This is a genomic window from Nitrospirillum guaranorum, assembly GCF_034653275.1.
Classification (GTDB): domain Bacteria; phylum Pseudomonadota; class Alphaproteobacteria; order Azospirillales; family Azospirillaceae; genus Nitrospirillum.
In genome coordinates, this window is record NZ_JAYEES010000002.1 from 287,865 (window position 1) to 518,550 (window position 230,686).

165 protein-coding genes and 1 pseudogene (2 of these 166 only partly in view) are annotated in these 230,686 nt (G+C 67.2%); 96 read left to right on the forward strand and 70 right to left on the reverse strand.

Annotated elements, in window-relative coordinates:
- Positions 1-753: the 5' portion of a hypothetical protein gene (locus UAJ10_RS07105; RefSeq protein WP_322914685.1), read on the reverse strand. It extends 132 nt beyond the left edge of the window; only the first 753 of its 885 coding nucleotides appear in the window; its start codon is at positions 751-753; the stop codon falls past the left edge of the window.
- 191 nt (positions 754-944) lie between these two features.
- On the opposite strand from UAJ10_RS07105, the gene UAJ10_RS07110 reads away from it, so the two are divergent.
- Both UAJ10_RS07110 and UAJ10_RS07115 read left to right on the forward strand, forming a co-directional pair.
- Positions 945-1,499, forward strand: coding sequence for a hypothetical protein (locus tag UAJ10_RS07110; protein ID WP_322914686.1), 555 nt, complete (start codon positions 945-947; stop codon positions 1,497-1,499).
- Positions 1,496-2,458, forward strand: coding sequence for a tyrosine-type recombinase/integrase (locus UAJ10_RS07115; protein ID WP_322914687.1), 963 nt, complete (start codon positions 1,496-1,498; stop codon positions 2,456-2,458). The genes UAJ10_RS07110 and UAJ10_RS07115 overlap by 4 nt, the downstream gene beginning before the upstream one ends.
- A gap of 213 nt (positions 2,459-2,671) precedes the next feature.
- On the opposite strand, the gene UAJ10_RS07120 is transcribed toward UAJ10_RS07115, so the two are convergent.
- Entirely contained in the window at positions 2,672-3,154 is a 483-nt protein-coding gene (locus UAJ10_RS07120; protein ID WP_322914688.1) for a hypothetical protein, read from the reverse strand.
- Positions 3,155-3,796: 642 nt separating this feature from the next.
- Between UAJ10_RS07120 and UAJ10_RS07125 the strand changes: the two genes are divergently transcribed.
- On the forward strand, positions 3,797-3,976 hold the full coding sequence (locus UAJ10_RS07125) for a hypothetical protein (RefSeq protein ID WP_322914689.1): 180 nt from the start codon (positions 3,797-3,799) through the stop codon (positions 3,974-3,976).
- 6 nt (positions 3,977-3,982) lie between these two features.
- Positions 3,983-8,167 (forward strand): NACHT domain-containing protein, encoded by a 4,185-nt coding sequence (locus tag UAJ10_RS07130; RefSeq protein ID WP_322914690.1) that lies wholly within the window; start codon positions 3,983-3,985, stop codon positions 8,165-8,167.
- Between the two features lie 154 nt (positions 8,168-8,321).
- Here the strand turns inward: UAJ10_RS07130 and UAJ10_RS07135 are convergent, their stop codons facing one another.
- On the reverse strand, positions 8,322-11,765 hold the full coding sequence (locus UAJ10_RS07135; RefSeq protein WP_322914691.1) for an ATP-binding protein: 3,444 nt from the start codon (positions 11,763-11,765) through the stop codon (positions 8,322-8,324).
- Positions 11,766-13,028 carry a metallophosphoesterase family protein gene (locus UAJ10_RS07140; protein WP_322914692.1) on the reverse strand — a complete coding sequence of 421 codons (1,263 nt, stop codon included), beginning with the start codon at positions 13,026-13,028 and terminating at the stop codon, positions 11,766-11,768.
- A gap of 1,125 nt (positions 13,029-14,153) precedes the next feature.
- Between UAJ10_RS07140 and UAJ10_RS07145 the strand changes: the two are divergent.
- The 4 genes and pseudogenes from UAJ10_RS07145 to UAJ10_RS07160 form a co-directional block, all read left to right on the forward strand.
- Positions 14,154-14,498 (forward strand): annotated as a pseudogene (locus UAJ10_RS07145) (DUF4011 domain-containing protein); the annotation flags it as partial.
- Positions 14,499-14,581: 83 nt separating this feature from the next.
- Positions 14,582-18,988 (forward strand): DUF3320 domain-containing protein, encoded by a 4,407-nt coding sequence (locus tag UAJ10_RS07150; protein ID WP_322914693.1) that lies wholly within the window; start codon positions 14,582-14,584, stop codon positions 18,986-18,988.
- A gap of 268 nt (positions 18,989-19,256) precedes the next feature.
- Positions 19,257-19,742, forward strand: a complete 486-nt coding sequence (locus UAJ10_RS07155) for a hypothetical protein (RefSeq protein ID WP_322914694.1) — start codon at positions 19,257-19,259, stop codon at positions 19,740-19,742.
- A 314-nt stretch (positions 19,743-20,056) separates the two neighbouring features.
- On the forward strand, positions 20,057-20,419 hold the full coding sequence (locus tag UAJ10_RS07160; protein ID WP_322914695.1) for a helix-turn-helix domain-containing protein: 363 nt from the start codon (positions 20,057-20,059) through the stop codon (positions 20,417-20,419).
- Between the two features lie 79 nt (positions 20,420-20,498).
- Here UAJ10_RS07160 and UAJ10_RS07165 read toward each other — a convergent pair whose 3' ends face one another.
- From UAJ10_RS07165 to UAJ10_RS07185, 5 genes are all read right to left on the reverse strand, one after another.
- Positions 20,499-21,401, reverse strand: coding sequence for a TniQ family protein (locus tag UAJ10_RS07165; protein WP_322914696.1), 903 nt, complete (start codon positions 21,399-21,401; stop codon positions 20,499-20,501).
- Entirely contained in the window at positions 21,401-22,297 is an 897-nt protein-coding gene (locus UAJ10_RS07170; RefSeq protein ID WP_322914697.1) for an ATP-binding protein, read from the reverse strand. The genes UAJ10_RS07165 and UAJ10_RS07170 overlap by 1 nt, the downstream gene beginning before the upstream one ends.
- Positions 22,294-24,306, reverse strand: a complete 2,013-nt coding sequence (locus UAJ10_RS07175; protein ID WP_322914698.1) for a DDE-type integrase/transposase/recombinase — start codon at positions 24,304-24,306, stop codon at positions 22,294-22,296. Before UAJ10_RS07175 ends, UAJ10_RS07170 begins: the two co-directional genes overlap by 4 nt.
- On the reverse strand, positions 24,296-24,886 hold the full coding sequence (locus UAJ10_RS07180; protein WP_322914699.1) for a hypothetical protein: 591 nt from the start codon (positions 24,884-24,886) through the stop codon (positions 24,296-24,298). The genes UAJ10_RS07175 and UAJ10_RS07180 overlap by 11 nt, the downstream gene beginning before the upstream one ends.
- Positions 24,887-25,413: 527 nt before the next feature.
- A complete protein-coding gene (locus tag UAJ10_RS07185; RefSeq protein ID WP_322914700.1) occupies positions 25,414-25,779 on the reverse strand; it encodes a hypothetical protein in 366 nt (121 codons plus the stop codon).
- A gap of 81 nt (positions 25,780-25,860) precedes the next feature.
- On the opposite strand from UAJ10_RS07185, the gene UAJ10_RS07190 reads away from it, so the two are divergent.
- Together UAJ10_RS07190 and UAJ10_RS07195 are read left to right on the forward strand one after the other, a co-directional pair.
- Positions 25,861-26,118, forward strand: coding sequence for a helix-turn-helix domain-containing protein (locus UAJ10_RS07190; RefSeq protein ID WP_322914701.1), 258 nt, complete (start codon positions 25,861-25,863; stop codon positions 26,116-26,118).
- A gap of 315 nt (positions 26,119-26,433) precedes the next feature.
- The gene (locus UAJ10_RS07195; protein WP_322914702.1) at positions 26,434-27,681 is read left to right on the forward strand and encodes a hypothetical protein; all 1,248 of its coding nucleotides are present in this window, start codon (positions 26,434-26,436) and stop codon (positions 27,679-27,681) included.
- An 18-nt stretch (positions 27,682-27,699) separates the two neighbouring features.
- Here the strand turns inward: UAJ10_RS07195 and UAJ10_RS07200 are convergent, their stop codons facing one another.
- Positions 27,700-28,713, reverse strand: a complete 1,014-nt coding sequence (locus UAJ10_RS07200; RefSeq protein WP_322914703.1) for a site-specific integrase — start codon at positions 28,711-28,713, stop codon at positions 27,700-27,702.
- A gap of 803 nt (positions 28,714-29,516) precedes the next feature.
- Between UAJ10_RS07200 and UAJ10_RS07205 the strand changes: the two genes are divergently transcribed.
- From UAJ10_RS07205 to UAJ10_RS07215, 3 genes are all read left to right on the forward strand, one after another.
- Positions 29,517-32,705, forward strand: a complete 3,189-nt coding sequence (locus UAJ10_RS07205) for a TonB-dependent receptor (RefSeq protein ID WP_322914704.1) — start codon at positions 29,517-29,519, stop codon at positions 32,703-32,705.
- A gap of 283 nt (positions 32,706-32,988) precedes the next feature.
- Entirely contained in the window at positions 32,989-34,062 is a 1,074-nt protein-coding gene (locus UAJ10_RS07210) for a LacI family DNA-binding transcriptional regulator (protein ID WP_322914705.1), read from the forward strand.
- A 55-nt stretch (positions 34,063-34,117) separates the two neighbouring features.
- The gene (locus UAJ10_RS07215) at positions 34,118-34,627 is read left to right on the forward strand and encodes an SRPBCC domain-containing protein (RefSeq protein WP_322914706.1); all 510 of its coding nucleotides are present in this window, start codon (positions 34,118-34,120) and stop codon (positions 34,625-34,627) included.
- Here UAJ10_RS07215 and UAJ10_RS07220 read toward each other — a convergent pair.
- The 3 genes from UAJ10_RS07220 to UAJ10_RS07230 are packed head-to-tail and all read right to left on the reverse strand — an operon-like array spanning position 34,624 to position 37,057.
- Complete coding sequence (locus UAJ10_RS07220) at positions 34,624-35,307, reverse strand: ATP-binding cassette domain-containing protein (RefSeq protein ID WP_322914707.1); 684 nt, start codon at positions 35,305-35,307, stop codon at positions 34,624-34,626. The two genes, UAJ10_RS07215 and UAJ10_RS07220, sit on opposite strands and share 4 nt — an antisense overlap.
- Complete coding sequence (locus tag UAJ10_RS07225; RefSeq protein WP_322915014.1) at positions 35,304-36,071, reverse strand: ABC transporter permease; 768 nt, start codon at positions 36,069-36,071, stop codon at positions 35,304-35,306. The genes UAJ10_RS07220 and UAJ10_RS07225 overlap by 4 nt, the downstream gene beginning before the upstream one ends.
- On the reverse strand, positions 36,068-37,057 hold the full coding sequence (locus UAJ10_RS07230; RefSeq protein WP_322914708.1) for an ABC transporter substrate-binding protein: 990 nt from the start codon (positions 37,055-37,057) through the stop codon (positions 36,068-36,070). The genes UAJ10_RS07225 and UAJ10_RS07230 overlap by 4 nt, the downstream gene beginning before the upstream one ends.
- Positions 37,058-37,307: 250 nt before the next feature.
- Here UAJ10_RS07230 and UAJ10_RS07235 point away from each other — a divergent pair, with 250 nt between their 5' ends.
- The 6 genes from UAJ10_RS07235 to UAJ10_RS07260 all read left to right on the forward strand — a co-directional run bounded on the left by UAJ10_RS07235 (position 37,308) and on the right by UAJ10_RS07260 (position 42,195).
- Entirely contained in the window at positions 37,308-38,564 is a 1,257-nt protein-coding gene (locus UAJ10_RS07235) for an ABC transporter substrate-binding protein (RefSeq protein ID WP_322914709.1), read from the forward strand.
- Between the two features lie 125 nt (positions 38,565-38,689).
- On the forward strand, positions 38,690-39,616 hold the full coding sequence (locus tag UAJ10_RS07240; protein ID WP_322914710.1) for a PQQ-dependent catabolism-associated beta-propeller protein: 927 nt from the start codon (positions 38,690-38,692) through the stop codon (positions 39,614-39,616).
- A complete protein-coding gene (locus tag UAJ10_RS07245) occupies positions 39,613-40,365 on the forward strand; it encodes an ABC transporter ATP-binding protein (protein WP_322914711.1) in 753 nt (250 codons plus the stop codon). The genes UAJ10_RS07240 and UAJ10_RS07245 overlap by 4 nt, the downstream gene beginning before the upstream one ends.
- A complete protein-coding gene (locus tag UAJ10_RS07250; protein ID WP_322914712.1) occupies positions 40,362-41,168 on the forward strand; it encodes an ABC transporter permease in 807 nt (268 codons plus the stop codon). Before UAJ10_RS07245 ends, UAJ10_RS07250 begins: the two co-directional genes overlap by 4 nt.
- Positions 41,169-41,182: 14 nt before the next feature.
- Positions 41,183-41,809, forward strand: a complete 627-nt coding sequence (locus UAJ10_RS07255; RefSeq protein WP_322914713.1) for a hypothetical protein — start codon at positions 41,183-41,185, stop codon at positions 41,807-41,809.
- Between the two features lie 83 nt (positions 41,810-41,892).
- Complete coding sequence (locus UAJ10_RS07260; RefSeq protein ID WP_322914714.1) at positions 41,893-42,195, forward strand: DUF6916 family protein; 303 nt, start codon at positions 41,893-41,895, stop codon at positions 42,193-42,195.
- A 28-nt stretch (positions 42,196-42,223) separates the two neighbouring features.
- On the opposite strand, the gene UAJ10_RS07265 is transcribed toward UAJ10_RS07260, so the two are convergent.
- The 5 genes from UAJ10_RS07265 to UAJ10_RS07285 form a co-directional block, all read right to left on the reverse strand.
- Positions 42,224-42,763: a GNAT family N-acetyltransferase gene (locus UAJ10_RS07265; protein WP_322914715.1), complete on the reverse strand. Its 540-nt coding sequence runs from the start codon at positions 42,761-42,763 to the stop codon at positions 42,224-42,226.
- Positions 42,764-42,782: 19 nt separating this feature from the next.
- Positions 42,783-43,331, reverse strand: coding sequence for a phage tail protein (locus tag UAJ10_RS07270; RefSeq protein WP_322914716.1), 549 nt, complete (start codon positions 43,329-43,331; stop codon positions 42,783-42,785).
- 75 nt (positions 43,332-43,406) lie between these two features.
- The gene (locus UAJ10_RS07275) at positions 43,407-43,955 is read right to left on the reverse strand and encodes a phage tail protein (protein WP_322914717.1); all 549 of its coding nucleotides are present in this window, start codon (positions 43,953-43,955) and stop codon (positions 43,407-43,409) included.
- A 50-nt stretch (positions 43,956-44,005) separates the two neighbouring features.
- Positions 44,006-44,527: a phage tail protein gene (locus tag UAJ10_RS07280; protein ID WP_322914718.1), complete on the reverse strand. Its 522-nt coding sequence runs from the start codon at positions 44,525-44,527 to the stop codon at positions 44,006-44,008.
- Between the two features lie 131 nt (positions 44,528-44,658).
- Positions 44,659-45,804 carry a TIGR03032 family protein gene (locus UAJ10_RS07285; RefSeq protein ID WP_322914719.1) on the reverse strand — a complete coding sequence of 382 codons (1,146 nt, stop codon included), beginning with the start codon at positions 45,802-45,804 and terminating at the stop codon, positions 44,659-44,661.
- A gap of 586 nt (positions 45,805-46,390) precedes the next feature.
- Between UAJ10_RS07285 and UAJ10_RS07290 the strand changes: the two genes are divergently transcribed.
- From UAJ10_RS07290 to UAJ10_RS07330, 9 genes are all read left to right on the forward strand, one after another.
- Positions 46,391-63,847 (forward strand): autotransporter-associated beta strand repeat-containing protein, encoded by a 17,457-nt coding sequence (locus UAJ10_RS07290; protein ID WP_322914720.1) that lies wholly within the window; start codon positions 46,391-46,393, stop codon positions 63,845-63,847.
- 6 nt (positions 63,848-63,853) lie between these two features.
- Positions 63,854-65,449 carry a TolC family protein gene (locus UAJ10_RS07295; RefSeq protein ID WP_322914721.1) on the forward strand — a complete coding sequence of 532 codons (1,596 nt, stop codon included), beginning with the start codon at positions 63,854-63,856 and terminating at the stop codon, positions 65,447-65,449.
- 129 nt (positions 65,450-65,578) lie between these two features.
- Positions 65,579-66,319, forward strand: coding sequence for an efflux RND transporter periplasmic adaptor subunit (locus UAJ10_RS07300; RefSeq protein ID WP_322914722.1), 741 nt, complete (start codon positions 65,579-65,581; stop codon positions 66,317-66,319).
- Positions 66,320-66,328: 9 nt separating this feature from the next.
- Positions 66,329-67,720 carry an efflux RND transporter periplasmic adaptor subunit gene (locus UAJ10_RS07305; protein ID WP_322914723.1) on the forward strand — a complete coding sequence of 464 codons (1,392 nt, stop codon included), beginning with the start codon at positions 66,329-66,331 and terminating at the stop codon, positions 67,718-67,720.
- Positions 67,720-69,876 (forward strand): HlyD family efflux transporter periplasmic adaptor subunit, encoded by a 2,157-nt coding sequence (locus UAJ10_RS07310; protein ID WP_322914724.1) that lies wholly within the window; start codon positions 67,720-67,722, stop codon positions 69,874-69,876. The genes UAJ10_RS07305 and UAJ10_RS07310 overlap by 1 nt, the downstream gene beginning before the upstream one ends.
- A 42-nt stretch (positions 69,877-69,918) precedes the next feature.
- Positions 69,919-70,635, forward strand: coding sequence for a SapC family protein (locus UAJ10_RS07315; RefSeq protein ID WP_322914725.1), 717 nt, complete (start codon positions 69,919-69,921; stop codon positions 70,633-70,635).
- 10 nt (positions 70,636-70,645) lie between these two features.
- Positions 70,646-71,491: a hypothetical protein gene (locus UAJ10_RS07320; RefSeq protein WP_322914726.1), complete on the forward strand. Its 846-nt coding sequence runs from the start codon at positions 70,646-70,648 to the stop codon at positions 71,489-71,491.
- A gap of 95 nt (positions 71,492-71,586) precedes the next feature.
- Positions 71,587-71,976: a hypothetical protein gene (locus tag UAJ10_RS07325; RefSeq protein ID WP_322914727.1), complete on the forward strand. Its 390-nt coding sequence runs from the start codon at positions 71,587-71,589 to the stop codon at positions 71,974-71,976.
- Between the two features lie 92 nt (positions 71,977-72,068).
- On the forward strand, positions 72,069-72,650 hold the full coding sequence (locus UAJ10_RS07330; protein ID WP_322914728.1) for a hypothetical protein: 582 nt from the start codon (positions 72,069-72,071) through the stop codon (positions 72,648-72,650).
- Positions 72,651-72,654: 4 nt separating this feature from the next.
- Here UAJ10_RS07330 and UAJ10_RS07335 read toward each other — a convergent pair whose 3' ends face one another.
- The 10 genes from UAJ10_RS07335 to UAJ10_RS07375 all read right to left on the reverse strand — a co-directional run bounded on the left by UAJ10_RS07335 (position 72,655) and on the right by UAJ10_RS07375 (position 80,576).
- The gene (locus UAJ10_RS07335) at positions 72,655-73,257 is read right to left on the reverse strand and encodes a nucleotidyl transferase AbiEii/AbiGii toxin family protein (protein WP_322914729.1); all 603 of its coding nucleotides are present in this window, start codon (positions 73,255-73,257) and stop codon (positions 72,655-72,657) included.
- Positions 73,241-73,747, reverse strand: coding sequence for a hypothetical protein (locus tag UAJ10_RS07340; protein WP_322914730.1), 507 nt, complete (start codon positions 73,745-73,747; stop codon positions 73,241-73,243). The genes UAJ10_RS07335 and UAJ10_RS07340 overlap by 17 nt, the downstream gene beginning before the upstream one ends.
- 56 nt (positions 73,748-73,803) lie before the next feature.
- Positions 73,804-74,604, reverse strand: a complete 801-nt coding sequence (locus UAJ10_RS07345; RefSeq protein WP_322914731.1) for a quinoprotein dehydrogenase-associated SoxYZ-like carrier — start codon at positions 74,602-74,604, stop codon at positions 73,804-73,806.
- Positions 74,601-75,563 (reverse strand): quinoprotein relay system zinc metallohydrolase 2, encoded by a 963-nt coding sequence (locus UAJ10_RS07350; protein ID WP_322914732.1) that lies wholly within the window; start codon positions 75,561-75,563, stop codon positions 74,601-74,603. The genes UAJ10_RS07345 and UAJ10_RS07350 overlap by 4 nt, the downstream gene beginning before the upstream one ends.
- The gene (gene pqqE, locus UAJ10_RS07355; protein WP_416235348.1) at positions 75,545-76,714 is read right to left on the reverse strand and encodes a pyrroloquinoline quinone biosynthesis protein PqqE; all 1,170 of its coding nucleotides are present in this window, start codon (positions 76,712-76,714) and stop codon (positions 75,545-75,547) included. Before pqqE ends, UAJ10_RS07350 begins: the two co-directional genes overlap by 19 nt.
- Positions 76,711-77,001 carry a pyrroloquinoline quinone biosynthesis peptide chaperone PqqD gene (gene pqqD, locus UAJ10_RS07360; RefSeq protein ID WP_322914733.1) on the reverse strand — a complete coding sequence of 97 codons (291 nt, stop codon included), beginning with the start codon at positions 76,999-77,001 and terminating at the stop codon, positions 76,711-76,713. Before pqqD ends, pqqE begins: the two co-directional genes overlap by 4 nt.
- Positions 76,998-77,765, reverse strand: coding sequence for a pyrroloquinoline-quinone synthase PqqC (gene pqqC, locus UAJ10_RS07365; RefSeq protein WP_322914734.1), 768 nt, complete (start codon positions 77,763-77,765; stop codon positions 76,998-77,000). Before pqqC ends, pqqD begins: the two co-directional genes overlap by 4 nt.
- The gene (gene pqqB / locus UAJ10_RS07370) at positions 77,762-78,679 is read right to left on the reverse strand and encodes a pyrroloquinoline quinone biosynthesis protein PqqB (RefSeq protein ID WP_322914735.1); all 918 of its coding nucleotides are present in this window, start codon (positions 78,677-78,679) and stop codon (positions 77,762-77,764) included. The genes pqqC and pqqB overlap by 4 nt, the downstream gene beginning before the upstream one ends.
- Before the next feature lie 96 nt (positions 78,680-78,775).
- Positions 78,776-78,889: a pyrroloquinoline quinone precursor peptide PqqA gene (pqqA, locus tag UAJ10_RS29845; protein ID WP_198924936.1), complete on the reverse strand. Its 114-nt coding sequence runs from the start codon at positions 78,887-78,889 to the stop codon at positions 78,776-78,778.
- A 223-nt stretch (positions 78,890-79,112) separates the two neighbouring features.
- The gene (locus UAJ10_RS07375) at positions 79,113-80,576 is read right to left on the reverse strand and encodes a porin (RefSeq protein WP_322914736.1); all 1,464 of its coding nucleotides are present in this window, start codon (positions 80,574-80,576) and stop codon (positions 79,113-79,115) included.
- A 288-nt stretch (positions 80,577-80,864) separates the two neighbouring features.
- On the opposite strand from UAJ10_RS07375, the gene nosP reads away from it, so the two are divergent.
- From nosP to UAJ10_RS07395, 4 genes are all read left to right on the forward strand, one after another.
- Positions 80,865-82,232: a nitric oxide-sensing protein NosP gene (gene nosP, locus UAJ10_RS07380; RefSeq protein ID WP_322914737.1), complete on the forward strand. Its 1,368-nt coding sequence runs from the start codon at positions 80,865-80,867 to the stop codon at positions 82,230-82,232.
- Positions 82,229-84,991, forward strand: a complete 2,763-nt coding sequence (locus UAJ10_RS07385; RefSeq protein WP_322914738.1) for a hybrid sensor histidine kinase/response regulator — start codon at positions 82,229-82,231, stop codon at positions 84,989-84,991. The genes nosP and UAJ10_RS07385 overlap by 4 nt, the downstream gene beginning before the upstream one ends.
- A 98-nt stretch (positions 84,992-85,089) precedes the next feature.
- Complete coding sequence (locus UAJ10_RS07390) at positions 85,090-85,875, forward strand: 2OG-Fe(II) oxygenase (protein WP_322914739.1); 786 nt, start codon at positions 85,090-85,092, stop codon at positions 85,873-85,875.
- 1 nt (position 85,876) lies between these two features.
- Positions 85,877-86,533 (forward strand): hypothetical protein, encoded by a 657-nt coding sequence (locus UAJ10_RS07395; protein WP_322914740.1) that lies wholly within the window; start codon positions 85,877-85,879, stop codon positions 86,531-86,533.
- A 46-nt stretch (positions 86,534-86,579) separates the two neighbouring features.
- On the opposite strand, the gene UAJ10_RS07400 is transcribed toward UAJ10_RS07395, so the two are convergent.
- The 4 genes from UAJ10_RS07400 to UAJ10_RS07415 all read right to left on the reverse strand — a co-directional run bounded on the left by UAJ10_RS07400 (position 86,580) and on the right by UAJ10_RS07415 (position 88,677).
- A complete protein-coding gene (locus UAJ10_RS07400; RefSeq protein ID WP_322914741.1) occupies positions 86,580-86,972 on the reverse strand; it encodes a type II toxin-antitoxin system VapC family toxin in 393 nt (130 codons plus the stop codon).
- Positions 86,973-87,212: a type II toxin-antitoxin system VapB family antitoxin gene (locus UAJ10_RS07405; protein WP_322914742.1), complete on the reverse strand. Its 240-nt coding sequence runs from the start codon at positions 87,210-87,212 to the stop codon at positions 86,973-86,975.
- A gap of 138 nt (positions 87,213-87,350) precedes the next feature.
- A complete protein-coding gene (locus UAJ10_RS07410; RefSeq protein ID WP_322914743.1) occupies positions 87,351-87,830 on the reverse strand; it encodes a cupin in 480 nt (159 codons plus the stop codon).
- 175 nt (positions 87,831-88,005) lie between these two features.
- Positions 88,006-88,677 carry a response regulator transcription factor gene (locus UAJ10_RS07415; protein WP_322914744.1) on the reverse strand — a complete coding sequence of 224 codons (672 nt, stop codon included), beginning with the start codon at positions 88,675-88,677 and terminating at the stop codon, positions 88,006-88,008.
- A gap of 701 nt (positions 88,678-89,378) precedes the next feature.
- On the opposite strand from UAJ10_RS07415, the gene pqqA (UAJ10_RS29850) reads away from it, so the two are divergent.
- The 16 genes from pqqA (UAJ10_RS29850) (at position 89,379) to UAJ10_RS07490 (ending at position 102,388) form a co-directional block, all read left to right on the forward strand.
- Positions 89,379-89,456 carry a pyrroloquinoline quinone precursor peptide PqqA gene (pqqA, locus tag UAJ10_RS29850; protein WP_145750621.1) on the forward strand — a complete coding sequence of 26 codons (78 nt, stop codon included), beginning with the start codon at positions 89,379-89,381 and terminating at the stop codon, positions 89,454-89,456.
- A 230-nt stretch (positions 89,457-89,686) separates the two neighbouring features.
- The gene (gene xoxF5 / locus UAJ10_RS07420; RefSeq protein WP_322914745.1) at positions 89,687-91,486 is read left to right on the forward strand and encodes a lanthanide-dependent methanol dehydrogenase XoxF5; all 1,800 of its coding nucleotides are present in this window, start codon (positions 89,687-89,689) and stop codon (positions 91,484-91,486) included.
- Positions 91,487-91,601: 115 nt separating this feature from the next.
- Entirely contained in the window at positions 91,602-92,054 is a 453-nt protein-coding gene (locus UAJ10_RS07425; protein ID WP_322914746.1) for a c-type cytochrome, read from the forward strand.
- Between the two features lie 19 nt (positions 92,055-92,073).
- Positions 92,074-92,928: a substrate-binding domain-containing protein gene (locus tag UAJ10_RS07430; protein WP_322914747.1), complete on the forward strand. Its 855-nt coding sequence runs from the start codon at positions 92,074-92,076 to the stop codon at positions 92,926-92,928.
- Positions 92,929-92,960: 32 nt separating this feature from the next.
- The gene (locus tag UAJ10_RS07435) at positions 92,961-93,263 is read left to right on the forward strand and encodes a rhodanese-like domain-containing protein (RefSeq protein WP_322914748.1); all 303 of its coding nucleotides are present in this window, start codon (positions 92,961-92,963) and stop codon (positions 93,261-93,263) included.
- A 98-nt stretch (positions 93,264-93,361) separates the two neighbouring features.
- On the forward strand, positions 93,362-93,511 hold the full coding sequence (locus UAJ10_RS07440) for a rhodanese-like domain-containing protein (protein WP_322914749.1): 150 nt from the start codon (positions 93,362-93,364) through the stop codon (positions 93,509-93,511).
- A 47-nt stretch (positions 93,512-93,558) separates the two neighbouring features.
- Positions 93,559-93,939: a c-type cytochrome gene (locus UAJ10_RS07445; RefSeq protein WP_322914750.1), complete on the forward strand. Its 381-nt coding sequence runs from the start codon at positions 93,559-93,561 to the stop codon at positions 93,937-93,939.
- A gap of 199 nt (positions 93,940-94,138) precedes the next feature.
- Entirely contained in the window at positions 94,139-95,074 is a 936-nt protein-coding gene (locus UAJ10_RS07450; RefSeq protein ID WP_322914751.1) for a nucleoside-diphosphate sugar epimerase/dehydratase, read from the forward strand.
- A 76-nt stretch (positions 95,075-95,150) separates the two neighbouring features.
- Positions 95,151-95,699: a phosphatase PAP2 family protein gene (locus UAJ10_RS07455; RefSeq protein WP_322914752.1), complete on the forward strand. Its 549-nt coding sequence runs from the start codon at positions 95,151-95,153 to the stop codon at positions 95,697-95,699.
- A 248-nt stretch (positions 95,700-95,947) separates the two neighbouring features.
- The gene (locus tag UAJ10_RS07460; protein WP_322914753.1) at positions 95,948-96,601 is read left to right on the forward strand and encodes a hydrolase; all 654 of its coding nucleotides are present in this window, start codon (positions 95,948-95,950) and stop codon (positions 96,599-96,601) included.
- Between the two features lie 68 nt (positions 96,602-96,669).
- Positions 96,670-96,960, forward strand: a complete 291-nt coding sequence (locus UAJ10_RS07465; RefSeq protein WP_322914754.1) for a XapX domain-containing protein — start codon at positions 96,670-96,672, stop codon at positions 96,958-96,960.
- 3 nt (positions 96,961-96,963) lie between these two features.
- Positions 96,964-98,859 (forward strand): amidohydrolase, encoded by a 1,896-nt coding sequence (locus UAJ10_RS07470; RefSeq protein WP_322914755.1) that lies wholly within the window; start codon positions 96,964-96,966, stop codon positions 98,857-98,859.
- Between the two features lie 2 nt (positions 98,860-98,861).
- Positions 98,862-99,299 (forward strand): DoxX family protein, encoded by a 438-nt coding sequence (locus tag UAJ10_RS07475; protein ID WP_322914756.1) that lies wholly within the window; start codon positions 98,862-98,864, stop codon positions 99,297-99,299.
- A 14-nt stretch (positions 99,300-99,313) separates the two neighbouring features.
- Positions 99,314-100,207 (forward strand): VOC family protein, encoded by an 894-nt coding sequence (locus tag UAJ10_RS07480; protein WP_322914757.1) that lies wholly within the window; start codon positions 99,314-99,316, stop codon positions 100,205-100,207.
- Between the two features lie 8 nt (positions 100,208-100,215).
- Positions 100,216-101,688: an alginate export family protein gene (locus UAJ10_RS07485; protein WP_322914758.1), complete on the forward strand. Its 1,473-nt coding sequence runs from the start codon at positions 100,216-100,218 to the stop codon at positions 101,686-101,688.
- Between the two features lie 4 nt (positions 101,689-101,692).
- Entirely contained in the window at positions 101,693-102,388 is a 696-nt protein-coding gene (locus tag UAJ10_RS07490; RefSeq protein ID WP_322914759.1) for a DUF1275 family protein, read from the forward strand.
- Here UAJ10_RS07490 and UAJ10_RS07495 read toward each other — a convergent pair.
- Positions 102,360-102,905, reverse strand: a complete 546-nt coding sequence (locus UAJ10_RS07495) for a helix-turn-helix domain-containing protein (protein ID WP_322914760.1) — start codon at positions 102,903-102,905, stop codon at positions 102,360-102,362. The genes UAJ10_RS07490 and UAJ10_RS07495 overlap by 29 nt on opposite strands.
- 86 nt (positions 102,906-102,991) lie before the next feature.
- Between UAJ10_RS07495 and UAJ10_RS07500 the strand changes: the two genes are divergently transcribed.
- The 3 genes from UAJ10_RS07500 to UAJ10_RS07510 all read left to right on the forward strand — a co-directional run bounded on the left by UAJ10_RS07500 (position 102,992) and on the right by UAJ10_RS07510 (position 105,883).
- Positions 102,992-104,407, forward strand: coding sequence for a serine hydrolase domain-containing protein (locus UAJ10_RS07500; RefSeq protein WP_322914761.1), 1,416 nt, complete (start codon positions 102,992-102,994; stop codon positions 104,405-104,407).
- Positions 104,408-104,511: 104 nt separating this feature from the next.
- Positions 104,512-105,561, forward strand: a complete 1,050-nt coding sequence (locus UAJ10_RS07505) for an aldose epimerase family protein (RefSeq protein WP_322914762.1) — start codon at positions 104,512-104,514, stop codon at positions 105,559-105,561.
- A 76-nt stretch (positions 105,562-105,637) separates the two neighbouring features.
- Positions 105,638-105,883, forward strand: coding sequence for a type II toxin-antitoxin system ParD family antitoxin (locus UAJ10_RS07510; protein WP_145750553.1), 246 nt, complete (start codon positions 105,638-105,640; stop codon positions 105,881-105,883).
- A gap of 70 nt (positions 105,884-105,953) precedes the next feature.
- Here UAJ10_RS07510 and UAJ10_RS07515 read toward each other — a convergent pair whose 3' ends face one another.
- Complete coding sequence (locus UAJ10_RS07515) at positions 105,954-106,820, reverse strand: AraC family transcriptional regulator (RefSeq protein WP_322914763.1); 867 nt, start codon at positions 106,818-106,820, stop codon at positions 105,954-105,956.
- 256 nt (positions 106,821-107,076) lie between these two features.
- Here UAJ10_RS07515 and UAJ10_RS07520 point away from each other — a divergent pair, with 256 nt between their 5' ends.
- A complete protein-coding gene (locus tag UAJ10_RS07520; protein ID WP_322914764.1) occupies positions 107,077-108,669 on the forward strand; it encodes a Na+/H+ antiporter in 1,593 nt (530 codons plus the stop codon).
- Here UAJ10_RS07520 and UAJ10_RS07525 read toward each other — a convergent pair.
- Positions 108,666-109,211 carry a PadR family transcriptional regulator gene (locus tag UAJ10_RS07525; RefSeq protein WP_322914765.1) on the reverse strand — a complete coding sequence of 182 codons (546 nt, stop codon included), beginning with the start codon at positions 109,209-109,211 and terminating at the stop codon, positions 108,666-108,668. The two genes, UAJ10_RS07520 and UAJ10_RS07525, sit on opposite strands and share 4 nt — an antisense overlap.
- Before the next feature lie 127 nt (positions 109,212-109,338).
- On the opposite strand from UAJ10_RS07525, the gene UAJ10_RS07530 reads away from it, so the two are divergent.
- The 3 genes from UAJ10_RS07530 to UAJ10_RS07540 all read left to right on the forward strand — a co-directional run bounded on the left by UAJ10_RS07530 (position 109,339) and on the right by UAJ10_RS07540 (position 112,771).
- A complete protein-coding gene (locus UAJ10_RS07530; RefSeq protein ID WP_322914766.1) occupies positions 109,339-111,384 on the forward strand; it encodes an NADPH-dependent 2,4-dienoyl-CoA reductase in 2,046 nt (681 codons plus the stop codon).
- Between the two features lie 11 nt (positions 111,385-111,395).
- A complete protein-coding gene (locus tag UAJ10_RS07535; protein ID WP_322914767.1) occupies positions 111,396-111,830 on the forward strand; it encodes a nuclear transport factor 2 family protein in 435 nt (144 codons plus the stop codon).
- Positions 111,831-111,958: 128 nt separating this feature from the next.
- Positions 111,959-112,771: a crotonase/enoyl-CoA hydratase family protein gene (locus tag UAJ10_RS07540; protein WP_322914768.1), complete on the forward strand. Its 813-nt coding sequence runs from the start codon at positions 111,959-111,961 to the stop codon at positions 112,769-112,771.
- 3 nt (positions 112,772-112,774) lie between these two features.
- On the opposite strand, the gene UAJ10_RS07545 is transcribed toward UAJ10_RS07540, so the two are convergent.
- The 12 genes from UAJ10_RS07545 to UAJ10_RS07600 form a co-directional block, all read right to left on the reverse strand.
- Complete coding sequence (locus UAJ10_RS07545) at positions 112,775-113,929, reverse strand: alanine racemase (RefSeq protein WP_322914769.1); 1,155 nt, start codon at positions 113,927-113,929, stop codon at positions 112,775-112,777.
- A gap of 256 nt (positions 113,930-114,185) precedes the next feature.
- A complete protein-coding gene (locus UAJ10_RS07550) occupies positions 114,186-114,908 on the reverse strand; it encodes a glycosyltransferase family 32 protein (protein WP_322914770.1) in 723 nt (240 codons plus the stop codon).
- Between the two features lie 13 nt (positions 114,909-114,921).
- A complete protein-coding gene (locus tag UAJ10_RS07555; RefSeq protein WP_322914771.1) occupies positions 114,922-115,716 on the reverse strand; it encodes a glycosyltransferase family 2 protein in 795 nt (264 codons plus the stop codon).
- A gap of 14 nt (positions 115,717-115,730) precedes the next feature.
- Positions 115,731-117,860, reverse strand: a complete 2,130-nt coding sequence (locus UAJ10_RS07560) for a tetratricopeptide repeat protein (protein ID WP_322914772.1) — start codon at positions 117,858-117,860, stop codon at positions 115,731-115,733.
- Between the two features lie 82 nt (positions 117,861-117,942).
- Positions 117,943-118,539, reverse strand: coding sequence for a hypothetical protein (locus tag UAJ10_RS07565; protein ID WP_322914773.1), 597 nt, complete (start codon positions 118,537-118,539; stop codon positions 117,943-117,945).
- A 48-nt stretch (positions 118,540-118,587) separates the two neighbouring features.
- A complete protein-coding gene (locus tag UAJ10_RS07570; protein WP_322914774.1) occupies positions 118,588-120,342 on the reverse strand; it encodes an O-linked N-acetylglucosamine transferase, SPINDLY family protein in 1,755 nt (584 codons plus the stop codon).
- 183 nt (positions 120,343-120,525) lie between these two features.
- A complete protein-coding gene (locus tag UAJ10_RS07575) occupies positions 120,526-121,086 on the reverse strand; it encodes a hypothetical protein (RefSeq protein ID WP_322914775.1) in 561 nt (186 codons plus the stop codon).
- Between the two features lie 183 nt (positions 121,087-121,269).
- A complete protein-coding gene (locus UAJ10_RS07580; protein ID WP_322914776.1) occupies positions 121,270-130,623 on the reverse strand; it encodes a beta strand repeat-containing protein in 9,354 nt (3,117 codons plus the stop codon).
- Positions 130,624-131,626: 1,003 nt separating this feature from the next.
- Positions 131,627-132,049, reverse strand: coding sequence for an organic hydroperoxide resistance protein (locus UAJ10_RS07585; RefSeq protein WP_322914777.1), 423 nt, complete (start codon positions 132,047-132,049; stop codon positions 131,627-131,629).
- A gap of 3 nt (positions 132,050-132,052) precedes the next feature.
- Positions 132,053-132,697 (reverse strand): cysteine hydrolase family protein, encoded by a 645-nt coding sequence (locus UAJ10_RS07590; RefSeq protein ID WP_322914778.1) that lies wholly within the window; start codon positions 132,695-132,697, stop codon positions 132,053-132,055.
- Positions 132,698-132,740: 43 nt separating this feature from the next.
- Complete coding sequence (locus UAJ10_RS07595) at positions 132,741-133,289, reverse strand: hypothetical protein (protein ID WP_322914779.1); 549 nt, start codon at positions 133,287-133,289, stop codon at positions 132,741-132,743.
- A gap of 42 nt (positions 133,290-133,331) precedes the next feature.
- Positions 133,332-134,669 (reverse strand): epoxide hydrolase family protein, encoded by a 1,338-nt coding sequence (locus UAJ10_RS07600; RefSeq protein ID WP_322914780.1) that lies wholly within the window; start codon positions 134,667-134,669, stop codon positions 133,332-133,334.
- Between the two features lie 257 nt (positions 134,670-134,926).
- On the opposite strand from UAJ10_RS07600, the gene UAJ10_RS07605 reads away from it, so the two are divergent.
- The gene (locus UAJ10_RS07605; RefSeq protein WP_322914781.1) at positions 134,927-137,776 is read left to right on the forward strand and encodes an ATP-binding protein; all 2,850 of its coding nucleotides are present in this window, start codon (positions 134,927-134,929) and stop codon (positions 137,774-137,776) included.
- Positions 137,777-137,920: 144 nt separating this feature from the next.
- Here the strand turns inward: UAJ10_RS07605 and UAJ10_RS07610 are convergent, their stop codons facing one another.
- Positions 137,921-139,177, reverse strand: a complete 1,257-nt coding sequence (locus UAJ10_RS07610; RefSeq protein WP_322914782.1) for a replication initiation protein — start codon at positions 139,175-139,177, stop codon at positions 137,921-137,923.
- Between the two features lie 864 nt (positions 139,178-140,041).
- On the opposite strand from UAJ10_RS07610, the gene UAJ10_RS07615 reads away from it, so the two are divergent.
- The 10 genes from UAJ10_RS07615 to UAJ10_RS07660 all read left to right on the forward strand — a co-directional run bounded on the left by UAJ10_RS07615 (position 140,042) and on the right by UAJ10_RS07660 (position 166,073).
- Complete coding sequence (locus UAJ10_RS07615) at positions 140,042-141,070, forward strand: AAA family ATPase (protein WP_322914783.1); 1,029 nt, start codon at positions 140,042-140,044, stop codon at positions 141,068-141,070.
- Between the two features lie 5 nt (positions 141,071-141,075).
- On the forward strand, positions 141,076-141,945 hold the full coding sequence (locus UAJ10_RS07620) for a ParB/RepB/Spo0J family partition protein (protein WP_322915016.1): 870 nt from the start codon (positions 141,076-141,078) through the stop codon (positions 141,943-141,945).
- 117 nt (positions 141,946-142,062) lie between these two features.
- Positions 142,063-142,491 carry a pseudoazurin gene (locus tag UAJ10_RS07625; RefSeq protein WP_322914784.1) on the forward strand — a complete coding sequence of 143 codons (429 nt, stop codon included), beginning with the start codon at positions 142,063-142,065 and terminating at the stop codon, positions 142,489-142,491.
- A 270-nt stretch (positions 142,492-142,761) separates the two neighbouring features.
- Positions 142,762-145,644 (forward strand): glycoside hydrolase family 127 protein, encoded by a 2,883-nt coding sequence (locus UAJ10_RS07630; protein ID WP_322914785.1) that lies wholly within the window; start codon positions 142,762-142,764, stop codon positions 145,642-145,644.
- Between the two features lie 60 nt (positions 145,645-145,704).
- A complete protein-coding gene (locus UAJ10_RS07635) occupies positions 145,705-146,406 on the forward strand; it encodes a response regulator transcription factor (RefSeq protein WP_322914786.1) in 702 nt (233 codons plus the stop codon).
- The gene (locus tag UAJ10_RS07640; RefSeq protein ID WP_322914787.1) at positions 146,393-147,793 is read left to right on the forward strand and encodes a sensor histidine kinase; all 1,401 of its coding nucleotides are present in this window, start codon (positions 146,393-146,395) and stop codon (positions 147,791-147,793) included. Before UAJ10_RS07635 ends, UAJ10_RS07640 begins: the two co-directional genes overlap by 14 nt.
- 201 nt (positions 147,794-147,994) lie before the next feature.
- Positions 147,995-151,189 carry an efflux RND transporter permease subunit gene (locus UAJ10_RS07645; protein WP_322914788.1) on the forward strand — a complete coding sequence of 1,065 codons (3,195 nt, stop codon included), beginning with the start codon at positions 147,995-147,997 and terminating at the stop codon, positions 151,187-151,189.
- 65 nt (positions 151,190-151,254) lie between these two features.
- Positions 151,255-152,460 carry an efflux RND transporter periplasmic adaptor subunit gene (locus UAJ10_RS07650; RefSeq protein ID WP_322914789.1) on the forward strand — a complete coding sequence of 402 codons (1,206 nt, stop codon included), beginning with the start codon at positions 151,255-151,257 and terminating at the stop codon, positions 152,458-152,460.
- 5 nt (positions 152,461-152,465) lie between these two features.
- Entirely contained in the window at positions 152,466-153,935 is a 1,470-nt protein-coding gene (locus UAJ10_RS07655) for an efflux transporter outer membrane subunit (RefSeq protein ID WP_322914790.1), read from the forward strand.
- Positions 153,936-154,436: 501 nt separating this feature from the next.
- Positions 154,437-166,073, forward strand: a complete 11,637-nt coding sequence (locus tag UAJ10_RS07660) for a hypothetical protein (protein ID WP_322914791.1) — start codon at positions 154,437-154,439, stop codon at positions 166,071-166,073.
- Between the two features lie 61 nt (positions 166,074-166,134).
- Here the strand turns inward: UAJ10_RS07660 and UAJ10_RS07665 are convergent, their stop codons facing one another.
- From UAJ10_RS07665 to UAJ10_RS07675, 3 genes are all read right to left on the reverse strand, one after another.
- Positions 166,135-167,823, reverse strand: coding sequence for a methyl-accepting chemotaxis protein (locus UAJ10_RS07665; RefSeq protein WP_322914792.1), 1,689 nt, complete (start codon positions 167,821-167,823; stop codon positions 166,135-166,137).
- 32 nt (positions 167,824-167,855) lie between these two features.
- Positions 167,856-168,638 (reverse strand): sulfotransferase family protein, encoded by a 783-nt coding sequence (locus tag UAJ10_RS07670; protein WP_322914793.1) that lies wholly within the window; start codon positions 168,636-168,638, stop codon positions 167,856-167,858.
- A gap of 750 nt (positions 168,639-169,388) precedes the next feature.
- Positions 169,389-171,509 (reverse strand): multicopper oxidase family protein, encoded by a 2,121-nt coding sequence (locus tag UAJ10_RS07675; protein WP_322914794.1) that lies wholly within the window; start codon positions 171,507-171,509, stop codon positions 169,389-169,391.
- 219 nt (positions 171,510-171,728) lie between these two features.
- On the opposite strand from UAJ10_RS07675, the gene UAJ10_RS07680 reads away from it, so the two are divergent.
- Positions 171,729-172,739, forward strand: coding sequence for an adenosine deaminase (locus tag UAJ10_RS07680; protein ID WP_322914795.1), 1,011 nt, complete (start codon positions 171,729-171,731; stop codon positions 172,737-172,739).
- 8 nt (positions 172,740-172,747) lie between these two features.
- On the opposite strand, the gene UAJ10_RS07685 is transcribed toward UAJ10_RS07680, so the two are convergent.
- Complete coding sequence (locus UAJ10_RS07685) at positions 172,748-173,323, reverse strand: manganese efflux pump MntP (protein WP_322914796.1); 576 nt, start codon at positions 173,321-173,323, stop codon at positions 172,748-172,750.
- 289 nt (positions 173,324-173,612) lie between these two features.
- On the reverse strand, positions 173,613-173,774 hold the full coding sequence (locus tag UAJ10_RS07690) for a hypothetical protein (protein WP_322914797.1): 162 nt from the start codon (positions 173,772-173,774) through the stop codon (positions 173,613-173,615).
- Between the two features lie 281 nt (positions 173,775-174,055).
- Between UAJ10_RS07690 and UAJ10_RS07695 the strand changes: the two genes are divergently transcribed.
- Positions 174,056-176,431 carry a beta propeller repeat protein gene (locus UAJ10_RS07695; protein WP_322914798.1) on the forward strand — a complete coding sequence of 792 codons (2,376 nt, stop codon included), beginning with the start codon at positions 174,056-174,058 and terminating at the stop codon, positions 176,429-176,431.
- A 131-nt stretch (positions 176,432-176,562) separates the two neighbouring features.
- Positions 176,563-179,592 carry a DUF748 domain-containing protein gene (locus UAJ10_RS07700; RefSeq protein ID WP_322914799.1) on the forward strand — a complete coding sequence of 1,010 codons (3,030 nt, stop codon included), beginning with the start codon at positions 176,563-176,565 and terminating at the stop codon, positions 179,590-179,592.
- Between the two features lie 13 nt (positions 179,593-179,605).
- On the opposite strand, the gene UAJ10_RS07705 is transcribed toward UAJ10_RS07700, so the two are convergent.
- The 3 genes from UAJ10_RS07705 to UAJ10_RS07715 all read right to left on the reverse strand — a co-directional run bounded on the left by UAJ10_RS07705 (position 179,606) and on the right by UAJ10_RS07715 (position 182,669).
- Complete coding sequence (locus UAJ10_RS07705; protein ID WP_322914800.1) at positions 179,606-180,283, reverse strand: Fe2+-dependent dioxygenase; 678 nt, start codon at positions 180,281-180,283, stop codon at positions 179,606-179,608.
- Positions 180,284-180,434: 151 nt separating this feature from the next.
- Entirely contained in the window at positions 180,435-181,769 is a 1,335-nt protein-coding gene (locus UAJ10_RS07710; RefSeq protein ID WP_322914801.1) for a sensor histidine kinase, read from the reverse strand.
- A gap of 213 nt (positions 181,770-181,982) precedes the next feature.
- On the reverse strand, positions 181,983-182,669 hold the full coding sequence (locus UAJ10_RS07715; RefSeq protein WP_322914802.1) for a response regulator transcription factor: 687 nt from the start codon (positions 182,667-182,669) through the stop codon (positions 181,983-181,985).
- Positions 182,670-183,269: 600 nt separating this feature from the next.
- Between UAJ10_RS07715 and UAJ10_RS07720 the strand changes: the two genes are divergently transcribed.
- The 11 genes from UAJ10_RS07720 to UAJ10_RS07770 all read left to right on the forward strand — a co-directional run bounded on the left by UAJ10_RS07720 (position 183,270) and on the right by UAJ10_RS07770 (position 195,170).
- Complete coding sequence (locus tag UAJ10_RS07720; protein ID WP_322914803.1) at positions 183,270-183,680, forward strand: hypothetical protein; 411 nt, start codon at positions 183,270-183,272, stop codon at positions 183,678-183,680.
- A complete protein-coding gene (locus UAJ10_RS07725; RefSeq protein ID WP_322914804.1) occupies positions 183,677-183,928 on the forward strand; it encodes a hypothetical protein in 252 nt (83 codons plus the stop codon). The genes UAJ10_RS07720 and UAJ10_RS07725 overlap by 4 nt, the downstream gene beginning before the upstream one ends.
- Positions 183,929-184,372: 444 nt before the next feature.
- A complete protein-coding gene (locus tag UAJ10_RS07730; RefSeq protein WP_322914805.1) occupies positions 184,373-185,989 on the forward strand; it encodes a hypothetical protein in 1,617 nt (538 codons plus the stop codon).
- Positions 185,990-186,060: 71 nt separating this feature from the next.
- The gene (locus UAJ10_RS07735; RefSeq protein ID WP_322914806.1) at positions 186,061-186,558 is read left to right on the forward strand and encodes a hypothetical protein; all 498 of its coding nucleotides are present in this window, start codon (positions 186,061-186,063) and stop codon (positions 186,556-186,558) included.
- A gap of 127 nt (positions 186,559-186,685) precedes the next feature.
- A complete protein-coding gene (locus UAJ10_RS07740) occupies positions 186,686-187,189 on the forward strand; it encodes an RNA polymerase sigma factor (protein ID WP_322914807.1) in 504 nt (167 codons plus the stop codon).
- Entirely contained in the window at positions 187,186-188,169 is a 984-nt protein-coding gene (locus tag UAJ10_RS07745) for a FecR family protein (protein WP_322914808.1), read from the forward strand. The genes UAJ10_RS07740 and UAJ10_RS07745 overlap by 4 nt, the downstream gene beginning before the upstream one ends.
- A gap of 234 nt (positions 188,170-188,403) precedes the next feature.
- Positions 188,404-190,848, forward strand: a complete 2,445-nt coding sequence (locus UAJ10_RS07750; protein ID WP_322914809.1) for a TonB-dependent receptor — start codon at positions 188,404-188,406, stop codon at positions 190,846-190,848.
- Position 190,849: 1 nt separating this feature from the next.
- Positions 190,850-192,115, forward strand: coding sequence for a ComEC/Rec2 family competence protein (locus UAJ10_RS07755; RefSeq protein ID WP_322914810.1), 1,266 nt, complete (start codon positions 190,850-190,852; stop codon positions 192,113-192,115).
- 111 nt (positions 192,116-192,226) lie between these two features.
- Positions 192,227-193,369 carry an aromatic ring-hydroxylating dioxygenase subunit alpha gene (locus tag UAJ10_RS07760; RefSeq protein ID WP_322914811.1) on the forward strand — a complete coding sequence of 381 codons (1,143 nt, stop codon included), beginning with the start codon at positions 192,227-192,229 and terminating at the stop codon, positions 193,367-193,369.
- Positions 193,366-194,145, forward strand: a complete 780-nt coding sequence (locus tag UAJ10_RS07765; protein ID WP_322914812.1) for a GntR family transcriptional regulator — start codon at positions 193,366-193,368, stop codon at positions 194,143-194,145. The genes UAJ10_RS07760 and UAJ10_RS07765 overlap by 4 nt, the downstream gene beginning before the upstream one ends.
- Before the next feature lie 50 nt (positions 194,146-194,195).
- Positions 194,196-195,170 (forward strand): PDR/VanB family oxidoreductase, encoded by a 975-nt coding sequence (locus tag UAJ10_RS07770; protein WP_322914813.1) that lies wholly within the window; start codon positions 194,196-194,198, stop codon positions 195,168-195,170.
- Positions 195,171-195,176: 6 nt separating this feature from the next.
- Here UAJ10_RS07770 and UAJ10_RS07775 read toward each other — a convergent pair whose 3' ends face one another.
- The gene (locus tag UAJ10_RS07775; RefSeq protein ID WP_322914814.1) at positions 195,177-196,010 is read right to left on the reverse strand and encodes a metallophosphoesterase family protein; all 834 of its coding nucleotides are present in this window, start codon (positions 196,008-196,010) and stop codon (positions 195,177-195,179) included.
- 140 nt (positions 196,011-196,150) lie between these two features.
- The gene (locus UAJ10_RS07780; RefSeq protein ID WP_322914815.1) at positions 196,151-196,615 is read right to left on the reverse strand and encodes an Rrf2 family transcriptional regulator; all 465 of its coding nucleotides are present in this window, start codon (positions 196,613-196,615) and stop codon (positions 196,151-196,153) included.
- 385 nt (positions 196,616-197,000) lie between these two features.
- Between UAJ10_RS07780 and UAJ10_RS07785 the strand changes: the two genes are divergently transcribed.
- Entirely contained in the window at positions 197,001-198,443 is a 1,443-nt protein-coding gene (locus tag UAJ10_RS07785; protein ID WP_322914816.1) for a cytochrome ubiquinol oxidase subunit I, read from the forward strand.
- A complete protein-coding gene (gene cydB / locus UAJ10_RS07790) occupies positions 198,440-199,453 on the forward strand; it encodes a cytochrome d ubiquinol oxidase subunit II (RefSeq protein WP_322914817.1) in 1,014 nt (337 codons plus the stop codon). The genes UAJ10_RS07785 and cydB overlap by 4 nt, the downstream gene beginning before the upstream one ends.
- Before the next feature lie 41 nt (positions 199,454-199,494).
- Here cydB and UAJ10_RS07795 read toward each other — a convergent pair whose 3' ends face one another.
- The 3 genes from UAJ10_RS07795 to UAJ10_RS07805 form a co-directional block, all read right to left on the reverse strand.
- The gene (locus UAJ10_RS07795) at positions 199,495-200,694 is read right to left on the reverse strand and encodes an NnrS family protein (RefSeq protein ID WP_322914818.1); all 1,200 of its coding nucleotides are present in this window, start codon (positions 200,692-200,694) and stop codon (positions 199,495-199,497) included.
- Between the two features lie 253 nt (positions 200,695-200,947).
- On the reverse strand, positions 200,948-201,487 hold the full coding sequence (locus UAJ10_RS07800) for a GAF domain-containing protein (RefSeq protein WP_322914819.1): 540 nt from the start codon (positions 201,485-201,487) through the stop codon (positions 200,948-200,950).
- 36 nt (positions 201,488-201,523) lie between these two features.
- On the reverse strand, positions 201,524-202,234 hold the full coding sequence (locus UAJ10_RS07805; protein WP_322914820.1) for a glutamine amidotransferase: 711 nt from the start codon (positions 202,232-202,234) through the stop codon (positions 201,524-201,526).
- Between the two features lie 211 nt (positions 202,235-202,445).
- On the opposite strand from UAJ10_RS07805, the gene UAJ10_RS07810 reads away from it, so the two are divergent.
- Entirely contained in the window at positions 202,446-203,732 is a 1,287-nt protein-coding gene (locus UAJ10_RS07810; protein ID WP_322914821.1) for an MFS transporter, read from the forward strand.
- Between the two features lie 8 nt (positions 203,733-203,740).
- Here the strand turns inward: UAJ10_RS07810 and UAJ10_RS07815 are convergent, their stop codons facing one another.
- Positions 203,741-204,484, reverse strand: a complete 744-nt coding sequence (locus tag UAJ10_RS07815) for a Crp/Fnr family transcriptional regulator (protein WP_322914822.1) — start codon at positions 204,482-204,484, stop codon at positions 203,741-203,743.
- Between the two features lie 176 nt (positions 204,485-204,660).
- Here UAJ10_RS07815 and UAJ10_RS07820 point away from each other — a divergent pair, with 176 nt between their 5' ends.
- The gene (locus tag UAJ10_RS07820; protein ID WP_322914823.1) at positions 204,661-205,557 is read left to right on the forward strand and encodes a ketopantoate reductase family protein; all 897 of its coding nucleotides are present in this window, start codon (positions 204,661-204,663) and stop codon (positions 205,555-205,557) included.
- On the opposite strand, the gene UAJ10_RS07825 is transcribed toward UAJ10_RS07820, so the two are convergent.
- The gene (locus UAJ10_RS07825) at positions 205,554-206,765 is read right to left on the reverse strand and encodes an acyltransferase family protein (RefSeq protein ID WP_322914824.1); all 1,212 of its coding nucleotides are present in this window, start codon (positions 206,763-206,765) and stop codon (positions 205,554-205,556) included. The genes UAJ10_RS07820 and UAJ10_RS07825 overlap by 4 nt on opposite strands.
- A 167-nt stretch (positions 206,766-206,932) precedes the next feature.
- Here UAJ10_RS07825 and UAJ10_RS07830 point away from each other — a divergent pair, with 167 nt between their 5' ends.
- Entirely contained in the window at positions 206,933-207,283 is a 351-nt protein-coding gene (locus UAJ10_RS07830) for an antibiotic biosynthesis monooxygenase (RefSeq protein WP_322914825.1), read from the forward strand.
- On the opposite strand, the gene UAJ10_RS07835 is transcribed toward UAJ10_RS07830, so the two are convergent.
- The gene (locus tag UAJ10_RS07835; RefSeq protein WP_322914826.1) at positions 207,284-207,868 is read right to left on the reverse strand and encodes a TetR/AcrR family transcriptional regulator; all 585 of its coding nucleotides are present in this window, start codon (positions 207,866-207,868) and stop codon (positions 207,284-207,286) included.
- Positions 207,869-208,078: 210 nt separating this feature from the next.
- Here UAJ10_RS07835 and UAJ10_RS07840 point away from each other — a divergent pair, with 210 nt between their 5' ends.
- Together UAJ10_RS07840 and UAJ10_RS07845 are read left to right on the forward strand one after the other, a co-directional pair.
- Positions 208,079-209,194, forward strand: a complete 1,116-nt coding sequence (locus tag UAJ10_RS07840) for an HlyD family secretion protein (RefSeq protein WP_322914827.1) — start codon at positions 208,079-208,081, stop codon at positions 209,192-209,194.
- Between the two features lie 135 nt (positions 209,195-209,329).
- Complete coding sequence (locus tag UAJ10_RS07845; RefSeq protein ID WP_322914828.1) at positions 209,330-210,922, forward strand: DHA2 family efflux MFS transporter permease subunit; 1,593 nt, start codon at positions 209,330-209,332, stop codon at positions 210,920-210,922.
- Positions 210,923-211,170: 248 nt separating this feature from the next.
- On the opposite strand, the gene UAJ10_RS07850 is transcribed toward UAJ10_RS07845, so the two are convergent.
- Both UAJ10_RS07850 and UAJ10_RS07855 read right to left on the reverse strand, forming a co-directional pair.
- Complete coding sequence (locus UAJ10_RS07850) at positions 211,171-211,545, reverse strand: group III truncated hemoglobin (RefSeq protein WP_322914829.1); 375 nt, start codon at positions 211,543-211,545, stop codon at positions 211,171-211,173.
- A 194-nt stretch (positions 211,546-211,739) separates the two neighbouring features.
- Entirely contained in the window at positions 211,740-212,273 is a 534-nt protein-coding gene (locus UAJ10_RS07855; protein WP_322914830.1) for a hypothetical protein, read from the reverse strand.
- A gap of 243 nt (positions 212,274-212,516) precedes the next feature.
- Between UAJ10_RS07855 and UAJ10_RS07860 the strand changes: the two genes are divergently transcribed.
- A complete protein-coding gene (locus tag UAJ10_RS07860) occupies positions 212,517-213,440 on the forward strand; it encodes a LysR family transcriptional regulator (protein WP_322914831.1) in 924 nt (307 codons plus the stop codon).
- 23 nt (positions 213,441-213,463) lie between these two features.
- Here the strand turns inward: UAJ10_RS07860 and UAJ10_RS07865 are convergent, their stop codons facing one another.
- Together UAJ10_RS07865 and UAJ10_RS07870 are read right to left on the reverse strand one after the other, a co-directional pair.
- Positions 213,464-213,886 carry an organic hydroperoxide resistance protein gene (locus tag UAJ10_RS07865; RefSeq protein ID WP_322914832.1) on the reverse strand — a complete coding sequence of 141 codons (423 nt, stop codon included), beginning with the start codon at positions 213,884-213,886 and terminating at the stop codon, positions 213,464-213,466.
- Positions 213,887-214,100: 214 nt separating this feature from the next.
- Positions 214,101-214,553: a carboxymuconolactone decarboxylase family protein gene (locus UAJ10_RS07870; RefSeq protein ID WP_322914833.1), complete on the reverse strand. Its 453-nt coding sequence runs from the start codon at positions 214,551-214,553 to the stop codon at positions 214,101-214,103.
- 124 nt (positions 214,554-214,677) lie between these two features.
- Here UAJ10_RS07870 and pdxR point away from each other — a divergent pair, with 124 nt between their 5' ends.
- A complete protein-coding gene (pdxR, locus tag UAJ10_RS07875) occupies positions 214,678-216,111 on the forward strand; it encodes a MocR-like pyridoxine biosynthesis transcription factor PdxR (RefSeq protein WP_322914834.1) in 1,434 nt (477 codons plus the stop codon).
- Positions 216,112-216,117: 6 nt separating this feature from the next.
- Here pdxR and UAJ10_RS07880 read toward each other — a convergent pair whose 3' ends face one another.
- Complete coding sequence (locus tag UAJ10_RS07880) at positions 216,118-216,747, reverse strand: hypothetical protein (RefSeq protein WP_322914835.1); 630 nt, start codon at positions 216,745-216,747, stop codon at positions 216,118-216,120.
- 277 nt (positions 216,748-217,024) lie between these two features.
- Here UAJ10_RS07880 and UAJ10_RS07885 point away from each other — a divergent pair, with 277 nt between their 5' ends.
- From UAJ10_RS07885 to UAJ10_RS07915, 7 genes are all read left to right on the forward strand, one after another.
- Entirely contained in the window at positions 217,025-217,570 is a 546-nt protein-coding gene (locus UAJ10_RS07885; protein WP_322914836.1) for a cysteine hydrolase family protein, read from the forward strand.
- Positions 217,571-217,773: 203 nt separating this feature from the next.
- Positions 217,774-218,826: a hypothetical protein gene (locus UAJ10_RS07890; RefSeq protein WP_322914837.1), complete on the forward strand. Its 1,053-nt coding sequence runs from the start codon at positions 217,774-217,776 to the stop codon at positions 218,824-218,826.
- 59 nt (positions 218,827-218,885) lie between these two features.
- Positions 218,886-224,378 carry a hypothetical protein gene (locus tag UAJ10_RS07895; protein ID WP_322914838.1) on the forward strand — a complete coding sequence of 1,831 codons (5,493 nt, stop codon included), beginning with the start codon at positions 218,886-218,888 and terminating at the stop codon, positions 224,376-224,378.
- A gap of 364 nt (positions 224,379-224,742) precedes the next feature.
- Positions 224,743-225,357, forward strand: a complete 615-nt coding sequence (locus UAJ10_RS07900) for an invasion associated locus B family protein (RefSeq protein ID WP_322914839.1) — start codon at positions 224,743-224,745, stop codon at positions 225,355-225,357.
- Positions 225,358-225,397: 40 nt separating this feature from the next.
- The gene (locus UAJ10_RS07905; protein WP_322914840.1) at positions 225,398-227,725 is read left to right on the forward strand and encodes a sulfotransferase; all 2,328 of its coding nucleotides are present in this window, start codon (positions 225,398-225,400) and stop codon (positions 227,723-227,725) included.
- A 14-nt stretch (positions 227,726-227,739) separates the two neighbouring features.
- A complete protein-coding gene (locus UAJ10_RS07910; RefSeq protein ID WP_322914841.1) occupies positions 227,740-228,903 on the forward strand; it encodes a glycosyltransferase family 9 protein in 1,164 nt (387 codons plus the stop codon).
- Between the two features lie 4 nt (positions 228,904-228,907).
- A complete protein-coding gene (locus tag UAJ10_RS07915; protein ID WP_322914842.1) occupies positions 228,908-229,783 on the forward strand; it encodes an alpha/beta hydrolase family protein in 876 nt (291 codons plus the stop codon).
- Between the two features lie 11 nt (positions 229,784-229,794).
- Here UAJ10_RS07915 and UAJ10_RS07920 read toward each other — a convergent pair whose 3' ends face one another.
- Positions 229,795-230,686, reverse strand: partial view of a glycoside hydrolase family 31 protein gene (locus UAJ10_RS07920; protein WP_322914843.1) — the 3' end only. The gene runs 1,196 nt beyond the window's last position; only the last 892 of its 2,088 coding nucleotides appear in the window; the start codon falls outside the window, past its right edge; its stop codon occupies positions 229,795-229,797.

Genomic DNA, 230,686 nt, shown 5'->3' on the forward strand with positions numbered 1-230,686 from the left:
ATCTGCAGGCTGGTCTGTTCTATGCCAGCCGCCTGAAGCACTCAGCCCGATTTCATCGAGTGACATAGATATCCCTACCGCAACCTTGTCACCCTTGTCCGGCTTCTTCATGTGGTCTGTGCTGTAGAAGAGCCGAACCGGCGTAATGGTCACGATCTCCGGCATCATCGGGTCATAGGTAATCTTCCCGACGAAATCCATCGCGAGGGTTGCCGCGCCGGCGGGACCGGCTACTCGGCGCGACAACCGGAAGCAAGCATGTTCAGGGGCGGCGCCGATGCCCCCACCCGCAGTCAAGGTGTCGTAGAAGTCGAAATTCTCGGACTTGGCAACATAGCTGGTCGTGTATGCTTGCACCTCCTTGTCCAGCACTCCGACGACCTTATCGACCAGCCAAGTTCCGACCTTTTCGATAGCCCAGCCGGCAATGAGCGCGGCAACGGCGAGCAAATCTGGCTTCGGTTTTGGCGGTGGGGGGGCTTCGCAAAGGGTAAGAAGGCCATTCTGCCTGTCAGCCATCACCAATGCCGCTGCAGCGGGATCAGGCTGAGCGATCGGGGTCGCATCAGTTAGCGACGGAACTGCAGTACTAGTCAGATTTTTCCGCGTGGTGTCGTCGCCCGGACGCAGGAATGTCAAGACCGCATTGCGATCGAGCTTTGCTTGCGCTGCCGGTGGCGAAGTGCTGCAAGCGCATGCCGCAAGAAGGAACGACAGGGGTAAGGCTATGGTGGCCGTTCTTGAAGCAAACATGGACGACACCTTTAGTTGGTATATGATGCCGAAATGTCGCTCAGCGCGAGATTTGCAGACCTTACCAAAGGTGGAAGGTGTAAACAACTACGCCGCGTAATTTTCGGCATTGCTGCCGCTGGCAGTTTTAATTCCCTCTCTCCCATATATGTGATAATGTCCTTTATCATATATATGGGGGAGATCGGGACATGGATGCATTCGAGCAGCTGGTTGGTGACATCCTGCGTATGCAAGGCTTCTGGGTGCATACCTCAATGAAGGTCGACCTCAGCCCAGAGGACAAGCGCAAGATTGGCCGCCCCACCAGCCCACGGTGGGAATTGGATGTTGTTGGCTATCGCGGTAGCGACAACGTCCTGCAGGTAGTGGAGTGCAAGAGCTACCTCGATTCCAAGGGTGTACAAGCAGCATCGTTTATGGAAGCCGAATTGGGCCAAGGCGGTCGGTATAAGCTTTTCAATGAAGCCCTGGTTCGTGAGGTGGTCTTCAATCGCCTTGCAGCACAGTTGGTGGAACTGAAAGCGTGCCGTGAAAATCCAGAGGTGAAACTGGCTTTGGCGTGCGGTAAATTCTCGACTAATACTGACCGTAATACGGTCCGAGATCTGTTTGACACTCAAGGCTGGACTTTATGGGACGAGGTTTGGTTGAAAGATAATCTCAGGGCCATGGCGAAAAGCCGCTACCAAAATCAGATTTCGGCCGTTGTAGCGAAACTCTTGCTACGTGGTGCGATAGAATGACTGCACGACCACCGGCCCTGCTTCAATCGTTCACGGCGCCTAAGCTCGTTGTCGCCGCCGGTGACCGTGCCGGCGTCCGCTTCCTGGAATTCTTCGCCGCGCAAATCCGCAACCCTCACACCCGCCGCGCTTACAGCCGTGCGGTGGGGGAGTTCCTGACCTGGTGCGAAGATGCCGGCATGCCGTCGATCGCTGACGTGCAGCCGCTGCACGTCGCCACCTGGATTGAGGCCCGCACGCGCGAGGCGTCGGCGCCGACCGTCAAGCAGGGCCTGGCCGCGCTGCGCCACCTGTTCGACTGGCTGGTGACAGGTCAGGTGATCCCGGTGAACCCGGCCGCTTCAGTGCGCGGCCCATCGCACGTCGTGAAGACCGGCAAGACGCCCATCCTCGATCCTGTGGAAGCACGCCAGCTCCTCGATGCGATTGACGCGACAACGCCGGCCGGTTTGCGCGACCGCGCCTTGATCGGGCTCATGGTCTACAGCTTCGCCCGCGTGGGTGCGGCGTTGGATATGAAGGTCGAGGACGTCTACGTGCAGAGCCGCCGCTTGCGCGTGCGCCTGCACGAGAAGGGCGGCAAGGTGCATGACATGCCCTGCCATCACAATCTTGGGGACTACCTGGTGGCCTATCTCGACGGGTGCGGGCTGCGCGACGATCCTAAAGGGCCGCTGTTCCGCACCATCGGCCGCGGCACCGGCAAGCTCACCAGTACGCCCCTGCCCCAGCCGAACGCCTGGGCCATGATCGAGCGCCGGCGCACGGCCGCCGGCATCATGACCAAGATCGGCAACCACTCGTTCCGCGCCACGGGCATCACCGCTTACCTGAAGAACGGCGGCACGCTGGAGAAAGCCGCTGCCATGGCCAACCATGCCAGCACCCGCACCACCCAGCTCTATGACCGGCGCTGGGACGACGTGACGCTCGATGAGGTCGAGCGCGTGCAGATTTGAGGCGGTGTAGCCGCCCTTGCCCGTGAGCAGCGTGCCAAGGAGCGGCGCAGATACCAGGATCGCCTGTGAAGTCGGCGGCACTATTCCCCCACGCTTGAGTAGGCCGACGCGTTCGCCGTCACAGGAGGGCTTGCCAAGCGCCCAATGGCCGCTGAAGCTGCCAAGTGAAAGCGATCGAAAGAGAAACGCCGCTTGCCGCGCCGGAACAGCGTTTCATTCTGGATTCGGATGGATCAAGCGCAAAAATGTCCAGTGTAGGAATATAACGGCCATCGTCGCAGCTTCTTCTATGCCCTTAGCGCAAGCGGCTTCATACGCTTGGTCCTGGATATCTTCCCAATAAACTTTAAGAGAATTTAGCTCTCCAAAGGAGAGCTCGTAATTCTCGTCATGGGCATAACTATTGCGAATTTTGTTCAGGGCTTTTGCGGCGCCTAGATGTGCGTTCGGCAGCAGGCCCAGCGCGTTTACAAGGTCGATCTTCATCTCAAAGGTGATTCGATTCTTGTCTAAGAATCGCTCTGCATGTTCGATGTTCTTTCTTATCAGCGTCTCAAGTATTCTCTCGATAAGAAGATGACCTTTTAGAATAGATGCTATTTCTGGGGAATAATTAAACAAAATTGTTTCCATGCCCAATCGATTTAATTCCAAATGAGTTGCATTTAAATAGTCTATTACTTTCTTCTTTTTCATTTTGGCCCCTCACCTGGAGATATTCAGAAAAAGATTTCAAATAAGGCCGTTCTCGCCATGTGAATATATGGCCACCGGTTGGCAGCATACCATCCCGCCGAAGCCCTGATAAGCCGCCACTCCTGCGCCTTTGTCTGGCGGTGTTTGTGGATGTGCCGTTGGTACGTGGCGGCATCCCCGCCGCCGGCGGGGCCGGGCTGTCGTGAACCGAACCAGCCTGGCTGACAATTTTCGGCTTTCGGTTTCCATCCCCGATACAGCCATGCCGCCGCGGACGCGGCGTAAGGGGGAAGCCGAGGGGTGCCGCCTCTTCTCATCTCCCACCGACCGTGGTTCCGCGCTTCGCTTGTACGCCCGCACCATCGGCATGATTCCGGTTGCCCCCTCCCATCCCTGCTGTTCGCCACTAGGCAGTGGTTGCGGCAGGTGCTGCAACCCAAAATCAACCAAGGAGAACACCACGACCACTACCCAGCCACTCATCATCACCGTGCCCCTCAACGAGCTGGTGCCGTCCCGCCAGAATGTCCGCCGCACCGGACGCCACGAAGGTATCGAAGCCCTTGCTGCATCCATCCATGCCGTGGGCCTGCGTCAAAACCTCAATGTCTGGCTCGCCCGCTGCCCCTTTAGGGTGTAATTGTGGCCAAGCTACGCGCAAAGCAAGCGGAGGACACCGTGATCAAACCCTTGAACGAGGCGCCGATGCTGGCGTGGATCAAGTCAAGGCCTGACGGTCCGATCATTGCGCCGGGTCTCGACCTTTTTCATCTCGCCGACGCCTTAGCGGCGGCCGATATGAAGCTGCGGGCCAAGCAATAACCGCCAATGTCGACACCTTTCGATCCGGACGCGTTCATCGCGCTCAAGCGCTCGTTCCACGAGTTGCGGCAAAGCGAGGATACCAACGACGACACCGACCTCAAGACGCTGCGCGGTGAAGGTCGCCTGCACTGGGACGACCTAATTGCCTTGCCCCGAGTTGTGTTGTTGTCCGAGGCCGGGTCGGGAAAAACTGTCGAAACTCGAGCGGTCTGTCGAACCCTCCGGGCCGAGGGTAAGGCAGCGTTCTTCATCCGTATTGAACACGTCACCGAGAGCTTCGAGGATGCGTTCGAGGAAGGTACGTTCGCCGACTTCGAGACCTGGACGACCTCTGGCGGTGAAGGCTGGCTGCTGCTGGATTCGGTTGACGAAGCGCGTCTTCGGGCCCCGCGCGATTTCGAACTAGCCGTGAAGAAACTGGGGCGAAAACTGGCTTCTGTCTTGCCGCGTGCCCACATTCTGATCACCGGACGCACGGTGGCATGGCGGCCCAAAACCGACTTGATGCTGGTTAAGCAGCACCTGCCCTATACCGGTACTAGGCCGGAGACGCTGGACCTCAACGAAGGTGCCGACGCCAGAGCCAAGGGCAAGGTCGACGGGATCGATGGCTTCAAGATCGTCGCGCTGGAAGATCTCCACGGCGAGCAAGTCGACCAGTTCGCAAGGGCCAAAGGCGTAACGGACTTGATAGCTTTCAAAGCCGCACTTGATCGCAAGGATGCCTGGACGCTGACGACCCGGCCGCTGGATCTGGCAGAGGTCTGCGAATACTGGGCCGCCCATGGCGAGATCGCCTCGCGCTACGAGTTGATGAAGTCTAGCATCGATCGCCGTCTCGAAGAGATCGACCAAGACCGCGCCGACGCCCGGCCCATCACAGTGGAAAAGCTTCGCCAAGGGGCCAAGCTGGTCGCCGCCGCCGCGACCTTGGCCCAAGAGTCGGGCCTGCGTGTTCCGGACGGCGCGGCCAATGCCAAGGGCCTGCCGGTCAAACAAGTGCTCGCGGACTGGGACGACACAGACATCGCGACGCTCCTCAGCCGACCAATTTTCGACGAAGGGATCTACGGGACTGTCCGGTTTCACCATCGGTCGGTGCGTGAGTTCCTGACGGCCGAGTGGCTGCACAACCAGATCATCAACCAAGCCTCCCGGACGCGGATCGAAGCTTTGTTCTTTCGAGAACAATATGGATTGGAGGTCATCGTCCCGACCACCCGTCCAATCCTTCCGTGGCTCTGCTTGCTCGATCCACGGATCCTCGCGCGTACTATACGTCTGGCGCCGGAAATCCTGTTCGAGGGTGGAGACGCCAGCCAGTTACCGGCCGACACCCGCGCCGAAATTTTGCGCCAGACCTGCGAGCAGTTGGCCCAGCCCGCGCACGGCCGCTCGATGCTGGACTATATGGCGGTCCAGCGCTTCGCCCATTCGGATCTCGTCGATGAGATCCGAAGCCTACTGAGCCGCCACGCCGACGACGAAGAGATCGTCGCGTTCCTGTTACGCATGATCTGGATCGGCGAGTTGAAGGATCTGGTCGCCGAGGCTAAGAGCTTGGCTATAAAGCTGACGGCGGAGTTTCTCACCACCCTGCCTGTGGATGACGAAGGCATCGCCTGGTGCATGAGCGTGCTGGAAGTCGCCCAGGGACGTCGGCGGTTCGACGTCGATCCCCTGGCCTACAATCTGCCGGATTACATTGAGCGCATAGCGATCAAGTCGCTGCCGGGAGTCATCGCATCGTTCCAGCGCTTGCTGGCCACCCCGCCGGTGATCGAGCGGTCCTACTGCGACATTTCCAAACAATACGTCTGGCTGGCCGGCGAGGCCTTGCGCTGCATCACCCGCCTGATCGAGGCACGGGACGAGGCCGCTTTTAGCGAGCCAGCGCTTTGGATCCTACGCAATGCCCGCGAATTGGGCGACCACACCAATGAGTTGTTCCGCGAGTCCCGCAAGGCGATCGGATTGCTCGTTCCCGCATGGCCGGAGCTGAACCACGCATTGTTCTGGTACGACGTGGCCGAGACGCGCGCCCACCGTGACAAGAAGGAAAAGTCCACTGTCGATTTGTGGGAGGTCGGACTATTCGGGCGCGATTGGGCCTTCGGAGCAGCAGACTTTCCTACCGCTTGCGATGAAATCACGTCGCGGCCGTTGTCTGATGATCGGCTGATCGCGCTGTCCCTGGCCTTCCAAATCTATCGTACAAACAACCGTCCCGAAGCGTGGCGACGGAGAATGCGACGGGCTGTGGCCGGCGACATGGCGCTCGAAGCAGCACTCCAGGCCCGCCTACACCCCAAGCCCCACCCCGATGCAGGAAAATGGCGTAAACAGGAAGCGCGATGGAAGGCGCAGACGACGGCGCGCGTTGCCAAGAACGAAGCGAGCCGCCGCAACGCTGTCGAGATCCTGAAAACGCGGGTCGATATGCTCCGCGACTTTGGCAAGGACGACGCGATCAGCCAGGACCAGTGGTACCTACATTGTGTCCTGCGAGAGGGGCGCGATGAGTTCAATCGCTGGAGCGTCATCGACTGGCGCCGGCTAGAACCCGAGTTCGGGGAGAACGTCGCTAGAGCGTTTCGAGACGGCGCGGTGGGCTTTTGGCGGAGGTTTTCGCCGGTCATGCGCAGCCAAGGCGGGCCGCCGAACAGCACGCCTGTCAAGGTGATCTTCGGAATCAGCGGGCTCAACATGGAAGCGGCTGAGGTCCCGGACTGGACAAGCAAGTTAACGTCGGCGGACGCGACCATCGCGGCCAAGTACGGCTTATGTGAACTGAACGGATTCTCGGCCTGGCTGCCGGAGGTCCACCGCGCCTTTCCGGCCGAGGTCGAGGCCGTTGTCCTCGCCGAGATCGACCACGAGTTGGCCACGAGCCCACCGAACGGCGAAAGCCACTATGTCCTCTACGACGTGGCCCGGCACGGTGCCTGGATGTTCGACGGCATCGCGCCAGCGATTCTGAAGCGGCTGGCGACCGCCAAGCCTAGCCCGATCAATCTTGGATACTTGCTGGCGATCATCAATCGCTCTTCGCTGCCTGACATGGCACTGACAGCTCTGGCTGAGCGCAAGGCCAAGGCGATCCGCCACGACCAACTCGCGCCGATGTGGTTCGCCCAATGGGTCGGCTTGGATCCTGATGTGGCGATCCCCGCCCTAGCTAGCCGGCTGGCGGCCTTGAAGGCGCCGGAACTCCAGACCCAGTTCGCGATGCGCTTTGTGACCAGACTCGTCGGTGGCGGACGGATCGGCACCGGGTACGCGCGGCAGGCATATCGTCAAGTACGGCACATGAAGGAGCTTCTGCTCCTCATGCATCGCTATATCCGGCAGGCCGACGACATCGAGCGTGCAGGCAGGGGCGTCTACTCTCCCGGCTTGCGTGATGATGCCCAGGATGCTCGTAACGCCTTGCTCTCGTTTATCGTCGAGACCACCGGCAAGGAGGCGTTCCTGGCCTTGATGGACATCGCCGCGGACCATCCCGACACGGACTCGCGGCCATGGACCGCCCTCCGCGCCAAGAACAAGGCCGCCCAGGACGCGGACTTCGCACCCTGGTCCGTTCAACAGGTCCGCGAATTCGCTGCAGCCCTAGAACGTACGCCTGCCAACCATCATGAACTCTGGTACCTGGCGGTAGATCGCCTAACCAATCTCAAGCACGACCTTGAAGGCGGGGACGCCAGCCTGGCAGCGATCCTGGCGCGGGCCGAGTGCGAGACCGAAGTCCGCAACTTCATTGGCGGGTGGTGTCGGGATCGCGCGGCTGGACGATACGTGATCCCGCAGGAAGAGGAGATGGCCGACGCCAAGCGACCCGACCTTAGGTTCCACGGTGTTGGCTTCGACGGCCCCGTCCCAGCCGAACTGAAGATCGCGGACGCCTGGACTGGCCCGCATCTCTTCGAGCGGTTAGAGAACCAACTCTGTGGCGACTACCTGCGTGACGTCCGGTCCAGTCGCGGCGTATTCGTTCTCGTCCACACCGGCAAAAAAGCCTGGTGGGAGCATCCGTCCGGCGGGCGGCTGGAGTCGTTCGATGCCTTGGTTGGTGGACTCCGGCAACACTGGGAGCGCCTGGCCACGAAGATGGCGAACGTCGAGGACATCGTCGTCATCGGCATCGACTTAACCAAACGGCTGATCGCCCCGGGGACTGGCGCTTAGGACGCCCACGGCGACAACTGAATGTTAACCGGCATGTAGCCGGGATGTCGACCGGCACAGTATCCATTTGATTCTATTGAATTCCGTAGGGTCACTGGGTCGCACCAATTTACACTTTTGGGATAGCGGGATAGGACTCAGCCGAAGCCAACCGCTACGCCAACACGCACTCGGACAGCAGATCAGCGCTAACAGCTCGCCGTCCAATGTCGCGCAGGTGGGCATGGTGGGTGAAGAATAGCACCTGCGTCGACGCCGCCAGTTCCGCCAGTACCCGCAAGCCGGCCTCGGCCCGTTCATCATCGAAATTCACGAACAGGTCGTCGGCCAGGAAGGGCAGCCGCACCCCGGCGGCAATGGACTGCTCCACTGCCGCCAGCCGCAGGGCCAGGAATAGCTGGTCGGCGGTACCCTCGCTCATGCCGTCGATGGGCACCAACGTCACCCTATCCGCCCGCAAGCCCAGCAGCCGGGGCGTGGCCGGTTCGTAGTCTACCTTGAGCTCGGCAAACCGGCCCAGGGTCAGGGTACGGAACAGGTCGCTGGCGCGGCGCAGCAGCGGCCCTTGGCGCTGTTCGCGATAACGGTCCATGGCCCAGCGCAGCATGAGCGACTGTGCGCGCTTCAGCACGAACACCTCCGCCTGGTCCTTCATTTCGGCCCGGGCCGCCTCCGCGTCGTTGGCGGCGTCCACCGCCCCATGAGAGTCCTGGTTCAGGGTATCGAACGTTTTGCGGGCCTCACCCAAAGCGTCGGCGGCGGCAGTCAGGGCTGGTGTCAGGGCCCCAATCTCGTGGTCCAGGTCCGTCGAGCGCACCGCCACAGTGTCCGGATCGCAGGCTTGCCACTCCGCGATGAGGTCGGCCAGGGGACGGTTATCCCCCTCCGTCACGATCTGGCGCTCGGCCTCCGTCTGACGGGCGATATGCTCCCGGTGGGCTTTCGACCGTTCCAGGAAGGGTCGCAGATCCACTGCCGTTTCCACCCCAGCCCGGGACAGGAGAGGGGTGATCCCTTCCAGGGCAAGGTCATGGTCCAGGATGGCGCCATCGACTTCGGCCTGATGTTTCTTGGCCTCCGCGGTCAGACTGCTGATTTCCTGCGCCACCGCGCGGGCGTCGGCGACACGCGCCCGCAACGCGTCCAGGATCTGCGCTGGATCCCCGTCCGGGCTCAGGCCCACCTCCGTCGCCAGCGCGGCCACGGCGGCCTGGAACGCGGCCCGGTCGCGGGTGATGCCGGCGATGCGGTGGCTATGCTCGCTGATCTTTTCCTGGGTCGCGCGCAGTTCCTCGACCAATTCCAGCCACCCGTCGATGGTGCCCATGTCCAGCCGGATGGCCAATCGCCCCTGTTCCTCCGCCCACTCCTCGGCCGCAGCTTGCCCCGCCCGCCTGTCGTGCTCCAGCTGTCGTTCCAAGCGGACAATATCTTCATCCAAGCCGCTCAGCCGCGATAGCTTGTCCTGGACGGCCTGGCGCAGTGCCTCACCTTCCATCCTTTGCCGATCAGCCGCCGTCAGAAGGGCAGACAGCCGATCCGTAGCCGGTGGGGCGTTCAGCGCTTTGGCCAGGTCGGTCATCACTTCCTGCCGGCGGTCCCTGGACCAGTCGGCCTGCAGACGCGCGTCAATCGCCGCCCGGTATCCGTCCAAGGCTCGCTGCCGTTGAGCAAACCAGCCACGCAACGGCAATGGCGCCAGCGTTGGCAACGACTGGGCCCGAAGACGCTCTTCCCATGACTGCCACCGGGCTGTTTGGGCAGCCTCAGCCTCCCGTATGGCCTGTCGCGCCGCATCCCGACGCGCCACCAGCAGCTCCCGGTCGTGATCCAAGGCTGTCAGCCGGGCGGACGCCTCCGCTGTTTCATAGCGGCGGTCGGCAACGTGGTCAGCGTTATCCATCGCCGTGGCATAGGTTTCAGCCACAGCGGCGGGCCTATCCAAGGGCTGGCCATGGCGCAAATATATATCAATGTCCTGCCAGACGGCGTCCCGTTCGCTTCGCGCCTTTGCCACCTCTGCGGCCGACACGGCCTGTCCCGTTTGGGCCAGCTGGGTGCGCTGCAGGTCCCGCTGCTCCAGCTCGGTGGCCAGCCGGCGTTCCTCGGCCCGCAGATCTTCCAGGCTCGCCGCCGCCCTCAGCTCCATCTCCGACGCCGCCTGGATTTCCAGGTCGTCGACCATGGGAAGGGCCGCCAACCGGGCGGCGTCCCCTTGCCAAGGGTGGAGGGCGGCCAATGCCGCCTGTGCGTCCGCCTCCGCTCTCTCGGCGGTGGCCCGTTCGCCAGCACAGCGTTCGTCAAAATCCCCGCCCAGCGCCTGGGCCTGGCTAATGGCCGCTGTCAGCGTCGTCAGGCCTTCCATCAGGACGGCATCGGCCAGTTCAGCGCGCAGCGGTTCGGCTCGCGCGCGCTTGTCCTCCAGGTCATCCGTCCGGGACCGTAGGGTGGCCAATGCGGCGGCATGTCGTTGCGCGATGTCGCGCAGCTTTCGCGCCGCCAGACTGGAGGGCAGATCGCCGGACAAGGCCAGTTCGCCGCGCAGGCGCGCCGCCCGCTCCTCCATACCTCGCCGTTCCCCTTCCAGTCTGGTCAGATCGATCCCTCCTTTGGAGGCGGTGCCACGCTCTTCCATAAGACGCTCGATGCGATCCGCCAGGGCAAGGATGGAATCGACCTGCAAGGGCTTCAGACGCTCCAACACATCATTGCGCCGCCGTTCGGCCGCGACGCGGTTCAGCTCAGCCCTGAGCAAGTCCGACAGGGCGTCCTCGACGCGCCGCTCTTCAGGGGGCGAGAACGCGACCACCTGCCCCATCTCGGCAAGGGCCGCCAGCATGGCCGCCCGCAGGCGCATGGCCGGGCTGATGCGGCGCAGGCGTTCCGCCACGATACGTTCCGCCTGCAGCAGACCCAATTTCTCCCGCAGGTCCTTAAGCGTCTGCTCACGCTCTTCCACCAAGGCGCGGGCGTCGGACCATTCCTTGGGCCTTAGCTGTTGATCACGCATGGCGTCCAAGCTGGCCTTCAACTGCCGTTCGGCCATGGTGAAGGTGCGCCTGGCCGCGGCGCGCCGGCCCCAGATGCCATCGGCCTCCTCCTCCAATGCCGCCTGGACCTCGGCAATGCTGGTAAGGCCGGAACCGGCAGCGAACAGGGCCTGGCCCAGATCGCTACTGGCCTCCACCATCGCCTCGCCGCCCCGGCGCAAACCCGCCTGGTCCAGGCTGAAGCCGCTGCTGAAGGTTTCTCGCGTCACACCGTGCAACAGCGGTAACAGCCGCCCTTCATCAATAGGCTGCTCCACAGAGTCGACCAAAGTCAGATCCCGAGGCGTTTTACGGCGCCGGCAGGTTAGTCGCTGCCCGTCCTCCTCCAAGGTGGCGCCGACCCGCATGAGCGTGTAGTCGAAGCGGAAATTGTAGGAACTGCGTAGTGGGATGCCGAACAGCAGGTCGGACACCGCCGCCAGGGTGGTGGACTTCCCCGCCTCGTTGGGCCCGTAGATCATGTGAAAATCGGGGGAGCCAGCGCGGAACGACAGCCGGCAATCCTCAAACCTGCCGTAGCGCTCCAGATGCAAGTCAGCGAAACGCATTCACTCGGCCTCCCTGCCCGCCAACCGTGCGCCCAAGGCGCCGCCGGCGATGGCCAATAAAGCGGACCAGTCGCCCCGGTCGGCTAGGGCCGCTAGGCTGCCATCGTCGTCGTTGTCACCGGCTGCTCTGGCGGCGGTCAAGAAAGGGGCCAGATCTTCAGCTAGGGCAGCGGCCAGTTCCGGGGCGCCCTGGGCCTCCGCCAGCATGGCCATGAAATCCTCCGCGACGCCGTCCTTGACGGGCGCCGCCGCCGGCAGCGACACATCCAACTGCACCTTTTCAATCCAAAGGTCAGGGGCTACCCCCGCCGCCAGGGCACAGACCTCATCCCGGTGACGACCTCGGCGTTCCTGCAAGGCACCCGCCAGCGGCGTCCGGCCGCTCAGAACCACCCGGACGACCATGGGGCGCCCCTCGGATTGGCTCGCATGGTGACGCGCCAGCGCCTGCCGGATGGCGGTGTCGACATCGTCCAGGGTCTGGGCGCCACTACAGTCAATGTCGACACGCGCCCAACGCAGCGTGTCCAGCGGCACGTGGCGCAGCCTGGTCACCACACCGTCCTCCACCTCCACATGCACCGCGCCCTTGGGGCCCGTCTCGCGGATATGACGGCCCTGCAGGTTACCAGGGAAGACCACATGCGGCCGTTCGGCGTGGACAGCATGGTCATGCACATGACCCAGGGCCCAGTAGTCGTAGCCCTTAGCGCGTAAGTCGTCGACGCTGCAGGGGGCGTAGGTCGCGTGCCCCTCATGCCCACTCAAGGCCGTGTGCAGCACACCGATGTTGAAGTGATTTTCGATGGACCCAGGGTAACCCACCGCCAAATTATCGGTCACATGGGCAGTAGCGAAACTTTGGCCGTGAATGGCTACATGAAGATGTGGAATGAGATGCGTCGTTGGCTTCGTCTTGAACTGCTGGACATTCCGCGGCCACGGTAGCTTCTTCCTCATATCAGATGCAGCATCATGGTTGCCGGCCAGCAGGTAGACGGGAATATCCGCCGCGGCGAGTTTGCCCATGGCCCGGGCGAAGTAGAGCCCGGTGCTCATGTCCTTCCAATCGCCGTCAAACAGATCGCCAGCGATCAGCATGAAGTCCACCGCCTCGTCACAGGCAAAGGTGATCAGATTGTCGAAGGCGGCCCGCGTCGCGTTCCGCACTTCTTCAAACGGCAAGCCCTCATATCGCACCAAGCCGTGCAAGGGGCTATCCAGATGGATATCTGCGGCGTGGATGAAGTGGAAACTAGCCATGCACCTTCCCTCTCGCCGTGTATACTCTTTCGATAGAGCTACTTCCGGTTAAGAGGCATAATCATGGTGGTGGACGATATCGTCAATGATGCGGATGGTAACGCCGCGATCAAAGAATCTCCATTGGCCGGGCCCGTCCTGGCGATTGACGCCATCGTCACGCCGAAGCTCAGTTTCGCCTCTCACCAGAACGCCGTGCCGGTTCTGCGCGATCTGCGTCTATTGAACCTCGGCACGGCCCCCCTGGAAAATCTGATTGTCGACATCAGCGCCGACCCACCTGTTTTCGAACCCGTGCAGTGGCGAATTGATCATATCGCCCCGGCGGGGGAAACGCACATCACCAAGCGCGACCTGAAGCTGAACGCCGGACTGCTCCTGCAGCTGAGCGAGGCGGTAAAGGCAACGGTGACCCTGCGCGCCACCGTCGAGGGAGCGGCCGATAGCGAGCCCACGGTCCGTGATTTCCCGGTTGAACTGCTGGCCCGCAATGAATGGGGCGGAGCGGCGGCCATGCCGGAGCTGTTGGCCGCCTTCACCCTGCCCAACGACCCGGGCACCTCCAAGCTGATCAAAGCCGCGAGTGAGGTGCTGCGTCGCAGCGGCCGGCCCGACGGCATCGAGGGCTATCAATCCAAAAGCCGCACCCGCGTCCATGAACTGGCGTCCGCCATATGGTCGGCCGTGGCGTCGCTGCGGCTCACCTACAGCGAACCGCCGGCCAGCTTCGAATGGCAAGGGCAAAAGGTCCGCACACCATCGCAGGTGCTGGAAACGGGACTGGGCACCTGCCTGGATACCGCCCTGCTGTTCGCCGCGGTGCTGGAGCAAGCGGGCCTTTACCCGGTGCTCGTCGTGACGCGCGGACACGCATTCGCCGGCGTCTGGCTGCAGCCGCAGGAATTCGCGACCCTTCTGGTCCATGACGCCGCCAGCCTGCGCAAGCGTGTCGCCCTGCAGGAGTTGGTCCTGTTCGAGACCACGCTGGTGACCGGTGGGCACCCATCCCCCTTCTCCCGCGCCATCGCCCAGGCGAACCGGAAAATCGATGAGGAGCATGAGGGCGAGTTCGTCATGGCGCTCGATATCCGCCGCGCCCGCATGCAAAGGCTGCGGCCGCTGGCGATGGCGGATGCCGGCGGTTCAAGCGCCCTCCCCCAAGAAACGGAGATAGAGCCCGCTGGTGACGGGTTGGAAGCCGCCCCCGCCTTGCCGGACTTCGACTTGGCCGACACGGAGGCGCCCCCCAACACCGCCGAGGGGCGCCTGGACCGGTGGCAGCGCAAACTGCTGGACCTCACCACCCGCAACCGGCTGCTGAACGTGAAGCTGGGGTCCACCTCCATCCGGCTGCTGTGCCCTAACCCGGCGGCGCTGGAGGATCGCCTGGCCGATGGCGCCAGCTTCCGCATTGTGGCCGCCCCACCCATGGAGGGGGCTGCCGGCCGGGACACCGATCTGCATCTTCAACGGACGGGTGAAGAGCTGACCCATGTCTATGCCCGCGACGCGTTGGAGCGGGGGAGATCCTGTCGCTGCTGCCGGCGGAAAAGTTGGATGCCCAACTGGTGGAGCTGTACCGCAAGACCCAGCTGGACATGGCGGAAGGCGGGGCCAACACCCTGTTCCTGGCCGTGGGCTTCCTGGTCTGGAAAAAGTCCGGGAGCGACACACGAAGTTATCGGGCACCCCTGATCCTGCTGCCGGTCAAATTGGAACGGCGAAGCGTGCGCTCGGGAGTGAAACTCTCCGTCCACGAGGATGAGCCGCGCTTCAATTTGACGCTGCTGCAGATGCTGCGGCAGGACTTCGAACTCGACATCCCAGAATTGGCGGGCCCCCTGCCGACCGACGCATCCGGTATCGACGTGCCGCGCATCTGGAACTTGGTTCGCCGGGCGGTGCGCGACACGCCCGGGTTTGAGGTGGTCGAGGATGTCATCCTCGGCACCTTCTCCTTCGCCAAATACCTCATGTGGAAGGATTTGGTCGACCGGACCGAGGCGCTGAAACGCAACCCCGTCGTCCGCCACCTGCTGGAAACACCGCGCGAGCCCTATGAAAGCGGGGAGGAGCCGCCCCGGCCCCAGGACCTGGATGAGATCGTCGCCCCGGAGGACCTGTTCGCCCCCTTGGCGGCTGATTCTTCGCAGTTGGCGGCCGTGGTGGGATCGGCCCGGGGGTGCGACTTCGTCCTGGATGGTCCGCCCGGCACCGGCAAGTCCCAAACCATCGCCAATATGATCGCCCACAACCTGGCGCTGGGCCGCAAGGTGCTGTTTGTGGCGGAGAAGCGCGCCGCGCTAGACGTGGTCCACCGCCGGCTTGTCGCCCATGGCCTGGGGCCGTTCTGCCTGGAGCTTCACAGCAACAAGGCCTCCAAGCAGGATGTGCTGAGGCAACTGGATTCCGCCTGGAGTACCGTGGAGGAATCGCCAGCGGAAACATGGCGCCGGCGTGCCGCCGAACTCAAGATGAGCCGCGACCAGCTGAACCAGCTGGTGCGGGCCTTGCACAGGCGGCGGCCCAACGGCCTGACGCTCTACAACGCCATCGGCCGGGTGGTGCGGGACGGCGCGACGCAAGCGTTCCGGCTGGACTGGACGACGGGTGCCGACCATAGCGAAGCGGATCTGGAACACCTGCGGGATACGACCCGTAAGCTGGACCTGCATCGCGCGACGGCATCCCCCGGCAACTTGGCCGCCTTCGGCCACATCGCCCAGGGCGAATGGTCCAACGCCTGGCAGGCGGAATTGCTGGCGGCGGTCGCCGTGCTGGCAAAGGCGGCCATCGCTCTCAGTGATGCCCGCGCCCCGTTGGCCCAGGCACTGGGTATTGACATCGCCAGCGACCAACGCGGCCTGGCCGCCGCCGCGACATTGGCACGGGCCCTGCAGCAGGTCAGCGGCCTGGATCTGGCGTTCGCCTTCAGCCCGGAAGCGGCGCAAATACTCGACCAGGGTGCCCGGGCGCTGCCCCTGGTACGTGCCTATCGGGATGAAGCGGCACAGCTATCCCGGCCGCAGGAGCCCACCATCGTCAAGGCGCTGCCGCTGGCGGAGCTGGATGCCGAGTGGGCTGCCGCGAACGCGGCGATCTGGCCCCTCTCGACCATGAAGAAGAAGGCGCTGGTCAAGCGCCTTGACCCCACCGGGGTTGCGGATCCTGATAAAGACTTGCCCCGTCTGCGTCATCTGCAAGGGCTGCTTCAGCAGTTGGACGCATTGGCGCAGCTGTCGGCCTTGCCCGGCTGGGCTGGCGTGACGACCGATCTGGACCGCCTGGACCGGACACTGAAGGCGGCCACCGTCTTGCGCTCGGCCATCGTCAGCGCGGCCCATACGCCGGACCAGCTCATCGGTTTGCGCGGTGCCCTACGGCGCCTGTGCGTGGACGCCAATGATTTGCTGGCGCCCGAGGGCAGCATCGGCAGGGCCGGTCAGCGCTACCTTGACGCCCACGCGGCTTTCCTGGACGCAAAGGACACCTTCGAACGGGCGGCGAAGGCCCTGGCACCCATCGACGATCCCGATCTGCTGAGCCACTGCCAGGCCATGGAGTCCGCTATTTCAGCGCGGGCTTCCCAGTTGAACGCCTGGACGGCCTGGCAGCGGATACGGCAATCGGCGGTCGACCAGGGCCTTGAGAGCTTGGTGAGGGCCATGGAAGCCGGCGCCATCCCGCCCGGTGGCGCCGCCGATGCCTTCGACGTCGCCTATGCCCGCTGGTGGGCGGAGCGGACCATTGATGCCGAGAGCGTGGTCCGCGATTTCAACATCGCCGAGCATAGTGACACCATCAGCCGCTTCCGCACCCTGGACCAGGAGTTCGGCGCGCTGACCCAGCTATACATTCGTGCCCGCATTGCCAGCGGGATTCCACTCAAGGACGGCAAGGCGCAGCCTCCCGGCTTCGGCGCCCTGGCGCATCAGTTGAAGCTGCAGAAGCGTCACAAGCCGGTGCGCCAGTTGGTGGCTGAGATGGGAGCGGCCCTGACGACGCTGACGCCCTGTCTGCTGATGAGCCCCCTGTCCGTGGCGCAATACCTGCCGCCGGACGCGCCGCCATTTGACCTGGTGATCTTCGACGAAGCCTCGCAGATCACGCCTTGGGACGCGGTGGGAGCCATCGCCCGGGGCCGCCAGGTGGTGGTGGCAGGCGACCCAAAGCAAATGCCGCCCACCAGCTTCTTCGATCGCGGCGCGAGCGCAGAGGAAGACGACAGCGAGGTCGAGGCCGACCAGGAAAGCATCCTGGAAGAATGCCTCGGCGCGCGCCTGCCACAGCGCCGCCTGGCCTGGCACTACCGCAGCCGGCATGAGAGCCTCATCGCCTTTTCCAACCACCGCTACTATGACGGCGACCTGATCACCTTTCCCGCTCCGGTGACGCGGGACACGATGGTGACATGGCGACAGGTGTCGGGTGCCTGGTCCCGCGGCAAGGCCCGGTCGAACCAGGTGGAGGCCGAAGCGGTGGTCGAGGAGGCCGTCCGTCGCCTGCTGGACCCCGGCTTCGTCGATGAAAAAGGCAACCGCCTGACGCTGGCCGTCATCACCCTGAATTCGGAGCAGCAAAAGCTGATCGAAGACCTGCTGGATCGCGCCCGGCGGCGTTATCCGGCGTTGGAACCGTATTTCGCCGAAGACGTGCCGGAACCCGTGGTGGTCAAGAACCTGGAAACGGTTCAAGGCGACGAGCGGGACGTGATCCTGCTGGGCATCGCTTATGGGCCGGAAACGCCGGACGCGCCCGTCATGTCAATGAATTTCGGGCCCCTTAACCGCGCCGGCGGCTGGCGGCGCCTCAATGTCGCCGTCACCCGGGCACGGCGGGAGATGATGATCTTCACCTCCTTCCCACCCAACCTGATCGACCTCAACCGCACCAACTCGGACGCCGTACGCGACTTGCGGCATTTTCTGGAATATGCGGAGCGCGGCCCGCGGGCCCTGGGTGAGGCCGTCACCGGTTCCACCGGTGGCTTCAACTCCCCCTTTGAGCACGCGGTGGCTCGCGGATTGCGCGAGCGGGGATGGACCGTCGTGCCACAAATCGGCGTGTCCCGCTTCCGCATCGACCTCGGCGTGGTGCACCCGGATCGGCCCGGCGACTATCTGATCGGTGTGGAATGCGATGGCGCCTCCTATCACAGCGCCGCCACAGCGCGGGACCGCGACAAGGTTAGGGAGGCGGTGCTGAAAAGCTTGGGTTGGGCGCTCACCCGGGTGTGGTGCACCGAATGGTGGATTGATCAGCAAGGGGCGCTGGATCGGCTCCACGCCGAACTGTCCGCCGCCCTGGAACAGTCGCGCGCGAAGGCAGCGGCAAAGGCGGCGGAAGCCGAGGGCCCCCCTCCGGCACCTGACGCCATCACGGCGGAGGACGTTGCAGAAGCGCCGGATGACACGCCCTCGTCGGAGGACGCGTCGGACGAACCGGAGCTGTTCGGCGGGGACTACCGCTGCGCCAGTTTCGACCACATGACCACCATCGACCCGGAGAAATTCCAAGAGCCAGACTACCTCCCTCACCTGAAGGACATGATCCTGCATGTCGTGGCGACGGAGGCGCCCATCCGCGACAACGCCCTTGTTGAGCGTATCGCGCGGGCTCACGGGTTCAAGCGGTCCGGCCGCCTGATCCGTGAACGGGTACTCTCGATCGCCCGAGGCGTCGCCCATGTTGAGATCGAGCATACCGGCGCCGCCTTCGTCTGGGCCGACGCGATGGCCCCCGGCGCCTGGGAACAAGCCCGGCTTCCTTATTCCGGGCTGGATGTTCGCTCCATTGAGGATATCGCGCTGCCAGAGCTCTCCGCCGTCATCCGGTCCTGCGCCGACGTCGAGGATCCGCTGACCGACGCCGCCCGTCGTCTCGGCATCCGCCGCCTGAGTTCGGCGGCACGGGAGCGCTTGGCCATGGCCAAGCCGATCACCGGCCACATCAGGGATTAGGATGGTCCGTGCGGTAAAATTGCGATTGCCGGCCCCCAACGGCCCCCAGGGCAGTCAACGTGGTGCCGACTTGGCGATAGACTGGCCGAGGAGCAACGGCCGCACGTCACCGCATAATCGGCCAGCTTGGGCAGGGTCTCCAGGCCGTTGTCCGCTACCAAGACGCAATTTAGCAGCCAGAATTTGTTCGCAGAGTTGCCAGACAGATCCACTTCAAGTGAATTACCGAGGCCACGCCAATCGCGACTAAGGGGTAAGTTCACGCGCCATGTCAGAGTTATCGATCAGTCAGAGGTTGGTTATTGGCGCGCTGGTAGATCGCATCGTCTTCGGCGAGGAAGATGTTTTTTCGTCCCGTGACGCGGCCGAATTGCACCGCTTGTTACCAGCGACGGGCATTGCCAAGTTCAGCTTTGAGGGCACCTTCAGCGGCCCGGCTTCCCAAGGTGGTTTTGCCGCAGGTGTGGGCGATGTGCAGCTTGATGGCGAAAAGCAGGTGCGAGTGAAAGCGGGTGGTGGCCGGGAGGTCAGGGCCGGGCAATGGCGCCTCTCGTGTAACCGGCGATGCATCCAAATCGTCCAGGTCATGGGGGACGACGGGAATGAAGGGCGCGCTTGCCTGTTGCGGTTCCATCGCGACGGCCGGCCCAGGGACCTGATGGGGAGAGTGACGCGCGCGCTCCATATACCTTGGACGCCCATAAGCGTTGCCTTCGGTACCTGGGCCTATTGGAAAGCTCCCGTGACTCACTGAAGCGCACACCGGGGACGGCGGTGGCACGCCGCTGACGGCAAATTGGGATTCTTTAGCCGGTGATTTGGGATTTCACGTCCATCAAATGCCAATAAATCAGTCAGTTAAGTGAGGCGACCCACGGGGGATGAGGTCGGCCTATTCACCAACGTACCCCGGGGCAGTCCACATGGTGCCGACTTGGTGATAGACTGCCCGAAGCGCAATTGCAGCGCCTCAATGTGCCTTATCATGGCGTCGCTTAATCTCGTCCGCTGTGACAGCCCCTCCATTATGACGAGGACATCGGGATGCGCCCTCCAAGCATCGTGCCCATGGCAGAATCAGCCGATAGCGTGACCATCCGCCGGTCCGATTATGAAGCGCTCCTGGACTTGCTTACCGATGCGGGCGACCTGGTTGACGCCAATGCCATCACGGCGAAGCTGGTGTTGGGTGAGACAGAGGCGTTCCCAGAAGAGGTGCTGGATCGCCTCACAGAAGGCACACATCCCGTCACGGTCTTCCGGGAACATCGCGATCTTTCCATACAGGAACTCGCCCTCCGGGCTGGCGTTGGCAGGACCTATATTTCCGAGATCGAACGCGGGCTCAAACCTGGAAGCCTGAGCGCCATGGCCAGAATAGCGGCGGCGTTGTCGGTCTCGTTGGATTTGTTGGTTCCCCTGAGGAAGTAAGCCGGCCCTCCAAGAAGAAGAGCGCTCGGCAGCACAGGTTGGTTTAGGATAACCCATGCTGTCGAGGCCCAGGATTTCTTTAAGAGTCCAAATCGAGAGGCTGCGGGGCGTTGGCAATGAGCCCGTGGCACCAGGACCTAAATTTCTGATCCTGTGATACTCTCAGCAGGCTTCGGGCAATTCTGACACTCGCCCCGCTGTGATCAAAGAAACCCCGAGGGTATGAACGCCCACTGACCGAATAGGCCTTGGCCTTGAAGGCATTGTAACCGCTTCGAAGGATGGACATGCCAGCATCAGCCCCATGCAGGTCAATGGCGCGAGGCCAATTACGTCCAGTATAAAGGGTGGCACTGATATAGTCCGTCTGTCCCAACACCAGCGCCACGCGCAACAGCTCCTGCAACGGCATGGGGCGTAGATCCGGGTGAACGGTCGAGTTCCCGATGGCGCGATCCAGCAGCTCTTGCGCCAGGGTATGCAAGCGCCCACCCGCCTCTTTTGCCGGCAGGAGCCCGAGACGGCGGCCACAGATACAGCGTTCGTAGCGGTGCCACATCAGTGGATCCCCGCAAACACATTGCTTAATCAGGAACAGATCATGTTTGGGGCAAACCTGCATCAGAGCATACTGCCAGGCGTGTAAATGTATCGGCGATTCATCGAAACATCGCGGGCATATTCGACGATGTGAGAAGTTGAATAGCTCGCGTTCCAGGTAATCCAGGCCGTAAAGAATGTGTCCACCTCGTTCAGCTTGGGGAACGAGATGAGGATATAGCTTATGATTGACCTCCAGTGCGTCCAGGAATGCGATGATCGGACCACGACCAATCTGGGAGCGATTGAAAAAATAGGGGTTCCCAATGAGGCGACCGACGACTTCGCCCGTTTCAGCATATCCATTTGCCAGGATGGCACGCCGCGCGTAGCCAGCCAGGCATTCCCCGGGCTCGGGCCGGGGACGAATAACGAAGCGCATCACCGAGCCCCAGATTCTGGCAAAAATGGATTGGTCTTTTTGAGCGTCGAACCGGGAAAGCGGCGCTCATGGACCGCAGCTAGGTCTTCCAGGCGAATGGCTCCGGCGCCGTGTTCCAGGGCATGGATCGCAGCGTCACACAGAAGGTCCGCGGTAATGCCGATAAAGCCATCGGTGGCCACGTGCAGGCGGTGCGACCAATACGGATCAGGCAAACCGATAGGCTTGAGCACCGTCGCATGATGCTCCCAGGTTGCAAGGAAGGATGCGTATTCCTCACTGCGACGGCCATAGGGGGCCATTTCCACTGCCACACGGCAGCGCCGATGGAGCGACGTATTTGTCTTGAACAAGTCGGTGAAACCATCGGAGCCGCAGAATACAAACCCGGACTCAACGTCATTCAGGAGGGTTTTGAGCCATTCGGTTATTTCCCGGATGACTTTCTGATTGTGAGAGCTAACGATCAGTTGCGCCTCATCAACGAAGAGAACCGACGTCTTGAGAACCCGAGCATAATATGCGATCCGCTGCCGCAGGGTCTGCTGGGTATCTCGACGCACAATAATCGGGTCTTCTTGAAACGCATTGAGTAGATCCATGGCAATACTTCGGTATGTCACCGACCCACCGGTGATCTTGGCATAGGCAACGGGCCTTTCGTCTGCCTGTGCTCCCCGTATCGGTTGATATCCTGCCATCCAAGAATGGACAGTGGAGGTCTTTCCCGAACCCGGCGGCCCTGAAAGGAGCATCGCGGAGGAACTGCGCCCCAGTCGGCCGTAGTTCATGATCCAATCGAAGCCCGTCTTGGCATCGTCCGCTGCCGGATGAGAAATATGCAGCTGCTTCAGGTGCTTGGCGATCTCGGCGATTTCACTGGATATGAGGGTCATGATGCGCTCCTGCTCGGGTCAATGGCGACGGTAGTGCTGACGATTTTCCAGGCAGGAGGCGGATCGACCTCCCCAGCGTCCTTAATGGCTTCAGGAATTCCGTCCTCCTGGGCCATCCAGCGCGGCAGGGTTTCCATCTTGTCCGCGAAGTCGACGATTAGGCCGGCCATGCCCTCTCGTGCCGGGTGGCAATAGCGCAAAGCCGTCTTGGCATCCTTGATGCGCTTTGCGTCCAGCATCCTCACCTCGGCAGCCATCTCCGCCCGGCAGCGCAGCAGGTCCGCCATGGTGACGGCAGCCCCATCCTTGGCCGTCTTGCGGGCCAGTTCGAGGATCAGGCGGTGCTGGTAGAGGGTGAGGCCCCGGGTGTATTCGGGGTCGATAGATGGCGCGGGCTGCCATGCCTGGACGAGAGGATCGAAGAATTCCACCTCACCCAGGTCGAGGGGATCGACTTTCACCTTGATCTTCGTGCCCGCCGGCAGCGCGCCGCGGATGGCCGCGAACCGGGGCGTTTGCCAGATAAGGCGCTTCCATTTGATGCCGTAGCGCTGGGGTGTGCACTCGATCGCCACCCCCGTCAGGCATTTCAATTCAGCGCTCCCCGGCGCCGGCCGTGGAAGGGCGCCGCCCTCCCGGGCCAAGGCCAGGTTCCAGGCCATGGCCGGCGACATGTTGAGGCCGGCGTGCAGGCTCTGGTGATAGTCATCGATGAGCCAGCGGTGGAAGAACCGGACGAAGTCGCGATAGCCGATGCAGGCGCGCTGGGCTGGATCCTCCTTCCTCTCCCGCGCATCGACGGTGTTGCCGGGTAGGGTTTGGACAAACCGGCTGCGCAGCGTTCCGAACCAGCGCTCGACCCGGCCCTTGTACCAGGGCTGGTCCGGCGGACAGGGGTCGTGGTCAATAAAGAGTGAGCGCAAGGCGTCCAGCAAACTTTCGCCGGTGAACTCCGCGCCGCGGTCTGTCCGCAGACGCTCGCAGCATCCACCACCCACGTAAGGACACCGGATTTCCGGATACAGCTCTCGGACGTAGTCCTTGGGCGACAGGGCGTGTCGCAACGCCAGCATGACGCTGAGATAGCTGGGCGGCTCAAAGCCAATGTAGAAGCCGACGACAACGCGGGTGTAACTGTCCAGGATAACGGTGATCCAGGGGCGTCCCAGCAGCAGGCTCAGCCGCTCATCAAAGAGTATGAGGTCGTTCAGCGTATGATCGACCTCCCACACCTCGTTCATCCGGGTCGGCCGTTTCCCCACGGTGACCGAGGCGAAGGCGCGACGGGCGGCCCGCCGGCCTTTCTCCATCACTACCTGGGTATAACGGCAGAGCCCCCAACACGCCCGGTAGACGGTCATCTCGCCTACTTCCGGGATCTGCTCGTCGAATTGTTCGTTGTGGGAAGCGATTGTGGCGTTTACGGCCCGGTAGGCAGCGGCAATGGGGGCGTTGCCATCCACGAGGTGCTCATGGATAGCCGCCATCATTAAGGACTGGGCGACCGGATGCAGCCTGGGCTCCCGACGGCCACGCCGCTGCACAAGAGGAACCAGTGCCTGCAGCGACCGCCCGTGCCGCATCCACGTCGCGTGCCAGCGGCGTACCGTTCGCTCACCGGGGGGAGATCGATCATCCTGCCGGTCCGCGACAAGGGCCAGGGCCAGCGCGGCATTTTCGGATCGTGTCCCTGAGGGCAGCGCATCATAAGCCCGGACATACTCGTAGCATTTCCGAGCGAGAGACTGCTGGCGGGAGGAATAGGCGGCGAAAGCGATGGTGATCAGCCGCGCCCGCTCGGCGGCCGCCGTCAGCTCCCGCTCCACCGGAATCACCAACCGGCCGATCGCATGGAGTTCATTGAACCGTTCAAGCGACAAGGATCGCGGCGTCAGGAAGGTGTCCGAACGCAGCAACACCCGCTCCTCCCCGACGGACCGCACCGTCATCGGCTCCGCGTCCAAGTAGAGCGGAAGGCCGGGCTTCACGGAGGCAAGCTCATTGCTCATCGCCGCCCTCCCATTGCCGGATCAGGGTTTCGGGGGTGAGCACCACATCGAGGTCGAAGGTCAATGTGCCGTCGCGGCAGAGGGCCAGAATGTCGCGCCGGGGATCCAAGCTCCGGCTGAACCCCAGCAAGGCGCCAAAGGCCTTCCCACTGGCCACGCCCAGCATCAGCTGCAGGCGGTTGCGCGGCTCCACTGTGTGGCCCCGCGTGTTGAGCAACAGCGCGATGTTGGCCAGCCTAGCGCGACTGGAGCGCTCGTCCTGAATGTAGGCATGAGCTCCATCCAATCCGAGGCGGATCGCCAGCGCACGCAGCGGCTCCAGGTGCGGGTCAGCCTCTTCCCGGTTGCGGGCCAGCAGCACCAGGCGGCGACCCCGGCACCGGTTTCCGATAACGACATTCGCGACCAGCTGGCGAGGAACCCCAAAGTCGCCCGCCGGCAGTGGGGGGCGACCCTCAAGGAATTCCGCCGACGGATCGGTCTCTAAGTCCCGGAGGGCGCTGACCTCCAGCCACGTGTAACAGGAGAACGCACGGCCAGCTTTGACGCTGGCGAAGCGCTCTTTCAGATTGAAGGGCAAGCCTCTTCCCCCACGCCCGCCGGGGCGCGTTTTGGGGAGGGAGGCCGCAGACGATTTGGCCATCTCGGCTCCTCCTGTTGCGGAGGACCGGCAAAACCTCTCCCGTTACGGCTTGAACAGATAGACGCACTGCGCTATCTTCAAGACGTTCGCTTGCACGGGTAAGGGCTGTACCAATCCCGGAATATGTGAGTGCAAAGAAAGCCCTGAGGTTTCGTTGCCGCGAAACCTCAGGGCTTCTTAATTTCTGGCATCATCGCATGATGGCCTCCTCCAGATTCACCTGAACTATAAATGATCCTGAATTCTCGGATAGATTCAAGATTTTATTTCATGTACCAAAATATTTACAGAAATAGCAAGCTACCATAGGTTAATCTGTGCTTGATAGAAATTTAATACGTTGTGCGAACATTCGATTCATAGCTCATATTTACTGAGCTACCGCGAGTTATTCTGTCCTTATTCCGCATTCTTCTAATTAAAACAATACACACTCATTCCACGACACCCAGGATATTTCAGAACTATCGCGGCTTCACTCCCCGCCCGGATACTGTGAGCCGGCGGTAGGTATCCACGTGCTGTGAGATAAACCTGCTGCAGGCGTCGTGGCTGTTGAACACCTCGAGCGACATCATCAGCCCCAGCCGCTGGGCGATCGCCCGGGCAAAACGGAGCTGGGCCCGGGAAGGCGGCTTGAAGTCCCGGACCAGCGCGGCCAGCAGCACCTCGGACAGCACCTGGCCACCGTCCTGTACGATGAGAGGAATCCCGGCGTTGACCTGGCGGGCCACGGCCTCGGCAACCGTCCGCTGGATAGGGATTTCCACGGTCACGGTATCGATCACCAGCAGCGCCATCTCGACGTCGGCCTGTGCTTCCGAGCCCATCGCCTCGCCTCCCGAAAGGTCAATTCGCCCTATTAGGACAGTACGGCCTATTCGCTGGACCGGGAAGCGAAGAGGCGGCGCGTGGGCAACCGGGACAGGCATGGCGAGGAGTACCGTCGTATCATCTACGGCTTGATCGCATGCCGCAGAGCCCAGGGCCTGACCCAAGGCGAGGTGGCCCAGCGCATGGGCACTGACCAGTCCCAGCTCTCCAAATTCGAGCGCTCCGAGCGCCGGCTCGATGTCCTGGACTATGTCCGGTATTGCCAAGCCCTGGGGATGGCGCCTGGCGCCTTCCTCGACCAGTTGATGACGGACCTCACCGGCCCCAAGCGCTGACCCCCAGGCGGTAGTACCGCGCCCCCCGGTGACATTGTCCCGTCACAGCTCGGCATCAGCACATAACTTCATGCTGCATATCCCCAGCTTCGGCAGCAGGGCCCTTGGCGGCAGATGAGGGGACCGCCGGAGTGCAACGTTATCCGCAAAAGGACAAAGAACTGACGCTTGCCGGCTCAGCTTGTTCAATTTACGATTTTACCTACGGGTGTGGTGACACCCGGTCATCGCGACGAAGGCTTCCGGCCATCCCTGAGCAATCGGGACCGTACCCACTTCCGTGCGGGTCGGCTTTACATTGTCATGGAGGAAGCCATGCACCAGTACACCTACCGTCTCCTTACCGACTCCGCTGCCAAAAAGAAGGCAAAGAAGCTCGTAGAGATCGTTGAGTTGATGGGCTTTGATCTTAAATTGTCTCGCGCCCAGGAACTGGTGGCCGGGCTGATGGGCTACGACAACTGGGCAGAGCTGGTCCAAGTCACGCGCAAAACACCGGAACAGGGTGTTCCTGACCAGATGTTGACGCCTGAGGACGCCACGGCTCGCCAAAAGCATCAGATCGCGCTTCTGGTCGCCGGATTCAGCATCGACGAGAGCAACGCTATCGGCATCCTGGAAGCACTGGCCCCCACCGGCAACGTCATGAGCCTTCACTGGCCATCTGTCGATAAGCTGGATCTAAGGCTGACTGACGAAGATGCCGCTTGGCTTGATGCCTCCATGGAATTGGTCCAAAAGTTCGATGCCGCCGTACGGCCTCTCTATAAAATGCCTCCCGCCCCAATATACAACGATGATACCAAGCGATTGACCCGGATAGGGGTGGAGATCACAGTTCCAGGGAAAAGAAAACTGGTGGTTCGAAACACACGACCCGACGATATTATCGACTGGGTCGCCGCTTGCTTTCCTCCTGAATTCCCGTTGAACGGGGAGATGCGAGCAGAAGTTGCTGCGAGGGCGGAAGAGGCATGTCAGATATTCCTCGAGCTGGATGGCCGTATTCGCGCTCTGGGCGCTGCTCCGATGCTGGCGTCCATCGACCGGACGTTCTTAATGCTCCATCGTGCTAGGGTTTCGGAAGATACGCCGCACTTCACCGCTCTCTGCCCCGAGCCCCGGCTCAATATTGGGTTTGACTTACCTTACTTCTCGTTCGCGCCAGAAAACAAATGGAACGCGTCCCGAGCGCTTTCCCTACAGCTCGCCCTGCGGCGGGAGTTTCTGGATGCTGGCTGGACTGGTGAGGGACAAGAATGGCGGGTCACTTTCCGGGAGGGGAATTATTCCAAGGAAGAACTTGTCGTCCGCGCCGATTCGTCCGGGGCAGCCTGGGCCTGGGTGGCTGCGGCACGGGCGGCGCTGCGCCTGACTAAGCACCAGACGATCCGAGTGATTTCCCTACTGTCCATTGTTGGGCCAGACGGCGCCGTTGACCCGCACCAGGCACTCCGTTCGGCTAGCGAAGAGGCGATCATTCGACGGGGTAAACTACTCAAGGCTGACAGCCTGCGCGTACGCGGCCCTTGGAAAACGATAGCCACAAACAGCATACAATAAGCGCTGATCCCCTGTGCGTTAGTCGACCAGCCCCTCGGTGACGTTGTCCCGCCACAGCTCGGCATCGCGCACGTAGCGGCGGGCGGCGTCATAGGAGCGATGGCCGGTCTGGCGCATGATACGATCAATGGTGGCGCCGCGGATGGCGGCGGAGGTGGCCAAGCCGGCGCGCAGGCTGTGGCCGGAGTAGAGCGCGGGATTGAGGTCGGCACCTGCCGCCAAGCGCTTCAGCAGCCGCCCAACGAAAGCGTCGGCCAGCCGCTCCCCGGTGACGATGCCAGACTTGCGAATGCGCACGAACAGCGGCCCCATCTCGGCCGAGCGTACCTCCAGCCAGGCTGCCAAGGCGCGGCGGACGCAGACGGCAGGATCGACCGCCTGGTGGATGGCCACCCGCCGCCCCTCCCCCACCTGGTCAGTCTTGGAGCGACGGAACAGCACCGTCACCCCCTGGGGATGGATTTCCACGTCCGCCCGGTCCAGGGCCACCAGCTCCGACCGGCGGGTGGCGGCACCGAAGCCCAGCAACAGCAGGGCGCGATCCCGCCGCCCGGCTGGATTGTCAGGGAGCCCCGTCACCATGGCTTTCAGGAACAGCGGCAGCACCGGGGCCGCCTGCCGGCGGGGCGCCCGGCCCTTGGTGCGCTCGATGCCGCGCATGATGGCGGAGATGCCGGGATGGCGCACGTCCAGCGCCAGGCCGCCCAGGCGATGGGCGGCGATGATGGCGGCCAGGTGGACCCGTAGGGTGGACACCGCCAGGCCGCGGTCGGCCGCTGCCGTGAGATAGAGCCCCACCACCACCGGGTCGCCGCTGACCGGCAGGAAACCCAGCCCCCGGCACCAGGTGGTGTAGGCCGCCCAGGCCTTGCGGTAGGCCAGCCGGGTATTGTCGGCACGGGCATGGGCGGCATAGACGGCGGCCCGACCGGACAGCGCCGCCAGATCGGCCGGATCACGCCCAGCCGCCGGCACCTGCAGTTGCCCGAACAGGCCGGTTTCCAGACTGACGAGGGCGGGCGGCTCGGCCATGGCGTTAACGCGATATGAATGAACCCAAAGGCGACGATCGCATTAAAGCACGATAAAGCTACTTATCGGACCTAAACCGAGATGGCGTCTTTTGGCCGCCCTTCCAGCGATGATCCGCCATCGGACCCGATCCTTAAGCGCGAACCAGGGTGCCCCCCTTCACGTTGGGCCCGGGTCCCGACAGACGCTTCGGCAGGCGGTCACCGGCAGCCCCCCGCGCCTGCACGACGCGGGAAGAGGCGTGCATAAATTATCCCCGCACCCTCTCTGGCCACACCGAAATTCCCCAGCGATTTCAACGCTTGGCCACTTTATGTGATGGAGGTTTGGCCATCTTATGCGTTGGATGGCCACTTTATGTGTTGGGGGACAATCGTCATTAAGAAAATCAAAAAATAGAAATGATTTGACAACGCTGTCAACGCAACTATTAATAACAGGGCTGACACCCGGCAGGTCCCCGCCTGCCGCTCGCGACCCAATCGCGGGCGGCGCGATGGGGAGATTTGTAAATAATATATCGCCGGCGCTCAGTAAGGTTGAGCCTAAGTCTCAGTAAAAAATAAATACAACTCGGGAGGATAGAGACATGAGCGCGCAAGAAATCCGCCGACCCTGTCATGGACATACACACTACAGTTAGCACTGGCTGACCTTTCCCGGTAACGGGAGGGGACGGGGTTCAGCCGACTGTCAGATCGGCATACCCCTATTCCAGTATCAGGTAGATCCGTCGCGACCGGACAGCAGCGCTGTGCCGTTCCCTGGCGCGCACCCTAAACCGTGGGTTGCGGGCGGGAACCGTGGCCAGCGGCCGGGCCCGCGCATCCACGAATACCCCCCAGGGAGGGAACTCGCATGTACGGAGAGTTGAAGATGTTACGGCGGCTGTTGATGGGTGCCGCCTCCTGCGCCGCCTTGGCTGCCACCCTGGCCGCGCCCACCGCCCTCGCCCAGAGCACGCAGCCGGCGGCGCCCGATCCGCAAGCCGCCCCCCGGAGGCCGCCCCCCAGGCCACCCCGGCCGGGCAGGGCGGCGGCGTTGAGGAAATCATCGTCACCGGGTTCCGCAAGTCGCTGGCCGACGCGCTGGAAAACAAGCGCCAGTCGAACCTGATCATCGAATCCGTCACCGCCGAAGACATGGGCAAGATGCCCGACCAGGACATCGCGGAATCGCTGCAACGCCTGTCAGGCGTGCAGATCGACCGCGACAACGGCCAGGGCACCCGGGTGCGCATCCGCGGCCTGAGCCAGAACGTCACGGTGCTGAACGACGAGCCCTTCCTGTCCGGCCTGGAAGCCTACGCCAGCGGTGAGGGTTCCGGTGGCGGCGGCAACACCGCCACCAACTCGCTGGAAGCCATCCCGTCCGACCTGATCGCCGGCGTGGACGTCTACAAGTCGCCGCAGGCCAGCCTGGTCGAGGGCGGCATGGGCGGCATCATCAACCTGAAGACCCGCTCGGCCCTGGACACCCCGCAGGGCTGGACCGTGGGCGGCAACTTCCGCATGACCACGGGCGAGCACGCCCGCATGGAGGACTGGACCCCCGTCGGCGCCATCGTCGGCACCTACAACTTCAACAACAAGATCGGCATCACGGCGGCGTTCTCGTACTCCGAGACCGATACCCACTCCGACATGATGCAGGGCCAGAACCGCAGCGGCTGGGCCATCGAGCCGGCGGCCGGCACCTCCACCAACCCGATGGCGACCATCCCGCAGAAATACATCTCGCCCGAGCTGCTGTACTTCACCGACCGCGACACCGACCGCACCCGCATCAGCGGCCAGCTGGGCATCGACTACGCCGTCACCGACAGCCTGACCCTGAACGCCGACTGGCTGCACTCCACCTACGACATCCTGACCCAGGAAGCGTCGAACAAGCTGTGGTTCAACTCGAACGGCCTGGGCCTGGGCATCGACCCCAGCCAGCCCTACAGCATCGACAGCAACGGCGTCATCAAGTCGGCCACCATCCGCGCCCTGGGTGCTGAAGGCGACAGCGACGTGCAGAACGTCCACCTCACGGCCGACAACTTCCACTTCGGCGGCAAGTGGGACAACGGCGGGCCGTTCCGCGCCAAGTTCAAGGTCGCTTACGCCACCTCGGAATACAATTCCGACAGCGCGCAGCAGGACGTGGAGTATTCGCAGTACAACGCCGCCCAACCCTGCGCCACCAGCCCCAACGGCTATTGCAACGCCCCGCTGAACCCCTCGGCCCCCGGCGGCAGCAGCCCGGTCAGCCACGGCCCGGCCTATTCCTTCAACTATGTCAACAACGGCACGCTGCCGTCGGTGTCGTACAACGCGCCGTACGCCGACCTGATCAGCAACCCCAACAACGCCGTCTTCAAGTCGGCCTGGGCGTGGAACATCCACTCCAAGGACGATCTGTGGTCCGGCCACGCGGATGGCGAGTACGACGCCGACTTCATCAAGGCGATCAAGACCACCTTCACCGCCGGCGTGCGCTACACCGACGACAAGATCAACTACAGCCTGTCGCACTATGAGCTGGACAAGTCCTCGGCCGGCCAGACCGGGTACTGCAGCAACGGCACCTGCTATGGCACCTACGGGTACTACATGGACCCGGCCATCCTGAACGAGGGCATGACCAACGCCGCCACCGGCGCCAGCCCGGGCGGCAACTTCGTCGGTGCCAGCGGCGCCCCGTCGCAGACCCCGCCGGTCATTCCCGCCCAGACGGCGCTGACGGCCCCCAACCGGGCGCAGCTGGTCAACAACTTCTTCCCCACCGGCAACGCGGGCAACAGCATCCTGGTGCAGAACCTGTCCCAGATGCAGAACCCGGTGCAGTGGCTGCAGGGCAATTTCCCGCAGTTCCCGGGCAAGATGGTGCGCGACCCCATCAACTCCTTCGTCATCGAAAGCCAGCGCGTCTCCGGCTACGCCATGGCCGACATGGGCAGCAAGGAGGATCGCTTCCACCTGAACATCGGCGCCCGCATAGTCGACACGGTGCAGAAGGTGACGGCCGGCGCCCTGCCCGCCAACCCCATCTACATCTCCGACGAATCCTGGGACGGCTCCAACGCCATCACCAACCCGGACGTCGTCACGGCGGAACGGCACTACACCGACGTCCTGCCCAGCATGAACCTGGTGCTGGACGTGGCGACGGACCAGAAGGTCCGCTTCTCCGCCGCCCGCGTCATGTCCCCGCCCAGCCCCTATGACCTGGGCCGCGGCGCGCAGTACAACTTCACCCGTGAGACCAACACGGCGGGCAAGCAGGGCTTCGCCTTCGTGGGCGGCAGCGGCGGCAACCCGAACCTGGACCCCTTCCGCGCCACCCAGATCGACGTCAGCTACGAATGGTACTTCGGTGAACAGGGTGCGCTGACGTTCGGCGGCTTCTACAAGTCCATCGACACCTTCATCCAGACGCAGACCACCTCCATCACCGTGATGGACGATTTCGGCGGCAGCACCGCGGGCTTCACCGCCCCCAGCAACGGCGCCGGCGGCAGCATCAAGGGCTTCGAAATCGGGGCGCAGTACGCCTTCGACTTCGGCGTCGGCTTCAACGCCAACTACACCTACTCGCTGTCCACCTCGTCCACCCACACCGACTTCGCCCAGGACCTGCCCATCCCCGGCGTGTCGCTGCACGCCCTGACAGCGCAGACCTACTATCAGAAGGGCGGCCTGGAAGCCCGCCTGTCCTACAGTTGGCGGTCCAGCGCCGTGAACGGTGACGCCATCGGCTCCACCTTCGCCATCCTGGACGCCACCACCAACAAGTCGGTGACCTATGGCGTGTTCAGCCGGCCCTACGGCCAGCTGGACGCCCAGATCGCCTACCAGTTCACGCCTGAGTTCGGCATCACCTTCGAGGCCATCAACCTGACCGATGAGTCCCAGGAGACCTACCTGCAGTTCAAGAACCAGCCCTTCACCTACGTGAACGCGGGTCGCCGCTTCATGTTGGGCGGCCGGTTCAAGTTCGGCGGCTGATGCCCATGAGCTGCGGGGCCCGGTCCGGCGGCGACGCCGGGCCGGATCCCGCAGAAACCGGGGGCCTTTCCAGTACCTGCTTTCCGAAGGGCCCTTGTTGCCGGGGGGGTGGCCGGGTTTGGCCGTTTCCCCGGGCCTTCTTCTTGATCTCCCTTCTTTGCGCATACCCTCTCCCCGGGGACTATGCGCCCACTCCGGGCGGCATGATTGCGATCGTGCCGCCCTTTCTTTTTTGTGCCATTACAGGGGTAGTGATAGCTGGTGCCGAGGGGAGCGATGCCACATGGGGAATGACGCCCGGAAACCGACGATCATCGACGTCGCCCGTGAGTCCGGGGTTTCCATCAAGACCGTGTCCCGTGTGCTGAACGGCGAGCCTTACGTCAACCGCGCCACCTTGGACAAGGTGATGAAGGCCATCCACGACCTGGGCTATCACCCCAACATGTCGGCGCGCACGCTGGCCGGCAAACGATCCTATCTGCTGGGCCATCTCTACGGCGACCCGGCCGGCCCCTACACCATGGAAATCCAGGTGGGCCTGCTGAACCGCTGCCGCGCGCGAGGCTATCACCTGCTGATCGAGGAGATCGACTACCGCGGCCAGGATGTGGAGCGGCGGGTGCGCGCCGTGCTGGACTGGCTGCGCCCCGACGGCGTGGTGCTGACCGCCCCCATCACCGACGAGCCGCGCGTGCTGTCGGTGCTGACGGAAAGCGGCATCCCCCTGGTGCGGGTGACGGCGGAAAGCGGCGGCGACACCTTCTCCTCCGTCTGGATCGATGAGCGGCAGGCGGCGGCCGCCCTCACCCGCCACCTGCTGTCGCTGGGCCACCGCCGCATCGGCCTGATCAAGGGCCCCGCCAACCACGGCGCCACCGACCGCCGCCACCTGGGCTATCGCGACGCGCTGGCGGAACTGGGCATCGCCGAGGATCCGGACCTGATCGAGCATGGCGCCTTCACCTTCCCCTCCGCCCTGCCCTGCGCCGAGCGGCTGCTGAGTTTGCCGGAGCCGCCCACCGCCATCTTCGCCTGCAATGACGAGATGGCCGCCGCCGTCATCGTCGTGGCCCAGGCGCGGGGCCTTGGCCTGCCCGACGACCTGTCGGTGGCCGGCTTCGACGATTGCCCCATCGCCAGCATGACCTGGCCGCCCTTGACCACCGTGCGACAGCCCATGCGCAAGCTGGGGGAGGAGGCGGCGGATCTGCTGATCTCCCGCCTTATGGAGCGTCCGCGCGGCGACGCCACCGTGCCCCACCGCCTGGTGTCGCATGAGCTGGTGGTGCGCGCCTCCACCGCCCCGCCGAAAGCGCAGAGCCCGGCACGCCGCCGCGCCAAGAAGGCGGGCTAGGGCCAGCCGCGCGTATTGGATGAAATCATCGACGGAATGAAACGGGAGGAAGGCGATGACTCAGCACGTTGACGGTGCCGGTGGTGAGCGGACCCCCACGTCCGTCGAGCGCAAGGGCGACCGTGAACTCATCGTGACGCGGACGTTCGACGCGCCGCCGGGCACGGTTTACAGGGCGTGGTGCCAGCCGGAGCTGTTTCAGCGCTGGTGGGTGCCGAAGTCGGTACCCGGCATTTCGCTCGTCTCGTGCGACCTGGACGTCCGTACCGGCGGAACGTATCGGCTGGAATTCGCCGCCGGCGGTTCGGACACCATGGCCTTCCATGGCAAGTACCTCGAGGTGGTGCCCAACGAGCGCATCGTCTGGACCAACGACGAGGGTGAAGAGGGCGCGATCACCACCGTGACCTTCGAGGATCTGGGCGGGAAGACGCTGCTGACTTTCCACGAAGCCTATCCGTCCAGGGAGGCGCTTGAGGAAGCGCTGCAGGGCTCGGCCGCGGCGTTGCCGGAGCAGCTGGCGCAGCTCGGCGGCCTGCTTTCCGGCAGGGGCGGCGTGCCCTAACGGGCCAGGTCGCGCAAGGCCGCCACGGTGGCCGCCGCCCGGGCGGGATCGGTGCGGACCTCGACCGGAACCGCCTGGTCGAACAGCAGGCGGGCGGGGCCGGAAGAAAGCACCAGCACGCGCTGGGCCAGGGCCACCGCCTCCGCCAGGTCATGGGTGACCAGCAGGGTGGGCACCGGCCGGCGCAGCAGGTGTTCGCGCAGCACGGCGCGGGCCAGGCGCTGGTTGCCCTCATCCAGGGAGGCGAAGGGCTCGTCCAGCAGCAGGGCCTGGGCATCGACCGCCAAGGCGCGGGCCAGCGCCAGGCGCCGCGCCATGCCCAAGGACAGGTGTGAGGCCCAGACATCGGCCTTGGCCGCCAGGCCCAGCCGCTCCAACAGGCGGTCCCCCTCCGCCGCGTCGGCGCCGGCCAGGGTCAGGTTCTGCCGCACCGTGCGCCAGGGCAGCAGCCGGGGCTGCTGGAAGACGACTCCCAGGCGGGGGACCGCCCCGCTCCACCGCACGATGCCCGTCACCTCGCGATCCAGCCCGGCGACCAGGCGCAACAGCGTGCTCTTGCCGCAGCCGGAGGGGCCGACCACGGCCGTCACCTCACCCACGTCCAGGCTGAAGGCCAGGCCGCCCAGCACCGGCCGGCCGGCCAGGCGTTTCTCGCGGATATCGACGGTCAGCCGGGTCATGACGCCCGCCACCGCGCCGCCCGGCGCTCCAGCGGTTGCAGCGCCGCCCATTCGATGATCTGGACGATGAGGATGAAGGCCAGGGCGTAGGCCAGGATGTGGGCCACGTCGAACAGCTGGAAATAGACCTGGATTTGGAAGCCGACGCCGTCGCTGCGGCCCAGCAGCTCCACCACCAGCACGATCTTCCAGATCAGCGCCAGGCCGGACCGGGTGGCGGCGAAGAGATAGGGCAGCAGCTGCGGCAGCACGATGTGGCGCAGGGTGGCGACGCGGCCGTAGCGGAAGGCCCGCCCCATCTCCAGCAACTCCGCATCCAGGGCCCGCACGCCCTCGCGCACGGTGACGGCGGTGGTGGGCAGCTTGTTCAGCGCCACGGCCGTGATGGCCGCCGCCTCCGTCAGGCCGAACCAGACGTAGAGCAGGACGATCAGCACCAGGGCCGGCAGGTTCAGCAGCAGCAGCAGCGCGCTGTCCAGCCACAGGTCCACCGTACGCCACCACCCCATGGCCAGGCCCAGCGCCGTGCCCGCCCCCATGGCCAGCAGGAAGGACACCGCCACCCGGGCCAGGGTGATGCCGACATGGTGGGGCAAGGCGCCCGACGCCGTCTCACGCGCCATGACGGCCAGCACGGTGGAGGCCGGCGGCGCTAGGGGGCTGGCCGCCAGGCGCCCCGCCGCCTCCCACACCAGCAGCAGGACCAGGACGGACAGCGCGCGGATCAGCCAGGCCCGGCCCCGGTCCGCCCCCTCCCGACTCACCAAGATTGCGCCGCCTGCCAGAAGGTGCCGGCCGGCAGCGTGTCACCACCGTCGCCCACCAGCGCCGGGCCGCCCACCGAGGCCAGCACCCGGTACAGCTGGGCGGCGGCCCCTTGTTCCGCCGGACCCCAATGGCGGGGAATGCCGCGCCGGTACCAGTCGCGCAGGGCGTCGAACTCCGCGTCGCCGCCGGCGTCCGCCAGGGGGCGCAGCCTGGGCCATTCCGCCTCATCCTTGACCAGCAGGTCGCGCGCCTGGCGGCTGGCGGCGATGAAGCCCTCCAGCACAGCGGCATTGGCCTTGGCCCACCGGTCGGAGAAGACGTAGCCCACCATGGGCGGCGCGCCCTGGACGCCCAGGCCGGTCACCGCGTCCTCCACCGTCAGCAGGGTGCGCTGGCCCGCCGCCTGGCCCCTGGCGGCGAAGGGCCAGTATGTCAGCACGGCGTCCAGCCGGCCGGCCGCCAGCGCATTGGCCAGCAGGGGCGGGGCGCCGAAGGTCTTCTCCGCCGCGCGGTCCAGGTCGATGCCGGCTTGGCGCTGGGCATAGGCGCGCAGGATCAGCCAGTTCTTGTCCAGCGCGCCGCCGGCGATGCCCAGGCGGCGGCCGGGCAGGTCGGGCACCGTGGTCACGGGCCCCTGCGCCGGCGCCATCAACGCGCCGGCGGAATTGGAAAAGGGGATGAAGGTCCAATCGCCCCCTGACGCGCGCTGCCGCGCCACCCACAGCCAATCCACGGCGATGGTGTCCACCTGGCCCGCCTGCAGCGCCACCTGCGTCGCCTGGCCGGTGGCGAACTCCTGGGGGACGATGGTCAGGCCGTGGGCCGCGTCCAGCCCATGGCGGCGGATGACGTCCAGTTCCCACGACACGGTGCCGTAGCGCAGGATGCCGACGCGCAAGGCCGGCGCACCGGCGGCCCGGGCCCGGACGGGCACCGACGCGGCAAGCCCCGTGGCCAACAGGCGGCGGCGTGTCATGGTCATGGGGACATCCAAATCGGGGCATCCTCCGCGCCGGCCGGGGGCGCCGGACCCAGAGTGGTCTCCGGGCTTGTTCCTGGTTTCGGCAGCCATTATCGGGCCGCCCTCTTCGCCGCTGTCAACCCGACCCCTCTACGACTATAGAATGAGACAGCGCGCTGATTTATGGCCCTGATTTCCTATGGCGGCCCCGGATGGCCCAGGCCATTATCGCTCGGCGGTCCCTGGTCTGACGGTTAAGGAGACGGCGGAGATGCCCAACCGCCGCCATGGCTTCATAGGCGTGTATCCCATAGGCGTGATCCTTTCCGGCCTGCTGCTGGCCGGACAGACCGCGTATGCCGCCCCGCCCGCCGCAAAGGCTCCAGCCGCCCCCAGATCGGATGCCAGGCCCGACCCCGTCGCCAACATCGCCTATCTGGCGCTGGTGCAAAAGCGGGTGCTGCCGCAGAGTTTCCTGGACCAACCGCCAGAGGATGAGGGGGTGCAGGGCGCCCGCCTGGGCTTGGCCGATAACATCACCACCGGCCGCTTCATCCACCAGGCCTATCATCTGGAAGAGGCGCTGGAGCCGGACGCCGACGCCGTGGTGGCCGCCTTCAGGAAGCTGGCGGGCCAAGGCTATCGCGCCTTCGTCACCGACGTGCCGGCCGACCTGCTGCTGCGCCTGGCCGACCTGCCCGAAGCCAAGGACGCCACCCTGCTGGACGCCACCAGCACGGACGACGCCCTGCGCGGCGACCAGTGCCGGCGCAACGTCCTGCATCTGCTGCCCAGCCGCGCCATGCTGGCCGACGCTCTGATGCAGTACCTGACCATCAAGAACTGGCGCGACATCCTGCTGGTGGCGGGGCCCAACCCCGAGGACAAGCTGTACGCCGATGCGCTGCGCAAATCGGCGCGCAAATTCCGCCTGAAGATCGTGGCGGACAAGCCCTGGACCTACGACCCCGGCGCCCGGCGCACCGACACCGGCCATTACGCCATCGGGGCGGAGGTGGCGCGCTTCACGCAAGGGCTCAAGTACGACGTGCTGGTGGTGGCGGATGAGGGCGACAATTTCGGCGATGACCTGGGCTATCGCGCCACCGACCCCCGGCCCGTGGCCGGCACCCAGGGGCTGGTGCCCGCCGCCTGGGCCCGCCCCTTCGAGCAATGGGGCGCCACACAACTGCAGGCCCGCTTCCTGAAGCAGGCCGGCCGCTGGATGACGGAGCGGGACTACGGCGCCTGGATGGCGGTGCGGGCCCTGGGTGAGGCCGCCACCCGGGGCGGCAGCGTGGAGGGGGCCGCGATGACCGCCTATCTGCGCAAGCCCGAATTCGAACTGGCCGCCTTCAAGGGCGCGCGGCTGAGTTTCCGCGCCTGGGACGGGCAATTGCGCCAGCCGGTGCTGCTGGCCGACGCGCGCTCCCTGGTGTCCGTCTCGCCGCAGCCGGGCTTCCTGCATGAGACATCGGAACTGGACACGCTGGGTCCCGACCAGCCGGAGACGACATGCCATCTTTGATGATGCCCTCAAGCGCCGGGCGCCGCCATCCGGCGGCTTGGCTTCCTCGCGTTTCAGTCCGCTCCGCTCCCCAAAACGCTGCGGGGCCGGCGGTCGCCGGCCTGTTTCTCATGCTGGCGGCGCTGATGTTCAGTTCACCGGCGATGGCCGAACGGCTGCTGGTGTCCAATGAGAAGGACAACACCATCACGGTGGTGGACGCCGGGACGCTGGCCGTCGTGAAGACGGTGAAGGTGGGCGCCCGGCCGCGCGGCATCACCCTGTCCAAGGATGGCCAGTCGCTCTACATCTGCACCAGCGACGCCGACCATATCGAGGTGCTGGATCTGGCCAGCCTGACGGTCAACCGCACCCTGCCCAGCGGCCCGGATCCGGAGCTGTTCACCCTCAGCCCCGACGGCAAGACGCTGTACGTCTCCAACGAGAACGACAACATGGTGTCGGTGCTGGACATCGCCGCCGGCCGCATCGTCACCGAGATCCCCGTGGGGGTGGAGCCGGAGGGCATGGGCATCAGCCCGGACGGCAAGGTCCTGGTGAACACGTCGGAAACCACCAGCATGGCCCACTTCATCGACACCCAGAGCCATGAGGTGCTGGCCAACGTGCTGGTGGGCAGCCGGCCGCGTGTGGCGCAGTGGACCAAGGACGGGTCGCAGGTATGGGTGTCGGCGGAGGTGGGCGGCACCGTCAGCATCATCGACTCTGCCCAGCACAAGGTCATCCAGACCATCCATTTCGACATCCCCGGGGTGCCCAAGGAATCCATCCAGCCGGTGGGCATCCAGCTGTCGGGCGACGGCACCACCGCCTTCGTGGCGCTGGGCCCGGCCAACCGCGTCGCCGTCATCGACACCCACAGCTACCAGGTCAAGAAGTACCTGCTGGTGGGCCAGCGGGTATGGAACCTGGCCTTCTCCGGCGATGGCAAGCGGCTGTACACCACCAACGGCGTCAGCAACGACCTGTCGGTCATCGATGTCGACGCGCTGAAGGTGGTGAAGTCGGTGCCGGTGGGCCGCCTGCCCTGGGGCGTGGTGGTGGCGCCGTGACGCCAGCCGCGCAGCTTGCCACCGCGGCGTTGGATGTGTCGGGCCTCAGCCATGCCTTCGGGCCCCGCCAGGTCCTGCGCGACGTGGGCTTCAGCCTGGCCCCCGGCGACTTCACCGTGCTGCTGGGCCTCAATGGGGCGGGCAAGACCACGCTGTTCGCCCTGGTGACCCGCCTGTATCACAGCCGGCAGGGGCGCATCGCCGTCTTCGGCCACGACATCCGCCGCCAGCCTTCCGCCGCGCTCGCCGCCATGGGCGTGGTGTTCCAGCAACCCACCCTGGACCTGGACCTGACGGTGCGGCAGAATCTGGCCTATCATGCCAGCCTGCACGGCCTGGGCGGCGCCCGCGCCCGGACCCGCATCGAGGAGGAGCTGGAGCGCGTGGGCCTGGCCGACCGGCGGAACACGCGGGTGCGCCAGCTGTCCGGCGGCCAGCGGCGGCGGGTGGAACTGGCCCGCGCCCTGGTGCACGACCCCGCCCTGCTGCTGTTGGATGAGCCCACGGTGGGCCTGGACATCGAAAGCCGCCGCTTCCTGATCGACCACGTCCGCCACCTGTGCCGCAGCCGGGACATGGCCGTGCTGTGGGCCACCCACCTGATCGATGAGGCGGACGACACCGCCAAGGTCATCGTGCTGCACCAGGGCGAGGTTCTGGACCAAGGGCCCGTGCCCCAAGTGGCCGCCCGCGCCGGCGCGCCCACCCTGCGCGCCGCCTTCGACACCCTGACGGGGGCCGCGCGATGACCCCCGTGCACTACGCCCGCTGCCTGGGCGGCATCGTGAGGCGCGAGGCGCTGCGTTGGACGCAGCAGCGCGGGCGCTTCTTCTCGGCCCTGGTGCGGCCGCTGGTGTGGCTGGCCATCTTCGCGGCCGGCTTCCACTTCGTCCTGGGCGTGTCCATCATTCCGCCCTACGACACCTACATCCCGTACGAGGTCTACATCGCCCCGGGCTTGCTGGCCATGATCCAGCTGTTCAACGGCATGCAAAGCTCCCTTTCCATGGTGTACGACCGGGAGATGGGCAGCATGAAGACCCTGCTGGTCAGCCCCTTCCCCCGCTGGTTCCTGCTGACGGCCAAGCTGCTGGCCAGCGTGGTGGTGTCGGTGGTGCAGGCCTACATCTTCCTCGCCATCGCCTGGTTCTGGGAAATCGATCCGCCGCCCCTGGGCTATGTCAGCGTGCTGCCGGCCTTGGTCCTGTCCGGTCTCATGCTGGGGGCTTTGGGCCTGGTGCTGTCATCCTTCATCCGCCAGTTGGAGAACTTCGCCGGGGTGATGAACTTCGTCATCTTCCCCATGTTCTTCGCCTCCTCCGCCCTCTATCCGCTGTGGCGGGTGAAGGAGAGCAGCCTGACGCTCTATTGGATATGCCAGGCCAACCCCTTCACCCACGCGACGGAGCTGATCCGCTTCGCGCTGTACGGCCAGGTGGCGCCGCTGTCGGCCGGGGTGGTGGCGGGGGCCACGCTGCTGTTCATGATCCTGGCGGTCTGGGGCTACAACCCCGGCCGCGGCCTGCTGGCCCGACGGGGCGGCGGTGAATGAGGAAGGGTGTATCCATGCGCCTGCTGTTGAGCCTTGCCCTGACCCTGACAGCCACCACCGCCTTGGCCGCCCCGCCCCCGCCGGCCGGCCAGACGAATCCGGACTGGCCCTGCCACCAGCGCCTGGTGCCGCAGCTGACCGCCGCCACCTATTGGGCGGGCCCACCGCTGCCGGACCATGTGGATTGGCGGGCCGATAAGCGCGTGGCGGCCGTGGTACAGGCCACCGCCCCGCGCGACATCCCGGCGGATGAAGGGGAAAAGGCCCTGGCCCGCTTCGCCGACAAGGTGCCCAAAGGCCAGCGGGCCGACCTCTACCCCAAGGTCTTCGCCGGCATCGTGGAGGAGGTCAACGGCCAGCGCGGCGCCGTCATCACCCGCATCCAGGAGCTGGCGCGCCGCCAGCGCGACATGGGGGAGCTGGTGTCCAAGGCCACCACCGAACTGCAGGCCATCCCCCCCCAGACCGCCGACCCGGCACAGCAGCAACAGCGGGCGGAGATCGTGCAGCGCCGGGGCTATCTCATCCGCAATTTCGAGGAGGTGGAGCGCACCCTGCGCTACACCTGCGAGGTGCCGGTGGATTTGGAAGCGCGCCTGGGCGCCTATGCCCGGGTGCTGACAAGCCGCCTGCCGTCGTAGCGCCGCCACACCCTTTTTTCATTCCCCACCGTCACTGCCATGGTATAGTGCCGCCTTCTTCAAGTTAATTGGGCGGTTACATCATGCTGGGTGAACTGAAGGCCGAACATTTCCTGCCGTTGGTCGATCAGGAATTCACGGTCACGTATCCGGATTACCAAGAAACATTGAAGCTTTATCAGGTCGATCACGGCAAAAAAAGTGTGGCACCGGGCCGCTTCCGCGACCCGTTCTCTCTTTTCTTCAGTGGCAGCGATCCGAATACGGTTCTGCACCAGCAGATCCACCCTCTGACGCACCCCGCCCTGGGCACGCTGGAGATTTTCCTGGTTCCCCTGGGCCGTAATGAGAGCGGCACCTTCTATTACCAGGCCGTATTCAGCTGACCGCGTCGCGGATGCATGCCGGCGGCGATCAGGCCGCCGGCATGATCCAATGCATCAGCATGTAAGGGCCGACCGGTTCCACATCCGTGAAGCCCAGACGATGGTACAAGCGCCGCGCCGGGTTGTTCTGCTCCACATGGATGGAGCAAAGGGCATAGCCGCCATCCCGCGCCACATCCTGCACCCAGCGCAGCAAGGCGCCGCCCAAGCCCCGGCCGCGCCAATCGGGCATCAGTCCGATTTCCACGATGCGCAGATCCTTCAGATTCCGGCGGAATAGATACAGCCGGCCGATAGGCTGGCCGGCCATTTCCAGGACCAGGAAATCCGCATCGTGGTAATGCAGGTCGTAGTGCGCGGCCTGAAGGCGCGCCTGGTCCCGTAGGAAGGCCAGGCGTTCCTCGTCCGACCAGGGGGCGGCCTGCATCTCCTCCCACCGGTGGGAGACGTAGAGGTCGCGCATGAAGTCGGCGTCCCCCGCCCGCATGGCGCGCAGGGACAGGCCGCGCGCCAGCAGGTCGGGGGAAAGCACCAGCGCCGACGGATCGGCGACGACGGTATCCACCATCACGACATCCATACCGGCATCACTGACGGCTGGGGAATTCGCCATACTGGCAGATGCAGAAATTCATCACCAGATAGGGCTGGTCATTGGCCCGGGGCGCCGGCGTCGCCGTGCCGGTGGCGCCAATGCTGGCGGCGGCCAGAGAGTAGCCCGTCGGCGCCGTGGAGGTGGGCGCCACGTAAATGAATTCACCGGTGGTCCGGGTGAGATAAGTCGCCGCGGTCGGCGATCCAACGTAGTTCGCCGGATTGGACGGCGAATCAACGTCCATCATGTGGCTGTGGGCTGGGAAATTGGTGGATGTGAGCGCCACCGTATCCGCGCCGCCGGTTTGACCCACCGTGCGCTGGGTCAGACCTATGCCAGCGCCGGCCGCCACGGGGATGCGGCCCAGCATGTTGGGCAGGTTGTAGTAGCTCTGCAGGTCGCCGCCGTACGTGTTGCCGATGATGGCGTACAGGACGTTGTTCTGTTGGATCGCCACCTGCTGGCCATTGCACTGGGACCAGTTCTGGGGCGGGAAGGTGAAGGCAAAAGCGCGGATTTCACCGGTGAATGGATCAGCCATGGCGGGATTCCTCGCGGAAATAAATGGCGGACAAGGCGCAAATGGCGTTGGCCCTGGAATAAGCGGCGTACGCGCTCAATTGCGGCTGGGGAAAATGCCTTGCGTGGCGATGATATAATTGACCACGAGGAACGGCATCAGGTTGTCATGAGGCAAAGCGGCGCCACCAGAGGTCCCCAGAGCGCTTTGGATGAAGCTGGTATAAAGCTGCCCGATCGTCCCAGCGGTGTCGGCCGTGTAGGGGCCCTTCACCGTCGTCGATGTGTTCTTGGCGAACATGTTGCCCGACACCGTCGTCGCGGTGGCGTCGGCCGTGCTGGCATAGAAAGGATGGGTGTGCGCCGGCGTGTTGGCGACGGTCAAGGTCACCTGTTCCGTCCCGCCATTCTGGCCCAGCACGCGGTTCGTCAGGCCCGTGCCCTGGCCCTGGCCGATGGGCGTGCGGCCGCGGTAATCCGGCAGGTTGAAGGTGGTGACGCCGTTGCCGCCATATGTCGTTGAAATCAGCGCGAACAAGGCCTGGTTCTGGCTGACGGAAATCTGGGCACCATCGCAGGCGGCCCAGTCCTGAGGGACGTAGGCTCCGGCGAACATGCGGATCTCGCCCAGGAAGCATTCGGACATGCGTGTCCTCCCATATACGTCGATAAGGGAAACCGGAATGAGGGGAACCGTCAGTTCCGGGGCGGGAAAATGCCGGATACGGCGATGCAGTAATTCGCCGTGATCCAGGGCTGCATGTTCGGGACCGGACTGCTGCCGCCGGCAACGGCGATGCTGGCCTGGTTCAAAGCAACGGGCGTGCCGGCATTGGCGGCCGGAATGTAAACCGGCGTGGTCGCGCTGCAATTGCCTGGCAAGCGCCCCGTCAACGCGGCGGGCGGCGTGGTGCCGTTGCTGTTCGCCACGTTGGTGGAATGGGTATGCTGCGGCAGGTTGGCCGCCAGCAGCGTCACGGTTTCCGAGCCAGCGGACACGCCGACCTGCGGCTGCTGCTGGCTGAGATGGCGGGGAGTGCGACCCCGTAGATCCGGCAAGTTGAAGTTGGTGGTGCCGTTGCCGCCGTACAGAACGCCGATCAACGAGTACAGCGCCACGTTCTGCTGCAAGTTCATTGTGGCGCCGTTGCACACAGCCCAGCCCTTGGGCGCCCAGTTCCAGGTGAAAATGCGGATTTCACCGACAAATGGGTCCATCGTCCACCTCCCCTTGGTTTGAATTGAGGGAATATGTGAGGGGTTCTTACATTCTTAGGTAATTTAACCGGGAAGATACACGCGCCCCTCGTCAAACACCACAGCGATAATCGCGCATAAGGCTAGGTTCCTTATTTATCCAATGGCGGAGCCGCGCCGTTTCCTTCGGTCCCGGCCGGCGCCTGCTGGGCCGGCTCTGGCGGCCGCGTCCGCAGCATCTGCAATTTGCCGCGATAGGGATGTTCGAACCGCGTCTCCGGCAGGTGCACCCGCTGCTGATGCATATAGGGCTCACGGAACCCTGGGCAGTAGGGCCGCTGGATCCCGGGCTTGAACGCCACGTCGTAAAGTTCGGTAACCGGCCCGGCGATGGTCAGCCAGTGGGCGTTGCGGCCGGTGCGCAGATCGATAATTTGCAACCCGCAGCGCTGCTGTATCTGGCCCGCCGCCAACTTGTCATGCAGCGCCATCCCTTTGCCGAAGCTGTTCGGTCGCAGCTGTGACAGGCCAATGATGGCATGGTCACCCAGGAAGGTCAGCCCGCGGGCGAAGCCCGGGCAATCGGCCACGGAGATGAAGCCGCCCCGGTCGGGGTCGACGTAGCCGAACTCTCCGGCGGCGGAATTCAGCAGCCAGAGCCGGTCACGGTACCACCGGGGGGAATGGGGCATGGACAGGCCCTGGGCGACGACCTCGCCCGATTCCAGGTCGACCACCATGCCGCCGCCATTGCGGCCCGCCCGCCACCCCATGGGCTCGTCATAGCGCCCGCATATGGTGGCATAGGCGACCCGGCCGTCACGGGCGCCGATGCCGTTCAGGTGGCAGCGATCCTCGGCGGTCAGGGCGGTGACGAAGTCCGGCATCCACAGGGGCCGGAAGCTATACTGCTCGTCCAAGGCGGCAATGCAGCTGAAGCTGGTGCTGGAAAACACCAGTTCGTGGTGCTCGCCCTGGAAGGTGGCGTTGGCGATGATGTCGTGGGTGTCGCACGGCCCGACGAAATAGCCTTTACGCGGCATGTAGACGGCACCGTAGCCCTTGCCGTCGACAACGGCCGGACCGGTGTTGGCAAACTTCCAGATTTGCTCCCGGTTGCCCACCCACAGCTTGTCGTCGTCGACGGCCAGCCCCATGGCGGTACCGACCACCCGGTCCAGCACGTGCAGCCCCCCCTCCATCATATAGAGGAAGATCAGACGGCCGGATTGGTAGGTGGAGAGGATGAGGCTGCCCCCCGTCTGTTCCAGCCAAGAGGCGAAGCCGGGCGAGGGCAAAAACTGGGGGGTACCATCTTATCCTGGACCGCTACCGCGACGGGTTGGCCCGCCGCTTCGGCTTGCCCGCCCGGGGGCGCTCCCTCTTCAGATATCATCGCCGCCATTTTTCCTATATCCTTTGGAGAGATACGCTACGAATGTATTTTTGATCGCGGCGCCACTCCCGCTTTGTCTCTATCAAATTCGACTACGGGACGCCACCGGTTCCGCGCTTCTCTCTCTGTTAAATCATGATTAATATTGCCGCGCCCAAGAGTAAGGGTCACCAGGATTACCCCCAACAGGCGGCAGGCACATTCGTTTGACGGTAATAACTTCTTAAGAAGCATACTTTTGAATAGGGGGAATCGGGAAATATGGACTGTGACACCCCTGTAAGCACCCCTCTCACATTTGATCACAAAAGATAGTCCTCTTCAGAGTGAGCCTTCCTACTTATGATTTGTCTGGCGAGTTGTGGGGACTTGTGATTTAAGCGCTATGGGGGAGCCGTTGCAGCGCTGGTGGGTTTTCTGCGAAGAAAGCCCCTATCTTCCGGATAGCAATCCCCGAGACCGCCTATTCCAATTGGTGAGTGCACGCCATGCCCGACGGTTCACGCCCCCCGGCCAAGACCACCCAGGCCCGCAAGAACGCCCCGCGCGCCCTGCGCCTGGCCCTGGAACCGCGCATGATGTTCGACGCCGCCGCGGCCGCCACGGCGGCGGCGGTGACCAAGACGGCGACGACAGCCACGGTGGATACGCACGCCGACACGGCCGCGCACGCGGCCCTGCTGGACGCGGCCGCCAAGGCCGCCGCGGCAACGGCGACCGATACAAGCGCCACGGACAGCGGCGCCAAGGCGGCCACCACCTCTCCGGTGGCCAGCCCAGCGGCCGGCGCCACCCCCGATACGACGAAGACCGGCGACACCGCGAAGACGGCCAGCGCGGAAACCACCAAGGTCGCCGACACCAGCACCGCCGCGACGGTCACCCCCACGACCACCTCCACCGTGCACGAGGTGGTCATCGTCGATACCAGCGTGGCGGACTACCAGACCCTGATCGCCGGCATGGATCCGTCCGTGCCGGTTATCCTCTTGGGCGAGGGCCAGCGCACCGTCCACGGCATCGCCGAGGCCCTGTCCGCGTACAAGAACCTTGACACCGTCATCCTGGTGACCGAGGGCGGTGACGGCGGCATCATCCTGGGCGGCAACCACGTGCTGACGGATGGCGACCTGGCCAGCCGCGCCAGCGACTTGGCCGCCATCGGCGCGTCCATGAAGAGCGGCGGCGACTTCCTGCTGCTAGGCTGCTCCGTCGCCGCCACGGACACCGGCAAACAGTTCGTCGACGACTTCGCCCGCTATCTGGGCAATGACATCGACGTCGCCGCCTCCACCGACCGCACGGGCCCGGCCTCTCTGGGCGGCGACTGGGTGCTGGAGTACACGACAGGCGCCGCCATCGACACGGTGCTGCCCTTCACCGTGGCCGGTATGGAGAACATCGACCACTGCCTGGGCTGCACCGCCGGCACGCCAAGCGCCTCTGGCTTTGCCACCATCTATCATAATGGCACCAATATCGGCGCCTACACCCGCCACAGCGGCAACCCCTATATCCTGTTCTGGAACCCAGGCCAGACCAATACTGGGTGGAATTCCGCCAACAACATATACACCACGTCGCTGAACGCGTTCCTGGCCCGCACGGACGTGGCGCAGTGCCAGGATCTCCCGGCGGTCAGCGGTACACACACCAGCACGGCGAATGACAATGCCACGGCCACGCCGTTCACCGGCGTCAGCTTTACCGACAGCAGCAGCGGCGCCACCAGCTACAGCATCGACATCACGCTGGACGCCAACAACGGCACGCTGACCGGCACCGGCCTGACCAGCACGGACGGTACGCACTATACCCTGACCGCCACCAGTACCGCGACGCTGCAGACGAACCTGCGCGCCCTGGTGTTCACGCCCACGGCCAACCAGGTGGCGGCGGGATCGACCAAGGTGACGACCTTCACCCTGACGCCGAAGGACAACACCGCCACCGGCACGGCCGACAGCACGTCCAAGATCACCGTCACCTCGATCAACGACGCGCCGACCCTGGACGCCAGCAAGTCACCGACCCTGACCGCCGAAGCCAACACCACCACGGCGGCGCCAAGCGGCGCCGTCGGCACCCTGGTCTCATCCCTGGTCGCCAACGGCACGGGTATCGCCAACGTCACCGATCCCGACACCGGCGCCCTGCTGGGCATGGCCATCACCGCGACGGACACGACCCACGGCGTCTGGTGGTACAGCACGAATGGCGGGACCAACTGGACCAATGTCAACGCCGGCACCGCGGTCAGCGGCACCGCGTCGCTGCTGCTGAAGGCGGATGCCAGCACCCGCCTGTATTTCCAGGTCACCGACACCAGCTATGCCGGCACGGCGACCGTCACCTTCCGCGCCTGGGACCAGACCAGTGGCACCGCCGGCAGCAAGGTGACGACCGCCACCAGCGGCGGCACCACCGCCTTCTCCTCGGCCACCGACACGGCCAGCATCACCATCACGGGCGCCAACGCCGCCCCGGTCATCACCAACCTGAGCGGCGACACCGTGGCCTGGGTGGACGCCAGCACCGCCGTGCGGCTGGATTCGGGGACAACAGCCTCGGTCAGTGATGCGGAGAACGACACCGCCGGCTGGGCCAGCGGCAGCCTGGTGGTGCAGCGGGTGACCGCCGGGTCCGCCGACGCCACCGCCAACGACACGTTCAGCTTCGACAACAGCGTGAGCGTCAGCGGCGGCACGGTGACGGTCAACGGCCATGCGCTGGGCTTCACCAACACCGGCGGCGTTCTGACCATCAGCCTGACCGCCAGCGCCACCAGCGCCGACGTGGCGACGCTGATGCACGCGATCCAGTACAGCAACGCCACGCCCTATGGCAACGCCACCATCCGCTATGCCCTGAGCGACGGGTCCGGCAACACCACCAATGCCGACGTGACGGTGACCAGTTCCACCATCTACGTCACCACCGCCACCGACCAGAGCAGCGGCCTTGCCGCCGACGGTTTCAGCCTGCGCGAGGCGCTGGCCCAATCCGTCACCCAGACGGGCGCCGACACCGTCGTCATCGGCGACAGCGTCACCGGCACCGTCACCCTGGCCACGGGCGCCACCCTGGGGGCCGGCGACACCCTGAAATACGCCCCCACAACGACCGGCAGCCTGACCATCGCCGTGACCAGCGGCAACCTGGCGCTGGGCGGCGCCGGCACCCTCTCGGTAGGCAGCGGCGACACGCTGACCATTTCCGCCGCCGTTTCGGGCACCGGCAGCGCCCTGACCAAGACGGGGGCGGGCACGGCCGTCCTGTCCAGCACCAGCACCTACACCGGCGCCACCACCATATCGGGCGGCACGCTGACGGTGGGCTCCATGGGCAGCACCTCCGGCCTGACCCTGGACGGTGGCACGCTGAAGTCTTCAGCCGTGATCAGCAGCTCCACCGCCGTCACCATCAATTCCGGCGGCGGCACCTTCGATGTCACCAACGGCGCCGTGACCCTCACGGGCGTCGTCAGCGGCGCCGGCGCGCTGGATGCCAAGAGCACCACCTCGGGCAACGCCCTGAAGCTGTCGGGCAACAACACCTTCACCGGCGGCGTCACGCTGGATGGCGGCATCCTCGACATCTCCAGCAACACCGCCCTGGGTACCGGCACCCTGACCGTCAACGGCGGCAAGATCCGCAGCACGACGAACCTCACCTACAACCTGGCCAACAACCTGGTGCTGAACACCGATCTGGTGATGGCCGGCAGCTATGCCCTGACCTTCACCGGCACGGTCGACCTGGGCGGCGGCACCCGCACCATCAACGATCAGCTGGGCGCCGGCAAGGACCTGACCTTCACCGGTGTGGTCAGCAACGGCAGCATCAACATCAGCTCGCAAACCAGCGGCGGCACCTACGCCAATGTGGTGCTGAGCAACACCAGCAACACCTACACCAACGCCACCGTCACCGCGGGCTTCCTCAAGATCGCCGGCGCCGGCAGCCTGGGCAGCGGCAGCGTCACCATGGCCGGCGGCACCCTGCTGATCAACGGTGCCGCCACCATCGCCGAGAACATCGCCGTCACCGCCAGCTCCACCATCCAGGTGGCCAGCGGCAACGCCGTCACCCTGTCGGGCAACATCACCGGCACCGGCAACAAGACCCTGACCCTGACCACCGGCACGGGCGCCGGCGACGGCCTGACCCTGACGGGCACCAACACCTACGCCGGTGCCTACAGCGTCAGCGCCGGCACGGTCACCGCCAGCGGCGGCAGCGCCATCGCCGACACCAGCGCCGTGACCGTCGCCAGCGGCGCCACCTTGGCCCTGGCCGCCAGCGAGACCATCGGCTCTTTGGCCGGCGCCGGCACGGTGACCCTGGGCACCAACACCCTGACGGTGAACGAGGCCAGCGCCGACGACACGACCTTCTCTGGCGCCATCACCGGCACCGGCGGCCTGACCAAGGCCGGCACCGGCATCCTGGAGCTGTCGGGCACCAACACCTATACCGGCGCCACCACCCTCAGCGCCGGCCAGATCACCGTGTCGGGCGGCAGCGCCATCAGCGACAGCAGTGCCGTGTCGGTCGCCTCGGGCGCCACCCTGCTGCTGTACGCCAGCAATGAGACGGTGGGATCGCTCAGCGGCGCCGGCACCGTGACGCTGAACGGCGGCACGCTGACCGTGGGCGGGGACAACACCAGCACCACCTTCTCCGGCGTTCTTCAGGACGGTGGCCTCGCCGGCGGCATCACCAAGGCCGGCACGGGCACCCTGACCCTGTCGGGCACCAACACCTACACCGACACAACGACCATCAGCGCCGGCACCCTGGTGGCCAGCAGCACCGGCGCCCTGGGCAGCAGCACCGGCGCCACCACCGTCGCCAGCGGCGCCGCCCTGTCGCTGGGCAGCGGCGTGACCATCGCCGACGCCCTGACCATCGCGGGATCCGGCATCTCCTCGGGCGGCGCGCTGATCCTGTCCACCGGCAACGCCACCCTGTCCGGCAATCTGACCCTGTCGGCCGCCGCCACCGTCACCGTGGCCGACACCTCCACCCTGACCGTGAGCGGCACGGTTGGCGGCGCCTTCAGCCTCACCCGCAGCTTCGGCAACGGCGCCCTGGTGCTGACCGCCAACAACAGCAGCGGCACCACCAATCTGAATATCCAGAACGGCACGCTGTCCATCACCGACCAGACCAACCTGACCACCGGCACGCTGACCCTGAACATGGGCAACACCGGCGTCGGCGGCCTGCTGGTCACCGGCAGCAACGTCACGATTTCCAAGAACATCACGCTGGGCGCCAGCGGCGGCATCATCAGCAACGCCAACGCCCTGACCCTGTCCGGCAACATCACCGGCGGCGTCAGCAGCAACGCCAGCCACGTCATCAGCCTGACCAAGGTCGGCGCCGGCAAGCTGACCCTGTCCGGCACCAACACCTACACCAGCTCCACCGGTGCCTTGGGCGCCACCATGGTGTCCGCCGGCACCCTCAGCGTCACCAACGCCACCAACCTGGGCAGCACCACCATCAACGGCGCCGTCATCCTGAACGGCGGCGCGCTGGAGGTGACGGGCAGCAGCGTCACCCTGCCCAACGCCATCGTCCTCAACGCCAACGGCACCATCAGCGCCACCAACAGCGCCACGCTGTCCGGCGTCATCTCCGGTTCCCGCAACCTGACCCTGAATGGCCTGGGCACGCTGACGCTCAGCGGCACCAACACCTATACCGGCACCACCACCGTGTCGGCCGGCACGCTCAGCGTCACTGACAACACCAACATCAGCAGCGCCGCGCTGACCCTGGACGGTGGCGCCCTCACCGTGACCGGCGCCACGGTTACCCTGGCCAACGCCGTCACCCTGGGCAGCAACGGCGGCACAATCAGCGACGCCAACGCCCTGACCCTGTCGGGTGTCATCAGTGGCGCGGGCAACCTGACCAAGACCGGTGCTGGCACTCTGGCCCTGTCGGGCACAAACACCTATACCGGCACCACCACCGTGTCGGCCGGCACCCTCAGCATCGCCGCCAGCACCAACCTGGGCAGCGGCGGCCTGACGCTCGACGGCGGCACCCTGACGGTGACCGGCACCACGGTGACACTGGGCGGGAACATTCTGCTGGGCACCGGCGGCGGCACCATCAGCACCGCCAACACCCTGACCCTGAGCGGCGTCATCAGCGGTTCCGGCAATTTGACCTCGTCGGGCAGCGGCACCCTGATCCTGTCGGGCACCAACACCTACACCGGCACCACCACCATCAGCGGCGGCTCGCTGGAGGCCGCCAGCAGCGGCGCCCTGGGCAGCAGCGCCGGCGGCACCACGATCGCCTCCACCGGCACCCTGCTGATCGATGATGGCGTGACCATAGCGGACGCGGTCAGCACCGCCGGCAACGGCTCGCTGACCCTGAACACCTCCACCGGCAGCGCCACGGTGTCGGGCAACGTGACCCTGACGGCCGATGCGCGCGTCAACGTGAACGGCACCGGCACCCTGACCCTCAGCGGCACCCTGGGCGGCGCCTTCACGCTGTACAAAAATATCGGCACCGGCACCCTGGTGCTGAGCGGCAGCAACAGCGCCGCCACCACCAACCTGAACATCGCCACCGGCACCCTGTCCATCACCGACCAGACCAACCTGACCACCGGCACCCTGACCTTGAACGGCGGCGCGTTGGCGGTAACCGGGTCCGCGGTGACCGTGAGCAAGGCCATCACCCTGGCCAGTGGCGGCGGCACCATCAGCAACGCCAACGCCGTGACCCTGTCGGGCGTCATCAGCAGCACGGGCGGCCTGACCAAAACGGGCGCCGGCACCCTGACCCTGTCGGGCACCAACACCTACAGCGGCTCGACGACGATCGCGGCAGGCACGTTGGCCTTGGCCAGCCTGGGCAGCACCTCGTCCCTGATCTTCAGCGGCGGCACGCTGGCATCCACGACCGCCTTCTCCAGCTCCACCGCCGTCACCGTGAACGCCGGCGGCGGCACCATCAATGTCACCAGCGGCGCCGTGACCCTCACGGGCGTCGTCAGCGGCACCGGCGCGCTGGATGTCAAGAGCACCACCTCGGGCAACGCCCTGAAGCTGTCGGGCAACAACACCTTCACCGGCGGTGTCACGCTGGATGGCGGCATCCTCGACATCTCCAGCAACACCGCCCTGGGTACCGGCACCCTGACCATCAACGGAGGTAAGATCCGCAGCACGACGAACCTCACCTACAACCTGGCCAACAACCTCGTGCTGAACGCCGATCTGGTGATGGCCGGCAGCTATGCCCTGGCCTTCGCCGGCACGGTCGACCTGGGCGCCGGCACCCGCACCATCAACGACCAGCTGGGTGCCGGCAAGAACCTGACCTTCAGCGGCGTGGTCAGCAACGGCAGCATTAATGTCGCCTCCCAGAGCAGCGGCGGCACCTATGCTTCGCTGATCCTGAGCAACACCGCCAACACCTACACCAACGCCACGGTGACCTCGGGCACCCTCAGCATCGCCGGCGCCGGTAGCCTGGGCAGCGGCAGCGTCACCATGGCCGGCGGCACCCTGCTGATCAACGGCGCCGCCAGCATCGCCAAGAACATCGCCGTCACCGCCAGCTCCGCCATCCAGGTGGCCAGCGGCAACGCCGCCACCCTGTCGGGCGTCATCTCCGGCAGCACCGGAACCCTGACGCTGAGCAGCGGCACGGGCGCCGGCGACGGCCTGACCCTGACGGGCACCAACACCTACGCCGGTGCCTACAGCGTCAGCGCCGGCACGGTCACCGCCAGCGGCGGCAGCGCCATCGCCGACACCAGCGCCGTGACCGTCGCCAGCGGCGCCACCTTGGCCCTGGCCGCCAGCGAGACCATCGGCTCCCTGGCCGGCGCCGGCACGGTCACCCTGGGCACCAACACCCTGACGGTGAACGAGGCCAGCGCCGACGACACGACCTTCTCTGGCGCCATCACCGGCACCGGCGGCCTGACCAAGGCCGGCACCGGCATCCTGGAGCTGTCGGGCACCAACACCTATACCGGCGCCACCACCCTCAACGCCGGCCAGATCACCGTGTCGGGCGGCAGCGCCATCAGCGACAGCAGTGCCGTGTCGGTCGCCTCGGGCGCCACCCTGCTGCTGTACGCCAGCAATGAGACGGTGGGATCGCTCAGCGGCGCCGGCACCGTGACGCTGAACGGCGGCACGCTGACCGTGGGCGGGGACAACACCAGCACCACCTTCTCCGGCGTTCTTCAGGACGGTGGCCTCGCCGGCGGCATCACCAAGGCCGGCACGGGCACCCTGATCCTGTCGGGCACCAACACCTACACCGACACGACGACGATCAGCGCCGGCACCCTGGTGGCCAGCAGCGACGGCGCCCTGGGCAGCAGCACCGGCGCCACCACCGTCGCCAGCGGCGCCGCCCTGTCGCTGGGCAGCGGCGTGACCATCGCCGACGCCCTGACCATCGCGGGATCCGGCATCTCCTCGGGCGGCGCGCTGATCCTGTCCACCGGCAACGCCACCCTGTCCGGCAATCTGACCCTGTCGGCCGCCGCCACCGTCACCGTGGCCGACACCTCCACCCTGACCGTGAGCGGCACGGTTAGCGGCGCCTTCAGCCTCACCCGCAGCTTCGGCAACGGCGCCCTGGTGCTGACCGCCAACAACAGCGGCGGCAGCACCAATCTGAATATCCAGAACGGCACGCTGTCCATCACCGACCAGACCAACCTGACCACCGGCACGCTGACCCTGAACATGGGCAACACCGGCGTCGGTGGCCTGCTGGTCACCGGCAGCAACGTCACGATTTCCAAGAACATCACGCTGGGCGCCAGCGGCGGCATCATCAGCAACGCCAACGCCTTGACCCTGTCCGGCAACATCACCGGCGGCGTCAGCAGCAACGCCAGCCACGTCATCAGCCTGACCAAGGTCGGCGCCGGCAAGCTGACCCTGTCCGGCACCAACACCTACACCAGCTCCACCGGTGCCTTGGGCGCCACCATGGTGTCCGCCGGCACCCTCAGCGTCACCAGCAACACCAACCTGGGCAGCACCACCATCAACGGTGCCGTCATCCTGAACGGCGGCGCGCTGGAGGTGACGGGCAGCAGCGTCACCCTGCCCAACGCCATCGTCCTCAACGCCAACGGCACCATCAGCGCCACCAACAGCGCCACGCTGTCCGGCGTGGTCTCCGGTTCCCGCAACCTGACCCTGAATGGCGTGGGCACGCTGACGCTCAGCGGCACCAACACCTACACCGGCACCACCACCGTCACCGACGGTACCCTCAGCATCGCCGCCGCCGCCAACCTGGGTAGCGGCGCGCTCACCCTCAACGGCGGCACCCTCACCGTGACCGGCTCCAGCGTCAGCCTGAGCCAGGCCGTGGCCCTGGGCAGCAACGGCGGCACAATCAGCACCGCCAACGCCCTGACCCTGTCGGGCGTGGTCAGCGGATCGGGGGACCTGACCCTGAGCGGTGGCGGCACCTTCACGCTGTCGGGAACCAACACCTACACCGGCGACACGACGGTGCGCGATGCCACCGTGCGCATCGCCGCAGCCGCCAACCTGGGCGGCAGCACCCTGACGCTGAACGGCGGCACCCTCACGGTGACCGGGTCCAGCGTCAGCCTGAGCCAGAACCTTACCATCTCCGTCAACAACGGCACCCTCAACACGGACAACAGCCTGACCCTGTCGGGTGTCGTCAGCGGTTTCGGCAGTCTGTTCAAAAGCGGAATCGGCACCGTAACCCTGTCGGGCAACAGCAGCGGCTATACCGACGCCAGCTATGTGCAGGCGGGCACCTTGGCGCTGACCGGTTCATTGGGCGGTGACGTCAACGTCCAGGACGGCGCCACCCTGGCCGGCACCGGCACCATCGGCGGCAACCTGCGGGTCTATGGCGGCGGCACCCTGGCCCCCGGCATCGACGGCGTGAACAACGGCATCGGCACCCTGACCGTCACGGGCAACGTGAACCTGGGCGGCGCCCTGCAAATCCAGATCGCCGGCGTCTCCGGCAACAACGACGTGTTGAGCGTGGGCGGCAACGTCGTGCTGAACGACGGCTCGGGCAATGCCGGCACCCTGACGCTGAGCGCCGTTGGCGGCTACACGGCAGCACTGGGCGACAGCTTCACCATCGTCAACAACACCGGCAGCGGCACCACCGACACCACGGCCTTCGACAACCTGGACAGCAATGGGCGTGCGGACCTCAGCGGCGGCAAGGCGCTGATCACCAACAGCGGCGGCACCGGCAACGATATCGTGGCCAGCGTCCTCAACGCCGCCCCGACCCTGACCACCACCCCGGCCACGAGCCCCAACTTCACCGAGGGCGGCAGCGCCGTGTCGCTGTTCAGCGGCACCACCATCAGCACGGTGGAGGCCGGCCAAAGCGTCCACGCCCTGACGCTGACCGTCGGCGGCCTGGCCAACGGCACGTCCGAAGTGCTGACCGTCGACGGCAGCGCGGTAACCTTGACCAACGGCACCAGCGTGACCACCAGCGCCAATGGCTATGCCGTCAGCGTCTCGGTCACCGGCAGCACCGCCACCGTCACCATCACCAAGGTCGGCGACTTCTCCGCCGCCGCCGCCCAGACCCTGGTCAACGGCCTGACCTACCAGAACAGCAGCCAGGACCCCACCGCCGGCAGCGGCCGCACCGTCACCCTGACCAGCATCCAGGACAACGGCGGCACCGCCAACGGCGGCACCGACACCGCCACCCTGACCGCCAACACCACCGTCACCATCACCCCGGTCAACAACGCGCCCACCCTGCCCAGCAGCGGCGCCACCTCAACCATCCCGGCCACGCCGATCAACGCCGCCAGCAACGCCGTCACCGTATCCAGCATCCTGAGCGATGCGGGCTATGCCGACGTCGATGGCCACGGCATCTCGGGCGTCGCCATCACCGGCCTGTCCGGTGCCGGCACCTGGCAGTATTCCACCGACGGCACGAACTGGTTCGCGGTCGGCACCGTCTCCGCCAACAGCGGTCTGTTGCTGAACAGCACCGCCCAACTGCGCTACGTCCCCAATGGCAGCACGGCGGAAACCGCCACGCTGACCTTCAAGGCCTGGGACGAAACCACCGGCACCGTCAGCAGCGGCAGCACGCGCCAGACGGCCGACACCACCACCAACGGCGGCGCCACCGCCTACTCGGCCAACAACGGCACGCTCAGCGTCGAGACCCAGGGCGCGGTGATGACGGCCGGCGGGTCCGTCACCTATGTCGAGGCCGGCACCGCCGGCGCCATCGACACCACCATCACCGTCAGCGATTCCGTCACCAGCACCCTGACCAGCGCCACGGTGACCATCGGCAGCGTGGTGGCGGGCGACGTGCTGTCCTTCACCAACACGGCCAACATCACCGGCAGCTATGACAGCAGCACCGGTGTGCTGACCCTGACGGGCAGCGACACCCTGGCCAACTACCAGGCGGCCCTGCGCAGCATCACCTTCAGCTCCACCAGCCAGGACCCGACGGTGGGCGGGACCCGGACCAGCCGCACCGTCAGCTGGTCGGTCAACGACGGCATCGCCCCGTCGGCCGCCGTCACCAGCACGGTCAACATCACCGCCGTCAACGATGCGCCCACCCTGGCCACCACCCCCACCAGCAGCCCGGTCTTCACCGAGGGCGGCAGCGCCGTGAGCCTGTTCAGCGGCACCACCATCAGCGCGATCGAGGCCGGCCAGAAGATCAGCGGCCTGACGCTGACCGTCGGCGGCCTGGCCGACGGCACATCGGAGGTTCTGTCCATTGACGGCCAGGACGTCGCCCTGGTCGACGGGACCAGCATCACCACCACCGCCAACGGCTATGGTGTCTCAATCTCGGTGACATCCGGCACCGCCACCGTCACCATCACCAAGGCGGGTGGCGCCACGGCGGCGGCGACCCAGACCCTGGTCGACGGCCTGACCTACAAGGACACGAGCAGCGACCCCACGGCCGGCGGCGGCCGCACCGTCACCCTGACCCAAATCCAGGACAATGGTGGCACGGCCAACGGCGGCCACGACACCACCACCCTGACCGCCAGCACCACCGTCACCCTGCACCCGGTCAACCAGGCGCCGACCCTGTCCACCACCCCGGCCACGTCGCCCAACTTCACCGAGGGCGGCAGCGCCGTGCCGCTGTTCAGCGGCACCACCATCAGCACCAGCGAGGCCAGCCAGAGTGTCCACGCCCTGACGCTGACCGTCGGCGGTGTGGCCAACGGCGCGTCCGAAGTGCTGACCGTCGACGGCAGCGCGGTGACCCTGACCAACGGCACCAGCGTGACCACCAGCGCCAACGGCTATGCCGTCAGCGTCTCGGTCACCGGCAGCACCGCCACCGTCACCATCACCAAGGCCGGCGACTTCTCCGCCGCCGCCGCCCAGACCCTGGTCAACGGCCTGACCTACCAGAACAGCAGCCAGGACCCCACCGCCGGCAGCGGCCGCACCGTCACCCTGACCAGCATCCAGGACAACGGCGGCACCGCCAATGGCGGCACCGACACCACCACGCTGACCGCCAACACCACCGTCACCATCACCCCGGTCAACAACGCGCCCACCCTGCCCGGCAGCGGCGCCACCTCCACCATCCCCGCCACGCCGATCAACGCCACCAGCGACGCCGTCAGCGTGTCCAGCGTCCTGACCGACGCGGGCTATCTCGACCCCGATGCCCACGGCCATTCCGGCGTGGCCATCACCGGCCTGACCGGGTCCGGCGCCTGGCAGTATTCCACGGACGGCGGCACCAACTGGATCAACGTCGGCACCGTTTCCACCACCGGTGCCCTGCTGCTGGACAGCACCGCCACGCTGCGCTACGTGCCCAACGGCAGCACCGTGGAAACCGCCACCCTGACCTTCAAGGCCTGGGACGAGACCACCGGCACCGCCACCAGCGGCAGCACGCGCCAGACGGCCGACACCACCACCAACGGCGGCACCACCGCCTATTCGGCCAACAACGGGACGCTCAGCGTCGCCGCGCAGGGCGCCACGGTGACGGCCGGCGCCACCACCGGCTACACCGATGGCGGCAGTGCCGACGTGATCGACAGCGGCATCACGCTGTCGGACAGCGCCAGCAGCACCCTGACCAGCGCCACCGTCACCATCGGCAACGTCGTGGCCGGTGACGTCCTGGCCTTCGCCAGCCAGAACGGCATCACCGGCAGCTATAACGCCACCACCGGCGTCCTGACCCTGACGGGGACCGCCAGCGTCGCCGACTATCAGGCGGCCCTGCGCTCCGTCACCTTCAACTCCACCAGCCATGATCCGACGCTGGGCGACACCCGCACCAGCCGCACCATCAGCTGGTCCGTCAATGACGGCATCGCACCCTCGGCCACCGTCACCAGCACCGTCAACATCACCGCCGTCAACGACGCGCCGACGCTGACGGTGCCCGGCGCCCAGACCATCACCGACACCCTGGCGCATGGCCTGAGCGTCAGCGTGGCCGATGCCGACGCGGGAACCGGCACCGAAACGGTGACGGTGAGCGCGGGCAAGGGCAATCTGGCCGTCACCGCCTCGGGCGGCGCCAGCGTCAGCGGCACAGGCACCGGCAGCCTGACCATCGCCGGCACCCTGGCCGACGTGAACGCCACCCTGGCCAGCCTGACCTACACCACCACGGCGACGGGCAGCGACAGCGACACGGTGACCGTGACTGTCAACGACGGCGGCAACACCGGCATCGGCGGCGCGCTGTCGGACAGCAAGACCATCGCCGTCACCCTGACTGGCAATGCCGCCCCCACCATCAGCGTGGCCGGCACGCAGACCATCACCGACACCAACAGCCACGCCATCACCGGCGTCGGTGTGAGCGACAGCCTGGCCGGCGGCACCGTCAGCGCCACGGTGTCGGATTTGCACGGCAACCTGGGCTTCACCGCCGCCGGGTCCGCCAGCGTCACCGGCGCCGGCACGGGCAGCGTCACCATCACCGGCACCCTGGCCGACGTGAACGCCACCCTGGCCACCCTGAGCTACGCCACCACCGCGACGGCCACGGGAACGGATACCATCACCGTCACCGTCAACGACGGCGGCACCAGCCTGATCGGCGGGGCGAAGTCCGCCACGCAGACCATCGCCGTCACCCTGACCGGCAACGATGTGCCGTCCTTGGCGGTACCGGGCGCACAGAGCTATGTCGACCAGGCCGGCCACGCCATCAGTGGCGTCGCCATCACCGACACGCTGCCCGGCGGCACCGTCACGGCCACCGTGTCCGACCTGCACGGCAACCTCAGCTTCACCGCCTCGGGCGCCGCCACCGTCACCGGGGGCGGCACGGGCAGCGTCACCATCACCGGCTCCCTGGCCGATGTGAACGCCACCCTGGCCACCCTGAGCTACGCCACCACCCTGTCGACGGCCGGCAGCGACACCATCACCGTCGCCGTCAACGATGGCGGCACCACGCGCATCGGTGGGGCCCAGTCCACCAGCGGCACCATCGCGGTGGCCATCGCCACCAACGACACCCCGGTACTGACCGTGGCGGGGGCGCAGAGCTACGACGACACCAACGCCCACGCCATCACCGGCGTCAGCATCAGCGACGCCCACAATGGCACTGTGACCGCCACAGTGGCTGACTTGCACGGCAACCTGGGCTTCACCGCCGCGGGGACCGCCACCGTCACCGGCGGCGGCACGGGCAACGTCACCATCACCGGCAGCCTGGCCGACGTGAACGCCACCCTGGCCACCCTGACCTACACCACCACGGCAACCGCCACCGGCAGCGACACCATCACCGTCACCGTCAACGACGGCGGCGGCAGCCTGATTGGTGGGGCCAAGTCCGCCACCCAGACGATCGCCGTGGCCCTGACCGGTAACGACACGCCGGTCCTGACCGTGGCCGGGGCGCAGAGCTACACCGACACCAACGCCCACGCCATCACCGGCGTCAGTGTCAGCGACAGCCTGCAGGGCGGCACCGTCACCGCCACCGTGGCTGATCTGCGCGGCAATCTCGGCTTCACCGCCGCAGGATCCGCCACCGTCACCGGCGTTGGCACGGGCAGCGTCACCATCACCGGCAGCTTGGCCGACGTGAACGCCACCCTGGCCACCCTGACCTATGCCACCACGGCGACCGCCACCGGCAGCGACACCATCACCGTCACCGTTAATGATGGTGGTACGGCCCGCATCGGCGGGGCCAAGGCCGCCGCCCAGACCATCGCCATCAACCTGACCGGCAATGACACGCCGGTCCTGACCGTGACGGGGGCGCAGAGCTACACCGACACCAACGTCCACGCCATCACCGGTGTCAGTGTCAGCGACAGCCTGCAGGGCGGCACCGTCACCGCCGCCCTGATCGCCACCCAGGGCAACATCTCCGTCACCGCCGCCGGCGGCGCCACGGTGTCGGGCAGCGGCAGCGGCGTGGTTGCCATCACCGGCAGCCTCGCGGACGTGAATGCCACCCTGGCCACCCTGGGCTATGCCACCACCGCCACGACCACCGGCACCGACACCCTGACCATCGCGGTCAGCGATGGCGGCGGCGCGCGCATCGGCGGGGCCAAGTCCACCAGCCAGACGATCGCCATCAGCCTGACCGGCAACGACACGCCGGTCCTGACCGTGGCGGGGGCGCAGAGCTACAGCGACACCAACGCCCACGCCATCACCGGCGTCAGCATCAGCGACACCCTGACGGGCAGCATCGTCACCGCCACGGTGGCCGCCACCCAGGGCAACGTCGCCGCCACCGCGTCGGGCGCCGCCACCCTGGCCGGCAACGGCACGGGCAGCCTGACCGTCACCGGCAGCCTGGCGGATGTGAACGCCACCCTGGCCAGCCTGACCTATGCCACCACCGCCACGGCCACGGGCAGCGACACCATCACGGTGACCGCCAACGACGGCGGCACGGCCCGCATCGGCGGCGCCAAGTCCACCGCGCAGACCATCGCGGTCAGCCTGACCGGTAACGACACCCCCGTGGTGACCGTGCCAGGGGCGCAGAGCTATAACGACACCAACGCCCACGCCATCACCGGCATCAGCGTCAGCGACACCCTGTCGGGCAACGCCCTCACGGTCGCGCTGCTGGCCGGCAAGGGCAACGTCACGGTCACCGCCGCCGGCGGGGCGACCGTGTCCGGCAACGGCAGCGGCGTGGTTTCCATCAGCGGCAGCGTGGCCGATGTCAACGCCACCCTGGCCAGCCTGACCTATGCCACCACCGCCACGGGCACCGACACGGACGCCATCACGGTGGCGGTCAGCGACGGCGGCACCGCCCGCATCGGCGGGGTGAAATCCGCGGTACGCACCGTCGCCGTCAACCTGACGGGTAACGACACGCCGGTCCTGACCCTGCCGGGTGGCCAGAACCTGTCGGCCACCGGCAACCAGGCCATCACCGGCATCAGCGTGGCCGATACCCTGACGGGCAACGCCGTCAGCGTCACGGTGAAGGACGGCTTCGGCGGCCAGCTGGTCATGGCCGCCTCCGGTTCCGCCACCTTGGCCGGCAATGGCACGGGCACGGTCACGGTCACCGGTAGCGTGGCCGACGTGAACGCCACCCTGGCCACCTTGAACCTGACCCCGGCCACCACCGGTAACGACATCATCACCGTGACCGTCAACGACGGCGGCACGGCCCGGGTGGGCGGCGCCAAGACGGCCAGCGGCATCATCGGCGTGACCATCAACCCGGTGGTGGTGCCGCAACCCCCCGCCACGACCACGACGACGACGACCACGACCGCCACGGCGCCGGTCACCACCACGAGCAGCACGCTGATCGTGACGCCCACAGTGGCCGCCACCAGCACCGCGACGACCACCGTGACCCTGACCCAGACCGTGGGCACGGGCAACGCCGGCGTCAGCGGCACGCCCAGCGCCGGCCTGAGCGGCAACAGCGTCATCAGCACCGTCGCCGCGACCACAACCACCAGCACCTCCACCACGACCGCCACCACCAGCATCACCACGGCGCTGGCGGCTGACAGCACCACGACATCCAGCAGCACCCGGACGACCACCACTACCGCGACCACGGGCGGCTCCACGGCGGCGGCCACCACGACGGCCGCGACAACGCCCACCACCGCCCCGACCACCAGCGCCCCGACTGCCACCACGACGACCAGCACCACAGCCATCAGCGCCAGCACCGGCGTGGTGGCCATCACCTCCGCCACCAGCGGCACAACCACGCTGACCCTGGCCAACCAGATCAGCAACCAGGCGGTCATCGCTGGCCAGCAGGTGACCTTCCAGCTGCCGCAGGGCACCTTCCAGAGCAGCGACCCACAGGTGACGCTGGAGGCGCGGCAGGCCAACGGCGAGCCATTGCCGGCCTGGCTGACCTTCAACCCCGCCAATGGCACCTTCAGCGGCCAGCCGCCGGCTGGGGAGAACGGCAACGTCGCCATCACCGTCACGGCGCGCGACAGCAACGGCAACGTCGCCGAGGCCAAGTTCAACATGTCGGTGGGCCAACAGCAGAACGGCACCGGCGGCCCCGGTGGCCAGAGCCAGCAGGGCCCGGGCAACCGCGCCCCGCAGCAGCACGCCGCCAACGATCCGGCCACGGCCGTGCCCGCCGACCTGAACCCCGTGCAGCTGGCCGCCTATGCCGGCCGTGACGCGGCGGCACAGGATCTGGCCGCCAAGATCGCCAACGGCCCCGGCAAGGTGCCGGCGGGCAAGCTGTCGCTGACGGCGCAGCTTCAGGCCGCCGCCCAGGCGCAGAAGGCCGTCGGCTTCGGTACCGGCACCTTCGGCGCCACCCCGCACCACGGCATCGTCGACGACGCCGTATCCCTGCTCGCCAGCTTGCTGGACGTGTTCGGCGGCGACGCCCCGCAGCACGGCCCGGCCCTTCCCGCCCATCACGCTACCACCACCACCACGATCGCCTGAGGCTCCATGACGTCCTTGCCTTATTCCGCGCCGGTGCGGCGCACCCGCCCGCGTACCGTGGCGACGCCCATTGTCGCCGGAGCCTTGGTGGCCTTGCTGGCGGGGTGTTCCGTCACCCCCCGCCCCCTGACATCGGATGAGAACCAGACCCGCGCCACCGAGGCGCTGAAGCTGGTCCGTGACCGCATCGACCCCGTGACCGTCGCCGTTTCCCTGGACGAGGCCATCGCACGGGCGGTGAAGTACAACCTGGACCACCGGCTGGCGCTGATGGACCAGGCCATCGCCAACCGTCAGATCGACGTGTCGCGCTGGGATCTGCTGCCCAAGCTGGTGGTGGACGGCGGCCTGACGGCACGCAGCAACGAACTGGCCTCGTCCTCCTACTCCATCCTGACCGGCAGGCAGTCGCTGGAGCCGTCCATCTCCAGCGATCGCCGGTCCGGCACCGCCGACCTGCAGCTGAGCTGGAGCGTCCTGGACTTCGGCATCAGCTATTACCAGGCCCGGCAGAACGGTGACCGCGCCCTGGCCACGGCGGAAAAGCGCCGCTCGGCGGTCAACAGCATCGTGCAGCAGGTCCGCGCCGCCTATTGGCAGGCGGTGGCGGCGGAGAAGATCGGCGACCGCATCAACCCCATCCTGGCCGACGCCCGCCAGGCCCTGGAAGACACCCGCCAGGTGGAGAAGCAGCGCCTGAAGCCCATGCTGGACGTGCTGCGGGACGAGAAGGCGACCATCGACATCATCCGGCAGCTGGAGAACCTGCAGGCCGACCTGGCGCTGGCCAAGACCCAGCTGGCGGCCCTGATGGGGCTGCCGCCGGGAACGCCCTACCAGCTGGTGTTGCCGGACAACCCGACCGCCCTGCCGGAGATGAAGACCGCCATCACCGAGCTGGAACACACGGCCCTGATCAACCGCCCGGAACTGCGCGAGCAGGCGTACAACCGCCGCATCGCCACGGACGAGGTGCACAAGGCCTTCCTGAAGCTGTTCCCCAACCTGTCCATCCAGGGCGGCCTGGACTATGACAGCAACTCCTTCCTGGTGAACCAGCGATGGGCCGAGGGCGGCCTGCGCCTGTCCTGGGGCCTGCTGAACCTGCTGTCCGGCAATGATTTCATGGGTCTGGCGGAGACGCAGCGCGACCAGGCGGAGGTGCGCAACCTGGCCCTGTCCATGGCCGTGCTGACCCAGGTGAACGTGGCCTGGCAACAGCTTGGGCGCGCGCGCACTCAGTACCTGGAGGCGTCCGAGCTGGACACCATCGAGGGTCGCATCTACGATCAGGTGCTGGCCCAGCAGGAAAACAGCGCCGCCGGCAAGGTGGACCGCGTGCGCGCGTCCGCGTCGCGCATCGTGGCGGAACTGACCCGCGCCCGGGCGTACGCCGACATGCAGAACGCGCTGGCGTCGCTGTACGTCTCGGTGGGCATCGATCCGCTGCCGCAGTCCGTGCCCGATTATTCGCTGAAGACCCTGACCGCCGCGGTGTCCACGGTGAACCGCCGCATCGAAAGCGGCATGTTCGGCGCCGAGGCGTCGGTGTCCAACCAGACGCCGACGCTGGACGACCCCGGCAAGGCCTTGACGCAGTAACCCTAGAGAGCGATAGCCAAAACGGTGCCGGGCGGGGGATCCTCCCCTCCCGGCCCGTCTTGTTTCGGCGCCCGTCTTGTTTCGACGACCACCCGGCGCCGGCCCTTGCAACGAACAGCGAGTCCGCCCTTGTTCCGCCCCCGGTTCAGCCTGATCCCGTCCGTGCTTCTTCTCGGCCTGTCCGTCACGGCCCACGGCGCCGACACCATGCCGGAGATCCGCGCCCAGTTGGTGCCCAAGCGCAGCACGGTGCTGTCGTCGCAAATCGCCGCACAGATATCTGAACTTCCCCTGCGCGAGGGCGACAGCTTCGGCGAGGGGCAAAAGCTGGTGGCTTTCGACTGCGGTATCCAGAGGGCCCGCTTGGCCAAGGCCGCCGCCCAGGAAACCGCGACCCGCAAGACCTATGAGGTCAAGAGCAAGCTGAACACGCTGAATTCCATCGGCGTATTGGAAGTGGAGACGGCGGCGGCCGAGCACGCCATGGCCGAGGCCGAACAGCAGATGGCGCGCGAGGTCGCGGCCCATTGCGTCGTCACCGCCCCCTTCGCCGGGCGCATGGGGCCGGTGGACGTGAAACGCTTCCAATCCGTGGCGGAAGGGCAGAAGCTGCTGGAAATCCTGGACCCGACGGAACTGGAGGCGGAGATGCTGGTGCCGTCGTCTTGGCTGAAGTGGCTGAAGCCCGGTTTCGCGCTGGAAATCGGCATCGAGGAAACCGGCCGCAAGTACCCGGCCAAGGTGGCCCGCCTGTCGCCGCGCATCGATCCCGTGTCGCAAAGCATCCGGGTCTTCGCCGTCATCGACGGCAAATTCCCGGAATTGCTGCCGGGCATGAGCGGCCGCGCCATCGTCGCGGCGCCGAACTGAGGGTAGGTGATGCGCGTCGTGCCCCCCACCCCGGAGGAACCGCCCCAGCGCCCGGACGCGGCCGAACTGGCCGGCCGGCAGCTGTTCGGCCTGACCACGCTGCTGCAGCTGCAGAAGCGGGCGCGGCATACCCGCACCGAGCAGGAACTGGGCTTCCTGATGGTGAACGACACCTTCAGCCTCGTGCGGTATCGCCAGGCGCTGGCCTGGCAGCGGGCGGAGCGGGGCGAGGGCGCGGTGCTGGCCGTGTCGGGCCTGTCCTCCGCCGATGCCGACAGCCCCTACGCCCGCTATGCCTGCCGGCTGCTGGCGGCGCATGGCGATCCCGCCGCGATCAAGGACCTGACCACGGCCGACCTGGCCCCGGACCTGGCCGAGGAATGGCCGGAGTACCTGCCGGCCCACGGCCTGTGGCTGCCGCTGACGGCGCCGGATGAGCGGTCCTTGGGCGGGCTGCTGCTGGCCCGTGAAGAACCGTGGACGGACGGCGAGCGCGTGTTGCTGGAAAACCTGGGCGACGCCTACGCCCATGCCTGGGGCGGCCTGGTCCGGCAGCAGCGGCGCTGGCACCGGGACGCCGCCCGGCTGAAGTCCCTGCGCACCCTGGGCTACGTCGCGGCGGGCCTCGTGGCCCTGTCCCTGTTCCCCGTGCGCCTGTCCGCCCTGGCGCCGGCGGAGGTCATCCCCCAGGCCCCGACCGTGGTGCGGGCGCCGTTCGACGGCGTGGTCGACAAGTTCCTGGTGACGCCCAACCAGCCGGTGACCGAGGACCAGCCCCTGTTCCAGCTGGACCCGGTGCGGCTGCAGAACCGCCTGGACGTGGCCCAGGCCACCCTGGAAGCGGCGGAGGCGGAGTACCGCCAGACCGCGCAGCAGGCCGTGTTCGATGAAAAGGCCAAGGGCCAGTTGGTGGTTCTGCAAGGCAAGCGCGACCAGGCCATGGCGGAGGTTACCTACGTCCAGGACCTGCTGAAGCGCATCGTCGTGCATGCGCCGCGCGCCGGCCTGGCCGTGTTCACCGACGTCAACGATTGGATCGGCCGGCCGGTCACCCAGGGCGAGCGCATCCTGATGGTGGCGGAGCCCAAGGATGTAGAGCTGGAGATCAAGCTGCCGGTGGCCGACGCCATCGCCATGGATGCCGGCGACCCGGTGTCGCTGTTCCTGAACATCGACCCGCAGCATCCGCTGGACGCCACCGTGCGGCTGGCGGCCTACCAGCCCGAGGTGGGCACGGACGGGGTCGCAGCCTACCGTCTGAAGGCGCGGTTCAACGACGGGCAGGCGCCCGTGCGCATCGGCCTGCAAGGCACGGCCAAAATCTACGGCCAGCGCACCACCCTGTTCTATTACCTGTTCCGTCGCCCCCTGGCGGCCCTGCGCCAGCGGCTGGGCGTCTGATGAGCGGTGAGGTTCCGAACACCGCGCCTGGCAACGCGCCAGCGGACGCCCCACCCCCGCGCCTGGCCCCCCTGCGGGAGGAGTTGACCCTGCTGGCCGGGCCGGCGCTGGCCGACGGTTCGCCCAGCTGGACGCTGCACGATCAGGTGGCCGGGCGCTTTTACCGGCTGGGCTGGCTGGAGTTCGAGATTCTGCGCCGCTGGCATCTGGAGGTGCCCCAGGCCATCGCCGCCGATGTCGCGTCCAACACCACGCTGCGCGTCACCGTCGACGACGTCATGGCCGTCTCGCAGTTCCTGGCGCTGAACAACCTGCTGCAGCGCCATGGGCCCCAGGCGGTATCGACCCTCATGCGCCAGGCGGAGATGCGCAAGCCCGGCTTCTGGCAATGGTTGCTAAAGAACTATCTGTTCTTCCGCGTGCCGCTGGTGAAGCCGGACCGTTTCCTGACCCAGGCCCTGCCCTACGTGTCCTGGATCTTCACCCGCGGCTTCTTCCTGGTGACGCTGGCCGCCGCCTTGCTGGGCATCTATCTGGTGACCCGGCAGTGGGATCAGTTCCGCACCACGTTCGTCAGCTTCCTCTCCCCCTCCGGCCTCATCACCGGCGCCGTCGGCTTGGCCGTGGCCAAGGTGGTGCATGAGTTGGGGCATGCCCTGACCGCCAAGCGCTACGGCTGCCGGGTGCAGACCATGGGCATCGCCTTCATGGTCATGTACCCGCTGTTGTACACCGACGTCAGCGACGCCTGGCGGCTGCCCAACCGGCGACAGCGCCTGGCCATCGGCGTGGCCGGCATGGGCGCGGAATTGACGCTGGCCGCCTATGCCACGCTGGCCTGGTCCTTCCTGCCGGAGGGGCCGGTGAAGGCCGCCGCCTTTCTGCTGGCCACCACCAGCTGGATCATGACCGTGCTGGTCAACACCAGCCCCTTCATGCGCTTCGACGGCTATTTCCTGCTGTCGGATCTGCTGGACGTGCCCAACCTGCATGACCGCGCCTTCGCGCTGGGCCGCTGGTGGCTGCGCGAACGGCTGTTCCACCTCGGGGAACCGGTGCCGGAGGAGCTGCCGGCCAAGCGCCGCAATCTGTTGATCGCGCTGGCCTTGGCCACCTGGATCTACCGCTTCACCCTGTTCGTCGGCATCGCCGCCCTGGTCTACCATCTGTTCTTCAAGGTGCTGGGCATCATCCTGTTCCTGGTGGAAGTGTGGTGGTTCATCCTGCGCCCGCCCCTGAACGAGGTGCGGGAATGGATACGGCGGCGGGGCACCATGACCTGGAACCGCCGTTCCGCCACCACGGCCGCCGTGGCGCTGGGCCTGCTGGCCCTGGCCGTCATTCCCTGGCGCAGCACGGTGACGGCGCCGGCCGTCCTGCGCGCCGCGCAGGAGATGGAGATTTTCCTGGACCAGCCGGGACGGATGGACGCCGTGTTGGTCAAGGCCGGCCAAAGTGTGACGGCGGGCCAAGTGCTGTTCCGCCTGAGTTCCCCCGACCTGGACTACAAGCTGGCCAGCCAGCGCCAGAAGATCCAGACGCTGCAGTGGGAAGCCGCCTATCGCGGCGGCGCCGCCATCGACCCCAAACGCCAGCGCATCGCCGCGCAGGAGCTGGAGACCGCGCAGGCCGAGCTGCGCGGGCTGGAGGCGGAAAAGGCCAAGCTCACCGTGACCGCCCCCTTCGCCGGCATCATGGCCGAGGTGGCGGAGCCGCTGTCGCCCGGCGAATGGCTGCCCGCGAAGGAGCGGCTGGGCCTGCTGCTGGACCCGGCGCATCCCATGATCGAGGCCTATGTGCGCGAGGCCGACCTGCATCGGGTGGCCGTGGGGGACGAGGGCCGCTTCCGCCCCGACCAGACGTTGACCAGCGCCGTGGACGGCCGCATCCAAGACATCGACGATACCAGCACCCGGGTGCTGAACCGCCGCTATCTGGCCAGCACCTATGGCGGCGACATCGCCGCGCGCGAAGACAGCCAGCACCAGCTGGTGCCCGAGGAGTCGCTGTACCGCGTGCTGATCGCGCCGGCCAGGGACACCGCGCCGGCCAGCCTGGAACGCGGCCGCGTGACGCTGGAAGGCGTGCGCGAAAGCCTGCTGGGCAGCCTGTGGCGCCGGACCATGGCCATCCTGCTGCGCGAAGGCAGCTTCTGAACGCCAACCGCCGACCCCACCCCTGATGAAAAGCCGTACGCGATGACAAACCACCCCACGCTTCCCCTGTTCTACAAGCAGCCGCGCCTGATGCGCGCCGCCGTGGACGAGGCCATGTCCCTGCGCCAGCCCGTCGGTTACGGCTTCGCCGCCGGGGCGCACGCGGTTCCCCTGGTGATGGGGGAGTTCGCCGTCGCCTGCCGGTCCGTCCCCATCCTGTTCGCGGGCGCGGACGCCGCCCCCATCGCCCTGCTGGGCCTGCGTGAGGGGCAGAACCTGTTCGTGCGCGCCGATGGCCGCTGGGACGAGGACGCCTACATCCCGGCTTACGTCCGCCGCTACCCCTTCATCTTCCTGGAGGACGCGGAGGCGGACCAGCTCACCCTGTGCGTGGACGAGGCGGCGGACGCCGTGGTGGCGGGAACGGAAAACCCCTTCTTCGTGAACGGCGCACCCACCGACCTGACTCTCCAGGCCCTGGATTTCGCGCGCGAGTACCAGGCATCCCACGCGCTGACCATCGGCTTCGTCGCCGCCCTGCTCGACAGCGATCTGCTGACCGAGCGGCGGGCGGACATCGCCCTGCCTTCGGGCGAGACGCCCAGCCTGTCCGGCTTCCGCGTCATCGACGAGGAAAAGCTGAACCGCCTGCCGGCGGAAACGTTGACGCATTGGCGCGACAAGGGGTGGCTGGCGGCGGCTTATGCCCACCTCATCTCCCTCAACGACTGGTCGGCGCTGATGCGGCGGGCCGGGTGATGGCGCGGTGATGGACCGGTTGCTGCCGCAGGAGATCGAGACACCGACGCCGGAGATGGAAAAGCTGACCGCGCGGATGGTGGTGCCCATCCTGCCGCAGCTGATGGTCTATCTGGCCGAGGTGCGCGCGCAGGTGGATGCCGAGCTGCAGCCCACGCTGCGGCCGGTCAGCCCGGTCAAGCCGTATCCCTTGGGCCGCTGTGAGGAAATCACGCGGGCGGCCATGGCGATCCTGGGCCAGCGCCTGCGCGAGCCCACCCACCCGGTGGAGCACGCCCTTGCCTCCTTCCTGCGCCAGGGCGGCCGCATCCGCACCATCTGGGGCGCGTTGCGCGGCACTTATTTCCAGAACGCCTTCCAGATCGGCAGCCTGTATGCCGACGTGGCCAACGACACGGTCGTCATCACCAAGCCCAAGGTCGAAATCCTGCCGGTGCGGGAGTGCGGGCTGGTCCCCATACGGGACATCGCCCATTTCATCGAGATCGCGGGCAAGTATTGGGGCGGGGAGATCTACCCCAATTTGGTGGTCCCTGACCTTGCCCCCCTGTTTCCCATGATCAGCCGCATTCCCCACCAGTCCGTCCGGCCGCAGATGGGGTGCGACTACATGATCGACCTGTTCCGCCGGGATGAATTCCGCGGGCCGGAAGCCTTCCTGGCCACCGCCCCACCGCCCCCGGCCGACGTGGTGGAAGAGTTGCGCAGCCTATGTCCCGAGACGATACGCCATGTCACCCCCGACAGCGGCCGGGACCTGGCCGTCGCCGCCTGCCGACGGGCGCGGGACATGGGGGCGGACAATGCGTGGCGGGACCGCCTGGTGCTGGATCTGTTGAGCATCAGGCGGCTGTGAACGGCGGCGCCCTGGGCCCTTGTACTACCAATCGGTCATGGCCGCCGCCGGGGCCCTGCGCTAGGCTTTTCCCATAATAAGATCGGGAGGAGTCCATGGTGCGTGTAACGCGGTCCCTGCTGGCGGTGGCGGCCCTCGTGGGATTGGCGGTGATGCCGGTGTCCGCCGGTGCCGCCGAGCCCAAGGCGAAAGGGGACCATCATCCCCGCTATGATTACCCGACCGCCGTACGCGCCGACTACGTCATCGGCTGCCTGGCATCCAATGGTTTCAAGCACGAACTATTGGGCAAGTGCGCCTGTGGCATCGACACCATCGCCGACATGATGCCCTACGACGATTATGAGAAGGCGGACACGATCCTGCGCATGCAACAGGGCGGCCTGGGCGACCGGGGGGCCATGTTCCGCGACACCCCCATCGCCAAGGATGAGGTGGAAAAGCTGCGCCGCGCCCAGGCCGAGGTCAATCTGCGCTGCACCTGACCGCGCGGCGTGACCGCATGACATGCATCCGTCTTGCACGTCCCTTCGGCGCACGCCACAATCCCGCTGGCCATAGCGGGGGAAAAGAGACCGTGAAATACCATCCGGAGGCGCTGGACCCCATCATCGGCTTCTTGCGCGATATCGGTTTCAGGGTGGTGTACGGTGCTGGGGCGCAAGGCGGCTTCCTGCCCGGGGTCAACATCACGGCCGGCGTGATCCACGTCGACCCCGATACCCTGGTGGGGCCCGGCGACCTGCTGCACGAGGCGGGACACATGGCCATCCTTCCCCGCCGCCTGCACGCCAAACTCGGCCGGGATCTGGAGGCGGACATGCGCGCCGCCATCGCCGCCGAGGTGGGCCCCGGCCTGCCGGCCGACCCCCGGCTGTCCGTCCCCCTGCAGCAAAGCGAGATGATGGCCCAGGCCTGGTCCTACGCCGCGGCGCTGCACCTGGGCGTGCCGCTGGAGTGCATTTTCTTCCCCGGTTCCTACCACGTGGACACATATGAGGGGCAACACCCCATGCAGCAATGGCTCAATTCCGGCACCCATCACGGGATGGGGGCATTGGCGCACGCGGGCATGACCGGCTTCGCCGGCATCTTCACCCTGATGGGCGACAACGGCCTGCCCCCCTTCCCGCATATGAGCCGGTGGGTGCAGGCGTAAGGCATCAAAGGCTCGCGAATTCGGATCGTAGGAAGGCAAATACCCGGTCCGCCGCCGCTGCGGTGCCATAGCGCTCACCGGCGGGGGTGGGGTTCACGTCGTTGCGAACCTGTGCCTCATAGACTGGCCGCAGCAAGTTTATGCGGTCCATGAGACGATCAGCCCGATCCGCAACTTCCGGCAATACCGTACGCAGCTCATCGGCATGATGGTCGATGACCGCCGCCATATCAAAAATATCACGCACTTTGAAGTTGGATGGCCGGTGGAACATCTTCTTGGTCGCGATTTCCCAAGGCGTTTCCAAAGGAACTTGATGACCTTCGAAAAGCCAATCCATCACCGGGTTGTCCGTCCGACGCTCCGCCACGATAAAATCGATTTCGCCTTCGGCAAAGATCAGCTTCAGATAGTTGCCTGGATATTCGTACGTCCGACCATCCAGCAGGATTTTGGTTACCGCGTTTCGTTGGGGTGTCAGCGCCCGGACAATATCTGAAGAGCCAACGAAGACATCAATATCGTAGCTGATCCGATGCCCATAGTGGACTGCCAGGGCAGTCCCGCCTCCGAAGCTCCAAACCGTCCCATCAGGCAGTGTGCCCATCAGCGCCAAGGTGCGTCGCAGCAGCACGTTCCAGGCTGAGGGCCGCCATTTCGGTGATCCAGGCGGCGTTGCTGGCATCGGGCAATCTCCAAGTCCGCAGAGCGCGATACAAATCTTCGAAAGTCAGCACACCGCTGAGCACCAGATCGTGCAGCGTGCCCATGGATACCTCATCGAAGAAGGCTTCCACATGGGGACGCCAATCTTCAATGGGCGCAGGAGCCAATAACAAGGCGACCAGGCCTGACCCATCCACCGGCACGGGACGGGGTGCGTTGATGGTAGACAGGGCGCGATCCAGCACCGGTTCCGCAGCCGGCAACAGTTTGAATTGCTGACGCCACCGGGCGGCGACAGCCTTCAGCGCATCGGCAGCGGCAACAGGAACTTGCACCTCCACCCGGGCGATGCCACGAGGCCCGAGGGTGGATTGGCGATAGCGGCGGACGCGATCAGCGGCGGTAGCGTCCCGTTTGGGCCTGGCGGTCATGACATCTCCTGACAGCGCCAGTCTAACGTAACCGGATTACGGCCTCAAGATCACCCTTAGCCCTTGTCATCGCCCGCGAAGGTATGGCTGAAGGTGGCATCGGTGCTGTCGCGCACGGTCACCGACAGGGGACCCCTGGGCTGATAGCTGAAGGTGATGGCCGGATCCTCGCTCAAGGAAATATCGGCCTCCAGCTGGAAGACCAGGGCGTCGCCGCTTTTGACCGTGACGTCGCGGACGAAGCGGGCGGGCGTGTAGTTGCGGGTCACCTGGTCCATCTGCATGCCATTGTAATTGGGGTGGCTGATCAGCAGCTGGGCAGTGACCGCCCCCTTGGGCAGGCCGGCCGGACCTTCGGACATGGTCTTCAGCCGCATCTGGCCCAGGCGCTCCATGGCCAGGGCGGCATCCTTGGTGGCGGGGGCGGAGCAGCCGCCGGCGGCCTTGATGTAACGTTCGGTGATGAACCAATGTCCGTCCGTGGTTTCCGCCACGGCATGCATATGGGTATAGGCGTCCACCCGGATGCGAGTCTTCACCTGCGCCGGTACGGCGGCGGGGCCGAAATGGAAGGTGCCGACCAGGGGTGCCGGGTTGTTGTCCACCACCAGGTAAAGGGCCTTCAGCGACAGCTTGGGGTCCAGGGTCAGGGTCACCGGCACCAGGGCCGCGTCCATGGCCCGGTCCGGCGCCTCCAGCGCGATCTGGCCCTTGGCGGGGGTCAGGGTGTGGCCGGCGAACAGGGTCTGGCGCAGATCCTGCCAGCGGGCGGCGTCGGCCGCCGGGTCCTCCGCCCAGGCGAAGGCCGGTGCGGCCAGGGTTGACAGCAAGACCAAAGCGAACAGGCGGGACTTCATGATGGATCCTCCCACTCCAGCTGCTTGAAGGCGGTGATGGCGTTGCGGCCGTTATAGGCGTCGAACAGTTTCCAGCGGCCCCGTTCCGATCGCGCGACCGTAGTGGCGGCCGTGTCGATATCCCCGCCCTTTTTCAGCAGCGCGCGGACGTCACGGGCCAAAGTGGCGAGGTAGCGTTCCTCATCCACCGCCCCGGCCGGCCAGGGCAGCTGGGCGGGGCCATGGCCTGGCACCACGCGTACCGCCGGCAGGGCCTTCAGCTGGTCCAACACCGCCAGCCAACCGGTCAGGCTGCCGTCCAGGGCCGGAATGCGGTCCTGGAACAGCAGGTCGCCGGCCCAAAGGGTGCGGGTCTGCGCATCATAAACCGTCAAGTCGCTGTCGGTATGCGCGGCGCCATAAGCCGCCACGTGCAGGATACGACCGCCCAGGTCGATGTCGGCGGCGGTGTCGACGGCCCGGGTGGGCGGCAGGGCGTCGCCAGCCTTGGCCCCCGCTTGGGCCGGGTCCCCGCCCAGGATGCGGGCCAAGCCCTGGCGGTAGTAGGCACCGCGTTCCGCCCAGGCGGCGGCGAAGCGGACATGGGCCACCACCATCGGATTATCGTCCGCGAACGCGACGGCGCCCAGCACATGGTCGGGGTGGACGTGGGTGTAGATGAGATAGCGGATGGGTACGCGGGTGGTGGCCCTGATCCGCGCCCGCAACCAGGCCCCGTCCCCGGCGCTGCCGCCGGGGTCGATGACCGCGACAGCGTCCTGGCCGACGATGAAGCCAATGTTGGCGATGGCGTCGTCGTTGGCGGCGGTGGCGTCCCGCACCGCACCGGGGCGCACGTAGATGCCCGGGGCGACTTGGGCTATAGGGCCGCCCCCCTTTGCCCAAACGGATACCGGCAGCCCCCAGCCGGCCGCCATGCAAAATAGAAAACAGGCCCGGATCAGGGTTCGGCGGGCCATGCCTCCCCCATCCGGGCGCCCTCTGGAGCCTTAACGGACCTGGCCGGCGCCGGCGGCGGGCCATATTGGCGATAGATGAAGTCCGGCGGCGCGTCGCCCCGCGCCTCGACGGCCGCCAGCATGACACCATGGTCTGGCGACAGGGCGCAGGCGGGATCGGTGCGGCCGGCATCGCCGGTCAGGGCGAAGGCCTGGCAGCGGCAGCCGCCCCAGTCGACCTCGCGCCGCTCGCACCCCTGACAGGGCTCCGGCATCCAGGCGGTGCCGCGATAGCGGTTGAACGCCTCGCTGTCGTACCAGGCCGCGGCCAGCGAGCCGGTGGTGACCGATGGCCAGTCGAAACCGGGCAGCGTCTCCGCCGCGTGGCAGGGCAAGGCGAGGCCGGCGGGGGAGATGTTCATGAACCGCCGGGCCCAGCCGCCCATGCAGGCCTTGGGGCGGGCGGCGTAATAGTCCGGCGGCACATAGTCGATGACCATGCGGCCCTTCAGCCGCGCCCGCGCCGCCCCCACCGTCGCCGTGGCCGCGTCCAGCTGCGCCCGGCTGGGCAGCAGGGCGTCGCGGTTCATCAGGCTCCAGCCGTAATACTGGACATGGGCGACCTCGATGCGCGCGGCCCCCAGCTCCAGCCCCAGGTCTATCATCTGCGGCAGCCGGTCCAGGTTCTGGCGGTGGACGACGAAATTCAGGGTCAGGGGCAGGCCGGCCGCCGTCACCTGCCGGGCCAGCGCCAGCTTGCGCGCTTGGGCGCCCGGCATGCCGCCGATCCGCTCCGCGCTTTCCACCTCCACATCCTGGAAGCTCAGCTGCACATGGTCCAGGCCGGCGTCGGCCAGTACGGCCAGGGACGCCCCGTCCAGCAGCACGCCAGAGGTGATGAGGTTGGTGTAGAGGCCAAGGCCGGCGGCATGGCGCACCAGGTCCGGCAAATCCTTGCGCGCCGTCGGCTCCCCGCCCGAAAAGTGCACCTGCAGGATGCCCAGGGCCGCCGCCTCGCCCAGCACGCGCTTCCACGTGGCGGTGTCCATCTCCTCCCCCGCCCGCTGCAGCTCCACAGGGTTGGAGCAGTAGGGGCAGCGCAACGGGCAGCGGTGGGTCAGCTCCATCAACAGACCCATTGGCGCTTCCACGGCGGGGGACGGGCGGGTCACAGCAGCACCACGCCTTTCTCGGCCAGGTCGCGCAGCATGCCGCCCACGTCCCCCGCCATCTCATCGCGGGGAACGCCGAAGCGCGTGGCCAGATCGTCGATGATGGCGCCCAGGCTGCGCTGGCCATCCACCAGCTTCAGGATCTCGGTGGCAGCCTCATCCGGCAGGAAAAGCCGTTCCGGTGCCAGAACCATCCAGCTTTGCCGGGTTTCATCGAAGCGAAACTTCACGCCCCGGGCAAAACGCGGCACCACCGCCTGCCCCACCGCTTCCAGAGCCGCCGTCATCGTGACCGCCCTTCCGGCACGAAGGCGCCGGGCGGGATGTAGCCAGGCTCGACATAAGCGAAGTGCAGGGCGTCCAGTTGGGCCCACAGGATGTTGCACTTCTCCGTCAGGGCGGCGATGGCGCCCCGCTGCTGCTCCGCCGTGCGGGCATGCTGCTTCACATAGGCCAGGGCGAAATCCACATCGCGCGGCGCCTGGGTCAGGCGCGGGGTGAAGTAGGCCAGGGTTTCCTGGGTGATGAAGTCGTAATTGGCCAGCATGCCGGACACACGCTCGGCGATGATGGTGGGGGAAAACATCTCGGTGAGGGAGGAGGCGACGGCCTCAAGCACGCTGCGGTCCCGCACCAGGGAAACATAGGCGTCCACCGCGAAGCGCGTGGCCGGCAGGATGCCGGCGGTGGACTGGACATAGTCGCGGTCCAGCCCCACGCCGGTGGCCAGGCGCAACCAGCGCTCGATGCCGCCGTTGGCGGGGGTGTCGGCCCCGGGGAAACCATCATGGTCCTCCAGCCGGCTGCGCCACAGGCGACGCAGATCCGGCGTGGGCAGGCGGGACAGCAACACCGCGTCCTTCGCCGGAATACGGCTTTGATAATAATAGCGGTTCAGGGCCCAGGCCTGAACCTGGCCCCGGTCCAGGGCGCCGCTGTGCAATAGCTTATGGAAGGGGTGCAGGTTGTGATACCGCTCCGCCCCCACGGCGCGCAGCGCCGCCTCCAACTCTTCCGGTGACAGGGCGCGATCCTGCGGTTCAGCGGTCATAAGGTGATTTCCATTCCGTCGAAGGCCACCTCCCACCCCGCTTGGTCCACCACCCGGCGCTGCGGGCTGTCGTCCATGAGGATGGGGTTGGAGTTGTTGATGTGGATGAAGACGCGGCGGCGCACATCCAGGCCGGCAAAGGCGGCCAGGGTGGCGTCCACGCTCATGTGCCCCATACGCAGGCCGGCTTTTTTTCCGAGGCCAGCATCGATCATTTCGGTATCGGTATAAAGTGTGCCATCGAAGAACACCAACTCGGCACCGTGCAGGCGGTCCGCCAGGGCCGGCGTCATGGCGGCGCAGCCGGGAATGAAGAAGAAGCGGCGTTCGCCGTCATCCACCGCCACGCCCACCGTGTCCTCCCCCTCCACGATGGGGGGTGGGCCATCGTGGCCCTCCAGGTAGAGGGGCACCTTGCCGGGCACCGGGAACAGTTCGATCCACAGCCCACTTTCCGCGCCGCCAATGCCGCCCCCGGTGAGGGGCACGCGCTGGTTCAGCGGCAGCGCGCTTCGCGCCACCACGTCGCGGGCCAGCACCTCGAAGATCGGATTGGCGTCCAGGATACCCAGGGTGCGGGCGGTGCCATGCAGGGTGAAGGGCTGCCGTTCTCGCAGGTTCAGCAGGCCGGCGATGACGTCAACGTCGCCGCCGCTCAGCACCACACCCGCGATGGGGGTCGACCGGAGGCCGTGGTTGGGGTGGAGCGCCGGGTTATCGGCGATCTGCTGCCGCAAGTCGGGCGACGCGTTCAGCAGGAACCAATCCCGGCCGTCGCGGCTGACCGCCAACGAGGCCTGGGTGCGGGATCGTACCGCCGGATCGCCGGCGCGCGCCCGCCGGCAGGCCTCGGCATGGGAATTCCACTGGGGGAACCCACCACCGGCCGCCGCGCCGAGAACAAGGATATGCATGGGTCCTTAGGTGCCAAGCCAAAGCACGGGGGGCCGTCGCGGCCGGCCGGATCCAACGCCCGGAAGACCAGCGGCGGCCCCAAGTCGTTGAATTGCTTATTTCACTTCCGCGCAAGCGTAGCAGTTGATTTCCATGCCCAGCGCGATTTCGACGATCTTCGGAGTCTTCCAGCTCATAACATTTCCTCCGGTTTTGAGGAGCGGCCACATGTCCGTTCCTATATTTAAAATAATTCTAAATCACCTTTCCGTCAAGGCGACAGCCGGTGCCGCGACCCCACGCCGCCTCATCCCTTGGGCGCAGACAGGCGCGTCAGGGCACCCAAGGCTTCAAGCGCCGCACGCCTTCCGCTGTTCCGCCGGAGTGGCGCCCCCGCCCGATCCCATGGTGACCATGCACATGGGCGAGGGCGCCGTCAGCGGCAAGGGACTGTTAGAAGAACGCGATGGCGCCGGCGGCGATGGTATCCTCTTGCGCCTTGTTGCCGCCGTGGGCGGTGGCGGTGGTATGGGCATACTCACAGATCAGGTTGACCCAACTGGTAAGCTTGTACTTGCAGCCGGCCGCCCAGGACTCGTTGGTCTTCACCAGCAGGGGGTTGACCTCGCCCGAGGCCAAGCCCAGGCGGCTCAGCCCATAACTGCCGGACAGGGTGAACCTCTTGAAGAAGGTGTAGCTGCCCTGGACGTAGTAGCCGTCCGAACTGCGCGCCTGGCCGGCGGCGCTGACGCCGTCGAAGAACAGGCCGGTGGTGCCCAGCGCGTCGCCGGTGTAGCCGTAGGCCACCAGCTCGGCATCCGCGATGTCGACCTTGGCGCCGAAGTCCCAGCCGGTGCCCCGCACGCTGCGTCCCTGGGGCAGCGCCTCGGCGGCCGACACGCTCTTCAAGTCCTGGGTGACGACGTTGGCCCATAGCTGGGCCTTCAGCAGGCTGCTGGCGTCGGTTGGCAGCTCATAATTGACGCCGGCCTGGATCTGCGGATCGTCATGGGCGGACAGGGTGCCCGACTGGCCGGAGAAGTTGAAGGCGTCCAACGGCTGGAAGATGCCGACCGAGGCGGTGAAGCCGGCGAACTTGGGCGTGGTGTAGGTGATCTGGGGCATGAAGTCGGTGTAGACGTAGCCGATGCCGATACGCCCCAGCGAGGTGTTGGACGGCGCCACGTTGCCGCCGGTGGATCCCACGCCGAACAGGGTGAAGTCGTTGAGGATGGCCTGCTGGCCGAACAGGCCGATGTCGCGGCCCACCTTGACCGTGCCCATGCTGGGCGTGCCCACCGTCAGGTACTGCTGGCGGAAGTCGATGCCCGACGTCGCCAGGGCATGCGCGGCACCGGCGGAGTTGGCCCCACCCACGCCCGACACGCTGTTCAGGCCGGGGTACAGGCCGAAATGGGCGACGATGTCGAAGCCTTCCTGCTGGGTCTTCAGCTCCACGGCGAAGTTGCCCGGCAGCAGGCCGTTGCGGATGGAGGAGTTCTCGCTGCTGCCCACCGCCGCCAGGCCACCCGCCACCACATGGTTGGGCGCCACGCTGTCCGGGCTGTCATGGACATAATAGCCGTTGATCTCGCCCGACAGGGTGACATCGACGGGGCCGACATGCACGCCGATGCCCTTTTCCGTCATGCGCACGGCGAAGGGATCGGGCGGCGGGGCGGCGGCCACCGCCGCGGCGCTGGCGCTGGCCACGGCGGCCGGCGGCGGGGGTGGCGGCGTTTCGACCGCCTTGCGCTGTTTCAGCTGGTCGTATTCCTGCTGGGACAGGATGCCTTTGGCCAACAATTTGGCCAGAAGATCGTCGGTGGTGTCGGCTTTCGCCATGGATCCCGGCAGACATGCCAGGCCGCTGATCGCGGTCACGCCCAGAAACAATGCCATCCGCTTGGATTTCATTCTTGTTTCCTCCCGGCTTATATTTGCGGGGTGTCGGCCCGGTGGTCATGGCAATAAAACGCCATTCGGCGGAAGTTTCCGCGCGCCGATCATTTCCCTGCTGTTTGGCGGGGTCTTTCCGGGCCCCACCTTACTTCGAAACTTGAAGTCGTTTGCCTTGTCCGCGCAATAGAACTAAAGAACCGTTGCGGGTTGCCGGCCGGTTGCGCACGCTGGAACAAGCCTATGAAATCATGGGGGCGGTTCGTATGCGGCCCTCCGGCCGCCGCACCGCACCCGGATGAACCCATGAAAACCAAGCCTGGCGACAGCGGCCATTCCCCTAGTGGACAGCCCCCCGGTGCCAAGACCCGCCCCGTTGACGGGCCCGGCGCCACATCCCAACCCAAACCCAAGGTCACGGCGCGGTCCAGCAGCACCCCGCCGCGGATGAACGGTGCCGCCCCCGTGCCCCCGGCCCCCTCCCTGCCGCCCCTGCCCCCCTTTCCCGTGGCGCCGGCGCGCACACGCGCCCGTGGCGATGGCGGGCCCACCGCGCCCCTGCGCCGTGGCGGATCCGACAAGACAGACGCCCGCGCGGCGGTGGCGGAGCTGCGGCGGCAGATCGGCGACGGCGGCGACGCGGCCGGCATCCTGGTCTTCTTCTCCCCCGCCTACGACCGTCAGGAGATGCTGGCGGCACTGAAGGAGGCGTTCGGTTCCACACCCGTCTTCGGCTGCACCACGGCGGGGGAGATCACACCCTTCGGCTACATCAGCAACGGCCTCACCGGCATCAGCTTCCCGGCGGCGGATTTCATGGTCCATTCCGCCCTATTCGAGGGGTTGAGCCAGTTCCAGATCGCCAACACCATCGAGCGGACGCACCAGCTGGTGTCCCAGCGCCATGCCCAGGCCCAGGGGCGGCCCGGCTTCGGCCTGCTGCTGGTCGATGGCCTGTCGACGCGCGAGGAACAGCTGGTCAGCGCCATCGGCAACGCGTTGGCGGGCCTGCCGCTGATCGGCGGGTCGGCCGGCGACGGGCTGGATTTCAAATCCACCGTCGTCCTGCATGAGGGCCGCTGCGTCGGCGACGCCGCCATCCTGCTGCTGGTCACCACGCGCCGGCGCTTCTCCGTCTTCAAGACGGAGCATTTCGTGCCCACGGAGCACAAGATGGTGGTGACCGGCGCCGACCTGGAAACCCGCCGGGTGTTCGAGATCAACGCCGAGCCGGCGGCCCTGGAATACGCCCGCCTGGTGGGCCTGTCGAACGAGCCGCTGACGCCCAAGATTTTCGCCGCCCACCCCGTGGTGGTGCGGGTGGGCGGCCAGTACCACGTCCGCGCCATCCAGAAGGTGAACCCGGACAACAGCCTGACCTTCCACTGCGCCATCGACGAGGGCCTGGTGCTGACGGTGGCGCGCGGCATCGATATCGTGGAAAATCTCCATGAGTTGTTCCGCCGACTGGAACGGGAGATCGGCCCCTTGGACGCCATCATCGGGTTCGATTGCGTCTTGCGGAACCTGGAAACGGAACAGCGCAACCTGAAGGCCGCCGTGTCGGATCTGTTCGTCACCCATCGCGTCACCGGCTTCTGCACCTATGGCGAGCAGTACATGTCCATGCACGTGAACCAGACCTTCACCGGCGTCGCCATCGGTGGGACATGATCATTCCCAAACCCCTGCCCGCCAACCAGGACGCAGCCCCGGTGCCCGCCGACGCGGACGCGGCGCGGCGCATCGCCGATCTGGAGCAGCAGGTGGCGAAGCTGACGCGCATCAACCAGTCGCTGATGGACCGGGTGGAGCGCCACGTGGACGGCCAGGGTTCGGCCTTTTCCCTGTTCCAGACCGCCATCAGCCTGGAGGATCAGGTCCGGTCGCGCACCCAGTCCCTGGAAGAGGCGCTGGTCGACCTGGAGCGGTCCTATCAGGAGGCCGCCAAGGCGCGGGAGCAGGCGGAAACCGCCCGCCTGCGGCTGTTCACCGCCATCGAGGCGGTCAGCGGCGGCTTCGCCCTGTTCGACGCCGACGACCGGCTGGTGCTGTTCAACCAGGATTATCTCAGCTTCTGGCCCGGCATGGCGGGCGACGTCCACCCCGGCATGTCGTTCAGCGACATGGTGCATCTGGCGGTGCAGCGCAAAAGCGTGATGGACGCCTATCGCGACCCCGACGGCTGGGTCCGCCGTCGCCTGCGCCAGCATGCCGATTGCCAGGGCCCCACCGTCCACGCGCTGAGCGACGGCCGCTGGATGCAGATCAACGAGAAGCGCACCAACGACGGCGGCGTGGTCGCCATCTACACTGACATCACCGCCCTGAAGCGGCGTGAGACGCTGCAATGGAAGGCGGCGCTGGCGCAGAAGAGCACCCTGTTGCAGGCCACGCTGGACAACATCTTCCAGGGGGTGGCGGTGTATGACGCCCAGCTGGCGCTGGTGGCCTGGAACAACGAGTTCGTGCGCCTGCTGGACCTGACGCCCCGTTGCGTGCGGCGCGGCGCCGTCTTCGCCGATTTCCAGCGCTTCAATGACGGCCTGCTGGCCCACGGCATCAGCGAGCCGCGCTTCCTCGACCCCCAGAACAACCCGCTGCCGCTGCGGCTGGAACAGACCTGGTTCAACGGCCGGGTGCTGGACATCGAGCGCAACCCCATGCCGGACGGCGGCTTCGTCCTGACCTTCACCGATATCACCGAGCGCAAGCGCAATGAAGAGGCGCTGCGCGACAGCGAGCGGCGCATCCGCCTGGTGACGGACGCCATGCCGGCGCTGATCGCCTATGCCGATGCGGACGAGCGCTACCAGTTCGTCAACGCCCCCTACCGGCAATGGCTGCGCCGGCCGGAAACGGCCATCCTGGGCCGGCGCATGCGCAACGTGCTGGCCCCCGCCTTCTACGAACGCAGCCGCGCCTACATCCGCCAGGCCCTGGCCGGGCAGACCGTGTCGTTCGAGGTGGAGCTGACGCCCACCGGCGATCCGGACAACCTGGCGGAACCGCGCTACGCCCACGTCACCTTCGTGCCCCATATCGGCCTGCCCAACATCGACCAGGATCGGGTGATCCTGGGCCTTTTCACCCTGATGCAGGATGTCACGGAGCGGCGCCGCGCCGACGCCGCCATCAAAGAGGCGAACGAGACGCTGGAACGGCGGGTGACCGAGCGCACCGCGGCGCTGACCGCCCTGAACGGCCAGCTGCAGCAGGAGATCGCGGAGCGGCGGGAGGTGGAGCGCGCCCTGCAATCCGCCAAGGTGGAAGCCGAGCAGGCCAACCTGTCCAAGACCAAGTTCCTGGCGGCCGCCAGCCATGACCTGCTGCAGCCCCTGAATTCCGCCCGGCTGTTCGTGTCGGCCCTGGCGGAGCTGGAGCATACGCGCAAGAACCGGTCGCTGATCGACAACATCGACGTGTCGCTGGGGGCGGTGGAGGGCCTGCTGGACGCCCTGCTGGACATCTCGAAGCTGGACGCCGGCGCAGTCTCGCCGGAGATCGTGGACTTCCCCATCGGCAGCCTGCTGGGGCCGCTGTCCACCGAGCACCAGGTGCTGGCGCAGGAGCAAGGGCTGGCCCTGCGCTACGTGCCGTCGCGCGCCGTGGTGCGCAGCGACATCCGCCTGTTGCGCAGCATCGTGCAGAACTTCCTGTCCAACGCCGTGCGGTATACCCAGCGGGGGGGCGTGCTGCTGGGCTGCCGCCGCCGGGGCGACACCTTGCGCATCGAGGTGTGGGACAGCGGTCCCGGCATACCGGCCGACCAGCTGGATGAGATCTTCAAGGAATTCCACCAGTTGCATCGTGGTCCGATGCTGGGGGGCCCCATGCTGGGTGCCGGGGAGGGGCGCACCCGCGCCGCCGGCCGGGGCATGGGCCTGGGCCTGGCCATCGTGCGCCGCGTTGCCAAGGTGCTGGACGTGACGGTGGAAACCCGGTCCATGGTCGGTCGCGGCTCCATCTTCTCCGTCGCCGTGCCGCTGGGCACCATGACGGCCTCGGCCGTCGCCCGCCGCGTGACGGGTGACGGCACCGCCCGTCCCCTGGACGGCACCCTGGTCCTGGTCCTGGATGATGAGCCCAGCGCGCTGATGGGCATGCAGGCGCTGCTATCCACCTGGGGCTGCGAAGCGGTGGTGGCGTCCACCGGAGAGGAGGCGCTGGACGTGCTGGGCCGCCTGCCCCGCCCGCCCGACGCCCTGATCGCCGACTTCCACCTGGGCGACGGCCACACCGGCCCCGACGAGGTCACCCGTCTGCGCCAGGCCATCGCCGCCGGCACCGGCCTGGCCCCGCCCGCCATCATCGTCACCGCCGACCACACGCCGGAGGTCGAGGCCCAGGTGAAGCAGCACCAGTACTGGATGCTGAAAAAGCCGTTGAATCCGGCGCAGCTGCGGGCGCTGCTGTCCAGCATGCTGGGTTAGGGACGGGTTCTGGACCGGTGCCGGCGGTTGACACGCCGGCACAACCGGCGATATGCCTGGCCGGTCGCTTTCACGCCCAAGCAAGGTCCTGGCCGCGCATGCGTTCCCTTCTGGCCGGTCTTGGCCCCGCCGACATCCGTACCGCACCCTTTCCCCACATCGTGGTCGACCGGCCCATGGATGACGGGCTGTATCAGGAGTTGAGCGCCAGCTTTCCCGGCTTCGCCCGCATGGGCTGGGACTGCGCCCCGGAGCAGGTGCCCAGCAACCGGCGTTTCGAACTGTCGGCCGAGATGATCCTCCAGTCGCCGGATTTGCCGGCGTGCTGGAAGGATTTTGTTTCTTACCATGCCGGTCCGGCCTTCCTGGCGGAGGTCGCGGCCCTGTTCGACGGCCACTGGGACCCGGCGATGCTGGCGGCCCTGGACGGCCGCCTGACGGGGCACAGCGCCGGTTTGCGGCGCCTGACCTCGACGGCGCCGTATCGCATCCACCAGGATGCGCGCATGGAGATCAACACACCCGTGCGCGACCGCGCGTCCTCCTCGCGCGGGCCCCATCTCGACACGCCCAACCGCCTTTTCTCCTGCCTGTTTTACATGCGGGCGCCCGATGACGACGCGCGGGGCGGTGACCTGGTGCTGTACCGCTGGCGCGACGGGCCGGCGGGGCGCATCGCGGACTATGCGCTGCCGGACACGGCGGTGGAGGCGGTTCTGACCGTGCCCTATGCCGCCAACCGCCTGGTGATCTTCCCCCAGAGCCCGAACGCCCTGCACGGCGTCAGCCCCCGCCAGCCGACGCCCCACACCCGCCGCTACGTCTTCGTTACCGCGGAGCTGACCGAGGACTGGTTGCGCCAACCCTTGAACGGAGGGGTGTGACATGCGCCTGCTGGTCCATGGCATGCAGTCGAGCGGTGCCACCGCCTTCACCCGCGCCCTGGCGGAGCGTCCCGGCTGCGTCGCCCTGGCGGATGTCCCCAACAACTTCGCCGCCCCGCGCGTGACCACCACGGCCGACTTCGTGGCCAAGGTGGTGGTGACCACGGCCTATCCCTTGGCCACCCATGTGGAGCGGTTCCGCCCCGACAAGCTGGTGCTGTTCCTGCGCGACCCGCGCGATAACTACGCCAGCCTGTCGATAGCGAACTACCGCCACCATTCCGGCCTGATGGACGAGAAGTTCCTGATCCTGGACCAATTGTTCGCCGAGCGGCACCGGCTGTTCGACGCCGTCATCCATTATGAGGATTTCGTGGCCCGCGACCCCTTCGTCTTCACGACCCTGGCTGGCATGGGCTGGCCGCTGGAGGAGGCGTACTACACCTTCCGCCGCGATTATAACGACCTGCTGCGGACGCTGTGGGAAGCGGAACCGGCGTTGCAGGAAACCATGGACGTGGTCTTCGGCAACGCCCGCGGCCCGGGTGTGACCGACCGCTGGCGCGACAAGCCGCGCGATCCTGCCGTCGATGCGCGGCTTGAGGTTCTGTGCCCTCGCCTGCTGCGGCATTACCGGGATAGGGCTATGGTCGGATGACACGGCGATCGATGAAACCACCGACATTCCCCGTGCCGAGCCGGCCTTATGCCAGGTCGGTCAGCTTGAAATCTTCGCCTTTGTAGAGAAGAGCCGCACCCTGCGTCTTGGCGCAGGCATAGGCAAAACAATCCCCCATATTCAACGCGGCTGGATGGCGCCCTTTTCCATATCGGGCATAAGCATCGTGTGCGAGTTGCCACTCCCGCACGCCCAGGTCCACGAACCGAAAGCCCGCTTCCTTCAGAAATTCCTGTACACGCTCGCGAGCCTCTGCTGGCAGGAGCTCGTATGATCGGCAAAGACCGGCCGCCGTTTCCCAAACGCCGAGCGCGGAACAGAGACGATCCGCGTGCGCTTCAAGACGATCCGCCAAGTCGGTGGCATCCTCCTCCCCGACAATGAGGGCGATCAGGGCGGAGGCGTCCGCGAAAATCACTCAAAGGTCCCCGGAAAGATCATCAAAAAACGCCTTGTCGGCCGTCAGCCCGGTGGGGGCCGGCAGCGGATGCCGGGCGCGGAAGGCCGCCAGACGGTCCCGCAAGGGTATGGCCTCCGCCAGGCGCTGAAGTTCCGCACGCACCGCCAGCTTGACCGCATCCTGCTTGGAGATGCCCCGGATGGCCGCCAACTCCGCCACCATTTGGGCGGTAACGTCGTCCTTGATGTAAAGGGGCATGCTGACACCTCCCCGAGTGGATCATCGGATATCCAGGATAGGATACCTCAGGATATCCACGCATCCAAGGACCACCCCTGAAGCAAATCCCGCGGGGTAAAGGATGCGGGCGCGGACGGCGGCGCCCGCCAATCGCATTCACATCTGGTAACCGGGGGTGGGCGTCCACAGCCGGGTCAGCGGTCCGTTGGCGCCGGTGACGGGATCAAGGGGCGGGAAGGGCAGGTGGGCGATGCGCTCCAGCTCTTCCGGCGTCGCCGCCTCGCGCCGGATGTCCCAGTCCTGGCCCGGCGGATAGCCGCCCACCACCAGGAAGTCCTCGCTGGCGGCGACGCGGCAATGGCCGGTGCCGGCCGGCAACACGGCAACGTCGCCGGCACCCACCGCCACCAAGCGGCCATTAGGCCCGCCCAGCATGAGTTCCGCCCGCCCTCGGGCGAAGCCCAACACCTCATGCGCGGACGAGTGATAGTGATGATAGTCGTAGATGCCGTCGCGCCAGCGCGCGGGCCAGCCGTTGCGCTGGAACAGCGCCTCGAACACGGCCGCCGGGTCACCGTCGCCCAGGGGCACCATGCCCCGGTAGATCAGGACGTGCAGGCGGGCGTTGTTGGGCACCCAGCTGAGGCTGTGCAGAACGAAATTCTCCGGCCAGCGGCCGTGTTCCCCGCCATGCCGCCGTAGGCATCGGCTTCGGCGTGCTGGTCGGCCATGGCATGTCTCCCTGACGGCGGAATGGTGAGGGCGGAACGGTTCACCCTCAGAAATCCGCCGGGCCGCCGCAGGTTCCGGGTCAGCCCTCAGCCACGTCGGCGAAGCTGTCCAGGTGCAGGCGGCCGGCCATGACCACGGCCTGGGTCCGGCTGTAGACGCGCAGCTTGTGCAGGATGCTGGAGACGTGGGCCTTCACCGTCGTTTCGGCGATGTCCAGGTCATAGGCGATTTCCTTGTTCAGCTTGCCCGTGCCCAGCAACTGCAGGACGCGGCGCTGCTGCGGCGTCAGCGTCAGGACCCGCTGCAGGAAATCATCGTCCGCCGCCTGGCCCTTGGGGTCGGGGGCCGGCTCGGCCAGCGCCAAGTCGTCGGGGCGATAGGTGCCGCCGGCGGCCACCAGCGACAGGGCGGCCACGATCTCCGCCCGGGGGGTGGACTTGGGAATGAAGCCCATGGCGCCCAGGGCCAGCGCCTCACGCACCAGGCGCGGATCCTCCAGGGCGGAGATTACTACGACGGGGGTGGCGGGGAATTGGCTGCGGATGCGCACCAACCCCTCGAACCCATCCACGCCGGGCATGCGCAGATCCAGCAGCAGGAGATCGGCGGCGCCGATGGACTCCAGCAACTGCGTCACGCCCGCCAGATGGGCGCACTCCAGGATTTCAGGCTGGTCAAACGCGGACTCCACGGCCAGGGCCAGGGCGCCCCGCACCATGGGATGATCGTCGGCAATGATTATTTGCGGCATGCGTCGCCTCGTTTGCGGGCGATTATGATTCGGCGTTTCCTCGACCTTGACGATAGTCGATATCGATCAACCAGGCTAGTGCCTGGGAGGGTTAGGCCGCGGCCCGGCGACGGAGCCTTCGCCGCCACTGGGCGCTTGAATATAACCCTCTGACATATAATCACTATGTGACCGGAAGAGTGAGTGGCGACACCACCCTTGGCGGGTGCGGCACCGATGTCAAACTACCCTTGTACCAAAGTACAATTGGCACCCGGGACGGGCTTCTTGAAGATGGGCAGCAAGCCGAACGGTGGCCCATTCCTTTTGAAGTTCCAAAGGGAAGGCCGGAAGGAGCGGCGCCCCGGAGAGGAACGGCCCGGCGGGAGAGCCCCGACGGACCAGCAAAGACGAAGAACTGGCAGAGTCGAAGTTCCCGCGTGATCATGGGCCTGCGGCGTGACCGGTTATTGGCACCCCGACCCGACCCCTTTTTGGCCGACAGCCGCCTGGTTTCAACGGTATTTCGTTACCTTGCGACATCTGGGCGACCTCCGGCGCGAGCGATATCGATCCACGGGGCCGGCATGCCGGCGGCGGTGGGCGGCAGGGGTGGAGACGGGGTTGCCCGTGACGGGCGGCGGCCCAGCACGGGATGGGAACACGCGGGATGGAAACCGGTCCGAAGGGACCTATCCTTAACCTTCTCAAGGAGAGACCCCATGCGTTGGAAGAAGCCCACCGTCACCGAGATCGCGCTCGGCATGGAAATCAACTGCTACGCCTGCGCGGACGTCTGACGCCCCGCCATCATCGGCCGGCCCAAGGGGCCGGCCGGACGTGCATCCGCCCGGTGTGCGTCCCCAGCGTGCGTCCTTGTGCGTTTTGTCCCCAGTCCCCGGCCTGGACGCCCGCCTTAGTGCCGGCGGGCCAGGGGGCCCTGATCAGCCTGAATGCGTCGCCCATCCGCCGGCCAGGCGGACACCAATCGGACCGGACCTACCGGCCAATCCCCAGGGAGGGAAATGAGATGAAACAGCGGAAGAAGGTCTTGTTGTCCTGGACCGCCCTCGTGGCGGCCAGCTTGCTGTCCAGCCATCCGTCGCTGGCCAACGACGAACTATCGAAGGCGAGCAAGGACCCTAAGCAATGGGTCATGCAGGCCGGTGACTACGCCAATCAGCGCTACAGTTCCTTGAAGCAGATCACCACCGCCAACGTGAAGGAACTGCGCCCGGTGTGGACCTTCTCCACCGGCGTGCTGCGCGGCCATGAGGGCGGCCCGCTGGTGGTGGGCGACGTCATGTACGTCCACACCCCCTTCCCCAACGTGGTGTACGCGCTGGACCTGACCAACGCCGGTCGCATCCTGTGGAAGTACGAGCCCAAGCAGGACCCCAACGTCATTCCCGTCATGTGCTGCGATACCGTCAACCGCGGCGTGGCCTATGGCGACGGCAAGATCATCCTGAACCAGGCCGACGCCAACGTCGTCGCCCTGGACGCCAAGACCGGCAAGGAATTGTGGAAAGTCGCCAACGGCGACCCCAAAAAGGGCGAGACCATGACCGGTGCGCCGGTCATCGTGAAGGACAAGGTGCTGGTCGGCATCAGCGGTGGCGAATTCGGCGTGCAGGGCCGCATGACGGCCTACAACCTGAAGGACGGCTCCGTCGCGTGGAAGGCCTACTCCGTCGGCCCCGACGACCAGATCCTGGTCGACCCGCAGAAGACGACCAGTTTGGGCAAGCCCATCGGCGCCAACTCCTCCCTGTCGACCTGGCAGGGCGACCAGTGGAAGACCGGCGGTGGCGCCACCTGGGGCTGGACCAGCTACGACCCGCAGCTGAACCTGATCTACTACGGCTCGGGCAACCCCTCGACCTGGAACCCCAAGCAGCGCCCCGGCGACAACAAATGGTCCATGACCATCTTCGCCCGCGACGCCGACACGGGCATGGCCAAATGGGTCTACCAGATGACGCCCCATGACGAATGGGACTATGACGGCGTCAACGAGATGATCCTGGCCGACATCAAGGTGAAGGGCGCCCCCGTCAAGGCGCTGGTCCATTTCGACCGTAACGGCTTCGCCTACACCATGAACCGCGAGACCGGCGAGCTGCTGGTGGCGGAGAAGTACGACCCGGCGGTCAACTGGGCCACGCATGTGGACATGAAGACCGGCCGGCCGGAAGTGGTCGCCGCCTACAGCACCGACAAGAACGGCGAGGACCACAACACCAAGGGCGTCTGCCCTGCGGCCTTGGGCAGCAAGGACCAGCAGCCGGCTTCGTACTCGCCGGACACCGGCCTGTTCTACGTGCCGACCAACCACGTCTGCATGGACTATGAGCCGTTCAAGGTGTCCTACACCGCCGGCCAGCCCTATGTCGGCGCCACGCTGTCCATGTTCCCGCCCAAGGGCGAGACCAACCTGGGCAACTTCATCGCCTGGGACGCCAGCACCGGCAAGATCGTGTGGTCCAACAAGGAAACCTTCTCCGTCTGGTCGGGCGCCCTGACCACGGCGGGCGGCGTTGCCTTCTACGGCACGCTGGAAGGCTACCTGAAGGCCGTGGACATGAAGACCGGCAAGGAGCTGTACAAGTTCAAGACGCCGTCGGGGATCATCGGCAACGTCACAACCTATGAGCACGGCGGCAAGCAGTACATCGCCGTGCTGTCCGGTGTCGGCGGCTGGGCCGGCATCGGCATGGCCGCCGGCTTGGGCGGCGACACGGACGGCCTGGGTGCCGTCGGCGCTTACAAGCAGTTGGCCAACTACACCCAGCTGGGCGGTGTGCTCACCGTCTTCGCCCTACCGTAACCCCTCTCTCCTTCTCAGCCCCGCCTGGGGATCATCCCTCAGGCGGGGCTTCTTTGCCCCTTGAGCTAGAGCACACATGCCTGGACTCCCCCCTTCGCGAAAAGAGGTCCGACTGATGCCGAAACGCTTGGCGCTGGCCGCTGCCGTCACCCTTCTGGCCCTGCCCTTCAGCGTCGCCGCCGGCGCCGCCGACGGCAGCGCGCCCACCGCCACCAAGGTGGCGGCCGAGGCCAAACCCTATAAGGTCGAAGGCGGCAAGGTCGATCCCGGCACCTACAACGGCTATCGCCGCTATGGCGAGTCCTGCTTGCGCTGCCATGGACCGGACGGGGCCGGTAGTTCCTACGCCCCGGACCTGACCGACAGCCTGAAGCACATGGACTACGACACCTTCGCCGAGACGGTGATCAACGGCCGCAAGAACGTGAACACCGCCAACAACAACGTCATGCCGTCCTTCGGCACGACGGAGGACGTGGCGAACTACCTGGACGACATCTACGGCTATCTGAAGGCCCGGTCGGACGGCGCCATCGGCCGCGGCCGGCCGCAGCGCATCGGGGACTGAGAACAACGGCGGCACCCTCATGAAAACGGTCTTCCGCCTGGCGCTGGCGGCGCTCCTGCCGCTGGCCCCGCCCGCATCCCAAGCCCTGGCCCAAACGGCCGAGCTGGTGTCCCGCACTGAACTGCGCGTCTGCGCCGACCCCAACGACATGCCCTATTCCAACCAGAAGGGTGAGGGGTTCGAGAACAAGATCGCCGCCATCATCGGCCAGGATCTCAAGCTGCCCGTCAGCTATGTCTGGTTCCCCCAGGTCATGGGTTTCGTGCGCAACACCCTGCGCGCCCGCCAGTGCGACCTGGTCATGGGCACGGTGGCGGGCGATCCGCTGATGGACAACACCAACGCCTATTACCACAGCGGCTACATGATCGTGACGCGGGCGGACGCCGGCATCACCGCCACATCGGTGGGCGATCCCAGCCTGGCCGACAAGCGCTTCGGCCTGGTGGCGGCGACGCCGCCCACCGACCTGCTGCTGCGCCACAACCTGATGGCCAACACCACCTCCTACGCCCTGGCGGTGGACACGCGGTACGAGTCGCCCTCGCGCGCCATGCTGCAGGATCTGGCCGACCGCAAGATCGACGTCGCCCTGTTGTGGGGTCCCATCGCCGGCTATTACATCAAGCAGGACAAGCTTCCGCTGAAGGCCGCCTTCCTGGACCCGGAGGGGGACAGTAACCGGCTGGATTTCCGCATCGCCATGGGCGTGCGCGCCAACGAGCCGGAATGGCGCCGCTCGGTGGACCAGGCCCTGCAGCGCCATCGGGCGGAGGTCGACAAGCTGTTGGCTGATTACGGCATCCCGCTGCTGGATGAGCAGAACAAGCCCATCCCCGCGTCCTTGCCCGGGGCCGCCGGCGCCAAGCCATGAGGGCGCTGCCGGCGGCCGTCCTGGCAGGCGCGATGGCCCTTCTGCCCGCCATCGCCGCGCGGGCGCAGACGGCCCCGGCCGTGCCGGAGCCACCGGGCTATCGCCTGGATGATTACCGGGCACCGGTGCCGGCGACGGTGGCCGGTGGCCGGGTGCTGACGACCGCCGCCCTGCGGGAGCTGCTGGCGCGGGAGGGGGCCCGTGTGGTGCTGGTGGACGTGGTGCCCTCCCCCCGGCGGCCGGCTGGTATGGCGCCGGAATCCCCCTGGATGCCCCTGCCCCATGCCGATCTGCCCGGCAGCGTCTGGCTGCCAGATGTGGGGCGGGGGCGCTGAACCCGACCCTGGAAAACTGGTTCCAGCAACAACTTGCGACTTTAAGCGGGGGCGACAGGAACCGCCCGCTGGTGTTCTATTGTTTGCCCGAGTGCTGGATGAGCTGGAATGCGACCAAGCGCGCCGCCGGTTATGGTTACACCAACGTCGCCTGGTACCCGGACGGCGTTGACGGCTGGCGCGCCGCCGGGTTGCCCCTGGCCACCGCCACGGCGCTGACACCCCCCGGTTCGCCGGGGGTACCCTGAGTTCAAACGTTCACGACGACCAGAGACCAGGTAAAGGAGAGCGGAAGGTGCGACGTATCGGATTTTGGGCGGCGGTTGCCGCCACGATCATCGCGGGTGGAACGGCCGGAACGGCCCTGGCGGATGGTGATCCCGCCGCCGGCCAGGTGGTGTTCAAGAAGTGCGCGGTCTGTCATTCCATCGACGCCGGCGTGAACAAGGTGGGCCCCAGCCTGCACGGCATCATCGGCCGCAAGTCCGCCACCGCGCCGGGCTACGACTATTCCGCCGCCATGAAGGGCGCCAACAAGGAATGGACGCCCAAGGAACTGGACACCTACCTGACCGACCCGCGCGCCGTCGTGCCGGGCACCAAGATGGTGTTCGTCGGCCTGAAGGACCAAAAGGACCGCGACAACGTCATCGCCTATCTGGCGACGCTGAAGTAAGCGGCCCCATCTAAAATCGCGCATCCCAGACACCCCCGTCCGGAGCCGCCGGACGGGGGTGTTTTCGTTTGGCGTCACGGGGCCTTTACGGCACCATGTTAATGGGCCATTAATCCTTGTCCTGCATCATGCCATCGGCATCAGAGAAGGGCGGGGGCCCGTGAGCACCAGAGCCGGGACGACGGTTTCAGATACGATCATGTCGCGCGGCGCCGACGCGGCGCCGACGCCCCTGGTTCGTGCCCGCGAAGGGCAAGGCGCCGTCATGGACCAAGCCTGGCAAGGCCTTGGCCACATCGATCCCGCGATCGTCCCCGGGGCGCAGTCCGGTCCAGCCTTCAACCTGGGCCTGAGCCGCAGGGCGTTCAAGGTGCTGTGGTCGCTGCTGGAAGCGGGGGCTGTGGCGGCCCTGGGCGGCATTCTGCTCTCGCTGGCGGTGGATGCCGGACTGGTCGCGGCCGACGATCTGCGCATCGGTCTATGTCTGGCCGCCGGCCCCGCGCACCTCATCCTGGCCTGGCTGCTGGGGCGCCACGCCCGGCCCCACCATTCCGATGAGCCGCCATGGTCCGTGGCTGTCCAGGTGATGGCGGCCTTGTTCGCCTGCCTGCTGGCGGTGGCGCTGGCCAACGGCGGCGGCGTCGCCACCGTCGCCTGGATTGTCGTGTGGTCCGTGCTGGCAAGCGGCGCCCTGATTCCGGCCCATCGCCTGGAAGGTGCCATCGCCCCCCTGGCCATCGCCCGCCGCTGGCGGGTTCGCCACGCCGTCATCGTCGGCGCCGGCCCCGCCGCGCTGCGCCGGGTGACGGACATGGCCGGCCGCATGGAGCAAGAGATCGAGTTGCTGGGCATGTTCGGCGACCGGCCGCCCGATGGTGGTGCCTCGCCCCGCCAGCCACCCTATCTGGGGGGTCTGGATGCCCTGTTCGACTTCCTGCCCCGCCATGGGGAGGTGGGCGTGTTCATGGCCCTGCCGTGGACGGCCGGCGACCGCACCGCCGCCGTTCTGGAACGGCTGCGCACCCTGCCCGTCACCGTCTGGCTCGTGCCCGACCCGGAGCTGTCGGCCCTGGCCCTGCCACAATCGGGGCGCAGTCAGGGCCGCGCGCCGGCACCGGAACGCCAAGGGCGATGATACCCACCCCACACGTTCCGTTCCGCAGCGCCGCTTGTTAATCTCCAGCTTCCGCAAGCTTCCATGACGAGTGGACATGCAGCTTCTGAGCACACTGGCCACCATCGGCTTCGTCCTGCCCGTGTTCGCCGCCCTGATGGGCATGTTGCTGGCGCGGCGCGACTATAGCGTGGCGGCGGCCTGGGGCGGCGGCGTGGTGCTGTCGCTGCTGATCGCCCTGGCCATCCGCGGGATGCTGCGCGCGGATCCGGACCTGCCCCACTTTCCCAGCGGGCACGTCACCCTGGCGGTGGCCTTCTATGGTGGGCTGCTGGTCATCTATCTGCGCGGTGGCCACAGCCACGGCCGCATGGCCCTGCCGGTGATCCTGATGGCCCTGGCCAGCATCGCCCTGGTGGAGGGCTGGTCGCGCGTGCTGCTGACGGAACACACCTGGGTGGATGTCATCGGCGGTTTCGTCGTCGGATCCCTGGGCTTGCTGGCCACCGGCTGCCCCTGGGCGGTGCGCCGCATCCAGCGGGGCTCCCGCCTGTATCTGGCGGCGACGTTGGCCGTGGCCATCCCGCTGGCCTTCCTCAATGTCCGCTGGCTGGACAGCCTGATCCGGACCTTCGTGGTTCTGTAACTCCGCGCGGCCGCGCGCTCTTCCCTTTCAGAAAACCGCAGGCGGCCCCGGCCGCCGGGCTGGCGTCGACATCGGCGCGGCGCGGGGAGCGCCGCGCCATGCGTCGGCGACTGAACCGTCTCGAGCTTCAAATCTTCGACCCTTTCGACAAGACCCCCGGGGGCCGTCGGCGGCATTTTGCCCCCCGTGCCGGCCATCCCGTCCGGCAGCATTTTCGAAATCCCGCCAGCCTACGCGAGGAAAACATCATGTCCATCACGGCCACGCCCACCCCCGGCGCCAAGCTGCTGACCCCCACCGATCACACCCTGATCATGATCGACTTCCAGTCGCAGATGTCCTTCGCGACGCATTCGATCGACGCCATCACGCTGCGCAACAATGCCGCCCTGGTGGCCAACGCCGCCGCCGGCTTCAAGGTGTCGACCATCCTGACCACGGTGGCGAAAAGCAGCTTCTCCGGCCCGATGTACGCCGAGATCACCGACGCCTTCCCCGGCCAGGACCTGCTGGACCGCACCTCCATGAACACCTGGGAAGACGCCGCGGTGATCAAGCAGATCAACGCCATCGGCAAGAAGCGCATCGTGCTGTCCGGCCTGTGGACCAGCGTCTGCATCGTCGGCCCGGCCCTGTCGGCCATTGACCAGGGTTTCGAGGTCTACGTCATCACCGACGCCTGCGGCGACGTCTCGACCGAGGCGCACGAGCGCGCGGTGGAACGCATGGTCCAGGCCGGCGCCCGCCCCATCACCGCCCTGCAGTACCTGCTGGAGCTGCAGCGCGACTGGGCCCGCACCGAGACCTATGACATGACCACCGGCATCGCCAAGAAGTGGGGCGGCGCCTACGGCCTGGGCATCACCTACGCCAAGACCATGTTCAACGCCCACGAGGGCTGAACCGTCAGCGCGGCCGGGTGCGCGCGCCCGGCCGCGTCCTTCTTCCGGCGGCAGGGAGGTCGCCCCTTATGAAAATCTACCTCATGTCGCTGGGTGCCGGATTGCTGGTGGGCGTCATCTACGCCCTGATCAACGTCCGGTCCCCCGCCCCGCCCGTGGTGGCCCTGGTCGGCCTGCTTGGCATCCTGGTGGGCGAGCAAATCCCGCCCCTGCTGAAGACCCTGTGGGCCAAGGAGCCGGCGGCCCTGTCCTGGGTGCAGGAACAGGTGCGCCCGCACATGTTCGGCCACCTGCCGCAGGGGGCGCCCAAGGCCGCCGCCGCGGATGACACCACCCCCGATACCGCCAAAGGGACCTGAGAAATGACGACCGCTGCCGATGTCCAGACGGCCGACCTGATCCTGCATCACGGCCTGTTCACCACGCTGGACCGCGCCAACCCCACCGCCACCGCCGTGGCCGTGAAGGAGGGCCGTTTCCTGAAGGTGGGTGGGGAGCATGAGGTGATGGCCCATGCCGGCCCGGCCACCAAGGTGATCGACCTGAAAGGCCGCCGCGTCCTGCCCGGTCTGATCGACAACCACCTGCACATCATCCGCGGCGGCCTGAACTTCAACATGGAGCTGCGCTGGGATGGCATGCGGTCGCTGGCCGACGCCATGGCCATGCTGAAGCGCCAGGTGGCCATCACCCCCGCCCCGCAGTGGGTGCGCGTGGTCGGCGGCTTCACCGAGCACCAGTTCGTGGAAAAGCGCCTGCCCACCATCGAGGAACTGAACGCCGTGGCGCCCGACACGCCGGTGTTCATCCTGCACCTGTATGACCGCGCGTTGCTGAACGGCGCCGCGCTGCGCGCCGTGGGCTACACCAAGGACACGCCGGAACCGCCGGGCGGCCAGATCCTGCGCGACGCCAAGGGCAACCCCACCGGCCTGCTGCTGGCCAAGCCCAACGCCGCCATCCTCTACGCCACCCTGGCCAAGGGTCCCAAGCTGCCCTTCGAGTACCAGGTGAATTCCACCCGCCATTTCATGCGCGAGCTGAACCGGCTGGGCGTCACCGGCGCCATCGACGCCGGCGGCGGCTTCCAGAACTACCCGGACGACTATGAGGTCATCCAAAAGCTGGCGGACGAGGATCTGCTGACCATCCGCCTGGCCTACAATCTGTTCACGCAGAAGCCCAAGGGCGAGAAGGACGACTTCCTGAACTGGACACGGACCTCGACCTACAAGCAGGGCACCGACTATTTCCGCCACAACGGCGCCGGCGAGATGCTGGTGTTCTCCGCCGCGGACTTCGAGGATTTCCGCCAGCCCCGTCCCGACATAGCGCCGGAGATGGAAGGCGACCTGGAGGAGGTGGTGCGCATCCTGGCGCAGAACCGCTGGCCCTGGCGCATGCACGCCACCTATGACGAGACCATCAGCCGCGCCCTGGACGTGTTCGAAAAGGTGAACCAGGACGTGCCGCTGGAAGGCCTGAACTGGTTCTTCGACCACGCCGAGACCATCTCCGACGAATCCATCGACCGCATCGCGGCCTTGGGCGGCGGCATCGCCGTACAGCACCGCATGGCCTACCAGGGCGAATATTTCGTGGAGCGCTATGGCCTGGGGGCCGCCGCGGCCACGCCGCCGGTGGCGCGCATCCTGGAAAAGGGCGTCAAGGTTTCCGCCGGCACCGACGCCACGCGCGTCGCCAGCTACAATCCCTGGGTCTCGCTGGCCTGGCTGATCACCGGCAAGACGGTGGGCGGCCTGCACCTCTACCCCCGCGCCAACTGCCTGGACCGCGAGACGGCCCTGCGCATGTGGACGGAGAACACCACCTGGTTCTCCAATGAGGAAGGAAAAAAGGGCCGCATCCAGGAAGGCCAGCTGGCCGACCTGATCGTGCCCGATCGCGACTTCTTCGCCTGCGCCGAGGATGAGATCGCCGACACCACCGCCCTGCTGACCGTGGTGGGCGGCAAGGTGGTCTACGGCGCCGGCGACTTCGCCAGCCACGACGCCGCCCCCATCCCGCCGGCCATGCCCGATTGGTCGCCGGTGCGCACCTTCGGCGGCTACGGCGCCTGGAACCTGCTGGAACCGACGAACACGAAGCTGCAGCGCCAGGCGGCGCAAAGCTGCGGCTGCGACAGCGCCTGCGGCGTGCATGGCCACAGCCACGCCACCGCCTGGTCGGCCAAGCTGCCCATCCGCGACCTGAAGTCCTTCTGGGGCGCCTTGGGTTGCGCCTGCTGGGCCGTCTGATCATGCGGACGGCCTCACTGGTCCAGCCCGCCGCCCGCCTGCTGACGCCCCCCATCGTCCGGTGGGTGGCGCTGCTGGGCCTCTGCGCCGCCTACCTCCAGGGCGGGATCAACAAGGCCCTGGATTTCAACGGCGCCGTGGCGGAACTGGGGCACTTCGGCATGCCGGCCTCGGCCCCCCTGGCGGCGGCGGTCATCGCGCTGGAGCTGGGCGCGTCGCTGATGATCCTCAGCGGGCGCCTGCGCTGGATGGGCGCCCTGGCCCTGGCCGGCTTCACCCTGTTCGCCACTTTCGTGGCCAACCGCTACTGGGAGATGGCGGGGCAGGAGCGTTTCATGACCGCCAACGCCTTTTACGAACATCTGGGACTGGTCGGCGGCTTCGTCCTCGTGGCCTGGCACGACCTGAAATCCCACACCCCTTCCTCGTCCGCATCCTGATGGGAGCCTTTCCGATGCGTATCCGTTCCTATGCCGCCGCCCTGTTGATGGGCGCCTGCCTGGCCCTGCCCCTGGCGGCGCACGCGGCCACCGCCGCCAGCCCGGCCGTCGCCGTGGCGCCGCAGTACGACACCACCCACGTCTATGTGGCGGTGGAGGATGTCGACAAGTTCGTGGCCAGTTTCCTTGCCACCTTCGGCGGGCAGAGCACCAAGCAGGTGGTGGCCACCGTCACGCCGACGCCCAGCAGCACCACGTCGCAGCTGCTGCAGACCCCGGTGGGCACCGTCTCCCTGTTCGGCTTCAAGACCCCCATCCCCTACCCCTTCGGCGCGGAGCGCACGGGCTATCTGGTGACCGACATGGACGTGGCGACCAAGGCCGCCGTCGCCGCCGGCGCCGACGTGCTGGTGGAACCCTTCCCCGACCCCATCGGCCGCGACACCGTCATCCAGTGGCCGGGCGGGGTGAACATGCAGCTGTACTGGCACACCACCACGCCGAACTACGCCGCCTTCCAGACGGTGCCGGAGAACCGCGTCTACGTCTCCGCCCACAAGGTGAAGGAGTTCGTGAAGGACTTCGTGGCCTTCAGCCATGGCAAGGTGGTGTCGGACGACGCCAAGGCCCCGGGCGTGGAGATCGGCCGGCCCAACGACACCTATCACCGCATCCGCATCGAAAGCGCCTTCGGCAAGATGACCGTCCTGGTCACCGATGGCCACCTGCCCTGGCCCTACGGCCGGGAGATGACCGGCTATGAGGTGCCGAACCTGGATGAGACCCTGGCCAAGGCCAAGGCCGCCGGCGTGACCGTGGTGGTGGAGCCCTACACCGCCGACCACCGCAAGGCCGTGGTGGTGCAGTTCCCTGGCGGCTACGTCGCCGAAATCCACAGCGCGTCCTAAGACCCGTCATGACCCGCCGACGGCACCGCCCGAAGTCCCTGTGCCGTCGGCACATGATGGCATCTACGCTCACCCTGGGCACCCTGGCCCTGGCCTGCGCGGTTCCCGCCAGCGCCGGGGCGCAGGAGGACGATACGATAGAAACGCCTGCGGCCTCGGCCGCGACGAGGCCCGCCATCAAGTCCAATCGCTGGCAGGAGGATTGGTCGGCCCTGGCCAACCCCGCCCTGCGCACCGAGCCGCTGGACGGGCTGAAGTACATCCCGCTGGACGACACCAACGCCCTGACCTACCTGTCGCTGGGCCTGACCCTGCGCGAGCGGTTCGAGGACAATGAGGCGCCCGCCTTCGGCATCGGCGGCCGCAAGGGCGACAGCTACGTCATCCAGCGCCTGCAGACCCATATGGACCTGCGCATCGACGGCCATTGGCAGCTTTTCGGCCAGTTCGAGGACGCGCGCGCCTTCGACAAGACCACCCTGACCCCCGCCGACCAGAACCAGGCCGATCTGCGCCAGGCCTTCGTCGCCTACAGCGGTGACCTCACCGACGACATCACCCTGAAGGTGCGCGCCGGCCGGCAGGAGATGGGATTCGATCGCCAGCGCTTTGTTTCCACCCGCGACGGGCCCAACGTGCGCCAAGCCTTCGACGCCGTGTGGGTCAACATGGAAACCGCCCCCTGGCGCATCATCAGTTTCTGGAGCCATCCGGTGCAGTATCGCACGGGGGAGCCGTTCGACGACTATTCCAACACCCACCTGCAATACGGCGGCATCCGCGTGGAGCATGCGGGTGTGGGGCCCGGGGAGCTGTCGGCCTATTATTCCCGCTACCAGAACGACACCGCCAGATACCTAGACGCCAGCGGGCTGGAGCGACGCGACATCTTCGACCTGCGTTATGCCGGCGTGGCGGCGGGCTTCGATTGGGATGTGGAGGGCATGGCCCAATGGGGCACGGTGGGACCCAAATCCGTCGGTTCCTGGGCGGTGGGCGCCCTGACCGGCTACACCTTGACGGACGTCGTCTGGACGCCGCGCCTCGGCCTGCAGGCGGACGCCGCCTCGGGCGACGACCGCGCCGGCGACGGGCGGCTGGGCACCTTCAATCCGCTGTTCCCCAACGGCTATTATTTCGCGCTGGCGGGCTACACCGGCTATGCCAACCTGATCCACCTGAAGCCGTCGCTGACGGTGAAGCCGATGCCGAAGCTGAGCCTCATGACGGCGGCGGGGCTGCTGTGGCGGCAGACGACGGCCGACGCCGTCTATGTCCAGCCCAGCAACGCCGTGCCCGGCACCGCCGGCAAGGGCACACCGTGGACCGGCGTCTACGGCCAGCTGCGCGCGGACTATGCCGTGACCGCCAACCTGACCACGGCGGTGGAGGCGGTGCACTACGCCATCGGCGACACCTTGCGCCGCGCCGGCGGCCATGACAGCGATTATCTGGGCATTGAAGTCAAACTGGGATGGTAAGGCCATGAAACAGGGTTTGCCCGTGTTGTTGAGCGTCAACGGCGGCTATGTCGACACCGCCGGCTTCCTGGCCTTGCAGGGGCTGTTCACCGCCCATGTCACCGGCAACTTCGTCACCTTCGGCGCGTCGCTGGTGCTGGGCACCTCCGGCGCCGGGGCCAAGCTGCTGGCCCTGCCGGTGTTCTGCGTGGTGGTGATCCTGTCGCGCCTCCTCTGCGCGGGGCTGGAGCGGCGGCAGATACCCATCCTGCGCACCCTCTTGGTGCTGAAGATGCTGCTGCTGGCCGCAGGCGCCGCCCTGGCCATCCATTTCGGTCCCTTCCACGACGGCGACGCCCTGCCGGCCATCGTGACGGGCATGGTGCTGGTGACCGCGATGGCCCTGCAGAACGGCATGCACCGGGCCCACATGAGCACGACGCCGCCCACCACCCTGATGACCGGCACCACCACCCAGATCATGATCGACTTGGCCGACCTGATGCGCGGCGTTGGGCCCGAGGCGCGGGCCGCCGCCAAGGGCCGCCTGGGCAAGATGTCGGCCAGCGTCATCGGCTTCGCCTTCGGTTGCGCCGCCGCCGCCGGCCTGTTCCTGGTGGTGCGCGAATGGGCCTTCGCCGTGCCGCCGGTCATCGCCTTCATCGGCGTCCTGGTGACGGGCGACGTCCAGGCTAGCCCTGTGGCGCCAACAGCACGGTGAGCAGGATCTCCTCCCCCGCTTCACAGTCCTGATACATCGCCTCTTCCAGGGCGTTCAGCGCCCGGTTGATGCGCGCCAGCTTGGCGGCGTCCGCCCGCACCACATGGAAGCGCGCCGCCAAGGTGCGCTGATCGCCCTCGAAGCGGGGGTTGCCCGTCTCGATGGCGGCGGAGACGGCGCGCGCCCCGGCCTCCGCCACCCGCAGGGCGGCCCGGGCATAGGTGCGCCGCCCCTCCTCCGTCCCAACGGCGGCGACGGAGGACAGCTGGTCCGCCACCATGGCGTAGACCGCTTCCGGCCGGCGCGCGCCCCGCCGCTCCCCCACCACCCGCAGCAGCCCGATCTCCTCCATCTGTTTCAGGTGATGGTAGAGCGAGGTCACCGGCCGGCCCATGCGCTGGGCGATTTCCCGCGCCGTGGCTTGGCTGTCGATCTCCAGCCGTTGGATGATGGCCAGGCGGATGGGAGAGGTCAGGCAGTCCAGCTGCGGCTGGGTCAGGATGTGGGTGTTGGGCATCGGATCCAGGGGTCTGTCGACGGGACTTGTGCTTTCCTATAATTCAAAATATAAGCGTTTTTAGAATTATTGGGAAGAGGTGTGGCGTGGGCTTGCGTGGATCCTTGGCCGGTGCGCTGGCCCTGCTGCTGATGGCCGCCCCCGTCGCCAGCACCATGGCGGATCCGGTGCCGGCAACGGCCATCGATCGCGACGTGGCGGCCGCCCTGCGCCGCTTGGGCGTGCCCGGCGCGGCGGTGCAGGCGATCCGCCAGGGCACGGTCATCTACACCAAAGCCTTCGGGTCGCTGGACGCCTCAAATGGTGCACCGGTGCGACCCGATACCTATTTCGAGATCGGATCCATCACCAAGCAGTTCACCGCCGCCGCCATCCTGCAGTTGCAGGAGGCTGGGAAGCTTCGGGTCGACCGGCCGCTGGCCGACTATCTGCCCGACGCTCCGCACGCGGCCGAGGTGACGCTGCGCCAGCTGCTGAGCCACACCAGCGGCCTGCATGAGTATCTGGACGGGCCGGGGATTGATGAGCTGGCCACCCGCCCCATCGCCTATCCGGACCTGATCGCGCGGGTGGCCACCCTGCCCCTGGATTTCCCGCCCGGCAGCCGCTGGTCCTACTCCAACACCGGCTATCTGCTGCTGGGCAAGGTCATCGAGGCGGTGTCGGGTGAGACCTACCGCGCCTATCTGCAGCACCACGTCTTCGACCCGCTGGGCCTGGGTGAGATGCGCACAACAGCGGAGGAGCCGTACCTGCCCAACATGGCCGTCGGCCACCACCATGTGGACGGCCGGCTGGAGCGCGCCGGCATCATTGGCCCCGACTGGGCGGGCCCTGCCGGCTTCCTGGTCATGCGGCTGAGGGACCTGGCGGTGTGGGACACGGCCCTGCGGGGCGGCAAGGTCATCTCGCCGGACAGCTATCGCCAGATGACGACGCCCTTCATAACCAGCCAGAATGGCAGCGCCGACTATGGTTTCGGCCTGTTCGTCGGCGCCGTCTATGGCCAGCCGCGCATCGGCCACACCGGCGGGTCCCTGGGCTTCACCACCGCGGACGAATATTTCCCCAAGCAGGATGTGCGCATCGTCGCCCTGACCAACCTGGGCGATGACTCGCCGGAGGCGGGGGAGGCGCTGACCAACATCGTCTTCACCGACCTCTACCCCGCCCTGGCGGCGACGGCCGAACGGCCCGCCCCGGGCGAGGACGCGCGCGTCACGCGGGCGGCGGCGGACGCCTTCCGCGACCTGCAGACCGGCGGGGACTATGCCCACTTCGGTGTCGTGCTGGGGGCCAAGCTGGCGGGCGGCAAGGGCGCCAAATTCGCCACCGACCTCGCCCCCTACGGCGCGCCCACGGCCATGACCTTCAAGGGCGCGCGGCAGAGCGGGGTGGAGCGCTGGTACGACTACGTCCTGCAGTTCGGCCCCGGCGTCTTCCTGCCCTTCGCCGTCCGCCTGGGGGAGGATGGCAAGGTGGCGGGCTTCTCCATCGGCTAGCGCTTCCGCCCCGCCGCCGTTATAGTTACCGGTAACATGCCGAGTGGCTAAAACCGGGGGGGAATATGCGTGGTACCAAGCGGGCGTTAGCCCGATGCGTGAAAGTGGCCATCTGTCTGGTCACACTGGCCGGAACCCCAGCCCTGGCCACCACTATCGACCGCGCCCCCTGGGGTGCCGCGCCGGGTGGGGAGAAGACCGAGACCCTAACAGTCGCCAACGACATCGCCCGCCTGACGCTGTCCACCTATGGCGCCCGCATGGTGTCCCTGCAACTGCCGGATCGCGACGGCCATTGGTCGGATGTGCTGATCCTACCCGACACGCCGGCCAAGCTGACGGATTTCTGGGTGATGGCCGGCGCCTCCATCGGCCGCTACGCCAACCGCATCGCCAACGGCGCCTTCACACTGGACGGCAAGACCTATCAGATCGACCGCAACCTGGGCCCGCATACCCTGCACGGCGGGTCCAACGGCTTCGACAGCCGGGTGTGGGAGGCCAAGGCCATCGTGGACGGCGTGGAATTCCATTATGTCTCGGCGGATGGGGAGATGGGCTTCCCCGGCACCCTGGACGTGAGCGTGACCTATCATCTGGCCCGGCGCGGCGGGCAGGCCATCGTCACCATCGATTATGCCGCCAAAACCGACAAGCCGACGGTGGTCAACCTGACCAACCATTCCTTTTTCAACCTGGCGGGTGCGGGCCAGCCCATGACCGGCCAGGCCGTCACCATCGCCGCCGACCGCTACACCCCCACCAGCCCCGACGCCATTCCGGACGGCAGCGTCAAGCCGGTGGATGGCACCCGCTTCGACCTGCGCCACACCACCGGGTTCAGCGCCATCCTGGCCGGTGGCGGCATGGACCAGAACTTCGTCCTATCCGCCCCCAGCCTGAAGACTCCCGTGGCCACGGTGACCGACACGGTTTCCGGCCGCATGATGGAGGTCTACACCACCGAGCCCGGCCTGCAATTCTACCTACCGGCCAAGCCCCCCGCCCTGAACGGCGTGCCCACCCACGGTTTTTCCCTGGAATCGCAGCACTATCCGGACAGCCCCAACCACCCGGCCTTCCCCAGCACGATCTTGCGTCCCGGCCAGACATTCCAATCCACCACCCGCTATGTGTTCACCGTGGGGCGGTGAGAGTGGGTCCCCAATGGCATAAATTGCGCAATTTATGCCATTGCTCTAAAGTGCCTGGAGTTAGGAGGGCGGTGCGATGAATGTTTCCATCGGTGAACGCTGGGAAGGGTTTGTTGAGGACGTCGTGAAAAGTGGTCGCTACGGGTCGGCCAGCGAGGTTGTGCGGGAAGGCCTGCGCCTGGTGGAAGAGCGCGAAGCCAAACTGCAAGCGCTACGCAATACCTTGGACGCCTCCATCGCTGCCGGCGGCCAAAACACGGACGACGACCTGACCCGCTTGTTGGATGCCAAGGCGGCTGAATTGGCGAAGGCCGGCTACTGAGTGCGACGGCTCGTCCTTCTCGATGTGATTGCCCATTTCAGGGACGACCCATTGTAGTTTGGCAAGAGGCCTACCCCTGCCGCCGCCGCCAGGCGGCTGGGGGCATGCCCGTTGCGGCGGCGAAGACGCGGGTCAGGTGGCTTTGGTCGGCGAAGCCACAGGCCAGGGCGATCTCGGCGATGGACTGGGGGCCACGCAACAGCTCCCGCGCGCGGGCCACGCGGTGGTCCAGCAGCCAGCGATAGGGCGTCTGGCCGGTGGTTTCGCGGAAGGCCTTGATGAAGTGGCTGCGCGACAGGCCGCATTCGGCCGCCACCTTGGCGATGGCGACGTCGCCACCCAAATTGGCGGCCAAGAACTCCTTCGCCCGCGCCTCCTGCCATTGCGACAGGCCGCCCGTGCGCCGGCCGCCCGGCGGCGCCAGCACGGCCATGCCGCCATAGGTCTGGGCCACGTGGATGGTCAGCGCCAGGGTCACCTGGTCCACGAACAGGCGATTGCCCCGGTCCGGCACGTCCAACGCCGGCAGCAGGGCGGAGGCCAGGCCATAGGCCACCGGGTCCACCGTGCCCCGCGCGCAGGCGAAGCCGCTGACGGCCGGACACTCCAGCTCTTCGGACAGGGCGTCCAGGCTGGCGCGCGGTATCTGGACGCGGACATTGTCGAAGGATGAGAGGTGACGGCAGGCCCAGCCCTCCCCCAGGTGGGTGACGGACAGGGCCATGCGGGCGTGGCCGCCGCTGAAGACCAGACGCCCGCCGCGCCACAGCTCATGCCGGGCGAAGTCGCGCAACTGGACGATGATGGAGAACATGTCCAGGCAGGGGATGTCCTGCCGGTCGCGGCTGGCGGGGTGGTCCTGGCGCAGGCGCAGGACCTGCGTGTCGCCCGCCCGCAGGCTGGTGGCGCCCGGCGGGGCCAAGCGTGTGTCCGGCATGATCTCCCCCATCTGGTTGGCGCGATCCCGCTTCCCCCGGGCGGGGGTGCCCCACTAGACTACAGCCGCTGGGGACGGGTTGTCGAAAGACAAGGGCGGGGGCCGAACCGTCGCCGGCGCCCTCCGCCACCCCGCCGTTTTGGCGGGACTATCGTTCAAATCCACGCGCATCCGACAAGAACGGCCGGCCGCCGCCGCCTACCGTGGCCCGTCGTTCGCACGGACAAATGTTTTGCTGGAAAACCGTTGGGGGATCATGAGCAGCGTCGGGCAGTTCGAATTCATCCTGCTGCTATTGGTGGCCATCCTGGGCCTGCGCCTGTTGGCCGGCCGCCTGGGCCTGCCGCCGGCTGCGGCCCTGATCATGGGCGGCATGGGCCTCGCCTTCGTGCCCGGCGTGCCGGCTTTCGACCTGGATCCCGACCTGGTGCTGGTGTTGTTCCTGCCGCCGCTGCTGATGGATGGGGCCTACTACACCGTCTGGCGGGAGTTCCGGCGCAACCTGGCCGCCATCCTGCAACTGGCCATCGGCGCCGTACTGTTCACCACCCTGGCCGTGGGCGTCGTCACCCATCTGCTGGTGCCGGACCTGCCTTGGGCGGTGTGCTTCGCCCTGGGTGCCGTGGTCTCGCCCCCCGACGCGGTGGCGGCCAAGGCGGTGCTGGAGCATGTGACCCTGCCCCGTCGCCTGGTCGTGCTGCTGGAGGGGGAAAGCCTGCTGAACGACGCCGCCGGCCTGGTGCTGTTCCGCTTCGCCATCGCCGCGGCGCTGACCGGCGCGTTCAGCCTGGGCCAGGCCACCCTGGCCTTCACCGGCTTGGCGGTGGGCGGCGTCATCGTCGGCGGCGCGCTGGGCTATCTCTGGATCCGCGGGCTGCGCCTGCTCAAGCATGAGCACCTGACCATCACCGCCATCTTCCTGCTGCCCTGGGCTGCCTATATCAGCGGCGAGGCGGCGGGCGTCTCTGGCGTCATCGCCACGGTGGCCGCCGGCCTGGTTCTGGGCTGGCACCAGCATGAGGTGTTCACCGCCAGCGTGCGCCTGATGAGCACCGCCGCCTGGCAGGTCATGGTCTTCGTGCTGGAGGCCCTGGTCTTCATCCTGATCGGCCTGTCGCTGCGGGGCGTGATGAGCCGCCTGGGCGGCGTGGAACACGCGCTGGGCACCCTGGCCGTGCCGGTTTTGGCCGTGCTGGGCACTGTGGTGGTGGCCCGCTTCCTCTGGGTGTTCGCGGCGGAGGGTGTTGGGCAGATCCTGGGCCTGCTGGTGAAGCGCCGGCCGCTGTGGTCGCCCGCCAGCGCCCTGCTGCTGAGCTGGGCCGGCATGCGCGGCGTGGTCACCCTGGCCGTGGCCCTGTCCATCCCCATCGAAGTGCCGGGGCGTGACCTGATCCTGGCCGCCGCCTTCGCCGTCATCCTGGGTACCGTGCTGATCCAGGGCAGCAGCCTGGGCCCCCTGATCCGCTGGCTGGGCCTGGACAAGTCGGCCGGTCACCAAGGCGCGGTGCTGACCGCACCCCAGGCTATGGCCGCCGTCACCGCCGCCCAGCTGGAGGCCGTGCGCGCCCGCGCCCACAACGCCGACGGCAGTGTGCGCCACCCCCGCCTGCTGGAGCAGTACACCCACCGCGCCCGAGTGGCCGAGCGCTATTCCCGGGAGCGGGACGTTCTGAGCGCCGACCGCAGCGAGCACTACGACGTGATATTGGCCACCATCGCCGCCGGCCGGGCGGAAATCCTGCGCCTGCACCGCACCGGCCGCATCCACGACGACGTGCTGCACGTTCTGGAATATGAGCTGGATTTGCAGGAGATGGCGGCCAGCACCTCGCGGATGAGGCTGGGTTAAGGATTGCCAGGGCCATCCGCCGACAGCACGGCGATGGCCTGACGACAGAAGTCCACCCATAGGGTTTCCGCCATCAGGCCGGCCTGCAGCACCAGGTGCCGCAGTTCCCGCTGGCGGCTGTCGGCGCCGTCGCTGAAGTCGCGCCGCTCGATCTCCCGGTACAGCGCCAGCTTCTCCAGATGCTGGCCCAGGCGGCTTTCGATGTCGCGCACCAGGTCGGTGGGGCCGATCACCGCCTCGGCCCGCAGACGCACCATCAGCTCGTCGCGCAGCGGCTTGGCCTCACGCGATTCCCCCGTCCAGCGGCGCAGTTCCTCCCGCCCCGCCGGCAGCACCTGGTAGGCGCGCTTGCGGCCCCGGCCGGCCTCCGGCTCCAGGGCCGTGACCCAGCCCAGATCCTCCAGCCGCTTCAGCTCGCGGTAAATCTGCTGGTGCGTCGCCTGCCAGAAGAAGCCGATGGAGCGGTCGAAACGGCCCGCCAACTCGGAACCAGAGCAGGGGCGTTCCAGCAGGGCGGTCAGCAGGGCATGCGGCAGGGACATGGAGGCTCGATCCGATAAAATACCCCCGACGGTACCCGCCCGGGCCATCTCTATGCAACCTGTTGCACAAACGGCCCGCCTGACCCATTATGCAACAAGTTGCATAATAGGAGACGGGCGCGCCATCATGACCACCCCCTACCCCCATCTGCTGCAGCCGCTGGACCTGGGCTTCACGCAGCTGCGCAACCGCGTGCTGATGGGGTCCATGCATACGGGGCTGGAGGACAGCCGCCAGAACCTGCATCGCCTGGCCGCCTACCTGGGTGAGCGGGCGGCGGGTGGGGTTGGCCTGATCGTCACCGGCGGCTTCGCGCCCAACATCGCCGGCTGGACGAAGCCCATGGGCGGCACCCTGGCCCTGACTTCCACCGCGCGCCGCCACCGGCCCATTCCGGAAGCCGTACATGCGGAGGGGGGCAAGATCGCGCTGCAGATCCTGCACACCGGCCGCTACGGCTATCACCCCTTCGCCGTCGCGCCGTCGCGCGTGAAATCACCCATCAGCCCCTTCACCCCGCATGCGCTGAGCGCCCGGGGGATCGAGCGGCAGATCCGCGCCTTTGTCCGCTGCGCCCTGCTGGCGCGGGAGGCCGGGTACGACGGCGTGGAGATCATGGGGTCCGAAGGCTATTTCATTAATCAGTTCCTGGTGACCCACACCAACAAGCGCACCGACGCCTGGGGCGGGCCTTACGAGAACCGCATGCGCCTGCCGGTGGAGATCGTGCGCCGCACGCGGGAGGCGCTGGGCCGCGACTTCATCATCATCTACCGTCTGTCCATGCTGGACCTGATCCCCGACGGCAGCACGTGGGACGAGGTGGTGCAACTGGCCAAGGCGGTGGAGGCGGCGGGTGCCACCCTGATCAACACCGGCATCGGCTGGCATGAGGCGCGCATCCCCACCATCGCCACCTCCGTCCCCCGCGGCGCCTTCGCCTGGGTGACCAAGAAGATGAAGGGCAACGTCGGCATCCCCCTGGTCACCACCAACCGCATCAACACGCCGGAGGTGGCGGAGCAAATCCTGGCCGACGGCTGCGCCGACATGGTGTCCATGGCCCGGCCCCTGCTGGCGGACGCGGCGTTCGTCAACAAGGCCGCCGCCGGCAGGGCGGATGAGATCAACACCTGCATCGGCTGCAACCAGGCCTGCCTGGACCACACCTTCAAGGCCCAGATTTCCACCTGCCTGGTGAACCCCCGCGCCTGCCATGAGACGGAGCTGACCTACGCCCCCGCCGCCGTGCGGAAGCATATCGCCGTGGTGGGCGCCGGCCCCGCCGGCCTGGCCGCCGCCACCGTCGCCGCCCAGCGCGGCCATCATGTGGATCTGTTTGAGGCGGCGGGCGAGATCGGCGGCCAGTTCAACATGGCCAAGCGCATTCCCGGCAAGGAGGAGTTCCAGGAGACGCTGCGCTATTTCCGCCGGCAGATCGAGTTGACGGGCGTCCGCCTGCACCTGAACCGCAAGGTGGGGGCGGAAGAACTGACCGGCGGCGGCTTCGACGAGGTCATCCTGGCCACGGGCGTCACGCCGCGTGACCCGCGCATCCCGGGGCAGGACGCGGGCATAGCCAGCGGCCGGGTGGTCACCTACCTGGACGTGCTGCGCCATAACAAGCCGGTGGGCCGGCGCGTGGCGGTCATCGGCGCCGGCGGCATCGGCTTCGACATCAGCGAGTACCTGGTGCAGGACGGCCCCTCCCCCACCCTGGATCTGGCCGCATGGCAGGCGGAATGGGGGGTGACGGACCCGGCCACGACGCGCGGCGGCGTCACCCGGCCGGAGATCACGGTCCCGGCGCGCGAGGTCACCCTGCTGCAGCGCAAGCCCGGCGGCCTGGGCAAGGGGCTGGGCAAGACAACCGGCTGGATCCACCGCCGCCTGCTGAAGATGAAGAACGTGCAGATGCTGGCCGGCGTGAATTACGAGCGCATCGACGAAGGCGGCCTGTTCATCACCTTCGGCGAGAAGCGGGAGAACCCGACGGTGATCGAGGTCGACACCATCGTGCTGTGCGCCGGACAGGAGCCCCTGCGCGAGTTGCACGAACCGCTGAAGGCGGCGGGCGTCGCGGTCCATCTGATCGGCGGTGCCGACGTGGCGGCTGAACTGGACGCCAAGCGGGCGATCAACCAGGGCAGCCGCCTGGCCGCCACCCTCTGACGGAGACCATCATGACCGACCTGCCGCTGCATCCCGCCGTCGCCGCCAGCCTGGAGAAGTGGCACGACGGCGTCGCCCGCCGCGACCTGTCCTTCCTGCCAACCATCGTGCATCCGGAGGCGGTGTTCCGCTCCCCCATGGCGTTCACGCCCTATGGCCCCGCGCAGGCCCTGGTCCTCATCCTGGGCACCGTCATTCAGGTGTTCCAGGATTTCGCCTATCACCGCCAGTTCATCGACGCCGACGGCCTGAACGTGGTGCTGGAATTCAGCGCCAAGGTGGGCGAGCGCGAGTTGAAGGGCATCGACATGATCCGCTTCGACGCGCAGGGTCGCATCGTGGAGTTCGAGGTGATGGTCCGCCCCATGAGCGGCCTGCAGGCCCTGGGCGAGGAAATGGGCCGCCGCCTGGCCCATGCCCTGCCCACGCATAAGCAGCGGGCCTGACCGGCAAATGCCGGCGGCATGAGCATGGCTCATGCCGCTGTAGGACGCTCCACCGCTTACGAAAAATGGAGGGCCGCCGCGGATTCGCGGGGACCGGAGTGGACTGCAAAACGAGGGAACAGAATGCCATGACAAACGCAGTCCCCCAGAGGATCAGCCTGGACATCCGGGGCGCCATCGCTCATGTCCGCCTGGCGCGGCCGGACAAGCTGAACGGCATGGACTTCCCCATGCTGCGCGCCCTGGTGCGGGTCGCTGGGGAGATACGCCGCCACCGCCAGGTGCGCGCCGTCATCCTGAGCGGTGAGGGTGCAGCCTTCAGCACCGGCCTGGATTTCGCCGCCGTGACCCGGAAACCGTGGGAGGTCATCAAGGCCTTCGTCACCCTGGGCCGCAGCACCAACCTGTTCCAGCGGGCCTGCTGGTGCTGGCGCGAGCTGCCGGTGCCGGTCATCGCCGTGCTGCACGGCCGCTGCTATGGCGGCGCCATGCAGGTGGCGCTTGCCGCGGACTTCCGCATCGCCACACCGGACTGCGAGCTGTCGGTGATGGAAGGCAAGTGGGGCCTGATCCCGGACATGAGCGGCAGCGTATCTTTACGCGAACTGTTGCCCATCGACGTAGCCAAGCGCCTGACCATGACGGCCCAGGTGATCAGCGGCACCGAGGCCAAGGCCCTGAACCTGGTGACCGAGGTGGCGGACGACCCCATGGCGGCGGCAGAAGCGTTGGCGGCCGAGCTGTGCGCCCGCTCCCCCGATGCGGTGGCGGGCGCCAAGGCCCTGTTCCAGCGCGCCTGGAGCGCCAGCATCCGGGGCGCCTTCGCGGCCGAGCGCCGCATCCAGTTCCAGATCATGCGCGGCCCCAACTGGCGCATCGCCCTGCGCGCCGGCCTGGAGAAGAAGCCGCCACAGTTCAGGGAGCGGAGCTTCCGGCGCTGAACCTTACCAGCCGTTGAACCGGTCCCAGCGCTGCAGGTCGCCGCCCTCCCGGGGCAGGACGGTATAGGTGTCGAACTGCGCGGCGGTGGCGCAGGCGTGATTGGGGAAGACGCGCAGCTGCGCGCCGATGGGGAACAGGGCCTCCAGGTCGGCGCCAGCCGCGCCGGTCCAGTGCAGCACGCCGTGTTCCTGGTTGGCGCCGCGGAAGGCCAGATCGGCCACCGGCGTGCCATCGACGGCGGCGACCAGGCCATAGCCATGGTCCTTGGCCTGGCGCTGGGTGCCCCGGTCGCGGCTCATGGCCATCCAGCCGCCGTCGGTGATGACCCAGCCCGTGTCGGCGCGGTGGCCGATGACGGTGCACAGCACGGAGAGGGCGATGTCATCCACGCCACAGACACCCACACCGGCCATGACCAGGTCGAAGAAGACATAGACGCCGGCGCGCACCTCCGTCACCCCCTCCAGGTGGCGGGCGCTGAGGGCGGTGGGGGTGGAGCCGACGCTGACCACCGGGCAGGCATGACCGGCGGCGCGCAGGCGGTCGGCCGCGCGCACGCAGCCCGCCCGCTCCTGCTCCGCCATGGCCGCCAGCGCCTCAGGCGTGTTGAGGCCGTAGGAGCTGCCGGCGTGGGTCATCACACCGTTGAGACGGGCACCACCCCCGCCCTCGACCGTCAGGGCCGCCGCCACGTCCAGCAGGGCCGGCGCCTCGGGATGGATGCCGGAGCGGTGGCCGTCGGTATCCACCTCGATCAACACAGTGTGGACATGGCCGTTCTCCCGCCCGTGGCGGGACAGGCGTACCGCCGCCGCCACCGATTCCACCACCAGGGTCAGGCGCATGCCGGCCTTGGCCAGACGCAGGGCGTGGTCGAACTTGGGCGGCGCGATGGCGACAGCATAGAGGATGTCGCCATAGCCGGCGGCGAAAAAGCACTCCGCCTCCTTCAGGGTGGACACGGTCAGGCCCCGGGCGCCGGCCGCCACTTGGCGCCGCGCCACCTCCAGGCATTTGGCCGTCTTCACATGCGGGCGGAAGCGGACGCCCAGCGCGTCCATGCGCCCCTGCATGCGGGCGATATTGGCCGCCATCCGCCCCTCATCCAGCAGCAGCACGGGCGTTTCCAGGTCGGGGGGAAGGACGGGACGGGTCACCAAGGCTCTCCTGCCGGCGGTCGAAAGCGGCCGAAGATAGCGCGCGGGCGGGCCCGCCCCCAGAAGAAAAGCCCGGTTCGATCGGAGGAGCGAACCGGGCCTGAAGGTGGGTAGGAAGGAAGATGAAGCCCCGCTCCGCCCGCAGGGGGGAGGACGCGCAGACACCTGGAACCCACCAGCAGGGGGCAAGTTCCAGGATGCATTTCGGAGACCTTGGGCTTCCTTGGCACCAGGTCCGCCTAAGGCCGCGGGTGGCTTAGCGATACGACGCGAAGCTGGGCTCGATCGGGGACAGCAGCAGCTGGTGGCGCTGCTCATAGGTCAGGGGGTGGAAGATTTCCCCCAGCAGTTCCGCCCAGCGCAGGGGATAGGGCGAGGGCTGGCCGTTGGGCAGCAGCACGCCCGTCTGGTCCAGGGGATGGATGGCGGGATGGCGCCGCAGCGCGTCCAGCTTTTGATCCAACAGCGCCTCCGTCCGGGCCAGCCAGGCAGCGGTGAGCGGCGTGCCCTTCCTGAAGATGAAGGCGCAGAGGCCGATCAGCTCCTGATGCGAGCGGCGCAGCAGGTCGCCGAACTCCCCGCTGATGTGCGGGATGCCGTGGGCCAGTTCCTGGTAGCCGAGGGCCAGCTTGTCAGACGCCGCCAACTGGTCGAAGAACGGCCCCCACCTCTTGGCGGTACTTTTGATGTCCGTGTAGCCACCGCCATAGTGGTGCATCAGGTAGCAGCGCAGATAGTCCGCCTTGTGGGTGGAACTGAGATAGGGCCAGGCGGGGTGCAAGGGGAAGGCCGGCTTCACCCAATCCCCCACCGTCTCGCGCGTGATGAAGGCGACGCCGCAGCCGGTGTTGCGGAAGATGGTCCACAGCGCCTGTAAGCGGGCATCCGACATGATTTCCGGCCCTGTCCACAGGCAGAAGACGGTGCGGCCGGCGAAGGCGTCCAGGTCGTGCGGTTTGGCGGTCGCGGGGTTGGTCATGATGCGGCGGCCGTCAGAGCATGGAAGGGGTGGCCGGGATGCCCAGGCCGTTCATCAGCGACACCCGCCGCTGCGCGATGTCCGCATTGGGCGCAGGGTGGCGGCGGTAGACGTAGAGATAGTCGATGACGACGTTGTAGTCGTTGGCCGCCCGGCTGTCGCCCCGGCGGTCCGTCGTCGCGTCCTTCACCTCGAAGATGCGGGAGGCCAGCACCGGCACATGCACCGGCATCTGCCGGTTGATGACGGCCAGCATGAAATCCCAATCCTCGTAGGCGCGCATGAACACGTCGAATTCCAGCCCCGCCAGCAGCGTGCGCGGGAAGGCGAAGCACGACATGTGGACCTGGTTCTTGATGTAGATTTCCTGCGTCAGGCGCCCGGCCACGTCCATGAACCCTTCGTCCAGGAACTCCGGCCCCTCGGGCCCCCGCCGTTCGGTGACGACGCTGCTGTTGGCGTAGACGGCCAGGCCCTGCTGCACGGCGGGCTGGGCCAGCAGGGCGGGGATGAAGTTGGCATGCCAGGCGTCGTCGTCGTCCAGGAACAGGATATAGCGCCCGCGCGCCAGTGACAGGCCCAGGTTGCGGCTGGCCGAGGGACCGGGGGCGCCGTTGCGGCGGATGTAGATGTCGTCCGCCGACAGCAGGGCCGCACAGACGCGGTCCGTCTCCCCATCCGTGGCGTCGGAAATGACGATGACTTCCACCGCCGCCGGCTGCTGCTTGACGGAGTCCAGGGCGCGGCGCAACAGGTGCGCCCGCTTGTGCGTGGGGATGATGACGGTGACGTCGGGTTGGGCGGCCATGGCGGCTTTCACGATCAGCGTTTGCCCGCCTTGCGGCCGGTGGCGGGCTTGTCGGCAGCGCCATGGGTTTGTATCGCTTCGGCCAGCCGCGCCGTCACCGCCGCCATGACCGGGCCCCATTCACCCGCCGCCGGCTGGCGGAACTGCGTCAGGTTGGGGTACCAGGGGCTGGTCTCGACCCCCGCCTCCAGCCAGCGCCAGCAGCTGTCGAAGCGGTTCAGCAGCCACACAGGGCGGCCCAGCGCGCCCGCCAGGTGGGCCACGGCGGAATCCACGCTGATCACCAAATCCAGTCCCTGCACCAGGGCCGCGGTGTTGGCCATGTCGGCGAAATCCGCCGTCCAGTCGACCAAACCCAGGGCGGCGCCATTCCCCCCCTTCTGCAAAGAGAAGAAGCTGGCCCCCGCCTGGTTCAGAAGGGGGGCCAGCAGGTCCGGCGCTACGGAGCGGCCGCTGTTGCGCGGGTGGTTGGGGTTACCCGCCCAGCACAGACCGACGCGCAGGCCCTGATACGCGGCCAAGCGCTGGGCATAGGCCGCCGCCTCATCCGCGGGGGCCGCCAGGTAGGGCACGTCCGCCGGCACGGTCGCCAGCGTGGTGCGGAAGGCGCCCATCAGATTGTGCAGGGGCAGGCGCAGGTCGAACCCGGCGGAGAGGTCGCCGATGGCCACCGCCTCATCCACCTCCGGCATGGCGGCCACGAGGCGCAGCAGCTCCGGCTGGCATTCCACGACGACGCGGGCGCCCAGGGCCTTCAGGGGCCGGGCATAGCGCACGAACTGCAGCGTATCGCCCAGGCCGCTATCGGCCGACAGCACGATGGTGCGTCCATCCTGGCGGATGGGCCGGCCGGCCGGATCCATGAACAGGCCGATCTGGCTTTCCGCGATACGGCCGTGCCAAATCCAGGCGATGCCCTCCGCCCCCTTGACGAAGTCACCCTTCCGCAGGTGCTGGCGGCCAGTATAGATGTTGGCCTCGACATGCGACGGATTGATGCGCAGCGCGTTGGCCAGGTAGGCCAGCGCCTCGTCCGTCCGCCCCAGATGCTCGGCGTACTTGCCGAGGCGGCAGTAGACATCGTCGAGGTTGCCAAGCAAGCCGCCCTTTTCCTGCAGCAGGGCCACCGCGTCCTCATAAGCCCCCAGCGCGTCATAGGCCTGGGACAGCGCGTTGACGACCCGGGGGTCGTCGGGGGCCGCCACCAGCGCCCGGCGCAGCACATCCCGCCCCTCTTCCACCCGCTGGTTGGCCACCAGCTGGTTGCCCAGGTTCAAGAGGGCGTCGACATAGGCGGGATTGATCTCCAGCGCGCGACGGAGCAGGCGCTCCGCCTCCGCGAAGGGGGCGATCAGAGCCAGATTGTTCATGACCGCCAGATTGTCGGGGTCGGCGCCGAGGACGGCGGCGTAGGCGGCATAGGCCTCGGGCAGCTTGCCTTCCCGATGCAGGCCGATGGCCTCGGCGAACTTGGCGTCGATCTCGTGCCGGCGGGCCACCAGGGCGAAGCGCGCGCGGCTGGTGTCCGCCGCGGCCGCAGCAGCCAAACCCCAGCCCTTGCCCCGCTTGCGCAGCACGAACTCGATGGCCGATTCCGACATGCCCTTCAGGGTCTGGTCGCCCAGGGGCGCGTCATACTGGAAGCCGCTGTCCAGCTTCTCCAGCTTCAGCACCTCCACCTCTTCCTTGAACAGATCCAGCAGCTGCACGACGCTGATCGACTTGGGCGACCAGCTCTGCGGCTTCAGGATGGTGAAGGTCCATTTATGGTCCTGGTTGAAAACCGACGGCCAGACGCCCTGTTCGTACAGATCCTCATCCAAGATGGTGATGATCAAGTGCCCGCCGGGCTTGCAGATGCGGATCCAGTTGCCAAGGGCACGCACCGGATCCACCAGCCGGCCCAGGTGATGGCTGGAATGAACGAAGTCGTACGTGGCATCCGCCACGCCGTCCATCAGCATGGCATCGCCATCCACGGTGTTCCACGGCCGGGTGGATTTCATCAGGGGAAAGTGGTCCTTGAGATCCCCCAGGGGATCGGGGCCGCAGCCGATGTCTATCCCCTCCCCCACGATCCAGCGGCGGGCGAAGCGCCCATCGGCGGCACGGCGCAGCATCTGCTTGGTCGTCTCGTACGCCATCATACCCCCGCATACCGGCGGCATACCGCCGGGAACGCCTCAAGGAAAAACAAACACGCCGCCCTGTTGCCCGGGCCCGCCGTCATCGCGGCGTCAAGACCAGATATCCGTCGTCGGCGTGGTCTCGAACGATGGTGTGGGTGTGGCGAAACAGGCGGAAGACAAAATCGATGTTGCGATCGTAGAAGGCCAGCTTCTGGTCCGCCGCCGGCAGGGCGCCGCCGTCGTAGGGGCCGTCCTCATAACACCGCAGATCGTTCACCAGGATGACGTCGCGGCTGCGCGGACGCTGTTGCCGCAGCTGGGTCATCAGGTTTTCCAGCGGTGTACGCAGGCTGGCGTCCCCGCCCGGGCCGTACTTGGCCTGGCGGTAGGCATCGCCGGGAGCGTGTCCGTCCAGCCAGAACAGGATCGGCATCTGCGCCGGAACCAGCGGGACGACGGCCCTCAGCACATCCTCGCTGGTCGCGAACAGCAGTTGCACCAGCGGTACATGGGACAGTCGCGCCCGCGCGCGGTTCAGGGCCTCATTGTCCGTTTCGGCGGAAAACAACCGCTCAAATCCAAAGGATGCCGCATGCTGCAGGTCATCGCCGGCGCCCGTGCGGGTCTCGATATAGACCTGGCACCGATGGGCGTCCAGCAGGCCCTTCAGATCGAAATGACGCAGTCTTCCCATGCGACCCACCGTTGAATATCCCGCCCCTAGACCGTCCGCGTCCCGGCCTCAACCGGCCTTGCCAGGCGTGACCCGGATGGCCAGCAGCCGTTCTTCCAGTTCCTGGACGAAACGATCGGTGTCGCCCAGGGTGCGCCGCCACGCCTCACCGCCCGCCAGCGCGTCGCGGAAGGCCTTGTACTCCTTGGGCTTGTTGCCCAGCTTCACCGCCAGTTTCACATAGTCGTCCACGCTGGTGGTCACGCCTTGGGGCAGGCCCACGGTGCGAAGCAGGCTGCCCGCCATACGGGAGGCGAAGGTCTTGCCGGACAGGGTGACAATGGGCAGGCCCATGCGCAAGGCGTCGCTGGCCGTGGTGCCGGAGTTATAGGGATAGGTGTCCAGGAACACATCGGCCAGTGGCAGACGGGCCAGGTATTGCGCCGGGCTGGCCGGGCCGGCGAACAGCAGGCGGTCGGGATTGATGCCCCGGGCCCGCGCCCGGTCCTGCATGTTCTGCCGCGCCCAGGGCGTGCGGGCCAGCAGCCACAGCACGGAATTATCCACCCCGGCCAGGATGCGCATCCAGGCGTCGAAGACCTCTTCCGTGATCTTGTAGGTGTTGGAGAAGCAGGTGTAGACGAACTTGTCCGCTGGCAAGCCCACGCTTTCCCGGGTTGGTGACGTGTCCACCAGCGCCTTGCTGTCATTCACCTGATAGCAGACGGGCATGTACAGCGGCTTGGGGTGGAAATCACCGGCCAAGTCCTTCGGCACCACGAAGTCGTCGACGATGGCGTAGTCCAGCTCAGGTATGGGCTGGGAACCGACGAAGCCCAGGTAGGTGATCTGGACGGGTGCCGGCTTGCGCCGGACGATACCGGGGCGTGACCCATCCGTCAGGCCGTTGAGGTCGACCAGGATGTCCAGCTCATGCTGGCGCATCAGCGCCGCCACCTGATCGTCGCTCATCTCCACGACGCGGAACCACTGGTCGAAGGCGCCCAGGATGCGATGCCGCAGATAGCTGTTGTCGTCCAGGCCCATGTCATAGCCATAGACCTCGAACCTGGCCCGGTCGTGCTTCTCAATCAGCTCCACCATCAGCATGCTGACGGGGTGCAGGTTGTAATCGGACGACAGATAGCCGATGCGCACCTTCTCGTGGGCGTAGCCCTGCGCCGGGGCCAGCCGCTCGGGCGTACCAAAGCGGGAAATCCACTGTTCGACCCAGCGGTTGACCACCGCGTTCTCATCGAACAGCGACATCAGCGTCAGGCCGCCGGAACTGGCGACCATGTCATCCTTGGTCAGGCCGGGAACGGGCAGGTAGACGGGCCAGGCGCACATCTTCAGGCGCAGATGCACCCAATGGCTGATGGCGTCGGATTGCTTGGGCACGGTCAGCAGGCTGCGGTACAGCTCCCGCTCCGCCTCTTCGAACCGACTGAGCCGTTCCAGCAGGCGGCCCCGCTGGTTCAGCAGGGTGGTGCGCATATCATCGGGCTGGATGGATCGCCGCCAAATCTCCAGCGCCTCATCCGGCTTGCCCTGGCCCTCGGACATCAGGCCCAGGTTGATGGCGGCGATGAGGAAATCGGACTTCAACGACAGGGCGGCGTTGTAGGCCGCCCCAGCCGCCGCGCTGTCGCCCACGTTGGCCAGTTCTACGCCCAGGTTGAAATAGGCGGCGTGCCGCAGGGTGGCATCTGCCGGCACCTCATCCAGCCAAAGCTGGTACAGCGAGGCGGGCCGCAGCCAGGGAGCGGCCTCCCGCGCCGCCTCGACCAGGCCCAGCAGGCCTGTGAAATCCAGGCGACCCACCAGATAACGGAATGCCGTTTCCTCAATCCCCGGTGGGATCTTCCATGCCCTGGCCGTCAGGTATTCGATAACGTCAGCGGTTTGCAGCGGTGCCTGATGTGTAATGGAAGCAGCAGAGGCCACGGTGGACGTTCCATGAATAAAGCGCCTCAGGACTTCTTAGTCCCTGAAATATCACGTGAATCATAACACGATATTGACGGTGGAGCGATCCGCAACTTTAGCCTGCTCACCGCCCGGGGCCGCTGTTTCAGCCGGCGGCGGCGATGCCGGCGTGGATGCTGCACCGTTGACGGGGGTGGTGGCCGCCTGGGCGCCACCATTCTGGGCCCCGGATGCCTGGGTGACGGCCGTCTGGGTCTGGACAACCTTGGCATAGGCCGTGCTGCCCTGCAGCTGGCGCGAAGGCGACAGCCGGAAGGCGCCTTTCTCGGACTTTTCGTTCTTTGTCGTCACGTTGTCACCAACCCGAACCACCGGCCGCTGATATCCCGGCATCGCCGGCGATGCCTGTGCCGCCATATTATACGCTGCCACGCCCGACAGCATACTCTGCTGAGAGATGCGGACGGCATCCGCCGGGGTGCTGCTCTGGGCGGCCTTGGACGGATCCGCCGTGGCGCCAGCTTTGGTCAGGGTTTTCTGAAAATCGGTATCGGCCCGGCTGGCAGGCGTGGCCTTGGTGAGGGCGGTCCTGCCGACCACCCCGCCTATCGGCCGCGATGACACCGGATCGTTACCCATAAACCCCAACCCCACATGGGTCCCCACTCTCGGAACCCATGTCTTAACCACGAATCCGGGGCCGTGAAAAGGGCCGAGGATTGAAAGGCCCAGCGCCCCTCAATCCTCCGGCACCCGCCCCTGAACGGGCCGGAAATGCTGCCCCGCATTCCCGGCCCGAACCATCACGCCATTCTTACATCCTTAACCGGACAGACCCGTCAGCCAGGCGTTGACCTGATCGGTGTTGAACGCGTGGACCTGGGCCGAGGTGAACACGCTGGCCTGGGCCGTCGTCAGGTTCGACAGCTGATCGGTGGTCAACCCGGAAATCTGATCCGTCGTCAGGTTCGTCACCTGGGTGGTCGTGAACTCCCGGATATCCGCCGTGGTCAGCGCGCTGATCTGGTCCGTCGTCAGCGACCGGACCTGGGCGCTGCTGAGGGCCGCGACCTGGTTGCTGGCCAGGGCCGACAGGTTGGCCGTCGTCAGGCCGGACACCTGGCTGGTCGTCAGCGCCTGGACCTGCGCGGTGTTCAGCGCCCGGACGTCCGTGGTGCTCAAGGCCCCCAGCTGGGCGGTCGACAGCGACTGCACTTGCGCGCTGTTCAGGCCGACCACCTGGCTGCTGCCCAGGGCAGAGAGTTGATCCGTGGTCAGCGACTGGACCTGGGTCGTCGTCAGCCTGGTCACCTGGGCGCTGCTGAGGGCGTTCAGGTTATCCGTGCTCAGCGTCGACACCTGCGCAGTGGTCAGGGCCGAGACCTGGGCCGTGGTCAGCGCCCGCACATCCGACGTGCTGAGGCTGTTCAGCTGGTCGGAGGTCAGGGCCTGAACCAGAGCGCTGGTCAGGCTGGCCACCTGGGAGGTGCTGAGCGCCGTCACCGCGGCGGTGCTGAGCGTCGACACCTGCGCCGTCGTCAACTGGCCGATCTGGGCGGTCGTGAACTCCCGGACATCCGCACTGGACAGGGCGTTCAACTGGCTGCTGGTCAGCGACTGGACCTGGGCACTGGTCAGCGCCTGGACTTGGTTGCTGGTCAGGGCCGACAGGTTGTCACTGCTGAGGCCGGACAGCTGGGCCGACGACAGCGCCTGGACCTGGTTGCTGCTCAGCTTCGTCACTGTCGCGGTGGACAGGGCGTTCAGCTGGTCGGAGTTCAGCGCCTTCACCTGGGCCGTCGACAGGCCGGTGATCTGCGCCGTTCCCAGCGCCGAGACCTGATCGGTGGTCAGGGCGCCCACCTGGGCGGACGTCAGACCGGCTTCCTGTGTCGTCGACAGCGCCGCCACGTTGGTGGTGCTGAGGGCCGACAGCTGCGCCGTCGTCAGCTGCCCGATCTGGGTGCTGGACAGTTCCCGCACATCCGCCGTGGTCAGGGCGTTCAGCTGATCCGTGGTCAGGGCCTGGATCTGGCTGCTGGACAGCTTGGCCACCTGTGTGCTGCTGAGCGCGTTCAGGTTGCTGCTCGTCAGGCCGGAGACCTGGCTGGTGGTCAGCGCGCCGACCTGGGCAGTCGTCAACGCCTGGGCGTCCGCCGTGCTGAGCGAGGCCAGCTGGTCGGTGGACAGCTGCTGCACGTCCGCCGTCGTCAGATTGGCGACCTGAGCCGTCGTCAGGGCCGCCACGTTGGTGGTGCTCAGGTTCGACACCTGGGCCGTGGTCAGCTGGCCGATCTGGGCCGTCGTCAGTTCTTGCACGTCCGCCGTGGTCAGGGCGTTCAGCTGATCCGTGGTCAGCGACTGGACCTGGGCGCTGGTCAGCTTCGACACCTGGGCGCTGGTCAGCGCGTTCAGGTTATCGCTGGCGAGGTTGGAGACCTGCGCCGTCGTCAGCTGGCTGATCTGCGCCGTCGTGAACTCCCGGATGTCGGCGGTCGTCAGGCTGTTCAGCTGGCTGCTGGTCAGGGCCTGAACCAGCGCGCTGGTCAGGCTGGACACCTGGGCGCTGTTCAGGGCGCTCAGATTGGTACTGTTGAGGCCGGAAATCTGGGCCGTCGTCAGCTGGCCGATCTGCGCAGTCGTCAGCTTCTGCACCGTGTCGGTGGACAGGGCGTTCAGCTGGTCGGTGGAGAGAGCCTTTACTTGGCTGCTGGTCAGGCTGGTCACCTGCGCGGTCGTCAGGGCCGCGGCCTGGTCGGTCGTCAGCGACTGGACCTGCGTGGTCGTCAAGCCGGCCACCTGGCTGGAGCTGAGGGCCTGCAGGTTGGTGGTGCTGAGCGTCGACAGCTGCGCCGTCGTCAGCTGCCCGATCTGGGTGCTGGACAGTTCCCGGACATCCGAGGTCGTCAGGCCGTTCAGCTGATCCGTGGTCAGGGCCTGGATCTGGGTGCTGGACAGCTTGGCCACCTGGGCGCTGCTGAGCGCGTTCAGGTTATCCGTCGTCAGGCCGGCCACCTGGCTGGTGGTCAGCGCGCCGATCTGCGCCGTCGTCAGCGCCCGGGCGTCCGCCGTGCTGAGCGAGGCCAACTGATCGGTCGACAGCTGCTGCACGTCGGTGGTCGACAGGCTGGCCACCTGCGCCGTGGTCAGCGAGGAGACGGTGCTGGTGCTCAGGTTCGATACCTGGGCCGTGGTCAGCGCACCAATCTGCGCCGTCGTCAGTTCCTGCACGTCCGCCGAGGTCAGGCTGTTCAGCTGCGTGCTGGTCAGCGACTGGACCTGGGTGCTGGTCAGCTTCGACGCCTGGGCGCTGGTCAGCGCGTTCAGGTTATCGCTGCTGAGGTTGGAAACCTGGGCCGTCGTCAGCTGGCTGACCTGCGCCGTTGTCAGTTCCCGGATGTCGGCGGTCGTCAGGCTGTTCAGCTGGCTGGTCGTCAGCGACTGAACCTGGGCGCTGTTCAGGCTGGCCACCTGGGTGCTGGTCAGCGCGCTCAAGTTGTCGCTGCTGAGGCCGGAAACCTGGGCCGTCGTCAGCTGGCCGATCTGAGCCGTCGTCAGCTTCTGCACCGTGTCGGTGGACAGGGCGTTCAGCTGGTCGGTGGACAGGGCCTTCACCTGGCCGCTGGTCAGCGACTGGACCTGCGCCGTGCCCAGCGCCGACACCTGGCTGGTGGTCAGCGACTGGACCTGCGTGGTCGTCAGGCCGGCCACCTGGCTGGAGTTGAGGGCCTGCAGGTTGGTGCTGCTGAGGGCTGACAGCTGCGCCGTCGTCAGCTGGCCGATTTGGGCGCTGTTGAGCTCACCCACGTCGGCGGTGGTCAGGTTGTTCAGCTGATCCGTGGTCAGGGCCTGGATCTGGGTGCTGGACAGCTTGGCCACCTGGGCGCTGCTGAGCGCGTTCAGATTGCTGCTCGTCAGGCCAGACACCTGGCTGGTGGTCAGCGCGCCGATCTGCGCCGTCGTCAGCGCCCGGGCGTCCGCCGTGCTGAGCGAGGCCAACTGATCGGTCGACAGCTGCTGCACGTCCGTGGTCGACAGGCTGGCCACCTGCGCCGTCGTCAGCGAGGAGACCACGTCGGTGCTCAGGTTCGACACCTGGGCCGTGGTCAGCGCGCCGATTTGGGCCGTCGTCAGTTCCTGCACGTCCGCCGAGGTCAGGCTGTTCAGCTGCGCGCTGGTCAGCGACTGGACCTGGGTGCTGGTCAGCTTCGACGCCTGGGCGCTGGTCAGCGCGTTCAGGTTATCGCTGCTGAGGTTGGAAACCTGCGACGTCGTCAGCTGGCTGATCTGCGCCGTCGTGAACTCCCGGATGTCGGCGGTCGTCAGGCTGTTCAGCTGGCTGCTGGTCAGGGCCTGAACCAGCGCGCTGGTCAGGCTGGACACCTGGGCGCTGTTCAGGGCGCTCAGATTGGTACTGTTGAGGCCGGAAATCTGGGCCGTCGTCAGCTGGCCGATCTGCGCAGTCGTCAGCTTCTGCACCGTGTCGGTGGACAGGGCGTTCAGCTGGTCGGTGGAGAGAGCCTTTACTTGGCTGCTGGTCAGGCTGGTCACCTGCGCGGTCGTCAGGGCCGCGGCCTGGTCGGTCGTCAGCGACTGGACCTGCGTGGTCGTCAAGCCGGCCACCTGGCTGGAGCTGAGGGCCTGCAGGTTGGTGGTGCTGAGCGTCGACAGCTGCGCCGTCGTCAGCTGCCCGATCTGGGTGCTGGACAGTTCCCGGACATCCGAGGTCGTCAGACCGTTCAGCTGATCCGTGGTCAGGGCCTGGATCTGGCTGCTGGACAGCTTGGCCACCTGGGCGCCGCTGAGCGCGTTCAGGTTGCTGGTCGTCAGGCCGGCCACCTGGCTGGTGGTCAGCGCGCCGATCTGCGCCGTCGTCAACGCCTGGGCGTCCGCCGTGCTGAGCGAGGCCAGCTGGTCAGTGGACAGCTGCTGCACGTCCGTGGTCGACAGGCTGGCCACCTGTGCCGTCGTCAGCGACGACACCACGTCGGTGCTCAGGTTCGACACCTGGGCCGTGGTCAGCGCGCCGATCTGGGCCGTGGTCAGTTCCTGCACGTCCGCCGAGGTCAGGCTGTTCAGCTGGCTGCTGGTCAGCGACTGGACCTGGGTGCTGGTCAGCTTCGACGCCTGGGCGCTGGTCAGCGCGTTCAGGTTATCGCTGCTGAGGTTGGAAACCTGCGCCGTCGTCAGCTGGCTGACCTGCGTCGTCGTCAGTTCCCGGATGTCGGCGGTCGTCAGGCTGTTCAGCTGGGCGGTCGTCAGCGACTGCACCTGCGCGCTGTTCAGGCTGGCCACTTGGGTGCCGGTCAGGGCGTTCAGGTTGGTGCTGTTGAGCCCGGAAACCTGGGCCGTCGTCAGCTGGCCGACCTGGGCCGTCGTCAGCTTCTGCACCGTGTCCGTGGACAAGGCGTTCAACTGGTCGGTCGTCAGGGCCTTCACCTGGCTGCTGGTCAGGCTGGTCACCTGCGCGGTCGTCAGGGCCGCGGCCTGGTCGGTCGTCAGCGACTGAACCTGGGCGGTCGTGAGGCCGGCCACCTGGCTGGAGCTGAGGGCCTGCAGGCTGGTGGTGCCGAGCGTCGACAGCTGCGCCGTCGTCAGCTGCCCGATCTGGGTGCTGGACAGTTCCCTGACGTCCGAGGTCGTCAGGCCGTTCAGCTGATCCGTGGTCAGGGCCTGGATCTGGGTGCTGGACAGCTTGGCCACCTGGGCGCTGCTGAGCGCGTTCAGGTTATCCGTCGTCAGGCCGGCCACCTGGCTGGTGGTCAGCGCGCCGATCTGCGCCGTCGTCAGCGCCCGGGCGTCCGCCGTGCTGAGCGAGGCCAACTGATCGGTCGACAGCTGCTGCACGTCGGTGGTCGACAGGCTGGCCACCTGCGCCGTGGTCAGCGAGGAGACGGTGCTGGTGCTCAGGTTCGAAACCTGGGCGGTGGTCAGTGCGCCGATCTGGGCCGTCGTCAGTTCCTGCACGTCCGCCGAGGTCAGGCTGTTCAGCTGCGCGCTGGTCAGTGACTGGACCTGGGTGCTGGTCAGCTTCGAGGCCTGGGCGCTGGTCAGCGCGTTCAGGTTATCGCTGCTGAGGTTGGAAACCTGCGCCGTCGTCAGCTGGCTGACCTGCGCCGTGGTCAGTTCCTGCACGTCCGCCGTGGTCAAGCTGTTCAGCTGGGCGGTCGTCAGCGACTGCACTTGGGCGCTGCTCAGACTGGCCACCTGGGTGCTGGTCAGGGCGTTCAGGTTGTCACTGGTGAGGCCGGAGACCTGGGTGGTCGTCAGCGCACCGACCTGCGTCGTCGTCAGCTTCTGCACCGTCGCCGTGGCGAGCGCGCCCAGCTGATCCGTGGTCAGGGCCTTCACCTGGCTGGTGGTCAGCGACTGGACCTGCGCCGTGCCCAACGCCGACACCTGGCTGGTGGTCAGCGACTGGACCTGCGTGGTCGTCAAGCCGGCCACCTGGCTGGAGCTGAGGGCGTTCAGCTGGTCGGTGCCCAGCGCCGACAGCTGCGCCGTCGTCAGCTGGCCGATCTGGGTGCTGGACAGTTCCCGGACATCCGAGGTCGTCAGGCCGTTCAGCTGATCCGTGGTCAGGGCCTGGATCTGGGTGCTGGACAGCTTGGCCACCTGCGCGCTGCTGAGCGCGTTCAGGTTGGCCGTCGTCAGGCCGGAAACCTGGCTGGTGGTCAGCGCGCCGATCTGCGCCGTCGTCAGCGCCCGGGCGTCCGCCGTGCTGAGCGAGGCCAGCTGGTCGGTCGACAGCTGCTGCACATCCGTGGTCGACAGGCTGGCCACCTGCGCCGTCGTCAGCGAGGAGACCACGTCGGTGCTCAGGTTCGACACCTGGGCGGTGGTCAGCTGGCCGATCTGGGCCGTCGTCAGTTCCTGCACGTCCGCCGAGGTCAGGCTGTTCAGCTGCGTGCTGGTCAGCGACTGGACCTGGGTGCTGGTCAGCTTCGACGCCTGGGCGCTGGTCAGCGCGTTCAGGTTATCGCTGCTGAGGTTGGAAACCTGCGCCGTCGTCAGCAGGCTGACCTGCGCGGTCGTCAGTTCCTGCACGTCCGCCGTGGTCAAGCTGTTCAGCTGGGCGGTCGTCAGCGACTGCACTTGGGCACTGTTCAGGCTGGCCACCTGGGTGCTGGTCAGCGCATTCAGGTTGGTGCTGCTGAGGCCGGAGATCTGGGCCGTCGTCAGCGCCTGAACCTGGGCCGTCGTCAGCTTCTGCACCGTCGCCGTGGACAGGGCACCCAACTGATCGGTCGTCAGGGCCTTCACCTGGGTCGCGGACAGGCTGGTCACCTGCGCGGTTGTCAGGGCGGCCGCCTGGTCGGTCGTCAGCGACTGGACCTGGGCGGTCGTCAGGCCGGCCACCTGGCTGGAGCTGAGGGCCTGCAGGTTGGTGGTGCCCAGCGCCGACAGCTGCGCCGTCGTCAGCTGGCCGATCTGGGCGCTGTTGAGCTCACCCACGTCGGCGGTGGTCAGGTTGTTCAGCTGATCCGTGGTCAGGGCCTGGATCTGGGTGCTGGACAGCTTGGCCACCTGGGCGCTGCTGAGCGCGTTCAGGTTGGTGCTGCTGAGGCCGGAGACCTGGCTGGTGGTCAGCGCGCCGATCTGCGCCGTCGTCAGCGCCCGGGCGTCCGCCGTGCTGAGCGAGGCCAACTGATCGGTCGACAGCTGCTGCACGTCCGTGGTCGACAGGCTGGCCACCTGCGCCGTCGTCAGCGAAGAGACCACGTCGGTGCTCAGGTTCGACACCTGGGCCGTGGTCAGCGCGCCGATTTGGGCCGTCGTCAGTTCCTGCACGTCCGCCGAGGTCAGGCTGTTCAGCTGCGCGCTGGTCAGCGACTGGACCTGGGTGCTGGTCAGCTTCGACGCCTGGGCGCTGGTCAGCGCGTTCAGGTTATCGCTGCTGAGGTTGGAAACCTGCGACGTCGTCAGCTGGCTGATCTGCGCCGTCGTGAACTCCCGGATGTCGGCGGTCGTCAGGCTGTTCAGCTGGCTGCTGGTCAGGGCCTGAACCTGGGCGTTGCTCAGGCTGGAAACCTGGGTGCTGGTCAGGGCGTTCAGGTTGTCACTGGTGAGGCCGGAGACCTGGGTGGTCGTCAGTGCCTGGACCTGGGCCGTCGTCAGCTTCTGCACCGTCGCCGTGGCGAGCGCGCCCAGCTGGTCGGTGGACAGGGCCTTCACCTGGCTGGTGGTCAGCGACTGGACCTGCGCCGTACCCAGCGCCGACACCTGGCTGGTGGTCAGCGACTGGACCTGCGTGGTCGTCAGGCCGGCCACTTGGCTGGAGCTGAGGGCGTTCAGCTGGTCGGTACCCAGGGTCGACAGCTGCGCCGTCGTCAACTGGCCGATCTGGGCGCTGCTCAGTTCACGTACGTCGGATGTCGTCAGGGCGTTCAGCTGATCCGTGGTCAGGGCCTGGATCTGGGTGCTGGACAGCTTGGCCACCTGGGCGCTGCTGAGCGCGTTCAGGTTGGTGCTGCTGAGGGTCGACACCTGCGCCGTGGTCAGCGCGCCCACCTGGTTGGCGGTCAGCGCCTGGACGTCGGCGGTGTTCAGGGAATTCAGCTGGTCGCTGTTCAGCGACTGGACCTGGGTCGTGGTCAGACCGGCCGCCTGGCCGGTGCTGAGCGCCGAAACGACATCGGTGCTGAGGGTGGAGACCTGCGCCGTGGTCAGCTGGCCAACCTGGGCGGTCGTTAATTCACGGATATCGGACGAGGACAGGCCGTTCAGCTGCGTGCTGGTCAGCGACTGAACCTGGGCGCTGCTCAGGCTGGCCACCTGGGTGCTGGTCAGCGCGTTCAGATTGCTCGTGGTCAGGCCGGAGACCTGGGCTGTCGTCAGCGCCTGAACCTGGGTGTTGGTCAGCTTCTGCACCGTGGCCGTGGCAAGGGCGCCCAGCTGATCGGTGGACAGCGCCTTCACCTGGGAGGTGGTCAGGCTGGTCACCTGGGCCGTCGTCAGGGCCGCGGCCTGATCGGTCGTCAGCGACTGGACCTGGGCGGTCGTGAGACCAGCCACCTGGCTGGAGCTGAGGGCCTGCAGGTTGGTGGTGCCGAGGGTCGACGTCTGCGCCGTCGTCAGCTGGCCGATCTGGGCGGTCGTGAATTCACGCACGTCGGCCGTGGTCAGGCTGTTCAGCTGGTCGGTGGTCAGCGCCTGGACCTGGGCGCTGGACAACTTCGCCACCTGCGCGCTGCCCAGCGCGTTCAGGTTGGTGCTGCTGAGGCCGGAAATCTGGCTGGTCGTCAGCGCGCCCACCTGGTTCAGGCTGAGCGCCTGAACGTCCGCGGTGGTCAGCGCGTTCAACTGATCGGTGGTCAGCGATTGAATTTGGGTGGTCGTCAGGCCGGCCAGCTGGGAGGTGGTCAGCGCGGACACATTGGTGGTGCCGATGGCGGACAGCTGCGCGGTGGTCAGCTGGCCGATCTGGGCGGAGCTCAGCTCACGCACGTCCGCCGTGGTCAGGCTGTTCAGCTGATCGGTGGTCAGCGCCTGGACCTGGGCGCTGGTCAGCTTCGCCACCTGCGCGCTGCTGAGCGCGTTCAGGTTGTCGCTGCTGAGGCCGCCGATCTGGCCCGCGCTGAGGCCGCCGATCTGGGCGGCGCTGAACTCGTTGATGTCGGAGGTAGTGAGCGTGTTCAGCTGGCTGGTGGTCAGGCCCTGCAGCTGCACGGTGGACAGCGACTGCACCTGGGCGCTGTTGAGCGCCGACAGGTTGTCGCTGCTGAGGCCGGAAATCTGGGTGGAAGTCAACCCGGAGAGCTGCGTCGTCGTCAGCGCGCGCGCATCGGCCGTGTTGAAGGCGCTGAGCTGCGCCGTCGTCAAAAACCCGACCTGGGTCTTGCTGAATTCCTGGATGGACGTGGTCGAGATCGCACCGAGCTGGTCGGTGGTCAGCGCCTGGATCTGATCGGACGTCAGCGCCTGGACCTGATTGGACTTCAGCGCCTCAAAATCATCCGTGGACAGGACACTGATGTCCGCGTCGCTGAATGCCTGAAGCTGCGAAACGCTGAAGACCATCTGGCTGGCCTGGAAGGCCGCCACCTGGGTCGTCGTTAGCGCCTGGATCTGGGTTGTCGACAGCGCGGCAACATCCGCCGTGCTGAGGGCCTGGATGTTCGCCGTGGACAGGGCGGCAATCTGAGACGGGCCCAGGAAAGTAATAGGCGAGACCATTTACAACCTCCGATCGCACCTCGTTTGAGGTGCCTCATGGACGGCGCTAAAAACACCCATTTTTTGGGCGCAACCACAGCCATGTGGTTGATATGAAAATCACACACCGGTTAACGCTTCCCTTATGGAAACGGCAACGGGTTCCCACGCATCCTGACGGCGCCCCTTCTGGACATTTGCCGCCTGGCAACCCCGGTACCCCAAAAGTCGGAAGGGACCTCTGGCATAGGGATAGCCTGGCGGCCACGATAATAAGATGCGGGGGCAACTTCAAGGCGTATTTTGCCCATATGGCTAATGAAGCCCCTGAATCTTCATACCCCAAAGCGTTAACGGGACATTACCAAACGGATGATCCCCCTAGTATGGGGCAAACAGAACGGCCCCCTGCCCAATATATGGGCTGCAATTGTTCCTTCATATTCCTTCGAATAGGTTGGGCCCGCCAGCCAACGACTCTGTTTAAGTGCGCCAGGAACATGATAACGCTGTCCTCATCCTGGTAATGATGCCTCGGTTCCGACCCGTTGAGTCCGTGGAATCGCAGTGCCCCGGGTCGCCATCCGCCACTACTGCTGTAGCAGGGCGCCCTGAACCCACCGGATTCAAGAAATTATTGATAAAATTGTCCCGTTTTAGGCGAAGCTATTCCAGCAGCGGAACTGATTCTGCGGTACGCTTACCACAGGGGATGGCGCATGCGTCGTTGCGCCCAGCCTATTCCATTCGGCGGCGGTAAGATGATACCGCCCATTCCTTTGACCGCCGCGACGCGCAGATTGAACCGGGCCCGCTGTGAGGCCGGACCGCGGAAGCGGCGGCCGGACGAGTCGTAGCAGGTCGGGCCGGGCCGGGCACAGCTACGGGGGTGTTTCCTGTCAAAAACGTCCCTATCCGCAGCCGACTCGGCGCGGATGGTGCGGACCCTTTATGGAAGCAGTGGGGGTTCTGACATCAGAACCCCCACGGACTAGTCCAATGAATTCGGCGGCGCCTTGACCAATCACGCCAGCGTGATGGTCACACCGATGTTGCCGCGCGTCGCCTTCGAATAGGGGCAGATGGTGTGGGCCTCATCCATCAGCGCCTGGGCCAGCGCCCGGTCCACGCCCGGGATGGTGACGGTAAGGCGGGCGGCCAAGGAATATCCTTCGGCGGTGGAGAAGGCCAGGTCGACCTCGGCAGCGATGGTGACATCGCCTGGCAACTCGATCCGCTTTTTTTTCGCCACCAAGCCGATGGCGCTTTCAAAACAGGCGGACCAGCCGGCCGCGAACAGCTGCTCGGGATTGGCGCCGACGCGGCCCAAGCCGGGTGGCGATAGTCTGACGTCCAGTTGCCCGTCGTCGCTGCGCGCGGAGCCGTTCTCGCGACCGCCGGCGGTGTGCGTCCTGGCGGTGTACAGGACCTTGGTGCTTGCGTTCATGGTTCACTCCCGAGCGGCGGTGGGGTTGGCCGCCAGCGCGTCGACCACTTCCCGGGCGGTCACGATGGCGTTGGCGTAGTTCGGCATGCTCAGCTCGAGGGCGGCGTGCATCATCTCGTCCGAGTAATCGGCGATGGCGTCGCGCACCACCGTGACGTCGTAACCCAATTCCGCTGCGAAGCGGACGGTGGCCTCGATGCACGTGTGCGCGATCATGCCGATGACGATCAGACGGTGAATACCGTGCTTCTTCAGCTGCAAATCCAGGTCGGTATTGGCGAAACCGCTGGAACACCAATGTTCGCTGGCGACAACCTCGCCCTCCAGCGGCACGAACTCGGGCCGGAACTCGCCGCCCCAAGTGCCGAATTCGAAACTTCGATTCCGCCATGCCGCCCGCTGGATGGGAGCGACGTATTTCCAGGAAGCGTAGTCACCGATGCGGTAGCGGTGGTGCATGGCGAAGAATACCGGAAACCGCGCCACACGGGCGGCCGTCAGCACCTGATGCATATGCGGCACGCAGTTGTTCGCCTCGGCCACGGCTTGAATGCGGGGCCAAATCTTGCCGCCTTCGGAAATGAAGTCGTTATAGGGATCGACCACCAGCAGGGCGGTGACCGCCCGGTCATAAGCCAGGGATGCCATGGGGGTTTCCTCCGGAAAGGGCGGCCATAGGGCCGCATGGGTGTCAGCCGCGCTTGAGCGCCGCCCGTCCGATGCTCGCGGCGAACAGGGGCGTCTCCCCCTGGTTGTGGGCGATGGAGGCGGGCTGGCGCTGGGCGCGGAACTGGTCGAAGGGGATACCCTGCCGATCGAGGAAGGTCCGCATTTCCTCCGTCGCGTAGGAGCGGACGCGGTTGGTGAACTCACACCGTCCCGGTTCGATCTCACGCACGCTCAGGTCCCAGGTCACGTGGATGGTGGTCCGGCCCGCCGGCGTGAACACGTCCGAATCGGAGTCCAGGATCAGATGGTCCTTGTTGCCCAGGGTTTCCACATAGTGCTGCACCATCAGGCTGCCACCGATGAACTCGACATTGATCGACATGCGCTTGCCGTCCGGCGCGGTGGTGAAACCGGCGGCGACATGGGCCGGCGAACAGCCCCGGTATTCGGCCTCGGGCAAGGTGAAGCACCAGGTGGGGATGTCGATCTTGTCCAGCGGCGCGTTGATGATGGCGGAGAAGCTGGAATCGACGATTTGATGGGCGTGATCGAGGGGCAGGCTGCCGTCCATGATGCGTCTCCCGTGCGTGGGGTGTGGGTGCGAAGAGGGGTGTCAGATCGACTTGCGCAGGGGCTTGAACGCCGCGCGCATCTCCGCCGTGAACAGCGCCGGCTGTTCCCAGGCGGCGAAGTGGCCGCCCTTGTCCGGGCGGTTGTAGTGGAGAAGGTTGGGGTAGGCGCGTTCCGCCCAGCTGCGCGGCGCCTGGTAAATCTCATCGGGGAAAGCGCTGACCGCGACGGGCAGCGTCACGCCCCGGACGTCGAAGAAGCCGCCCTTGGCCGCCTGCGCCGTATCCCAATACAGCCGGGCGGAGGGGACGGCGGTGTTGGTCAGCCAGTAGAGGGTGACGTTGTCCAGCACGTCGTCCCGCGATAACCCTTCCGCCTTCCCATCGAAGACGCGGGCAATCATCCGATAGCTGCGGATGTCATGGTCCAGCATCCAGGCCGCCAGGCCGATCGGCGAATCAACCAGGGCGTACAACGTCTGGGGCCGGTTGCACATCTCCAGCGCATAGCCCAGGCCCCTGCGGTAGAAGTCGTCCAGTTGATCCCAGGCGCGCCGCTCTTCCGGCCCTAAACCGGCCGGCGCGGGCCCGCCGGTTGACAGCGCCTTGGAGACATCGGCCGGCACGGTCGCGGCCATGTTGGTGTGGATGGCCAGCAGGCCCTGCGGCTGTTGCAGCGCCATGGCTTCCGAAACGGCGTTGCCCCAGTCACCCCCTTGCGCGACGTAGCGATCATAGCCCAGCCGCCGCATCAGCGTCGCCCAGGCCCTGGCGATGCGCGCTGGCGTCCAGCCCGGCGCCGTCGGCACGCCGGAAAAGCCATGGCCAGGCAGCGAGGGGATGACCAAGTGGAAGGCGTCCGCCGGGTCGCCACCATGGGCGGTGGGATCGGTCAGCGGACCGATGATCTTGATCTGTTCGATGATGGAACCAGGCCAGCCATGGGTGACGATCATGGGCAGCGCATCCTCATGCCGGGAGCGCACATGGATGAAGTGGATGACCAGGCCGTCGATCTCGGTGGTGAACTGTGGCAGGGCGTTCAGCCGCGCCTCAACCTTGCGCCAGTCATGGCCCGTCTCCCAGTACTGCGCCAGCTTGCGCATGGTCGCCAACTGAACACCCTGGCTGTCGTCCGCCACCGTCTCCCGGTCGGGCCAACGGGTGGCGGCGACGCGGCGGCGTAGATCGGCCAGCTGCTCTTCCGGCACCTCGATGCGGAAGGGCCGAACGGCATCGGCTGCGGCGGCCTGGGCCAACCGGATTGGCAGGATGCTGGTGGCGGCCGCGGCGGCCGCACCCAAGGCGGCGGTTCCCAGCAGCCGGCGGCGGCCTTCGTCGATGGTTTCCACGGCATTGGTATGGGCGGGGCTGGTAGGCACGGGCGTTCTCCTCGGATGGAAGTTTTGCGGGGCACGTACGCTCCTCAACAGATCTATCGGGAGGATGGGGGATGGGCCCGTTATGCGTCGTAGGGCGTTACAAGGTGTTGCAAGGCCCAACGGGCCAAGGCCGCGCGCATGCCGTACCGTTGTAAGCGCGGAGTAAAAAAAGTCCTTTTTTGCCAATCGGATATGGCGCCGTTGGCGCGTTTAATCTAAGGTTGAACTGGTTAATATCGGCATCGAAGGCGAAAACGATGGCGACCGCGGTCGATGAACGCGAGCACGGACTAGCCTTCGGGCCCTTCAAGCTGGTCATGAGCGAACGGCTGCTCACCAGGGACGGCGTGCCCGTGGATGTGGGCGCGCGGGCGCTGGACATCCTGTCGGCGCTGGTGGCCACGCCCAATGAGGTGATCAACAAACGGAACCTGATGTCCCTGGTGTGGCCAGACGTCATCGTCGAGGAGGCCAGCCTGCGCTTTCACATCGCCAATTTGCGCAAGGCGCTGGGCGACGGCGTGGATGGCGCGCGCTACATCACCACCATTCCCGGCCGCGGCTATTGCTTCGTCGCCCCCATCACCAGGACCAACTCACCCCGTAAGGAGCCGCCGGCCACCACCCGTTTCCAGCACGCCAACCTTCCACCCCGCCTGGGCCGCATGATCGGGCGGGACGAGGACGTCATGGCGCTCTGGTCCCAGTTGGCGGATGGGCGCCTCGTCACCATCATCGGCCCCGGCGGGGTGGGCAAGACCACCGTCGCCGTGGCCGTCGCCCATCACCTGGCGGCGGCGTTCTCCGGCGCGGTGCTGTTTGTCGATTTCGGCATGATCACCGACCCCCGGTTGGCGGCGACGGCGGTCACCTCGTTGCTGGGCCTGTCGGTCCAATCGGACGATCCGACGCCCAGCCTGGTGCAATTCCTGAAGGACAAGCGCGTCCTGCTGATCCTCGACACGTGCGAGCACCTGGTGGAGGCGATCGCCGACCTGGCCGCCGCCGTCACCGGCGGCGCCCCCGACGTCCATATCCTGGCCACCAGCCGGGAGGCGCTGCGCATCGAGGGGGAGCGCGTCTACCGGCTCGATGCCCTGGCCTACCCCACGGACATCTCGGGCCTCAGCGCCATCGCCGTTCAGCAGTTCCCGGCAACACAGCTGTTCATGGAGCGCGCCATGGCCAGTGGCGCCCGGCTGGAGGTCAACGACGCCAAGGCCGCCGTCGTCTGTCACATCTGCCGCAAGCTGGACGGCATGGCGCTGGCGATCGAGCTGGCGGCACGCCGCGTCGAGGCATATGGCCTGGAGCAGACCGCCGCCCTGCTGGACCAGCGGCTGACACTGCTATGGCACGGTCTGCGCACAGCCCCACCCCGGCAGAAGACCCTGCAGGCGACACTGGACTGGAGCTATGAGCTGTTGTCCGACGTCGAGCGCAGGGTGCTGCGGCGGCTGGCCGTCTTCGTCGGGCATTTCACGCTGGAGGCGGCGCTGGACGTGGTGGCCGGTGGCGGCCTGGACCAGGCGGCGGTGTTCGAAGCCGTCGACAGCCTGGTGGAAAAGTCCATGGTGGCGGCGCGCCCCATCGGGGCCATGATGCGCTATCGCCTGCTGGACACGACGCGCGCCTATGCGATCGAAACCCACGGGGATGATGGCGAGGGTCCTGGACTGGCCGCCCGCCACGCCGCGTATTACCGGCGCTGGCTGGAGCAGACCGGCAACGAATGGTCATCCCTGTCGACGGGCCTGGAACGGGCGCCGCACTTCGCCGCCCTCAACAATGTGCGCGCCGCCCTGGCCTGGTGCTTCGGCGACGGGGGCGACGTTTCCATCGGCATCGGGCTGGCCGCCGCCGCGGCACCGGTCTTCCGCACCATGGCGCTGGTGCCGGAGTGCCATCGCTGGTCGGAGCGGGCACTGGGGGCCATGGAGGAGCGGCACCGGGGCGGGCCTGAGGAAATGCAACTTCAGGCCGCGCTGGGGCTGTCGCTGATGTTCACCCTGGGGCATGGCGAGGCGGTGATCGCGGCCCTGCACCGCAGCCTCGACATCGCGCGGGCGCACGGCGACACCCTCAACGAAGCGCGGCTGCTGGGCCCCCTGCACTTCTTTCACCTGCGCAGCGGGGATTTCAGGGCCTGCCTGCGCTATGCCGAGCGCTGCATGGAAATCACCGCCCCGCTGGGGGATCCGGAGGCGACGGCGCTGGCCCATACGCTGATGGGCATGGCCCTGCACATCCTGGGGGACCTTGGCCGGGCGCGGGTGGAACTGGATGCGGCCCTGAGCGCCGAAAACCCCTCGGGCGGCCGCCAGATCCATTTCGGGTTCGACCACCGCAACTGGGCGAATCTGGTGCTGGTGACGACGCTGTGGATGCAGGGCCATCCGACCCAGGCGCGGGCGCTGATCCACCAGCAGCTTCGCGATATTGAAACGATGCACCATCCGGTGGCGTTCGCCCTCATGGTCAACGCCGTCGCCACCCTGTTGTGGATCGGCGACCTGGATGTGGCGGAGGCGCGCCTCGACTGGCTGGTGGCCAACGCGACATCGCAATCCTTCGCGCCTTATCGCCATGTTGGACAGGCTTTCCAGGCGGAACTGGCCATCCGCCGGGGCGACATCGATGCGGGCGCGGAGAAGCTGCGCGCGCACCTGGATCAGTTGCACGCCGCACGGTACGAACTGTTCACCGGGCGGTTCTTTGTCGTGCTGGCTGACGGGCTGGCCAAGGCGGGCCGCTGGCAGGAGGCCATGGCCCAGGTGCATGAGACGGCGCGCTTCATCGAGACCACGGGCTACACCTCCTACATTCCCGAACTGCTGCGGGTGAAGGGGTGCATCCTGATCGCGGCACCCGGGCTGGACGACACCGAGGCTGAAGCGTGCCTGCTGGACTCGCTTCAGCAGAGCCGCACCCAGGGGTCGGGGTCTTGGGAACTGCGCGCGGCTACGGATTTGGCGACGCTATGGGCCAGCCAGGGCTTTCAGGACAGGGGCCGCGCGCTGCTGCGCTCCACCCTGGAGCGATTCGCGGAAAACGACGATGTTCCAGACGTCAATACCGCACGCGATGTGTTGGCGCTGCTGGAATAGCTCCCGCGCCAAGGTAACGCAAGCGATACCCCTAGTTGACTTGCGTTCCGTCCAGCTACAGGCCCGTTCTTCCTTTGCCCCGTTACCGGCAAAACCATAAGACAGCCAGTTCGGACGTCAGAACCAAACCCTGCCCGCAGGTTGTCAGCGCAGGGCGCCGGCCACTTCTTCCGCCACCCACTCCACCCACTTGTGGATGTTGCTGGCGGCCGATGCCGCCCGCACCTCCGGCGCGCCCAACTCACGGGCCCGCTTGTACAGACGGGTGCGCACGTCCAGCGGTTCCGCAGCCAGGCGGTCGATCAGCCCCTGGTGGCTGCCGCGTGGCGCCGGCAAGGCTGGTGCCGGGGCCGCGACGACGACCGGCGGCGCCTCGCCCGCCAGCTTGCGCACGAAGCCGGCGAAGGCCAAGTCGGCGTTGCGGATCTTGCCTGTCTGGCCCGACGCCCAATCCGCCCAGCGATCCAGCGCCATGTCGATGTCGGTGCCGGGATATTCGGCGCGCAGTTGTTCCAGCGCCGTGTCGCTGACCCGCCGCTTCAAGCCCAGCACGGACACGGGACGGTCGCGATCGGTCTTGCCATCCTCCAGATCCACCGTGTCGGCATCGCGGGCGCCGGCGGCGAAACCGCCCTTGCCCACCGGGCCCACGGGATCGATGGCGAATTCAGTGGCGCGCGCGGCCGAGGTCAGGGCCGCCCGCTCCTTCTTCCGGATGGTGAAGCGCAGCGCCACCACCGGCCGCCCGCGCGACGGCGACCGGACGGGGGTGTAGCTGCACTCAATGGCCGACAGTTCATTGACCTCGCGCACGGCACGTTCCAGCACCTCGCGCTGCAAGATGCCGAAATTCTTGTTGGCCGAGGTGTTCTTGACGCTCAGCAGTTGGCGGAAGGTGTCGATATCCACCTCCCAATCCGGTTCGCGCAAGTTGACCCGCACGCTCAGCAGCTCATACAGCGCCAGCGCGTATTTGGAGCTGAAGCTGGTACACACCGCCAGGTGGATGCGCGCCCAGGCCGACGGCTCGGCCAAGGCGGGGCGCAGTTCCGCCGGGAAGGACCATTCGGCGTATCCCTTGCCCTTGGGCAAGGCGCGGAAGCTCAACAGCGGCGCACCGCCCTCCTTCACCTCACCGTCGGAGCTGAGGTAGGGGAACTCCACCCGCACCGACATCAGCCGGTCGAAGCAGCTTTTCAGGCGGGCGTTGCTATGCTCCGTTTCCTCACCAATGGCGCGCTTGAGGTCAGCCGTGGCGGCACGGAAGGGCGGCAAAGCCGCGGTGGCGTCAGCCAGTTTGTCCCAGCTGTGCGCCAGGATGACATTGAACAGCTTCTTGTCGGACAGGGTCAGGCCGCCACCGGTCTCGATGATCTCGATGGTGCCACGCGGCTTGGGCACGGTGGGATCCGTGTCCAGGCGAAAGGGATCCCCTGTCGCCTCCGGGCGCCTGGCCGGCGGTTTTGCTGCGGTCCTGCTCATGTTGTGCAGTCGAGCAGCGGCACCACACAGAGTCAACCGCCCCCCGGTGGGTGGCGATAGAACACATAGAAAGGTGGCGCCAGGCGCCTCAAACTGGCGACAAAGCGCACAAAGACCTAGGTGGCCGGCTCCAGACTGGCGAGAAAACGCATAAGAATGGCATTCGGCATCGGTGAATCGGGTTCAGCCAGCTGGCGACTCCGCCCCTCCCTGTCCATGGCGAGAAAACACATAGAAAGGATGGAAAAGGGCTGGCGAGAAAACACATGGAGAAAGGCGCTGCATCGTCAGGTGGCGCATGGCAACATGTTGTTTTTGCTAATATATCCAGGCTCCCTCTATCTCTCCGCCAATGTGGCGAGAAAACGCATGGAAACGACTCGGGACACCTGGCGAGAAAACGCATAAGAAGCGGTTGGCGCGCGCCCTCCCCGGCCCTGCGGACCTCCAACGGCAGCTCTGGCGAAAAAACGCATAGAAAACAGACCGCTGACGACAGCTCACACATAGACGGCGGACAAACCGCATGGAAAGCGGCGACAAAACGCATCCAGACTCGGGACAAAGCGCATGGAAAGGCCGCTTAAGTCATTAGAAATAAACGCGTTTCCCCCACTGAACAGGAACAACTGGAATCTAGGAAAGAGTCTGACGAGGTCCATCCCCAAGGTTTGGATTTGGAAGAAGGATCAACCATCAACCATCAACGTTGTCGTTGACACTTGATGGTCTCCCTGGCAGGTTCTGACGTCAGAACCGGGCCTGAGAAATAAAGGATAGGCGATGAACGGCGATCGGATGCGTGAGCTGCGCCAGATGCTGCGGCAAAGCCAGGGCGATTTGAAGGACATGCTGAACCAGCGCCTGTCCCGCTCGTATGACAAGCCCAAGATCAGCCGTTGGGAAAATGGCAAGGAACCCATTCCGGACGATGTTGCAGCCGAGTTGGAACAGATCGCGTCGCACAAGCCGCGCAACGCCCGTGTTTTCGTGCTGGCCAACCAGAAGGGCGGCGTGGGCAAGACCACCAGCGCCCTGAACCTGGCCTACGCCTTGGGCCAATCGGGCAGCCGGGTGTTGTTGATCGACATGGATCCGCAGGCGACCGCGACCGTGGCCCTGCTGGCGGACGCGGCGGTGGAGGTTTATCGCCAGGGCCGCACCATGGCTCATGTCATCCTGCAGAACCGCGCCATGGCCGATGCCATCCTGAAGCCGGGCATGGTGGAAACCGCGGTCCCCCTGCCCTTCGATTTGGCGGCCAGCCATATTGAGCTGTCGGAAACCGACGGTCGGCGGGAACCGGGCTTCGACGCCGCCTTGCGCGAGGCGGTGGACACGGTGCGCGCCGGCTATGACTTCATCGTCATCGACGCCCCACCCAACCTGGGCATGTTGACATGGATGGCCCTGGCCGCAGCACAGGAGGTGCTGATCCCGGTGCGGACCGAGCCCTATGACACCATGGGCGTGGGCCTGATCCTGAACACCATCCATAAGGTGCAGCGCCGCCTGAACCCCGGCCTGCGTCTGTCCGGTATCCTGCCCACCCAGTTCGGCCGCCGCAAGTCTGTGGACCGCGAGGTGCTGGCCCATCTGGTGACGGCGCTGGGCGAAAAGGTGCCGGTATTGGAGGCGGTGCCCGATAGCGCCGTGTTCGGACACGCCGCCCGCAACGGCCGCATCGCGCTGGAGGCATCGCCCACCTCGTCCGCCACGGCGGTTTATCGTAAGTTGGCGGACTGCATCATCGCTGGCCGGCCCCTGGTCCGTGCCGACATTGACCTGATTCCTGTTGAGAGCGAGGCGTGAGCGCCATGACGGTGAAGAAACGACCCTCCCCCATCCTGGGGGCCGCGTCCGCCATGATTGGCGAGGCCTCGGGCGAGTTGGTGATGTCGCGGGACAGCCGCTTCCACCACAGCATCGAACTGCAGGTCGACCACATTGCGCCGGATCCGGAGCAGCCGCGCAAGCTGTTTTCGGAAGAAGAGCTGGATGGCCTGGCCGCCAGCATGGCGGAGCAGGGGCAGCTACAGCCCATCCTGGTACGCCGTGATCCCGCGGACCGCGGCCGTTGGGTCGTGGTGGCGGGTGAACGCCGTTGGCGGGCCGCCCAGCGCCTGGGCTGGGGCGTCATCCTGGCGATCGAGCATAGCGGCGACCCGGAAGTGCTGGCGCTGATCGAAAACCTGCAGCGCGTGGACCTGACGCCGGTCGAAGAGGCCCGCGGCCTGAAGCGTCTGATCGACGGCAAGGGCTGGACCCAGAACCAGGCGGCGGAGGCGCTGGGCAAGACCAAGGGCGAAATCAGTGCCACCTTGCGCATCCTTAGCCTGCCCGAGGATATCCTGGACGGTGTTCTGACGTCAGAACTGGGCCTGTCGCGCAACGTGCTGGTGGAATTATCCCGGGTGGATGAGCCGGCGGTGCGGGAGCGACTGATTCAATCGGCGCGTAGCGGCACGCTGAGCATCCGCACCATCCGGGCCGCCAAGGCGCAGGACCAGGCGCCGGAGGTGATGGAGGGCAAGCCGTCCACCGGCATCACCGCGCCGGGCGTGAACCTGGCGTCGGTGGAACGGCTGGTCAGCAACTTGCGCTCCCTGCGGCCCACGGCGCTGAAGGACAAGGACCGCGAGCGGCTGCGGGCTTTGCGCGCCGCCATTGACTCCCTGCTGGGATAAAGACCACGATCCTGAATCATTGCGCCAGCGCAAAGACGTGAATGCTCTGCCGTCGTAGGGAAGGGGCGGGCCGGGTGATGGATCCGGTTCCGCTTTATCCCATGATGGAGAGTAGAGATGCGTTCCCTTCCCCTGGCGCTGGTGGCCTTGATGACTTTGGCGGCCCCGGCCTTTGGCGCCGAGCATGTCGTCAAGATGTTGAACAAGGGCGCTGACGGCATGTTCGTGTTCGAACCCGCCCTGGTGAAGATCGCGCCCGGTGACAAAGTGACTTTCCAGTCCGTCGATGCCGGCCACAACGTGGAAAGCATCCCCGGCATGCTGCCGGATGGCGCCCAGGCTTTCACCGGTAAGCCCAATGAGACGCTCACCGTCACCTTCGACAAGCCGGGCGTCTACGGCTATCGCTGCAAGCCGCACTATGGCATGGGCATGGTTGGCGTCGTCGTGGTCGGCACGCCCACCAATCTGGACGCTGCCAAGGCGGTGCCGCAAACCGGCAAGGCCAAGGCCGCGTTTGAGAAACTGTTGGCTGCTGCCAAGTAAAGCATTGGAAATACAGGAGAATGGTGGGGGAGGGGGCTCCCCTGCCCCTCCGTCGGTGCACGGCACAGACCGTGGGCGTCAGGCGAACCACCGCGACACATGGTGAAAGTGGCCTTGGCGTTCCTGCGTCACCGATAGCGCGACCCTCCCCTCTGGTGCTCGGGTTGACCCACCCCCTTAATAGTCATATGATAATACTATGGCAGGGAGGCACGGGGCCGCCGCTGGCGATCAGCGGACAGGCCCGAACGGCCAGAGGGAAAGAACAACATGACCAGCACACTTGAACAGACCACGGTTTCCGTGACCGAGGCACAGGCCGGCCCGATCGATGGACGCGTGACGCCGCCAGACGTGGTTGACCGGCGTCGCTTCCTGGCCGCTACCGGCGGCGGCGCTTTGGCTGTGGGGCTGGCCGGCGGCCGTGCGGCCTTGGCGGCGGCCCCGACGCCCGTCAACCTGGCGGTCATGGCCCGCACCAGTTGGTCCAACCGTTCCAGCGGCACGCGCCTGGCGGCCATCAACACCAACGCCGTGCCCACCAACTCAAAGGATGATACCGAGGGCGCGTTCGCGACGGAGCCGCATTCCGGTCCCGCCTGGATCGAATACAGCTGGGACGTGCCGGTGCGCACCAACGTGGTTGACGTCTATTGGTGGCTGGGCGGCTGGAAGGGGGCCTTGCCCACCGGCTGGCGGGTGTCGGCCTGGGATGGCAAGCGCTTCGTGCCGGTGCGCAACGCGCAGGGGCTGGGTCTGGCGCCGGACACCTATAACCGCACCACCTTCGATCCCGTCACCACCACGCGGCTGCGCCTGGACATCGACCCGGCGGCCAAGTCCTCCGTCGGGGTGTTGCAGTGGCGGGTGTGGAGCCATGGCGCCGTGCCGGTGTTTCCGCCCTTGGTCACGGCCGGCCAGGACCGCGCCGTCGTGCTGGGCGGGCAAACCTACCTGGACGGCAGGGTGCGCACCCTGGACGCCGCCCCCAGCGCCGCGGCCCTGTGGCACAAGGTCAGCGGGCCAGGCAGCGTCAGTTTCGCCGACGCCACGCGCGTCGACACCACCGCGCGTTTCTCCGCCCCGGGCGAATACGTGCTGCAACTCAGCGCCAAGGCAGGCGGCAAGACCACGCAGTCCACCCTGAAGGTGCGGGCGGAAACGCCGCCCCCGAACGAGCGGCTGGACGTCGTCTACACCACCCCCTACGCCATCGACAGCCCCCTGTGGTCGTCCCGGGCCAAGGCCCTGATCACCCGCTGGATCCCCCACTGCATCGACTATTGCGAGCGCACGGACCTGAAGATCGGGCAGGGCGGCCTGGATAATTTCATCGAGGCGGGCAAGGCCCTGCGCGGGGAGCCGCACGGCACCCACAAGGGCTATGTCTTTTCCAACGCCTGGGTGCACCAGACGGTGGAATCCATGTGCATCGCCCTGATGGTCGATCCGCAGGGCGACACGGAGATCATCGCGGCGCAGGACCTGATGCGCCGCAAGCTGGGGGAATGGATACCCGTCATCCTGGCGGCGCAGGAGCCGGACGGCTATCTGCAGACCGCCTACACCCTGGCCGACCGCGCCAAATGGCCGGCGCGCTGGTCGCCGGAGCAGCGCGGCAACCATGAGGGCTATGTCGCCGGGTATTTCATCGAATCCGCCATCAACCACCACACCCTGACGGGCGGCAAGGACCTGCGCCTCTATAACGCGGCCAAGAAACTGGCGGATTGCTGGGTCGCCAACATCGGCCCAGGCAAGAAGGAGTGGTTCGACGGGCACCAGGAGATGGAGCAGGCGCTGGTGCGGTTCGGCCGCTTCGTCAACGACATGGAGGGGCAGGGCCACGGCGACGCCTACATCCGGCTGGCGCGCTTCCTGCTGGACAGCCGGCGCGGCGGGTCGGAGTACGACCAGAGCCACCTGCCGCCCGGCCGGCAGTACGAGGCGGTGGGCCATGCCGTGCGGGCCATGTACTTCTACTCTGGCATGGCGGACATCGCGGCGGAAACCCGCGACATCGATTACCAGAGCGCCGTGCTGTCCCTGTGGGACAACATGGTGAACAAGAAGTATTACGTCACCGGCGGCGTGGGCAGCGGCGACACGGCGGAGGGCTTCGGCGAAAATTACGCCCTGCGCAACGACGCCTACTGTGAATCCTGCTCCAGCTGCGGCCTGATCTTTTTCCAGTACAAGCTCAACATCGCCTATCACGACGCCAAGTACGCCGACCTTTATGAGGAGACGATGTACAACGCGCTGCTGGGCTCCACGGCGCTGGACGGCCAAACGTTCTGTTACACCAACCCGCTGGTCGATACCGAACGCACTACCTGGCATGTCTGCCCCTGCTGCGTCGGCAACATTCCGCGCACCCTGCTGATGGTGCCCACCTGGGCCTATGCCAAGGACAAGGCGGGGGTGAACGTGAACCTGTTCATCGGCAGCCGCGTGAACGTGGGCGACGTTGCCGGCACGGCGGTGGAGATGGTGCAGAAGACCAATTATCCGTGGGAAGGGGCGGTCGCCCTGACGGTCAACCCGGCCAAGACGACATCCTTCGCCGTGCGCATCCGCGTGCCCGACCGCGCCACCAGCGCCCTCTACGCCGCCGTGCCCCCGGTGCGCGGGCTGGAGAGCCTGACGGTGAACGGCAAGGCCGTCCGGTACCGCATGGAAAAGGGCTATGCGGTGGTGGAGCGGGAATGGGCGGCCGGTGATCGCGTCGACTTCGTCCTACCCCTGGCCGTGCAGCGCGTGACCGGTGACGACAAGGTGGAGGCGACCCGGGGCAAGGTCGCGTTGCGCTATGGCCCGCTGGTCTACAACGTGGAGAAGGCCGACCAGCCATCCATCGACCAGCCGCTGGCGGCGGCACCGGTGACCGCCGAATGGCGGCCCGACCTGCTGGGCGGCGTGGTCGCCCTGAAGGGCCAGTGGCAGGATGGCACGCCCATGCTGGCCATCCCCAACTACGCCCGCATGAACCGCCTGCCGTCGGCGGCCGGTGGCGTCGGCGGCACCGACTCCGGCATCAATTACGCCATCGGCGCCCAAGGCCAGGTGGTGGCGGCCGATGCCACGGGGGAACCGGAGGGGCGCGATCGCGGCCACGCCCGGCATTCGCAGGTGTGGATCGCCGTGGCCTAATTCCCAAGACCATGGTGACGCACTAGATTAAGGGGCAGGACCTTCCCGGAACTGCCCCTGATGCCTTCCTCCGACACCATCGCCCACCTCCACCTGGTTGAAGACGAGCCCGACATGGCGCGGGAGATCGTCACCAGCCTTGAAGCCCGGGGTTATACCGTCAGCCATTCCGTCACCGCCGCCGCGGCGCTGGAGGTGCTGCGGGCCGATCGCAGCGTGGCGGTGGTCATCGCCGACCGCATGCTGCCCGGCGGCATGGATGGGCTGGACATGGTGCAGGAACTGCGGGACGAGGGCATCTCCACCCCCATCCTGGTCTTGAGCGCCCTGGGCTCGGTCGATGATCGGGTGCGCGGCCTGAACGCCGGCGGCGACGACTACCTGACCAAGCCCTTCGCCGTGGCGGAACTGGTGGCCCGTGTCGAGGCCCTTCGCCGCCGCCCGCCAGACACCCGCGCCACCACCCTGCGGGTGGGATCGCTGGAAATGGATTTGCTCAGCCGCACCGTGCGTCGGGGGCAGCGGGAGGTGCCGCTGCTGCCTCGGGAATTCAAGCTGCTGGAGTACATGATGCGCCGGCCGGACCAGGTGATCACGCCGGCCATGCTGTTGACCGATGTCTGGAATTATCGCTTCGTGCCGCAGACCAACGTGGTCGACGTGCACATGGGCAAACTGCGGCACAAGATCGATGAGGTAGGGGAATTGCCCATGATCCATCGCGTGCGTGGCGCCGGGTTCATGCTCCGTGCGGCGGACTGACCTGTTCCGCGCGGGGCCGTTCCGGCTGGCGCTGGGCTTCGCCGCCGCGCTGTCGGTGGGCATGCTGCTGATCTTCGGCTTCATCTACTGGCAAACCAGCGAGATGGAGACGCGGCGCATGCAGCGCGACCTGGTGCAGGAGGCGGCGGTGGCGGCGCAGACGCGCGACGACATCCTGCTGTACCAGCTGCAGGTCCGCATCATGTCTGACTATCACCGCGTCACCGTGGCCGCCTGGTTCGACGCGGACGGCAAGCTGCGCTATGGCAACCTGGATGCCTTGCCGCCGGACCTGCCCATCGATGACAAGGGCCACCGCCTGGACATCCAGACCAACGACACCGACGTGCCCCAGCCGGCCATCCTGGCCGCGGCCAAACGGGCGGATGGCGGCACCGTCGTGCTGGGCCGCGCCATGGATGAGCTGCTGGCCCTGCAACGGGTGGTGGCGCGCACCCTGATCGCCGGCCTGCTGCCCGCCGTGGCCCTGGTGCTGGCGTCCGGCATTCTGGGCGGGGCGCGGGCCCGCCGCCGGGTGCAGACCGTGCAGCAGACCATAGGCCGCATCATGGGCGGCGACCTGCGGGAGCGCCTGCCCCTGTCCGGCAACCGTGACGCGGTGGACCAGCTGTCGGCCCGGGTGAACCAGATGCTGGACCGCATCGTCCATCTGTTGGATGAGATCCGGGCGGTGGGCGACAACATCGCGCATGACCTGCGCACCCCCCTGTCGGTCATGCGCGCCAAGCTGGAACGGGGTCTGACCGCCGATGAGCCCGAGGAACTGCGCCGGGGGACTGAGGCGGCGCTGGCCGACCTGGACAAGGCTTTCAGCATGATCACGGCCCTGCTGCGCATCGCCGAGCTGGAGGACAGCCGCCGCCAGGCCGGCTTCACCACCGTGGATCTCGCCGAGGTGGCGGGCGAGGTCTTCGACCTGTACGAGCCCCTGGCCGAAGCCAAGGGGGTGACGCTGGCGCGGGAGGACAGGGGGCCCCTGTTCGTGATCGGCGACCGTGACCTGCTGATCGAGGCGGTGGCCAACCTGGTGGACAACGCCGTGAAGTTCACGCCCGAGGGTGGGCGTGTCCTTATCCGCACCCGCATGGGCGGTGGCGGCGGGGACGCTGTGCCGGTGGTGGAGGTGTCGGACACCGGTCCCGGAATTCCTCCGGCGGAACGGGCGGCCGTGGTCCGTCGCCTGTACCGCCTGGATAAAAGCCGCCACGTCCAGGGCAACGGTCTGGGCCTGTCGCTGGTGCAGGCCATCGCGGCCCTGCATGGCTTCAAATTGGTGATCGAGGGCAACGATTCGGGCGCCATCATTGCGCTTGTTTGCGGCGCAGCGGGCGGCGAAGCGGTTGGAAACCCAGGCGTTTGGCCGTAGGTTCGGTGCAATTTATGGCGGTGTTTTGCACCGCAACCAAAAAAATTATTTAATCCCAATTCGGTGAGACGTCCCCTATTTCCCAAGGTGTTGGGTTCACGAACCCGCTCTCGAGGGATCACGAGACGTGTCGCACCGCATCATGAATGACCATCGCCGGCCCCGCGCCCATCGCTCCCGCCCGCTGCCGGGGGTGCCGTCATGATCGAAATCGTCAAGATCGCGCTGCGCCGGCCCTACACGTTCATCGTGATGGCCATCCTGATCCTCATCTTCGGCGTGTCGTCGGCGGTGAAGACGCCGACCGACATCTTCCCCGACATCGGCATTCCCGTTATCGCCGTGGTGTGGACCTACAACGGCCTGCAGCCCGACGACATGGCCGGGCGCATCATCGGCTATTACGAGCGCTCACTGACCTCCACCGTGAATGATGTGGAGCATATCGAATCCCAGTCGATGCAGGGCTTCGGGGTGGTGAAGGTGTTCTTCCAGCCCAGCGTCAACATCAACGCCGCCCAGGCGCAGGTGGTGGCGATCTCGCAGACGGTGCTGAAGCAGATGCCGCCGGGCATCAACCCGCCGCAGGTCTTGACCTTCAACGCCGCCAGCGTCCCCATCCTGCAGCTGGCCCTGTCCAGCGACCACCTGTCGGAAACGCGGCTGAACGATATCGCGCAGAATTCCATCCGGCCGCAGCTGGTGACGGTGCCGGGCGCCGTGCTGCCCTCGGTCTATGGCGGCAAGGTGCGCCAGGTGCAGATCGACCTGAACCAGCAGGCCCTGCACGCCTACGGCCTATCGGCCAACGACGTGGCCGCCGCCCTGTCGGTGCAGAACCTGATCACCCCGGCCGGCACCCAGAAGATCGGCAAGCTGGAATACCCGGTGGACCTGAACGACTCCCCAGTCGACATCAGCACATTCAATGACTTGCCGATCAAAACCGTGAACGGCGCCGTCGTCTATATGCGGGATGTCGCCAATGTCCACGACGGCAGCCCGCCCCAGACCAACGTGGTGCACGTGGATGGCAAGAAGGCGGTGCTGATGTCCGTGCTGAAGGCCGGCTCCGCCTCCACCCTCGACATCATCGCCGGCGTCTACAAGCGCCTGCCCGACGTGCGGAAGACCCTGCCCGACGGCGTGACCCTGACCCCCATCGGCGACCAGTCCATCTTCGTCAAGGACGCGGTCAGCGGCGTGATCCGCGAAGGTGTCATCGCCGCCGGCCTGACCGGCCTGCTGATCCTGCTCTTCCTGGGCAGCTGGCGGTCCACGCTCATCATCACCGTGTCCATTCCCCTGGCCATCCTGGCGTCCATCACCACCCTGTCCGTCCTGGGGGAGACCATCAACGTCATGACCCTGGGCGGGCTGGCGCTGGCCGTGGGCATCCTGGTGGACGACGCCACCGTGACCATCGAGAACATCAACTGGCACCTGGAGCACGGCAAGCCCATCGAGACCGCCATCCTGGACGGCGCCAAGCAGATCGTGGTGCCGGCCACCGTGTCGCTCCTGTGCATCTGCATCGCCTTCGTGCCCATGTTCGGGCTGGGCGGTGTCGCCGGCTTCCTGTTCCGCCCCATGGCGGAGGCGGTGGTGTTCGCCCTGATGGCCTCGTACGTGCTGTCGCGCACCCTGGTGCCGACGCTGGCCAACTATCTGCTGCGCAATCAGACCCACGCCGGCCATGGCCTGCACACCGATGTCCACGGCGCGGCCACGCGCAATCCCTTGGTGAAGTTCCAGCGCACCTTCGAACGCGGGTTCGAGGCGGTGCGCTCCACCTACCAGGGCCTGCTGCTGCTGGGCCTGCGGAACCGCCGTTGGATGATCGGCGGGTTCCTGGCCGTATCCCTGGGCACCTTCGGGCTGGCGCCCTTCCTGGGTCAGAATTTCTTCCCCGCCGTCGACGGCGGCCAGATCAAGATCCACGTCCGCGGCCGCACCGGCCTGCGCATCGAGGAGATGAGCCGCCTTTGCGACCATGTCGGCGACGCCATCCGCCATGTGATCCCAGCCAAGGACCTGGGCGGGATGGTCGACAACATCGGCCTGCCGGTCAGCGGCATCAACATGGCCTACGGCAACAGCGGCACCATCGGGGTGGAGGACGCCGACATCCTGATCGCGCTGAACAAGGATCACGCCCCCACCGACGATTATGTGGACATCCTGCGCCACGACCTGCCGCGCCTGTTCCCCGGCACGACCTTCGCCTTCCTGCCGGCCGACATCACCACCCAGGTGCTGAATTTCGGCCTGCCGGCGCCGCTGGATGTGAAGATCGTCGGCAGTGACCTTGAGGCCAACCGCGCCTACACCAACAAGCTGCTGGCCAAGATCGCCCGCATTCCCGGCGTCGCCGACGCCCGGGTGGAACAGGCCTTCCAGCTGCCCTCGCTGAAGGTGGCGGTGAACCGGTCGTTGGCTGGCCTGGTGGGCCTGACCGAAAAGGATGCCGCCACCACCATGCTGGACACCCTGGCCGGCAGCACGCAAACGGCGCCGACCTTCTGGCTGAACCACAAGAACGGCATCTCCTACCCCGTTTCCATCCAGACGCCGCAGCGGGACATCGACACCATGGCCGGGCTGCAGACCATGCCGCTGACGCCGGCCGCCGCCGGCAAGTCCGGCCAGCTGCTGGGCGGCTTGGCGCAGATCAGCCGGGGGCGGCAGGACGCGGTGGTGACCCATTACAACGTGCGCCCGACCATCGACATCTACGCCACGCCCAAGGATCGCGACCTGGGCGCCATCGCCGCCGACGTGCGACAAGCTGTCGACAGCATGGCGGCAGACCTGCCGCGGGCCAGCCACGTGGAAATCCAGGGCCAGGTCACCACCATGACCAGCGCCTACCATCAGCTGTTCATCGGCCTGGCCTTCGCCATCGTGCTGATCTACCTGCTGATCGTCGTGAACTTCCAGTCCTGGATGGACCCGTTCGTCATCGTCATGGCCCTGCCCAGCGCGCTGGCCGGCATCATCTGGATGCTGTTCGGCACGGGCACCACCCTGTCGGTGCCGGCGCTGACGGGGGCCATCATGTGCATGGGCGTGGCCACGGCCAACAGCATCCTGGTCATCAGCTTCGCCCGGGAACGGCTGGCCGCCGGCGTCGACGCGCTGACCGCCGCCATGGAAGCGGGCCATACGCGCTTCCGTCCGGTGCTGATGACGGCCTTGGCCATGGTCATCGGCATGGCGCCCATGGCCATCGAGCCGGGGCAGAACGCCCCCCTGGGCCGCGCGGTCATCGGCGGGCTGGTCTTCGCCACGCTGGCCACGCTGTTCCTGGTGCCGGCGCTGTTCAGCCTGGTGCACGCCCGTGATCACGAGCGGGCCCATGAAGCAGGCGGGCAGGCGGCACCGGCGCCCGTTTGACCCGTTTCCCGACCCCACCCTTCCCTGAGCCGCAGCCGCCGTCCCGGATAGGAGCGACCCGTTAAATGTCCACCGCCCAGATCACCACCCCCAATCCCCGCCGCCTGGCCTTGCTGGGCGGGGCAGCGTTGCTCGTCGCCGGCGCCATCGTCGTCGTCGGCCTGACCGACCGCGCCCGGGCGACCCGCGAACTGGTCCAGTGGAACGCCGATCAGGCCGTTCCCACCGTGGCGCTGGCGCCCGTCAGCCGGGGGGCGGCGCAGCAGACGCTGACCTTGCCGGGTACGCTGCAGGCTTACACCCAGGCGCCGATCTATGCCCGGGTCAGCGGCTACCTGAAAAGCTGGGACAAGGATATCGGCGCCAAGGTGAAGGCGGGTGACCTGCTGGGCACCATCGACACCCCCGACCTGGACCAGCAGCTGGAACAGGCCAAGGCGGATCTCGCCAAGGCCAAGGCCACCGCCGAGCTGGCGGACCTGACGGCCAAGCGCTGGGCGGCGCTGGTGGCCTCGCAGTCGGTGTCGCAGCAGGCGGCGGATGAGAAGGTGGGCGACAGCGCCGCCAAGCGCGCGGCGGTGGAAAGTGCTGCCGCCAACGTCCGCCGGCTGGAGGCGCTGACGGCGTTCAAGCGCATCGTGGCGCCTTTCGACGGTGTGGTCACCGCCCGCACCACCGACGTGGGCGCCTTGATCAACGCCGGCGGCGGGACCGGCCAGGAACTGTTCCAGGTCTCGGACCTGCACAGCATGCGCCTGTACGTGCAGATCCCGCAGGCCTTCGCCAGCCTGCTGACCCCGGGGGTCAAGGCCACCTTCGACCTGCCGCAGTATCCCGGACGGCACTTCGACGCCACGCTGGTGACCACGGCCAACGCCGTCAGCCAGGCGTCGCGCACCATGCTGGTGGAACTTCAGGCCGACAACCCGGATGGTCTGCTGACGCCCGGCACCTTTGCCGAGGTGCATTTCCAGGTGCCCAGCAACGCCGACATGGTGAAGGTCCCAGCGACCGTCCTGGTCCCCAGCGACAAGGGGGCCGAGGTGGCCGTGGTGGGGCCCGATGGCAAGGCGCAACTGAAGCCGGTGACCATCGGCCGCGACATGGGTGACAGCGTTGAGATCGTGGCCGGTCTGTCGCCCACGGACAAGGTCATCGACAACCCGCCCGAAACACTGGTGTCGGGCGACGTGGTGCGCCTGGCCGGGGCGGGCGACGGGGTGGGCACGGTGGCGGCAGCGGCCGCGGGCACCACCAAGGCGGACCGGTAACAGCCATGTCTTTCACGAAGTCTCTCATGGCCGGTGGCGCGCTGCTGGCGCTGGCGGGCTGCAACCTGGCGCCGGACTATCAGCCGCCGCACCTCGACCTGCCGCCCGCCTTCAAGGAGGCCGGCGGCGCCCCGTGGCAGCCGGCGCAGCCGGCGGACCAGCAGGCGCGCGGCCCCTGGTGGACGGCCTTCAACGACCCGGTGCTGAACGGCCTTGAGGACAGGATCGAGCAGGCGAACCCCACGCTGGCCGTGGCCCTGGCCCGCTATGACGAGGCGCGGGCGGATGCCGCCGCCGTCTCCGCCGGCCTGTTGCCGCGCGTGGACGGCACCGCCAGCCTCAGCAGCAACCGCCAGTCCAAGGACCGGCCCCTGCGCGGCGCCGGCCAGCGCGACGTCTACGGTGCCAACACCGTGGGCGCCTCGGCGTCCTATGAGCTGGACCTCTGGGGCAAGGTGCGCAACCAGGTGGCCGCCGGCCGGGCGGAGGCGCAGGCCAGCGCCGCCGACCTGGCCTCGGTGCGGCTGGGGTTGCAGGCTGAGCTGGCCAGCGATTATTTCACGCTGCGCGGCCTGGACGAACGCGCCCACATCCTGGCCGACACGGTCACGGCCTATGAGAAGCAGCTCAGCCTGACTCAGACCATGTTCCAGGGCCGCATCGTGGCCGGGCTGGACGTGTCGCGGGCGGAGACCCAGCTGGACACCGCGCGGTCCCAGGTCTCGCAGGTGGCGTCGCAGCGGGCGCAGATGGAACACGCCATCGCGGCCCTGGTGGGCCTGGCGCCGGCGGAATTCACCCTCTCGCCCGTGCGGTGGACGCCGACCCTGCCGGCCGTGCCCACGGGCCTGCCTTCCGCCCTGCTGCAGCGGCGGCCGGACGTGGCGGCGGCGGAACGCGACGTGCTGGCCGCCAACGCCGGCATCGGCGTGGCCCGCGCCGCCTATTACCCCGACCTGTCGTTGCAGGCCGTGGGCGGCTTCCAGGACACGGGCTTCAACCTGCTGAAGCTGCCCATGGCCTTCTGGTCCGTGGGCCCGGGTGTCACCCTGCCGCTGTTCGAGGGCGGGCGGCTGGACGCCGGCCTGGCCAAGGCGGTGGCCCAGCATGACGAGGCCTCCGCCAAGTACCGCGAGACGGTGCTGAACGCCTTCCGCGAGGTGGAGGACAATTTGGCCGCCATCCGCTGGCTGGGGACGGCCGCCAAGGATGAGGACGCCGGCACCCTGGCGGCCCAGCGCACCCTGGACATGGCCACCAACCTCTACCGCGACGGCGCCGACAGCTACCTGGAGGTGGTGACGGCCCAGACGGCCCTGCTGGAGGCGCAGCAGAGCAGCCTGGACCTGCACACCCGCCAGGTGCAGGCCGACGTGGCCCTGATCCGCGCGCTGGGCGGGGGGTGGGACAAAAGCGCGCTCCCCTCCGACGACGAGTCCATGACCTTGCCGAAGCTTCCGACCAAGGCGCCTTGAGGCACTTTCAGATCGTTCTCGCCAAGGCCGGTGGGTGCCATATAGGTGTTCACCGGCCTTAATCATTTGAAATGTAATAACATCTGTTTTCGGCGCATTGCCCTGCGACAATCACACGCAGTCGATATAAGTCAAATCTGCAAATTGGCGCACCCGTTGAGGGGTTGTCGCTTGCAGTCTTGTCCGCGCCATGGTTGATTGCTCCCGCAGGCGCAACCCTGGCAGGGATTACACCGTGTATTGCAACTGTCAAACGCACCTCCGCCATGGCGCGGGGCACTGGCGGCGGCAAGGAAAGCACCGGTACTGGGCCCTGGCGGGGCATAAGGTGGAAACCGCGCCCTCCGCTCCCGGCATGATGGACGCTTAGGCGACCTCTCGCGCCCCATCCCCAAACCCCATCCCACCAGTTCCGGCAACGCCCGCCCCCGATGGCGGCGAAGGCCCCCGGCTTGTCCGGGCGCTGGCCAGTGCCGATCCTTCGATCCCTTGGAGAACCCCATGCCCGGCCCCTACGATTTCACGCCCGAAGTCTTCGTCAACGAGTACGGGGCCGGCGCCCAGACGACACCGTCGGTGGCGGTCATGGCGGACGGCAGCTATGTGGTGGCGTGGCAGTCCTCCGGGGAGGATGGCAGCGGTTGGGGGATTTTCGCTCAACGCTACACGGCGGCGGGTCAGAAACTTGGCCACGAATTCCGGGTCAACACAACGACTACCGGTGATCAGATCGCTCCCGCGACGGTCGCGCTCGCCGGCGGCGGGTTTGAGATCCTGTGGGACCAGGGTAACAACCAGATTTACGGCCAGCGCTACGACGCTTCCGGCGCGGCGGTTGGGGGGCAGATCACCTACGTCACGGACGGCAACGCCACGGCCGGAATGCCCAAGGCGGTGCAGTTGGTGAATGGGACGATGCTTATGGTCTGGGGGGGGAATGCCACCCCCAGCGGCACCACTGTTTATGGCCAGTTGTTCAGCGCCACGGGTGCGGTTCTGGGCGGCCGCTTCGTGGTCTCTACCTACAAGCCGTCGACGCTGACCTCACCGTCGATTGCGGCGCTGGCGGATGGCGGCTTCGTTGCCAGCTGGTCCATCGACCAGCAAGGTGGAGACATCTACGCCCAGCGTTTCGATGCCACGGGCACAGCGGTCGGAAGCTATTTCCCGGTCAAGACCAGCGCCGCCACCATGGAGAATGGTACCGTCTCGGTGGGCTTGAAGGACGGCGGGTTCGTCATCGTCTGGCAAGGCAGCGAGCCGATCACCACCGCGACATACTACGACATCTACGCCCAACGGTACGACTCTGCGGGCAACGCGGTCGGCGGGATCATTAGGGTCAACACCTTCACCACGGGTGACCAGAGCCAGCCGACCGTGACGGCGACGGCCGATGGCGGCTACATAGTGGCTTGGCGCACCAATGGCCAGGATGGTGACGGCTACGGCATTTACGCCCAGCGCTATGATGCCAACAACCTGGTGGTGGGACCTGAATTCCGTCTGAACTCCGGCAACATGGGCGACCAGGTCCAGCCGGTACTGGCCGGCCAGGCCGACGGCAGCGTCATCGCCGTCTGGAATGGCGCAAGCACCGATGTCACCGAGATCATCACCAAGAGATTGGTCGCCCCGGCATTGACGGTGCAAAGCCGGACGAATGTGATTGGAATCCAGGGCTCCGTCGCGGCGCAGGCCCTGGCCGACTTTGGTCAGCAGTATGCGGCGGTCTATCAGTTCCAGAACATCAGCGCCGACCCAAACAGCGGCTATTTCGTGCTGAATGGCGTGGCACAGCCGGCGGGCGCGCTCATCACCGTCACGTCCGCCCAGTTGTCCAGCCTGCGGTTCGTGGGCCGCGACGCCGCGGGGAGCAGCACCATCGCCGTCCGTTTTTCAAACGGCACGGACCTGAGCAACTGGGTCTACAGCACCGTGTCCACGGTCGCGGCGGCCACCAATTACACACCGCAGCCGGAAAAGGTCGGCCGGAACTATGGAGATGGTGTTCAGTCGGCCCCATCTGTCAGCGTTTTGTCGGACGGCAGTTACGTTGTCGCCTGGCAGGACTCAGGCCGGGATGGCAGCGGCGCCGGCATCTACGCCCAGCGCTATGCGGCGGGCGGGCAGAAGATTGGCGGCGAATTCCTGGTGAACACTGTCGTGGCCGGGGACCAGACCGCCCCGTCGACAGTGGCGCTGGCCGATGGCGGCTTTGAGATTTTCTGGACGCAAGGCGGGGAAGGCCGACAGGTTTTCGGGCAGCGGTACGACGCCAATGGGGCCGCAGTCGGGTCGCAGACCACCATCGCCGTGGATGCGTACGCCTCCGCCGCGAATGGGAAGCAATCGAAGGCGGTGCTGCTCGCGAACGGGACGATGCTTGTCGTCTGGGGTGGAAGTAACGCCACCGGACCCGTGTTTTATGGGCAGTTGTTCAATGCCTTGGGGACGGCGCTCGGCAGCCGGTTCGTCGTAAGCACCTACCAGGGGACGTCTGCGAATGTCGAGGACGTGTCTTTAGCCGCCCTTCCTGACGGCGGCTTCATCGCCAGCTGGGCGGCTTGGAGCGATACAAGCGGCAAGGGGTGGGATGTCTATGCCCAGCGGTTCGATGCGTCCGGCGGCACGGTTGGGAGCTATTTCCTTCCCCAAGGGTACGCCCCCTACACCGACCACAATACGGCATCGGCGGCCTTGAAGGACGGCGGGTACGTCATCGTCTGGCAGAGCACCGACCCGGGCTACAATGGGGGTTATAACGCTGATCCGGCCAACATCTGGAGCCAGCGCTATGATGCGTCGGGTAACGCGGTTGGCGGGAAGATCCAGGTCAACAGCTACACCACTGCGGATCAGAGCCAGCCGGCGGTGGTGGCCACGGCGGACGGTGGCTATATTGTCGCCTGGCGGTCGAATGGTCAGGATGGTCAAGGCTACGGCATCTACGCCCAGCGCTATGACGCCAACAACGCGGTGGTGGGTGGTGAGTTCCGCGTGAACGACGCCACGGGTAACGACCAGACCCAGATCGCCCTGGCGGCTCAGGCCGATGGCAGCATCATCGCCGCCTGGGCCAGCGTGAATTCCGATAACCTTAACACCATCATAACCAAGACATATGCACCCGCCCTGCCGACCGTCGCGGGTCGCAGCGCGGTGATTGAGGTGCGGGATTCCGTCGCCGCCGCCGGCCTAGTCTCCACCGGCCAGCAATATGTCGCCACATATCAGTTCCTTGATACCAACAGCGATCCGGACAGCGGCTATTTCGTGCTGAACGGTGTGGTCCAGGCGGCCGGCCAGGTCATCACCGTCACCTCCGCCCAGCTATCCAGCCTGCGGTTCGTGGCTGGCGCCAATCCCGCATCGGATACGATCTCGGTTCGTATCAACGACGGCTATGCCTGGACCAACTGGGCCACCAGCACGGTTACCTCGACCCCGCCCATCGGCAATACGTATCCGGTGGCGCCGGAAACGGTAGCGAACAGCTATGTGACTGGCGACCAGACGGCGCCATCGATGACCGTTCTGGCGGATGGCGGCTACGTGGTGGCGTGGCAGTCGGCGGGGCAGGATGGCGATGGTGCCGGCATCTACGCCCAGCGCTATACGGCTGGTGGCCAAAAGGTTGGCGGAGAATTCCGTGTGAACAGCGTGACGGCGGGGAACCAGACGAACCCGTCGACAGTGGCACTGGCTGATGGTGGCTTTGAAGTTATCTGGCAGCAGTACAGCAACTTGAATTATCCGGTCTTCGGACAACGTTACGACGCCAATGGCGCCGCCGTTGGCTCGCAGATTGGCTATATCCTGGATGGTACCGTCGCGCCTAACCCACCCAAGGCGGTGCAATTGGCGAATGGGAACATGCTGATCGTCTGGGGAGGAAGTTATACCAGCGGATTAGTGTTTTATGGGCAGTTGTTCAATGCCTTGGGGACGGCGCTTGGCAGCCGGTTCGTCGTAAGCACTTACCAGGGGACGTCGGCGAATGTCGAGGACGTGTCTTTAGCCGCCCTTCCTGACGGCGGCTTCATCGCCAGCTGGGCGGCTTGGAGCGATACAAGCGGCAAGGGGTGGGATGTCTATGCCCAGCGGTTCGATGCGTCGGGCGGGACGGTTGGGAGCTATTTCCTTCCCCAAGGGTACGCCCCCTACACCGACCACAATACGGCATCGGCGGCCTTGAAGGACGGCGGGTACGTCATCGTCTGGCAGAGCACCGACCCGGGCTACAATGGGGGTTATGACGCTGATCCGGCCAACATCTGGAGCCAGCGCTATGATGCGTCGGGTAACGCGGTTGGCGGGAAGATCCAGGTCAACAGCTACACCACTGCGGATCAGAGCCAGCCGACGGTGGTGGCCACGGCGGATGGCGGCTATCTTGTCGCCTGGCGGTCGAACGGCGAGGATGGCAGCGGCTATGGCATCTACGCCCAGCGCTATGACGCCAACAACGCGGTGGTGGGGGGTGAGTTCCGCCTGAACGACACCACGGCGGGTGACCAGAGCCAGCCGGTCCTGGCAACCCAGGCCGATGGCAGCCTCATCGCCGCCTGGGCCAGCCAGACCGCCAACGGCTTCGACATCGTTACGCGGAATTATCCAGCGGTAGCCCCCTATTCCGATGGGCGAACGGTGCTGTTGGGGACGCAGAAGTCCGTTTCGGCCATGACGTTGATTTATGCAGGTTCCCAGCTTGCCACCGCCTATCAGTTTCAGGATCTGAGCGCTGGGCGTGGGTACTTCATCCTGAACGGTCAGGCGCAACCAGCCGGCAGCGTTGTGACCGTGACCTCCGCACAACTACCCAATTTGCGGTTCATCGCGGCGGGCACGGCGGGCCAAGACGTCATCATGGTCCGCCTTTCCGATGGGGTCGCCTGGACGGAATGGGAACCGACGGTCGTCAATACGGTTGCGGTGGCCAGCCAGGCTGCCCCCACCGCAGAGACGGTGGCGAACAGCTATGTGACTGGCGAGCAGACGGCGCCATCGATGACCGTGCTGGCGGATGGCGGCTACGTGGTGGCGTGGCAGTCGGCGGGGCAGGACGGCGATGGCGCCGGCATCTACGCGCAACGTTACACGGCGGGTGGCCAAAAGGTTGGCGGCGAGTTCCGTGTGAACAGCGTTGTGGCTGGGGACCAGACCGCCCCGTCGACAGTGGCGCTGGCCGATGGCGGCTTTGAGATTTTCTGGACGCAAGGCGGGGAAGGCCGACAGGTTTTCGGGCAGCGGTACGACGCCAATGGGGCCGCAGTCGGGTCGCAGACCACCATCGCCGTGGATGCGTACGCCTCCGCCGCGAATGGGAAGCAATCGAAGGCGGTGCTGCTCGCGAACGGGACGATGCTTGTCGTCTGGGGTGGAAGTAACGCCACCGGACCCGTGTTTTATGGGCAGTTGTTCAATGCCTTGGGGACGGCGCTCGGCAGCCGGTTCGTCGTAAGCACCTACCAGGGGACGTCTGCGAATGTCGAGGACGTGTCTTTAGCCGCCCTTCCTGACGGCGGCTTCATCGCCAGCTGGGCGGCTTGGAGCGATACAAGCGGCAAGGGGTGGGATGTCTATGCCCAGCGGTTCGATGCGTCCGGCGGCACGGTTGGGAGCTATTTCCTTCCCCAAGGGTACGCCCCCTACACCGACCACAATACGGCATCAGCGGCCTTGAAGGACGGTGGGTACGTCATCGTCTGGCAGACCACCGACCCGGAGTATAAAGGGGGTTATGACGCTGATCCGGCCAACATCTGGAGCCAGCGCTATGATGCGTCGGGTAACGCGGTTGGCGGGAAGATCAGGGTCAACAGCTACACCACTGCGGATCAGAGCCAGCCGACGGTGGTGGCCACGGCGGACGGTGGCTATATTGTCGCCTGGCGGTCGAACGGCGAGGATGGTAGCGGCTACGGCATCTACGCCCAGCGCTATGATGCCAACAACGCGGTGGTGGGGGGTGAGTTCCGCCTGAACGACACCACGGCCGGTGACCAGAGCCAGCCGGTCCTGGCGACCCAGGCCGATGGCAGCCTCATCGCCGCCTGGGCCAGCCAGACCGCCAACGGCTTCGACATCGTCACCAAGACCTATCCCACAACCGGACCCGCATTGCCCTATTACATTCCCGTCCTGGGCACCAATGGGGACGACGTGCTGACCGCCACGGACGACAAGAGTTGCCTGGTGGGCTATGCCGGCAATGACACGCTGACCGGTGGGGCCAGTGACGACATCCTGTCGGGTGGGGCCGGCAACGATGTTCTATTCGGCAAGGGCGGCAACGACACGCTGACCGGTGGGACTGGCAACGACCAGCTGGATGGTGGAACCGGTGTCGATTACATGGCCGGCGGCGCGGGCAACGACATCTATGTCGTCGACACCAGCGCCGACGTGGTGGTCGAGAACGCCAACGAGGGCACCGATGAGGTGCGGGCCACGGCGGCCAGCTATACCCTCAGCGCCAATGTGGAGAACCTGACCTATATCGGGACGGGCGCGTTCGTTGGCATCGGCAACACGCTGAACAACGTCATGACCGGCGGGGCGGGCAATGACTCGCTGAGCGCGGGCGCGGGTAACGACACATTGAATGGCGGCGGTGGCGCCGACACGCTGGTGGGCGGCACCGGCAACGATCTCTATGTCGTGGACTCCAGCGCCGACGTGGTGGTGGAGAACGCGAACGAGGGCACGGACGAGGTGCGGGCCACGGCGGCCAGCTATACCCTCAGCGCCAACATCGAGACCCTGACCTATATCGGCACGGACACGTTCACCGGCACGGGCAACGCCCTGGCCAACACCATCACCGGCGGTGCCGGCAACGATGTGCTGAACGGTGGCGATGGCAATGACACCCTGGTCGGCGGGGCCGGCGCTGACACCCTGATCGGTGGTACCGGCAACGACCTCTTCCGGGTCGACAGCGCCAACGACGTGGTGGTGGAGAACGCGGGCGAGGGCACTGACGAGGCTCAGGCCACGGCGGCCAGCTATACGCTGAGCGCCAACATCGAAAAGCTGACCTACACCGGGACCGGCAGTTTCTATGGCACCGGCAACGATACCGCCAACACCCTCACCGGTGGCGCCGGCAATGACACGCTCGACGGTGGCGCCGGGGCGGACACCCTCATCGGCGGGGCTGGTGATGATGTCTATATCGTCGACAACGTCGGCGACGTGGTGACGGAGGCGAGTTTCGCCGGCACGGACGAGGTGCGCACCACGCTCGGCACCTACGTGCTGGGTGGCCCCCTGGAAAAGCTGACCTACATCGGCACCGGCGGCTTCTATGGCACCGGCAACAGCGCGGCCAACACCCTCACCGGCAACGCCGGCAACGACACGCTGGACGGCGCCGTTGGGGCGGACACGCTGATCGGCGGCCTGGGCGACGATGTCTATCTCGTGGACAACAGTGCCGACGTGGTGGTGGAGAACATGGGTGAGGGCAATGACGAGGTGAAGTCCTCGTCGGCCGTGTATACCCTGGGCGCCAATGTCGAGAAGCTGACCTACACGGGCACTGCGGCCTTCACCGGCACCGGTAACGAGATCAACAACCTCGTCACCGGCGGCACCGGCAATGACGTGCTGGATGGCAAAGGCGGGGATGACACCCTGGTCGGCGGCGCCGGCAATGACACCTACTTCGTGGACAGCCTCAACGATGTTGTGCGGGAAAATGCCGGCGAGGGCACGGATCTGGTGAAGGCCACGGCGTCCACCTACGTGCTGGGCGCCAATATCGAAAACCTAACCTATGTGGGCACCGGCAATTTCCGAGGCACGGGTAACGACCTGGCGAATACCCTGTTGGCCGCGGGTGGCGACGATACGCTTGATGGCGGGGCCGGTGCCGACAGCCTCTATGGCGGGGTGGGCAACGACGTCTACTATATCGACAATGCCGGCGACGTGGTGGGCGAGAACCCCAACGGCGGAACGGATGAGGTGCGCACGTGGCTCGCCAGCTATTCCCTGGGCGCCAATCTTGAAAACCTGACCTTCTTGGGAACCGGTAATTTCACCGGCACTGGCAATGGCCTGGCCAACAGCCTGACCGGCGGGGCGGGGGACGACACGCTGGATGGCGGCGCGGGAGCCGACATATTGGCCGGCGGCATCGGCAACGACACCTATGTGGTCGACAATGCCGGCGACGTGGTGGTCGAGGCGGCGGGCGAGGGCGTGGATCTGGTGAAGGCGTCGGTGGCGACCTATACGCTGACCGCCGATGTCGACAACCTGACCTATACCGGCAGCCTGGCCTTCACCGGCACGGGCAACGCCCTGGGCAATGTCATCACCAGCGGTGCCGGCAACGACACGCTGAATGGCGGGGCAGGGGACGATACCCTGATCGGTGGCGCCGGTAACGATGTCTATTTCGTGGACAGCCTTAACGATGTCGTGCGGGAAAATGCCGGTGAGGGCACCGATGAGGTGCGGTCCTCGGTGGCCGGTTACGTGCTGAGCGCCAATATCGAGAAGCTGACCTATGTCGGCGCCGACGCCTTCACCGGCACCGGCAACGACGACGCCAACGCCCTCACCGGTGGCGCGGGTAATGACGTGCTGGACGGGGCCGGCGGCAATGACACCCTGAACGGTGGCGCGGGGGACGACACCCTGATCGGTGGCACCGGCGACGATATCTTCCAGGTCGACAGCACCAATGACGTGGTGGTGGAGAACGCGGGCGAGGGCAATGACGAGGTGCAGGCCACCTCGGCCACCTACACCCTCAGCGCCAACGTCGAGAAGCTGACCTTTACCGGCACCGGCGGCTTCAAGGGCACCGGCAACGCCCAGGCAAACACCATCACCGGCGGCACTGGTGACGACACGCTGGATGGCGGCGCCGGGGTGGACACCTTGGTCGGCGGCTTGGGCAATGACATCTACCTGGTGGATGATGCCAACGACGTGGTGACAGAGACCGGTGCCGGCACGGATGAGGTGTGGGCCACCGCATCCAGCTACATCCTTAGCGCCAACGTGGAAAACCTGCGTTACGTCGGCACCGGCAATTTCTATGGCACCGGCAACACCCTCAGCAATCTGCTGGTCGGCGCTGCCGGCAATGACACGCTGGATGGTGGCGCCGCCGCCGACACCATGATCGGTGGCGCGGGCAATGACGTCTATATCGTCAGCACCAACCTGGACGTGGTCATCGAGAACGCGGGCGAGGGCACGGACGAGATCCAGACCAGCTTGGCGAACTACACGCTGACCAGCGCCAATGTGGAAAACGTGACCTACACCGGCGGTGCCGGTGCGGCGGGCTTCACCATTGTCGGCAACGAACTGAACAACGTGCTCAAGGGCAATGCCGCGGTCGCCAACAGCATATCGGGCGGTGCAGGTGACGACACCATGATCGGCGGTTCGGGCAACGACACCTATTTCGCCGACAGCGCCAACGACGTGGTGGTGGAGGCGGCCGGCGGCGGCATGGACGAGGTGAAGGCCACGGCGTCCCGCTACACGTTGGGTGCCAATGTGGAGAACTTGACCTATGTCGGCAGCGGCAATTTCTACGGTGTCGGCAACGAGCTGGCGAACAGTCTGGTGGGTGCCACCGGCAATGACACGCTGGATGGCGGCGCCGGCGCCGATACCATGGGGGCGGGCACCGGTGACGACGTCTACTACGTTGACGATTTGGGCGATGTGGTGAAGGAGAACTCGGGTGGTGGCACGGATGAAATCCGTACTTGGCTGTCCGCCTACACCCTGGTTTCCGCCAACGTCGAGAATCTGACCTTTATCGGTACCGGCAACTTTTCCGGCACCGGCAGTATCCTGAACAATCAACTGACCGGCGGGGCGGGAGACGACACGCTCGATGGTGCTGCCGGTGTCGACACGCTGATCGGCGGTGTGGGCAACGATACCTACGTCGTGGACAATGCCGGCGACGTGGTGCGGGAAGATGCGGGCGCCGGCACGGACACGGTGCGCACTACCCTGGCCAACTACACGCTGGGCGCCAATGTGGAGAACCTGACCTACATCGGGTCTGCGGCGTTCAACGGCACGGGCAATGAACTAAACAATGTCATCACCGGCGGTGCCGGCAATGATTCCCTTACGGGCGGCGCGGGCGACGATACCCTGGACGGTGGTGCCGGCAATGACACGCTGGTGGGGGGCACGGGTAATGACGTCTATGTGGTGGACAGCGTCACCGACGTCGTGACCGAGGCCGCGGGCGCCGGCACGGACGAGGTGCGCACGACGCTGGCGAGCTACACGCTGGGCGCCAACGTGGAGAACCTGACCTATACAGGTAGTGGCGGCTTCACCGGCACGGGCAACGCCTTGGCCAATGTGATCACCGGCGGCGCTGGCGCCGATGTCCTGGATGGTGGTACGGGCGCTGACACGCTGATCGGCGGCGCTGGCGATGACACTTATAAGGTGGACGACGTCGGTGACGTGGTCACCGAGGGCACGGCCGCTGGCACGGATGAGGTGCGCACGACGCTGGCGAGCTACACGCTGGGCGCCAACGTGGAGAACCTGACCTATACAGGTAGTGGCGGCTTCACCGGCACGGGCAACGCCTTGGCCAACGTGATCACCGGCGGCGCCGGTGCGGACGTCCTGGATGGCGGGGCGGGGGCGGACACGCTGATCGGCGGCGCTGGCAATGACACCTATTTGGTGGACGACGCCGGTGACGTTGTGACCGAAGGGGCGGGTGCCGGCACGGACGAGGTGCGTACGACGCTGGCGAGCTACACGCTGGGCGCCAATGTGGAGAACCTGACCTACACGGGCGGTGGCAACTTCAGCGGTACCGGCAACGGGCTAGGCAATGTCATCACCGGTGGCGGCGGCGGCGACGTCCTGGACGGCGGTGCCGGGGCGGACACGCTGGTGGGCGGCGCCGGCAACGACACCTATCTGGTGGATGACGCCGGTGACGTGGTGACCGAGGCGGCGGGTGCCGGCACGGACGAGGTTCGCACGACGCTGGCGAGCTATACGCTGGGCGCCAATGTGGAGAACCTGACCTACACGGGCGGTGGCAACTTCAGCGGTACCGGCAACGGGCTGGGCAATGTCATCACCGGCGGCGGCGGCGCCGACGTCCTGGACGGCGGTGCCGGGGCGGACACGCTGGTGGGCGGCGCCGGCAACGACACCTATCTGGTGGATGACGCCGGTGACGTGGTGACCGAGGCGGCGGGTGCCGGCACGGACGAGGTTCGCACGACACTGGCGAGCTATACGCTGGGCGCCAATGTGGAGAACCTGACCTACACGGGCGGTGGCAACTTCAGCGGTACCGGCAACGGGCTGGGCAATGTCATCACCGGCGGCGGCGGCGCCGACGTTCTGGATGGCGGGATCGGGGCGGACACGCTGGTGGGTGGCGCCGGCAACGACACCTACCTGGTGGATGACGCCGGTGACGTGGTGACCGAAGCGGCGGGAGCCGGCACGGACGAGGTTCGCACGACGCTGGCGGGCTATACGCTGGGCGCCAATGTGGAGAACCTGACCTACACGGGCGGTGGCAACTTCAGCGGTACCGGCAACGGGCTGGGCAATGTCATCACCGGCGGCGGCGGCGCCGACGTTTTGGATGGCGGGATCGGGGCGGACACGCTGGTGGGTGGCGCCGGCAACGACACCTACCTGGTGGATGACGCCGGTGACGTGGTGACCGAAGCGGCGGGAGCCGGCACGGATGAGGTGCGCACGACGCTGGCGAGCTATACGCTGGGCGCCAATGTGGAGAACCTGACCTACACGGGCGGTGGCGACTTCAGCGGTACCGGCGATGACCTGGATAATGTCATCATAGGCGGCGCGGGCGACGACAGCTTTGCTGGTGGGTTGGGGAATGACACCTACGTCTTCGGCCTGAACAGCGGTTCCGACACCATAACCGATGGAGCTGGCGCCAACGTGCTGGTGTTTTCCTCCGATGTTGATCCCGGTAGCCTTACCTTCCAGCAGTTTGGCAATGATCTGGTGTTATCGCTGACCTCGGGCAACGCGGTGGTGACTTATACCAATTACTACAGTGATCCCGCCGTCATCGGATTTGTCCAGGTGGGAAGCACTATATTGGTTCCTCCCTTCTCCCATGGCTGAGGCCGATGAACAAAAGGCGGCGCCCCGCGTGGGACGCCGCCTTCCTCCCCCGTAACGGGTCTCAGATCGCGCGCAGGCGGGCGAAGAAGCCGGTGATCTCGGCGTTCAGGGCATCGGCGTCCTGGCGCAGGGCTTCCGAGGCCGTGTGCAGGGCGTTGGCCGACTGGCTGGTCTGTTCGGCCGCCCCGGCCACGCCGACGATGTTGGTCGACACCTGCTGGGTGCCCATGGCGGCCTGGTTGATGTTGCGGGCGATTTCCGAGGTGGTGGCGCCCTGCTGTTCCATGGCGGACGCGATGGCGGTGGCGATCGTCCGCATGTCGCCCACCACGGTGGCGATGCTGCCGATGGCCTCCACGGCCCGGGTGGTTTCCTGCTGGATGCCGGTGATGTAGCCCTGGATTTCGTCCGTGGCCTTGGTCGTCTGGCTGGCCAGGGTCTTCACTTCGCTGGCCACCACGGCGAAGCCCTTGCCCGCTTCGCCGGCGCGGGCGGCTTCGATGGTGGCGTTCAGCGCCAGCAGGTTGGTCTGGCCGGCGATCTCCTGAATGACCTGGATGATGTTGCCGATGCTCTGGGCCGCATCCGCCAGGCCTTGCATGGTGACGCCCGTTTGCTCGGCCTGGGCCACCGCCCGCTCGGCGATGTCGGTGGAGCGGGTGACCTGGCTGTTGACCTCGCCCACGGCGGCGGCCAGTTCCTCGGCGGCGCTGGCGATCATCTGCACGTTGCCGGTGGTCTCGGCCGAGGCGTGGTTGGCCATTTCCACCATGCCGCGGCTCTGTGTCGCCATGTCGGCGAGGCCGGAGGAGTGGTTGCGCACGTCTTCCGAGGCGTGCACCACGTTGCTCAGTACCCGGGCGGTGCGCTGCTGGAAGTCAGCCAGCGAGGCCTCCACCGCCTCCTGCCGGCGCAGCTTCTCCTGCTGCTCGGCCTGTTGGGCCTGGGTCAGTTCGGCGTTGCGCAGGCCGTTGCGCTTGAACACCTCCAACGCGCGGGCCAGGCGGCCGATCTCATGGCGGTCGTTCAGCAGCGGGATGTCGACGGTCAGGTCGCCGTCGGCCAGCCGGCCCATGCGCTCCGTCATCAGCTTCAGGGGCTTGGCGATGCTGCGCGCCAGCAGGTAGGCCACCAGGCCGCCGGCACCCACCACGATGGCGGTCAGCATTAGCATATCAATCAATATATCATGATAGATATCGTCGATGTCGTCGACGTAGATGCCGGTGCCCAGGGCCCACTGCCACGGCTCGAAGCCCAGGCTGTAGGTCATCTTGGGAAAGTTCTCCGCGGGGCCGCCCTTGTTGCCCGGGCGCGGGTAGGTGTAGGTGAAGGACCCGCCGCCCTGCTTGGCGGCCTCGATGCCCAGGCGCACGGTCTCGACGCCATCGGCCGTCTTGAAGTCCATGCGGTTCTTGCCCTCGAACTCCCTCTTGATGTGGACGACGGTCAGGCCGTCGTACTGGTTGACGTAGACGTACTCGCCGTTGCCGAAGCGCAGCTTGCGGATGTCGTCCTGGGCGCCCTTCTGCGCCTGGGCCCGGGTCAGCTCACCCGACTGCTCGCGGTCGTACCAGTTCTGCGCCACCCCGCGGGTGACCATCAGGATCTGCTTCAGCTCTTCCTTGCGGTCCTCGGTCAGGGTGTGGCGCAGCGTGGTCAGGGCGAAGCTGACGGCCAGGCCCAGGGCCAGCACCAGCATGGGCATGAACAGCGCCAGCCGGTGGGAAATCTTCAGTTTGTTCAGCATGATCGAATCTCTCGCGCGAGGGCGTTGGGGGGTCAGGCGACGGCGGCGGCGGACGGGGTGCCGTCGTCGCGGAACAGGCCGCGGGGCAGGTCCAGGTCGCGGGCGCAGGCGGCCGCGCTTCGGGCATAGACCTCATCCACGCCATGGCGGCACAGCAGGTCCAGGTCGGCGTCCGTGACCGCCCCCCGGTCCCGGTCCTGGTAGGCGTAACAGCCGATACCGCCCGCCTGCTGGTGCAGGCCCGGGGCGGCGTAGGCCTCGGGCTCCACCGGGAACAGGATGCGGGACTGGCTGTCGTCCAGGCTGTCCATGCGCTGCCAGCAGGTCACCGTCTCGGGCGTGAAGTAATCGGACAGGCCCAGCCGGTGGAACAGGGCCGCGGCCGACAGCACCGGCTGCCGCGCCGCCTCATGGACGTAGTGGGTCACGGGCACGCCCTGCCGCCGGGCGTAGTTCTCGACCCGCATGGCGTTCAGGGTGGCGATGACGAAGTTCTCCAGCAACTGGTCGCGGCTGATCCGGTGCGACCACTTGCGCAGCCAGGACGCCAGGGCGTGCACCGGCTCACGGTCCAGCATCACCAGGTGCAGGCGGCTGGCGGGATACCCCGCCTCGATCAGCATCTGCAGCGGGATATAGAGGCATTCCGCCGTCAGATAGGGCCCGGCCACATCCTTGCAGAAGATGTGCGGCGCCTGGTCGGCCAGGGGAATGGCCCAGGGGCCGGGACGGTCGGCCGCCAGCACATGGCGCATGACCGCCTTGGTCGGCTGGTAGTAGGAGGGCAGGCCGGCCACGCCGAACAGGTTGGCCATGGCCGTGGAACCGACACGGGCCCGTCCCCAGGCACAGGTCAGGTGAGGGAAATCCTGTTCCGTCCGACCGCCGAAGCCGGCAGCCAGGTAGGAGGCGACCTGGTTTGTTAAGCCGTCTAAATGGAATTCCCTGAGCTGATATCGCCCATCGGAGGCCAGGCAGACCTTTCCCAGGGCGGCGTCATCCGCTTCCACCAGTTCCGCAAGCCTGTCTAAATCTATGATTTGCTTATAGAAAGCGACCATTTCTTTCCCCGCCAAGGATAAAGGCCGGTGGTCCCGTGGCGGCATCCCGTCCGCCCCAAGTCAAGGCCCTAACCCAAAGAATAGGACGGGGAGTCTTAAGGCAATATTAATGTGAAAATTAGCGTAGTAGACATCTACTTTTGGATAATAAATAAAGATCAAATGCGATCATAATACGTTTATGTTGCATTTATATTGATGTTCCGCGGGTGCCTATCCTTGTAGGCTGTCGGTTGAATTTCCAGGATAATTTCTGGAAAGAGGCCGCGAAATTAACCAATACGACTTGGCGTGTGGACGTCAAGTCGACGCCTCCTCGCAAAAACCGGCCTTATTTCGCATAAATCCCTGGAATCCTTGGGCGCTGGCGTCCGGGCGGCGGCGGGCCGTTCAGGCGGCGACTCATGAGGATGGCTCAAGTGGCGCCGCATCTTAAGGGGGCCAAGGAAAACGGCCCAGCCATGGGGCTGGGCCGCTGTAAAGAAGGTGCGGGAACGGGATCGTTCAGTGATGGGCGTGGGCCAAGCCGCCGGCCCCGTCGCTGATGCCGATCTCCACGTTCTGCATCATGCCTTGGTCCTCATGGTCCAGGATGTGGCAGTGCAGGACGAATTCGCCGATGTACCGCTCGTAGCGAGTGCGGACGATGAGGCGGTAATAATGGATCGGCGGGTTCGGGTCGGGCTTGAAGCCGGGCGGCGGAAAGGCGCTGTCGTTGGTCTTAACCCACAGCGTGTCCTTCCAGGCGCCCTTCAGGCCGGCGAACTGGGTGTCGCCGTCATCGTCCACCGCGCCGGGCAGGCTGACGTCCCGACCCTTGTCGTTATAGATGGCGACGATCTGGAAGGGGTTCACGTGGATGTGGAAGGGGTGGCTGATGCTGTAGGATCGCAGTTCCCATTGCTGCGCCGTGCCCAGCACCAGCTTGCGATCAACCCGGGCGGGGTCATAGGGCGACGTGCCCTTGGGCACCCAATTCTGACCGTCGTACTGCACCATGTCGAAGCTGTTGGCCACGGTGAACTTGGTGGCGGTCAGGCCGGTATAGGGCTGCTTGTTGGGATCATCCGGCACCCCCGGGCCCAGATAGAACACCATGTCTTCTTCAGCCGTGCCCTTCACCTCATCGTCGGTGATGGTGGGGTGGGGGACGAAGCGGGTCAGCTTCATGCCGTCCTTGGCGGTCAGGTCGGCGATGATTTGGGTGCGCACGTCGGCCGGCATGGTGCGCTGGGCGGACGCGACCAGGGTGTTCACCAGGGTCTGCGTGGGCGTGGCCGTGGGCGTGCCGCCGCGCACGGTCACCACCCCCAGCAGGGTGCGCAGCGTGTCGGATCGGCTGACGGAGTTGCCGGCCGTTTGCGCCTTCTGCGTCACGCAGTAATTGCCGGCCTGGGGAAACACCACCAGCAAGTCATAGCGGTAGCCCGGCTGCAGGACGGTGTTGGTGTTGGTCAGGGTATTGCCCATGGTCAGGCCGTCGGCGGCCACCACCTGGTAGGGGATCGCTGGGCCGGTGCACACCGTGTCGATGAAGTTGCCCATGCTGTCCTTGGTGGGGCGGGCGGTGGCGGCGGTGGTGTCCACCATCTTGTGGAACTCCACATTGATGGTGTCGCGGATGCCGGCGTGGACCAGACGCCAGCGTTCCACCGTGCCCGCCTGGGCGTCGGTGAAGGTGGGCATGATCACGCCGTTGATGCTGGTCCAGCGGCCGGATTGCTGCCAGGAACCGGGCCCGAAATTGGCGATGCTCTCGATGATGCCCGTCTGGTTGGCCTTGCAGTTCCAGGTCTGCTGGCCATTGTCGTCCAGGCAGTAATACTGAATCTGCTGGAACACCAGGGTACGTTCCTTGAACGCCTTGCCGTCAGGACCAACCAGCAGGGTGTCCAGGTCGCCGTTCACCTGTGGCGTGGGCTTGCGGTCACCATGGATGATCAGGGCGCCCGCCATGCCGCTGGCCACCTGCAGCGCGGTCGAGCCATGACGGTGCGGGTGGTACCAGAAGGTGCCGGCCGGATGATCGGCCGGGATGTTGTACTCATACTGGAAGCTGACACCCGGGTTCAGCGAGATCAGCACGTTGTCGCTGTTGCCCGTGGGGCTGACCCACAAGCCGTGCGAGTGCAGGTTGGTGCCGTTGTTGCAATGCGGCTGGTCCACCGGGATGCTGTGGTCGGTGCAGCTGGGATCGGGCGGCAGGTCGTTGTGCAGGGTGACGCGCACCGTGTCGCCCGGCGTCACGTCGATCTCCGGCGCAACATAGGGTGTGCCGGGCGAAACGCCGGTGCCGACGTAGCTGCGCAGGTGGACGCGCTGGTAGCGCTGTTCACCCGGGTCATACAGGGCGGCGTCGGTGTACTTGATATGCAGGTCGAACGCCCGCTCCTTGCCCGCGTGCGCCGCCGGGGCGGTGGCCAGGCTGACGGCCGACGGCGCCTTGGGCAGGCCGGGGACGTTGGCCGAGCCTTGGGCCGGTGCCGTCTGCGGCAGGGAGGGCGGGTTGGCGAAGGTGCTCTGCGCCGTGGCCGGCTGGCTCCCCAGCAATACCACGCCCAGGGCGGCGACGCCGGCCCCCAAGGCCCAAGTCAATGACGCGCCGCGCGTCGGATATCTTTGCATGCTCCACCCCCTCTTCGCGGCCTGTGCCGCCTCTGGTTGAGTTATTGGGGTGCAATCTAGCAGATGCGTAGCATCAATCCACCCGTTAAACGGGTGCCATGTAGTGATATACCCTCTTCGGATGTAGCCGTTCTTTTAACGGCGCCGCGGGAAGGGCTGTTGCCGGTGGCGGCGCCGGGGCTACACTGGCCGTTCCCCGTGACCTCGAAAGGCCGCCCCATGACCGACCCTCTCTCCGATTTCATCCGCGGCCTGCCCAAGGCGGAGCTGCACCTGCACATCGAAGGCAGCCTGGAACCGGAGCAGATGTTCGATTTCGCCCGCCGCAACCGCGTGGCGTTGCCCTTCCGCACGGTGGAGGAGGTGCGGGCGGCCTACGCCTTCACGAACCTTCAGGACTTCCTGGACATCTATTACCAGGGGGCCCAGGTCCTGCGCACGGAGGAGGATTTCCATGACCTGGCGCTGGCCTATTTCCGCCGGCTGGCGGCCGATGGTGGCGTGCATGCCGAGATCTTCTTCGATCCCCAGACCCATACCGACCGGGGCATTCCCTTCCAGGTCGTGGCCGACGGCCTGCTGGCCGGCATGGCGGCGGCGGAAAGGGAGCTGGGCGTCACCTCCAAGCTTATCCTGTGCTACCTGCGCCACCTGGATGAGGAATCGGCCTTCGCCACCCTGAAGGCGGCGGAACCCTATCTGGACCGCATCGCCGGCGTCGGCCTGGATTCGTCCGAGGTCGGCAACCCCCCGTCGAAGTTCGCCCGGGTGTTCCAGGCGTCGCGCGAGCGGGGACTGAAGCTGGTGGCCCATGCGGGCGAGGAGGGGCCGCCCGACTACGTCTGGCAGGCGCTGGACATCCTGGGCGTGGACCGGCTGGACCACGGCAACCGCGCGCTGGAGGATGCGGCCCTGACCCGGCGGCTGGTGGACCAGGGCACGACGCTGACGGTGTGCCCGCTGTCCAACCTCAAGCTCTGCGTTGTGCCCAATCTGGAGGCGCATCCCCTGCGGCGCATGCTGGACCTGGGGCTGAAAGCCACGGTCAACGCCGACGATCCGGCTTATTTCGGCGGCTACCTGCTGGACAACTACGTTCGCGTGGCGGCCGCGCTGGATCTGGACCGGGGGCATCTGGTGCGGCTGGCCCGCAACAGCATCACCGGCTCTTTCCTGGACGCCGCGGCCCAGGCGCCACATCTTGACAAGCTGGGCGCCACAGCGCCGTAACCGAAGGATCAGCCGCCTAAGCCACCAAGAGTGTGGTCATAAAGCACCTTGGCGCCGATGGCGACCAGGCCCAGGCCGCCCAGAACCTCCGCCCAGCGGCCCAGCACGGGGCCGGCGGCGCGGCCCAGCATCACGCCGCCGAATGCCATGGTGAAGGTCACCAGGCCGATCAGGGCGATGGTGGTGGGCACGTCGACGTTCATATAGCCCAGGGTGATGCCCACGGCGGTGGCGTCGATGCTGGTGGCGATGGCGGTCATGGCCAGCGCCAGGGGCGAATGCCGATCGGCTTTGGGCTTGTCCTCATCGCCGTTCCTCCACGCCAGCCAGGCCATGCGGCCACCCACGACCAATAGCAGGCCGAAGGCGATCCAGTGGTCGTAGGCCTCGATGTAGTGGGCGAAGGACAGACCCAGGCCCCAGCCCAGGATGGGGGCGGCCAGTTCGAACAGGCCGAAATAGGCGCCCACCCGCGCGGCTTCGCGCACGCCGGGGCGGTTCAGGCTGGCGCCCTTGCCCAATGAGGCGGCGAAGGCGTCCATGGACAGGCTGAACGCCAGGGCGAAGGACGTGGTGATGGGCATGGGGGACCTCGGGGGCGGCAATACGACAGGCCAGGCGGACGACAGCAGCGATGCGCGCCCGGCCCGGCCAGGTCGGACGCGACATGCCACTGGTCTCGCCAGCGATCCGCGCGGGGGCGGATCGGTCGCACGCGCCATGGTCCGCACCGGTGAGGCACCGGCGGAGCCCAAGTCTGTTGACGCGGCGCCCGCTCAAAATCGGCGGGCGGCTACTCCCCAATGATGGGCGGTGATTAACGGCTGGCGAGGCGCCCTGTCAAGGCTCCTTTCGCACCGCACAATAATCCGGTCATGATTCACGCGATGGCGGAACCGACGGGGTGTCGCTGGCGGGAAAGCTTTCCTCCAGCGCCTCGTCCAGCAACTCATCGACATGGCGGTCATTGACCTTGGCTGGGCCGTTGGTACCGGGTTGGCTAGCGGTGGGGGACGGCGGCGTAGGGGTGGGCATGGGCTTCCTTTCACATGATATCCTGCCGGGGACGCCAGGATGATGCGGGGGTATGCCAGCGACCGTCCCGTGCCAATGCCGTGACAGGCCGTGAAGATTTGATGGCGGTTCCCTGCTCGGGGTGATCCTCGTCCGCGCCGAACGCCCGTCCCTTCCCGGTGGCTGCGACATTCGGGACTTGATTGGCATCCTTGATGTTACCGGTAACTTGGGCAACAGTGGCTCAGAAAACGATTACAAATGGGGTTGGGAACGCTGTCATGACAGGAAACTCGCATTCCATGCGGGCGCGACGCCTGCTGCTCGCCACGGTTGCGGCCCTGGCGCTGGCCGGCTGCCAGGCCGACACCAATCGGACGGCGCCGCCGGTCGCCGCCACGCCGTCGACGCCGCAGGGCCCGGTGCTGACGGGGCAGGTGCCCTATCAATGGAAGAACGTGCAGATCGTGGGCGGCGGCTTCGTCGACGGCATCATCTTCCACCCCACCGTGCCCGGCTTGCGCTATGCCCGCACCGACATGGGCGGCGCCTACCGCTGGGACGAGGGGGCCAAGCGCTGGATTCCCCTCCTGGACTGGGTGTCCTATGCCGACACCAACCTGATGGGTGTGGAAAGCATAGCGCTGGACCCGCGCAACCCCGACCGTGTCTACATGGCGCTGGGCACCTACACCAACCCGATGGCGCCCACCGGCGCCATCGTGCGCTCCGACGACCGGGGGCGGACCTTCCGCCGCGTCGACGTGCCCATCAAGTTCGGCGGCAACGAGAACGGCCGTGGCAATGGCGAGCGCCTTGCGGTCGATCCCAACGATCCGGATACGCTCTACCTCGGCACCCGCCATGACGGCCTGTGGGTCAGCCACGACGGCGCGGCCACTTGGTCGCGCGTGGCCGGTTTCCCCGACGTGACGGAAGACCTGTCGAAGGAGGCCGCCGCTGGCGTGTCGCCCTGGGCGCGGGGCGGGGCCGGCCTGGTGTTCGTGATCTTCGACCCCAAAAGTGCCGACAAGAACGGCAAGGGCAGCCGCACGATCTACGTCGGCGCCTCGCTGAAGGGGCGGGACAACCTGTTCCGCAGCACCGACGGCGGCCGGACCTGGGCGCCCGTGCCGGGCCAGCCCACCGCCAACCGCCCCACACGCGCCGCGCTGGCGGCCGATGGCACGCTCTACATCTCTTACGGCAGCAGCCCCGGCCCCACCCGCATGACCGACGGCGCCGTGTGGAAGCTGGACACCCGGCGGGGCAAGTGGACCGACATCACGCCAGAGAAGCCAGACGCCGCCAAGGGTGCGGCCTTCGGCTATGCCGCCGTGGCCGTGGACGCGCACAATCCCAAGGTGCTCATCGCCAGCTCCTTCGACCGGCATCGCCAGCCCGGGTCCTATCCCGGGCTGGGCGAGGACATCTTCCGCAGCCTGGATGGCGGCAAGACCTGGCACGGCGTGTTCGGCGGCCCCAAGGGCGACGGCAAGAACGGCGGCGTCTATGACTACGGCCTGGCGCCCTATGTGAAGCCCACGCCCATCCATTGGCTGTTCGATATCGAGATCGATCCCGCCAACCCCGATCACGCCATGTTCACCACCGGCTACGGCGGGTGGGAGACGTTCGACCTGGGCGCCGTGGACCAGGGCCGGCCCAGCCACTGGCAGGTGATGAGCACCGGCATCGAGGAAACGGTGGGCATGGCCTTCAACAGCCCCACTCAGGGCGCCCCGCTGATTTCCGCCATCGGCGACTATGGCGGCTTCGTGCATTGGGACCTGGACAAGCCGGCGCCGGAGGGTGCCGCCTCCTCGCCCCTGTTCGGCAACACCGACAGCGTGGTGTCGGCGCCGCTGAACCCCGGCGTGGTGGTCCGCGTGGGCATCCATGACGAACGCTATCCCGCGCCCAACATCGGCTATTCCCTGGATGGCGGCCGCAGCTGGAAGCCGGCGGCGATGCCGATGCCGGAGGCCAAGCGCGGCAAGGTCGCCGTCTCCGCCGATGGCGCCACCTGGGTATGGACGCCGCAGGGGGCGAAGGAAGGCCTGGTGTCCGGCGCCTTCGTCACCACCGACCACGGCGCCACCTGGACCTCCGCCCAGGGTCTGCCGGATGGCGTGCGGGTGATCGGCGACGCCGTGGATCCCGACACCTTCTATGCCCTGTCGCTGTTCGACGGGAAATTGTACGTCAGCACCGACCGCGCGGCCCATTTCCAGGCGCGACCCTTCACCCTGCCCAACGGCCCGCCCGCGCCGGCGGCGGTGCGCAACGGCCGGGGCGACCCGCGCGGCGGCCAGGACGCCCTGTACGCCACGCCGGGCCGCAAGGGCGATCTGTGGATCGCCGCCTTCGATGGGCTCTACCACGGCACGGCCGACGGCGGGGCCTTCACCCGCATGCCCGGTGTGGAGGAACTGCACGCCTTCGGCTTCGGCAGGGCGGCCCCTGGGGCGGAAATCGCCGCTCTTTACCTGGTGGGCACCGTCGACCATCAGCGGGGCATCTTCCGCTCCGACGATGCCGGGCGTCACTGGGTGCGGGTGAACGATGACCAGCACCAGTGGGGTCTGATCCTGCAGGTGTCGGGCGATCCCAAGAGGTACGGCCGCGTCTATGTCGGGACCCACGGCCGGGGGATCGTCTACGGCGATCCCCAATAAGGCCACAGCTTGGGAATCGTAAGCTAACCCAAAGGGTTGGTGTCGTTTGGGTAGGGCCGGACGACACCAAGCCCGTATCCCTTGCAGCTTTGCCATTATAGGATGGGGTCAACGCCGCAGGACCCCATCCCATGCCGACCCCGCCGACCACCCCGTCCTCGTTCCGCCACCGCGCCGGCGCTTTCATCCGCCGTCAGCGCCTGGGTGGGCCCCGCCTGTGGTGGACCGTGCAGCGCAAGCGTTTCTGGGCCGTCCTCATTCTGGCGCTCTACACGCTAATGGGCTTTTTCGTCGCCCCGCCCGTGCTGCGGCGCGAAATCGTGGATGTGGCGCAGAAAACCTTCCAACGCCCCGCGGCACTGGACGAGGTGCATATCAACCCTTACGCCCTCAGCGTGGAGTTGCGCGGCTTCCGGCTGACGGAGGCCGACGGCGGCCCGCTGCTGGGCTTCGACCGGCTGTATGTGCGCCTGGCGCCCAGCGGCCTGCTGCGCTGGGCCTGGGGCGTCAACGACATCCAGCTGGACGGCCTGAAGGCCACCCTGGTGCGGTATGGCGAGACCGACACCAACATCGGGCGCCTGATCCAGGCCGCCGCCTCCGGTGATGACCAGGCCAAGGCCGACGCACCCGGTCAGGGTCTGCCGCGCCTGCTGATCCGTCACCTGATCATCACCAACGCGGCGGCGGACGTGACCGACCAGGTGCCGGGCACGCCGTTCAAGACCAAGGTCGGCCCCGTGGGCATGGAGCTCAACGACCTCAGCACCCTGCCCGAACGCCAGGGGCAACAGCACCTGCAGGTGGGGCTGGAGGGCGGCGCCACCCTGGAATGGACGGGCACATCCGGCCTGAACCCCATCGTCTCCGCCGGCCATCTGGCGGCGCGCGGGCCCTACATCCCCTTGGCGGCCCGCTATTTCGGTGATGTCTTCAAGGTCACCGTGCCCACCGGCACGCTCGCGGCCGACCTGGACTATCAGGTCAGCCGCCGCGCCGACGGGACCTATGCCCTGGCGGTCTCCCATGCGGGCGTGGTGCTGCGCGACCTGGCGGTGCATGAGGCGGGTGTGGCGACGCCCTTCCTGACCCTGCCGGACCTGCGCCTGGCTGGTGGGCGTCTGGCCTGGCCGGAACGGACCGCTGGCGCCGACAGCCTCACGGTCGACGGCCTGACCCTGGCCGTGCGGCGCCAGGCGGACGGCCGCGTCGGCCCCATGCCCTGGCTGGCTGGGAATGGCGATCCGGCGCCAGCCGCGCCGGCACCGGAGAAGGCCGCCGCGGCGCCATGGACCGCCACACTGGGCAAGGTCCAGGTGCGCAAGGCCAAGGCGGTGGTGGAGGACCAGGCGCTGCATGAGCCGGCGCGGCTGGAGGTGACGCCCATCGACATCACCCTGGACGATCTCTCCAACCAGGTTGGCGCCGCATTCCCCTTCACCCTGGCGGCGGCGCTGTCCGGTGGGGGCCAGGTGGCGGCGCAGGGCAAGGTCACGGCGCTGCCGGCCCTGAGGCTTGAGGCCACGGCGTCCCTGACCGACCTGCCGGTCGCCGCCGCCCAGCCCTATGTGCGCGAAAGCGCCCGAGTGGACATCAACGATGGCCATCTGTCAGCCGAAGCCGACATCACGCTCACACCGCCGGACGGCAAGACGCCCGGCGGGCTCAACGTGGTCGGCAAGGGCGAGGTGCGATCATTGGCGGTGGCGGAGCAGGGCGGCGGCATCCCCGTCGTCTCGTGGGACCGGCTGAGCGTCGATCGCTTCGAATACAGCCAGGCGGCCAATGAGCTGCGCGTTTCCCAGGTCACCGTGGCGGCGCCCTATCTGCGCCTGCAGGTGGCGGCCAACCAGACCACCAATTTCACCCATCTGATGGTGGTGCGGGACAAGTCCCCCGGGCGGCCCTCCACCCCACCGGCCGGCCCCGCCGCCCCGGCGCCGGCGCTCAGCGCGGGCCGGGTGGTGGTCACGGGCGGCAAGGCCGATTACGGCGACGCGTCCCTGCCGCTGCCTTTCTCGGCCCACATCACCGACCTTCAGGGCGAGGTGGCGGCGCTCAGTTCCAGCGCCACGGCATCCTCGCGTCTGGCCTTGCGCGGCCAGGTGGGCGACTTCGGCCAGGTGACCATCGACGGCCGCCTCGTGCCTTTCGACCCTGGTCGCGATTCCAATGTCAACCTGCTGTTCCGCAACGTCGAATTCCCCGACCTGTCACCCTATACGGTGAAGTTCGCCGGCCGGCGCATCGCCCGGGGGCGCCTGGACGTCGACCTGCACTACCTGGTCAAGGGCGGCGCGCTGAACGGCGCCAACCGCGTCGTCATCCGCGATATCAAGCTGGGCGACCGGGTGGACGTGCCCGGCGCGCTGGACCTGCCCCTGGACCTCGCCATCGCCCTGCTGAAGGATGATGAGGGCAAGATCAATGTCGACCTGCCGGTCAGCGGCAACATCAACGACCCCCGCTTCGACATCGGCAGCGTCATCCGCGCCGCCGCCGCCGATCTGCTGACCAATCTGGTCACCGCCCCCTTTCGCGCCCTGGCGGCCCTGTTCGACGGGGCGGACGCGGACAAGCTGGACCATATCGACTTCGCCCCCGGCCGCGCCGACCTTGCCCCGCCGGAGCAGGAAAAGATCGTCCATCTGGCCCAGGCGCTGGGTGCCCGGCCGCAACTGGTCCTGGTCGTGCCCGGCGTCGTGGCGCCGGACGCGGACAAGGCCCAGCTGCAGGCCGACGCGCTGGACGCCCGCATGGCCCAGGCGCTGGCCGACCACTACACCCTGGAAGGCCAGCGCCAGTTCCTGGAGGCGCGGTTCAGTGAGCGCCTGGGCGCCGACCAACTGCCGCCGCTGCGCGACTCCTTCACCCGCACACCCGCGGCTGCCCCCGGCGCCAAGGCGCCACCGGCACCCGTTCTGGATGAGACGGGTTATGTCACCGCCCTGCACGACCGTGTCGCCAAAACCGAACCGGTGGCGGAACAAGCCTTGAAAGCCCTGGCGCAGGCCCGGGCGACGGCGGTGGCCGGCGCCCTGAAGCAGCGCGTGCCCACCCTGGATGCCAAGCGGCTCAGCCTGCGGGGCGAAGTCCAGGCGAAGGTGGACGGGGAAGGATTGATCCCCCTGAAACTGGAGGCGGCGAGCACGGGTGATTAGAGTGGCCGGAACCTCACAACTCCGTCCATTCGCGCATCAGGTTGGCATAGATGCGGGCCAGGGCGTCGAACTGCGCGCTCTTGCCTTCCAGCGTGTGTAGGTGGGTGCGGGCCTGGCCCAGGTCATACAGCATGGAGCGGTGCTCCGGCCGGCGGATCATGCTTTGCAGCCAGCCCACGGCGGCCATGCGGATGCCCCGCGTCACCTTGGCCACGCGGTGGATGGCGCCGGACGGGTAGGCGACCAGCGACCCCGCCGCCGGCTTGAACCCCTGCTCGTGCCCGCCCTGGTCGATGACCAGTTCCCCGCCGTCATAGGACGCTGGATCGCACAGGAACAGGGTGAAGGAGATGTCGGCCCGGATGGGCCCCCGGTCCGGCGTGTTGATCACCGGCATGTCGTTGTGGGCACCGTACTCCATGCCCTCGTCATAGCGGTTGAAGGCCAGCGGCGCCATCAGCAGGGGGAACAGGGCGCGGCGGAAATCCTCACAGCGCTCGATGCCACGCACCACCGTGCGGAAGGCGCTGTCATAGCCCGGCATTCCCGCCTGCAATTGCAGGTTCTTCTTCACCTGCCGGATCTGCTCCCCCGCCGTGGCGGCGCCGTCGGCGAACGGCGTGCCGCGCAGGCCCGCCAGCAACTGGCCGATTTCCTGGGGACTCAGGACATTCGGGAAGATGGTGATCATGGGCCCGCGGCATCCCTGCGTTCGTCTTCTTAAGGCGCGGTCACCTTGCCCGTTGGCTCAGGCACTGGCAACCGGGCAGAGGGGGCGGCCAGAGGGGGCGGGCAGAGGGGGCGGGCAGAGGGGGCGGGCAGAGGAGGGGGCGGGCGGATGCTCAAACGGCCGTGGCGGCGGGAATGGGCGCTCTGGGCGCCATCGCCCCCTCCGCCACCAGCTCCACCACGCAGCCGGGGTTGTTGTCGCCCACCCGTGGCGCCATCCCGTGCAGCCGGGCGATGGCGGCCACCAGGCTGAGGCCCAGGCCGGTGCCTTCCAGGTGGCGGGTGCGGTCGGAGCGGTAGAAGCGGGAGAAGACCAGGTCGCGCTCGTGCGCCGCGATGCCGGGGCCGCTGTCGGCCACGCGTATAACGGTGGCGCCGTCACCCTCGCGCGGGCCCAGCGCCAGGGTGACCCGGCCGCCGGGGGGCGTGAACTTCAACGCGTTGTCCACCAGGTTCCCCACCGCCTCCATCAGCAGGTCGCGGTCGGCGAACATCGGCGGCACGGGCCTGATGTCGACCGTGAACGTGATGTCCTTGGTTTCGGCGATGGGCTGGTACAGCTCCTCGATCAACAGGAGGACCTCGGCCGGGTCCAGGACGGTGAAGCCGCGCTGGCGCTTGCTGTTCTCCAGCTCGCGAATGCGCAGCAGGGCGGTGATGATGGCCAGCGCCTGGTCCAGGCCGCCGATGGCCTTGCCCACCGTTTCCCGCATCTCCTCCGGCCCCATGTCGCCTTTCAGGGTGCGCTCCAACCGGGCGCGGACGCGGGTCAGGGGGGTGCGCAAGTCGTGCGCGATCTCATCACCCGTGGCCTTGATCTCGCCCAGCAGGCGTTCCGTCTCATCCAGGATGCCGTTGAACAGCAGGGATAGGCGGTCCAGCTCGTCCCGGGGGCCCACGCCGGCGATGGGCAGGCGCTCATGCACCTCTCCGCCCATGATGCGCTCGGCGGCGCGGTGCACTTCCTTCAGGCGCTGCTGGGTCCGCCAGGCCAGGAACATGCCGGCGCCCAGCGCCAGGCCCATGGCAGGGATGGCGCCCATGGTCAGGGCGTGCATCACCACCTCGCGCAGGACGACCATGTATTGACCGTTGCGGCCGATCACCAGGATGTTGCCATTGGCGATGCGCAGGGCCGCCAGGCGCACGTCGATGGCACCCATGGCCGGAAGGTCGGTGCGCGCTGCGCGCACCACATGCACCTTGCCGTCGATGGGAAGGCCGGGCGGCACCTCTTCCAGGTTGCCGGCGATGCGGCCGCCGTTGGGCGCGAACAGGGCGGCATAGCCCACGCGGTGGAAGTCACCGGTCACGTGGGTATTGATCAGGGCCAGGATGGCGTCCTGGTCCTCGCTGGCCAGGGTGCGCGCGTCCTCGGTGATCAGGGCGTCGATGCGATTGGTCTCAAACACCGTGGCCCGCCAGTAAATGAAGGCGAACAACAGCAAGGACGATCCGGCAAAAAAGCAGGCGAACACGACGGCCAGCCGGAAACTGGTGGTCCGGGCTATCTCGTACCAGCGGTCATGGGAGCGGGGTGCCAGGGCCTGCCGGCCGACAGGCCGCGTTGTGAGGCGCGCGAGCCAGGCCGCCGCGCGGCGGCGCCCGGCCGGGGGCGCACAGGGCGGTATTTGAGCGGTCACGATCAAATACCGCCGATGTCACTGAGGTTCACGAAGAACGAAGCCCACGTTGCGGATGTTGTAGATCATGGGGAAGTCGCCGGGCGCGTCCACCTTGCGCCGCAGCTTGCCGATGTGCACGTCCACCAAGTTGGTCTGGGGCGAGAAGCGGTAGTTCCACACATCTTCCAGCAGCATGGCGCGGGTGATGACCTGGGCCGGGTGGCGCATCAGGTACTCCAGCAGCTTGAACTCGCGCGGCAGCAGTTCCACCGGCCGACCGCCGCGGTTGGCCTCGCGGCTGATCAGGTCCAGCTCCAGCGGGCCCACGCGCAGGCGGGTGGTGCGCGGCTCCGCCGGCCGCCGCAGCAACGCTTCCACCCGGGCGGACAGTTCCGACAGCACGAAGGGCTTGGTCAGGTAATCGTCACCGCCGGCCTTCAGGCCGCGCACGCGCTCGTCCACGTCGTTCAGCGCACTCAGGAACAGCACGGGCACGGGCACGTCTTCCGCCCGCAACTGGCTGATGACGGACAGGCCGTCCACCTCCGGCAGCATGCGGTCCAGGATTAACAGATCGTACTTGCCCTCGCGCGCCCGCTCCAGGCCGACGCGGCCGTTGTCGGCATGGCTGATCATGTACCCTCGGTCGGCCATGTCGCGGATGATCTCATCGGCGGTTTCCCGATCATCCTCAATCAGCAGGATGTGAGCTTTGGAAGTCACGGGGGGCCATCCCTGATCGTCGAATGTGTCGATGTCCATCCGCCGGTTCCGTCATCAGCCGTTACGCCAGTGCCCCGGGCGCGGGCGCGTCCAAGGCGAAAGCCTGACCATCCGCCAAGGGCGTGCCGGTGGCAACCACCAAACATGGTGAACGCGGCGATACCGCAGGGGCGGGAAACGGACGACGGCGGTCCTTTGACGGGGACGGTGCCGCCGCGACTCTCAGCTCGTTTGATTAATGCCGCCAATTAAAAATGACGAACAATTTTTAAAAAAAATTATAATTTTGGCCGTTCGGGCGCCGTGGTAGGTATTTACCCTGTTAATGGCCTGGTTATTGTCCTGTGTAAAAATATATCATGATATCTAGATGTAAAAACATCCGATAATCTCGCATGAGTTTTTCCACATGCCGCTTGCTGCGACAAAATGATTGTTGTCATCTGGATTGTGTGCCGCCAATGATTGGTAAGTTGATTGACTCAGTGTATTGAAAATCTAAAATCAGTTTTAATAAATAAACTAAGCTTTAGTTGTGGCGCGAGTCCGTGGCGATAACATTCGATCCATCAGTCATTCACTTGACGGTTGGAGTGGAAGATGCAGCGTATACTGAAGAATGCCAAAGTACAGCAGGCCGGATTGGCCCTGCTGGTATGGGCCGGGGTGGCGGCTTGCGCCCATGCCGCGACAGTCCCCGCCACCCAGTTGGACACCGTGAAGCGCGTCTGCCGCGACACCATGGGCCTGACGGCACCCAACACCGACTACGCCGCTTGCGTGGACAGCTTGACGGGATCGCTGGCTGAGGCCGCCACGAACCGGGCGGAGGCCTCCGCCAACCTGGCCGGTCAGTCGGCGTGCAGCCAGAAGGGCCTTACCCCGGATACGCCGGACTACGCCATGTGCGTGCTGAACTATCGCGACAAGGTCCTGGGCCAGGCCACCCATGTCGCCGCCTATCACTCCTCACAGAACCCGATCGACGTCGCCGGGGGAACTAAATCATGACCCGTATCGCCATCAGCCCCCGCCTGGTCAAGGCCCACTGGGCCGCCATCCTGGCTGCCGTCACCCTCGTTGGCGGCATCGGCGGCAGCCTGGCCGCCTGCGCCGGGCCCTCCTTCGCCACCCAGCGCCTGGCGCAAGAGAACCGCGCCTGCGCCGAGGTCGGCTTCACCCCAGGCACGGGGGAACATGCCCGCTGCGTCGACAACCTTGACGCTGCCATGACCCAGACCCTGGTGCCCATCAACTAAGACGCTTCCCGCCATCGGCGGATCCCCGTCCCGCCTGTCTGGGGATCCGCCGTACGGCCCGGGTGGCCCCCGCAAAACCACCCAGGGCCTGTCGGCCCGCCCCGCTGCCGGTTGCATCCCCCAGAAAACCCGGCGGCGGGGCGCGGTCTTCAGATAGTAATATAGCAGTATATCGTGATGTATATTGGCATGTGGCTGTCCGTGCGGCCGAACATCGCTCGTCTGATCTTAAAAATGAATTTAGTTAGCTAAAAGATCATTTAGTCGACCGCCACATTTCTTCAATCGACAACTGCTTTAAAGGGCCATCGCGCCTGTCCGGGTGCGGATAAGAAGCTAATCAGTTGATGGGAGTGGACAGTAATGTCTATTGAAGCGTGGAACGGATGGACCCATCCGCCGCATCAGATCCGGAAAGGCCGCGCCCTCGCGCGTGCCGCCTTCATGACCACGGCCTGCGTCGCCCTGACGGGTGCGGCCCTGATGAGTGCGGCGACGGCGGCGCGCGCGGAAGAGGCCGCCAGCACCACGAAGCATAAGAAGGCCGCCTCGGCTGCCGCCACCGCCGCCACCCCGACCCAGATCGTGGCGACCCAGGCGCAGATCGACGCCCTGAACAAGCAGATCCAGGCGCTGCAGTCCCAGCTGCAGGCGCTGGCGACCCAGCAGGACACCAACGCCAAGGCGGTGGTGGAATCCCGCGCGGCCGCGGAAAAGGCGGCCACCGCCGCCACGCAGATCGCCCAGCAGCAGAAGGTGACCGACCCCAAGGACAACAGCCTGCGCCTGGGCAAGGGCCTGAAGCTGACCTTCGGTGGCTTCATCGAAGCGGCCACCATCTACCGGTCTCGCAACGAGACGGCGGACATGGCCACCCCCTACAACAGCATCCCCTTCAAGAACTCGTCCAACTATGATCGTGACGAGTTCCGCGGCAGCGCCCGTCAGAGTCGCCTGTCGCTGCTGGCGGAAACCGACGTCGGTCCCGACACCCACCTGGGCGCTTATTTCGAGGCGGACTTCCTGGGTGCCGGCACCACCTCCAACAGCGGCCAGAGCAACAGCTACGTGCCGCGCATGCGCCACGGCTTCCTGTCGGCCGACTGGAACGACACCGGCTGGCATCTGCTGGCCGGCCAGACCTTCAGCTTGGTCACCACCGACAAGCTGGGGACGGGCATCACCCCGCGCAACGAGCTGCTGCCGGCCGGTCCGGACGCGCAGTACGCCGTCGGCTTCGATTGGACCCGCGCCTGGACCTTCCGCGCGACCAAGGATTGGGACAGGAAGTACTGGCTGGCCATCGCGCTTGAAGGCCCGCAGGCCTCCATCAACGGCTCAACCTCGCTGGTTTCCAACAGCAACACCAACGCCGGTGGCTCGCTGCTGAACGCGACCGCCAATTACTCCACCGATATCGCGCCCGACCTGGTCGTGAAGTTCGCGGCGGAGCCGGGTTACGGCCACTATGAGGTGTTCGGCCTGGCGCGTGAGTTCCAGAGCCGCGTCGCCGGCCAGAACTACACCGAGACGGGCTGGGGCGTCGGTGCCGCCGCCGTCCTGCCCCTGATGCCCAAGGTGCTGGACTTCCAGGCCAGCACGATGATCGGCCAGGGTGTCGGCCGCTACGCCTCCTCGGGCCTGCCGGACGTCACGGTGAACCCCTACGGCCGCCTATCGCCGCTGACCGAGGTCACGGCCCTGGCCGGCCTGGTCGCCCACCCGGACGCCGATTGGGATCTGTACGCCTACTACGGCTTGGAGCAGGCGGACAGCAAGGCCTTCACCGTGGCCGGCAAGGCCTACGGCTACGGCAACGCCCTGTCGGTCAACACCGGCTGCTACACCGAGAACTCGTCGCTGGCCTGCACCGGCAACACCCGTTCCATCCGCGAAGTGACCGCCGGCTACTGGTGGAAGTTCTACCACGGCAACATGGGCACCATGCAATTCGGCATGCAGGCGGAATACCTGCGGCGCGACGCCTTCCAGGGCGTCGGCGGCAGCCCCAGCACCGACGACACGGTGGTCTACAGCGCCTTCCGTTTCTACCCGTTCTAAGTCCATCACCGGGCCCGGCTCCCTTGGGGGCCGGGCCTTTTCCCAGGCCCCGATGCCATCATGAAAGCTTGATGGACGGGACCGCCCGCCGAAGAGGAGCCAAGACCGTCATGCCGGAAAAAGCCAACGCCAAGCTTAAGGATCAGCGGGTGATGACCACCTTCCGCCTGGAACCCGACCTGCTGCGGCAGATCAAGATCCGCGCGGCGCTGGACGGCACCAGCATCAACGCGCTGATGGAGCAGGGCATCCGCCATATCCTGCGCATCAACCGCGAGAATGACGAGTCCGTGCGCCGCTTCATCATCTTCGTGGCGGAACTCAGCCCGGCGGAAATGCAGCGCCTGGGCGCCGGCCTCGATGACATCGCGATGGAGGCGGCCACCGGCGAGTTCTACCTGTGGGCCCACGGCTTGCGGCGGGGCGACAGCGACCGCACCGTGTTCAACAGCCACAGCCTGACGGACACCGGACTCAGCGGCCGCCAGATCCGCCAGCACCTGCTGGATCATGCCGACGCCCTGGTGAACGCGCCGCAGGCCGCGCCGGCCAAGGTGGGCCGGGCCTGATCAAACGAGGATCCTCCCGCAGGGCGGTGCGGGGGGTTCTCGCGCGGCGCATCTTTCCCGGGATGCGCCGGCTGCGGTATTGTACGCGCGTGTATCCCCGACATCCCGCCGACGGACTCCCGCGCCTATGGACCAGCACCATAAGGACGACCTGGCCAGCCGCACCCTGTGGGCGCGCCTGCGCCGGCAGCTGACGCGGCTGACGGGCGCGCAGGACGTGGATGACCATCTGCACGCCGCCTTCATGAAGCTGGAGGCCTACCGCGCCCGGGAACAGGTGCGCAATCCCGAGGCCTTCCTGGTGCGGGCCGCCGCCAACAGTGCCCTGGATGAGCACCGCCGCGTCCGGCGCCAAACCGCCGTCGCCCCCCTGGACGAAGGCCTGGCGGATACCTTGGCCGACGACGCCCCCCTGCAGGATGAGGTGTACGCCGCCCGCCAGCGCCTGGACCGGGTACGCGAGGGCATCGCCCGCCTGCCGCCGCGCACGCGGGAGATTTTCCTGATGCACCGGCTGGATGGGCTGAAATACCATGAGATCGCGGCCCGCCTCGGCATCAGCCAGAGCGCCGTGGAAAAGCACATCGCCAAGGCGGCCCTGGCCCTGGCCGAATGGGCGAAGGGGTGGTGAGACAGGTGGCCCGGGCACAATCCCATAGCGCGCCGCCGCATGACGCGGCCGATGTCGAGGCCGCCGCCTGGATGGCGCGCCTGCATGCCCCCGACCGCACCGAGGACACCGTGGCGGCCTTTCGCGCCTGGTGCGCCGCCGATCCCGCGCACGCCGCCGCGTTCGAGCACATGACCCTGGTGTGGGAGGTCGCCGGCGGCCTGCATGCGGAGCGCACCAGCCTGGACCCGCCGACGCCGCCGGCCGCAGCGCCCAACCGCCGCCTGGTCCTGGCCGGCATCGCCGGCGGGCTGGTCCTGGCCATGGGGGGCATCGGCTTCTGGCAGCGCGCCGGCGCCACCGTCTACAGCACCGCCGTGGGTGAGCAGCGGCGCGTGACCCTGGCCGACGGCACCCGGGTCATCCTGGATACCGACAGCCAGATCCGCGTGCGCCTGGACGACAAGGCCCGCCGCGTGGCCCTGGTGCGTGGCCGCGCCAGTTTCACCACCGCCGCCACCGACCCCCGCCCGTTCGAGGTGGAGGCCGCCGGCCGCCACGTCCAGGTCCAGCCGGGCGCCACCCAGCTGGACATCCGCCGCGACGCCGACGACGTCACCGTCACCTTGGTGGAGGGCGGCGCCCGGGTGGCGGGACTGCTGGGGGATGCCACACCGGTCACCCTGGCCGGGGGCCAGCAATTGGTGATGGCGGCCGATATGGGCCAAGGGGCCGGCGCGCGGCTGAGCCAGCCCAACGTGGCCGACGCCATCGCCTGGCAGGGCGGGCGCGCGGTGTTCCGCGACGACACGCTGGCGGCGGCGGTGGCGGAGATGAACCGCTACAGCGCCGTGAAGCTGGCGGTGGCGCCCGAGGTGGCGGCCCTGCGGGTCAGCGGCACCTATCGCGTGGGCGACAACGCCGCCTTCGCCCGCTCCGTCGGCACCCTCTTGGCCTTGCGCGTGGTGGGGCAGGGGGACCGGCTGACGCTGGTCCGATAAAAACGCTTGCCAAGACCAGGCCGGCGACTGCCGGCCCCGGAGCGAGCACCCCCTGGGTTAACTCAAAAAGGGGCGGAGCGAGGAAGCCAAAGCCAGCGGATGCTGGCGCCCGGCGCTTGAGGGAGCACGCAATGACACTTTCATGAAATTTCCCAAAAGGGGGTGAGGTAAAGGCGGGCCCCCGGCGTCGAGGGGAAGAGGCTGGAAATCAGCCCTGTCACTCGGGGGAAGATCATGACGTTTCATCAGGAAAAGATGGTGGCTGGTCTGGGGCGGCTGCGCCGGTCCTTGATCGTGGGCACGGCGCTGGCCTGCCTGGCGGTGGGGGCCGCCGCCTCGGCAAAGGCCCAGGTCCAGGCGCCGCCCGGCCCTGCCCAGGCGCAGGCCCAGGTGCAACTGCCCGCCCAGCCGCTGGCGGCGTCGCTGGAGGCGCTATCGCGCCAGACCGACACCAACATCCTGTTCGCGCCCGACATGGTGGCGGGCCGCACCGCGCCGGCGGTCGACGGCCGCATGAGCGTGTGGGACGCCGTGGTCCGCCTGCTGGCTGGCAGCGGGCTGGAGGTGGTGCCGGACGCCGGTGGCGGGCTCGTGGTGCGCAAGGCCGTGCCGCACGCGGCGGCGGGTGAGGGCGCGCAATACGCCGCCGCCGACCTGACGGAAATCCTGGTCACAGCCCAGCGGCGCGAGGAAAAGCTGCAGGACGTGCCGGTGGCGGTGACGGCATTGACGGCCAAGGCCCTGCGCGACCAGCGCATCACCAACCTGCAGGACGTGTCGCGGGTGACGCCGGGGCTGCTGGTGTCCTCCTTCAATTACAGCAGCCCCACCATCGCCATCCGCGGCGCCAGCAACACCTTCACCCAGATCGGCGTGAACCGCCCGGTGGCGGTGGTGCTGGACGATGTGTTCATCACCCGCAGTTCCGCCGCCATGTTTGACCTGTTCGATCTTGACTCGGTGCAGGTGCTGCGCGGACCGCAGGGCACGCTGTTCGGCCGTAACGTCACCGGCGGCGCCATCCTGCTGAACACGCGCAAGCCGTCCTTCACCACGCCGGAGGGGTCCGTCTCCGTCGGCTACGGCAACTATGACGCCGTCGACCTCAACGCCCTAGTCAGCGGCCCCATCGGCGACGACATGGCGGCCAAGCTGGTGGTTTCCCGCCGCAGCCATGACGGCTACGGCCATGATCGCCTGACCGGCCGGGCCGAGGACGACCTGGATAACACCAATGTCCGTGGCCAGCTCCGCGCCCGCGCCGGCCGGGTGCAGACGCTGTTCACCCTGGACTACAGCGACGACCACAACGGCGGCCGCACCCTGTCGTCGCTGGGCGGGGGCAATGACGGCGACCCGCGCACCTCCGAGCTGGGCTTCCCGCAGAATTTCACGCGCCACATGGCCGGCTTCGCCAACAACACCGAGATCGACGTCGGCCAGGGCACGGTCACGGCCATCACCGCCTACCGCCTGTCGCGCTCGGTGGAACGCTATTCCTCCACCGGCACCAACTACGCCTTCCTCACCACCGGCAGCCAGCAGATGAACGACGATGCCGATGACGTGAAGGACTTCTCCGAGGAGGTGCGCTACACCAGCCCGGAATGGGACTTCGGCAGCTTCGTCGCCGGCCTCTACTATTTGAACGAGGATGCCAGCCGGCAGCTGGGCACCCGCAATTACGCGGCGCGCACCGGCGCGCTGAGCACCAACCAGCTGGCCAGCCAGTCGGTGGGCACGGACAGCATCTCCGGCTTTCTCGACGGCACCGTCAACCTGCCGGCGGATGTGAAGCTGACGCTGGGCGGCCGCTACACCCTGGACCAGAAGCAGGGCAACCTGGTCCGCACCAACTATTTGGCGCCGGCGGCGGGTTTCCGCACCGGCGACCTCGACAGCGCCTGGGCGCAGTTCACGCCCCGTGCCGTGCTGTCGTGGCGCCCGCTGTCCGACACCATGCTGTACGCCAGCGTGGCCAAGGGCTTCACCTCCGGCGGTTACAACACCGAGGCCAGCAGCCTGGCCGCCATCGTCACCCCCTTCAATCCGGAAAAGGTCACGAACTATGAGGTGGGGGCCAAGACCGGCTGGTGGGACCAGCGTCTGACCGCCAACCTGGCGCTGTTCCACCTGGATTACCGGGACAAGCAGGAATTCGTGCAGAACACCGTCACCGGCATCGGCACCATCCTGAACGCCGCCAAGGCGACCTCGCAGGGGGCGGAGCTGGAGCTGGGCCTGCATCCCGGCCAGGGCCTGGACCTGACCGCCGCCTATTCCTACCTGGACACCGCCTATGACGACTTCTTCATCGCCCGGGTGGTGAACAACACCGGCCACCCGCTGGGCTCCTCGCCCAAGCACAAGGTGGCGCTGACGGCCAATTATGAGACGCCGGTGGGCACCCTGGGTTTCCTCGGCGGCAACGTCAGCTATTCCTGGCTGGACGACTACTACACCGGCGCGACCAAAAGCCCCCAGCTGTTCGTCCCCGCCTATGACCTGGTCAACGCCAGCCTGTCGTTCGAAACGGCGGACCGGCGCTATCGCCTGACGCTGTGGGGCAAGAACCTGTTCGACACCGCCTTCCTGCAGACACCGTCCACGGCCGGTGTGCTGTCGGAATACCTGGGCCCGCCGCGCACCTTCGGCGCCACCCTGACGGCGTCGTTTTAAGATGGGCGGTCCTATCGATCGCCGCGGTTTCTGCGCCGGCTTGGCCGGCGGATGGCTGCTGGCGGCCGCGCCGCGCGTGGCGGCCGGGGGAACGGACGGCGCCCTGCCGCCCTGGACACCGGGCACGCTGGACATCCACCACATCGACACCGGCCGGGGCAACGCCACCTTCATCCTGGGGCCCGACGGCACCACCCTGCTGATCGACTGCGGCACCAACCATGACGGGCCGGGGCTCTCCGCCCCCACCCGGCCGGACGCCAGCCGCCAGCCGGGGGAATGGGTGGCGCGTTATGCCCTGCGCCAAGCCCGGGCGGCGGGTCGGGACAGCCTGGACTACATGGTCGCCACCCACATCCATCCCGACCATGTCGGCGACGTGATGCCGGACCTGGCGCCGGCCCCGGATGGCGACTACCGCCTGACGGGGCTGAGCGAGGTCGATCGGCTCATGCCGGCGGCGGTGGTCATCGACCGGGCCTATCCAGACTACGGCGCCCTGCCGCCGCTGGCCGCCCCCTTCGCCACCAACTACCGCGCCTGGCTGGATGCCCGGGTGCGGGCCGGCCGGGCGGTGGCGGCGGCGCGGGTGGGGTCGCTGGAGCAGATCCGGCCGCGCACGCCGGTGCCGGGTTTCGCCATCCGGGTCCTGGCGGGCAACGGCCGTGTGTGGACCGGGCGGGGGCGGGACAGCCGGGCGCTGTTTCCCGACGGCGCCACGCTGGCGCCTGCCGACCGCCCGCCTGCCGACCGCCCGGTGGAGAACATGATGTCCCTGGCCCTGCGCCTGGACTATGGCCGCTTCGGCTATTTCACCGGCGGCGACCTGACGGCGTCCACCCGCGACGGCCGCTTCCCCTGGATGGATGTGGAAACGCCCGTGGCGGCCGCCTGCGGACGGGTGGAGGTGGCGGTGGCCGACCATCACGGCTATTTCGACGCCTGCGGGCCGGACTTCGTCCGCCTACTGGACGCCCAGGCCTACGTCATCCCCTCCTGGCACGCCACCCACCCGGGCATGGCGCAGATGGAACGGCTGACCAACGCCTGGCCGGGGGCCAGCCCCCGCGACGTTTTCGCCACCGAGCTGCTGCCGGCGGCGGCCCAGGTCAACGAACGCTTCCTGCCGGCCCTGCGCAGCCGTCAGGGCCACGTGGTGGTGCGGGTGGCGCCCGGCGGCGGCAGCTATCGCATTTTCGTCCTGGATTCCACGCGAGAGGAGGGCGGCATCACCCTGGCCTGCGGGCCTTATGCCTGCAGGGCATGATGTATACAGGAATCGATATTTAAGACGATATTCGGGCCACAAAGACTCGAGTTGCATGCATCTTCATGGTAAGGTACATATGCTCCATAACAAATGTGGAGGAGCGGTGCCATGGGTCGGGACGATCACGCGCAGGGTGGGGGCCAGTCCTGGGTGACGGGACGTTCGTTGGTTTCCGGGGTTTCCGGGGCCTCGGGGCCGGATACGGCGGCGAAGGCATGGCCGGACAACGCCTGGTACGCGGCGGCCTGGGACCATGAGGTGGGGCGGGCGCTGTTCCCGCGCACCATCTGCGGCACGCAACTGGTGTTCTACCGCCAACTGGACCGCACCCCCGTGGCCCTGGCCGACGCCTGCTGGCACCGGCTGGTGCCCCTGTCCAAGGGGCGGCTGGTGGGTGACGGCGTGCGCTGCGGCTATCACGGCCTGGAATACGCCGCCAATGGCCGCTGCACGCACATGCCCAGCCAGGAAACGCTGAACCCGGCGGCCTGTGTGCGATCCTATCCGGTGGTGGAACGGCACCGCTTCATCTGGGTGTGGATGGGCGATCCGGCCCTGGCCGATCCCGCGCTGGTGCCCGACCTGCATTGGAACCATGATCCCGACTGGGCCGGCGATGGCCGCCTGATCACGGTGAGGTGCGACTACCGCCTGGTGCTGGACAACCTGATGGACCTGACGCACGAAACCTTCGTGCACGGCTCCAGCATCGGCAACGACGCGGTGGCCGAGGCGCCCTTCCAGGTGACCCACACCGACAAGACCGCCACCGTCACCCGTTGGATGCACGGCATCGACCCGCCGCCCTTCTGGGCGGCCCAGCTGGGCAAGCCGGGCAAGGTCGACCGCTGGCAGATCATCAACTTCGAGGCCCCCTGCACCATCGCCATCGACGTGGGCGTGGCGCCCGCCGGCACCGGCGCGCCGGAGGGCGACCGCAGCCAGGGCGTCAACGGCTTTGTGCTGAACACCATCACGCCCGAGGCGGACGGCAGCTGCCACTACTTCTGGGCCTTCTGCCGCAACTATCGCCTGGGCGAACAGCGCCTGACCCATGAGTTGCGCGAGGGCGTGCACCGCATCTTCGGCGAGGATGAAGAGGTGCTGGAGGCGCAGCAGCGCGCCATCGAAAGCCATCCGGACCGCCGCTTCTACAATCTGAACATCGATGCCGGCGGCATGTGGGCGCGCCGCCTGATCGACCGCATGATCGCGGCCGAGCAGCCCCGGCGGGCGGAGGCCGCGGAATGAGGCCGCCACCTCCGGGTTCTCCGGGTGCGGAGGAAGAGGGCCGGGGCATGCAGGTGGCGCGGGCGCAGCAGGGCCTGCGTGAGCTGATCCTGGCGGGCGAGCTGCCGCCCGGCAAGCGCGTGTCCGAGCCGGCCATGGTCGAGCGGCTGGGCGTGTCGCGCACGCCGGTACGCCTGGCCCTGGAGCGGCTGGCGCAGGAGGGGCTGGTGGCGCCCGGGGCCAGTGGCGGCTTCGTCGTGCGCGCCTTCACCGCCGCCGACCTGGCCGACGCCATCGAGGTGCGCGGCACGCTGGAGGGTTTGGCCGCCCGCCTGGCGGCGGAGCGCCGGCCCACCGCCGCCGCCCTGGGGCCCTTGCGTGACTGCGTGGCGGCGCTGGACCGCGTGGTGGCCCAGCCGGCGCTGAGCGAGGCGGACTTTGACGAGTACGTCCGCCTCAACGCCTTTTTCCATGCGGAACTGGTGCGCCTGGCGGGCAGCGGCGTGGTGGCGCGCGCGGTGGACCAGGCGGCGGCCCAGCCCTTCGCCGGTCCGTCCGCCTTCGTGCAACTGCACGCCACCGAGGCGGCGGGCCGGGACACCCTGGTGGTGGCCCAGGAACAGCACCGCCTGTTGCTGGAGGCCATCGGCCGCGGCGAGGGCGCGCGGGCCGAGGCGCTGGCCGCCGAGCATGCTCGCGTGGCCCAGCGCCGGCTGCGCGCCGCGCTGGACGACCGCGACCGGCTGGACGGCCTGCCCGGCGGATCGCTGCTGCGCCTCGCCGCTGGGCGGCGGTGAACACATATCGCTGGGCGGCGCTGAAAAATATTACGGGAGGGAAACGAGGCATGGGATTCAAGGCGGAATGGGGGGCGGCACGTCTGCTGGCCACCCGCGACGTGGCGGATGGCGTCCGGCGGTTGGACATCCAGCCGGAGGGACCGGTGCCGGCCTATGGCCCCGGGTCGCATATCCAGGTGCAGGTGCTGATCGGCGGCCAGCCGGATGTGCGCCACTATTCCTTGGTGGGGGAGCCGGGCGACGGCATCCTGAGCATCGCCGTGAAACGGCTGCCGGACAGCCGGGGCGGCTCGGCCTACATGTGGGGGCTGGCGCCCGGCGTCCGGCTGACGGTCAGCGCGCCCTTGAACCATTTCCAGCTTTCGGCCGGCCGGCCCGACTACCTGCTGATCGCCGGCGGTATCGGCATCACGCCCATTTTCGCCATGGCGCGCACCCTGGCGCGGCGGGGCGCCGCCGTCCGCCTGCTATACGCCGCGCGCCGCGCAGGCGACCTGGCCTTCGCGGACGAGTTGCGGGATTTGCTGGGCGATCGGCTGACGGTCTTCCTGAATGCGGACGGCCAGTCGATCGACTTCCCCGCCGAGCTGGCGCGGGTGGCGCCAGGGGGTGAGGTCTATATCTGCGGGCCCGCCCCCATGATGGCGGCGGCGCGGCAGGCCTGGACGGCCCTGGGCCGGCCCCTGGCCGACTTCCGGCTGGAGACCTTCGGCGCCGGTGGCGCCGCGTCGGCCCAGCCCTTCATCGCCCGGGTGCCGCGCCTGAACCTGACGGTGACCGTGCGCCCCGACCAGACCCTGCTGTCGGCCTTGCAGGAGGCGGGCGCGGATCTGATGTACGACTGCCGCCGGGGGGAGTGCGGACTCTGCGCCTTGGATGTGCTGGATGTGGCCGGCGGCGCCCTGGACCACCGCGACGTTTTCCTCAGCGACCGGCAGAAGGCGGAGGGCCACCAGATGTGCGTCTGCGTTTCCCGCGCCACCGGCACGGTGACGCTGGATACCGGCGACGGGGTTGGATAAGGGCGATTACAGCGATACGGCCCGATGGGCGTCCAGGACACGCACATCGGGGCCGTGCAGGACAACGGCGGACAGGCGGCCGCTGCGGTAGGCGCCGGTGTCGACGGCGATGCGCTGGGGCAGGATGTCGACATCCTGCACGATGGTATGGCCGTGGACGATGACCTTCTCATGCGGCCCCTCGGCCAGCATGAAGGGCGCGCGGATCCACAGCATGTCTTCCGCCGTCTGGTCGGCCAGGGGCCGGCCGGGGCGGATACCGGCGTGGACGAAGGCATAGTCGCCATAGATGACCTGATAGGCCAGGCTGTCCAGGAAGCGGCGGTGCGATGGCGGCAGCTGGGCGGCCAGCGCCTCGCTCAGCGCCACGGCCTGCAGCACGGCCGGCCCCTCCATCACGACGGGCAGGCCATAACTGCGCAAGGTGGCCGGGCCGCCGAAGTCCAGCCAGCGCAGGGCGGCCATGGGGTCGTCCAGGAAGTCCAGCATGGACTGTTCATGATTGCCGCGCAGGCAGTGGTGGGTGAAGCCGGGCAGCAGGTCATCCAGCGTGCGGCCCGCCGGGTCGGCGCCGCCGCGCAACAGGTCGACCACCCCACGGCTGTCGGGGCCCCGGTCGACGTAGTCGCCCAGCATGATGAGCACGGCCGTCAGGGGGCCGTGGCGCTCCACCATCCGGGCGTGATCCCGGGCGATGATATCCAGCAATTGGCGCAGCAGCCCTAGCTCGCCATGGACATCGCCCACGGCGTAAAGGACATGCCCGTCCGGTGCCCGGGGCGCCGTCTGGTCGGGGCGGGCCTGGGCCGGCTTGAGGGCGGCGCGCAGTCGGTTCAGCATCGCGAGTGACATCCGGCATGGATGCGGGGGTGAAACCGACGGTAAGGGCTGGGCGGCCCCCTGTCACCATCGTTGCCGTCAGGGCGACGTTGCGCGGATGGGCGGCCGGTGGGCCAGCGACGGTCGGGCACGGGGGAAGATCAGGCGGTCCCGGCCAGACCGGCGGGCAGCGGCAAATCCAGCAATCCGGCCAGGGTGCGGCGGGGCTTCACCAGGTCGGCCAAGGTATAATCGTCCAGCACGGCCAGGAAGGCCTGCAACGCCTCCTTCAAGGCGGACTTCAGCACGCAGGTGGGATTCAGGCGGCACAGGGCGGGTGAGGTGCTGGAGAAACACTCCAGGATGTCCAGCTCCTGCTCCGTGGCGCGGACGACCTCGCCCAGGCGGACGTCTTCGGCCTTGCGGCCCAGGCGCAGCCCGCCACCCCGCCCGCGCACCGCCTCGACGTATCCCAGCTGGCTCAGCTGGTGCACCACCTTCATCAGGTGGTTCTTCGAGATGTCGTAGGTCTGGGCGATATCTTTGATGGTGGCCAGGCCGTCTGATTTCAGCGCCAGGAACACCAGCGTGCGCAGCGCGTAATCCGTATAACTCGACAGCCGCATGGGCGCCTCAAAAACAGTATGAATATAGTACATCTATACCCTATCGTTATAGGGCATGGCGCCGTCCGCTCCAATCTGGTTTTCCCATAATCGTCTCATGCACCGGGCGTCTCATCCCCATTGGGGGCGATGTCGGCATGCAGGGGTGTCCCCCGCCAGCCGGTGAAGCCGGCCGCTGGCCGGGGCCGTGCGGAGAAGATGCCGTGCTGTTCGGACAATTCGGCACCGAATTCGTCAATCTTCCTTGGGCTCAATGCCTTAGACAGTTTGACCGATGGACGGTTCGCCCGATCAAGCGGATCTTGAGCGGGCGTCAACGCCGGGGGCATTTTCAACCGCGGACGGGCTCCACCCCCCGGTGGCATTCGAGAAGGAGACCAGTCCCATGTCCACCGACCGCCTGTTGGATCCCCTGATCCTGTCCCGGTTGCAATTCGTCTGGGTGGTGGCCTGGCACATCCTGCTGCCGGCCTTCACCGTGGGGATCGCCTCTTACATCGCCATGCTGGAAGGGCTGCACGCCTGGACCAAGAATCCCGTCTATTTGAGAATTTCCAAGTTCTGGATCCGCGTGTTCGCCGTCACCTTCGGCATGGGCGTGGTCAGCGGCATCGTCATGCCCTTCCAGTTCGGCACGAACTGGAGCCGCTTCACCGACGCCGTCTCCAACGTGGTGGGGCCGCTGTTCGCCTATGAGGGGCTGACGGCATTCTTCCTGGAGGCCGCGTTCCTGGGCGTGCTGCTGTTCGGGCGCAAGCTGGTGCCGCCCTGGGCTCATTTCATCGCCGCCAGCATGGTGGCCCTGGGCACCCTGCTTTCCACCTTCTGGATCCTGGCGGTGAACAGCTGGATGCAGACGCCCCGGGGCTACACCGTCGTCGACGGGCGCTTCTTCCCCGCCAGCTGGGTGGACATCATCTTCAGCCCCAGCTTCCCCTACCGCCTGGCCCACGTGGTCAGCGGCTTCTATGTGACCACCGCCTTCGTCGTGCTGGCGGTGGCGGCCTACACCCTGCGCAAGGGCCGCTTCCCGGACGAGGGGCGGGTGATGATGCGCATGGCGCTGGGCTTCCTCACCTTGTTCGTGCCGCTGCAGATCGTGCTGGGCGACATGCACGGGCTGAACACCCTGGAACACCAGCCGGCCAAGCTGGCGGCCATGGAAGGGCTGTGGGAGGGCGGGCAGGGCGTCCCGGCTTCGCTGTTCGGTTTCCCCGACCAGAAGGCGGAAACCAACCATTTCGAGATCACCGTGCCCAAGCTGGGCAGCCTGTACCTCACCCACCACTGGGATGGGGCGGTGAAGGGGCTGAAGGATTTCCCCGCCGACGAACGTCCGCCGGTGATCGTCGTCTACTGGGCCTTCCGCGTCATGGTGGGGGTGGGCTTGGCCATGCTGGCCATCGTCGGCGTGGGCTGGCTGCTGCGCTGGTCCGGGCGGCTTTACACGACCGGGTGGTACCTGCGGGGCCTGCAATGGGCCGGGCCTCTTGGCTTCATCGCCGTGCTGGCCGGCTGGACCACGACGGAGGTGGGGCGCCAGCCCTGGACTGTCTACGGCCTGATGCGCACGGCGGACTCAGTGACGCCGTCGCTCAGCGGCACCGACGTGATCCTGTCGCTGCTGATGTACATGGCTGTCTACCTGCTGATCTATCCCACAGGTCTGCTGTTCCTGCGCCGCATCGTGCGCAACGGTCCGCTGGACCATGACGTGGAAAACGACACGCCGGTGGAAAGCGGTCGGCCGGCCCAGCCGGTGGAGGCCCTGCCGCTGGTCCATGTTACCGCCCCCGTTGGCATTCACCCCGAAGGAGAGGCGTCATGAACGGCCCCATTCTGGATCTGGTCGGCGTCTGGACGGTGATCCTGGGCGCCGGCGTCTTCTTCTACGTGCTGCTGGACGGCTTCGACCTGGGCGTGGGCATGCTCTACGGCCTGAACCCGGACAGCACGTCGCGCGGCATCATCATGAACTCCATCGCCCCCATCTGGGATGGTAACGAGACCTGGCTGATCCTGGGCGGCCTGGCCCTGCTGGCGGCCTTCCCCTTGGCCTTCGCCATCATCATCCCGGCCTTGTACTTCCCCGTGCTCCTGATGCTGCTGGCCCTCATCTTCCGCGGCGTGGCCTTCGAATTCCGCTTCAAGGACAAGGAGCACCGGGGCTTCTGGGACAACGCCTTCGCCTACGGATCCGCCGTCGCCACCTTTGCCCAGGGCACGGTGCTGGGCGCCTTCATCCAGGGCTTCCAGGTCGAAGGCCGGCAGTTCACCGGCGGCTCCTTCGATTGGCTGACGCCCTTTTCCGTCATGACCGGCGTGGCCCTGATGGCGGGCTATACCCTGCTGGGCGCCGGCTGGCTGATCCTGAAGACCGAGGGGCAGCTGCAGGACTGGGCGCGGGTGCAGGGGCGGCGGGCGCTGATCCTGGTGCTGGTCGGCATCGGCGTCGTCAGCCTGTGGACACCCTATGCCGAGCCCGACATCGCCCAGCGCTGGTTCACCTGGCCCAACATCGTCTTCCTGGCGCCGGTGCCCCTGGCCAGCGCGGTGTTGGCCTGGGCCACCTGGCGCAGCCTGGGCCGGGACCATCACGCCTGGCCCTTCGTCTACGGCATCGGCCTGTTCATCACCGCCTACCTGGGCCTGGCCATCAGCCTGTGGCCCAACATCGTGCCCCACAGATATTCGCTGTGGGACGCCGCCAGTTCGGAAAGCACCCAGGCCTTCCTGCTGGTGGGCACGCTGTTCCTGCTGCCCGTCATCCTGCTGTACAGCGGCTGGTCCTATTGGGTCTTCCGCGGCAAGGTGAAGGCGGATGCGGGTTATCATTGAAGCGGTGGCGGGACCGGCCCAGCGCCGGTCCCGCCACCCGCTCAGGCCGTAACGCGGGGGCGGCACCAATAGGGGGTGTAGTGGCCGGCGAACAGGACGAAGGCCGCGATCCACAACAGGGCAGACAGGCCCAGCAACGGCATGGGCAGGCCGCCCATCAGGCTGGCGACGATGCGGGACAGCGCGGCGCCGTTGACCATCAGGTAGATCCCAACCGTCGTGCGGTCGGCCGTCAGCGCGCGGCCAGTGTGGCCCAGCGACGCCCGGCTCATGACCGCCAGCATCATGGTGCCGATGGACCCGGCGGTCAGGGCATGGATGGCGGCGGCGGCGGGCACGGCGGCGCTCAGCAGCGTGCCGCCCAGCAGCGCCGCCCCCACCACCACCCACAGATAGCCCAGGTGCAGGACGGTCAGCAGCGGCTCGGCCAGCGTGACCCATCCCCGCCAGCGGGCCAACCGCGCCAGGTTCAGGGCGCTGGCCAGCAAAAGCAGGCCGCCGGCGATGGCCGCGCCTCGGCCATTGGCCAGGAAGGCCCAGGCCAGCAGTCCCGTATGCAGGCTAGCCAGCGCCAGCTTGTCCACCAGGCCGGGGTTGGCTGGTGGTAGGGCGTCCGCGCCCCGCTTCACCAGCCAATTGCGGGTGAAGGCGGGGATGATGCGCCCGCCGATGGCGGAGATCAGGATGATGACGGCGGCCAGGCCCAGGCGCCAGCCCAGGCCGCGCGGCACCGCCGCGCCCGCCCCCTCGCTGATCATCAGCCCGTCGGCCACGGCCAGCACAACCAGGGGCACGGTCATCACCAGGTTCCGCCAATTGCGCGCGGCCACCACCTGGCGTGCGGCATAGACGGCCAGGGCCAAGGGCAGGCCGGCGTCGACCACCGCCGTCAGGGCCGCCGGCGGCGTCGACACCAGGCTCACCAGCGCCAGCGCGCGGGCGGCCAGCCACAGGCCGACCAGGGCCGCCAGCGGCATCCCGCGCAGGCCCAGCCGGCCCGTCCAGTTGGGAATGGCGGTCAGGATGAAGCCGGCGACGCCCGCCATGACGAAGCCGAACAGCATTTCATGGATATGCCAGGCCAGCGGATCCAGGGCGGTGGACCCCACCACGGCGCCGCTCAGCAGCGCCACCCACAGGCCCAGCGCGACGGCGGCCCATACCGCCGCCGCCAGGAAGAACGGACGAAAGCCCTCGGCCAGCAGCATGGGGCCGGCATAGGGGCGGGACGCGGGGACCATGGGAAAACCCTCCGAACGGAAGCGCCGAACCCGGCGCGATCCTGATCAGGGTGGGCCTTCCCTCCCCCTTCATCGTTGTGCTGGCGCAAACACCTGGTACGGCGCGCCACCAGACCCGCGCCCGCAAGGGTGACGCCGACGCCTGTCAGCCAGGCCGCGATGGCCGCCGCCGGAGCGAGCACCCCCAGTTAACGTTCAGGGGGGCGCAGCGAGGATGGCAAGCGGGCGGATGCCCGCGCCCGCAGGGCGACCGTTAAAGCGGCCAGTCGCTGCCGGTGACGAACAGCTCCGCCAGGGCCTCGATGCCGGCCTGGTCCTCAGCGTCGAACCGGGCCGGATTGGGGCTGTCCAGGTCGATGACGCCCAGCACCTGGCCGTCCAGGATCAGCGGCACCACCAGTTCGGAGCGCGAGGCCGCGTCGCAGGCGATGTGGCCGGGGAAGGCGTGCACATCCTCCACCAGCACGGATTGGCGCCGTTCCACGGCGGTGCCGCAGACGCCCCGGCCCACGGCGATGCGCACGCAGGCCGGCTTGCCCTGGAACGGGCCCAGCACCAGCTCGCGGGTGCCGCCAAGGTTGCCCCCATGCAGGGTCTTGGGCGCGGCGTTGCGCATGAAGTAGAACCCGGCCCAGTTCAGGTCGGGCAGGGTGGTGAACAGCAGCGCCGACAGGTTGGCGGCGTTGGCGATGGCGTCGCGCTCATCGGTCAGCAGGCCGCTGAGGTCGGATTTCAGGTCGCTGTACAGCGTGGCCTTGTCGCGCGGGGTGTCGCTGGTGCGGGCTTGGAACATGGGAAGGCGTCCTTGGGGGCGAATGATGGCGCGGGCTCAGTCCAGCCGCGCCAGCCAGGGGGTGAATATACGCGACGCCTGGTCGGCGGCGCGGGCGGCCATCACAGTTCCGGCGGCGCGCAGCTCCGGCACCGATAGGCGCGCGGCCGACAGCTCCGCCGCGTGGCCGACATACCACAGGTTCAGGCGCGCCGGATCGGCCTCGATATGAAACTGCAGGGCCAGGGCGTTTGTGCCATGGCTGTAGGCCTGGTTGGGATAAAGGCCGTTGCCGGCCAGGCGGGTGGTGCCTGGCGGCAGGTCGAAGGTGTCGCCGTGCCAGTGCAGCACTTGGGCCCCCGGCTCCCCCAAGGGCGCCAGGCAGGACGCGTGCCCGGCCTCGGTCAGGTCCAAGGCGCCCCAGCCGATCTCCTTGGCGGGACCGGCATAGACGCGGGATCCCAGGGAGCGGGCCATCAGCTGCGCGCCCAGGCAGATGCCCAGCACCGGCCGCCCCGCCACCAGCCGCCGTTCCAGCAGCGCGATCTCCCGGGTCAGGAAGGGATGTTCCGTTTCCTCATACACGCCGATGGGGCCGCCCAGCACCACCAGCAGATCGGCATCTGCGATGGCCGGGTCGGCCAAGTCATCCACCGGCGCCTCGCGATAGTCGACATCCCAGCCGCCGGCGGCCAGCACGGGCGCCAGCAGGCCCAGATCCTCGAACGCCACATGGCGCAGCGCCACGGCTTTCCTGGTACGCGACATGGGAACGGAACCTCCGGTGCCGGAATGGAGGGTTCGTTATAGAGGGCGGGAAAGGACGGCGGGTAGGGGATTTTGCTGCGGCCACGGCAGCGCATGTCGTGGGCGTCTAACCGCTCAGCTATCGATGTAAAGGTTTACATGAGGGCCAATCAGCCCTATGAGTCGGGCCAAGCCGCAGGGATGGGCGGCAAACGGATAAAGGGGGAGGGGCATGAGGACGCGCCTGCTGGTGATGATGGCCTTGCAGATCGCCATCTGGGGCGCCTGGGCGCCCAAGCTGTTCCCCTACATGACCATGCTGGGTTTCGGGCCGGGCCGGCAGGCCCTGGTGGGCAGCGCCTGGGGCATCGCGTCGGTCATCGGCATCTTCTTCTCCAACCAGTTCGCCGATCGCCGCTTTTCGGCGGAGCGTTTCCTGGCGGCCAGCCATCTGGTCGGCGGGCTGTGCCTGGTGGGGGCGGGATTCGCCACCGATTTCTGGCCCTTCTTCGCCTGCTTCCTGGGTTACAGCCTGGTCTATGTGCCCACCCTGTCGGTGGCGAATACCCTGGCCTTCGCCAACCTGGCGCAGCCGGCGCGGGAGTTCGGGGCGGTGCGCATGGGCGGCACGCTGGGCTGGGTGCTGGCCAGCTGGCCCTTCGTCTTCCTGCTGGGCGCGCAGGCGACGGCGGACCAGGTGCGCTGGATCTTCCTGGTCGCCGCCCTCCTTTCCTTCGCCATGGCGGCCTACGCCCTGGCCCTGCCGCACACCCCACCCCTGCGCGACGGGACCCGGCGCGAGGGCGCGGTCGACCGGCTGGCCTGGCGCCGGGCCATCGCCTGCCTGCGCCAGCCGGCGGTGGCCGTACTGTTCCTGGTGACGCTGTTGGACGCTGTGGTCCACAACGGCTATTTCGTGATGTCCGACGCCTTCCTCACCAACCGCGTGGGCATCGCCGGCAACCTCAGCATGGTGGTGCTGAGCCTGGGCCAGGTGGCGGAGATGGCGACCATGGCCGTGCTGGGCTGGGTGCTGGCCCGCCTGGGCTGGCGGCTGACCATGATCATCGGCATCCTGGGGCATGCCGCCCGCTTCCTGGTCTTCGCCTTCCTGGCGGACAGCGTGCCCGCCATCGTGGCGGTGCAGCTGCTGCACGGCGTCTGCTACGCCTTCTTCTTCGCCACCGTGTACATCTTCGTCGACGACGCCTTCCCCAAGGATGTCCGGGTCAGCGGCCAGGGGCTGTTCAACCTGCTGATCCTGGGCGTCGGCAACGTCATCGCCAGCCTCGTCTTCCCCGCGTTGTCCAGCCGGTGGACGGTGGTGGTGGAAACGGCCGCGGGGCCGCAAGCGGCGGTCGACTACCGCACGCTGTTCCTGGTGCCGACGGCCCTGGCCTTGGCTGGGGCCGTGCTGCTGGCGCTGTTCTTCCGGCCCGGGGCAGGGACGGGCCTTGGGGTGGACCCAGGGGCGGGCGAAAGGGCGGGCGAGGGGGCGGAGCAGCCGGTCCAGGCCTGATCGCGCCGCTATTCCCGCCCCTCTTCCGCCACCGCGGCCAACGCCGCCTGGTCGTGCAGGGTGATCCGGGGCCGCCCATCGGCGCGGCCGCTGGACAGCCAGCCCCGCTTTTCCCATGCCGCCAGGGTGCGGCTGGCGGTGTGCAGGGTGGTGCCGGACAGTTCCGCCAAATCCTTGCGCGTCACGGGGAAGGCCAGCGCGGTGCCGGCGTCGGACGCCTGGCTGCGGGCCGCCAGGCGCAGCAGGGCGCGGGCCAGGCGCTGCTCCACCCTGCCGGTGGTGACCTCGCGCAGGCGGTCCTGCACCTCCATCAGCCGGCGGCCGATCACCGTCACCAGGTTCAGGGCGATGGCCGGGTGGCGGGTGATCAGCTGGCGCAAGGACGCCTCGGTCCAGCGGATCTCCACGCTGTCGGCCACGGTTTCGGCGTCGGCCGGATAGAGGCGGTCGGTGAACAGCGGCACGCTGCCGAACATCTCGCCGGCGCCAATGAAGCGCAACGCCACCTGGGCGCCGGCGGCGTTGGTCTGGCTGATGCGCACCCCGCCGCTCAGCAAGGCGTGGCAGTGCTGGGCCGGATCGCCTTGGTGGAACAGCGGCGTGTGGCGGGGCACGGTGCGGATGAGGGCCACGGCCATCACCTCCGCCAGGGCGGGCACCTCCAGGCCCCGGAACAGCTCCATCCCCGCCAGCGCCTGGGGGGGCCAGGCGGCGCTTGGGGACGGGGCGGCGTGGGGGGCGGCGGACGGCATGGGGCGGCAGGATAGCCCGGCCGGCGGGGACGGTGAAGGGCGGGAACCGGTCCAGCGGATGCGCTTTCGGCGGGGGAGGGATGAGCGATGGGCCGTTGCGCCGCCCCCGGTCCCCCCGCACCTTAACCGCAACGCCGCGTAGCGAAAGACGCGCCACCCCACGGGAGAAACTCAGGATGAACATCGGTGTCATTGGGGCCGGCGCGGTCGGCTGCTTCTTCGGCGGGCTGCTGGCCCGGGCCGGCCATGCCGTCACCCTGGTGGGCCGGCCGGCCCTGGTGGACGCGGCGCGGGCGCATGGCCTGCGGCTGCAGATGAAGGATGGGTTCGACGGCCAGGTCGCCGTCGGCGCCGCCACGGGGCCGGAGGCGCTGGCCGATGCCGACCTGGTGCTGTTCTGTGTGAAGTCCGCGGATACCGAGGCGACGGGGCGCGCCATGCTGCCCCATTTGAAGCCGGGCGCCGTGGTGCTGGCGATGCAGAACGGTGTCGACAACGCCGAACGGCTGGCCGCCGTGCTGGACCGGCCGGTGGTGCCGGTGGTGGTGTATGTCGCGACCGACATGGCGGGGCCCGCCCATGTGCGCCACCATGGCCGGGGCGACCTGATCCTGGGCACGGGTCCGGACAGTGAACGGGTGGCCGAGGTGCTGCGCGCGGCCAACATTCCGGCCACGGTGTCGGCCGGCGTCACCGCCGCCCTGTGGGACAAGCTGATCATCAACTGCGCCTACAACGCCATGTCGGCGGTGGCGCAGGTGACCTACGGCACCATGGTGACCGTGCCCGAGGTGCGCGCCGTCATGGCCGACGTGGTGGCCGAGGCTGTGGCCGTGGCGCGTGCCGGCGACATCGCCGTGGGCGCCGACATCCTGGATCGGGTCATGGCCCTGGCCGCGGCCATGCCCAACCAATTCTCCTCCACCGCCCAGGATCTGGCGCGGGGCAAGCGGAGCGAGATCGATTACCTGAACGGCCACGTCGTGCGCCAGGGCGCGGCCCTGGGCATTCCCACGCCGGCCAACCGGACGCTGCTGGCCTTGGTCAAGCTGCTGGAGGCCAAGGCCGCCTAAAGCCGGACATGCAGGCCCCGGCGGTGCAGGGGCGATAGCGCCAGCACCACCAGGCCCAAAATGCCCAGTGCGCAGGCGAAAGAGGCCAGGTAGGGGTCGGCGATCACCGCCCCCGCCAACCCATCGCCCCAGCCCTGGGGGGTGATGGGGCCCTGGGGGCCGGCGATGAAGGGCACACCCCCGATGGCGCTTAGGGCCTGCGACAGAGTGAAGGCCAGGATGGCGTTGCCGCCCAGCACGCGGAAGGGCAGCGTCAGGGCTTGGGGTACGGGCGCCGGCCCCCGGTCCAGCAACGCCAACAGGACGACCAGCACGGCCAGCGAGAAGCCGCCGCTGAACAGGGCGAAGCTGCTGGTCCAGATGCGCTTGTTGATGACGAAGGCCGGATCCAGCGCGAGGCCGATCCCCATCAGGCCGATGGCGGCCGCCAACAGCGACAGGCGGCCCTTGGATGTGCCGGCGGTGGCCCGCAGCATCGTGCCGGCCAGCACACCCAGCAGCACGTTGACCGTGGCGGGCACGGTGGACAGCAGGCCCTCCGGATCATAGACGACCGCGCCGGCCGCATCGGTGCCATAGGGCCACAGATGGGGCACCGTGAACACGCCGCGATCGATCCATGAGGCCAGGTTGCCGCCGGGGTCGAGATGCCCCGCCCCCACCCCCGGCACCGGCACCCAGGCCAGCAGCGCCCAATAGCCCGGCAGGATGATCGCCATGGCGATCAGCAGCGCCCGCCGGTTCACTGCCGCGCGGCCGTCCGGCCCCATCGAGGCGGTCGCCAGGCACAGCGCGGCGGCCAGGGCGTAGCACAGGGCGATGCGCTGCAGGATGCCAGGCAGGCGCAGGTGCGCCAGGTCGAAATAGGGCAGGGCGTTCAACACCAGGCCCAGCGCGATCAGCGCCGCGCACCGCCGCACGATCTTGATGCCCGCCGCCCGCCGGTCCTGGGCCAGCTTGGCGAAGGACAGGGCGATGGCCAGGCCCACGCTGAACAGGAAGGTGGGGAACACCATGTCCGCCAGGGTCCAGCCGTCCCAGGGCGCGTGCTTCAGCGGCGCGTAGGCCTTGTTCCAATCCCCCGGGCTGACCACCAGGATCATGCCGGCGACGGCCAGGCCGCGCAGCACATCCAGCGACAGCAGTCGGTTGGCGGGTTGGCCGATGGCGGCGCGCGCGCCTGACGGCGTGATGTCGGCGATGGTCATGACGTTCCTGTCCTCCCCCCCCCCACGATTCTTATGGGGAGATCATGGCATGTTGTGACAACGTTGTCACATAGGTTCTGGGTAGTCGGCCTTTCCTGCTTGACCTCAACTTATGTTGAGGTATTAGCGTGCGGGGGCTTCTGAACGGCCTGTCGGAGAAAGACGCCATGAGCGCCCAGACCCCCAAGTCCCCGTGCGCGGACGCCAGCCACCGGTATCGCATCGACAAGTTCACCGTGCCGGCGGCGGCGCATGACGCCTTCATCGCGCGCATCCGTTTCATCGACAGCTTCCTGCACGGCCAGCCCGGCTGCCTGCAGCACGGCCTTTATGAATGGCGGCTGGACGACGGCGATTACGGCGTCGTCACCCTGGTGCAGTGGGAAAGCGAAGAGGCGATGGCCGCGGCCAAGGCCCGCGCGGCGGAGGAATACCGGCGTCAGGACTTCAACCCCGGCGCCTTCCTGGCCCAGTGGGGCATCAAGGCGGACATGGGCAGCTACATGCGCTTGGGCTGATTAGGCGGCCGGCTTGGCGGCGATGCCGTTCACCAGGATGTCGATGACGCCGTCCATCCAGGCGTCATCGGTGGGCACGTGCAGCAGCAGCTGGTGGTAAATGGCGCCGAAGGTCAGGTCCAGGATGGTGTGCGGCGCCACGCCGGGGCGGATGGATCCGTCCTGGATGCCCCGTTCCAGCAGGGGCACCACCTCCGCCCGGCGGGGGGCGACCAGGTTCTCCTTGAACAGACGCAGGGTTTCGGGGTCGCGCTGACATTCCGCCAGGATGCCGGCCATGATGCGGCCGGTGCCGCCCCGCATGGCCCGCGCCACTGACTTCAGCAGCCGGCGGAACTCCGCCAAGGCGTTGTCGCCCTTGGGTTCCAGCGACAGCTCCTGGTTCAGCATGTCCAGCGTCGCCTCCATGGCGATGGCGCCCCGGCTGGGCCACCAGCGATACAGCGTGCTGCGCGAGGCGCCCGCCCGGCTTGCCACCTTGTCCAGGGTCAGCCGCGCCAAACCCTCTTCCCGCAACAGCTCATAGGTCGCCTTAAGGATGGCGGCGTGGCTGGCGTCGCTGCGGGGGCGACCGACGGGGGCCATGGGTTTCTCCTCGACTGTGGGCCGGGGCCTCAGGGGGCGCACGCGGCTGTCAGGCCCACCATAGGCCCCATTTGAAGCGGGGGCGAGGGGTGCGAGATATTACGACACGGTATGTCTCGTATTCAAAGGCGTCACTGTTCGGCAATTACGAAACGGTCCAACTTGTATCGAAACTTGAACACATCCCTTCCGGTTCCTCAGGAGATTTCCATGGTCGACATCACCGATACCGCTCCCGCTGTTGCCGGCTCCCGTGCCGCCGGTGCGCATGTCGCCGGCACCCGCGTGGGGGGCACCCTCAAGCGTATCCTGTTGGCCGGTATCGGCATCGCCGCCCTGGCCGCCGCCGGCCACTATGGTTTGGACTATTGGCGCACCGGCCGGTTCCTGGTGGAAACGGACGATGCCTACGTCGACGCCGACGCCTCCACCATCGCGCCGCACGTTTCCGGCTATATCGCCAAGGTGCTGGTGGATGACAACCAGGTGGTCAAGGCGGGCCAGCCCCTGGCCGTCATTGATGACAAGGACCTGAGGACGGCGCTGGATCAGGCGCGGGCCGCCCGTCAGACGGCGGAGGCCAAGGTGGCCAACATCCAGGCGCAGATCACCTTGCAGCAGGCCCTGATCGACCAGGCCGCCGCCCGCCGGGTGTCGGCCAAGGCGGCGGCCACCTTCGCCGGCCAGGACAGCGACCGCTTCAACCAGCTGGTCACCACCGGCGCCGGCAGCGCGCAGAAGGCGCAGCAGGCGACCTCCGTGCGTCAACAGGCGGATGCCGACCTCAGCACGGCCGAGGCCGGCCTTGTCGCCGCCCGCCAGCAGGTGGAGGTGCTGAAGACCCAGAAGATCACGGCGGAGACGGAGGTGGACCAAGCGCGCGCCGCGGAGCATCAGGCCGAACTGAACCTGGGCTACGCCACCGTCACCGCCCCGGTGGACGGCGTGGTGGGCGCCCGCTCCGTCCGCGTCGGCCGCTATGTCCAGGCGGGCACGCAGCTGATGGCGGTGGTGCCGCTGCACCAGGTCTATGTCGTCGCCAATCTCAAGGAAACGCAGTTGACCAATGTGAAGCCGGGCCAGCCGGTGGACATCGCGGTCGACACCTACCCCGGCGTCGTCGTCCACGGCCGGGTGGACAGCATCTCCCCCGCCAGCGGATTGAAGTTCGCGCTGCTGCCGGCCGACAACGCCACCGGCAACTTCACCAAGATCGTCCAGCGCGTGCCGGTGAAGATCACGCTGGATGCCTATGCCGCCGCCGGCAAGGGTGCGGTGCAGTTGCGCCCCGGCATGTCGGTCGAGCCCAGCATCAACACCAAGTGAGACACCTTCATGCGCCGGCCGCCGCCGTCCGGCGGCTTGGCTTTCCTCAGTTTCCAGTCCGCTGACGCTCCCCGGAAGCTTCCGGCGGACCCCCATTTTCCTAAACAGGGGCGCGTCCTAATCGGAGTAACGGTCATGGCAAATGCAGTCAGCCCTGTTCCGGCCGCAGGTACCCCGGCCGCCGAACCGCCGGTCGGCTTCAAGACCTGGCTCGCGGTGGTGGGGTCGATGATCGGCGCCTTCATGGCGGTGCTGAACATCCAGATCACCAACGCCTCCCTACCCGACATCCAGGGGGCCATCGGCGCCGGCATTGACGATGGTGGCTGGATTTCCACCTCCTACCTGGTGGCGGAGATCGTGGTCATCCCGCTGACCGGCTTCCTGGTGCCGGTGTTCTCGCTGCGCCGCTACCTGCTCGCCAACACGGCCCTGTTCCTGGCGCTGTCGGTGGCCTGCGCCTTCGCCGGCAACCTGCAGCAGATGATCCTGCTGCGCGCCCTGCAGGGCTTTTTCGGTGGTGTGCTGATCCCGCTGGCCTTCACCATCACCCTGACCATGCTGCCCCGGTCGAAGCAGCCCATAGGCTTGGCGCTGTTTGCCCTATCCGCCACCTTCGCGCCCGCCATCGGCCCCACCATCGGCGGCTACCTGACCCAGACCTACGGTTGGCAGTACATCTTCTACGTCAACGTGGTGCCGGGCGCCGTCATGCTGGCGGCCCTGTTCCCCACCTTGCCGTCGGCCCCCATGAAGCTGCCGCTGCTGAAGAAGGGGGATTGGCCCGGCATCGCCACCCTGGCCATCGGCCTGGCCGCCCTGCAGACGGTGCTGGAGGAAGGCAACAAGGACGACTGGTTCGGCTCCCCCTTCATCGTGAAGCTGTCGGTGGTGGCGGTGCTGTCGCTGGGCGCCTTCCTGTGGATCGAGCTGACGGTGGTCAACCCGCTGCTGAACCTGCGGCTGCTGACCCGGCGCAATTTCGGCCTGGGCAGCGTCAGCAACATCATCCTGGGCATGGCGCTCTATGGCTCGGTCTTCCTGCTGCCCAGCTATTTGTCGCAGATGCAGGGCTACAACTCGGAACAGGTGGGTGAGGTGCTGGCCTGGACCGGCTTTCCCCAGTTGCTCATCATCCCCTTCGTGCCCTTCCTGATGAAGCGGTTCGATGCCCGCCTGCTGGTGGGCGTGGGTTTCGTCCTGTTCGCCGCGAGCTGCTTCCTGAACATCCACCTGACCAAGGACTACGCCGCCGACCAGCTGGTCCTGCCCAACGTGGTCCGCGCCGTGGGCCAGTCCCTGGTGATGACGCCCCTGTCGGCGCTGGCCACCGGCGGCATCGAGCGGGAGAACGCCGGCTCCGCCTCCGCCTTGTTCAACATGATGCGCAACCTGGGCGGCTCGGTCGGCATCGCCGGCCTGCAGACCATCCTGACCAAGCGGGAACAGTTCCACTCCACCGTCATCACTACCCATGTGACGGGCTTCAGCGAGGCGACGGCGCAGCGCATCCAGGATCTGCAGCAGCGGTTCACGTCGCTGGGCACGGTCGACCCCGACGCCGCCTGGAGCCAGGCGGTGCAGGCCATAGCCAAGTCGGTGAAGCTGCAATCCTTCCTGCTGGCCTACGGCGACGCCTTCCACCTCATGGGCGGTGCCCTGGTGCTGGCCCTGCTGGCCGCCCTGATGATGAAGAAGACCAGCGGCGGCGGGGCCGGGGCGCATTGAGACGATGTTGAAAGCCGAGGCGCCTCGTCCCTGGCCGCCTCCAAACCAGGGGTGTCCCACAGCGCATATCCCAGCACGGATAGGTCGACGGGATATACGTTTGGCCGCATGCGAAAAAAAGCCCCTCCCCAAGCTCTCGCCCAGGGGCGGGGTCTCGGGGGAGGGGGCTGGCCAGTCGCTGATGGCGGGAAGGGGTATCGCCGCCATCAGTTTCCTCGGGCGGGGCCGAAGAAACGGGAACGGAAGGATCAGGCGGCCGGGCGGTAGAACAGGCCCAACTGCAGGCTGGTGGCGATGCGGGCCGCCTTGGCCAGGGCGTCGGTCGCCGCGTCCGGCGGCAGCACGTCGGCGGTGGCCTCCGACCACAGGGCCAGCCAGCGGTCGAACAGGGCGGGGGTCAGGCGCTCCAGATGCTTCAGGTGCGCCGCCATGGGGTTGCCCTTGTAGCGCGCCGCCGTGTGCCGCTCGGGCGGCAGCAACAGGGCCGACCAGAAGGCGGTCAGGGTTTCCAGGTGGTGGTCCCAGTCGCGGATGGCCTGATTGAACACCGGGCCCAAATCGGGATCGCGGCGCACCCGGGCGTAGAATTGAGAGACTAGGGTGGCGATCAGCGGCTCATCCATCGCTCGGCCTCAAATCATGCATGTTTAATGAATGTTATTATGCCGCCCAAAAGGTGCGAAAGGGATATTTGTTTTGCGCCGTGGGCATGCGGTTGGCGCATCGCGCGGCGATCTCGGCATGAGACCCTGCCGGCCATATAGCCCGCCGAAACGGGGACCGCCGCCTGGTGCGAAAAGACCGGGAACGGGGCTGGTCAGGCCCGGCTGCGCCCGGCCACCCACCCGCCGGCCAGCCGGCAGGGAACCAGCACCAGCAGGGCGGCGGCCGCCGCCACCTGCAGGCGCTGCAGCAGGACCGCCAGCAGCAGGCGGGGATGGTCGGCCCACATCAGGAAATCGGGCACGTCCATGCGCAGCGGATGCTGCACGGTGCCGAGTTCAGCCAGCGAGCCCAGGGCGGCGCCGCCGCCGAACAGGGGCACCAGCACCATCAGCGCCTGGGTGACGCCCTGCAGCAGGGGGAAGGGGGTGGAACCGGCGCGGCGCAGGGCCAGGCGGGCCAGAGCCAGCATCAGGACGGCGGCGCCCAGCATCTGGTTCACCTCGCGCAGCGCCACCTCGCTGGCGGTGAAGGAAACGGCATGCAGGCTGAGGCTCAGGGCCGTCACCTCATGGGCCAGCGCCAGTCCCATGGACAGGCGGTATTTCACCAGCAAGTTGGAGGGCCGCAGGTTCGCCGGCAGGGCGGAGAGCAGGGGGCGGATGGCCAGGGCGTGAAGGGCGGTCATCGGGCAAACCTCCGGCTATCCGGGCACATGCCCGGCATTCGCGACGCGGCGTTGGAAGAGGAAGGTGGGTGGGGGTGGTCCCCTGGGCTGATGGCTTAGGTGTACTGCAGGGCGGCGTCGCGGATAAGGCGTCGCACCGGCACTTCATTGATGAAGAAAAGCGACTAATGTGGGGGGCGGAGGGTCTTTTGGGCCCTACTGATGCGTTCCAGGGAACGCACTGTTGCCGTTTGGGGATAGCTGATGCCGCATTTGCCGGATTTCGAGGCCTGGGCCGTCTTCGCCAAGGTGGTGGAGCGGGGGTCGTTCTCCGCCGCCGCCGAGGATCTGGGCCTGTCCAAGACCACGGTGTCCAAGATCATCACCCGGCTGGAGGAGCGGATGCGCACCACGCTGCTGCACCGAACCACCCGCCAGCTGTCCCTGACGGAAAGCGGCCGCTCCGCCCTGGTCCGGGCCAGCCGCATCCTCAGCGACGGTGCCGCCATCGAGGAAGACATCTCGGAAGAGGCGGCGACGCCGCGCGGCACGGTCAAGATCGCCGTGACAATCACCTTTGGGCTGGAACACTTGGCGCCGGTCATCCCGGACTTCATCGCCAAGTATCCCGAGGTGGGCGTCGACCTGCACCTGACCGACGACGCCATCGACATGGTGGCTGAGGGCTACGACCTGGCGGTGCGCGTGGGGGCGGCGGCGGATTCCTCGTTGCTGATCAGCCGGCTGTTCTCCTTCCGGCTTCCCGTCGTGGCGTCCCCCGCCTATTTCGAGCGTCGTGGCCGGCCGGTCCATCCCCGGGATCTGGAGGGGCACGAGGCGCTGCTGTTCTCCCATGTTCCCGACCATGCCCATTGGCGCTTCCAGCATCCAGAACACGGCAGCCTGGTCGTGCCGGTTGCGGGCCGTTTCCACGTCAACAACGGCCTGGCCGCCGTTCCGGCACTGGTGGCCGGCCTGGGCGTCACCGTGCTGCCCGAATCCTTCGTCTGGCGCGAGCTGGAGGACGGCCGGCTGGAAGAGGTCCTGGCCGACTGGACGGTGCCCTCCATCCCCGTCAACATGCTGACCCCGCCCCGCCGCGTGCGACCGGCGCGGGTGCGCGTGATGATCGAATTCCTGCGCCAGCGCTTCATGACCATGCCCTGGGCACGCGGGGTGGAGGTGTAGGATCGGGCGCGGCCGCAGCCCCGTCAGAACAACTCCAGCCGCACGTCCAGGCCGTTGCGGGTGGCATGGGAATAGGGGCAGGCGACGTGGGCCTGCCGCACCAGGTCCTTGGCCACGTCCGGGTCCACGCCCGGCAGGCTGACGGTCAGCGCCACGTCCAGGCCATAGCCCTGGCCGTCGTCGCGCTTGCCGATGCCGACCTCCGCGCTGACGGTGCTGTCCTCCGCCAGCTTGACCTTGCGGCCGGCGGCGACGGACTTCAACGCGCCCAGGAAACAGGCGGCATAGCCGGCGGCGAACAGCTGCTCCGGCGTGTTGCCGTCGCCGCCCTTGCCGCCCAGCTCGCGCGGGGCCGCCAGGGTCATGTCCAGGCCGCCGTCCGCCGTCCGCACCGTGCCGGTGCGACCGCCGGTGGCGATGGCGCGGGTCTGGTACAGGGTCTTCATGGGCGGCGGACTCCGGATGGGACCGGGGCGACAAGGCCCCATCCCTTTCAATAGCGCCGGCATCCGGCCCGGACTATCGCCCAGTACCCACATCACTGTTGACGAAAGCGAACCAATACCTGGACTGATTGCTATTCATCCCCCAGGCATTGAGTCAAAATCGGCAACAGCCGGAGGGCGCGACACCCTCCGGCTGTCGGCCTGAACGGGTCGCTCAAACCTTGGCGGCGGCCGGCACGGCGCGGAAGCTGATGGCCATGCGGTTGTAGGCGTTCATCAGGCCGATGGCGATGGTCAGATCGGCCAGTTCCTTGTCGCTGAACTGCGCGCGGGCGGCCTGGAACTCCGCGTCCGGCACGGCGGTCTCGGCCACGCGGGTCACCGTCTCGGCCCAGCGCAGGGCCGCCTGCTCCCGCGCCGTGAACAGGGCGCCCGCCTCATGCCAGGCCGGGACCAGCACCAGCTTTTCCACGTCCAGCCCGTCCTTCAGCAGGTCGCGGGAATGCATGTCGATGCAGTAGGCGCAGCCGTTGATCTGCGAGACGCGCAGGTAGACCAGGTTCACCAGCTGGCCGGGCAGGCCGCTCTGGGTGATGTAGCCGTAGACACCGCCCAGGGCCTTCATGCCGGCGGGGGAGGCGTTGGCGTAGTCCAGGCGCGGGGTCATGATCCGTATCCTTATCGCTGTCTGTCTGTTCTAGGTGGCGCGAGGCCGATGACCAGAAGATGCGCCCCGCATGGACCAGGAAACAGCACCAAGAATGATCAAAAAGACTGTACCATGATGGTCCATGGACACCGACCTTTCCATCGTCCTGGACCGGGCGGCGGCGACCCCGCTGGCGGCCCAGATCCACGGCGCCCTGCGCCAGGCCATCCTGGGCGGCCGGCTGGCCGCCGGCGCCCGCCTGCCGTCGTGGCGCGACCTGGCGGCCCAGCTGGGTGTCGCGCGCGGCACCGTGCGGGTGGCGTATGAGCGGCTGATGGACGAGCAACTGGTGGTGGGCATGGGGGCGGCCGGCACCCGGGTGGCGCGCTGGCCGGTGCCCGACCTGGCGCCGGTGCCGCCGCCGGCGGAGACGCTGCCCATGGCGGCGTTCTTCCATGATTTCGAGGGCACGCCCCTGACCTTCCAGATGGGGGTGCCGGCGCAGGACGCCTTCCCCTACACGCAGTGGTCCCGCGTCCTGGCGCGGGCGGCCCGCACGGCCGCCCAGGCGCCGGTGGGCTATCCCGACCCGCGCGGCCATCCCGAATTGAGGCACGCGATGGCCGCCTACCTCGCGATCGCCCGCGGCATCCAATGCGCGCCGGCCCAGGTGCTGGTGACCAACGGCTATGCCGGGGCCCTCAACCTTGCCGTCCGCGCCCTGGGGCTGGAGGGCAGGGCGGCGTGGATGGAGGAGCCGGGCTTTCCGCTGACCCGCACGGCCCTGTCGTTGGCCGGGATGCGGCCCGTGCCCGTGCCGGTGGACGCCGAGGGGCTGGACGTGGCCGCCGGGGTGGTGGCTGCCGGTGATGCCGCCCTGGCGGTGGTGACGCCGGGGCAGCAGGCGCCCCTGGGCATGACGCTGTCGCTGGCCCGCCGCGTTGCCCTGCTGGACTGGGCCCGCCATACCGGGGCCTGGGTGCTGGAGGATGATTATCTGAGCGAGCTGCAGCTGGCGGGCCGGGCGGCGCCCGCCCTGGCGGCGGTGGACCATGCGGCCGGGGGGGCCGCCGGGGGTAATGCCCGCGTGCTGCACGCCGGCACCTTCAGCAAGACCATCAGCCCGGCCCTGCGCCTGGGTTTCCTGGTGGTGCCGGCATCCCTGGCCGGCCATTTCGGCGACGTGGCCGCCTGCCTGTCGCCGGCGCCGGCGGCCCCGGTGCAGCGGGCCGTCGCCGCCTTCCTGGCCGAGGGGCACTACCTGCGCCACCTGCGGCGCATGAAGCGGCTGTACGCCGCCCGGCGGGCCACGCTGCTGCGGGCCCTGGACGGCCTGCTGCCGGTGCGGGCCACGGCCGGTCTGTCGGTGGTGGTGTCGCTGCCCCCCGGCACCCGGGACACGGCCATCGCCAACCAGGCCCTGGCCTTCGGCATGGCGCCGGTGCCGCTGTCGCCGTGGTACGTGGCCGAGGGCAACCACCAGGCCGGCCTGCTGCTGGGCGTCACCAACCTGAACGACCGCACCCTGGCCGCCGACTGCGGACGGCTGGCGGACCTGGTGGCACGCTTCGGGTGAGGGGCACTACAGCGGCAGCGCGTCAATCGCGCGGATCAGGCCATCAAAATCCCTGCGGTTGATGGGCAGCTTCTTCTCATTCTCTGCCGCGACCACAGCGGAGAAATGCGAAACGCTCCAATCCCATAATTCCCTGTTGTGGGTCACCTTGGCTGCGGCCGGAACCATGTAGGTTCCCAGATGGCGGAAAAGACGCCCGTCGCAGACGTAAGCGAGGGCGGCTTCCAGGTCTGTCAAGACGGACAGCCGGGTTTCTTCGGCCAGTAAATGGTCCCTGATCTCTTCCCGGGTGGCGATGACGCCGCGAGGCGAATTGGCATCCATATCCCCCGCCGCAAGATAAAAATGGCGCTCGTCCTCCCAGAACAGGCCCCAGAGCCATAGCCGGAACATGCTCATGTGATCATCGGGCCAGCCGGCATCCGACGCCGCCCGGAGCAGGGTCTTATTCAGGACGTCGAAGCGCAGGCCGGACGTGCAGCTCAACCGATGCCACAATCCGCCCAGCAAGGCGGTGACGCGGACGCCCTTCGCGATGGTCTTGTGCAAGCCGTCGCCGTGCTGGGCGTCGCGATAGCCCTTAGGATGCAGGTCTGCCCGCAGAAAGGCGCGAGCATTCCGATAGTAGTCGGCCATGATGTCTCCCAGGTCCATGTAATCACGGCTGGACGTGTCCGTCACGAAGACGCTTGACGCCCCTCCCCCGAGCCCGGCATGGTGCGGGTCATGAACGCCCTGTCCACCATCCTCGTGGCCGCCCTGGCCACCAAAACCATCACCACCACCGCCATCGGCGGGCGGTGCGGGATGGGCTTGTCGGCGTAAAGCCAGGTCGTTCCGCAACCCCCGCCCTAACGGGACGGGGGAGATGGCCAGCGGCGCCTCCGTTCCAAGACCCGAACGGAGCCCCGTCATGAGACCCCAACACCCCCGTCGTTCCTCCTCCGCCCTCATCGTCCTCGACATGCAGGTGGGACTGGTGCATGGCCCCGTGCCGCCCCATGGCGGCGCCGGCGTGGTCGTGCGTATCCAGGACATGGCCGATCGCGCCCGCAAGGCCGGCGGCATGGTGGTCCTGGTCCAGCACGACGGCCCGGAGGGGTCGCGCGCCGCCCCGGGCTCCGCCGATTGGCAGCTGGTGGAACAGCTGGCGCCCCAGGCCGGCGACCTGGTGGTGCGCAAGTCACGGCCGAGCGTCTTCGCCGGCACGGAGCTGGCGGCCCTGCTGCGCGACCATGGCATCGGCCGTGTGGTGCTGTCGGGCATGAAGACGGAATATTGCGTCGACGCCTCCTGCCGCGCCGCCCGCGACCTGGGCTTCGAGGCCGTGCTGGCCGGCGACGCCCACACGACGATCGACACGCCGGCCCTGGCCGCGGGCGCCATCATCCACCACCACAACCTGACGCTGGCCGGCCCCTTCGCCCAGGTCATGGCGGCGGCGGCTGTGGGGTTTTGACAGGGGGTTTTGAGCCTGCCCATCTGTCGCTCTCCAAAATACCCAGGTAGGGGCAAGTGATGGAAAAGACGCGGGTTTGTTGAACCCCCTCCTTTCCGTGCCCGCTGATCACCGTTTGATCACAGGCCAAGGCCAACCCCGGCACGCTTGAAAGGGGCGGCGCCCGCTCAAGGGCGCGCCAAGATCAGGGCGGGGAGGGCCATATGGGGCTTCATTCGGGCGCGGCGGCGGGGCTGCTGAAGGGCGGGTCCTCCTGGCTGGCGGTGGGTGTCGCGCTGGTGGCGGGATCGGCGCGGGCGCAGGATGTCACGCTCACCGGGGCCACCATCGGCTATGCCAACGCCGGCACGCTGGGGGGGCTGCTGATCGCCGGCACGGCTACCGTGGCGGGCGGCACGGTCGCTGGCATCGCCAACACCGGCGCCATCGCCACCCTGACCAATGACGGCACGCTGACCGGCACCGTTGGCGTGCTGAACCAGGGCGGCATCGGCGGAATGGTCGACAGCGGCACGATCCAGGCATCGGGCATGGCGGTGCGCAATGACGGAACCATCGCCAGCTTCAGCATCACCGCCAGCGGCGGTCTCAGCGCGAATTCCACGGCGTTCTATAACGGCGGCAGCATCGGCACCCTGGTGAACCAAGGCCGCATCGGCGACGGCATCGGTTTCGGTCGGCACGCGCTTTTGAATAGCGGCAGCATCGGCACCGTCCTCAACGGCGGGCTGATCAGCGGCTTTTCCGGTGGCGTGGTCAACGTCGGCACCATGGGCAGCCTGGGCAACACCGGCACCATCGAGGGGCCGGTCATCGCCCTGATGAACCAGGGGACGATCGGCCGGCTGGACAACGGCGGCATCATCAACGCCGCCAGCACCGCCCTGTACATCCGCACCTTGGGCGGCGTGGGCCTGCTCAGCAACAGCGGTTTGATCGCCGGCCAGGCCGGCCTGTGGAACGACGGCAGCATCGCCACGCTGGTCAACACCGGCGCGCTCAGCGGCGGCACCGCGGCGGGGCTGCTGAACCGGGGCTGGATCGGCACGGTGGACAACGGCGCCACCATCAATGCCCTGCTCACCGGCCTGGACAATTCCGGCACGCTGGACAGCGTCATCAATCGGGGCACCATCATCGGCCGCAGCGACGGCCTGGTCAACGCCGGCACCGTGGGCACGCTCAGCAACAGCGGCACCCTGACCAGCAGCCGGGGGAGGCGATCTACAACGGCCAGGGAACCCTGGCCCAGCTGAACAACAGCGGCACCCTCAGCGGCTACAAGGCCATCGCCAACGCCGCCAGCCTGGGCCAGGTGACCAACAGCGGGCTGATCAGCGGCACGGGTTTCGCGCTGGATCTGTCGGGCACCACGGGCACCATCGCCAACAGCGGCACCATCGTCGGCCCTACCGCCCTGCGGCTGAACAGCGGCGCCACCCTGGCCGGCGTGGTCAACCAGGGCACCATCATCGGCAACCTCGTGAACCTGTCGACGGATGCCCTGACGCTGGCGGGCGGTTCCGTCCTGGGCACCTACACCGGCACCAACGGCGGCCAGGCCACCGTGTCCAGCGCGCTGGCCAACCTGGTGCTGGGCGGCGGGCGCCTGTTGCTGAACGACGGCGTGGATGTCGGCGGCCACACCCTGGTGAACGCCGGCGCCGCCGTGGTGCTGGACACGGTGGTCAGCGTCACCGGCGCCTATGCCCAGGCGCAAGGCGGGCTGGATCTAGCCACCGCCACCGCCCGGCTGGTGGTCGGCGGTGCCGCCCTGATCAGCGGCGGCACGGTCATGACCTCGCCCACGGCGGTGGCCACCTACCTGGCGGGCGCCACCGTGGGCACCCTGGTCCAGGGTGGCGCCGGCTCCAGCTACGCCGGCGTCACGGTGACCAGTGGCGTGACCGGCCTGGCCCTGCGGGGCCAAACCGGCCAGGGCCAGGCCGGCGGCGCCGACCTGCTGGCGCTGGCGGCCAACGACTACGTCGGCGACGCCCAGGGCTCCCTGGCCAATACCGCCGCGCTTGCGGCCGTCACGGCCGTCCATATCGCGGCGACCGGCAGCCTGGGCACCCTGAACAACAGCGGCACCCTGCAGGGGATGGCCTATGCGATCTACGGGGCCGGCACGCTGGACACCCTGGTCAACAGCGGGGTGATCGCCGGCATCATCGTCAACGCCACCGCCCATGCCTTGACCATCGCCGGCGGCCTCGGGGGCGCCGTCGGCACGCTGACCGGCCCGGCGGGGGGCCCGGGACTGCTGCGCAGCGGCGGCGACGTGGTCCTGGCCGGCGGCGCCCTGCTGCTGAACGACGCCATCGATGCCGCCGGGCACACGGTGGCCAACACCGGCGCCACCGTGGCGCTGGGCGGCGCGCTGACCATCACCGGCAACTACAGCCAGACCGGTGGCACCCTGGCGCTGGGCGCCAACACGCTGGTGGTGACGGAGGCGGCGCAACTGACGGGCGGCACGGTGACCGCCAACCTGTCCGCCACCGCCAACCGGATGGCGGGAGAGGTGGCGGGCACCTTGATCGCGGGTGGCACGGCCTCGCGCTATGGCGGCGTGGCGGTGGATGTCGGCGTCCCCGGCCTGTCGGCGGCGGCGGTGGCGATGACCATCGGCGGGCGGGTGGACCTGGTGGTCACGGCCACCAACGATTATGTCGGCGGCACCCGGCCGGCGCTGGAGAATGGCGGTGTGATCACGGCCGTCACGGCCGTCCACATCGCGGCGACCGGCAGCCTGGGCACCCTGAACAACAGCGGCACCCTGCAGGGGACGGCCTATGCGATCTACGGGGCCGGCACGCTGGACACCCTGCTCAACAGCGGGGTGATCGCCGGCACCATCGTCAACGCCACCGCCCATGCCCTGACCATCGCCGGCGGCCTCGGGGGCGCCGTCGGCACGCTGACCGGCCCAGCGGGTGGCCCGGGACTGCTGCGCAGCGGCGGCGACGTGGTCCTGGCCGGCGGCGCCCTGCTGCTGAACGACGCCATCGATGCCGCCGGGCACACGGTGGCCAACACCGGCGCCACCGTGGCGCTGGGCGGCGCGCTGACCATCACCGGCAACTACAGCCAGACCGGTGGCACCCTGGCGCTGGGCGCCAACACGCTGGTGGTGACGGAGGCGGCGCAACTGACGGGCGGCACGGTGACCGCCAACCTGTCCGCCACCGCCAACCGGATGGCGGGAGAGGTGGCGGGCACCTTGGTCGCGGGTGGCACGGCCTCGCGCTATGGCGGCGTGGCGGTGGATGCCGGCGTCCCCGGCCTGGCGGCGGCGGCGGTGGCGATGACCATCGGCGGGCGGGTGGACCTGGTGGTCACTGCCGCCAACGACTATGTCGGCGGCGCCCTGCCGGCGCTGGAGAACAGCGGCGTGGTCACGGCCGGCACGGCTATCCACATCGCGGCCACGGGCAGCGTGGGCACGGCCGGCAACACCGGGGCCCTGGTGGGCACCGTGGCGGCCGTCGCCAACCTCGGCACCATGGGTCTGCTCAGCAACCAGGGCACCCTCAGCGGCGTGACGCGCGGCCTTTACAACGCCGGCACCATCGGCACCGTGACCAACAGCGGCCTGATCACCGGGGCGACCGCCCTGTACACCAGCGGCAGCATCGGCGCCGTTGGCAACAGCGGCGTGATCGCGGGGCGGATCGTCAACGCCGCCCCCACCGCGCTCAGCATCAGTGGTGGCGGCGGTGGCGCCATGGGCACCCTGACGGGGCTGGGCGGCGCCCAAGGGGCCATCGTCAGCACCGGCGCCGACGTGGTGCTGTCGTCCGGCAGCCTGCTGCTGAACGACACCGTGGACGTGACCGGGCACACGCTGGTCAACAGCGGGGCGTCGGTGCTGCTGACCAGCGTCGTCAGCGTCACCGGCAACTATGCCCAGACGGGGGGCACCTTGGCGGCGGGCATCGGCGGGGCCTCCACGGGTGGACTGGTCGTCAGCGGGGCGGCCAGCCTGACGGGCGGCACCGTGGCCGTGGCGGCCCTGGCCGGTTCCAACCTGCTGGCGGGCGACAGCTATACCATCGTGGCGGGCGGCAGCCTGACCGCCACGGGCCTGACCGCCGCCGCCAGCGGCTTCACCGCCACCCTGGGCACGACCACCAGCGGGGCCGCGACCGACCTGGTGCTGACGCTGGTCAGCGACTATATCGGCGGCACGCTGGGCACCCTGACCAACAGCGCCGTGCTGTCGGCCGCCACGGCGGTGATGATAACGCCGGCCGGCAGCCTGGGCACCCTGGCGAACACCGGCGCCATACTGGGCGATGTGGTGAACGCCAGTGCCAACGACTTGGTGGTGACGGGCGGCAGCGGCGGCACGGTGGGCACGCTCGCCGGCGGCGTCATCCACAACAGCCTCAGCAACCTGGTCTTCGCCGCCGGCGACCTCAGCCTGGGCGACGCCATCGACGCCACCGGCCACACGGTGACCGGCGGCGGCGCGAGCATCGCCCTGTCCCGCGATGTGGCCATCACCGGCGCCTACATCCAGACGGCGGGCACCCTGGTCGCCGCCGGCCACGTGCTGAGCGTCAGCGACGCGGCCCGTGTGATGGGCGGCGTGGTTTCGGCCGGGGTGGGCGCCGGCGGCAACTACCAGGTGGGCGACAGCGTCACCCTGATCCACGGCGGGGTCGGGTCCAGCTACGCGGGCGCCACTGTCACCAGCGGCGTTTCCGGCCTATGGGCCACGGGTGCCGTCAGCGGTACCGATCTGCTGGCCGTGGCCGGCAACGACTATGTCGGCGGCGGTCTGGACAAGCTCGACATTTCCGGAACGCTCACCAACACCGCCGGCGGCGCCACGGCGCTGTACATCGCGGCCAGTGGCGTCCTGGGCACCTTGGCCAACAGCGGCGTCATCGCCGGCGACATCCTGAACCAGTCCGCCAACCCCCTGGTGATCAGCGGGGGCACGGATGATGCCCCCGGCACGCTGACGGGCGCCGGCGGGCGGCTGGGGTCCATCACCAGCCGCCTGGCCGATGTGCGCTTCATCTCCGGCACGCTATTGCTGAACGACCATCTGGACGTGGGCACGCACGGTGTGATCAACAGCGGCGCCACCTTGCTGGTCAACAGCGCCATCAACATCACCGGCAGCTACAGCCAGACCGGTGGCAGCCTGGTGATCGGAATCGCCTCCACCAGCAGCTATGGCAGCCTGGTGATCAGCGGCAGCGCCAGCCTGGCGGGTGGCTCGGTGACGCTGAAGCCCACGGCCGGCGGGGCGCTGACGGCCGGCAGCTACACCATCGTGTCGGCGGGTGGCGGGCTCAGCACCGGCGCCTTGGCCCTCACGGCCGCCGGCTACACGGTGACCAGTTCCACCGTGACAAGCGGCGGCCACACCCAGCTGGTGCTGACCCTGAACGCCGGCAGCACCGGCACGACGGGCGGCAATACGGGTGGAAATACCGGCGGCGGAAATACCAGTGGTGGGAATACGGGTGGCGGAACCACGGGGGGCTCAACCGGCGGATCGACCGGCGGCGGGACCGACACCGGCGGTTCGGGCGGCACCGGCACCGGGGGAACGGACGGCGGCACGGGCAACACGGGCGGCACGGGGAACACGGGTGGGACGGGCACCGGTGGCGGCACGGCCACCCCGACGCCCCCGGTCGGTTCCCGCTATGCCGCGGTAGGCCTGGCCCAGGGTGGGGCGGCCATGGGGGCGGGCGCGGCGCTGGATGCCATCGCCGCCAGCGGCGGCGGTGCGGCCACGGCTTTCCAATCGGCGGTGCTGACCCCCCTGTCCGGCTTGTCGGCCGCGGCGCAACGGCTGGCGGTGGCGCAGCTGGCGCCCAACCAGACGACACCGCAGATGACCCTGTCCATGACGGCACCCACCACCACCGCCATCAGCCAGCACCAGCAGACGGTGGCCGGCCTGATGGCCGGCACCGGCGCCGCTGCCGGTTCCGACGGCCAGCAAGGCGCCATTTGGGGGGAAATCCTGGGCGGTGGCGCCCTGCGCGCCAATGGCGCGGATGCGGCCGGGTATCGCGCCAGCAGCGCCGGCCTGGTGCTGGGCGCGGACTGGTATGCCGACGACCAGGTGATGGCCGGCCTGGCCTTCAGCTGGCTCAGCAGCGCGGCGGTGGGGCAGGGGGTGTCGGCGAACAGCCTGACGCGGGCTGGCAGCTATCAGCTGACGGCCTACGGTGTCTGGCGGCCGGATATCGCGGACCAGCGCCTGTCCGTCGCCGGCCAGGTCAGCTTCGGCTACAACCATTACGACCAGCGCCGTTGGATCGATTTCCTGGGCGCCCGTGCCAACGCCAACTATGGGGGCGAGCAGTACCTGGGCAAGGTGACGGTGGGCTATGACCTGCCCCTGGCGGCAACCTTCACCCTGATGCCGCAATACAGCCTGCGCGCCGTGCGCCTGACCAACCACGGGTACCAGGAACACGACGCGGGCGTGGCCGATCTGGCCGTGGACGCGCTGGTGACCAGCAACATCACCCAGGAACTGGGGGCTACGATGGCCACCCGGGTCGATACGGCGCTGGGCGCCCTCGTGCCGGAGCTGCGTGTGGCCTGGGTGCACGATTACCTGAACGGTCCCGTCGCCACCACCGGCGTGCTGGCCGGCGTGGCGTTCGCCAGCACCACGGCCCAGGTCAGCGCCGACGGCGTCGCCATCGGCGTGGGCGCCACCCTGCGCCAGGGCGATAGTGTCAGCCTGCGCCTGGAATACAGCGGCGAATACCGCCGGGATTATCAGACGCACGCCGGCGTCCTGCGGGCCACCTGGGCGTTTTGACGGCGCCGGGAGGGACATTCCGGCGGGTGTAGCCGGAGTATGAACGAATTACCCAGGTGTCATTTTGAACAGATTTGGCGAAAGTGTGAAAAACCGCTTGCTCTTTACAGACAGCCAGTCATTTTTCATCAGAATTAATCAGAGGTGAGTGGGCGATTTCCCGGGGTCTACCGCCGGCACCCCCGCCCGCCCGCCAAATGACGCGGAAAAAGCTTTTGAGAGCTTGACCTTGTTATCGCCCTGTTGGTTAGTCCCTTATCGTCCTTCCGTATAGGCTGCGGGCGATAGTTAGGACGTGGCGGGAGGCCGCCATTTCATTCTATAAGCGGTTAGACCGCATACTTGCAGGGGCCGGAGTACCGAGATGAGCATAGTGGCGAGGGCGGCGTTGGTCGCGATGACGGCCGGCGCGTTGGCGGCGTTCACCGGGGTGGCCACCGCCACCGTGGCGGCGGAGCCGGTGAAGACTCCCCCGCCGGCGACGTCCGTTCCCGCCCCGGCTAACGCCCCTGCCACCGCCGGCAAGGGCCCCGAAGTCACCAAGGCGCCGGGTCCGCTGTGGTCCAAGAGCTGCGCCAAGACCGATGCCGGCGCCGAGATTTGCTATGTCGAGCAGTTCGCCATCGCCACGCCGCAGAACGTCATGATGCTGCATGTCCGCGTGGGCTATCTCGGCCCCGACGGCAAGCCGCGCCTGATCCTGGCCACACCTTTGGGCGTGCTGCTTCAGCCGGGCGTCACCCTGGTGGTGGACCAGGACAAGCCGCTGACCCTGCCTTTCGATGCCTGCCAGCAAGGCGGGTGCGTCGCCGCCGCCGACCTTGAGGACGGCAAGGTGCTGGACCATTTCACCGGCGGCAAAGTCCTGGCGGTCCGCTATATCAATGGCGACAAGGCCGCCGTCGACATCCCGGTGCAGCTGAGCGGCCTGGCCGCGGCGCTGAAGGCCCTGCCGGCGCCGCCCAAGCGCACCCCGTAAGCCATCCGCCCTGACCCATTCCAGAATAAGCGCGCGAGCCATGAGCACCCAACAGCAGACCACCATGACCGTTGAGCAGGCGCTGGGCCAGGCCCACGCCCATTGGAACGCCGGCCAGGTCGACCAGGCGGAACGTTTGTGCCAGCACGTGCTGGCACTGTGGCCGGGGCAGTCGGACGCCTTGCACCTGATGGGCCTCATGGCGCACGCCTACGGCAACCTGGACCTGGCCATCGACCACCTGCGCCGCGCCTGCCAGGCGCCGCGGGTGCCGGCCGTCTACCTCAGCAACCTGGGTGAGATGTTGCGCCAGCGCGGCCTGCTGGCCGAGGCCGAGGTGGCCGCCCGCCGCGCCGTCACCATGGACAACGCCCTGGTGGCCGGCTGGAACAACCTGGGCATCATCCTGCAGGAAGCCGGCAAGCTGGAAGACAGCCTGACCTGCCTGGAACGGGTGGTGGCGCTGCAGCCCAACTATGCCGAGGCGCACAACAACCTGGGCAACACGCTGAAGCGCATGGGCCGGCTGGACCAGGCCCGCCAGCGGTACGAATACGCCCTGAACCTGGCCCCGGCCTATGCCGAGGCGCAGAGCAACCTGGCCAACCTGCTGAACGACCTGGGCCGCCCGGACGACGCCCTGGCCGCGGCGCGCAAGGCCATCGACCTGAACCCGCGCCTGTCGGACGCCTACATCAACGCGGCGGCGGTGGAACTGGGCCGCAACCGCAACGAGGACGCGCTGCGCTGGATCGACGCGCTGCTGAGCTACGCCCCCCTGCATGCCGGCGCCCTGACCGTGCGCGCCACGGCCCTGCGCCACCTGGAGCGGCTGGAGGAGGCGTTGGCCGACGCCCGCCGCGCCGTGGCCTCCCAGGCCGACAATGGCGAGGCGCAGAATGTCCTGGGCGAGGTGCTGCAGGCCCTGGGCCAGCATGACGAGGCGCTGGCCGCTTTCGACCGCGCGTCCAAGACCCTGGGCTTCGCTCCGGAAAAGGCGCTGATCAACCGCGGCGTCCTGCTGATGGAGCGCGGCGACAAGGCCGAGGCCAAGGCCGCCTTCGAACAGGTGGTGGCGCAGTTCCCGCGCTCCGCCTCCGCGTGGTTCAACATGTCGGACCTGCACCGCTTCCAGGCCGGCGATCCGGCCGTCACCAAGATGGAAGCGCTGCTGTACGGTCCCGACCCCGTGCAGTCGCAGACCGACCGCACCGCCCTGAACTTCGCCCTGGGCAAGGCGTGGATGGACATCGGCGACGCCGACCGCGCCTTCGGCTACCTGAACGAGGGCAACCGCCAGAAGCGCGCGACCTTCGCCTATGACGCCGCCGCCACCAGCCGCTGGATGGCCGACATCGCGACGTCCTTCCCGGCCGCCAAGTTCGAGGGGCCCAAGGCCGCGACCCAGGGCAGCGACCAGGCGGTGTTCGTGCTGGGCATGCCCCGCTCCGGCACCACCCTGATCGAGCAGATCCTGGCCAGCCATCCCCAGGTGGCCGCCGCCGGCGAGCTGTCGGCCTTCAACAACCTGGTGAACCAGCTGGGCCCCTATCCCCAGATCGCCGGCCACCTGACGCCGGAGATCACGGGCGGCCTGGGCCAGCGCTATCTGGACTTCATCCGTCCCCTGGCCGGCGGCCGCCGCAAGGTCGTGGACAAGATGCCGTCCAACTTCCTGTTCGCCGGCCTGGTCAACCTGGCCCTGCCGGACGCCCGCATCATCCATGTGCGCCGTGACCCGGTGGACACCTGCCTGTCCTGCTACACCAAGCTGTTCACGCGTGAACAGCTGTTCACCTACGACCTGGCGGAGCTGGGGCAGTTCTACCGCGCCTACGAACGGCTGATGGACCATTGGCGCGCCGTGCTGCCCGCCGACCGCTTCATCGAGGTGCGGTACGAGGACGTGGTGGACGACCAGGAAGGCCAGTCCCGCCGCCTGATCGAGGCCATCGGCCTGACCTGGGACCCCGCCGTCCTGGACTTCCACAAGACCCGGCGCACCATCCGCACCGCCAGCCTGAACCAGGTGCGCCAGCCCATCTTCCGCAGCAGCATGGGCCGCTGGAGGCCGTTCGCGGCCCAGCTGACGCCGCTGCTGACGGCGCTGGGCGTCGACCCCAACGCTCCGGACGCCCCGGTCGACACTCCGGCCGCCGCGCCCGCCAAGAAGCCCGCCGCGAAGAAGGCGGAGCCCAAGGCCGAAAAGGCGCCTGAGCCGGTGGCCGAGGCGCCCGAAGCTAAAGCCAAGGCGGCGCCCAAGAAGGCCAAGGCCGCCGCGCCGGCCGCTGAACCGGCGCCCGCCCCTGCTGCCGCCGAGGACGCGGCGAAGCCGGCGCGCAGCCGCCGCAAGCCGGCCGCCAGCTGACAGGGCCTGCCGTCATGGACATGAAGGAACTTGAGCAGCAGGTCCGCCCCATGCTGATCGCGGGGCGGGGTGTCGAGGTCGAGGCGATGCTCCGGCCCCTGCTGGCCAGCGGCACGGGCCCGGTGACGCTGTGGGCCCTGCTGGCCCAGGCCCTGCGCGTGCAGGGCCGGGTGCTTGAGGCCAAGCCCATCCAGGAGATGCTGGTGGATGCCCTGCCCGGGCACCTGTCCACCCGCTTCGATCTGGCGGAAACCCTGCTGCTGCTGGGGGAGTTCGACCGTGGGTGGCGCGAATACGCCTACCGCTACAGCCTGGCGCACACCACGCGCATCGAGCGCAAGGTGCAGCGCCCACGCTGGGATGGCCGCCCCATCCCGGGCAAGACCCTGCTGATCCATGATGAGCAAGGCTATGGCGACACATTCCAGTTCATGCGCATGGTCGCCTGGGCCAAGGAGAAGAGCCAGGCCAACGTCATCCTGGAAATCAATCATGAGACGGCCAGCCTGGCGCGCCGCATGAAGGGTTTCGACGCCCTGACCCTGCGTGGGGAACTGCCGCCCCATTTCGACGTGCACGCCGAAATGATGAGCCTGCCCATGATCATGGGCCTGCAGCTCAGCCAGCTGCCGGGCGAACCCATGCCCTATCTGTCGGCCTTGCCCGACCGGCGGGAGCATTGGCGCAAGCGGCTGGAATCCTACAAGGGCCTGAAGGTCGCCTTCCTCTGGGCCGGCCGTCCTACCCACTTCAACGACGCCAACCGGTCCATGGGGCTGGAGATGCTGGCGCCGCTGGCGCAGGACGGCGTCACCCTCTTCTCCGTGCAGAAGGGCCCGAAGGAGGAGCAGGCGCTGAACCCGCCGGCCGCCATGGCCAAGCACGTCGTCAGCCTCAGCCCGGAAATCCGCGATTTCGAGGATACGGCCGCCATCCTGATGGAGGTCGACTTGCTGATCTCCATCGACAGCTCACCGGTGCACCTGGCCGGCGCGCTGGGCCGGCCGGCCTGGGTCATGATCCCCCTGCTGCCGGATTGGCGCTGGCTGCAGAACCGCGACGACACGCCGTGGTATCCGTCCGTCCGCCTGTTCCGCCAGACGGAATGGGGGCAGTGGGGCCCGGTGGTCGACCGCGTGGCCAAGGCGTTGGCGGAGTTCAAGGCCAAGAAGGGCTGACGGCATGCGGGCCCGCGCCCTGATGGCACTGATGTTGGCAGGGGGGGTGCTGGCGGGCGGCCTGGCCGCCTGTTCCGGCATCCATGGCCGGCAGGAGCGGGGGCCCACCCTGGCCCAGGGCGGCGGGTGGCGCTGGGACTACATCGCGGCGGGCAGCTTCGACCTGGCGACGGCGGTCAAGCCGAAGGCCGGGGGCGTCGGTAACGAAGTGCTGACCGTCTATATCGAGGGCGACGGCCTGGCCTACCTGTCGGCGCGTGAGCCGTCGCAGGATCCCACACCCACCGATCCGGTGGCCCTGCGCCTGGCCATGGGCCATCCCGGCACGGGGCCCGTCGCCTATCTCGCCCGCCCCTGCCAGTACGTCATGGAAACCCGGCCGCGCGCCTGCCAGGTGGGATACTGGACCAAGGCCCGCCTGGCGCCCGAGGTGGTGGATAGCGCCGGCCTGGCGCTGGACCGGCTGAAGGCCGACGCCGGCGCGCGACGCCTGGTGCTGGTGGGCTATTCCGGCGGCGGGGGCTTGGCGGCGGTGCTGGCCGAGCGGCGCGCCGACGTGGCCGGCCTGGTCACCGTGTCCGGCAACCTGGACTTCGGCCTGTGGACCCAGATGCTGGACCTGACGCCGCTGTCGCAATCGATCGACCCCGTCATCGACGCCGCCAAGCTGGCGGGCCGGCCGCAGGTGCATTTCGTCGGCGCCGACGACAAGCTGGTGGACGTCGCCATCGCCCAGTCCTTCGTGGCCCATCAGCCCACGCCCGCGTCGGCCACCATCATCACCGTGCCCGGCCAGGACCACGGCTGCTGCTGGGCGGCATCCTGGGCCACCCTGGCCCGGCGGCCGGAGATGAAGGCCATCCCCGGCTGGCTGCCCTGACGCACCCCGCGTCAGCCCGCCGACCAATACCCCGCCACCACCGGCCGGCCGCCCAGGGCGCCGGTATGCTCTACCTCCGGCCCCAGGGGAATGCGGGTATCGGCGCGGGCGAACACCGCCATCTCGTCCAGCGCCAGGGTCAGCGTGTGGGTACGCCCACCTTCCAGCGCCGCGCCGTCGGGGAAACGGTGCCACTGCCCGGCGGGCAGGTAGACGGTGACGGTGCCGGTGGCGTTCAGGCAGGGGGCGACCAACAGGTCCGGACCGCAGAAGAACTGATCCTCGAAGGCCCAGGCGGCGCGGTCGTCGGGGCAGGCCAGCGCCATGGCGCGCTGCACCGGCAGGCCGGTGGCGGCGGCGGCCTCCATGGCGGCGTGCAGATAAGGGATCAGGCGATAGCGCAGCTTCAGGGCGGCCAGGGTGGCGGCCTCCGCCTCCGGCCCGTAGGACCAGGGCTCCCGCGGGCCGATGCCGTGCAGGCGCATGTGGGCGGAGAAGACGGCCGCCTGCGCCCAGCGGACATAGAGGATGGGGTCGCGCTGGTCGCGGTAGAAGCCACCCACGTCGGTGGCGTAGTAGGGCGCGCCGCTCAGGCCCCAGGACAGGCCGCCGCGAAGGTTGCCGGCCATGCCTTCCCAATCCGCCTGCGGGTCGCCACCCCATTGGGCGGGATAGCGCTGCGCCCCGATCCAGCTGGCGCGGGAAAACAGGAAGGGTCCGCTGGCGCAGTAGGCCGCCGCCGCCTCATAGACGCAGCGGTTATAAAGGTGGGCGTAGACATTATGCAGGGCGTGCCCGGTCTCGCCATTGCTGGCCAGCATGTCGGGCTCCACCTGCTCGCCGAAGTCCGCCTTGATCATGTCCACGCCGGCCTCGAACAGCGGCTTGTGGCAGTCGCGCCAG

Coding starts and splice junctions, on each gene's coding strand:
- UAJ10_RS07110 (WP_322914686.1), top strand. CDS start 945: ATGGATGCATTCGAGCAGCTGGTTGGTGACATCCTGCGTATGCAAGGC.
- UAJ10_RS07115 (WP_322914687.1), top strand. CDS start 1,496: ATGACTGCACGACCACCGGCCCTGCTTCAATCGTTCACGGCGCCTAAG.
- UAJ10_RS07120 (WP_322914688.1), bottom strand. CDS start 3,154: ATGAAAAAGAAGAAAGTAATAGACTATTTAAATGCAACTCATTTGGAA.
- UAJ10_RS07130 (WP_322914690.1), top strand. CDS start 3,983: ATGTCGACACCTTTCGATCCGGACGCGTTCATCGCGCTCAAGCGCTCG.
- UAJ10_RS07135 (WP_322914691.1), bottom strand. CDS start 11,765: ATGCGTTTCGCTGACTTGCATCTGGAGCGCTACGGCAGGTTTGAGGAT.
- UAJ10_RS07140 (WP_322914692.1), bottom strand. CDS start 13,028: ATGGCTAGTTTCCACTTCATCCACGCCGCAGATATCCATCTGGATAGC.
- UAJ10_RS07155 (WP_322914694.1), top strand. CDS start 19,257: ATGTCAGAGTTATCGATCAGTCAGAGGTTGGTTATTGGCGCGCTGGTA.
- UAJ10_RS07160 (WP_322914695.1), top strand. CDS start 20,057: ATGGCAGAATCAGCCGATAGCGTGACCATCCGCCGGTCCGATTATGAA.
- UAJ10_RS07165 (WP_322914696.1), bottom strand. CDS start 21,401: ATGCGCTTCGTTATTCGTCCCCGGCCCGAGCCCGGGGAATGCCTGGCT.
- UAJ10_RS07170 (WP_322914697.1), bottom strand. CDS start 22,297: ATGACCCTCATATCCAGTGAAATCGCCGAGATCGCCAAGCACCTGAAG.
- UAJ10_RS07175 (WP_322914698.1), bottom strand. CDS start 24,306: ATGAGCAATGAGCTTGCCTCCGTGAAGCCCGGCCTTCCGCTCTACTTG.
- UAJ10_RS07185 (WP_322914700.1), bottom strand. CDS start 25,779: ATGGGCTCGGAAGCACAGGCCGACGTCGAGATGGCGCTGCTGGTGATC.
- UAJ10_RS07195 (WP_322914702.1), top strand. CDS start 26,434: ATGCACCAGTACACCTACCGTCTCCTTACCGACTCCGCTGCCAAAAAG.
- UAJ10_RS07200 (WP_322914703.1), bottom strand. CDS start 28,713: ATGGCCGAGCCGCCCGCCCTCGTCAGTCTGGAAACCGGCCTGTTCGGG.
- UAJ10_RS07210 (WP_322914705.1), top strand. CDS start 32,989: ATGGGGAATGACGCCCGGAAACCGACGATCATCGACGTCGCCCGTGAG.
- UAJ10_RS07215 (WP_322914706.1), top strand. CDS start 34,118: ATGACTCAGCACGTTGACGGTGCCGGTGGTGAGCGGACCCCCACGTCC.
- UAJ10_RS07220 (WP_322914707.1), bottom strand. CDS start 35,307: ATGACCCGGCTGACCGTCGATATCCGCGAGAAACGCCTGGCCGGCCGG.
- UAJ10_RS07230 (WP_322914708.1), bottom strand. CDS start 37,057: ATGACCATGACACGCCGCCGCCTGTTGGCCACGGGGCTTGCCGCGTCG.
- UAJ10_RS07235 (WP_322914709.1), top strand. CDS start 37,308: ATGCCCAACCGCCGCCATGGCTTCATAGGCGTGTATCCCATAGGCGTG.
- UAJ10_RS07240 (WP_322914710.1), top strand. CDS start 38,690: ATGTTCAGTTCACCGGCGATGGCCGAACGGCTGCTGGTGTCCAATGAG.
- UAJ10_RS07250 (WP_322914712.1), top strand. CDS start 40,362: ATGACCCCCGTGCACTACGCCCGCTGCCTGGGCGGCATCGTGAGGCGC.
- UAJ10_RS07255 (WP_322914713.1), top strand. CDS start 41,183: ATGCGCCTGCTGTTGAGCCTTGCCCTGACCCTGACAGCCACCACCGCC.
- UAJ10_RS07260 (WP_322914714.1), top strand. CDS start 41,893: ATGCTGGGTGAACTGAAGGCCGAACATTTCCTGCCGTTGGTCGATCAG.
- UAJ10_RS07265 (WP_322914715.1), bottom strand. CDS start 42,763: ATGGTGGATACCGTCGTCGCCGATCCGTCGGCGCTGGTGCTTTCCCCC.
- UAJ10_RS07270 (WP_322914716.1), bottom strand. CDS start 43,331: ATGGCTGATCCATTCACCGGTGAAATCCGCGCTTTTGCCTTCACCTTC.
- UAJ10_RS07275 (WP_322914717.1), bottom strand. CDS start 43,955: ATGTCCGAATGCTTCCTGGGCGAGATCCGCATGTTCGCCGGAGCCTAC.
- UAJ10_RS07280 (WP_322914718.1), bottom strand. CDS start 44,527: ATGGACCCATTTGTCGGTGAAATCCGCATTTTCACCTGGAACTGGGCG.
- UAJ10_RS07290 (WP_322914720.1), top strand. CDS start 46,391: ATGCCCGACGGTTCACGCCCCCCGGCCAAGACCACCCAGGCCCGCAAG.
- UAJ10_RS07295 (WP_322914721.1), top strand. CDS start 63,854: ATGACGTCCTTGCCTTATTCCGCGCCGGTGCGGCGCACCCGCCCGCGT.
- UAJ10_RS07305 (WP_322914723.1), top strand. CDS start 66,329: ATGCGCGTCGTGCCCCCCACCCCGGAGGAACCGCCCCAGCGCCCGGAC.
- UAJ10_RS07310 (WP_322914724.1), top strand. CDS start 67,720: ATGAGCGGTGAGGTTCCGAACACCGCGCCTGGCAACGCGCCAGCGGAC.
- UAJ10_RS07315 (WP_322914725.1), top strand. CDS start 69,919: ATGACAAACCACCCCACGCTTCCCCTGTTCTACAAGCAGCCGCGCCTG.
- UAJ10_RS07320 (WP_322914726.1), top strand. CDS start 70,646: ATGGACCGGTTGCTGCCGCAGGAGATCGAGACACCGACGCCGGAGATG.
- UAJ10_RS07325 (WP_322914727.1), top strand. CDS start 71,587: ATGGTGCGTGTAACGCGGTCCCTGCTGGCGGTGGCGGCCCTCGTGGGA.
- UAJ10_RS07335 (WP_322914729.1), bottom strand. CDS start 73,257: ATGGGCACACTGCCTGATGGGACGGTTTGGAGCTTCGGAGGCGGGACT.
- UAJ10_RS07340 (WP_322914730.1), bottom strand. CDS start 73,747: ATGACCGCCAGGCCCAAACGGGACGCTACCGCCGCTGATCGCGTCCGC.
- UAJ10_RS07345 (WP_322914731.1), bottom strand. CDS start 74,604: ATGAAGTCCCGCCTGTTCGCTTTGGTCTTGCTGTCAACCCTGGCCGCA.
- UAJ10_RS07350 (WP_322914732.1), bottom strand. CDS start 75,563: ATGGCCCGCCGAACCCTGATCCGGGCCTGTTTTCTATTTTGCATGGCG.
- pqqD (WP_322914733.1), bottom strand. CDS start 77,001: ATGACGGCGGCTCTGGAAGCGGTGGGGCAGGCGGTGGTGCCGCGTTTT.
- pqqC (WP_322914734.1), bottom strand. CDS start 77,765: ATGACCGCTGAACCGCAGGATCGCGCCCTGTCACCGGAAGAGTTGGAG.
- pqqB (WP_322914735.1), bottom strand. CDS start 78,679: ATGCATATCCTTGTTCTCGGCGCGGCGGCCGGTGGTGGGTTCCCCCAG.
- pqqA (WP_198924936.1), bottom strand. CDS start 78,889: ATGTGGCCGCTCCTCAAAACCGGAGGAAATGTTATGAGCTGGAAGACT.
- UAJ10_RS07375 (WP_322914736.1), bottom strand. CDS start 80,576: ATGAAATCCAAGCGGATGGCATTGTTTCTGGGCGTGACCGCGATCAGC.
- nosP (WP_322914737.1), top strand. CDS start 80,865: ATGAAAACCAAGCCTGGCGACAGCGGCCATTCCCCTAGTGGACAGCCC.
- UAJ10_RS07385 (WP_322914738.1), top strand. CDS start 82,229: ATGATCATTCCCAAACCCCTGCCCGCCAACCAGGACGCAGCCCCGGTG.
- UAJ10_RS07390 (WP_322914739.1), top strand. CDS start 85,090: ATGCGTTCCCTTCTGGCCGGTCTTGGCCCCGCCGACATCCGTACCGCA.
- UAJ10_RS07395 (WP_322914740.1), top strand. CDS start 85,877: ATGCGCCTGCTGGTCCATGGCATGCAGTCGAGCGGTGCCACCGCCTTC.
- UAJ10_RS07405 (WP_322914742.1), bottom strand. CDS start 87,212: ATGCCCCTTTACATCAAGGACGACGTTACCGCCCAAATGGTGGCGGAG.
- UAJ10_RS07415 (WP_322914744.1), bottom strand. CDS start 88,677: ATGCCGCAAATAATCATTGCCGACGATCATCCCATGGTGCGGGGCGCC.
- pqqA (WP_145750621.1), top strand. CDS start 89,379: ATGCGTTGGAAGAAGCCCACCGTCACCGAGATCGCGCTCGGCATGGAA.
- xoxF5 (WP_322914745.1), top strand. CDS start 89,687: ATGAAACAGCGGAAGAAGGTCTTGTTGTCCTGGACCGCCCTCGTGGCG.
- UAJ10_RS07425 (WP_322914746.1), top strand. CDS start 91,602: ATGCCGAAACGCTTGGCGCTGGCCGCTGCCGTCACCCTTCTGGCCCTG.
- UAJ10_RS07430 (WP_322914747.1), top strand. CDS start 92,074: ATGAAAACGGTCTTCCGCCTGGCGCTGGCGGCGCTCCTGCCGCTGGCC.
- UAJ10_RS07435 (WP_322914748.1), top strand. CDS start 92,961: ATGGCCCTTCTGCCCGCCATCGCCGCGCGGGCGCAGACGGCCCCGGCC.
- UAJ10_RS07440 (WP_322914749.1), top strand. CDS start 93,362: ATGAGCTGGAATGCGACCAAGCGCGCCGCCGGTTATGGTTACACCAAC.
- UAJ10_RS07450 (WP_322914751.1), top strand. CDS start 94,139: ATGTCGCGCGGCGCCGACGCGGCGCCGACGCCCCTGGTTCGTGCCCGC.
- UAJ10_RS07455 (WP_322914752.1), top strand. CDS start 95,151: ATGCAGCTTCTGAGCACACTGGCCACCATCGGCTTCGTCCTGCCCGTG.
- UAJ10_RS07460 (WP_322914753.1), top strand. CDS start 95,948: ATGTCCATCACGGCCACGCCCACCCCCGGCGCCAAGCTGCTGACCCCC.
- UAJ10_RS07465 (WP_322914754.1), top strand. CDS start 96,670: ATGAAAATCTACCTCATGTCGCTGGGTGCCGGATTGCTGGTGGGCGTC.
- UAJ10_RS07470 (WP_322914755.1), top strand. CDS start 96,964: ATGACGACCGCTGCCGATGTCCAGACGGCCGACCTGATCCTGCATCAC.
- UAJ10_RS07475 (WP_322914756.1), top strand. CDS start 98,862: ATGCGGACGGCCTCACTGGTCCAGCCCGCCGCCCGCCTGCTGACGCCC.
- UAJ10_RS07480 (WP_322914757.1), top strand. CDS start 99,314: ATGCGTATCCGTTCCTATGCCGCCGCCCTGTTGATGGGCGCCTGCCTG.
- UAJ10_RS07485 (WP_322914758.1), top strand. CDS start 100,216: ATGACCCGCCGACGGCACCGCCCGAAGTCCCTGTGCCGTCGGCACATG.
- UAJ10_RS07490 (WP_322914759.1), top strand. CDS start 101,693: ATGAAACAGGGTTTGCCCGTGTTGTTGAGCGTCAACGGCGGCTATGTC.
- UAJ10_RS07495 (WP_322914760.1), bottom strand. CDS start 102,905: ATGCCCAACACCCACATCCTGACCCAGCCGCAGCTGGACTGCCTGACC.
- UAJ10_RS07510 (WP_145750553.1), top strand. CDS start 105,638: ATGAATGTTTCCATCGGTGAACGCTGGGAAGGGTTTGTTGAGGACGTC.
- UAJ10_RS07515 (WP_322914763.1), bottom strand. CDS start 106,820: ATGCCGGACACACGCTTGGCCCCGCCGGGCGCCACCAGCCTGCGGGCG.
- UAJ10_RS07520 (WP_322914764.1), top strand. CDS start 107,077: ATGAGCAGCGTCGGGCAGTTCGAATTCATCCTGCTGCTATTGGTGGCC.
- UAJ10_RS07525 (WP_322914765.1), bottom strand. CDS start 109,211: ATGTCCCTGCCGCATGCCCTGCTGACCGCCCTGCTGGAACGCCCCTGC.
- UAJ10_RS07530 (WP_322914766.1), top strand. CDS start 109,339: ATGACCACCCCCTACCCCCATCTGCTGCAGCCGCTGGACCTGGGCTTC.
- UAJ10_RS07535 (WP_322914767.1), top strand. CDS start 111,396: ATGACCGACCTGCCGCTGCATCCCGCCGTCGCCGCCAGCCTGGAGAAG.
- UAJ10_RS07540 (WP_322914768.1), top strand. CDS start 111,959: ATGACAAACGCAGTCCCCCAGAGGATCAGCCTGGACATCCGGGGCGCC.
- UAJ10_RS07550 (WP_322914770.1), bottom strand. CDS start 114,908: ATGACCAACCCCGCGACCGCCAAACCGCACGACCTGGACGCCTTCGCC.
- UAJ10_RS07555 (WP_322914771.1), bottom strand. CDS start 115,716: ATGGCCGCCCAACCCGACGTCACCGTCATCATCCCCACGCACAAGCGG.
- UAJ10_RS07560 (WP_322914772.1), bottom strand. CDS start 117,860: ATGGCGTACGAGACGACCAAGCAGATGCTGCGCCGTGCCGCCGATGGG.
- UAJ10_RS07565 (WP_322914773.1), bottom strand. CDS start 118,539: ATGGGAAGACTGCGTCATTTCGATCTGAAGGGCCTGCTGGACGCCCAT.
- UAJ10_RS07575 (WP_322914775.1), bottom strand. CDS start 121,086: ATGGGTAACGATCCGGTGTCATCGCGGCCGATAGGCGGGGTGGTCGGC.
- UAJ10_RS07580 (WP_322914776.1), bottom strand. CDS start 130,623: ATGGTCTCGCCTATTACTTTCCTGGGCCCGTCTCAGATTGCCGCCCTG.
- UAJ10_RS07585 (WP_322914777.1), bottom strand. CDS start 132,049: ATGAACGCAAGCACCAAGGTCCTGTACACCGCCAGGACGCACACCGCC.
- UAJ10_RS07590 (WP_322914778.1), bottom strand. CDS start 132,697: ATGGCATCCCTGGCTTATGACCGGGCGGTCACCGCCCTGCTGGTGGTC.
- UAJ10_RS07595 (WP_322914779.1), bottom strand. CDS start 133,289: ATGGACGGCAGCCTGCCCCTCGATCACGCCCATCAAATCGTCGATTCC.
- UAJ10_RS07605 (WP_322914781.1), top strand. CDS start 134,927: ATGGCGACCGCGGTCGATGAACGCGAGCACGGACTAGCCTTCGGGCCC.
- UAJ10_RS07615 (WP_322914783.1), top strand. CDS start 140,042: ATGAACGGCGATCGGATGCGTGAGCTGCGCCAGATGCTGCGGCAAAGC.
- UAJ10_RS07620 (WP_322915016.1), top strand. CDS start 141,076: ATGACGGTGAAGAAACGACCCTCCCCCATCCTGGGGGCCGCGTCCGCC.
- UAJ10_RS07625 (WP_322914784.1), top strand. CDS start 142,063: ATGCGTTCCCTTCCCCTGGCGCTGGTGGCCTTGATGACTTTGGCGGCC.
- UAJ10_RS07630 (WP_322914785.1), top strand. CDS start 142,762: ATGACCAGCACACTTGAACAGACCACGGTTTCCGTGACCGAGGCACAG.
- UAJ10_RS07635 (WP_322914786.1), top strand. CDS start 145,705: ATGCCTTCCTCCGACACCATCGCCCACCTCCACCTGGTTGAAGACGAG.
- UAJ10_RS07645 (WP_322914788.1), top strand. CDS start 147,995: ATGATCGAAATCGTCAAGATCGCGCTGCGCCGGCCCTACACGTTCATC.
- UAJ10_RS07650 (WP_322914789.1), top strand. CDS start 151,255: ATGTCCACCGCCCAGATCACCACCCCCAATCCCCGCCGCCTGGCCTTG.
- UAJ10_RS07655 (WP_322914790.1), top strand. CDS start 152,466: ATGTCTTTCACGAAGTCTCTCATGGCCGGTGGCGCGCTGCTGGCGCTG.
- UAJ10_RS07660 (WP_322914791.1), top strand. CDS start 154,437: ATGCCCGGCCCCTACGATTTCACGCCCGAAGTCTTCGTCAACGAGTAC.
- UAJ10_RS07665 (WP_322914792.1), bottom strand. CDS start 167,823: ATGCTGAACAAACTGAAGATTTCCCACCGGCTGGCGCTGTTCATGCCC.
- UAJ10_RS07670 (WP_322914793.1), bottom strand. CDS start 168,638: ATGGCCAACCTGTTCGGCGTGGCCGGCCTGCCCTCCTACTACCAGCCG.
- UAJ10_RS07675 (WP_322914794.1), bottom strand. CDS start 171,509: ATGCAAAGATATCCGACGCGCGGCGCGTCATTGACTTGGGCCTTGGGG.
- UAJ10_RS07680 (WP_322914795.1), top strand. CDS start 171,729: ATGACCGACCCTCTCTCCGATTTCATCCGCGGCCTGCCCAAGGCGGAG.
- UAJ10_RS07685 (WP_322914796.1), bottom strand. CDS start 173,323: ATGCCCATCACCACGTCCTTCGCCCTGGCGTTCAGCCTGTCCATGGAC.
- UAJ10_RS07690 (WP_322914797.1), bottom strand. CDS start 173,774: ATGCCCACCCCTACGCCGCCGTCCCCCACCGCTAGCCAACCCGGTACC.
- UAJ10_RS07695 (WP_322914798.1), top strand. CDS start 174,056: ATGCGGGCGCGACGCCTGCTGCTCGCCACGGTTGCGGCCCTGGCGCTG.
- UAJ10_RS07700 (WP_322914799.1), top strand. CDS start 176,563: ATGCCGACCCCGCCGACCACCCCGTCCTCGTTCCGCCACCGCGCCGGC.
- UAJ10_RS07705 (WP_322914800.1), bottom strand. CDS start 180,283: ATGATCACCATCTTCCCGAATGTCCTGAGTCCCCAGGAAATCGGCCAG.
- UAJ10_RS07720 (WP_322914803.1), top strand. CDS start 183,270: ATGCAGCGTATACTGAAGAATGCCAAAGTACAGCAGGCCGGATTGGCC.
- UAJ10_RS07725 (WP_322914804.1), top strand. CDS start 183,677: ATGACCCGTATCGCCATCAGCCCCCGCCTGGTCAAGGCCCACTGGGCC.
- UAJ10_RS07730 (WP_322914805.1), top strand. CDS start 184,373: ATGACCACGGCCTGCGTCGCCCTGACGGGTGCGGCCCTGATGAGTGCG.
- UAJ10_RS07735 (WP_322914806.1), top strand. CDS start 186,061: ATGGACGGGACCGCCCGCCGAAGAGGAGCCAAGACCGTCATGCCGGAA.
- UAJ10_RS07740 (WP_322914807.1), top strand. CDS start 186,686: ATGGACCAGCACCATAAGGACGACCTGGCCAGCCGCACCCTGTGGGCG.
- UAJ10_RS07750 (WP_322914809.1), top strand. CDS start 188,404: ATGACGTTTCATCAGGAAAAGATGGTGGCTGGTCTGGGGCGGCTGCGC.
- UAJ10_RS07755 (WP_322914810.1), top strand. CDS start 190,850: ATGGGCGGTCCTATCGATCGCCGCGGTTTCTGCGCCGGCTTGGCCGGC.
- UAJ10_RS07760 (WP_322914811.1), top strand. CDS start 192,227: ATGGGTCGGGACGATCACGCGCAGGGTGGGGGCCAGTCCTGGGTGACG.
- UAJ10_RS07765 (WP_322914812.1), top strand. CDS start 193,366: ATGAGGCCGCCACCTCCGGGTTCTCCGGGTGCGGAGGAAGAGGGCCGG.
- UAJ10_RS07770 (WP_322914813.1), top strand. CDS start 194,196: ATGGGATTCAAGGCGGAATGGGGGGCGGCACGTCTGCTGGCCACCCGC.
- UAJ10_RS07775 (WP_322914814.1), bottom strand. CDS start 196,010: ATGCTGAACCGACTGCGCGCCGCCCTCAAGCCGGCCCAGGCCCGCCCC.
- UAJ10_RS07780 (WP_322914815.1), bottom strand. CDS start 196,615: ATGCGGCTGTCGAGTTATACGGATTACGCGCTGCGCACGCTGGTGTTC.
- UAJ10_RS07785 (WP_322914816.1), top strand. CDS start 197,001: ATGTCCACCGACCGCCTGTTGGATCCCCTGATCCTGTCCCGGTTGCAA.
- cydB (WP_322914817.1), top strand. CDS start 198,440: ATGAACGGCCCCATTCTGGATCTGGTCGGCGTCTGGACGGTGATCCTG.
- UAJ10_RS07795 (WP_322914818.1), bottom strand. CDS start 200,694: ATGGTCCCCGCGTCCCGCCCCTATGCCGGCCCCATGCTGCTGGCCGAG.
- UAJ10_RS07800 (WP_322914819.1), bottom strand. CDS start 201,487: ATGTTCCAAGCCCGCACCAGCGACACCCCGCGCGACAAGGCCACGCTG.
- UAJ10_RS07805 (WP_322914820.1), bottom strand. CDS start 202,234: ATGTCGCGTACCAGGAAAGCCGTGGCGCTGCGCCATGTGGCGTTCGAG.
- UAJ10_RS07810 (WP_322914821.1), top strand. CDS start 202,446: ATGAGGACGCGCCTGCTGGTGATGATGGCCTTGCAGATCGCCATCTGG.
- UAJ10_RS07815 (WP_322914822.1), bottom strand. CDS start 204,484: ATGCCGTCCGCCGCCCCCCACGCCGCCCCGTCCCCAAGCGCCGCCTGG.
- UAJ10_RS07820 (WP_322914823.1), top strand. CDS start 204,661: ATGAACATCGGTGTCATTGGGGCCGGCGCGGTCGGCTGCTTCTTCGGC.
- UAJ10_RS07825 (WP_322914824.1), bottom strand. CDS start 206,765: ATGACCATCGCCGACATCACGCCGTCAGGCGCGCGCGCCGCCATCGGC.
- UAJ10_RS07830 (WP_322914825.1), top strand. CDS start 206,933: ATGAGCGCCCAGACCCCCAAGTCCCCGTGCGCGGACGCCAGCCACCGG.
- UAJ10_RS07835 (WP_322914826.1), bottom strand. CDS start 207,868: ATGGCCCCCGTCGGTCGCCCCCGCAGCGACGCCAGCCACGCCGCCATC.
- UAJ10_RS07840 (WP_322914827.1), top strand. CDS start 208,079: ATGGTCGACATCACCGATACCGCTCCCGCTGTTGCCGGCTCCCGTGCC.
- UAJ10_RS07845 (WP_322914828.1), top strand. CDS start 209,330: ATGGCAAATGCAGTCAGCCCTGTTCCGGCCGCAGGTACCCCGGCCGCC.
- UAJ10_RS07850 (WP_322914829.1), bottom strand. CDS start 211,545: ATGGATGAGCCGCTGATCGCCACCCTAGTCTCTCAATTCTACGCCCGG.
- UAJ10_RS07855 (WP_322914830.1), bottom strand. CDS start 212,273: ATGACCGCCCTTCACGCCCTGGCCATCCGCCCCCTGCTCTCCGCCCTG.
- UAJ10_RS07860 (WP_322914831.1), top strand. CDS start 212,517: ATGCCGCATTTGCCGGATTTCGAGGCCTGGGCCGTCTTCGCCAAGGTG.
- UAJ10_RS07865 (WP_322914832.1), bottom strand. CDS start 213,886: ATGAAGACCCTGTACCAGACCCGCGCCATCGCCACCGGCGGTCGCACC.
- UAJ10_RS07870 (WP_322914833.1), bottom strand. CDS start 214,553: ATGACCCCGCGCCTGGACTACGCCAACGCCTCCCCCGCCGGCATGAAG.
- pdxR (WP_322914834.1), top strand. CDS start 214,678: ATGGACACCGACCTTTCCATCGTCCTGGACCGGGCGGCGGCGACCCCG.
- UAJ10_RS07880 (WP_322914835.1), bottom strand. CDS start 216,747: ATGGCCGACTACTATCGGAATGCTCGCGCCTTTCTGCGGGCAGACCTG.
- UAJ10_RS07885 (WP_322914836.1), top strand. CDS start 217,025: ATGAGACCCCAACACCCCCGTCGTTCCTCCTCCGCCCTCATCGTCCTC.
- UAJ10_RS07890 (WP_322914837.1), top strand. CDS start 217,774: ATGGGGCTTCATTCGGGCGCGGCGGCGGGGCTGCTGAAGGGCGGGTCC.
- UAJ10_RS07900 (WP_322914839.1), top strand. CDS start 224,743: ATGAGCATAGTGGCGAGGGCGGCGTTGGTCGCGATGACGGCCGGCGCG.
- UAJ10_RS07905 (WP_322914840.1), top strand. CDS start 225,398: ATGAGCACCCAACAGCAGACCACCATGACCGTTGAGCAGGCGCTGGGC.
- UAJ10_RS07910 (WP_322914841.1), top strand. CDS start 227,740: ATGGACATGAAGGAACTTGAGCAGCAGGTCCGCCCCATGCTGATCGCG.
- UAJ10_RS07915 (WP_322914842.1), top strand. CDS start 228,908: ATGCGGGCCCGCGCCCTGATGGCACTGATGTTGGCAGGGGGGGTGCTG.